General features: G+C 70.5%; 205 protein-coding genes and 3 pseudogenes (2 of these 208 cut by a window edge). 118 read left to right on the forward strand and 90 right to left on the reverse strand.

Annotated elements, in window-relative coordinates:
* A protein-coding gene (locus GA0070607_RS23845; RefSeq protein ID WP_089020164.1) for a M14 family metallopeptidase crosses the window boundary here: on the forward strand, positions 1-280 show its 3' portion. Its footprint begins 2,201 nt before the window's first position; 280 of the gene's 2,481 nt are visible here — the last part of the coding sequence; the start codon falls outside the window, past its left edge; the stop codon is at positions 278-280.
* A gap of 105 nt (positions 281-385) precedes the next feature.
* Here GA0070607_RS23845 and GA0070607_RS23850 read toward each other — a convergent pair whose 3' ends face one another.
* The gene (locus GA0070607_RS23850) at positions 386-1,048 is read right to left on the reverse strand and encodes a response regulator (protein ID WP_089022059.1); all 663 of its coding nucleotides are present in this window, start codon (positions 1,046-1,048) and stop codon (positions 386-388) included.
* A complete protein-coding gene (locus tag GA0070607_RS23855) occupies positions 1,036-2,196 on the reverse strand; it encodes a sensor histidine kinase (RefSeq protein ID WP_197701140.1) in 1,161 nt (386 codons plus the stop codon). The genes GA0070607_RS23850 and GA0070607_RS23855 overlap by 13 nt, the downstream gene beginning before the upstream one ends.
* 130 nt (positions 2,197-2,326) lie before the next feature.
* Here GA0070607_RS23855 and GA0070607_RS33560 point away from each other — a divergent pair, with 130 nt between their 5' ends.
* A complete protein-coding gene (locus tag GA0070607_RS33560) occupies positions 2,327-2,728 on the forward strand; it encodes a DUF6069 family protein (protein WP_089020165.1) in 402 nt (133 codons plus the stop codon).
* Positions 2,725-3,201 carry a hypothetical protein gene (locus GA0070607_RS23865; RefSeq protein ID WP_089020166.1) on the forward strand — a complete coding sequence of 159 codons (477 nt, stop codon included), beginning with the start codon at positions 2,725-2,727 and terminating at the stop codon, positions 3,199-3,201. The genes GA0070607_RS33560 and GA0070607_RS23865 overlap by 4 nt, the downstream gene beginning before the upstream one ends.
* Before the next feature lie 6 nt (positions 3,202-3,207).
* On the opposite strand, the gene GA0070607_RS23870 is transcribed toward GA0070607_RS23865, so the two are convergent.
* Positions 3,208-5,055, reverse strand: coding sequence for a glycoside hydrolase family 15 protein (locus tag GA0070607_RS23870; protein ID WP_089020167.1), 1,848 nt, complete (start codon positions 5,053-5,055; stop codon positions 3,208-3,210).
* A 129-nt stretch (positions 5,056-5,184) separates the two neighbouring features.
* On the opposite strand from GA0070607_RS23870, the gene GA0070607_RS23875 reads away from it, so the two are divergent.
* The 4 genes from GA0070607_RS23875 (at position 5,185) to GA0070607_RS32830 (ending at position 9,579) form a co-directional block, all read left to right on the forward strand.
* Positions 5,185-5,619, forward strand: a complete 435-nt coding sequence (locus GA0070607_RS23875; RefSeq protein ID WP_197701141.1) for a glutaredoxin domain-containing protein — start codon at positions 5,185-5,187, stop codon at positions 5,617-5,619.
* A gap of 143 nt (positions 5,620-5,762) precedes the next feature.
* Entirely contained in the window at positions 5,763-7,202 is a 1,440-nt protein-coding gene (locus GA0070607_RS23880) for an APC family permease (protein ID WP_089020168.1), read from the forward strand.
* On the forward strand, positions 7,199-8,215 hold the full coding sequence (locus tag GA0070607_RS23885; protein WP_197701142.1) for an acetamidase/formamidase family protein: 1,017 nt from the start codon (positions 7,199-7,201) through the stop codon (positions 8,213-8,215). The genes GA0070607_RS23880 and GA0070607_RS23885 overlap by 4 nt, the downstream gene beginning before the upstream one ends.
* Positions 8,216-8,394: 179 nt before the next feature.
* The gene (locus tag GA0070607_RS32830; RefSeq protein WP_172899094.1) at positions 8,395-9,579 is read left to right on the forward strand and encodes a COG1361 family protein; all 1,185 of its coding nucleotides are present in this window, start codon (positions 8,395-8,397) and stop codon (positions 9,577-9,579) included.
* A 52-nt stretch (positions 9,580-9,631) separates the two neighbouring features.
* Here the strand turns inward: GA0070607_RS32830 and GA0070607_RS23895 are convergent, their stop codons facing one another.
* Positions 9,632-10,297 carry a class I SAM-dependent methyltransferase gene (locus tag GA0070607_RS23895; protein ID WP_089020170.1) on the reverse strand — a complete coding sequence of 222 codons (666 nt, stop codon included), beginning with the start codon at positions 10,295-10,297 and terminating at the stop codon, positions 9,632-9,634.
* A 217-nt stretch (positions 10,298-10,514) separates the two neighbouring features.
* Between GA0070607_RS23895 and GA0070607_RS23900 the strand changes: the two genes are divergently transcribed.
* Entirely contained in the window at positions 10,515-11,558 is a 1,044-nt protein-coding gene (locus GA0070607_RS23900) for a S66 peptidase family protein (protein WP_089020171.1), read from the forward strand.
* A 9-nt stretch (positions 11,559-11,567) separates the two neighbouring features.
* On the opposite strand, the gene GA0070607_RS23905 is transcribed toward GA0070607_RS23900, so the two are convergent.
* The 9 genes and pseudogenes from GA0070607_RS23905 to GA0070607_RS33580 all read right to left on the reverse strand — a co-directional run bounded on the left by GA0070607_RS23905 (position 11,568) and on the right by GA0070607_RS33580 (position 20,741).
* Positions 11,568-13,382, reverse strand: coding sequence for a hypothetical protein (locus GA0070607_RS23905; RefSeq protein WP_157743237.1), 1,815 nt, complete (start codon positions 13,380-13,382; stop codon positions 11,568-11,570).
* A 139-nt stretch (positions 13,383-13,521) separates the two neighbouring features.
* Complete coding sequence (locus GA0070607_RS23910; protein ID WP_197701143.1) at positions 13,522-14,823, reverse strand: vanadium-dependent haloperoxidase; 1,302 nt, start codon at positions 14,821-14,823, stop codon at positions 13,522-13,524.
* A 289-nt stretch (positions 14,824-15,112) separates the two neighbouring features.
* Entirely contained in the window at positions 15,113-16,039 is a 927-nt protein-coding gene (locus GA0070607_RS23915) for a SpoIID/LytB domain-containing protein (protein ID WP_089020173.1), read from the reverse strand.
* Between the two features lie 71 nt (positions 16,040-16,110).
* The gene (locus tag GA0070607_RS33565) at positions 16,111-16,887 is read right to left on the reverse strand and encodes a peptidase inhibitor family I36 protein (RefSeq protein WP_231930230.1); all 777 of its coding nucleotides are present in this window, start codon (positions 16,885-16,887) and stop codon (positions 16,111-16,113) included.
* Positions 16,888-16,939: 52 nt separating this feature from the next.
* The gene (locus GA0070607_RS23925; protein WP_089020174.1) at positions 16,940-17,803 is read right to left on the reverse strand and encodes a peptidoglycan-binding domain-containing protein; all 864 of its coding nucleotides are present in this window, start codon (positions 17,801-17,803) and stop codon (positions 16,940-16,942) included.
* Positions 17,804-18,023: 220 nt separating this feature from the next.
* Positions 18,024-18,695, reverse strand: a complete 672-nt coding sequence (locus GA0070607_RS33570) for an NBR1-Ig-like domain-containing protein (protein ID WP_231931200.1) — start codon at positions 18,693-18,695, stop codon at positions 18,024-18,026.
* Between the two features lie 144 nt (positions 18,696-18,839).
* A pseudogene (locus tag GA0070607_RS33860) lies at positions 18,840-19,070 on the reverse strand (helix-turn-helix domain-containing protein); the annotation flags it as partial.
* A 160-nt stretch (positions 19,071-19,230) separates the two neighbouring features.
* Positions 19,231-19,896 carry a response regulator gene (locus tag GA0070607_RS23935; protein WP_269458395.1) on the reverse strand — a complete coding sequence of 222 codons (666 nt, stop codon included), beginning with the start codon at positions 19,894-19,896 and terminating at the stop codon, positions 19,231-19,233.
* Positions 19,893-20,741 carry a sensor histidine kinase gene (locus GA0070607_RS33580; RefSeq protein WP_231930232.1) on the reverse strand — a complete coding sequence of 283 codons (849 nt, stop codon included), beginning with the start codon at positions 20,739-20,741 and terminating at the stop codon, positions 19,893-19,895. The genes GA0070607_RS23935 and GA0070607_RS33580 overlap by 4 nt, the downstream gene beginning before the upstream one ends.
* Positions 20,742-20,853: 112 nt before the next feature.
* Here GA0070607_RS33580 and GA0070607_RS23945 point away from each other — a divergent pair, with 112 nt between their 5' ends.
* From GA0070607_RS23945 to GA0070607_RS23980, 9 genes are all read left to right on the forward strand, one after another.
* Positions 20,854-21,567 (forward strand): ABC transporter ATP-binding protein, encoded by a 714-nt coding sequence (locus GA0070607_RS23945; protein ID WP_089020178.1) that lies wholly within the window; start codon positions 20,854-20,856, stop codon positions 21,565-21,567.
* Entirely contained in the window at positions 21,561-22,313 is a 753-nt protein-coding gene (locus GA0070607_RS23950) for a hypothetical protein (protein ID WP_197701144.1), read from the forward strand. Before GA0070607_RS23945 ends, GA0070607_RS23950 begins: the two co-directional genes overlap by 7 nt.
* Positions 22,310-22,951, forward strand: coding sequence for a hypothetical protein (locus tag GA0070607_RS23955; protein ID WP_089020179.1), 642 nt, complete (start codon positions 22,310-22,312; stop codon positions 22,949-22,951). Before GA0070607_RS23950 ends, GA0070607_RS23955 begins: the two co-directional genes overlap by 4 nt.
* A 214-nt stretch (positions 22,952-23,165) precedes the next feature.
* Positions 23,166-23,522, forward strand: a complete 357-nt coding sequence (locus tag GA0070607_RS23960; protein ID WP_231930234.1) for a DNA polymerase ligase N-terminal domain-containing protein — start codon at positions 23,166-23,168, stop codon at positions 23,520-23,522.
* A 107-nt stretch (positions 23,523-23,629) separates the two neighbouring features.
* Complete coding sequence (locus tag GA0070607_RS23965; protein ID WP_089020181.1) at positions 23,630-24,343, forward strand: alpha/beta fold hydrolase; 714 nt, start codon at positions 23,630-23,632, stop codon at positions 24,341-24,343.
* Positions 24,344-24,517: 174 nt separating this feature from the next.
* A complete protein-coding gene (locus tag GA0070607_RS23970) occupies positions 24,518-25,756 on the forward strand; it encodes an MFS transporter (RefSeq protein ID WP_089020182.1) in 1,239 nt (412 codons plus the stop codon).
* Positions 25,707-25,877, forward strand: a complete 171-nt coding sequence (locus GA0070607_RS33055; RefSeq protein ID WP_197701145.1) for a hypothetical protein — start codon at positions 25,707-25,709, stop codon at positions 25,875-25,877. Before GA0070607_RS23970 ends, GA0070607_RS33055 begins: the two co-directional genes overlap by 50 nt.
* 233 nt (positions 25,878-26,110) lie before the next feature.
* On the forward strand, positions 26,111-27,619 hold the full coding sequence (locus tag GA0070607_RS23975) for an FGGY-family carbohydrate kinase (protein ID WP_089020183.1): 1,509 nt from the start codon (positions 26,111-26,113) through the stop codon (positions 27,617-27,619).
* Between the two features lie 27 nt (positions 27,620-27,646).
* Positions 27,647-29,281 (forward strand): fucose isomerase, encoded by a 1,635-nt coding sequence (locus GA0070607_RS23980; protein WP_089020184.1) that lies wholly within the window; start codon positions 27,647-27,649, stop codon positions 29,279-29,281.
* A gap of 43 nt (positions 29,282-29,324) precedes the next feature.
* Here GA0070607_RS23980 and GA0070607_RS23985 read toward each other — a convergent pair whose 3' ends face one another.
* Positions 29,325-30,323 (reverse strand): LacI family DNA-binding transcriptional regulator, encoded by a 999-nt coding sequence (locus GA0070607_RS23985; RefSeq protein WP_089020185.1) that lies wholly within the window; start codon positions 30,321-30,323, stop codon positions 29,325-29,327.
* Between the two features lie 458 nt (positions 30,324-30,781).
* Here GA0070607_RS23985 and GA0070607_RS23990 point away from each other — a divergent pair, with 458 nt between their 5' ends.
* The 5 genes from GA0070607_RS23990 to GA0070607_RS24010 all read left to right on the forward strand — a co-directional run bounded on the left by GA0070607_RS23990 (position 30,782) and on the right by GA0070607_RS24010 (position 39,551).
* Complete coding sequence (locus tag GA0070607_RS23990) at positions 30,782-34,036, forward strand: DUF2961 domain-containing protein (protein ID WP_089020186.1); 3,255 nt, start codon at positions 30,782-30,784, stop codon at positions 34,034-34,036.
* Between the two features lie 81 nt (positions 34,037-34,117).
* A complete protein-coding gene (locus GA0070607_RS23995; RefSeq protein WP_089020187.1) occupies positions 34,118-35,656 on the forward strand; it encodes a sugar ABC transporter ATP-binding protein in 1,539 nt (512 codons plus the stop codon).
* Complete coding sequence (locus tag GA0070607_RS24000) at positions 35,653-36,717, forward strand: ABC transporter permease (protein ID WP_089020188.1); 1,065 nt, start codon at positions 35,653-35,655, stop codon at positions 36,715-36,717. Before GA0070607_RS23995 ends, GA0070607_RS24000 begins: the two co-directional genes overlap by 4 nt.
* A 23-nt stretch (positions 36,718-36,740) precedes the next feature.
* Positions 36,741-37,745 (forward strand): substrate-binding domain-containing protein, encoded by a 1,005-nt coding sequence (locus GA0070607_RS24005; protein WP_089020189.1) that lies wholly within the window; start codon positions 36,741-36,743, stop codon positions 37,743-37,745.
* Between the two features lie 120 nt (positions 37,746-37,865).
* Positions 37,866-39,551, forward strand: a complete 1,686-nt coding sequence (locus GA0070607_RS24010) for a glycoside hydrolase family protein (RefSeq protein WP_089020190.1) — start codon at positions 37,866-37,868, stop codon at positions 39,549-39,551.
* Positions 39,552-39,609: 58 nt separating this feature from the next.
* On the opposite strand, the gene GA0070607_RS24015 is transcribed toward GA0070607_RS24010, so the two are convergent.
* A complete protein-coding gene (locus tag GA0070607_RS24015; RefSeq protein WP_157743238.1) occupies positions 39,610-40,104 on the reverse strand; it encodes an OmpA family protein in 495 nt (164 codons plus the stop codon).
* Between the two features lie 106 nt (positions 40,105-40,210).
* Complete coding sequence (locus GA0070607_RS24020) at positions 40,211-40,996, reverse strand: hypothetical protein (RefSeq protein WP_157743239.1); 786 nt, start codon at positions 40,994-40,996, stop codon at positions 40,211-40,213.
* 101 nt (positions 40,997-41,097) lie between these two features.
* Here GA0070607_RS24020 and GA0070607_RS24025 point away from each other — a divergent pair, with 101 nt between their 5' ends.
* On the forward strand, positions 41,098-41,898 hold the full coding sequence (locus tag GA0070607_RS24025) for a DUF4352 domain-containing protein (RefSeq protein WP_089020193.1): 801 nt from the start codon (positions 41,098-41,100) through the stop codon (positions 41,896-41,898).
* Positions 41,899-42,092: 194 nt separating this feature from the next.
* On the opposite strand, the gene GA0070607_RS24030 is transcribed toward GA0070607_RS24025, so the two are convergent.
* A complete protein-coding gene (locus tag GA0070607_RS24030; protein WP_089020194.1) occupies positions 42,093-43,874 on the reverse strand; it encodes a DUF4091 domain-containing protein in 1,782 nt (593 codons plus the stop codon).
* Between the two features lie 245 nt (positions 43,875-44,119).
* Between GA0070607_RS24030 and GA0070607_RS24035 the strand changes: the two genes are divergently transcribed.
* Positions 44,120-45,073: a hexose kinase gene (locus tag GA0070607_RS24035; protein ID WP_089020195.1), complete on the forward strand. Its 954-nt coding sequence runs from the start codon at positions 44,120-44,122 to the stop codon at positions 45,071-45,073.
* Positions 45,070-45,903: a class II fructose-bisphosphate aldolase gene (locus tag GA0070607_RS24040; RefSeq protein ID WP_089020196.1), complete on the forward strand. Its 834-nt coding sequence runs from the start codon at positions 45,070-45,072 to the stop codon at positions 45,901-45,903. The genes GA0070607_RS24035 and GA0070607_RS24040 overlap by 4 nt, the downstream gene beginning before the upstream one ends.
* Positions 45,904-45,918: 15 nt before the next feature.
* Here the strand turns inward: GA0070607_RS24040 and GA0070607_RS24045 are convergent, their stop codons facing one another.
* The 4 genes from GA0070607_RS24045 to GA0070607_RS24060 are packed head-to-tail and all read right to left on the reverse strand — an operon-like array spanning position 45,919 to position 49,850.
* Positions 45,919-46,743 carry a DeoR/GlpR family DNA-binding transcription regulator gene (locus tag GA0070607_RS24045; protein WP_089020197.1) on the reverse strand — a complete coding sequence of 275 codons (825 nt, stop codon included), beginning with the start codon at positions 46,741-46,743 and terminating at the stop codon, positions 45,919-45,921.
* Entirely contained in the window at positions 46,740-47,666 is a 927-nt protein-coding gene (locus tag GA0070607_RS24050) for a carbohydrate ABC transporter permease (protein WP_197701146.1), read from the reverse strand. Before GA0070607_RS24050 ends, GA0070607_RS24045 begins: the two co-directional genes overlap by 4 nt.
* Positions 47,667-47,669: 3 nt before the next feature.
* A complete protein-coding gene (locus GA0070607_RS24055) occupies positions 47,670-48,596 on the reverse strand; it encodes a carbohydrate ABC transporter permease (RefSeq protein ID WP_197701147.1) in 927 nt (308 codons plus the stop codon).
* Between the two features lie 21 nt (positions 48,597-48,617).
* A complete protein-coding gene (locus tag GA0070607_RS24060; RefSeq protein WP_089020199.1) occupies positions 48,618-49,850 on the reverse strand; it encodes an extracellular solute-binding protein in 1,233 nt (410 codons plus the stop codon).
* 308 nt (positions 49,851-50,158) lie between these two features.
* On the opposite strand from GA0070607_RS24060, the gene GA0070607_RS24065 reads away from it, so the two are divergent.
* The 4 genes from GA0070607_RS24065 (at position 50,159) to GA0070607_RS24080 (ending at position 54,754) form a co-directional block, all read left to right on the forward strand.
* Complete coding sequence (locus GA0070607_RS24065) at positions 50,159-51,052, forward strand: SIS domain-containing protein (RefSeq protein WP_089020200.1); 894 nt, start codon at positions 50,159-50,161, stop codon at positions 51,050-51,052.
* A gap of 136 nt (positions 51,053-51,188) precedes the next feature.
* Positions 51,189-52,688 (forward strand): Gfo/Idh/MocA family protein, encoded by a 1,500-nt coding sequence (locus GA0070607_RS24070; RefSeq protein ID WP_089020201.1) that lies wholly within the window; start codon positions 51,189-51,191, stop codon positions 52,686-52,688.
* Positions 52,689-52,811: 123 nt separating this feature from the next.
* Positions 52,812-53,750, forward strand: coding sequence for an ROK family protein (locus GA0070607_RS24075; RefSeq protein ID WP_089020202.1), 939 nt, complete (start codon positions 52,812-52,814; stop codon positions 53,748-53,750).
* The gene (locus GA0070607_RS24080) at positions 53,747-54,754 is read left to right on the forward strand and encodes a TAXI family TRAP transporter solute-binding subunit (protein WP_197701148.1); all 1,008 of its coding nucleotides are present in this window, start codon (positions 53,747-53,749) and stop codon (positions 54,752-54,754) included. Before GA0070607_RS24075 ends, GA0070607_RS24080 begins: the two co-directional genes overlap by 4 nt.
* 37 nt (positions 54,755-54,791) lie before the next feature.
* On the opposite strand, the gene GA0070607_RS24085 is transcribed toward GA0070607_RS24080, so the two are convergent.
* Together GA0070607_RS24085 and GA0070607_RS24090 are read right to left on the reverse strand one after the other, a co-directional pair.
* Positions 54,792-56,273: a sensor histidine kinase gene (locus GA0070607_RS24085; protein ID WP_089020204.1), complete on the reverse strand. Its 1,482-nt coding sequence runs from the start codon at positions 56,271-56,273 to the stop codon at positions 54,792-54,794.
* 6 nt (positions 56,274-56,279) lie between these two features.
* Positions 56,280-56,963: a response regulator transcription factor gene (locus GA0070607_RS24090; RefSeq protein WP_089020205.1), complete on the reverse strand. Its 684-nt coding sequence runs from the start codon at positions 56,961-56,963 to the stop codon at positions 56,280-56,282.
* A gap of 144 nt (positions 56,964-57,107) precedes the next feature.
* On the opposite strand from GA0070607_RS24090, the gene GA0070607_RS24095 reads away from it, so the two are divergent.
* Genes GA0070607_RS24095 through GA0070607_RS24105 form a run of 3 tightly spaced genes read left to right on the forward strand, consistent with a single transcriptional unit; the run spans position 57,108 to position 60,119 of the window.
* The gene (locus tag GA0070607_RS24095) at positions 57,108-58,130 is read left to right on the forward strand and encodes a tripartite tricarboxylate transporter substrate-binding protein (RefSeq protein WP_197701149.1); all 1,023 of its coding nucleotides are present in this window, start codon (positions 57,108-57,110) and stop codon (positions 58,128-58,130) included.
* A 1-nt stretch (position 58,131) separates the two neighbouring features.
* Positions 58,132-58,593, forward strand: coding sequence for a tripartite tricarboxylate transporter TctB family protein (locus tag GA0070607_RS24100; RefSeq protein ID WP_157743240.1), 462 nt, complete (start codon positions 58,132-58,134; stop codon positions 58,591-58,593).
* A 20-nt stretch (positions 58,594-58,613) separates the two neighbouring features.
* A complete protein-coding gene (locus GA0070607_RS24105; protein WP_089020207.1) occupies positions 58,614-60,119 on the forward strand; it encodes a tripartite tricarboxylate transporter permease in 1,506 nt (501 codons plus the stop codon).
* A 43-nt stretch (positions 60,120-60,162) separates the two neighbouring features.
* Here GA0070607_RS24105 and GA0070607_RS24110 read toward each other — a convergent pair whose 3' ends face one another.
* On the reverse strand, positions 60,163-62,199 hold the full coding sequence (locus GA0070607_RS24110) for a hypothetical protein (RefSeq protein WP_089020208.1): 2,037 nt from the start codon (positions 62,197-62,199) through the stop codon (positions 60,163-60,165).
* Positions 62,200-62,382: 183 nt separating this feature from the next.
* Between GA0070607_RS24110 and GA0070607_RS24115 the strand changes: the two genes are divergently transcribed.
* Positions 62,383-65,349: a hypothetical protein gene (locus tag GA0070607_RS24115; protein ID WP_089020209.1), complete on the forward strand. Its 2,967-nt coding sequence runs from the start codon at positions 62,383-62,385 to the stop codon at positions 65,347-65,349.
* Position 65,350: 1 nt separating this feature from the next.
* Complete coding sequence (locus GA0070607_RS24120) at positions 65,351-67,630, forward strand: hypothetical protein (RefSeq protein ID WP_089020210.1); 2,280 nt, start codon at positions 65,351-65,353, stop codon at positions 67,628-67,630.
* A gap of 20 nt (positions 67,631-67,650) precedes the next feature.
* On the opposite strand, the gene GA0070607_RS24125 is transcribed toward GA0070607_RS24120, so the two are convergent.
* From GA0070607_RS24125 to fdxA, 4 genes are read right to left on the reverse strand one after another with little or no spacing between them, the layout of a single operon-like run.
* Complete coding sequence (locus tag GA0070607_RS24125) at positions 67,651-67,983, reverse strand: cupin domain-containing protein (protein ID WP_089020211.1); 333 nt, start codon at positions 67,981-67,983, stop codon at positions 67,651-67,653.
* 39 nt (positions 67,984-68,022) lie between these two features.
* Positions 68,023-68,448, reverse strand: a complete 426-nt coding sequence (locus tag GA0070607_RS24130) for a hypothetical protein (protein ID WP_089020212.1) — start codon at positions 68,446-68,448, stop codon at positions 68,023-68,025.
* Positions 68,445-69,110 (reverse strand): helix-turn-helix transcriptional regulator, encoded by a 666-nt coding sequence (locus GA0070607_RS24135; RefSeq protein WP_089020213.1) that lies wholly within the window; start codon positions 69,108-69,110, stop codon positions 68,445-68,447. Before GA0070607_RS24135 ends, GA0070607_RS24130 begins: the two co-directional genes overlap by 4 nt.
* 5 nt (positions 69,111-69,115) lie before the next feature.
* On the reverse strand, positions 69,116-69,472 hold the full coding sequence (fdxA, locus tag GA0070607_RS24140; protein WP_089020214.1) for a ferredoxin: 357 nt from the start codon (positions 69,470-69,472) through the stop codon (positions 69,116-69,118).
* 55 nt (positions 69,473-69,527) lie between these two features.
* On the opposite strand from fdxA, the gene GA0070607_RS24145 reads away from it, so the two are divergent.
* The 4 genes from GA0070607_RS24145 to GA0070607_RS24160 all read left to right on the forward strand — a co-directional run bounded on the left by GA0070607_RS24145 (position 69,528) and on the right by GA0070607_RS24160 (position 72,518).
* The gene (locus GA0070607_RS24145; RefSeq protein ID WP_089020215.1) at positions 69,528-70,148 is read left to right on the forward strand and encodes a DUF2249 domain-containing protein; all 621 of its coding nucleotides are present in this window, start codon (positions 69,528-69,530) and stop codon (positions 70,146-70,148) included.
* Positions 70,149-70,291: 143 nt separating this feature from the next.
* Positions 70,292-70,807 (forward strand): SigE family RNA polymerase sigma factor, encoded by a 516-nt coding sequence (locus GA0070607_RS24150; protein ID WP_089020216.1) that lies wholly within the window; start codon positions 70,292-70,294, stop codon positions 70,805-70,807.
* On the forward strand, positions 70,804-71,973 hold the full coding sequence (locus tag GA0070607_RS24155; protein ID WP_157743241.1) for a hypothetical protein: 1,170 nt from the start codon (positions 70,804-70,806) through the stop codon (positions 71,971-71,973). Before GA0070607_RS24150 ends, GA0070607_RS24155 begins: the two co-directional genes overlap by 4 nt.
* 206 nt (positions 71,974-72,179) lie before the next feature.
* On the forward strand, positions 72,180-72,518 hold the full coding sequence (locus GA0070607_RS24160; RefSeq protein WP_231930244.1) for a hypothetical protein: 339 nt from the start codon (positions 72,180-72,182) through the stop codon (positions 72,516-72,518).
* 42 nt (positions 72,519-72,560) lie between these two features.
* On the opposite strand, the gene GA0070607_RS24165 is transcribed toward GA0070607_RS24160, so the two are convergent.
* The gene (locus GA0070607_RS24165; RefSeq protein ID WP_172899095.1) at positions 72,561-73,169 is read right to left on the reverse strand and encodes a class I SAM-dependent methyltransferase; all 609 of its coding nucleotides are present in this window, start codon (positions 73,167-73,169) and stop codon (positions 72,561-72,563) included.
* A 105-nt stretch (positions 73,170-73,274) separates the two neighbouring features.
* Between GA0070607_RS24165 and GA0070607_RS24170 the strand changes: the two genes are divergently transcribed.
* The gene (locus GA0070607_RS24170; protein ID WP_089020219.1) at positions 73,275-73,664 is read left to right on the forward strand and encodes a RidA family protein; all 390 of its coding nucleotides are present in this window, start codon (positions 73,275-73,277) and stop codon (positions 73,662-73,664) included.
* Between the two features lie 14 nt (positions 73,665-73,678).
* On the opposite strand, the gene GA0070607_RS24175 is transcribed toward GA0070607_RS24170, so the two are convergent.
* The gene (locus GA0070607_RS24175) at positions 73,679-74,392 is read right to left on the reverse strand and encodes a hypothetical protein (RefSeq protein ID WP_089020220.1); all 714 of its coding nucleotides are present in this window, start codon (positions 74,390-74,392) and stop codon (positions 73,679-73,681) included.
* Positions 74,393-74,838: 446 nt separating this feature from the next.
* Between GA0070607_RS24175 and GA0070607_RS24180 the strand changes: the two genes are divergently transcribed.
* From GA0070607_RS24180 to GA0070607_RS24200, 5 genes are all read left to right on the forward strand, one after another.
* A complete protein-coding gene (locus GA0070607_RS24180; RefSeq protein ID WP_157743242.1) occupies positions 74,839-75,627 on the forward strand; it encodes a hypothetical protein in 789 nt (262 codons plus the stop codon).
* 117 nt (positions 75,628-75,744) lie between these two features.
* Positions 75,745-76,731: a zinc-dependent alcohol dehydrogenase family protein gene (locus GA0070607_RS24185; protein ID WP_089020222.1), complete on the forward strand. Its 987-nt coding sequence runs from the start codon at positions 75,745-75,747 to the stop codon at positions 76,729-76,731.
* A gap of 128 nt (positions 76,732-76,859) precedes the next feature.
* Complete coding sequence (locus tag GA0070607_RS24190) at positions 76,860-77,330, forward strand: hypothetical protein (protein ID WP_089020223.1); 471 nt, start codon at positions 76,860-76,862, stop codon at positions 77,328-77,330.
* Positions 77,331-77,468: 138 nt separating this feature from the next.
* On the forward strand, positions 77,469-77,828 hold the full coding sequence (locus tag GA0070607_RS24195; protein WP_231930246.1) for a VOC family protein: 360 nt from the start codon (positions 77,469-77,471) through the stop codon (positions 77,826-77,828).
* Between the two features lie 59 nt (positions 77,829-77,887).
* The gene (locus GA0070607_RS24200) at positions 77,888-78,331 is read left to right on the forward strand and encodes an OsmC family protein (RefSeq protein ID WP_089020224.1); all 444 of its coding nucleotides are present in this window, start codon (positions 77,888-77,890) and stop codon (positions 78,329-78,331) included.
* A 58-nt stretch (positions 78,332-78,389) separates the two neighbouring features.
* Here the strand turns inward: GA0070607_RS24200 and GA0070607_RS24205 are convergent, their stop codons facing one another.
* Positions 78,390-79,109 carry a TetR/AcrR family transcriptional regulator C-terminal domain-containing protein gene (locus GA0070607_RS24205; RefSeq protein ID WP_089020225.1) on the reverse strand — a complete coding sequence of 240 codons (720 nt, stop codon included), beginning with the start codon at positions 79,107-79,109 and terminating at the stop codon, positions 78,390-78,392.
* A gap of 113 nt (positions 79,110-79,222) precedes the next feature.
* On the opposite strand from GA0070607_RS24205, the gene GA0070607_RS24210 reads away from it, so the two are divergent.
* A complete protein-coding gene (locus GA0070607_RS24210) occupies positions 79,223-80,206 on the forward strand; it encodes an NAD(P)-dependent alcohol dehydrogenase (protein ID WP_089020226.1) in 984 nt (327 codons plus the stop codon).
* 60 nt (positions 80,207-80,266) lie between these two features.
* Here GA0070607_RS24210 and GA0070607_RS24215 read toward each other — a convergent pair whose 3' ends face one another.
* Positions 80,267-80,953: a TOPRIM nucleotidyl transferase/hydrolase domain-containing protein gene (locus GA0070607_RS24215; RefSeq protein ID WP_157743243.1), complete on the reverse strand. Its 687-nt coding sequence runs from the start codon at positions 80,951-80,953 to the stop codon at positions 80,267-80,269.
* Between the two features lie 126 nt (positions 80,954-81,079).
* Between GA0070607_RS24215 and GA0070607_RS24220 the strand changes: the two genes are divergently transcribed.
* Positions 81,080-82,519: a serine/threonine-protein kinase gene (locus GA0070607_RS24220; protein ID WP_089020228.1), complete on the forward strand. Its 1,440-nt coding sequence runs from the start codon at positions 81,080-81,082 to the stop codon at positions 82,517-82,519.
* 66 nt (positions 82,520-82,585) lie between these two features.
* On the opposite strand, the gene GA0070607_RS24225 is transcribed toward GA0070607_RS24220, so the two are convergent.
* Positions 82,586-83,563, reverse strand: a complete 978-nt coding sequence (locus GA0070607_RS24225; protein ID WP_172899096.1) for a glycoside hydrolase family 11 protein — start codon at positions 83,561-83,563, stop codon at positions 82,586-82,588.
* A gap of 501 nt (positions 83,564-84,064) precedes the next feature.
* A complete protein-coding gene (locus GA0070607_RS24230; protein ID WP_089020229.1) occupies positions 84,065-85,147 on the reverse strand; it encodes a LacI family DNA-binding transcriptional regulator in 1,083 nt (360 codons plus the stop codon).
* Positions 85,148-85,402: 255 nt separating this feature from the next.
* Here GA0070607_RS24230 and GA0070607_RS24235 point away from each other — a divergent pair, with 255 nt between their 5' ends.
* The 4 genes from GA0070607_RS24235 to GA0070607_RS24250 are packed head-to-tail and all read left to right on the forward strand — an operon-like array spanning position 85,403 to position 89,527.
* Positions 85,403-86,623 carry an ABC transporter substrate-binding protein gene (locus tag GA0070607_RS24235; protein WP_089020230.1) on the forward strand — a complete coding sequence of 407 codons (1,221 nt, stop codon included), beginning with the start codon at positions 85,403-85,405 and terminating at the stop codon, positions 86,621-86,623.
* Positions 86,620-87,744 carry an ABC transporter ATP-binding protein gene (locus GA0070607_RS24240; RefSeq protein WP_089020231.1) on the forward strand — a complete coding sequence of 375 codons (1,125 nt, stop codon included), beginning with the start codon at positions 86,620-86,622 and terminating at the stop codon, positions 87,742-87,744. The genes GA0070607_RS24235 and GA0070607_RS24240 overlap by 4 nt, the downstream gene beginning before the upstream one ends.
* On the forward strand, positions 87,741-88,640 hold the full coding sequence (locus tag GA0070607_RS24245) for an ABC transporter permease (protein ID WP_089020232.1): 900 nt from the start codon (positions 87,741-87,743) through the stop codon (positions 88,638-88,640). Before GA0070607_RS24240 ends, GA0070607_RS24245 begins: the two co-directional genes overlap by 4 nt.
* Positions 88,640-89,527 (forward strand): ABC transporter permease, encoded by an 888-nt coding sequence (locus GA0070607_RS24250; protein ID WP_089020233.1) that lies wholly within the window; start codon positions 88,640-88,642, stop codon positions 89,525-89,527. The genes GA0070607_RS24245 and GA0070607_RS24250 overlap by 1 nt, the downstream gene beginning before the upstream one ends.
* Here GA0070607_RS24250 and GA0070607_RS24255 read toward each other — a convergent pair.
* The 4 genes from GA0070607_RS24255 to GA0070607_RS24265 form a co-directional block, all read right to left on the reverse strand.
* The gene (locus GA0070607_RS24255) at positions 89,505-91,046 is read right to left on the reverse strand and encodes a gluconokinase (RefSeq protein WP_089022070.1); all 1,542 of its coding nucleotides are present in this window, start codon (positions 91,044-91,046) and stop codon (positions 89,505-89,507) included. The two genes, GA0070607_RS24250 and GA0070607_RS24255, sit on opposite strands and share 23 nt — an antisense overlap.
* Before the next feature lie 82 nt (positions 91,047-91,128).
* The gene (locus GA0070607_RS34285; RefSeq protein WP_456299221.1) at positions 91,129-91,479 is read right to left on the reverse strand and encodes a zinc finger domain-containing protein; all 351 of its coding nucleotides are present in this window, start codon (positions 91,477-91,479) and stop codon (positions 91,129-91,131) included.
* Complete coding sequence (locus GA0070607_RS24260) at positions 91,457-91,795, reverse strand: winged helix-turn-helix domain-containing protein (RefSeq protein WP_089020234.1); 339 nt, start codon at positions 91,793-91,795, stop codon at positions 91,457-91,459. Before GA0070607_RS24260 ends, GA0070607_RS34285 begins: the two co-directional genes overlap by 23 nt.
* Positions 91,795-92,265 carry a hypothetical protein gene (locus GA0070607_RS24265; protein ID WP_089020235.1) on the reverse strand — a complete coding sequence of 157 codons (471 nt, stop codon included), beginning with the start codon at positions 92,263-92,265 and terminating at the stop codon, positions 91,795-91,797. The genes GA0070607_RS24260 and GA0070607_RS24265 overlap by 1 nt, the downstream gene beginning before the upstream one ends.
* Before the next feature lie 231 nt (positions 92,266-92,496).
* Here GA0070607_RS24265 and GA0070607_RS24270 point away from each other — a divergent pair, with 231 nt between their 5' ends.
* From GA0070607_RS24270 to GA0070607_RS24280, 3 genes are read left to right on the forward strand one after another with little or no spacing between them, the layout of a single operon-like run.
* Positions 92,497-93,720 (forward strand): macrolide family glycosyltransferase, encoded by a 1,224-nt coding sequence (locus GA0070607_RS24270; RefSeq protein WP_089020236.1) that lies wholly within the window; start codon positions 92,497-92,499, stop codon positions 93,718-93,720.
* A gap of 2 nt (positions 93,721-93,722) precedes the next feature.
* A complete protein-coding gene (locus GA0070607_RS24275) occupies positions 93,723-94,214 on the forward strand; it encodes a hypothetical protein (RefSeq protein WP_089020237.1) in 492 nt (163 codons plus the stop codon).
* Positions 94,211-95,155: a hypothetical protein gene (locus GA0070607_RS24280; RefSeq protein WP_172899097.1), complete on the forward strand. Its 945-nt coding sequence runs from the start codon at positions 94,211-94,213 to the stop codon at positions 95,153-95,155. The genes GA0070607_RS24275 and GA0070607_RS24280 overlap by 4 nt, the downstream gene beginning before the upstream one ends.
* Before the next feature lie 21 nt (positions 95,156-95,176).
* Here the strand turns inward: GA0070607_RS24280 and GA0070607_RS24285 are convergent, their stop codons facing one another.
* Positions 95,177-96,058: a LysR family transcriptional regulator gene (locus tag GA0070607_RS24285; protein WP_089020238.1), complete on the reverse strand. Its 882-nt coding sequence runs from the start codon at positions 96,056-96,058 to the stop codon at positions 95,177-95,179.
* Positions 96,059-96,130: 72 nt separating this feature from the next.
* Here GA0070607_RS24285 and GA0070607_RS24290 point away from each other — a divergent pair, with 72 nt between their 5' ends.
* From GA0070607_RS24290 to katG, 4 genes are all read left to right on the forward strand, one after another.
* Complete coding sequence (locus GA0070607_RS24290; protein WP_197701150.1) at positions 96,131-97,450, forward strand: MFS transporter; 1,320 nt, start codon at positions 96,131-96,133, stop codon at positions 97,448-97,450.
* Entirely contained in the window at positions 97,396-99,006 is a 1,611-nt protein-coding gene (locus tag GA0070607_RS24295) for an FAD-binding oxidoreductase (protein ID WP_089020239.1), read from the forward strand. Before GA0070607_RS24290 ends, GA0070607_RS24295 begins: the two co-directional genes overlap by 55 nt.
* Before the next feature lie 160 nt (positions 99,007-99,166).
* Complete coding sequence (locus GA0070607_RS24300; RefSeq protein ID WP_089020240.1) at positions 99,167-99,595, forward strand: Fur family transcriptional regulator; 429 nt, start codon at positions 99,167-99,169, stop codon at positions 99,593-99,595.
* A 23-nt stretch (positions 99,596-99,618) separates the two neighbouring features.
* Entirely contained in the window at positions 99,619-101,895 is a 2,277-nt protein-coding gene (gene katG / locus GA0070607_RS24305; RefSeq protein ID WP_089020241.1) for a catalase/peroxidase HPI, read from the forward strand.
* A 69-nt stretch (positions 101,896-101,964) separates the two neighbouring features.
* On the opposite strand, the gene GA0070607_RS24310 is transcribed toward katG, so the two are convergent.
* The 3 genes from GA0070607_RS24310 to GA0070607_RS33865 form a co-directional block, all read right to left on the reverse strand.
* Positions 101,965-103,143, reverse strand: a complete 1,179-nt coding sequence (locus GA0070607_RS24310; RefSeq protein ID WP_197701316.1) for an epoxide hydrolase family protein — start codon at positions 103,141-103,143, stop codon at positions 101,965-101,967.
* Positions 103,144-103,205: 62 nt separating this feature from the next.
* On the reverse strand, positions 103,206-103,454 hold the full coding sequence (locus GA0070607_RS24315) for a hypothetical protein (RefSeq protein WP_089020243.1): 249 nt from the start codon (positions 103,452-103,454) through the stop codon (positions 103,206-103,208).
* 27 nt (positions 103,455-103,481) lie between these two features.
* On the reverse strand, positions 103,482-103,610 hold the full coding sequence (locus tag GA0070607_RS33865) for a hypothetical protein (protein WP_269458396.1): 129 nt from the start codon (positions 103,608-103,610) through the stop codon (positions 103,482-103,484).
* Positions 103,611-104,284: 674 nt separating this feature from the next.
* Between GA0070607_RS33865 and GA0070607_RS24320 the strand changes: the two genes are divergently transcribed.
* Positions 104,285-105,175, forward strand: a complete 891-nt coding sequence (locus GA0070607_RS24320; RefSeq protein WP_089020244.1) for an SGNH/GDSL hydrolase family protein — start codon at positions 104,285-104,287, stop codon at positions 105,173-105,175.
* A gap of 78 nt (positions 105,176-105,253) precedes the next feature.
* Positions 105,254-105,751 (forward strand): DinB family protein, encoded by a 498-nt coding sequence (locus tag GA0070607_RS24325; protein ID WP_089020245.1) that lies wholly within the window; start codon positions 105,254-105,256, stop codon positions 105,749-105,751.
* 39 nt (positions 105,752-105,790) lie between these two features.
* Here GA0070607_RS24325 and GA0070607_RS24330 read toward each other — a convergent pair whose 3' ends face one another.
* Positions 105,791-106,534 (reverse strand): DNA alkylation repair protein, encoded by a 744-nt coding sequence (locus GA0070607_RS24330; protein WP_089020246.1) that lies wholly within the window; start codon positions 106,532-106,534, stop codon positions 105,791-105,793.
* Positions 106,535-106,714: 180 nt separating this feature from the next.
* Here GA0070607_RS24330 and GA0070607_RS24335 point away from each other — a divergent pair, with 180 nt between their 5' ends.
* Together GA0070607_RS24335 and GA0070607_RS24340 are read left to right on the forward strand one after the other, a co-directional pair.
* Complete coding sequence (locus GA0070607_RS24335; RefSeq protein WP_089020247.1) at positions 106,715-107,329, forward strand: dihydrofolate reductase family protein; 615 nt, start codon at positions 106,715-106,717, stop codon at positions 107,327-107,329.
* A gap of 197 nt (positions 107,330-107,526) precedes the next feature.
* Positions 107,527-108,768, forward strand: a complete 1,242-nt coding sequence (locus GA0070607_RS24340) for a cytochrome P450 (protein WP_231930261.1) — start codon at positions 107,527-107,529, stop codon at positions 108,766-108,768.
* A 282-nt stretch (positions 108,769-109,050) separates the two neighbouring features.
* On the opposite strand, the gene GA0070607_RS24350 is transcribed toward GA0070607_RS24340, so the two are convergent.
* The 3 genes from GA0070607_RS24350 to GA0070607_RS24360 form a co-directional block, all read right to left on the reverse strand.
* Positions 109,051-109,833 (reverse strand): protein phosphatase 2C domain-containing protein, encoded by a 783-nt coding sequence (locus GA0070607_RS24350; RefSeq protein ID WP_089022073.1) that lies wholly within the window; start codon positions 109,831-109,833, stop codon positions 109,051-109,053.
* Between the two features lie 32 nt (positions 109,834-109,865).
* Positions 109,866-110,210, reverse strand: a complete 345-nt coding sequence (locus GA0070607_RS24355) for a DUF1330 domain-containing protein (protein ID WP_089020249.1) — start codon at positions 110,208-110,210, stop codon at positions 109,866-109,868.
* Between the two features lie 90 nt (positions 110,211-110,300).
* Positions 110,301-110,669, reverse strand: coding sequence for a nuclear transport factor 2 family protein (locus GA0070607_RS24360; RefSeq protein WP_089020250.1), 369 nt, complete (start codon positions 110,667-110,669; stop codon positions 110,301-110,303).
* A gap of 133 nt (positions 110,670-110,802) precedes the next feature.
* On the opposite strand from GA0070607_RS24360, the gene GA0070607_RS24365 reads away from it, so the two are divergent.
* Positions 110,803-111,597, forward strand: coding sequence for a helix-turn-helix domain-containing protein (locus GA0070607_RS24365; RefSeq protein ID WP_089020251.1), 795 nt, complete (start codon positions 110,803-110,805; stop codon positions 111,595-111,597).
* Between the two features lie 192 nt (positions 111,598-111,789).
* Here GA0070607_RS24365 and GA0070607_RS24370 read toward each other — a convergent pair whose 3' ends face one another.
* Complete coding sequence (locus GA0070607_RS24370) at positions 111,790-114,033, reverse strand: penicillin acylase family protein (RefSeq protein ID WP_197701151.1); 2,244 nt, start codon at positions 114,031-114,033, stop codon at positions 111,790-111,792.
* 456 nt (positions 114,034-114,489) lie between these two features.
* Positions 114,490-114,933: a DUF6223 family protein gene (locus GA0070607_RS24375; RefSeq protein ID WP_197701152.1), complete on the reverse strand. Its 444-nt coding sequence runs from the start codon at positions 114,931-114,933 to the stop codon at positions 114,490-114,492.
* A 217-nt stretch (positions 114,934-115,150) separates the two neighbouring features.
* Here GA0070607_RS24375 and GA0070607_RS24380 point away from each other — a divergent pair, with 217 nt between their 5' ends.
* The 3 genes from GA0070607_RS24380 (at position 115,151) to GA0070607_RS24390 (ending at position 117,702) form a co-directional block, all read left to right on the forward strand.
* On the forward strand, positions 115,151-116,281 hold the full coding sequence (locus tag GA0070607_RS24380; RefSeq protein ID WP_089020252.1) for a sensor histidine kinase: 1,131 nt from the start codon (positions 115,151-115,153) through the stop codon (positions 116,279-116,281).
* Complete coding sequence (locus GA0070607_RS24385) at positions 116,278-116,940, forward strand: response regulator (protein ID WP_089020253.1); 663 nt, start codon at positions 116,278-116,280, stop codon at positions 116,938-116,940. Before GA0070607_RS24380 ends, GA0070607_RS24385 begins: the two co-directional genes overlap by 4 nt.
* A 213-nt stretch (positions 116,941-117,153) precedes the next feature.
* Positions 117,154-117,702, forward strand: coding sequence for a hypothetical protein (locus tag GA0070607_RS24390; protein WP_089022076.1), 549 nt, complete (start codon positions 117,154-117,156; stop codon positions 117,700-117,702).
* A 44-nt stretch (positions 117,703-117,746) separates the two neighbouring features.
* On the opposite strand, the gene GA0070607_RS24395 is transcribed toward GA0070607_RS24390, so the two are convergent.
* From GA0070607_RS24395 to GA0070607_RS24405, 3 genes are all read right to left on the reverse strand, one after another.
* Positions 117,747-118,883 carry a carboxylate-amine ligase gene (locus GA0070607_RS24395; protein ID WP_089020254.1) on the reverse strand — a complete coding sequence of 379 codons (1,137 nt, stop codon included), beginning with the start codon at positions 118,881-118,883 and terminating at the stop codon, positions 117,747-117,749.
* Between the two features lie 187 nt (positions 118,884-119,070).
* Complete coding sequence (locus GA0070607_RS24400; RefSeq protein WP_089020255.1) at positions 119,071-119,988, reverse strand: manganese catalase family protein; 918 nt, start codon at positions 119,986-119,988, stop codon at positions 119,071-119,073.
* 133 nt (positions 119,989-120,121) lie between these two features.
* Complete coding sequence (locus GA0070607_RS24405) at positions 120,122-120,523, reverse strand: ChaB family protein (protein WP_089020256.1); 402 nt, start codon at positions 120,521-120,523, stop codon at positions 120,122-120,124.
* Positions 120,524-120,690: 167 nt separating this feature from the next.
* Here GA0070607_RS24405 and GA0070607_RS24410 point away from each other — a divergent pair, with 167 nt between their 5' ends.
* From GA0070607_RS24410 to GA0070607_RS24430, 5 genes are all read left to right on the forward strand, one after another.
* The gene (locus GA0070607_RS24410) at positions 120,691-122,484 is read left to right on the forward strand and encodes a thiamine pyrophosphate-requiring protein (RefSeq protein WP_089020257.1); all 1,794 of its coding nucleotides are present in this window, start codon (positions 120,691-120,693) and stop codon (positions 122,482-122,484) included.
* Between the two features lie 136 nt (positions 122,485-122,620).
* Positions 122,621-123,154 carry an HPP family protein gene (locus GA0070607_RS24415; protein WP_089020258.1) on the forward strand — a complete coding sequence of 178 codons (534 nt, stop codon included), beginning with the start codon at positions 122,621-122,623 and terminating at the stop codon, positions 123,152-123,154.
* Entirely contained in the window at positions 123,147-125,582 is a 2,436-nt protein-coding gene (locus GA0070607_RS24420; protein WP_089020259.1) for a molybdopterin oxidoreductase family protein, read from the forward strand. The genes GA0070607_RS24415 and GA0070607_RS24420 overlap by 8 nt, the downstream gene beginning before the upstream one ends.
* A gap of 3 nt (positions 125,583-125,585) precedes the next feature.
* A complete protein-coding gene (locus tag GA0070607_RS24425; RefSeq protein WP_089020260.1) occupies positions 125,586-126,044 on the forward strand; it encodes a ferritin family protein in 459 nt (152 codons plus the stop codon).
* 103 nt (positions 126,045-126,147) lie between these two features.
* Positions 126,148-126,552, forward strand: a complete 405-nt coding sequence (locus tag GA0070607_RS24430; RefSeq protein WP_089022077.1) for a four-helix bundle copper-binding protein — start codon at positions 126,148-126,150, stop codon at positions 126,550-126,552.
* On the opposite strand, the gene GA0070607_RS24435 is transcribed toward GA0070607_RS24430, so the two are convergent.
* The 3 genes from GA0070607_RS24435 to GA0070607_RS24445 form a co-directional block, all read right to left on the reverse strand.
* A complete protein-coding gene (locus GA0070607_RS24435) occupies positions 126,545-127,504 on the reverse strand; it encodes a TIGR03557 family F420-dependent LLM class oxidoreductase (protein WP_089020261.1) in 960 nt (319 codons plus the stop codon). The two genes, GA0070607_RS24430 and GA0070607_RS24435, sit on opposite strands and share 8 nt — an antisense overlap.
* An 84-nt stretch (positions 127,505-127,588) precedes the next feature.
* Complete coding sequence (locus tag GA0070607_RS24440; RefSeq protein WP_197701154.1) at positions 127,589-128,437, reverse strand: SDR family oxidoreductase; 849 nt, start codon at positions 128,435-128,437, stop codon at positions 127,589-127,591.
* 76 nt (positions 128,438-128,513) lie between these two features.
* Positions 128,514-129,866, reverse strand: coding sequence for a metallophosphoesterase (locus tag GA0070607_RS24445; RefSeq protein ID WP_089020262.1), 1,353 nt, complete (start codon positions 129,864-129,866; stop codon positions 128,514-128,516).
* A 164-nt stretch (positions 129,867-130,030) separates the two neighbouring features.
* Between GA0070607_RS24445 and GA0070607_RS24450 the strand changes: the two genes are divergently transcribed.
* Genes GA0070607_RS24450 through GA0070607_RS24490 form a run of 9 tightly spaced genes read left to right on the forward strand, consistent with a single transcriptional unit; the run spans position 130,031 to position 140,464 of the window.
* Entirely contained in the window at positions 130,031-131,683 is a 1,653-nt protein-coding gene (locus tag GA0070607_RS24450) for a carbamoyltransferase family protein (RefSeq protein ID WP_089020263.1), read from the forward strand.
* Positions 131,680-132,750, forward strand: a complete 1,071-nt coding sequence (locus GA0070607_RS24455) for a glycosyltransferase family 2 protein (RefSeq protein WP_089020264.1) — start codon at positions 131,680-131,682, stop codon at positions 132,748-132,750. Before GA0070607_RS24450 ends, GA0070607_RS24455 begins: the two co-directional genes overlap by 4 nt.
* On the forward strand, positions 132,747-134,378 hold the full coding sequence (locus tag GA0070607_RS24460; protein ID WP_089022079.1) for an HAD-IIIA family hydrolase: 1,632 nt from the start codon (positions 132,747-132,749) through the stop codon (positions 134,376-134,378). Before GA0070607_RS24455 ends, GA0070607_RS24460 begins: the two co-directional genes overlap by 4 nt.
* Positions 134,379-134,418: 40 nt before the next feature.
* Positions 134,419-135,402, forward strand: coding sequence for a glycosyltransferase (locus tag GA0070607_RS24465; protein ID WP_089020265.1), 984 nt, complete (start codon positions 134,419-134,421; stop codon positions 135,400-135,402).
* A complete protein-coding gene (locus tag GA0070607_RS24470; protein WP_089020266.1) occupies positions 135,387-136,604 on the forward strand; it encodes a glycosyltransferase in 1,218 nt (405 codons plus the stop codon). The genes GA0070607_RS24465 and GA0070607_RS24470 overlap by 16 nt, the downstream gene beginning before the upstream one ends.
* Positions 136,604-137,374, forward strand: a complete 771-nt coding sequence (locus GA0070607_RS24475) for a D-sedoheptulose-7-phosphate isomerase (protein ID WP_331716433.1) — start codon at positions 136,604-136,606, stop codon at positions 137,372-137,374. Before GA0070607_RS24470 ends, GA0070607_RS24475 begins: the two co-directional genes overlap by 1 nt.
* Positions 137,371-138,783, forward strand: coding sequence for a D-glycero-beta-D-manno-heptose 1-phosphate adenylyltransferase (gene rfaE2 / locus GA0070607_RS24480; protein ID WP_089022080.1), 1,413 nt, complete (start codon positions 137,371-137,373; stop codon positions 138,781-138,783). The genes GA0070607_RS24475 and rfaE2 overlap by 4 nt, the downstream gene beginning before the upstream one ends.
* On the forward strand, positions 138,780-139,475 hold the full coding sequence (locus GA0070607_RS24485; RefSeq protein WP_408630850.1) for an SDR family oxidoreductase: 696 nt from the start codon (positions 138,780-138,782) through the stop codon (positions 139,473-139,475). Before rfaE2 ends, GA0070607_RS24485 begins: the two co-directional genes overlap by 4 nt.
* Complete coding sequence (locus GA0070607_RS24490; RefSeq protein ID WP_089020268.1) at positions 139,472-140,464, forward strand: glycosyltransferase family 9 protein; 993 nt, start codon at positions 139,472-139,474, stop codon at positions 140,462-140,464. The genes GA0070607_RS24485 and GA0070607_RS24490 overlap by 4 nt, the downstream gene beginning before the upstream one ends.
* 7 nt (positions 140,465-140,471) lie before the next feature.
* Here GA0070607_RS24490 and GA0070607_RS24495 read toward each other — a convergent pair whose 3' ends face one another.
* Positions 140,472-141,182, reverse strand: a complete 711-nt coding sequence (locus GA0070607_RS24495; RefSeq protein WP_089020269.1) for a GAF and ANTAR domain-containing protein — start codon at positions 141,180-141,182, stop codon at positions 140,472-140,474.
* Between the two features lie 339 nt (positions 141,183-141,521).
* Positions 141,522-142,082, reverse strand: coding sequence for an STAS domain-containing protein (locus GA0070607_RS32540; protein WP_089020270.1), 561 nt, complete (start codon positions 142,080-142,082; stop codon positions 141,522-141,524).
* A 426-nt stretch (positions 142,083-142,508) separates the two neighbouring features.
* Between GA0070607_RS32540 and GA0070607_RS24505 the strand changes: the two genes are divergently transcribed.
* Positions 142,509-143,222 (forward strand): GAF and ANTAR domain-containing protein, encoded by a 714-nt coding sequence (locus GA0070607_RS24505; RefSeq protein WP_089020271.1) that lies wholly within the window; start codon positions 142,509-142,511, stop codon positions 143,220-143,222.
* Between the two features lie 87 nt (positions 143,223-143,309).
* On the opposite strand, the gene GA0070607_RS24510 is transcribed toward GA0070607_RS24505, so the two are convergent.
* Positions 143,310-143,972 carry a DUF6766 family protein gene (locus tag GA0070607_RS24510; protein ID WP_089020272.1) on the reverse strand — a complete coding sequence of 221 codons (663 nt, stop codon included), beginning with the start codon at positions 143,970-143,972 and terminating at the stop codon, positions 143,310-143,312.
* A 107-nt stretch (positions 143,973-144,079) separates the two neighbouring features.
* On the opposite strand from GA0070607_RS24510, the gene GA0070607_RS24515 reads away from it, so the two are divergent.
* On the forward strand, positions 144,080-145,033 hold the full coding sequence (locus tag GA0070607_RS24515; protein ID WP_089020273.1) for a nucleoside hydrolase: 954 nt from the start codon (positions 144,080-144,082) through the stop codon (positions 145,031-145,033).
* Positions 145,034-145,051: 18 nt separating this feature from the next.
* On the opposite strand, the gene GA0070607_RS24520 is transcribed toward GA0070607_RS24515, so the two are convergent.
* Together GA0070607_RS24520 and GA0070607_RS24525 are read right to left on the reverse strand one after the other, a co-directional pair.
* Positions 145,052-145,714, reverse strand: a complete 663-nt coding sequence (locus GA0070607_RS24520) for a ThuA domain-containing protein (protein WP_089020274.1) — start codon at positions 145,712-145,714, stop codon at positions 145,052-145,054.
* The gene (locus tag GA0070607_RS24525) at positions 145,711-146,136 is read right to left on the reverse strand and encodes an endo-1,4-beta-xylanase (RefSeq protein WP_231930263.1); all 426 of its coding nucleotides are present in this window, start codon (positions 146,134-146,136) and stop codon (positions 145,711-145,713) included. The genes GA0070607_RS24520 and GA0070607_RS24525 overlap by 4 nt, the downstream gene beginning before the upstream one ends.
* On the opposite strand from GA0070607_RS24525, the gene GA0070607_RS32545 reads away from it, so the two are divergent.
* The 3 genes from GA0070607_RS32545 to GA0070607_RS24540 are packed head-to-tail and all read left to right on the forward strand — an operon-like array spanning position 146,110 to position 149,212.
* On the forward strand, positions 146,110-147,036 hold the full coding sequence (locus tag GA0070607_RS32545) for a carbohydrate ABC transporter permease (RefSeq protein ID WP_231930265.1): 927 nt from the start codon (positions 146,110-146,112) through the stop codon (positions 147,034-147,036). The genes GA0070607_RS24525 and GA0070607_RS32545 overlap by 27 nt on opposite strands.
* The gene (locus tag GA0070607_RS24535) at positions 147,033-147,995 is read left to right on the forward strand and encodes a carbohydrate ABC transporter permease (RefSeq protein ID WP_157743248.1); all 963 of its coding nucleotides are present in this window, start codon (positions 147,033-147,035) and stop codon (positions 147,993-147,995) included. Before GA0070607_RS32545 ends, GA0070607_RS24535 begins: the two co-directional genes overlap by 4 nt.
* Complete coding sequence (locus GA0070607_RS24540) at positions 147,992-149,212, forward strand: cupin domain-containing protein (RefSeq protein ID WP_089020277.1); 1,221 nt, start codon at positions 147,992-147,994, stop codon at positions 149,210-149,212. Before GA0070607_RS24535 ends, GA0070607_RS24540 begins: the two co-directional genes overlap by 4 nt.
* Positions 149,213-149,221: 9 nt before the next feature.
* Here GA0070607_RS24540 and GA0070607_RS24545 read toward each other — a convergent pair whose 3' ends face one another.
* Entirely contained in the window at positions 149,222-149,794 is a 573-nt protein-coding gene (locus tag GA0070607_RS24545) for a TetR/AcrR family transcriptional regulator (protein ID WP_089020278.1), read from the reverse strand.
* A 72-nt stretch (positions 149,795-149,866) separates the two neighbouring features.
* Between GA0070607_RS24545 and GA0070607_RS24550 the strand changes: the two genes are divergently transcribed.
* Positions 149,867-150,439, forward strand: a complete 573-nt coding sequence (locus tag GA0070607_RS24550; protein WP_089020279.1) for a dihydrofolate reductase family protein — start codon at positions 149,867-149,869, stop codon at positions 150,437-150,439.
* A gap of 35 nt (positions 150,440-150,474) precedes the next feature.
* Here the strand turns inward: GA0070607_RS24550 and GA0070607_RS24555 are convergent, their stop codons facing one another.
* Positions 150,475-151,380, reverse strand: coding sequence for a helix-turn-helix domain-containing GNAT family N-acetyltransferase (locus GA0070607_RS24555; RefSeq protein WP_089020280.1), 906 nt, complete (start codon positions 151,378-151,380; stop codon positions 150,475-150,477).
* A gap of 238 nt (positions 151,381-151,618) precedes the next feature.
* Between GA0070607_RS24555 and GA0070607_RS24560 the strand changes: the two genes are divergently transcribed.
* Both GA0070607_RS24560 and GA0070607_RS24565 read left to right on the forward strand, forming a co-directional pair.
* On the forward strand, positions 151,619-152,332 hold the full coding sequence (locus GA0070607_RS24560) for a GAF and ANTAR domain-containing protein (protein ID WP_089020281.1): 714 nt from the start codon (positions 151,619-151,621) through the stop codon (positions 152,330-152,332).
* The gene (locus GA0070607_RS24565; RefSeq protein ID WP_089020282.1) at positions 152,329-153,063 is read left to right on the forward strand and encodes a GAF and ANTAR domain-containing protein; all 735 of its coding nucleotides are present in this window, start codon (positions 152,329-152,331) and stop codon (positions 153,061-153,063) included. The genes GA0070607_RS24560 and GA0070607_RS24565 overlap by 4 nt, the downstream gene beginning before the upstream one ends.
* Before the next feature lie 55 nt (positions 153,064-153,118).
* Here GA0070607_RS24565 and GA0070607_RS24570 read toward each other — a convergent pair.
* From GA0070607_RS24570 to GA0070607_RS24610, 9 genes and pseudogenes are all read right to left on the reverse strand, one after another.
* A pseudogene (locus tag GA0070607_RS24570) lies at positions 153,119-153,924 on the reverse strand (glucose 1-dehydrogenase).
* Positions 153,921-154,502, reverse strand: a complete 582-nt coding sequence (locus tag GA0070607_RS24575; protein WP_089020283.1) for a hemerythrin domain-containing protein — start codon at positions 154,500-154,502, stop codon at positions 153,921-153,923. The pseudogene GA0070607_RS24570 and the gene GA0070607_RS24575 overlap by 4 nt, the downstream one beginning before the upstream one ends.
* Positions 154,495-155,709 carry a hypothetical protein gene (locus GA0070607_RS24580; protein WP_089020284.1) on the reverse strand — a complete coding sequence of 405 codons (1,215 nt, stop codon included), beginning with the start codon at positions 155,707-155,709 and terminating at the stop codon, positions 154,495-154,497. Before GA0070607_RS24580 ends, GA0070607_RS24575 begins: the two co-directional genes overlap by 8 nt.
* A 113-nt stretch (positions 155,710-155,822) precedes the next feature.
* A complete protein-coding gene (locus GA0070607_RS24585) occupies positions 155,823-156,398 on the reverse strand; it encodes a gluconokinase (RefSeq protein WP_089020285.1) in 576 nt (191 codons plus the stop codon).
* Positions 156,388-157,617 (reverse strand): D-mannonate dehydratase ManD, encoded by a 1,230-nt coding sequence (gene manD, locus GA0070607_RS24590; RefSeq protein ID WP_089020286.1) that lies wholly within the window; start codon positions 157,615-157,617, stop codon positions 156,388-156,390. The genes GA0070607_RS24585 and manD overlap by 11 nt, the downstream gene beginning before the upstream one ends.
* A gap of 48 nt (positions 157,618-157,665) precedes the next feature.
* Positions 157,666-158,814, reverse strand: a complete 1,149-nt coding sequence (gene dgoD / locus GA0070607_RS24595; RefSeq protein WP_089020287.1) for a galactonate dehydratase — start codon at positions 158,812-158,814, stop codon at positions 157,666-157,668.
* A 7-nt stretch (positions 158,815-158,821) separates the two neighbouring features.
* Positions 158,822-159,637 carry a carbohydrate ABC transporter permease gene (locus GA0070607_RS24600; protein WP_089020288.1) on the reverse strand — a complete coding sequence of 272 codons (816 nt, stop codon included), beginning with the start codon at positions 159,635-159,637 and terminating at the stop codon, positions 158,822-158,824.
* On the reverse strand, positions 159,634-160,581 hold the full coding sequence (locus GA0070607_RS24605; protein ID WP_197701155.1) for a carbohydrate ABC transporter permease: 948 nt from the start codon (positions 160,579-160,581) through the stop codon (positions 159,634-159,636). The genes GA0070607_RS24600 and GA0070607_RS24605 overlap by 4 nt, the downstream gene beginning before the upstream one ends.
* A 70-nt stretch (positions 160,582-160,651) precedes the next feature.
* Complete coding sequence (locus GA0070607_RS24610) at positions 160,652-161,893, reverse strand: ABC transporter substrate-binding protein (RefSeq protein ID WP_089020289.1); 1,242 nt, start codon at positions 161,891-161,893, stop codon at positions 160,652-160,654.
* A gap of 187 nt (positions 161,894-162,080) precedes the next feature.
* Here GA0070607_RS24610 and GA0070607_RS24615 point away from each other — a divergent pair, with 187 nt between their 5' ends.
* Positions 162,081-162,845, forward strand: coding sequence for a FadR/GntR family transcriptional regulator (locus tag GA0070607_RS24615; protein WP_231930275.1), 765 nt, complete (start codon positions 162,081-162,083; stop codon positions 162,843-162,845).
* Between the two features lie 19 nt (positions 162,846-162,864).
* On the opposite strand, the pseudogene GA0070607_RS33585 reads toward GA0070607_RS24615, so the two are convergent.
* Positions 162,865-162,957, reverse strand: a pseudogene (locus GA0070607_RS33585) (heat-shock protein HtpX); the annotation flags it as partial.
* A 118-nt stretch (positions 162,958-163,075) separates the two neighbouring features.
* Complete coding sequence (locus GA0070607_RS24620; RefSeq protein ID WP_089020291.1) at positions 163,076-163,537, reverse strand: VOC family protein; 462 nt, start codon at positions 163,535-163,537, stop codon at positions 163,076-163,078.
* A 204-nt stretch (positions 163,538-163,741) separates the two neighbouring features.
* On the opposite strand from GA0070607_RS24620, the gene GA0070607_RS24625 reads away from it, so the two are divergent.
* Positions 163,742-164,563 carry an SAM-dependent methyltransferase gene (locus GA0070607_RS24625; RefSeq protein ID WP_231930284.1) on the forward strand — a complete coding sequence of 274 codons (822 nt, stop codon included), beginning with the start codon at positions 163,742-163,744 and terminating at the stop codon, positions 164,561-164,563.
* A gap of 79 nt (positions 164,564-164,642) precedes the next feature.
* Here the strand turns inward: GA0070607_RS24625 and GA0070607_RS24630 are convergent, their stop codons facing one another.
* Both GA0070607_RS24630 and GA0070607_RS24635 read right to left on the reverse strand, forming a co-directional pair.
* On the reverse strand, positions 164,643-165,533 hold the full coding sequence (locus tag GA0070607_RS24630; RefSeq protein WP_197701157.1) for an endonuclease/exonuclease/phosphatase family protein: 891 nt from the start codon (positions 165,531-165,533) through the stop codon (positions 164,643-164,645).
* 262 nt (positions 165,534-165,795) lie between these two features.
* Complete coding sequence (locus GA0070607_RS24635) at positions 165,796-166,980, reverse strand: endo-1,4-beta-xylanase (RefSeq protein WP_089020293.1); 1,185 nt, start codon at positions 166,978-166,980, stop codon at positions 165,796-165,798.
* A 549-nt stretch (positions 166,981-167,529) separates the two neighbouring features.
* Here GA0070607_RS24635 and aceB point away from each other — a divergent pair.
* The 5 genes from aceB to GA0070607_RS24660 are packed head-to-tail and all read left to right on the forward strand — an operon-like array spanning position 167,530 to position 175,245.
* On the forward strand, positions 167,530-169,113 hold the full coding sequence (gene aceB, locus GA0070607_RS24640; RefSeq protein WP_089020294.1) for a malate synthase A: 1,584 nt from the start codon (positions 167,530-167,532) through the stop codon (positions 169,111-169,113).
* A 32-nt stretch (positions 169,114-169,145) separates the two neighbouring features.
* Positions 169,146-170,618, forward strand: coding sequence for an FAD-linked oxidase C-terminal domain-containing protein (locus GA0070607_RS24645; RefSeq protein WP_089020295.1), 1,473 nt, complete (start codon positions 169,146-169,148; stop codon positions 170,616-170,618).
* Positions 170,618-171,904: an FAD-binding oxidoreductase gene (locus GA0070607_RS24650; protein ID WP_231930286.1), complete on the forward strand. Its 1,287-nt coding sequence runs from the start codon at positions 170,618-170,620 to the stop codon at positions 171,902-171,904. Before GA0070607_RS24645 ends, GA0070607_RS24650 begins: the two co-directional genes overlap by 1 nt.
* Before the next feature lies 1 nt (position 171,905).
* Complete coding sequence (locus tag GA0070607_RS24655; protein WP_089020296.1) at positions 171,906-173,345, forward strand: (Fe-S)-binding protein; 1,440 nt, start codon at positions 171,906-171,908, stop codon at positions 173,343-173,345.
* A gap of 43 nt (positions 173,346-173,388) precedes the next feature.
* Positions 173,389-175,245 carry an L-lactate permease gene (locus GA0070607_RS24660; protein WP_089020297.1) on the forward strand — a complete coding sequence of 619 codons (1,857 nt, stop codon included), beginning with the start codon at positions 173,389-173,391 and terminating at the stop codon, positions 175,243-175,245.
* A 52-nt stretch (positions 175,246-175,297) separates the two neighbouring features.
* On the opposite strand, the gene GA0070607_RS24665 is transcribed toward GA0070607_RS24660, so the two are convergent.
* Positions 175,298-180,757, reverse strand: coding sequence for an ATP-binding protein (locus GA0070607_RS24665; RefSeq protein ID WP_089020298.1), 5,460 nt, complete (start codon positions 180,755-180,757; stop codon positions 175,298-175,300).
* Between the two features lie 592 nt (positions 180,758-181,349).
* On the opposite strand from GA0070607_RS24665, the gene GA0070607_RS24670 reads away from it, so the two are divergent.
* On the forward strand, positions 181,350-182,090 hold the full coding sequence (locus tag GA0070607_RS24670; RefSeq protein ID WP_231930288.1) for a class I SAM-dependent DNA methyltransferase: 741 nt from the start codon (positions 181,350-181,352) through the stop codon (positions 182,088-182,090).
* Positions 182,091-182,132: 42 nt separating this feature from the next.
* Here the strand turns inward: GA0070607_RS24670 and hflX are convergent, their stop codons facing one another.
* Positions 182,133-183,284, reverse strand: a complete 1,152-nt coding sequence (gene hflX, locus GA0070607_RS24675) for a GTPase HflX (RefSeq protein WP_089020300.1) — start codon at positions 183,282-183,284, stop codon at positions 182,133-182,135.
* A 293-nt stretch (positions 183,285-183,577) separates the two neighbouring features.
* On the opposite strand from hflX, the gene GA0070607_RS24680 reads away from it, so the two are divergent.
* From GA0070607_RS24680 to GA0070607_RS24695, 5 genes are all read left to right on the forward strand, one after another.
* A complete protein-coding gene (locus GA0070607_RS24680) occupies positions 183,578-183,700 on the forward strand; it encodes a ribosomal protein bL36 (RefSeq protein WP_089020301.1) in 123 nt (40 codons plus the stop codon).
* A gap of 14 nt (positions 183,701-183,714) precedes the next feature.
* Positions 183,715-184,152, forward strand: a complete 438-nt coding sequence (locus GA0070607_RS24685) for a nitroreductase/quinone reductase family protein (protein ID WP_089020302.1) — start codon at positions 183,715-183,717, stop codon at positions 184,150-184,152.
* Positions 184,153-184,351: 199 nt separating this feature from the next.
* Entirely contained in the window at positions 184,352-184,699 is a 348-nt protein-coding gene (locus GA0070607_RS33590) for a hypothetical protein (RefSeq protein WP_231930290.1), read from the forward strand.
* A 9-nt stretch (positions 184,700-184,708) separates the two neighbouring features.
* Complete coding sequence (locus GA0070607_RS33595; RefSeq protein ID WP_231930299.1) at positions 184,709-185,332, forward strand: SRPBCC family protein; 624 nt, start codon at positions 184,709-184,711, stop codon at positions 185,330-185,332.
* An 8-nt stretch (positions 185,333-185,340) separates the two neighbouring features.
* The gene (locus GA0070607_RS24695; RefSeq protein ID WP_089020303.1) at positions 185,341-186,516 is read left to right on the forward strand and encodes a zinc-dependent alcohol dehydrogenase; all 1,176 of its coding nucleotides are present in this window, start codon (positions 185,341-185,343) and stop codon (positions 186,514-186,516) included.
* A gap of 58 nt (positions 186,517-186,574) precedes the next feature.
* Here the strand turns inward: GA0070607_RS24695 and GA0070607_RS24700 are convergent, their stop codons facing one another.
* The 4 genes from GA0070607_RS24700 to GA0070607_RS24715 form a co-directional block, all read right to left on the reverse strand.
* A complete protein-coding gene (locus GA0070607_RS24700; protein ID WP_089020304.1) occupies positions 186,575-188,404 on the reverse strand; it encodes an AMP-dependent synthetase/ligase in 1,830 nt (609 codons plus the stop codon).
* Positions 188,405-188,583: 179 nt separating this feature from the next.
* The gene (locus GA0070607_RS24705) at positions 188,584-188,886 is read right to left on the reverse strand and encodes a GNAT family N-acetyltransferase (RefSeq protein WP_089020305.1); all 303 of its coding nucleotides are present in this window, start codon (positions 188,884-188,886) and stop codon (positions 188,584-188,586) included.
* A 121-nt stretch (positions 188,887-189,007) separates the two neighbouring features.
* Entirely contained in the window at positions 189,008-189,424 is a 417-nt protein-coding gene (locus GA0070607_RS24710; protein WP_089020306.1) for a helix-turn-helix domain-containing protein, read from the reverse strand.
* A gap of 153 nt (positions 189,425-189,577) precedes the next feature.
* The gene (locus tag GA0070607_RS24715) at positions 189,578-190,348 is read right to left on the reverse strand and encodes a Stf0 family sulfotransferase (protein ID WP_231931203.1); all 771 of its coding nucleotides are present in this window, start codon (positions 190,346-190,348) and stop codon (positions 189,578-189,580) included.
* 179 nt (positions 190,349-190,527) lie between these two features.
* Here GA0070607_RS24715 and GA0070607_RS24720 point away from each other — a divergent pair, with 179 nt between their 5' ends.
* Positions 190,528-191,340, forward strand: coding sequence for an RNA polymerase sigma factor SigF (locus GA0070607_RS24720; protein WP_089020308.1), 813 nt, complete (start codon positions 190,528-190,530; stop codon positions 191,338-191,340).
* 84 nt (positions 191,341-191,424) lie between these two features.
* On the forward strand, positions 191,425-192,015 hold the full coding sequence (locus GA0070607_RS24725) for a TetR/AcrR family transcriptional regulator (RefSeq protein WP_089020309.1): 591 nt from the start codon (positions 191,425-191,427) through the stop codon (positions 192,013-192,015).
* On the opposite strand, the gene GA0070607_RS24730 is transcribed toward GA0070607_RS24725, so the two are convergent.
* Entirely contained in the window at positions 192,012-192,875 is an 864-nt protein-coding gene (locus tag GA0070607_RS24730; RefSeq protein ID WP_089020310.1) for a diacylglycerol/lipid kinase family protein, read from the reverse strand. The two genes, GA0070607_RS24725 and GA0070607_RS24730, sit on opposite strands and share 4 nt — an antisense overlap.
* 1 nt (position 192,876) lies before the next feature.
* Entirely contained in the window at positions 192,877-194,442 is a 1,566-nt protein-coding gene (locus GA0070607_RS24735) for an FAD-binding oxidoreductase (protein ID WP_089020311.1), read from the reverse strand.
* 45 nt (positions 194,443-194,487) lie between these two features.
* Here GA0070607_RS24735 and GA0070607_RS24740 point away from each other — a divergent pair, with 45 nt between their 5' ends.
* The 6 genes from GA0070607_RS24740 (at position 194,488) to GA0070607_RS24770 (ending at position 201,224) form a co-directional block, all read left to right on the forward strand.
* Entirely contained in the window at positions 194,488-196,014 is a 1,527-nt protein-coding gene (locus GA0070607_RS24740; protein WP_089020312.1) for a glycerol-3-phosphate dehydrogenase/oxidase, read from the forward strand.
* 148 nt (positions 196,015-196,162) lie between these two features.
* The gene (locus GA0070607_RS24745) at positions 196,163-197,038 is read left to right on the forward strand and encodes an alpha/beta fold hydrolase (RefSeq protein WP_172899100.1); all 876 of its coding nucleotides are present in this window, start codon (positions 196,163-196,165) and stop codon (positions 197,036-197,038) included.
* A gap of 272 nt (positions 197,039-197,310) precedes the next feature.
* The gene (locus GA0070607_RS24755) at positions 197,311-198,297 is read left to right on the forward strand and encodes a hypothetical protein (protein ID WP_157743250.1); all 987 of its coding nucleotides are present in this window, start codon (positions 197,311-197,313) and stop codon (positions 198,295-198,297) included.
* A 104-nt stretch (positions 198,298-198,401) separates the two neighbouring features.
* Positions 198,402-199,010, forward strand: coding sequence for a hypothetical protein (locus tag GA0070607_RS24760; RefSeq protein WP_089020315.1), 609 nt, complete (start codon positions 198,402-198,404; stop codon positions 199,008-199,010).
* A gap of 77 nt (positions 199,011-199,087) precedes the next feature.
* A complete protein-coding gene (pdxY, locus tag GA0070607_RS24765; RefSeq protein WP_089020316.1) occupies positions 199,088-199,939 on the forward strand; it encodes a pyridoxal kinase PdxY in 852 nt (283 codons plus the stop codon).
* A gap of 97 nt (positions 199,940-200,036) precedes the next feature.
* Positions 200,037-201,224 (forward strand): low temperature requirement protein A, encoded by a 1,188-nt coding sequence (locus tag GA0070607_RS24770; RefSeq protein ID WP_089020317.1) that lies wholly within the window; start codon positions 200,037-200,039, stop codon positions 201,222-201,224.
* A 28-nt stretch (positions 201,225-201,252) separates the two neighbouring features.
* Here GA0070607_RS24770 and GA0070607_RS24775 read toward each other — a convergent pair whose 3' ends face one another.
* The gene (locus tag GA0070607_RS24775) at positions 201,253-202,437 is read right to left on the reverse strand and encodes a low temperature requirement protein A (RefSeq protein ID WP_089020318.1); all 1,185 of its coding nucleotides are present in this window, start codon (positions 202,435-202,437) and stop codon (positions 201,253-201,255) included.
* 229 nt (positions 202,438-202,666) lie between these two features.
* On the opposite strand from GA0070607_RS24775, the gene GA0070607_RS24780 reads away from it, so the two are divergent.
* Positions 202,667-203,383, forward strand: coding sequence for an isocitrate lyase/PEP mutase family protein (locus GA0070607_RS24780; protein WP_089020319.1), 717 nt, complete (start codon positions 202,667-202,669; stop codon positions 203,381-203,383).
* Positions 203,384-203,416: 33 nt separating this feature from the next.
* Here the strand turns inward: GA0070607_RS24780 and GA0070607_RS24785 are convergent, their stop codons facing one another.
* Positions 203,417-204,457: a LacI family DNA-binding transcriptional regulator gene (locus tag GA0070607_RS24785; RefSeq protein WP_089020320.1), complete on the reverse strand. Its 1,041-nt coding sequence runs from the start codon at positions 204,455-204,457 to the stop codon at positions 203,417-203,419.
* 437 nt (positions 204,458-204,894) lie between these two features.
* On the opposite strand from GA0070607_RS24785, the gene GA0070607_RS24790 reads away from it, so the two are divergent.
* The 9 genes from GA0070607_RS24790 to GA0070607_RS24830 all read left to right on the forward strand — a co-directional run bounded on the left by GA0070607_RS24790 (position 204,895) and on the right by GA0070607_RS24830 (position 218,676).
* Entirely contained in the window at positions 204,895-205,758 is an 864-nt protein-coding gene (locus GA0070607_RS24790) for a carbohydrate ABC transporter permease (RefSeq protein ID WP_089020321.1), read from the forward strand.
* Complete coding sequence (locus GA0070607_RS24795; protein ID WP_089020322.1) at positions 205,755-206,576, forward strand: carbohydrate ABC transporter permease; 822 nt, start codon at positions 205,755-205,757, stop codon at positions 206,574-206,576. The genes GA0070607_RS24790 and GA0070607_RS24795 overlap by 4 nt, the downstream gene beginning before the upstream one ends.
* The gene (locus tag GA0070607_RS24800; RefSeq protein WP_089020323.1) at positions 206,573-209,314 is read left to right on the forward strand and encodes an alpha-L-rhamnosidase; all 2,742 of its coding nucleotides are present in this window, start codon (positions 206,573-206,575) and stop codon (positions 209,312-209,314) included. The genes GA0070607_RS24795 and GA0070607_RS24800 overlap by 4 nt, the downstream gene beginning before the upstream one ends.
* Positions 209,315-209,342: 28 nt before the next feature.
* The gene (locus GA0070607_RS24805; RefSeq protein WP_089020324.1) at positions 209,343-210,599 is read left to right on the forward strand and encodes an ABC transporter substrate-binding protein; all 1,257 of its coding nucleotides are present in this window, start codon (positions 209,343-209,345) and stop codon (positions 210,597-210,599) included.
* A gap of 76 nt (positions 210,600-210,675) precedes the next feature.
* A complete protein-coding gene (locus tag GA0070607_RS24810; RefSeq protein ID WP_231930303.1) occupies positions 210,676-213,903 on the forward strand; it encodes an alpha-L-rhamnosidase in 3,228 nt (1,075 codons plus the stop codon).
* Between the two features lie 75 nt (positions 213,904-213,978).
* A complete protein-coding gene (locus GA0070607_RS24815) occupies positions 213,979-215,253 on the forward strand; it encodes a glycoside hydrolase family 1 protein (RefSeq protein ID WP_089020325.1) in 1,275 nt (424 codons plus the stop codon).
* A gap of 71 nt (positions 215,254-215,324) precedes the next feature.
* Positions 215,325-215,849, forward strand: a complete 525-nt coding sequence (locus GA0070607_RS24820) for a PadR family transcriptional regulator (protein WP_089020326.1) — start codon at positions 215,325-215,327, stop codon at positions 215,847-215,849.
* On the forward strand, positions 215,846-216,526 hold the full coding sequence (locus tag GA0070607_RS24825) for an ABC transporter ATP-binding protein (protein ID WP_089020327.1): 681 nt from the start codon (positions 215,846-215,848) through the stop codon (positions 216,524-216,526). The genes GA0070607_RS24820 and GA0070607_RS24825 overlap by 4 nt, the downstream gene beginning before the upstream one ends.
* The gene (locus GA0070607_RS24830; protein ID WP_089020328.1) at positions 216,523-218,676 is read left to right on the forward strand and encodes an FtsX-like permease family protein; all 2,154 of its coding nucleotides are present in this window, start codon (positions 216,523-216,525) and stop codon (positions 218,674-218,676) included. Before GA0070607_RS24825 ends, GA0070607_RS24830 begins: the two co-directional genes overlap by 4 nt.
* A gap of 87 nt (positions 218,677-218,763) precedes the next feature.
* On the opposite strand, the gene GA0070607_RS24835 is transcribed toward GA0070607_RS24830, so the two are convergent.
* The 6 genes from GA0070607_RS24835 to GA0070607_RS24860 all read right to left on the reverse strand — a co-directional run.
* A complete protein-coding gene (locus GA0070607_RS24835; RefSeq protein ID WP_197701158.1) occupies positions 218,764-219,303 on the reverse strand; it encodes a DinB family protein in 540 nt (179 codons plus the stop codon).
* Positions 219,304-219,443: 140 nt separating this feature from the next.
* Entirely contained in the window at positions 219,444-222,314 is a 2,871-nt protein-coding gene (locus GA0070607_RS24840) for a glycosyl hydrolase (protein ID WP_089020330.1), read from the reverse strand.
* A gap of 165 nt (positions 222,315-222,479) precedes the next feature.
* Positions 222,480-222,980, reverse strand: a complete 501-nt coding sequence (locus tag GA0070607_RS24845) for a hypothetical protein (RefSeq protein ID WP_089020331.1) — start codon at positions 222,978-222,980, stop codon at positions 222,480-222,482.
* An 87-nt stretch (positions 222,981-223,067) separates the two neighbouring features.
* The gene (locus GA0070607_RS24850) at positions 223,068-223,847 is read right to left on the reverse strand and encodes a DUF1223 domain-containing protein (protein ID WP_089020332.1); all 780 of its coding nucleotides are present in this window, start codon (positions 223,845-223,847) and stop codon (positions 223,068-223,070) included.
* Positions 223,848-223,995: 148 nt separating this feature from the next.
* Positions 223,996-225,492, reverse strand: a complete 1,497-nt coding sequence (locus tag GA0070607_RS24855) for an MFS transporter (RefSeq protein WP_231930305.1) — start codon at positions 225,490-225,492, stop codon at positions 223,996-223,998.
* A 109-nt stretch (positions 225,493-225,601) separates the two neighbouring features.
* Positions 225,602-226,697, reverse strand: partial view of an RNA-guided endonuclease InsQ/TnpB family protein gene (locus GA0070607_RS24860; RefSeq protein WP_089020333.1) — the 3' portion only. Its footprint extends 17 nt past the window's final position; the window shows 1,096 of its 1,113 coding nt (coding positions 18-1,113); the start codon falls outside the window, past its right edge; it ends in the stop codon at positions 225,602-225,604.

The following is a 226,697-nucleotide window of genomic DNA, read 5'->3' on the forward strand; positions in this document are numbered from 1 at the left end:
CGCGGGGCGCTACTCCGGGCCCGTCGACGTGCGCTTCGAGACCAACGAGCCGGCCACCATCTACTACACGACGGACGGCAGCCGACCCACGCTCGAGTCGCCCCGCTACGCGGCGACCGAGTTCCGCGAGCCGGGGCAGGTGTTCCACGTGACCGAGACGACGACGTTCCGCTGGTTCTCGGTCGACAGCGCCGGCAACATCGAGAAGAACTACGACCCGACGAAGAACGACAAGCGCAACAACTACCGCACGGCGACGATCAAAATCGCCGAGAAGTAGTGGCCCTCCAGTGATCGTTGCCCCGTCGGTGCGGTTTCACCCGCGCTGACGGGGCAACGGTCGCTGACAGCCGCCCGGCCACACGTCTGGCCTTCAACCTCCTGCTCAGCTGAGCCGGCCGTCGTGGGCGAGCAGGGCGATCTGGGTGCGGTTGTCGAGGTCCAGCTTGGTCAGGATGTGCGAGACGTGCGCCTTCACGGTGGTCACGCTCATCAGCAGCTCGGTGGCGATCTCGGCGTTGGAGCGTCCCTGGGCGATGGCCAGCACGACGTCACGTTCGCGGGGCGTGAGCAGGGCCAGCCGGGAACGCGCGTACTCGTAGGACTCGGCGCCGGAGGCCACCCGCTGCATGAGGCGGCGCGTGACGCCCGGCGACAGCATCGGGTTGCCGGCGGCGACGGCGCGGACGGCCTGGCTGATCCGCTGCGGCGGGGTGTCCTTGAGCAGGAAGCCGCTGGCGCCGGCCCGCAGGGCCCGCACCACGTGCTCGTCGGTGTCGAACGTGGTGAGCACGATGATCTCCGGTGGCCGAGGGCGGCGGCGCAGACGTTCGGTGGCGGTGATGCCGTTGACGCCGGGCATCCGGATGTCCATCAGCACCACGTCGGGCATGTGCCGGTCCACCGCGGTGATCGCCGCACCGCCGTCGGCGGCCTCGCCCACGACGACGATCCCGTCGGCGCCGTCGAGCATCATCGTCAGCATTCCCCGTACCAGGGGATCGTCGTCGACGATGACCACACGGACCGGGCCCGTCACGTCGGCCACGGCAGCCACGCGGTGAGGTGGAACCGACCCGAGGCGTCGATGTGGTGGGCGACACGGCCGCCGGTGAGGGCGGCCCGTTCGGCGAGACCGATCAGGCCCGCGCCGTCGTGCCCGGAGGCGCCGCCGTCGGGTGTCGTCGGGTTGCTCACCGCGATGCTCAGGCCGGAGCCGGGCCCCCCGCCGACGGCGAGTCGGACCGGCTGTCCGGCGGCGTGCTTGCGGGCGTTGGTCAGCGCCTCCTGCGCGATCCGGTACGCGGTGCGGCCGACCGCCGGCGGGACCTCGACCGGCGGGCCGAGCGGGTCGTCGACCTCGATCTGCTGCCCGGCCGCCCGGGCCTCCTCGACCAGGCGCGGCAGGTCGGCGAGGCTCTGCCCGGGTGGCGCGTCCGCCGGAGTCTCGGCGTCGTCGCTGCGCAGCAGCGTGATGACCTCGCGCAGCTCGTCGAGGGCCTGGTGCGCGCTGGCCCGGATCACCCCGGCGGCGGCGCTGAGCCGCTCGGGTGGCGCGTCCGGCCGGTACTCCATCGCGCCGGCGGCCGCCGCCAGCAGCGACAGCCGGTGGGCCAGCACGTCGTGCATCTCCCGCGCGATGCGGCTGCGCTCGGCCGCCCGGGCCTCGACGACCCGGCGTTCCTGCTCCTGCTCCGCCCGCCTGGCCCGGTCCCGGAGCGCCGCCAGCAGGGCGTGCCGGGCCTGCGCCCAGGTGCCCCAGCCCAGCAGGGCCGCGTACGCGGCCGTCATGAGCACCAGCCGCCACCCGAACGGCAGGCTGGGCGTCGGCCGCCACAGCGCCTGCACCGCCTCGCCCGCCACGCCGACCGCCGCCACCACCGCGGCCTGCCGGAACGGCCGGTTGCGGGCGGCGAACAGCACAGCGAAGCTCGCCACCGGAGTGGCCACCGGCGACAGCGCCACCAGCAGGCCCGCGAGCACGCCCGCGACCTCCGGGCGGCGGACGACCACCGGGACGAGGGCCAGGGCGGCCACCGCCAGCGCGACATCGGCGCGGACCAGGGCGGTCGACCCGGAGCGGGTGGCGGACCACAGCGCGGTCGCGATGAGCACGCCCATCGCCACGGTCGCCACGCCCGCCGGGACGGAACGCCACGTCCGCGGCGGGTCCACGTCGCACGTCGCCGCATCCACCAGCGCAGGCTACTGGGCTCGCGGAGGGCCGGACCACCTCCTTTGGTAGTACGCGGCGCCACCGACGGATGTACGCACCGCGGCGTCCGGACCGACGTGCCCGACCCGGGCCGGTCCACAGACTCGGGGCATGACGAACAACCTTCTCCTGCGCCGAGCCGCGGTGTCGGCCGGCGCGATCCTGGTGGCGACGGCGGAGTTCGCGATCCTGCACTCGGCGGTCGATGTCGACCTGGCGGCCGGCACCGGAAACGCGACCCGGCAGATCACAGTGGCCGCGGTCGTGGTGGCCGCCGCGGTCGCGGCACTGGCCGGCTGGGCGCTGCTCGCGCTGCTGGAACCCCGCACCGGCCGGGCGCGCCTCTGGTGGACCTCGATCGCGGTCGCGGTCCTGCTGCTGTCACTGCTGCTCGGGCCGCCGAGCGGCGTCGGCGGGGGAGCGAAGGCGGCGCTCGCGCTGCTGCACCTGAGCGTCGGCGTCGTCCTCATCCTCGGCCTGCCCCGGTCGCGCCCGGAAGGACGGAACCGATGACCGCGCTGACCGTACGCAAGCAGAACGGCGCCTTCGTCCTCGACTCCGGTGCCGGGCCGCGCGCGTCGCTGCGTACCACCGGCTGGACCTGGCGGTGCGGCGAGATCCGCACCGACGCGGGCCTCTGGACGGTCGCGCCGACCGACCGCCGGCGCATCGGGGTCACCGCACAGACCGAGCATGGCGTCGCGGTGCGGCTCGACCCGCGCCGGTCGCACGTGCCGGGACCTGGCGGGGTGACGCGCTGGGCGCCCGGTCGCGGCGGCGGCGAGCTGGTGCGTGACGGGAACCGGCTGGCGGTGCTCCTCTCCCGTCGGGCGGGTGGGCCGATCCGCGTCGACGTCACCGGTGAGTGGGCCGACGTGGAACTGGTGGCGCTCACCGCCTGCTTCGCGCTGATGAGTCGACGTCGGCGACGCACCATGATCATGATGATGGCCATCAGCAGCGCAGGTCGCGGCCCCATCGGTTGATCCGCTCTACCGGCGGCGCCGGGCGTCGGCCTCGACGTCGAGCAGGTCGTTCAGCGCAAGTGCCGTGTTGATCAGGGAGAGATGGCTGAAGGCCTGCGGGTAGTTGCCGATCTGCTCACCGGTCGCGGCGATCTCCTCGGCGTACAGGCCGAGGTGGTTGCTGAAGGTGAACATCTTCTCGAAGGTGAGCCGGGCGTCGTCCAGGCGACCGGAGCGGGCCAGCGCCTCGACGTACCAGAACGTGCACATGTTGAAGGTGCCCTCGTGCCCGGGAAGGCCGTCGGGGGAGTGGACCGGATCGTACCTGTGGACCAGGCTGTCGGAGACCAGCTCGCGCTCGATCGCGCTCAGGGTGGACTGCCAGAGGGGGTCGCTCGGCGTCAGGAAGCCGACCGCCGGCATGGAGAGCAGCGCGGCGTCCAGCACGTTCTCGTCGTACGCCTGCACGAAGGTGCCGCGTTCCCGGTTGTATCCGCGGGCCATGACCTGGTTGTAGATCCGGTTGCGTTGATCGGCCCAGGAGGCGATGTCGCCGGGGCGGCCGGTGCGGGTGGCGAGGCGGATGGCCCGGTCCAGCGCGACCCAGGACATCACCCGGCCGAAGGTGTAGTTGCGGGGGTGGTGGCGGCTCTCCCAGATGCCGGCGTCTGGCTGGTCCCAGTGGTGGCAGAGCCAGTCGACGAGCCGGACGGTGCTCTTCCACACCTGGTGCGAGACGCGGATGCCCTGCTCGTCGGCGAGATGCATGGCGTAGAGGGCCTCGCCGTGGATGTCGAGTTGGAGCTGGTCGGCGGCGCCGTTGCCGATCCGCACCGGTCGGGAGCCGCGGTAGCCCTCCAGGTGGTCGAGAATCTCCTCGTGCAGGTCGGAGGAGCCGTCCACCCGATACATGATCTTCAGTGGGTCCTGGTGGTCACCGGCCTCGCGGATCCGCTCGTCCAGCCAGTTCATGTACCGGCTGACCTCCTCGGTGAAGCCGAGGCCGAGCAGCGCGTGCACCGAGAACGACGTGTCGCGTACCCAGGTGTAGCGGTAGTCCCAGTTGCGGGTGCCACCGACCAGCTCGGGCAGCGCGGCGGTGGGCGCGGCGATCATGGCGCCGGTCGGTGCGTACGTCATGAGCTTCAGCGTGATGGCCGAGCGCTCGACCATCTCCCGCCACCGCCCCGTGTAGCGGGAGCGCTCGACCCAGCGCCGCCAGTAGTCCCGGGTCCACTCAAACATCCCCTGGACCTCTGCCGGTGGGATGATCCGTGGTTCCGTGCCGGTCGTCTCCAGGACCACGCCGCCGGTGTCACCCTCGTTCAGGGTGCCGTACGCGACCAGGTCGCCGTCCTCCAGGCGGACGTTTCCTCCCTGCGAGAGCAGCTGCCGCACCGGGTCGACAGGGTTGAAGGTGAGCGCCGCTGACCGGCTGCGGAAGACGTACCCCTGGGGGTGCCGCTCCACTTGGTGCTTCTCCCGGGCGTAGTCGAACCGGGGCCGGCACTCCAACCGGAACCGCATGCTGCCCCGGACCATGTTGACCATGCGGACCAGGCGGTGCGCGTCAGTGGCCCGATCGCCGGTGACCGGCATGAAGTCCATCACCTCGGCGACGCCGTCGGCGCTGATGAACCGGGTGATCAGGATCGGAGTGCCAGGCAGGTAGAGCTGCTTCGTGACGTACCGGACGTCGTGCGGGGCGATGCGAAAGTAGCCACCGCGCTCGCGGTCCAGTAGGGCGGCGAAGATGCTGGGCGAGTCGAAGCGCGGCGCGCAGAACCAGTCGATCGTTCCGTCGCACGTCACCAGCGCGGCGGTCTGCAGGTCGCCGATGAGCCCGTGATCCTCGATCGCCGGATAGCTCTCCACGTCGCCTCCCGGTCTCGACAGCCCTCCGCAGTAACCTAAGGGACGAATTGTCGAGTTCGTCTCGTATTCGTGGTCAGCCACCCTCTCGCGCGTCCCTCCATCCGCGTATCTGGCGGTAGGGTTCCCGACGTGCTGCGGCGGTGGACTCTGGCGATCCTGATGGCGACGTGCGGCGTGCTGGTCTTGGTGGCGCAACTGGCCGCCGGTATGTCCGCCGTCGGCGGCGCCGAGTTGCTGATCTTCCTGGCGCTGGCACTGGTGTTGTCGCCGTGGGCCTTCCCCCGTTCGGTGGACGCCGCCGAAGCGCAGCGGGCCAGCGCGGCGGACGGGCGGCCAATCGTGTACTGGCGCCCCGGCTGCCGCTACTGCCTCCAGCTCCGGTTCTCCCTTGGCCGGCTCGCCCGGCGGGCGCACTGGGTGGACATCTGGCGCGACCCGGCGGGTGCTGCCGCCGTCCGCGCGGTAGCCGGTGGCAACGAGACAGTGCCCACCGTCGTGCTCGACGGTCAGCCTGTCGTGAACCCCGACCGGGCCTGGTTCCGCGAGCAGCTCCGCTCGTCCTGAGCACGCACGTCGCCCGGCGAGGGTCGACGGTCCTGGCTACTGCTGAGTCGCGAATTCACGATGCCCTCAATCGGGCGGACAGATCTAGCTGTTCGTCGATGTCTGGACTAACGTGCGGCCTGAGCAGATCAAGGGGGCGCGCCATGACTCAACCTCCCGACGCATCCGAGGCAATCACCAAGGTCGAACGGTTCGGCTACCGGCAGGAGCTGAGTCGGACCCTCAGCTTCACCGACCTGCTCATCTACGGGCTGATCTTCATGGTGCCGATCGCACCCTTCGGCATCTTCGGCAGCGTGTACGCCGGCTCCGGCGGCATGGTCGCGCTGGCCTACATCATCGGCATGGTGGCGATGATGTTCACCGCCATGTCGTACGCGCAGATGGTCCGCGCGTTCCCCATGGCCGGCTCCGTCTACAGCTACACCGGTCGCGGCATCGCACCGCCCGTCGGCTTCCTCGCCGGCTGGGTGATCCTGCTCGACTACGTCCTGGTGCCGGGTCTGCTCTATCTGGTGGCCAGCGTGGCCATGCACTCCCTCGTGCCCGGCGTGCCGGTGTGGGCGTGGCTGGCGGCATTCGTCGTGCTCAACACCGTCGTCAACTACTTCGGCATCCGGATGACCGCCCGGGTGAACCGGGTGATGCTCGCCGCCGAGCTGGTCATCCTCGTGATCTTCCTGGTCGTCGGCGTGATCGCGCTGGCGCAGGGCAAGGGTGCGGGCTTCTCACTCCGGCCACTGTTCGACGCGGGCACCTTCTCCTGGCCGCTGGTGTTCGGCGCGGTGTCGATCGCCGTGCTCTCCTTCCTCGGCTTCGACGGGATCTCCATGCTGGCCGAGGAGAGCCGCGAGGAGGCCCGACAGATCGGCCGGGCGATGATCGCTGCGCTGCTGCTGGCCGGTGCCCTGTTCGTCGTGCAGACGTGGGTCGCGGCCCTGCTGGTGCCGGACGCGCCCAGCCTGCTCGACAACGGCGACCCGGATGGAACCGCGTTCTACGACGCGGCCCGGGCGGCCGGCGGGGGCTGGCTGGCCGGACTGACCGCCCTGGCCACCGCGATCGCCTGGGGCTTCGCCAACTCCCTGGTCGCGCAGGCCGCGACCTCCCGCCTGCTGTACGCGATGGCCCGCGACCGGCAGATGCCGCGCTTCCTCGCCCGGATCAACCCGAAACACAAGGTGCCGGCCAACGCCACCCTGCTGGTCGCCGCCATCTCCCTGGCGCTCGGCCTCTACATGGCCAGCCGGGACGACGGCATCTCGCTGCTGTCCACACTTGTCAATTTCGGCGCGATGACCGCGTTCCTCGCGCTGCACGTCTCCGTCGTGACCCACTACGTGGTGCGCAACGGCAGCCGGGACTGGTTGCGGCATCTGGTGGTGCCGGCGATCGGATTCCTGATCCTGCTCTACGTCGTCATCAACGCCAAGGTCGCCGCCCAGGTGCTCGGCTTCGTCTGGTTGGGCGTCGGGCTGCTGGTCCTGCTGGCCTTCTACCTGACGGGCCGGCGTCCAGAGCTCGCCGCGCTCGCCGAAGTCGCCCACGACAGCACCGACGAGCCGGTGAAGGAGCCGCAGTGAACACGGACGTGGTGAAGTACCGGCCAGAGCCGGACCAACTCTCCTACACCTTCGGCGGGCGCGAGGCGGTGCTCCGGGTGCGCCCGGGCACGATCCTCGAGCTCTACACCGAGGACTGCTTCGGCGGCCGGGTCCGGAGCACCGACGATCTGCCGTCGCAGGTGTGCGAGTTCCCGTACCTCAACCCGGTGACCGGGCCGATCCACATCGAGGGGGCCGAGCCCGGGGACACCCTCGCCGTGCACTTCATCTCCATCGAGCCGGCCCGGGACTGGGCCGTGTCCACCACCTTTCCGCACTTCGGCGCGCTCACCGGCACCCACACCACGGCGACCCTGCAACCCCCGCTCGACGAGGTGGTCTGGCGGTACGACGTCGACGTCGCCGCCGGCACTGCGACGTACCGGGCCCGCCGGGGCGACTACACCGTGGCGCTGCCGCTGGATCCGATGCATGGCACAGCGGGGGTGGCGCCGGGTGCCTTCGAGGCGCGGATGACGATCACCCCGGACGCGCACGGCGGCAACATGGACACCCCGGAGCTGCGGGCCGGAGTCACCGCGTACTTCGGCGTGAACGTGTCGGGAGCGCTCTTCGCCCTCGGTGACGGGCACTGCCGGCAGGGTCATGGCGAGGTGTGCGGCACCGGCATCGAGGCGGCGATGAACACCACTGTCGTGGTGGACGTCGTCAAGGGGGTCGGCACCCCGTGGCCGCGGCTGGAGTCGGACGACGCACTGATGTCCACCGGCTCGGCCCGTCCGCTGGAGGACGCCTACCGGATCAGCCAGCACGACCTGGTCACCTGGACCGCCGAGCTGGTCGGGCTGGATCAGCTCGACGCGTACCAACTGGTCAGCCAGGCCGGTGAGGCTCCGGTCGGCAACGTGTGCGACACGAACTACACGATGGTGGCGAAGGTGGACAAGCGCTATCTGGGCGGGGTCGGCGGGTACGAGGGGGTGCACGCCCGGCTGCGTGAGACGGCCCGCCGCTATCTGAACCACCGCTGACCGGGGCGGGGGGTCGGGTCGAGTCGCACCCGCTCCCCGCGCGGTTCGATTTGGCGCGGGTCGTGTGGGGGGTACCAGAACCGACTTGTTGCGGATAGTGTCCCCAACGCACTGCCCGTCCATTCGAAGGGCTGGTCATGAGATTCGGACATCGATGGCTGTCACGAACGGTGGCCAGCGTGCTGCTCACTCTCGGAGGGGTTGGCGTGCCCGCCGCTTCCGCCTCGGCGGCGCAGGCGGGTATGGATCTCACCGTCGACCTGGCCGGAGCGACGATTCCGCTGGGCGTCCCGAACAAGACGCTCCACCTGAAGATCAGCAACCAGGGAGACGAGACGCCGACCGCGACCACCGTCCGGGTCGACCCGTCCGAACTGGACGATCCCGCTGCACAGAGGGTCACTCTCTGGCCGACCGGCGGCATGGGCGAGTGTGACGGCGATACCACCGGGTGGTACTGCAGTCTGCTACCGGACCAGCTTCCAGGGCCGGGCGAGACGGTGGAGATCCCCGTCATCGCCACAGTCCAAACGAAGGAGCCGCTCAAAGGCAGGATCAAGGTAACGCTCGAGGTCAAACCGGATGACACGAACCCGGCCGACAACACCAAATGGTTCCCGGTCGAGGTAGTGGACCATCCCGAGGCCGACCTTTCAGTGCTCGCGCCGGACGTAACGCAGTCGGTGCGGATCGGTGCCGGGGGCCGCATCGAGCCCACCGGGACGTTGAATCCAGGCGAGACGGGTGCGGTGCGTTACACAATCGCCAACCAGGGACTGAAGCCGGTCAGTGGCGTCAAGGTCAAGCTGCGCCTGCCGGAGGACGTGACCTTTACCAAGCCGCCGGATGGGTGCGTCCTTGGTGACGCTCGGCGTTCGGCGGTGTGCACCTACGACAGGCTCACACTCATTCCTGCCGACCAGGACACCGACCCGAACGACAAGCTCCACTCCGCCGTCGGCCTGTACAACCTGGTAACGGTATCGGCCTCCGTGAAAGCGCCTGTCACATTGAGAGATGGGACAGTCCAGGTGGAGGGCTTGAGCGATCAGCCTTCAGACGGTTCCGACTTGACGGGTATCGAACTTCCCGCGAACGCCGTCGCCGTACGCGCAGCCGACGTGGACAACAGCGACAACCAGGACGGGTTCGCCGTCGTCCTGGTTGCGAAGAGCAGTGGCGGAGGCGATGGCGGCGGTGGCGATGGCGGCGGTGACGGTGATGGCGGCGGTGGTGATGGCGGTGATGGCGGTTTGCCGATCACCGGGCCACAGGCCGGGCTGACCGCCGGAATCGGCCTCGTCATGCTGGCGGGTGGGGGCATGCTGTTGCTCATCACCCGGCGGCGTCGGGCCGTCCGGTGACCCTCAACGATGAAAAGCTGACGGCCTGACCACGTCCACCCCATGCGGTGGCTCATGCGTCCGTCTCGGTCAGGGACGGTTTGCGGGCGAGGATGCGCTCGACGGTGCCGGCCTTGAGCCGTTCGGTCTCGGCGATCTGGAATCCGGCGTTCAGGACCAGGGGCAGCTGACGGCGGGTGAAGTGCTCCCCGCCCGCACGGATCGTCATGCGTTCGAGCAGCCACTGAGCTGCCCGGATCGGCCGCCAGCTGCTGCCGATGTGGTCCACCAGCAGCAGCGTGCCGCCTGGTACCAGGACGCGGTACATCTCGGCGATCGCGGCACCGGGGTCGGGGATGGAGCACAGCGACAGCGCACACACCACTGTGTCGAACGACGCGTCTCCGAAGGGCAGATCCTCGGCGTCGCCTTCACGTAGCTCGACCGGACGGTCGAGATCGGCGGCGCGTTCTCGGGCGATGGCCAGCATCGCCGGGCTCAGCTCGATGCCGGTGAGGGACGTGTCGGACGGGTAATGGGGCAGGTTGCGGCCGGTGCCGATGGCGACCTCGAGAACCCGGCCGTGAGCACGTCGGCCAAGCCACTCGCGTCCACCGGCGAACCAGATCTTCTCGAAAAGGGCGATCTGCTTGTCGTAGCCGGGTGCCATCTGTTCCCACACCCGCTTCTGCCGGGCGGTCGGAGTTTCGCCCTTCGGGGGTCCTGCCGAACTGGTCATGGCATTCCTTCCATGCCTGCGGGGTGGGGGAACTAGCCAGGACGGCTGAAGACGCCCCGACACTCCGCGTCCAAGCCTCGTCTGATGCCAGCAGTACAGCAGCGAAAGTACCGCAAGGGGGCCAGGCGAGCCGGGCCGAGAAGGGCATCAGCTCGACGATCGGCGGACGATCGGTAAGTGGGTAGCGTGTTGCTGGGCGTGTCGGGACACTGCGCTGGTGACCGGTTCCGCACTACCTCAACTGCTCCGACCTCGTGCCCTGAGGCCCGGAGATCTCGTCGTTATCGCATCGCTGTCCGGGCCGCTCCACGCAGCCTACGAGCCTGATCTCGAGCAGGCGGTGGTCGTGCTCGAGCGGATGGGATTTCGCGTGCGTCGGGCACCGTTACTCGAAGCGGGGCGGCACCATTGGTGGAGCGCGGCTACGCCGGTGGAGATCGCCAGGGAACTCAACGATCTTCTGCGTGATCCTGAGGTGCGCGCCATCGTCGCGCATGACGGCGGCCAGACGACGGTCGGCTACCTCGACCTGATCGACGTTGAGGCGATCGTTGCCGACCCCAAGCCGATCCTCGGCTACAGCGACATCTCGCTGTTGCATCTGGTGCTCTATGCACGCACGGGTCTGGTCGGGTTCCATGCCGACTTGGCCACGCCGGGACTCGGCGGGGCGTGGCAGGCTGCGTCCGCAGCGCGCCGAGCGGAACTTGAAAAGCTCTACTCGACGTTGCTGACCGGTACGGAGGCGATCGGTGCGCTTCCTGCCACCCCGTCGTGGGAGTGCTGGCGTGCCGGTCGTGCCGAAGGTCGGCTGATCGGCGGGGTGATCAATCGGATTGTGCTGGCACAGGCGACGCCGTACGCGCTGCCGCTCGAGTGGTTCGACGGCGCGGTGCTGTTCTGGGAGGAAATGGGCGGCCAAGCGTCGTACGTGTGGAGCTATCTGCAGGTGCTGCGGCACTGCGGGATCCTCGATCGGATCTCCGGCATGGTCGTGGGCGTCCCGTACGCGATCGACGGGCTCGGGGCGCCCGACGCGTCCCCGAGCCTGCCCGAGATGGTCCTCGACGTTCTCGGCGACCGTGACATCCCGGTCCTGGGCAACGTCGAGTTCGGACACGCCGGCCCGAATCTGCCGATGCCGGTCGGCATCCGCGTCGGCCTCGATGCGCAGCAGCGGACGTTGTCGCTGCTCGAACCGGCGGTTCGCGGCCTCGGCGCTTCGCCGCCGCCACCTACGTTGGTGTGTCGGCGGGCCTGACAGTGGAGGTCAGTCGCTGTGCTGGCGGCCGGTGGAGTGGAGTGACCGATGATGGCTCTCCTGATCCGCCTCGTTGCCCGCCGCCGGCTTGCCCAGCCGGGTCACCCAGTCGACGAACTCCGCGTCCTGCCTCGGCAACGGCTCGCCGTCCGCCGGGCTGCCCGCGCCTTCCCGGTCGGCCCGGGACTTGTTGCGCCGGAACAGGCCCCCCCGGCCGCCGGCCCGTCCCGCCTCGACGACGGATGCCGGGGCGGCCGGCGCGGGGACGACGGGACCGGCCGGTGCGGCGTCGATCGTGGACGGCGGCCCGGCACGCTGGGCGGTCGCGAGGGCTTCCCAGTTCTCGGCCCGGTTCAGGTTGGGCAGGGGCGGCCGGTTTCGAGGTGGGAGCGCCGGTTCGGGCTTCTCCTGCGTGCCGGCCGAGTGGGTCGCCCGGGCGTCCGGGGCGGGCTCGATCGAGGGCGGCACCCGCCGCGCCGGAACGACCTGCCAGGTCGGCTGAACCGGCGTCCGATCGGTCTTCGGCGGCTGGTACATCCGTCGGGTCCCCGGGGCGACGAGTGCCCCGTCGGCCGGCGTTCCGTCGGGTTCGGTGTTGTCGGCCTCCGCCTCCGCCGTCCCGTAGCGGTCCCCGCCGGATCCGGCGGGAAGGTGGGCCGCCGTCGCGGGGGCCGGTGCCGATGTTTCCGGGGTGTGGTCGAGGTCGGCGGGTGCGGCCGTCCGCGTCGTGGAGGCGGCCGGTACGGCACTGGCCTCCCGGTCGCCAGCCGGCGCACCGAAGCCCATCGGTTCGGCTGCGGTCGAGAGCTTCGCTGCGCTCGCGCCGGCGAGTGCCCCCGCGCCGGCCAGGTCAGGTGCCGGCTCGTCGGTCGTACCACCAGCGGCCAGCGTCATGGCCTGCGGCGTGGCGGGGCCGGCGGACAGCGGGCGGAGGACGTCGGCCGGCTCGACGACCCGCGCTTCGTCGGTGCGCGGCAGAAGCGGCCAGCGGAGCAGCGCGGCGGCGACCGAACCGAATACACCGGCGGCGACGGCGAGCAGCGCGCCGTAGTACGGCGTGATCTGGTACCGGTCGACGGCGTCGCCGGGACCGGCGGTCAGGTAGACGAACGCGACAAGGACCATGCCGGCCATGCCGGTCGCTCCGCTGACCAGCGGCGGATGCCCGCGCCAGCGGGCCAGCCCGCCGGTCGCCGCGCCGATGAGCAGGGCCACCGCCGGCAGAATCAGGATCGCCTGCCGGTGTGCCGCGCCGGCGTCGAGCCCGGCCGGCTCCAGCACACCGAGCCGTACCGCGGGCAACGGCCCGGCGGTCGCGAGTGACGGGACGATTGAGACGAGCGCGAGCAGCCAGACCACGCCGCCCACCACCGCCATGTTCCAGCCCAGCGGCGGCTTCACCACTGCGGCGATCGCGGCACCCGCGCCGACCAGCGCGCCGAGGGTCGCGCAGATGCCGACGGCCAAGATCGGGTCCACAGAGAAGCTCCCGGCGGCCTGGGCCGGCCGGATGCAGAGTGGCACCACGACGGTGGCACCCAGCGCGGCGGTGGCGGCGACGGCCACCAACCTGCCCGTGTTCCCCAGCACCCCGTACCGGCGGGCCAGGCGTGCGGTGACGAGGGTGCCGGCTACCGCGGCGTGTGCCGCGAACCAGCCCACCCAGACGAGTTGGGCAGGCCACTGGTTGACGGTGGCGCCGGTGGGGGCGCTGGTGAGCTGGACGATGCCGAAGCTGAACGCGATGCCGAGCTGACCGGCACCGGCGAGCACGCCCATCCCGAGTGCTGTCAGCAAAAGGTTGCGCCAGGTGCGAGAAACCATGTCGGGGACGTTACGCACCTACTGCGCCGCTTTGCACAGAAATGCCGGATTCTGGGTCCGGCCGCCATGCCAGCGGTCGCCTCAGTTCGACCAGGCGCGCGATCTGCACGGTGCCGCCCACATTGGTGGGTCGGGACGGCTACCTCCGGGGGCGGAAATAGTGCCGGACCGCGTAACGGTAGACCTCCTCACCGAGTTTCGCTCCCTCGACGTCAGCGGTGCGGAAGTGGACGCCGCCCCAGACGCGCGCGCCGATGAGCTCGTTGAGCGCTTGCGAAAAGCTGGTGAATTGCCTGGTCGTGCCGGAGTCGACGCTGGATCCGCTGAACGCGATGTCGTCTCGGCCAAAGAAGTGCCGATACAGCGACATCCGCGCACCGGTGCCGCAGGCGTGGCCGGAGGGGTACTCGGGGAAGGGGGGCGTGACGAGCAACGACTGCCAGCCTGGGTCGGCGGTCGTCTTCGGGTTGCCGTCCGTGTCGGCCAGTTGGATCGCGGTGACCGGACGCCAGTAGCTCCAGAAGTCCTTCTGGCTGAAGCACGACACGCCCGAGTCGGCCACGATGAGGTCGGTCATCGCGAAGAATCGCGCGGTCTGCAGGGCGTCCAGCCGTTGGGTGGTGGCGAGCTGGCGCTTGATCTCCCAGGAGGCGGAACGCCGGTCGTGCCACCACATCGCGGCCTCTGTCTGGTCCTGGGTCCGCACGGTGCTCGTCGCCGAGCCGACTTCCTTCACCTCGTTGAGATCGCGGGTGTACGCGCTGCTGGTCAATCGTGGCGGCGCGGGGGTGCGGAACGTCGACGCGCGGGGGATGAGGAACGGCCGCATGTGTCCGGTCCATGCGCCCTGGGACAGGAACAGCGGCGGCGTGGGTCGCCACTGGCCGGGCCTTGTCCCGGGCGTCCACTGCTGGTCCCCGAACGCGCCGTCGTCCTGCCGCGCGGTGACCATCGCGGCCGCGGCTCGTGCCCCGATCGTGATTCCGCCCCGCTTCGACCGCCCGTCGGGAACTGCGACGAGAGCCGCGTCGTACTGTGCCCGAAGCCGCTCCTGCTGATCGGGGAAGAGGGCGGCGAGTACGTCGTGGGCGGCGGCGGCGACGGCGGCGTCCGCCGATTCGGTCCCGCTCGACGGCGGTGCGGCAAGGTACGGCTGGTACGGGGTACCGGCGATCGCGTTCAGCGCGTCGTAGACGGCTCCGCTCACCATTGCGAAGCTGCGCACCTGCTCGTTCGGTTGCTGAGCCGCGACGTCCCAGATCGCCGTCTGGGCGTTGAGGTCCCATGTGATCACCGGATTGGCAGGGCGGGGGCCGGAGATCGCGGCTGCGGCGTAGGGCGCCGGCCCGGTCATCGTGGACGCGACAAGCGATCCCAGGGCGATGGTTGCGGGAATGATGCGTGACCAGATGGCACGGCGTGTCTGGTTGCGGCTCGTCATGATCTCCCCGTCGGTAGGTTGTCGATGCTGGCTGCCGGACGCACGCGGCGTACGAGGTGGAATCGATGACAGTCGAACATAGCATCGTGAAGCCTCGATGAATGGCGTTCCGGCCCGGGGATCCGGCTTCGCCCCGGCCCGATTCCCGGGGTTACCGCCTCGCGCCCCGGTCACCTCGGCCCTGTCATCCGACTCGCCTCCGACCGGCGGGTCGCGCCGGCACGTGCCGCTGCCACGAGCGCGCCGCCCGCCGCGGATCCGCGGCGGGCGGCGCAGTTGGCGCGTGAGGTCAGGAAACGGTCACGTCGCGGTAGTAGTAGCGCAGAATCGCCTGGTAGTTCTTGCCCGCGTTCGCGAGATCACGCGAGCCGTACTGCGACATCCAGTCCCCGTCCACCCAGCCACCGCACGCGGTCGTGGTCGCACAGTAGTGCGCCTGCAGGATGTTGCCGCTGCGGGTCATCCGGGTCGACCAGGTGCTGTCGACCGCGGAGGACGTCGACGCCTGCGCCGACGACGGCCGGTAGACCTGGTCGCCGGTGTCGTCACGGACGTCGTAGCACTGCCCGCCGGAGGTCTTCCGGGTCGAGTGCAGCGCCCAGTACCAGCCGTAGCTCTTGACGGCTACGGCACCGGCCTCCAGCGAAGCGTTCGGCCAGCTCGTCACCCACTCGTTCGGGAGGACGTTCTTGACGTACGTCTTGAAGTCGACCCGGTCGACTCGCCCGAGACTCACCCGGTAGACCAGGATTGTGCTCGGCAGTTTGCTGTTGGTGCCGTCGGTGCTGCAGCCCGTCGGCCCGCTCAGCAGTTCGTGCGAGGCGTTGTTGTTCTTCAACGTGGCGTTGAGGTTGCCCTTCGCCCCGGCCGCGAAGTCCTGGCTCGCACCGGCGAAGTTGCTGTTGAAGTAGACCCGCACGGTCTTGCTGGTGCGGTTCCACACCGACGCGGCGTTGTTCTTCACGCACAGGCCCTTGCCGTTGCCCGCGCCCTTGAAGTCGTAGCAGGACGGCTGGGTCGTGCCGTAGTCGTCCAGCGAGTCGGTGAAGTCCGAGACCGAGCCGGCCTGGTTGCTGTTGTAGTAGTAGCAGAACTCGCCGCTGTCGCAGCCCCCGTCGCGGTCGGCGGCGGACGCCGCGCCCGGCGCCACCGCGACGCCGACGAGCACCGCCACCAGGACTGCCAGAACGCCCGGAACTCCTTTCAGGGTGGTCATCGGCGACCGCCGGTCACGAGCGGGTACTGAAATCTGGCTGGCGCGCTGATCAGGTACGAGCGCATGCCGGGTCACCAGCCGCTCGGAACGTAGGCCCAGCCCAGGTAGTCGGACCGGTCCCGGAACGTGCTGGTCTGGTAGACGGTCGGCCCGGTGCTGATGGCGCTGTTGCCGCCGATGGAGAGCATGACGTGCCCGGCCGACGTGGTGGACGTGAAGAACACAGCCGTTCCGGCGGGCGGCACCGAGCCGGTGTGAATGCGTCCGTTGTCCTTCTGCCACTGGTAGTGCGTGCGGGCCGTGGCGAACCGGCCGCTGGTGCCGAACGCCCGCTCGACGAACAGCTCGCACTCGTTGTTCCAGTCGGTGTGCCCGAGCCGCGCCTTCGCGAATGCGACGGCCTCGGCGGCGCGCGGGTCGGCCGGGTTGGTGGTGGCACCGCCGATGTCATGCGAGGCGTTGTTGTTCTTCAGCGTGGCGTTGAGGTTGCCCTTCGCCCCGGCCGCGAACGACTGGCTCGCTCCGCCGAAGTTGCTGTTGAAGTAGACCTTCACGGTCTTGCTGGTGCGGTTCCACACCGACGCGGCGTTGTTCTTCACGCACAGGCCCTGGCCGTTACCCGCGCCCTTGAACTCGTAGCAGGACGGCTGGGTCGTGCCGTAGTCGTCGATCGATCCGGTGAAGTCGGAGATCGAGCCGGCCTCGTTGCTGTTGTAGTAGTAGCAGAACTCGCCGCTGTCGCACACCCCGTCCCGGGACGCCGCCGACGCCGGCGATGCGACGGTCAGGATGGAGGTGGTCATGGCGAGCGCGGCGCCGGCGACGGCGAGACTCTTTCGGATGTTCATGGTGTCCTTTCGTGAACGGTGAGCGATGGATGGTGGATCGGTCGGGTGCGGGTCACTGCCCGCGCTGGTACTGCTCCCAGGTTCTGATCGGAATCCGGGGGCCGTCGTCCGGGCCGTGGTTGGCCAGGCCGTTCATGCCGAGGTAGTAGTCGCCTGTCTGGTTCTGCGCCTGGCTGGACAGGTCCGTGTCGTTGATCGCCGCCGCGTGGATGTGCCACGGCCAGTCGCCCTGGTCGGGATCACGGATCCAGGCGGCGAAGCCGACCTGGCGCAGAGCCCGGACGACGGCGGTGCGCTTGGCCGCGGTCATGCCGGTGACCGCGATGTCCACCACACCCCCGCCGTCGTGCGTACCGGCCGAGGTCGGGTCGCCCCCGGGGTTGTACGAGCCCTGCGCCAGCACCAGGGTGTGACCGAGCAGACGCTGGGCTTCGGCCAGCATCGCCTGCGTACGGGCGTCGACGACGTACCCGTCCCGCTGGACCTTCGCGCCCGGGCCGATCGTGTTGCCGACTGTGTAGCGGTTCTGTCCGAGCTTCGTCAGCGACGTCGTGCCCGGCAGCCCGTTCGCGGCCAGACCGGTGTAGCCGAGCGAGCGCTGGTAGGCGGCGTACGCCGAGATGGTCTCGGTGCCGAAGTAGCCGTCGACCCACTGCCCGTTGAGCAGGTTCCGCGCCTGGAGCGCCTGCTCGACGGCGAGTACGGAACTCTTCGCGCCCGGGGTCAGTGTGTGGTCGGCACGGCGGGGGTCGATCTGGGCGGCCAGGACGGTGGCCTCCATGTCCACGGCGGGCAGTGCCGCAGTGGTTGCGGTGCGCTGCGCTGTGGCACCGGGTGCCGCGGCCCACGCGTGGGCCGGGACGCTGACGGCCACGCAGAGCGCGGCGAGCCCGACGGCTAACCGGGGACGGCGCATGGTCGGTCCTCCTCGTAGGTGGTGAGTCACGTTCGGAACGGACATCACCCTGCGAGAAGGGCCGTGCTGTTCGGTACCCCCGCTGTCCTGTCAGATCTATCAGGCCGTCAACGACCTCGATGAACACGGTGTTGTCAGATCGGGTGGCACAGCAGGTCTGACATGGAGCGCTCACGCCTGACACCCGTGGGGCGACCCACGACCCGGTCGTCGGACCTGCTCAGGCGGTGACGGTCACCATGAAGTACACCGGTCGGCGGCTGGGAAAGTAGGCCCGCCCGTGCTCGTCGACCATCTTCCAGCTGACCCAGCATTTCCCGGGGCGGTTCGGCGCGGTGACCGCGACACTGATCATCACCTGCTCGCCGGGCGGCGTGTCGCCGATCGGCACGCGATCCGGCACCTGGCAACCGTCATCGTCAGCGGTGGGGTTTATCCGCGCCAGGAAGCGGTTGTGCCAGTCGACCGATCCCGCGTTCATGAGCGCCCACACCTTCACGAAGTGGGCGTTAACCTTCACCTGCGTACCGTCGGGAATGGTGACGTCGGCGACGAACTGGCTCGAGTCCCCGGGAATCATCGCGTCCGAGAACCCTGCCGTTGTCGGTGGCGCCGCCACGGCGCCGGAGTCGTCCACTGACGACCGGCCGCGGATGGTGACGCCCAGGACAGCGACCATCGCCGCCACCGCCACCACCGCGGCGGCGGCGAGCCACGGCGACCGATGCCGTCGCGCGCCCGTGACCTCGTCCTCCGCCGTCGCCGGTGTCCGCTCGGGCGCCCGCAGCGCGCGCTGGCCCCGCGGCACGAGATCCGAAGAGGCGGCGACGCGAGACACGAGGGACTGACCGGCCGCCGGAGTGTCCACGGCGTCATACGTCCCGGCGGCCACGACGGGGGTCCTCGCGGCCTGCATGGTGGCGCGACCATCGTCCCCGGCCGGGGAACCGGTGTTGACCGTCGCCGGGTCGCCGTCCGCGGCAGCGTGGCCCGCCCCCCGGCGCTGAGCGTCCTCCCATCCGCGCCGCCACTGAACCTCGTCCGCCTCGCACGCCCGGACGAACTCGCGCGTGGTCTCCCACGAGGGGAACCTGGTCCCGGCGGCAGCCTCGTGCAGCGTCGTGTGCGAGATCCGGCCCGACCGCCCGGCCATCTTCCGGAATGACGGGTTGCCCGCGGCGGCCCGCAGCTTCCGCAACTGTTCGGCGAATCTCTCGGTGGCCGTGCCGTCTTGAACCGACTCGACGGCAGCACGCTGGTCGTCCATCTATCCCCAATGTCAGACGTCGTCGTCAGGCGTTGTCAGAGCGTGTAAGAGGGTACCGAACGGGCCTGGCGCGGCCATCATCGTGATCGATGACGACACATGGCACGACGGATCCGGGGTATTGACGGAAATCACCGATGACGGGGGACGGTGTGTGGGTTCAGCGGCGTGGCCGCACCAGCCCGGCGTCGAACGCCGCGATCACCAACTGCGCCCGATCTCGTACGGCCAGCTTCGCCAACAGGTGCGTGATGTGCGTCTTCACCGTCTTCACCGAGATCACCAGGGCGGTCGCGATCTCGTCGTTCGACAGGCCGCCGCCGATCAGCGTGAGCACCTCGACCTCACGGTCGGTCAGCCGCCGCAGTGCCGACATCGGCCGGCCCGGGCTGGGGGCCGCGACGTAGTGCGCGACGAGCCGGGTGAGGATCGACGGCGCGAACAGCGATTCACCGCGGTGGGTGCGCCGGATCGCGTCGAGCAGTTCCTCGGGGCGGGCGTCCTTGAGCAGAAAGCCGGACGCTCCCGCGTGCAGCGCCTCGTACACGTACTCGTCGAGTTCGAACATGCTCAGGACCAGGACGCGCGCGGCGGACAGTGCCGGGTCGGTGCAGATGCGGCGGGTGGCCTTGAGTCCGTCGAGGTGCGGCATCCGTACGTCCATCAGGATGACGTCGGGGCGGCTGGTGCGGGCGTGCGCCACCGCGTGCGCGCCGTCGCCAGCCTCGCCGACGACGGTCAGGTCCGGCTCGTTGTTGATGATCATGGCGAGGCTGTGTCGGAGCAGCGCCTGGTCGTCTACCAGCAGCACGCGGACGTCGCTCACGCTGTCCCGTCCCAGATCCGTGCGGTGATGCGGAATCCTCCGTCGACGTGCTCCGCCGACAGCGTGCCGCCGAGGCTGTCGATCCGCTCCCGCAACCCGGCCAGCCCGTGTCCGGCGCCCGGCGATGCCAGCCATCCGTCGACTGACGGGCCGGCGTCCGCGACCGTGACCACCACGTGAGTTCCGTCCCGATACACCCCCACCCGCACGTCCGTCGGTCCCGCGTACCGTGCCGCGTTGCTGAGCGCCTCCCGCACGGTCCTGCAGACCGCGACCTGTACACCCTCCGATACCGAACCGAGCGGCTCGACCGTCAGCCGTGTCCGAAGCCCCGCGAGCGATGCCCCGTGCACGATGCCGGGCAAGTCGTCGAGATTGTCCACCGGGGCACGGCGGCTGGCGGCCGACGGCTCACGCAGGACTGTCAGCATGCGGCGTAACTCGGCCGTCGCACGCCGGCTCGCGTCCTCGATGTCGGTGAGCGCCGTCTGCACCTCGGCAGGCTTGGGTAGATGCCGGGTGGCCGCCGCGCGGACCGTGATCAGGCCCAAGCCGTGCGAGACGATGTCGTGCAGGTCGCGAGCGATCCGCAGCCGCTCGGCGAGCACCGCCTCGGACGCGGCCCAGGCGGTCAGCCGGGACTCGTAGGCGGTTCGGTCGGTGCGTGACCGCCGCACCGCCCAGACCGCGGCCGCGACAGCGCCGCCGACTATCAGCGGCGGCAGTACGACCGCGAGCGGGCCCTGCGCGCCGACCGTACACATGGCCATCACCAGCACACTGATCACCACGGCGGCAACCGGCACGGTCCTGGACCGCCCGGAGGGGTGCGGATGGGCGTTCACCAGCCCGACTGTAGTTCTCAGACCAGGGTCTGACGGTCCGTGGACCGACCCGGCCGTCAAGATCGGAGAACGGTCGGATGTACGAGAGCCGGAAGACCGGTTGACTCGGCTTATGATCACGATCGATCGCGTCAGCAAAACCAAGGCTGGGACGCGGATCCTGTACGACGTCAGCTTCGAGGCCCGGCCCGGCCGGGTCACCGGCTTCCTCGGGCCGAACGGAGCCGGCAAGACGTCGACGCTCCGTATCCTGCTCGGCCTGGACCGTCCGCAGGGTGGTGCGGCGCTGGTGTGCGGGCGACCGTACCGGAGACTGACCCGTCCGTTGATGACGGTGGGCGCGCTGCTCGACGGCAGCGGCGCGCACCGGGCCCGTACGGCGCACGCTCACCTGCGTTGGGTGGCCGCCAGCAACGGACTGCCGGACTCCCGCGTCGACGAGGTTCTCGAGATCGTGGGCCTGACGGGCGACGCGCGGAAGCGTGCCGGCCACTTCTCGCTCGGGATGAGCCGCCGGCTCGGGCTCGCCACCGCGCTGCTCGGTGATCCTGAGGTGCTGGTCCTGGACGAGCCGGTCAACGGCCTCGACCCGGCCGGGATCCGCTGGATGCGCGAGTTCCTCAGGGCCAGCGCGGCGGAGGGCTGCACGGTCCTGCTCTCCAGCCACCTGATGGGCGAATTGGCCGAGACCGCCGACGACATCATTGTGATCGACAAGGGCCGGGTCGTGATCCAAGGCGGACTCGCCGATGTCACCGGCGGTCATCGCACGCTCGAGGACGCCTTCTTGGCGCTGACCGCCGCCAAGGCGGGTGGATCATGGTGAGAATGGTCCGCGCCGAGCTGAGTAAGCTGCTCGGCCTGCCCACGGCGTGGGTCGGCCTGGTGCTGGGCACGCTCACAGCACCCGTGATCGTCCTGCTGAACGCGCCGTACACCCGTCGCGCCATCGCGGCCGGAACCCTCACCGACACGGCCGACCTGGGCCTACGCGACCTGGGTATCGGCCTGATCGGTCCGATGATCCTCGGCGTGATCGTGGTGAGCAGCGAATACACATCTACCGGTCAGCAGGCCCCCGGCGCCCGCCAGCTCACCACGACACTCACCGCCGTTCCCGACCGACGACGGCTGCTCGCGGCGAAGACCACGGCACTGGTGCTGGTCGTCGCGGCACAGGCGGTGGTCGCCTCAGCCGCCACACTCACCCTCACGCAGGTGCTGCACGGTGAACACGCACCGACACCCGCGCCGGCCCGAGTCGCCGCCGCGATCCTCTACTGGACGCTGACGGCACTACTGGCGTACGCGATCACGCTGATCACTCGCAACGGCATCGTGCCGCTGACGCTGCTGATCATCAACAGCTCCGTCGTCTCGGTGTCGTACCTGCTGACGAAGGTCACCGACCTGGCCGCGTACCTGCCGGACATCGTCGGCGCGCAGATGTTCATCCGCGGGGCGGACTTCCCCGTCGAGATCGCCCCGTTGACCGCCGGCCTGGTGATGACCGCCTGGGTGGTGGCGCTACTCGCGGTCGGCGCCGTCCTGTTTCACCGGCGGGACGCATGAACAATGCCCGCGCCGAACTACGCAAGTTGCTGACCCTGCCGTCACTGCGCCTGACCGTACTGCTGACCTGGACCGGCAATCTGCTGCTGACATACGCGTACGCGACGGCCGCCTCCCGCGGTGAGTCGCTCGGCCGCGACGCGGCCCTGGCCCCGCTCGCCTACACCCAGGCCGGCTTCCTGGTGCTCGGCGTGCTGGCGGTCGCATCCGAGTACCAGGAGGGCGGCCAGATCCGCACCACACTGCTCGCGTCGCCCCGGCGCCTGCCCCTGCAGGCGGTGAAGGCCCTCGTGCTCGCCATGGTGGTGCTTCCGGTGGCCGCCACGACGGCGGCTGTCAGTACCCTGCCGGCTGGTGAGGCCACGCGGATTCCGATCGCTGCCGCGTACCTGACGCTCACCACGCTGTTGGGCGCGGCAGTCGCCAGCGTCGTTCGCCGCGCGGTACCGGCCGTGGTGCTGCTGCTCAGCTTGTACTTCATCGCAGGCCCGCTGCTGCGCGCCCGGTCCGCCACCAGCGCCGCCTACCTCCCGGACACCGCCGCCCTCGACCCGTCCCGCGGCGCCGCCGCAACGATCGTTTGGACGCTCGCCGCCCTCGCGCTCGCCGCTCTCACCTTCCACCGGCGCGATGCCTGATCTTGCGCTGCCTCCGATGAGCCGGTCGCGACAGGCGACCGGCTAGCACTCTCGGACGATCATGGCCGGCACGCCGGCCGAGATCGAACGCATCGCCGCCGAGCATCACCTGGATCAGACCGTGTGACCCGTGCGGCTCACCGAGGGGCTCTGACCGGGCCCGAGACATGCAGGTCGGTAGCGAGAGGGCGGGCGGGCGCCGACAATCGTAAGAGTGCCACTCGCCTTCGTGCTGCACCACCACCGCAAGCCACGACCGCACTTCGACCTGCGGCTCGAGGAGGACGGTGTGCTGCGTTCCTGGGCGGTTCCCCGTGGCCTGCCGGACGATCCCAGCGACAACCGGCTCGCGATCGCCGTGGCCGACCACCACCTCGACCACCTCACCTACGAGGACGCTGACAAGTCGATCGCCGACATCGGCACGTGGGAGAAGCACGACCGCAGCGAGCGCCGGATGCTGTTCACGCTGCACGGCCGCGCCGGCCGCCGACGCTACGCGCTCATCCGCACCGGCGAGGGGTGGCTGCTTCACTTGACGAAGGAGCAGCCCTCGGACGAGCACAGATAGGAAGGTCCCGATCGGGCTGGATGTTTCACTCTCGCATAACGGGTATTCGGGCGTCCCGGCGGCGCGGCCGGCGGGTGACAGCGTCACGGAGTGAGGGAGTGCGTGCTATGCCCGATCCGCAGCCCACCATCGTCCTCGTGCACGGCGCGTTCGCCGAGTCGGCGAGCTGGAACGGTGTGATCGAGCGGCTGGGCGCCGCGTACGACGTGGTGGCCGCCGCCAACCCGCTGCGGAGCGTCGCAGACGACGCCGCGTACGTGCGGGACGTGATGCGCGGGATTGGCGGCCCGGTTGTCCTCGTCGGCCATTCGTACGCCGGCATGGTGATCACGCAGGCCGCGGCTGGCGATCCGTCGGTGCGGGCCCTGGTGTACGTCAACGCCTTCTGCCCGGACACCGGCGAGTCGGCGCTGTCGCTGTCCGGGAAGTTCCCCGGCAGCACGCTCGCCGACACGCTGGTGCAGTACCCGGTGTCGAGCGGTGGTAACGAGGTGGCGATCGGCCAGGACGCCTACCACGCGCAGTTCGCCGCGGACGTGCCGACTGACCTTGCCGCGCTGATGGCCCGGACCCAGCGGCCGATCACCGAACAGGCCCTGAATGACGGGCTCTCCGGCGACCCCGCGTGGCGATCGCTGCCCAGCTGGTTCGTGTTCGGGGACGCCGACAAGAACATTCCGGTCGCCGCGCACCGGTTCATGGCCGAGCGGGCGGACCCGCGGGGCCAGCGCGAGGTCGCTGGCGGCTCGCACGCGATGGCGGTGTCCCTGCCGAGCGAGGTCGCTGAGACGATCATCGAGGCGGTCCGGGGGATCAGCTGAGGCTCCGGCCGAACAGGATGCTGACCCGGGTCCTGCTGCCGGGTGGCCCCGTGCGCGACACCGACCGCTGACGGGTCAATCGTCGGTCAGCACGCCGAGGGATTGCGCGATGGCGCAGTCCGCGTCGGCGAGGTGTCGACTCTCTTCGTACCCACCACTATAGTCAGTTCCATTATGAGACTTACTGTCTTCTGGCGCTGGTGGGTCGCTGGCACCACCAGTCATCTCGGCTCGGCAGTCGGCGCGGTGGCCCTGCCGCTGACCGCACTGACCGTGCTGGACGCGTCGGCCTTCGAAATGGGTCTGATCACGGCGGCCGGCTACCTCGCGTACCTGTTGATCAGCCTGCCGGCGGGGGTGATCGTTCAGCGCGTGCCGTTGCGCGGCATGCAGGTCACCGTGGATCTGATCCGTGCCCTCGCGATCGCGTCCGTCCCCCTGGCCTGGTGGTTCGAGGCCCTGACGGTGGCCCAGCTGGTCGCGGTCGCCCTGGTCGTGAGCTTCGCCAACGTCCTGTTCGACGTAGCGAACCAGACCTTCCTGCCCGAGATCGTGCCCGCCGCGCAGCTGCAGGCGCGCAACAGCCTCAACTCCGGTACGCACGCCGCCACCCAGCTGGGCGGGCCGTCCCTGGGTGGACTCGCGGTGCAGCTGCTGGGCGCGGTGCCGACGCTGTTCGTGGACGCCGTCAGCTATCTGATCTCGGCCGTGCTGCTGCGCACCCTCCCGGCCCGGCGGGTGCAGCGACCGGCCCAGCGGCCACCGATGGTCACGATGATCCGCGAGGGCTGGCACTTCGTGCTCCGACACCCGATCATCGGACCGGCCATGTGGGACGCCACCGCGACGAACTTCATCTGCGGCGCGATGCTGGCCCTCTTCCCGTACTACCTGGTGCGCGAGCTGCACGCGTCGCCGCTCATGGTCGGGCTGCTGCTCGCCGCCGACGGTCTCGGCACGCTCATCGGCGCCGCGCTCACCACCCGGTTCACCGATCGGGTCGGCACCGCACGCGGCCTGATCATCGCGGCCTTCGTCGGCGTGGCCGGCGCGCTCATCATCCCGCTGGGCACAGGCACCGCCGCCTACCTCGCCTTCGCCGCCGGCAACCTCATCTTCGCCGGCTCCTCGGTGGTGCTCAGCGTGACCACCCGCACCTACCGGATGCTCGCCAGTCCGCCGGACCTTCTGTCGCGGGTGATCGCCACTGTCAAGTTCGTCTCCTGGGGCGCCATCCCGCTCGGCAGCCTGCTCGCCGGCGCCCTGGCCGGACCGATTGGCGCCCGCACCACGCTGCTGATCTTCGGGGGGCTCACCGTGCTGTCCCCGATCATCTACCTGTCGACCCCGATCCGCCGGCTGCGTGACCTGCCGCTGGACGCCGCTCCGCAACCCGCCGAAGCTCGGGTCTGAACCGCGCAGCCCGTTCGAGCACGAGATCGAGGCGGCGCTGGCCGAGGAACTTGAAGCCGACAAGCGCTTCTCCGGGGACGCCGCGCTCATCGTCGCCGCGTACCGCTGGCTGATCAGTTAACGATTTCCCGCTGAGGCCACGTTCCGGGCGGGCGCGCGGTGAGCGGGGTGCCACCACGATTGGGTGCTGTCGAATCCCCGAGAACGCCTGACCGGCCGGGCGCTCCACTGCTCGAAGGTCCTTTCGCGGACCTGGGTCGGTGCCGACGCAGGTTCGGCCTGGCACCAGCGATCGGAGAGAAACGTGGGCGGCTCGGCCTTGATTAGGAAATCGATTGCTGGAACAGTGGCGCCATGAAGGTCGCGGCGGTCCTCGGCGTGGACATCGGCACATCGAGCAGCAAGGGCGTGCTCGTCGACATCGACGGCCGTGTCCTGCGGTCGTCCACCCGGACGCACGAGGTGAGCCGGCCGCGGCCTGGCTGGGTCGAGATGGACGCCGACATCTGGTGGCAGGAGTTCGTCTCGCTCAGCGGCGACCTGCTGGCACCCGGCGACGCCGAGGTCGTCGCGGTCGGGGTGAGCGGCATGGGCCCGTGCGTACTGCTCACCGACGCCGCGAACGTCCCGCTCCGCCCGGCGATCCTGTACGGCGTCGACACCCGCTCGACCGAGCAGATCACCCGGCTCAACGAGCGGTTCGGCGCGGACGAGATCCTGCGTCGGTGCGGCTCGGCGCTCTCCAGTCAGGCGGCGGGCGCCAAGGTGGCCTGGGTGGCCGAGAACGAGCCGGACCTCTTCCGCCGCGCCCGTCGGCTGTTCATGCCCAGCTCCTGGCTCGCCGTCAAGCTCACCGGCGAGTACGTGCTGGACCACCACTCGGCGAGCCAGTGCACGCCGCTGTACGACACCGACGGCCACGACTGGTACCACCTGTGGGCCGCCGAGATCGCCCCCGGGTTGATCCTGCCTCCACTTCGCTGGCCCGGCGACGTGGCAGGCCGGGTGACGGCGGAAGCGGCGGCGATGACCGGACTGCCGCCGGGCGTGCCCGTGATCACCGGAACCATCGACGCCTGGTCGGAGGCGATCAGCGTCGGTGCTCAGGGTGTCGGCGACCTCATGCTGATGTACGGCACGACGATGTTCCTGGTCCACACGGTCGCGGCCCGGGTCACCGACCCGTCGCTGTGGGGGACCGTCGGCGCCCTGCCCGGGACCCGCAATCTCGCCGGTGGCCTGGCGACGTCCGGGGCGATCACGGCGTGGCTGCGCGAGCTGTTCGGCTCGCCGGACTATGCCGACCTGCTCCGCCTCGCCGACGCCTCCGGTCCGGGTGCCCGAGGGCTGCTCATGCTGCCGTACTTCGCCGGTGAACGTACGCCGATCCTGGATCCGCAGGCCCGCGGCATCCTCGCCGGCCTCACCGTCTCGCACGACAGCGGTGACCTCTACCGCGCCGCGCTCGAGGCGACCGGCCTCGGCGTACGCCACAACATCGAGACCATCGAGGCGAGCGGCGGTGACATCCGGCGCGTCGTCGCGGTCGGCGGGGGCACCCGGGGTGGGCTCTGGACACAGATCGTCTCCGACGTCACCGGACGCGCCCAGGTGATCCCCGCGCAGACCATCGGCGCCAGCTACGGCGCGGCGTTCCTGGCCGCGCAGACAGGGTGGACCGTCTCGATCGAGGCGTGGAACCCCGTCACGGAGGTCTGCGAGCCACGCGTCGAGTTCGCCGCCGACTACGACGAGCTGTACGGGCTGTACCGCGAGCTGTACACGAGTTCCAAGCGGGTCGCTCACGCGCTCGCCGCACGTCAGGTCCGTTTCCTGGACGCCGCTCGGACGGACGCCCAGTGAAGAGCAACGCACAAGAGGAGTCGCCCCATGACTAGTTACACGCTGCCCGTGGCCGCCAACCCGCCGTCGGCGGCACCCGGCACCGTCTACACGGTTGCCAGCGGCGATCTCCGGCTCAGCGCCAACGTCACCTGCTGGCCCACCCAGCAGCAACTGGAGGCCGACCTCACCGCGGCGGTCAACGCGCTCGGCTGGAAGGTCGAGCGCGGGCACGGCGTCGACGCGGGCAAGGGACACGGCTTCATCGACAGCCAGCGCGCGGGCATCGAGGTCTTCAAGCGGATCCCCGCCGACGCGCCGCTGATCGTGGTCGAGGCCGTCTGGCAGTACAGCCACCACGTCCTGGCCGGGCTGCGCAGCCACCGGGGACCGATCCTCATCGTGGCGAACTGGAGCGGCGAGTTCCCCGGCCTGGTCGGTCTGCTCAACCTCACGGCGAGCCTCACCAAGGCCGGCGTCCGGCACTCCGCCTTGTGGAGCCGGGACTTCACCGACGAGTGGGCCGTCGGCGGGCTGCGGACCTGGCTCGAAACCGGCGAGCTGCGCCACGACACCAGCCACGTACGCGACCTGCCCGACCTGTCCGACGACCCGGAGGTCGCGTTGGGTCGGTCGCTGGCCGGGCAGCTCGCGACGGAGAAGGCCATCATCGGCGTCTTCGACGAGGGATGCATGGGTATGTACAACGCGATCTTCGACGACGAGTTGATCAATCCACTGGGGATCTACAAGGAGCGGTTGTCGCAGAGCGCCCTGGTCGCGGAGATGGCGCGCGTACCCGACGAGGAGGCCCGAGCGGTCCGCCGGTGGCTGGACGACGCCGGAATGACCTTTCACGTCGGCACCGACGAGGCCAGCGAGCTGACCGAGGCGCAGCTGCTCAGCCAGTTCAAGATGTACATCGCCGCCCTGCGCATCTCCGACGACTACGGCCTGGACGCGGTCGGCATCCAGTACCAGCAGGGTCTGAAGGACACCGTCCCGGCCAGCGACCTCGCCGAGGGCCTGCTGAACAACGTCCAGCGGCCGCCCGTGCTCAGCCGCGACGGGAGCCGCGAACTGTACCCGGGGGTGCCGTTGCCGCACTTCAACGAGGTCGACGAGGGGGTGGCGGTCGACTCGCTGGTCACCAATCGGATCTGGACGGCGATGGGCCTCGACCCGGCGACGACGCTGCACGACATCCGGTGGGGCGAGCGGTACGGCGACGACTTCGTCTGGGTCTTCGAAATCTCCGGCTCGGTGCCGGCGTCACACAACGGTGGCTACGACAGGTCGTACAGCATGCGCCAGCCGCCGATGTTCTTCCCGCTGGGCGGGGGCACCCTGAGTGGGGTGTCGAAGCCGGGGGAGATCGTCTGGTCCCGGGTGTTCATCATGGACGGTGTGCTGCACGTGGACCTGGGCCGCGGCACCGTCGTCGAGCTGCCGGCCGAGGAGACTCAGCGCCGGTTGGACGCCACCACCCCGCAGTGGCCGATCATGCACGCCGTCCTGCACGGGGTCGACCGGGACCAGTTGATGGCGCGGCACAAGGCCAACCACGTCAACGTCGCCTACGCGCCCGATGCGGGGACCGCCGACAAGGCGCTGCGGGTGAAGGCGGCCATGTTCGCCGAACTCGGCGTCCGGGTGCACCTGTGCGGTGCGGTCGACATCTGACGGCTGGGCGGGTGCGGGGGACCGGAGCCGGCCACCGGCTCCGTCACCTCGGGCGGCTGGAGCTCTCGCGTACCTGAAGGCCGGTGCTGAGGGTGACGGTCGACGGCGGTCGGGCCGGGTTGGCGATCCGTTCGGTGAGCAGCGCCCCGGCCGCCCGCCCCAGGTCGTACGTCGGCTGGGAGACGGTGCTCAGCGATGGCCTGACCAGGTGGGCCCAGGGTATGTCGTCGAACCCGACCACCCCGAACTCGGCCGGCACCTTGACTCCACGGTCGACGAGGCACTCGACCGCGCCGACGGTCATCAGGTTGTTCGTCGCGAAGACGCTGTCGGGCGGGTTGTCACTGTCGAGCAGCGAGGCCATGGCCCGGTAGCCACCCTCCTCGCGGAAGTCCGCGTACCGCACGAGGTTGTCGGTCGCCTCCCGCTCGTGCGACCGCAACGCCCGCTGGTAGCCGCGGAGTCGCTGGGCGGCGGTGGAGATCCGGCGCGGACCGGTGATGCAGGCGACCCGCTGGTAGCCGTTGTCGAGAAGGTGGGTGGTCGCGAGTTCGGCTCCGTGCACGTTGTCGACGAGTACGGTGTCGATGCTGACGCCGCGCAGTTGACGGTCGATCGCCACGACCGGGATGCGCGCCTCGACGAGCCGGTTGATGACTGTCGGTCGGCCCGACGTGGAGATGATGACACCCGCCATCCGTTCGGCCAGAGCGGCGGCGATGTACCGGGACTCCTTCTCCGGATCCTCGTCGCTGTTGCACAGGACCACCGAGTAGCCGGCGCTCTGCGCGACGTCTTCCACTCCGCGCACCATCGACGTGAAGAAGGGGTTGCCGATGTCGGAGATGATGACCGCCCAGAGGCTGGTCTGGCTCAGGCGCAGGTTGCGGGCGACGGCGTTGGGGCGGTAGTCAAGCTCCCGCATCGCCTGCTGGACCCGCGCCGCCATGACTGGATCGACCGTGGTCCGTCCGTTGAGCACCCGCGAGACCGTCGCGGGTGACACCTGAGCCTGCCGTGCCACGTCATAGATCGTCGCCATTCGCCTCCAGTCGCCTCCATTCGCTCGGCTGTCCCGATGCTGTGCTTCGGCGCGTCCGCCGAGCGGGCTCCGGTGCCGGAACCCGGAATCCTACGGTGGGTAGTGACGGATCGGGGGCGGGGCGTTTCCCGTCGGTAGTCCGGCGCGGGCGCGGTCGCCGACAGGGGTCTGCGACGGTCAAGCGGTGACGCTGAGCCGCGGGTGTCACCGCGATCCACCACCACCTCGACTCACCGTCATGACAATACGCCCGTCCGGGTAGCGGAGAAATCGTTTGCTCGTCTGAGCGAGGACCATAAAAGCAGGTTGGGTCGCTGTCAACAGCGCCGCACGTCGGCGCGGATCGAGCATTGACCGTCGCATGGGGGCGTGCCTACCCTGATCGCGGTTGCAGCGAGAAATCGATTCCTTGCCAGTGCATCGCGATCCGCCCCACCCACCGACGTGGAAGGCGACTCATGACACCCACCACCCCCGCACCACGTACCTCCGCTCGCCGCCTGCTGCGCGCCGCGTTCACCGCGGCGCTGCTCGCCGGAACCTCCCTGGTCGGCCCCGCCGCGCCGGCCTCGGCTGCGGCGCCCAATTCGTCCGACAACGGTCCCACCGGATGGGACGTCTACCGCAGGCTCGACCGGCTCGCCGAGCTTCCCGACGGACCACGGGCTTACCAGTTCTCCAGCTTCGACCGTGGTGGCGGCAACGACGACGGCTTCTCCGGCCAGTACTCGTGCCTGCGCACCAGCGCCGAGGGCTGCGTCCTCGCCGAGGCCGCCGGCGCCGGTGAGATCGACTCGATCTGGTTCACCCGGGACGAGGGCAACGTCTCCGCCACCGGCACCATCAAGGTCGTCCTCGATGGCGTGACAGTGCTCGACGCCAAGCTTCAGGACGTCGTGGACGGCAAGCTCGGCGCACCTTTCGTCTACCCGGTGGTCGCCAACGCGGCGCAGAGCTCCGGGGGTGTCTACATCAAGGCGCCCATGACCTACCGCAGCTCGATGCGGGTGACGACCGAGAAGAACCCGATCTTCTACCACGTCACCTACCGCAAGTTCACCACCGCCGACGGGGTGCGCACCTTCGACCCGTCGGACCGCGCGTTGGACGTCATCGACCAGCTCAAGGCCGCCGGGACCCGCGACCCCAAGCGCCCGGAGCCCGGCGCGACGACCGCCGACCGGCAGTTCAGCGTCCCCGCCAAGGGCGCGGTGACCCTCGCCAGCGGCGCCGGCCCCGGCGCGATCAGCGCGCTGCGACTGCGGATCCCGCAACTCGTCGGGCCGCCGACGCCGCTCGCCGATGACGGTCGTGCCTACGGCTCCGGCGGCGGCAGCGAGTTCCGGGTGTCCGTCGACCCGGCGAACGCCGGGGTGCGGCTGACCCGCCGGCTGGACCCGCACATCGGGCACCAGCGGGCGCAGGTCGTGGTGGACGGTGTGCCGGTCGCCGAGTGGCCGACCAACGATCCGGTGCCGTTCGGCACCTGGCTCGACCAGACCGTCGACCTGCCGGCGAGTGCCACGGCCGGCAAATCCACGATCACCATCCGGAACCAGTTCATCTCCTCGGACCTGGACGTCAACGAGTTCACCTACTGGGTCGACAGCCTGGTCGCCGGCACCGCCAAGCGAACCGACACGCTCGACCTCGGACCGTCCCACACCGACGCCGAGGCCGCCCACAGCTACCGGATCACCACGCAGACCTGGCAGGGCAGCAACACCATGAGCTACCCGGCGGACGCCGACCGCAAGGCTGCCGTCGCGGCCTCCGACGCGGTGCTGCGGGACAGCCGGCTGCGCATCACCTTCGACGGCGCAACCACAGTGGATGCGCCACTCGGCGAGTTCTTCGGCACCGGCCTCGGGCTGCACCCGGTGCGGTCGCTGATGTTCGGTGTCGACCCCGCGACCGCGACGCTGTCGGCCTGGTGGCCGATGCCCTACCGGTCGCGGTTCAGCGTCGAGTTGCGCAACGGCTCCAGCGTGCCGATCACGACGTCGACGGCGTCGGTGACCACCGCACGCTCCGCCAGCTGGGCGCCGGCACTGCGTCCAACCGGCACGGCGGGCTACTTCCGGGCCACCGCGACGAGCGCCGACACCGCCCCCGGCGCCGACCACGCCTTCCTCGACGTGGCCGGCAGTGGAAAGTTCGTCGGTGTCACGCACACCATGGAGGGGCACATCCCCGCGGGCAACCAACGCAACTACCTCGAGGGCGACGAGCGGGTCTACGTGGACGGCGCGCAGAGCCCGAGCATCCACGGCACCGGGACCGAGGACTTCTACGAGAGCGGCTGGTACTTCAACCACGGCACGTTCTCGGCGCCCACCAACGGCAACCCCGCCCACGAGGTCAGCGACTACGGCTGCCAGTACGACTGCACCGGCGCGTACCGGCTGATGCTCGCCGAGGCGGTGTCGTTCGAGACCGACCTGCGCTTCGGCATCGAGCACGGCCCGGGCGACCAGGACCCGGCCCGGTACGGCTCGACCGCCTACTGGTACGGGCAGGACACCGTCGGGCAGCGCTGGACCGACACCGTCGACGTCGGCGACGCCGGCAGCGAGTCGGCGCACGCGTACTCCTCGGGCGGCGATCGTCAGGTCCTCACCGCGACCTTCGAGGGCGACGACGGCGCACAGCGACCGGTCACCGACGACACCCGCGCCTCGGCCACGCCGATCCGGTTCCGGGTGGCCCTGGACCGGGACAACACCGGCGCCGTGCTGCGCCGGGTGGGGGACCAGTCCGCCGGGCACCAGTCGGTGGCCGTGCAGGTCGACGGGCGGGACGCCGGCACCTGGTCGCAGCCGCTGGCCAACGGTTCACACCGCTGGTTGGAGGACGAGTTCCGGCTGCCGCCCACGCTCACCCGCGGCAGGTCGACGGTGACCGTCACGTTGACGCCGACCGCCGGCGCCCCGGCCTGGTCCGCGGCCCGGTACGCGGTGCTGAGCGAGGTCACCCCCTTCGCCGACGAGACCAGGCCCACCCAGGTCACCGGGCTCACCGCCACCAGCGCCACCACCAACGCGGTGGCACTGACCTGGCGGCCGGCCGCCGACGACGTGTACGCGCCGAGCTACCAGGTGTTCGCCTCGCGAGAGGCCGGGTTCACGCCCGGACCGGACAACCGGGTGGGCACCACGACCCGGCCGAGCTTCGAGCACAGCGGGCTGGGCCTGCGTGAGACCTGGTACTACCGGGTACGCGCGGTGGACGCCGCGGGCAACCTCGGCGCCTACTCGGCGCCGGCGTCGGCCGCCACGGGCGACACGCTGCGGATCGAAGCCGAATCGCTGCTGCCCGCGGTCTCCGCCGACGCACCGGCGGAGGTGCAGGGCGACTGCTGCGGCATCCACTGGTCACGGAGCGCACAGCTGTGGTTCCGACCAAACGCGCCCAACCGGAGCGTGACGGTGGCGTTCGAGGTGCCCACGACCGGCACCTACCAGCTGCGCCTGGTGCAGACGCTGGCGGGCGACTACGGCACCAACACGGTGGCGATCGACGGCACCGGGATCGGCGAGGCGTTCGACGCGTACCACTCGCCGGAAGTGATCGTCAGCGACCCGCTGGACTACGGCCAGCGGGAGCTGACGGCAGGTCGGCACACGCTCACCCTCACGGTGACCGGCAAGGCCGCCGCGTCGAGCGGCTACCTGGCCGGCCTCGACTACATCGAGGCTCGCCTGACCTCGTGACCCGGTCGGAGTCGGAGGCCCAGACCATGGGTCTCCGACTCCGATCACCCCAGATCCCGCAGACGAGCCACGAGGTGCCGTATGACAGATCGGCCGCTGGTCCGGATGACCGGCATCGGCAAGCGGTTCGGCGGCGTGCACGCCTGCCGTGACATCGACCTCACCGTCACCGCCGGTGAGGTGCACGCGCTGCTCGGCGAGAACGGCGCCGGCAAGTCCACGCTGATAAACGTTCTCTCCGGAGTGATCACCGAGTACGACGGGACGATCGAGGTGGACGGGGAGCCGGTGAGCTTCGCCGGCCCGGCCGATGCGCAACGCGCTGGTATCGCGACCATTCACCAGGAGTTGGACCTGGTGGCCGGGCTGTCCATCGCGGAGAACATGTTCCTCGGGCGGGAGCCGCGCACCCGCTTCGGCACAGTCGACATCCGGGAGATGCGCCGGCAGGCCGCGGCGCACCTGCGGACACTCGGCGCCGACCTGGACCCGCGCCGGCTCGTGGGGTCACTGCGCGTCGGCGAGCAACAGCTGGTCGAGATCGGTCGGGCCCTGTCACTGCGCGCGCGGGTCCTGATCATGGACGAACCGACCGCGGCACTGGCCGACGCCGAGGTCGAACGGCTCTTCGCAACGATCGCCGAGCTGCGCCGGGCCGGAGTCGGCATCGTCTACATCTCGCACCGGATGGCGGAGATCGAGGTCATCGCCGACCGGGTCACCGTGCTGCGCAACGGCAGCGTCGCCGGCACCGTCGACCCACGGGTCGCCTCCCGGGACGACATCATCCAACTCATGGTGGGCCGGTCCGTCGACGCGCTCTTCGGCGAGGGCCGCAACGAACCCGGTGACGTGCTGCTCGACGTACGCGGGCTCGCCGTGACGCCCCGCCGACCGGTACCCGGGCGGACCGAACCGGCCGGCGTGGACCTCACGGTGCGCTCCGGAGAGATCGTCGGCCTCGCCGGGTTGATGGGCGCCGGGCGTACCGAACTGCTGGAGACGTTGTTCGGCGCGGGCGGCTCCGGCCGGCACACCGGCCAGGTGCTGATCGACGACCGGCCGTACCGCCCGGGCGGGCCCCGGGCGGCGCTGGCGCACGGGGTGGCGTTCGTGCCCGAGGACCGGCGCGGCGCGGGCCTGATGCTGGAGCACTCCGTCGCGGACAACGTCGTGCTCTCCGCGCTGTCGTCGCTGACCACACTCGGGCTGGTGCGCCGCCCGCTGCTGCGCCGGACGGTGGCCGCGCAGCTCACCGCCCTGGCGGTGAAGGCGGCGTCACCGTCGATCGCCGTGGCCACGCTCTCCGGCGGCAACCAGCAGAAGATCGTGTTCGCCAAGCAACTGCTGATGCGACCGCGACTGCTCCTGCTCGACGAGCCGACCCGGGGGGTGGACATCGGCGCCAAGGCCGAGATCTACCACCTGCTGCACCGGCTCGCCGACTCCGGCATGGCGATCCTGCTCGCCTCATCGGAGCTGCCGGAGCTGCTGAGCCTCTGTGACCGGGTGGTCGTCCTGCACCGCGGTCGCACGGTGGCCGCGCTGCCCCGCGCCTCCGCCACCCAACAAGCCATCCTCGCCGCGGCCAACGGGGACGACGTCAAGGAGTCTCGATGAATCCGCCCAACCCCACCAGCCTCGCCGAATCGCCGCCGGAGACACCGCCCCGCCGCCGGGCGATCCGACTGCCGACCGACCGGCACGCGATCGTCGACAACTTCTTCCGGTTCCAGAGCCTGTTCGGGCTCGTCGCCGTCTTCCTCATCGCGATCGCCGTCTCGCCGTCCCGCAACGGCGAGAACGTCTTCCTCAGCTCCGGAAACCTCGCCAACATCGTCCGGGCGGTCTCCGAGATCGGCATCATCGCGGTCGGCATGACGTTCGTCATCCTGATCGGCGGCATCGACCTCTCCGTCGGGGCGGTGCTCGGGCTCGCCGCGGTCGGGTCGGCCACCCTGATGGTCGACAGCGGCCTGGGCATCGTGCCGACGGTCCTGATCGTGCTCTTCATCGGCACCGCGTTCGGGGCCACCCAGGGCGCGATCGTCGCCCGGCTCGGGATCCAGTCCTTCATCGTGACCCTGGCCGGCCTGCAGGCAGCTCGGGGGATCGCCCGGATGTGGTCGGGCGGGCTGGGCATCCCGATCGCCTACGGCGACGGTCCGCAGGAGGCGCCCGAGACATTCTCGCTGCTGAGCGGCTCGATCAACGGGGTGCTGCCGGTGCCGGCCCTGCTCTTCCTCGCCATCGGGGTCGGCGCGCTCCTGGTGCTGCGCAGCACCGCCTTCGCGCGACACGTCTACGCGATCGGCGGCAACGAGAAGGCCGCCCGGCTCTCCGGCGTGCCCGTACGGCGCGTCCGGATCACCGTCTTCGCGATCTCCGGCCTGCTCGCCGCACTCGCCGGGATCATCCACGCCGGCCAGCTCAACCAGGGCAGCCCGAACGACGGTGCCGGCTACGAACTGGACGCGATCGCGGCAGTGGTCATCGGCGGAACGAGTCTCGCCGGTGGCAGTGGATCCATGGGCGGCACGATCGCCGGCGCCCTGCTGCTCGGGATCCTGAACAACATCCTGGCCCTCAACAACATCGACGCGAACGTGCAGCTGGTCGTCAAGGGACTGGTCATCGTAGCTGCCGCCGCGTTGCAGAGGCTCCGTCCCCGCATCGCCTGACCCACCACCACCATGGAGGAAACATGCGTTACGCCCGAAGAGCCCTCACGATCCTCACACTGGCCGCGCTCGTGGTCACCACGGGATGCAGCGTCGAGAAGGACGGCGGCGACGGCGGCACCGACGCCTCGTCCCAGTGCGGCAGCGGCAAGGAGTTCCTGATCGGCATGTCGCAGGCCAACAACGCCGAGCCGTACCGGCAGGTCATGAACGACGACGTGAACACCGCGGCGAAGACCGTGCCCGGGTTCCGGGTCGTGGTCGCGGACGCGGCCCAGGACAACAGCAAGCAGGTCGCCGATGTGGAGAACTTCCTCTCCCAGGGGATCAACCTGCTGATCATCTCGCCGAACGAGGCGAAGCCGCTCACCGGCGTGGTGAAGAAGGCGTACGACCAGGGCATCCCGGTCATCGTGCTCGACCGCAAGGTCGAGGGCGACGCGTACACCGCCTTCATCGGCGGCGACAACGTGGCGATCGGCAAGGCGGCGGGCGAGTACTACGCCAAGACGCTGCTGCCGCAGGGCGGCAAGGTCGTCGAGATCTCCGGTCTGCCCGGCTCCACCCCGGCCGCCGAGCGCGCCCAGGGCTTCCGAGACGGCATCGCGAGCAACCCGAAGATCGAGATCGTTGCCACCCAGACCGCTGAGTGGCTGCGGGAGAAGGGGCAGAGCGTGATGGACGCGATGCTCAAGGCCCAGCCGAAGATCGACGCCGTCTACGCGCACAACGACCCGATGGCGGAGGGCGCGTACCTGGCGGCGAAGGCCGCCGGCAAGGAAACCGCGATCAAGTTCACCGGGATCGACGCGTTGCCCGTCCCGTCCGGCGGCATCAAGGCGGTCGAGCAGGGTCGCCTGCAGGCGACGTTCCAGTACGCGACCGGCGGACGTGAGGCGATCGACCTGGCCAAGAAGATCCTGGTCGACTGCACGAAGGACGTGCCGAAGTCGACCACCCTCGGCACGATGCAGATCACCAAGGACAACGCCGCTCAGGCCTACACCGAGCTCGGCGGCAAGCAGTAGCAGTTCCGTGGGTGCGGGCCCGCCGCGAAAGTCGGGCGGGCCCGCCCCACCGAACGACCGGCGAATCAGCCACCGGGAAGCCCGCCACCGCATACCCGCTACGAGCCCTGGAGGAGAGCGATGCCCCGACTACCGTCCCGCGTTGGCCGGCTGTCCGTGCTGTTCGCGGTCGCCCTGAGCCTGATCGCGACACCGGTCGCGGCTCGGGCCGCCGACCCGTCTGCGATCGACAACCAGCCGTACGAGAACCGGTCCACCGTGGTCGGCGCCGGTGACTTCGTGCCCGTCTACGACCCCAGCGTCGGCGAGAACGAGCGCTGGTACTACAACGACCACACGATGGTGCGCGACCGCCGTACCGGCGAGTGGCACATCTTCGCGATCACCCACGCCGAGCCCGCCAACCCGCTCGACGAGCGGTTCTTCGGCCACGCCACGGCGCCGTCACCGCGCGGACCCTGGACGAAGCAGCCGTTCGCGCTGGAGGCCGACCCCGCCGCCGGCGAGAGCCACATCTGGGCGCCGTACGTCCTGTTCCACGGCGGCACGTACTACATGTACTACGCGGGCGGCACCGCGGACCACACGGCCTACCGGATGCAGCTGGCCACGTCGAAGGATCTCAAGACCTGGACCCGCCACCCGGCGAACCCCCTGTTCACCGACGGGTTCGACGGCCGGGACCCGATGGTCACCCGCGTCGGCAGCCAGTGGGTGATGTACTACACCGCCAACAGCACACCGGCCGGTGGTCACCACATCGTCGCCTACCGCACCAGCAGCGACCTGGTGCACTGGGGCGCCCGGCGGACGGCCTTCGAACACCCGGCCACCGGCACCTTCGGCGGACCGACCGAATCGCCGTTCGTGGTGCGGCACGGCGGATCGTGGTACCTCTTCGTGTGCTGCGAGAGCGGCTACCAGGACACCCGCGTCTACCGCAGCGCCGATCCCTTCCACTTCAGCGTCGGCCAGTTGGCGGGGCAGATCAACGCGCACGCCGCCGAGGTGGTCAAGGACGACTCGGGCACGGGTGACTGGTACGTCACCGGTGCCGGCTGGGGCCAGGGCGGACTCTGGCTGGCACCGCTGCACTGGCGTACGCCGGTGGTGACGAAGGGCCGTGTCGTCACGACTCCGTACTACCGTGCCGTGGTGCAGACGGCGCCTCAGGCCCGGCTGGTCTCCTACGACGCCGATCCAGCCGGACGCGGCGAGTACCGACCCGTCACGGACTCGTCGTCGCGCTCCACGGCGCCCTACCTCGCGGTCGGAGCTTTCGGGCCGACAGACGTGGCCGGTGCCGCCAGGGACGTGACAGTCTCCGCCGACGGCACCGACCTGAGCCTCAACGGCATCCCCCTCGGAAACGAGCCGGTGACCGCCGACTGGCGGTTCCGGTTCGACACGGCCACCACGGACCTCGGCCTCGTCTGGCACGTGGCCGGCCCGACCACCGCGCCGGTCTGGGAAGCCGCCTGGAACCTTGACTCGGCCCTGCCGCGGCTCGGTGACCCCGGTCGGCAGGACAGAGACGGCGACGCCGCGGGTTTCACCAGTTGGACACTTGCCACCGACGACACGACCACGTTGGTGGCCGCCTACCGCGCCGGCTCCGCCTGGAACGAGGACAACCGGTGGTTCCACCGCCCCAGCGGATCCATCGCATGGCAACCGCTGTGGCAGCCCGGCGGACGGTCCCTGCCTCTCGGTGACCTTCCCGGGGGAACCTGGCGGCTCGGGGTGAGCGGGACCGCCGCCGACACGTCATTCGCCGAGGCGTTGGCGGCCGGCCTGAACGGCTAGAGGTAGCGGCCCGGCTCTCCGGAGACCAGCCGTGTCGGCGGCTGGTCTCCGGACCCGATCACTTGTCGAACCGGATCTCGACGCGTCGATTGCTGGCCCGGCCCTTCGGGTTGTCCCTGCCGTCCACGGTGTTCGGCGCGACGGGTCGGGTCTCCCCGAAGCCCTCGACCTCGTAGGTGATCTGGCTGCCGGCGAGGCCCACGGCCAGCTCGTCGCGGACCGCCTCGGCTCGTCGGCGGGACAACGTCAGGTTCTGCGCGTCGGCACCCACCGAATCAGTGTGTCCAAAGATCTGGACCTTGCCGGCGGCCTGGGTACGTAGCCGTCTCGATATCTCGGCCAGCCGGGTACGGGCGGCCGGGGACAGGTCGGCCTTGCCGAATGCGAAGAGGACGTCCGCCGCCAGGGTCAGCTCGATACGTCCCCCGGACTCGGCCTCCAGGCTGTAGCCGTCGAGGTCCTCGGTGCGCAGATAGATGTCCTCGATCGGCGCCCGGATGTCGATGATCGGAGCGCTCACCTGCTCGCCGGGCCCGAGCGTTGGTCCGGGCACGACGGCGGTTCCCGACGACGGCGTCGACGTCGGCGCGGACCAGGCGACGGCCGGTGCATCGACCAGGAGGAAAGTCAGCGCGGTCGCGGCCAGCGCTGTGTGGCGGCTAACCGAGCGGGACATTCTCGAAGACCGGGACTCGGGGGATGACGACATCCACGGCGGTGACGTCGTCCGGTGGGGCTCCGAACATGGCGTACAGGTCCACCGACTGACCGGCCTCGACGAACACCGATGAGAGGCCCGACGAGGCGAGGTACTTCACCTGACCGGGTTTCGCGTCCGGGTCGCCGCTTCGCGCGACCAGGTGCCGCTTGCGGTTCTTCCGGTCGATCATCGTCACGCCCGAGAAGGCCAGGGAGATGGTCTCACCTTCAAAGGCGCTGCCAATCTGCCAGCGGTCCGGGTTGCCCGCGGTGTCCGTGCGGGTCATCCGGACGTTGAGGGTGACGAACCCGCTGTCGCGCCGCAGCTGGTACAGCTCCACCTTCACCGGGAAGAGTTTTCCGCTGTCGCTGATCTGGATGTCCCGGCTGGCGATCGGCGGGCCCAGTTCCTCGGGCTGACCCGGCGCGGTACCGGCGGATCTCTTCGAGTCCTTTGTGGCCTCCGACCCATCGGGCCTGTCGATGCTGCTGCATCCGGCGAGGACCAGGGCCACCGCTACCGCTACCGAACCGGCGGCTGTTGCTTTGCGCAAACGCACGAATTTCCTCCCCGTGGGCTGACCGGCTGCCAGCGCCTCCCGACGACCACTGATCGTGGACCAGCCCCTGCGTCCGTACCAGGCCGCGTCCGGCCCCTGGAAGACGGTAGTAGACGCCGTCACACCAAACGTCCGAGCTGCATGATCAAATGAGGTGTTTCTCCAGCTAACCGGCGTGTGCGACAAGACAGCCGGGGGACTGTACGCGCAGCAACGCTGTGACAACGTTGTGCGCATTGCTCACAACTGGGCAGCATCACCCGCAGACCTGGGAGACCCACGCGCCAATGACCGCCCCCTACGATCCTGCGCAGAACCAGCCGTCGTCCGCCAGCCAGCAGCCGACGCCGCCGACCGCCCAGTTCGCCCAAGTACCCGCCGGCCAGTACCCGCCGCCGCCTCCGGGCCAGTACCCGCCGCCTGTCGCACCGCCGACGCCTCCCGCCCGCAAGCGACAGTGGCTGATTCCCACCCTCATCGGCGTCGTTGCGGTCGTGGTGCTCTGCTGCGGTGGCGGGCTTGTGATCGGCCTGACCAGCGACGACAAGAAGGCTGACGTCTCCGCGAGCACCGACATCCCCGCCTCAAGCCCCAGCCTCTCCACCCCGGCGGCGGAGGCGGCCGCGCCGACGAAGCCTGCCCCGGTGAAGACGACCGCCGCCCCGGCCCCGCCCAAGCCCAAACCGTTCGGCATCGGCGACAAGGTGCGCGGCGGTGACTTCGAATTCACCGTCAACAGCGTGCGGTGCGGGATCTCCAAAGTGGGTAGCGATTTCCTGAACACCAAGGCGCAGGGCACCTTCTGCAAGGCAAGCGTGACCGTCAAGAACGTCACCAAGAGCGCCCACACCTTCCACGCCGACGGCACCCTCAGCGCGCAGGACGGATCCGGCCGAGAGTACGAGGCCGACGGCGAGGCCGCGATCTACGGCAACACCGACGGGCAGGGCTTCCTCGACGAGATCAACCCGGGCAACTCGGTGAAGGCCAACGTCTACTTCGACGTGCCGAAGGGCACGAAGCTGAAGACGATCACGTTCGACGCGGGCCTGTTCACTCTCGCGGAGGACGCCGTCGTCACCCTCTGACGACTCCTGCCTTCGGGGGTTTCAGGCCCGCCCCATGGCTTCGAGCGCTGTGCCGCCCACCGAGGTTGTCGGTGGGCGGCACTCGCTCGGGCAACCTGATCGTTTCCCCACCTACCATCGGTCGGGCACGGGTGGCCCTGGACCACGTCACCCCCGTGGCGTGCCGCAGGTTGGATTGCGGGTGGCGCCTGTGGTCAGTCGGTCGGGTAGTCCGCCAATGCATTGACCACCGCCGCTCGGGCGTCGAGCAGCGCCTGGTAGGCGGCGGGCCCGGGAGTGGCCGTGGGTTCGACACCGGCCAGTGCGGCCACCCGTGCCGGGTGGTCCTGGCCACCGCGTTCGGCTAGCTGGTCGAGCAGGGCGAAGTCCTCCTGACCGTCGCGGAACAGCTCCCACCGGATACTCGACACCGGTCCGTCCTTGCCCGGGTAGACGAGGTACTCGTCGCCCTGGCGGTAGCGGTAGGACCCGTCGGTGTACGGGTCCTGCGGCCACGAGTTGTACGCCCAACGCAGGTAGCCGTCGAGGTTGCGTTGTGCGCTGAGCCAGGACAGCACTCGTGCGCCGAGGGGTGCGGCCGGGGTCACGGTGTTCGGGTAGGGCGGGTTGGACCAGGTGTAGAAGGTGGTCTTCTTGCCCTCCGCCCGGCGCCGGTCGATCATCTCCTGAGACCAGTTGTCAACGTCGGAGTAGTTGAGCGAGAGGTCCTGCGCGAACGCGTCAGTGCTCGCGGATCCGGCGATCGCGATCTGGTCGACGAAGACCGGTGCGACCTCCCGGACCAGGTCGATGGCCACCTGCATCTCGCTCGCGGGCCGCTCGTCGAAGGCGAGGTAGGTCCGGTCCAACCAGCCCCGGTCCCGTACGTGGTCCTCGAACGCGACGAGGAACGCCGACCAGGCGTCCTTCCACTCCGCGCCACCCAACGACACCTCCTGGTCCACCCGCTGACCGGTCCGGGTGTCGGTGTAGACGACGTGCTGGTAGCCCCGGAACATCAACAGCCCGAAGGCGTGGATGTACGGGCCGACGCCGGCTCGCATTCCCTCCTCGACCAGTCGGTCCCAGTTCGCGAAGTCGAAGGACCACTGCTCGCCGTCGTGGAACCAGTCGACGGTCGAGTGGTACGGCACGTAGGTCTGCGACCGCCACTGGCCGTCCGGCCACAGCACCGGCCACGGGTCCTCAGCGACCGCCGAGTTGATGACGCGCTGGCCGCGCGAGGCCAGGTCCTCCAGGTACGGCCGGATGGCCTTGAAGTGCTGGTCGGACCACAGTTCCAGGCCGGCCTGCTCGGCGACGGTGTCCGGCTGGAACCAGAGATTCAGGTGGAAGTCCCGCTCGGCGACCGGCGGTAGGGTCACGTCGGCAACCGTCACCGTCAGGTCGTACTCGATCGCCTCGACCTTGTGGGCGGTCACGGTGACCCGGCTGTGATAGGTGCCTGGGCGGGCGTCCGGTGGTACGGCGAGGGTGAACCAGACCGGCTGCGCCTGGCCGGCGGGCACGTCCACCCGGTCGACCTCGCGCAGCGGGTCGGCGATCGTCCCGCCCCGGTCGTCCGGGATGTACGCGGGATAGCGGATCTGGATCGCCTTCGCGATCGCGCCGCCCTTGCCGGCCGGCTTCAACGGTCCCACCTGCACGTGGAGTTCTTCGAGGTCCTGACCGCTGGCCACGGCGATCTGGGCGGACGCGTGTCCGCCCCGGACGGTCGCCAAGGACAGCTTTCGGTCGTGGCTGGTGGGCACCGACTCCGGAGCGGCCTGCGGGACGCGCTCGAACGACGAGGACGCGAAGTCGCCGGTCGGTACCCAGACCTTGAGGACGTCCGCGGGTGGCTGCGCGCTGGCCGCAGTGGGTGTGACGACGGATCCGACCAGGAGCGCGACGGCCGCGAGCCCCACGCCGAAACGGCGGGATCGGACCACTGTGGTGGGTTGAGAGGTGATGGTCGACTGTGCGGAAGGAGGCATGTGACCAACTCCTGTGAGCGATATTGCCGGGATCCGACTGATAGCGATCAGTATTGATCAGGGTCCGCCGCGAGGCAAGAAGCCACTTTGGACGTCTGGCCTTGCTGGTCGGGTGCCGGCCCGCGCCGACCGGGCGGAGGGGGTGCGCGATAGCGACAGATTCTTGTTAATATCGAGCATGAAACTCCATGCTGAGCTGCCGGCACCGAACCCCGACGAGGAGTCACGATGACCGAGCGGGAAACGTGATTCTCGCCGTTGCGCCGAACCCGGCGCTCGACGTGACCTATGGGCTGGGGGAACTGCACCGGGGCCGGGTGCAGCGGGTGCGGACCGTCAGCGAACGCCCCGGTGGCAAGGCCGTCAACGTCGGCCGGGTGCTGCACGACCTGGGGGAGCGGGTTCTCGTCACCGGCATGTCCGGCGGTCCGGGGGGCGTGGCCCTGCGGGCCGCCCTCGACCGGGCCGGCGTGCCGGAAGACCTGCTCGACGTACTGCCGGACGTCCGGCGCACGCTGGTCGTCCACGAGACCAACGGAGTGACGACGTCGCTGTGGGAGCCCGGTCATCCACCGGTGGACCCGTCGGCAGCCGCCGACGCCCTGACCCGGCACGTGAGCGAACTCCTGGCCGGCGCCGACGCGCTGGTCGTCTCCGGCAGCCTGCCGCCCGGCGTGGACCCCGGGCTTCCGGCCCGCCTGGTCGACGCGGCGGTGTCCGCCGGAGTGCCCGCCGTCGTGGACGTCAGCGGCCCGGCCCTGCAGGTGGCGGCGACAGCTGGCGGGGCGGTGCTGATGCCGAACGCGGACGAGATGGCCGAGTTGGTGGGTCACCGGCCCTCGACGCCGGCCGAGGCCGTACGGGCGGCCCGCCGGCTGCTGCCCCCCGCCGGCCGGGTCGCCGCCGTCGTGCTGACCCTGGGCGCCGACGGAATGGCCGTTGTGCGACCGGATCGGGCCATGCTGGCGGCGCCGCCGGAGCGGGTCGAGGGGAACGCGACCGGCGCCGGCGACGCGGCCTGCGCGGCCGTCGCCCGGCAACTCGCGGCCGCCGGGTCGCTGGACGCCGTCGACTGGCGCGGCCTGCTCGTCGACGCGGTGGCGCTGTCGGCCGCGGCGGTGCTGCGTCCGGTCGCCGGTGAGGTGGACGTCCGTGCCTACCGGCGCTGGCGTGATCAGGTGAGAGTGGAGGAAGCATGACTCTGGCTTCGATGGCGGAACTCGTCATCCCGGCAGCGCGGGACCGTCGGGCCGTCGGGGCGTTCAACGTCATCCAGCTTGAGCATGCCGAGGGCATCGTGGCCGGCGCCGAGAGCGCTGGACGCCCGGTGGTGCTGCAGCTGTCGGAGAATACGGCCCGCTACCACGGCAGCCTGGCGCCGCTGGCGCTGGCCTGCCTCCGGATCGCGGCGGAAGCGTCCGTGCCGGTCTGCGTACACCTGGATCACGCCACCCGGCGTGAGCTTGTCGAGCAGGCGGTCGAACTCGGCGTGCCCTCGGTGATGGTCGACGCGTCCGGGCACTCGTACGAGAAGAACGTCGCACTGACCGCGGAACTCGCCGCCTGGTGCCAGTCGCGCGGAGTCTGGGTCGAAGCCGAACTCGGTGCGATCGGCGGCAAGGACGGCGCGCACAAGCCCGGCGTACGGACCGACCCGGACGAGGCGGCCGCCTTCGTCGCCGCCACCGGCGTCGACGCGCTCGCGGTAGCGGTCGGCTCCTCACACGCGATGCTGAGCCGTGACGCGGTCCTCGACGACGAACTGATCGCCGCGATCGCGGCGAAGGTGCCGGTGCCGCTGGTCCTGCACGGCTCGTCCGGGGTCTCCGAGGCGGGCCTGCGGTCGGCAGTCGCGCACGGGATGGCGAAGATCAACATCGCGACCCATCTCAACGCGTCCCTCACGGGTGCGGTCCGGCGCGCGCTCGCCGCCGACGAGGACCTGGTCGACCCGCGCAAGTACCTCGGACCGGGCAGGGACGCGGTAGCCGGGCAGGTCGCCCACCTGGTCACCCTGCTCGCCCCGTGACGGCGCGGGCCGGCCTCAGGCCAGCAGCACGTTGACCCCGGCGGCGCGCAGGTCGGCGACGACCTTCGCATCCGCGCCGTCGTCGGTCACCAGGGTGTCCACCGCGTTGACGTCGCAGATCCGGGCAAAGGAGTGCCGGCCCAGCTTCTCCGAGCCGGCCACGACGACGACCCGACGGGACCGCCGGACCATCGTCGCGTCGATGCCCGCCTCACCCTCGTCGTGACAGGACGTGCCGCCGTCGGGGGAGAACGCGTCGACCCCGAGGATCAGCACGTCGAGCCACAGCTCGTTCAGGACCATCGTGGCCAGCGGCCCGGTCAGCTCGTACGACTGGGGCAGTGCCACACCGCCGAGGATGACTGTGCGGACGTGGCGTCGCAGCACCATCTCCGTGGCGATGTTGAGTGCGTTCGTCACCACCGTCACGGCCGGCCGCTGAACGGCCTGTGCGAGGTCGACCCGCGCGGCGAGGCGTCGGGCCGTCGCGGACGTGGTCGTGCCACCGTTGAAGGCGACGACGTCGCCCAGTTCGACGAGTTCGCAAGCGATCGCGGCGATGCGCTCCTTGGCGCCGTTGTCGCCCCGGTCCCGGTAGCGGACCGGCAGGTCGTACGAAACGGACGTGGCTACGACGCCGCCGTGCGTCCGAGCCGCCAACTGCTGCTCGGCCAGGGTGGTGAAGTCCCGGCGGACCGTCGCCTCGGAGACCTGCAGGGCGCTGGCCGCTTCGGCGACGGACAGCCTGCCGCGCGCGCCCAGGATGTCGAGCAGCGCCTGTAGGCGCTGGGCGCGGTCACGGCCGTCCGCCCGGTCGGCGGCGGCCTCGACCGTGCTCACTTGATGGCCCCCGCCGTGAGACCTGCCACCAGGCGCTTTTCCACCAATGCGAAGAGAATGATCACGGGCACGATGCCGACGATAGAGACTCCGAAGACGTATTGCCACGCCGAATCGTACTGGCCGACGAATTTTGTGATGGCTACGGTCAGCGGCTGGTTCTCCGCCGTGGTCAAGATGACGAGGCTGGCCGCGAACTCGTTCCAGCATGCGACGAACGTGAAGATGATCGCGGTGACGATGCCCGGCCAGACCACCGGCAGGGTCACCCGCCGCAGCGTCTGCAGTTTGCTGGCACCGTCGATCATTGCCGCCTCGTCTATCTCCTTGGGCACCCCGGCGAAGAAGCTGTGCATGATCCACACCGCGAAGCTGAGGTTGAACGCGCCGTTGACGAGGATCATAGCGAGCCAGGTGTCGTCGATGCCGATCGCGAGGAACTGCCGGAACAGTCCTGCCGCGAGTACGGTCGGCTGGAGCATCTGGGTCACCAGCACCAGGAGCAGGAACGCCAGTCGTCCGGGAAAGCGGTGCTTGGCCGTGTAATAGGCGGCGGGCATGGCCACCACCAGGACCAGCAGTGTGCCGCAGACAGAGATGATTATCGTGGAGACCAGGTTGTAGGCGAGCGGTGTCTCCGGTGTGGACCACATCGACGCGTAGTTCGACGGCACCCATTCGGTCGGCAGGTATGTGGCTGGAATGCGCAGGATCTCCGAATGCCGCTTGAACGAGCCGATCAACATCACCAGGTAGGGCGCCAGGAAGAACAACGCCACCACCGCGCCGGCCGATGCCATCAACCACCGGCGGCCGCCACGGGGGTGTCTGCCACGGCTCCGGGTGCGACCATTGACCCCGCCCGCGCGCACCGACTTCTCGGCGCGCTCATCGTCCTGAGATGTGGTTGCCGTCGTCGCCAAGGCTCACTCGTCCCTCATCGGCCGGACAACCCGGAGGTAGATACCGATGACCGCGAGGACGATGACGAAGTTCACGACACTCAGTGCGCTCGCCGTCTCGACCTGGCGGTCCTGCTGGATGTATTTGAAGATCAACGTGGTGGTGGTGTCCGCGTCGTACCCGGGAATGCTGCCGGTGAGCGTGCGGAGGATGGGCAGCGAGTTGAAGACGTTTATGATGTTGATCAGCACGGCGACGGCGATCGCAGGCCGCAGGACCGGGAAGATCACGCTCCAGTAGGTCCGCACCGGTCCGGCGCCGTCCACTGAGGCAGCTTCCACCACCTCGCGCGGCACCATTTGCAAGCCAGCGAGGATCGTGTACGTGGTGAACGGCAGCGAGACGAACACCGCCACTCCCATGGCCACCAGGAAGGCCGGCACCGGCTGTCGAGTGAAGCCGAACCCGGTGTCCAAAATCCCGAGGTCGATCAGGAACTGGTTCATGACGCCGTAGAAGGGATCGAGTCCGTAGTAGAAGACGGTGGCTGTCATCACGACACTGGCCGCCCACGGGACGATGACCGCGAGTCGAACCAGTCGGCGTCCGGGAAAGGCCTTGTCAAGGAATTGCGCGAGCGCCATGGAGACGAGCACTGTCACCACGACGACGCCGACCACCCAGACCGCGGTGTTGAGCAGCACCCTGCCCAACGCGGGGGAGTCGAACAGCGTCACATAATTGTCGAACCCGGCCGAGCCGCGGTCCACTCCGACTGGTGATACGTCCCGGGTCGAGGTCCAGACCAGATAGCCGGCCGGGAACAGGACGATTGTGACAATCAGCGTCAGCGCCGGCAACAGCCATGGAAGTGCCGCCACCAGGTCCCGGCGTGCCTGGCGACGTGCCGGGATCGCGGGTGTCGGCACTTCCATGAGTTGGTTGGTCATCACTTGTGAATCGCGCAGGCTCTAGCCGTTGGCCTTGGCCTGGATTTCATCCAGCACCGCCCCGGGGCTCTTGCCCTGCCCGATCTGGCCCATCAGGCTCTGCATCGCGCCCTGGGTCGTCGCCCATTGCGGGTTCGTGCTGGGGTAGAACCGGGCGCTGGGCAGGACCTCGAGGAAGCTCGCGATCTCCTTCTTGCCCGCCAGCGCCGCTGCACCGGACTTGGTGGTGGGCAGGAATCCCTCGGTGTCGACGAACTTCGTGTAGACCGGCGCGCTGAACACGTAGTCCAGGAAGGCCTTGACCGCTTCCTGCTTGTCACCCTTGTTCTTGAACGCCATCAGGTGGTCGGCGACCCCGAGGGTCATCGGCTGGCCGTTCTTGGTGGGGATCGGCGCGCTCGCGTACTTGAGGTTCGGGTTCTTCTCCGCGATCTGCCCGACGGTGGGCGGGAGCGCCACCACCATGCCAATCTTGCCCTGGATGAACACGTCCAGCATGGGGGTCCGGTCGGACGCCCCGGGGTCGGGCTGGGTGGCCTTTTCGTCGATCATGCGTTTCATGAACGTGACGGCTTCGAGGTTCGCGGGGGTGTTGACCGCGATGGCCGAACCACTGGTCCACGACCCGCCGTTGCCGAAGGTCCAGATTGAGGTCTCGCCCTGGGCCTCCTCGCTGCCCAGTGGCATGCCGTAGCCGTAGACGCCGTCGCCGAGAGCGGCCACCTTCTTCGCCGCGTCGAGCAACTGGTCCCAGGTCTTGGGCGGTGCCGTGACGCCGGCCCGCTCCAACAGCTCCGTGTTGTAGAACATGGTGCGGGCCGACGCGATAAGTGGCAGGCCGTACATGGTGCCGTCGATCGAGGCGTTGTCCGCGAAGGACTGCTGGAAGTCCGCCACGGTGTTCGCCGAGACCATTTCGTCGGCGGAGTACAACAGGTCGTCCGCCGCGAAGCCCGAGAAGGCGTCGATGTTGAGGATGTCCGGTGCGGCGTTCGACTGGACCTTGGTACGGACAACGTCGTTGATGTTGTCCCAGGACTGGATCTCCAGCTCCACGTTGATGTCCGAGTGGGCAGCCTCAAAGTCGGCGATGATGCCCTCCCAGAGCGTCTTGGTGCCGTCGCTGTAGCTGGGCACCAGGAACGACAGCGTGTTGCCGCCCTCACTCTGACCGTCGCCGCCGCCGAAGCCGCAACCTGTCAGCGTCAGGCCGGCAACCGCTACGGCTGCCCACGAACGCACGAATCTCTTCATTTCCGCCTCCACCGGCGCAGGGACATCGCCAAAGTCGTGATCGGAATTCTGCCTGGCCGTGATCGTTCGTGACTGGTTCGAGTCGGAACCTTCCACGATCATGCCGCTGTTGGTGGGATTCTGCGGTGCGGTCTTGAGTGGCGTCAAGGTCTTTCACCGTCGCTGCTGCTCAAGCCCCGAGTGACCTCTGGGCACCCCACTGCAAGTTACTGACTGGTTCAGCGAGCTTCTTGACAGATTCGATCAGGCCGATCCATTCTGGACGCGCTCCAGATCCGCTCGCATGAACCATGAGGACGAGGCACCCGATGAGTGAAGGCACCTTCCTGGCGGCCGAGATCGCGACCCAGCCGGACGACTGGCTCCGTGTCCTGGACGTGCTGCCCTCGGTGGCGATGGACCTCCCGCAACCTGGCGAGCGAGTCGCGGTGCTCGGATGTGGAACATCGCTGTTCATCGCCCAGGCCTACGCGGCCCTGCGGGAGAGCGCCGGCGAGGGCAGCACTGACGCCTGGCCGGCCAGTGAGCACCAGCTCGGCCGTGGCTATGACCGGGTGCTCTGCATTACCCGCTCGGGCACCACGACCGAGGTGCTCGACGTCCTCAAGCAGTACCGGGATCGGGTGTCGACCACCGTGATCACCGCTGACGGGACGTCGCCGGCGGTGAGCCTGGCCCGTCCGGTGGTGCTCGCCGAGGTCGACGAGCGTTCGGTCGTGCAGACGCGCTTCGCGACGACCACCCTCGCGCTGTTGCGGGCGGCCCTCGGCCACGATCTGCGTCCGGTCGCCGAACAGGCACGGCAGGTTCTCGAGCGTGGCGTCGACGCGACCAGTCCGGCCGCGACGGCCGACCAGATCACCTTCCTCGGACGCGGCTGGACGGTCGGGCTCGCGCACGAGGCGGCCCTGAAGCTACGCGAGACGACTCAACTGTGGACCGAGTCCTACCCCGCGATGGAATACCGGCACGGCCCGCTCAGCATCACCGCGCCCGGCCGGGTCGTCTGGGCGTTCGGAGACGTCCCCGTCGGCCTGCCGGACCAGGTCCGGGCGACCGGGGGGCACTTCGAGTGGTCCGAGGTGGACCCGCTCGCCGACCTGGTCCGCGTCCAACAGATGTGCCTGCTGCGAGCCGAAGCAGCAGGGCTCGACCCCGACCAGCCGCGCAACCTGTCCCGGTCGGTCATCCTCGACAGCTGACCGCTCGACCCTCGGGTCAGATGCCTGAGGTAGCCGGGCCGGGTGGTCCGTCGCCGACTGATCCCCGCGTCGGCCAGCACGGCTTAGCAAGTGTGCCCGCGTGACACGTCACATTCCCGCAGAGGAGCTGATCCACGTGAGTCCCAACGAAGCCAGCCCGAACGAGTCCACCGCGGCAGCCGGGTCCCACCCGTCGCGTCGCAACGTCCTGAAGGGCGTGGGGGCGCTGGGCGCCGCCGCCGGGCTTGGCGGCGCCCTCCTGCCCGGCACGGCGGCCGGTGCGGCGCCCGCCGCCGAACCCGCCCGGATCAAGGGCAAAGAGAAGTCCATGGTCAACGTGCCCTTCGAGGGCTTCGACGAGGTGCGCGTCGGCATCATCGGCCTGGGCAACCGCGGCGGGGACCAGGCCATGCGGTGGGCCGCCGTCTCCACGATCACCGCGGTCTGCGACATCCGGCCCGACCACGTCGCGGAGACCATCAGCCGAGTCATGGCCCAGGGCTTCCAGGACAAGGAGCCGGTCGGCTACTCCAACGGCGAGGAGGACTTCGAACGGCTCGTCCGCCGAGACGACATCGACCTGATCTACGTCGCCACGCCGTGGGAGTGGCACCACCCGATGGCCAAGGCGGCCATGGAGAACGGCAAGCACGTCGCCATCGAGCTGCCGATCGCGCCGCACCTGGACGACATCTGGGACCTGGTCCGTACCTCCGAGCGCACCGGCAAGCACTGCATGCTGCTGGAGAACGTGAACTACTTCCGCCCCGAGATGCAGATGTTCAACCTGGCCAAGGCGGGGCTTTTCGGCGAGTTGCAGCACGCCTCCGGTGGCTATGTCCACGACCTGCGCTGGCCGTACACCTTTGGGGGCGCCTACTACCCGGAGCACTGGCGCCGGCGCTGGCAGACCCGCATGAACGCCGCCCACTACCCGATGCACGGGCTCGGGCCGGTCTCGGCCTGCCTGGACATCAACCGCGGCGACCGCTTCGACGAACTCGTCGCGGTCGCCTCGCGGCCCAAGGCGCTGGCCCTGTTCCGCGAAGAGGACCCGCGGGTTGGCGCGGACCACCCGGCCTGGGACGACGACCCCTACATCTCGGGGGACCGCAAGCAGGTCTTCATCAAGACCGTCAACGACAGGTTCATCCGGGTCGAGCACGACGTGAACTCGCCCCACCCGTACAGCCGGGAGACCACGCTCACGGGGACCCGGGGTTCGCTGGAACTGGACAACGCCCGGATCTACCTGGAGTCGCTCGGTCACACGAACCACGCTTGGCGGACCGGCAGTGCCTTCAGCACGATCATGAACCAGCACGACCACTGGATCTGGCCGGCCCTGGAAAAGCTCGCCAGCCAGTACGGCGGACACGGCGGCGGCGACTTCATCTCCATCTTCCGGATGGTCCAGTTGATGCGCCTGGGCATGACCCCGGACATCGACGTCTACGACTCGGCGGCGTGGTGCTCGGTGATCCCGCTCAGCCACGAGTCGCTGAAGGGCAAGGGTTTCAAGTCGGTCAAGGTGCCCGACTTCACCCGCGGCCACTGGACGCAGGCACGCCCCACGTTCGACCGGCCGCGGCCGGAGGACCCGTGGCTGGACGGCGACGGCCGGCCGCGCCGGTAGGCACAGGCGCGGGCTGAGCTGACGCTACGCGGGGTCGGGTACGAACGGGTTCTCCGTGCCCGACCCCGATCAGCGCGGCGAACGGACCAGCAGGCTCGGTGCGAGCGGGGGCGAGGGCGAGCGGTGAGTGAAGGCGCGGTGGTCGTCGCCCTGGATGTGGGCGGCACGGGCATCAAGGCCGCGCTGGTTCGGCCGGATGGGACCAGCCAGCACACCGAACGGCACGCCACCTGTGCTGATCGGGGTCCGTCCGCGGTCGTGGAGACCGTCCTGTCCGTCGCCGGAGGGCTGGCTGACAGAGCCCGAGCCGATGGGTTGACTCCGGTGGCGGTGGGCATCGCGGTGCCCGGGGTGATCGATGAGGTGGCCGGTGTGGCGGTCTGGTCGGCGAACGTCGGCTTCCGGGACGTACCGTTGCGGGAGCTGGCGGTCGCGCGGCTCGGACTGCCCGTGGCGCTCGGGCACGACGTGCGGGTGGGCGGCGTGGCGGAGGCCCGGCTCGGTGCCGGCCGGGGTAGCCGACACGTGCTCTTCGTCGCGATCGGCACCGGCATCGCCGCCGCTCACGTGGTCGGCGGGTCGGCTTACGCGGGCGCTCATGGCGCCGCTGGCGAGCTCGGTCACATCGTGGTGCGGCCCGGCGGGCCGCGCTGCGGCTGCGGCCAGCTCGGTTGTCTGGAGGCGGTCGCTTCGGCGGCCGCGGTCGGCCGACGTTACGTGGAGCTGGCCGGTACGCCCGCTACCGCGGCTGACGTCGCCGCGCGGGCCGCCGCCGGGGAGGAACTCGCTGGGCGGGTGTGGCGCGACACGATCGACGCGCTCGCCGACGGGCTCCGCACCGGACAGGCGCTCTACGATGCGGAGGTGATCGTGATCGGCGGCGGCCTCGCCGAGGCCGGAGCCGGGTTGATCGATCCGCTCCGGGCGGCGCTGCGCGCGCGGCTCACGTTTCAGCGGGAGCCCCGGCTGACGCGCGCCGCACTCGGCGACGGGGCCGGCTGCCTCGGCGCCGCCCTACTCGCGCTCGACCGCCTTGAGGGAGGCGTGACAACGCCGCATTGATCGTTGTCATCGGCGCGCGACGGCTCCGTCCGTATCATCTCGGCATGGTGCTGAACGCGGAGCCACGGATCAGCCGGCGGGTGGCGCTCCTGGCCGCCGGAGGATTGCTCGTCGGCTGCTCCCAACAGCCCGAGGTCGACAAGGTCCACCTGCGACTGGCCACCGGGCCGGCGGGGGCGGTATACCGGCGCATCGGCGGTGCGCTGGCCGAGCACATCTCCGAGCAGGTGCCGGGCGCCACGGTGACCACCGTGCCGAGCGGGGCGTCCACCGACAACATCCGGATGCTGCGAGCCGGCGAGGCGCACCTGGGACTGACGAGTCTGGATGCGTTGATCACGACCGACGGCAGCGCGCCCGAGGGGCTCTCGGCGGTGTGCCGGCTCTACGACAGTCATCTGCATCTCGTGGTCATGGCGGGTTCAGCGATCCAGGAGTTCCGGAACCTTGAGGGCAAGCGCCTGTCCCTCGGTGCCCGCGATTCGGGCACCGAGTTCACGTCACTGCGGGTTCTGGGGCTCGGCCCGGTGAACGCCGCCATTCGGTACCTCAGCCAGGCCGAATCGGCGGCGGCACTGCGCGACGGCAGGATCGACGCGATGTTCTCCCTGACCGGCGTCCCGACACCCGCCATCACGGAGTTGGCCCAGCGGCACCCGATCCGGCTGATCCCGTTGGACGCACAGGCGGACGCGCTCTTCACGGCGTACCCGGGCCCCTACGCTCCGGCCACGATCCACGCGACCGCCTACGCCGGCGTCCCGGCCACCCGTACCGTCGCCGTGCCGAACGTGCTGCTCGCGCGCAACGACCTGCCCGACGACCTGGTCTACGCCATCACCGACACGATCTTCACGCACACCGGCACTATCGCTTCCGCCAGCCGGGGCGACGCCGCGGCCGTTCCCGAAGCGTGGCAGATCAACGTGCGTACCGGGATCTCCACGGCATCGGTTCCGCTCCATCCGGGCGCGGTGGCCTGGTTCCGCGACCGCAAGCGCTGACCAGGGACAGCGACAGGTTGGTGACGGGGCCGGGTCCTCAGACCGGAGACGGAGCCGGGGCGCCGGGAGACGACGCCACCTGCGCAACGACCGGCAACGCAAGCACTGCGGCGAACCCGTGCCCGGACCCGTCTGGACGCGGCAGGCCTTCCTCCAGCCGCAGCTCGCCTCCGGCCGCCCGGACCAGGTCGGCGCAGATCGCCAGCCCCAGGCCGGTACCGGACACGTTCTGGTGCCGCGGCGACCGCCAGAACCGTCGTAGCGCCTGGGCCCGCTCGGACACGTCGATCCCCTGCCCGTCGTCGCGGACCGCGACGGCGACCACGCCTCCGGCCGCGGAGCCGTTGCGGTTCCCGGCGCCCGCACCGGCGGGAACAACGCGGGCGGTCACCTCCACCGCCCGCGCGCCCGAAAGCCGTAACGCGTTGCTGATCAGCTCGTCCAGGATGCTGCCCAGTCCGCCTGGAGGCTCCAGCAGCCGCAGTCCCGGCGGCACGTCGACCGCCAGCGTCTGCCCCGCCGTCGCCGTCAACGCCCGCCACCGGACCACCCGGGTCGCCAGCACCTCGTCGAGGTCCACCGGCGACGCCGTCCGCATGCTCTCCATCCGCGCACTGGCCTGCAGCGAGTTCAGCATCCGCTGCATCGCCTTCAGTTCGTCGACGGCGACGTCGTACACCTGCCGTCCGTTGCCGTCCGGCCGCAGGTGCGGAGCCAGGCTCTCCACCGCGAGCCGGAGGCTGGTCAGCGGGTTGCGCAACTGGTGCGACGCGTCGGACACGAACGCCCGCTGCCGCTGCGCGGCGTTCTCGACGGCGTCCATCATGGTGTTGAACGACTCCGCCAGCCGCCGCAGCTCGATCGGGCCGGCCTCGGCGTCGGCGCGGATCGTCAGGTCGCCCTCGGAGATCCGCGAGGTCGCCGCGTCCAGCTTCCGGACCGGCCGCAGCACCCACGCCGATACCGGCCAGGCGACGGCCGCCAGTGCGATCAACGGCAGCAGCCCGAGCCCGGCGAGCCGGGCCCAGCGTACGAGGATGGTTTCGCGCGTCTTCGACAGGTCGGAGATCGTCACGACGGCGCCGACGACCTCACTGTCCCGGCCCACCGGCTCGGCCACGACGAGTGCGGAGTCGTCCCACGGCGCCCATTCCCAGGACGGTTCGGACCGCGCCCCGGCCAGCGCCGCGGTCACGATCCGGGGCAACGTCGGCTCGGCGCGCGCCGCCTCCTGGTACGCACCGGCCGGTCCGAGCAGCACCTCCCCGGACGTGTCGACCAGGGCGACCGGAATGCCGTAGAGCTCGTGGTAGCGCGTCAGTTCCTGCTGCAGCGCCTCGGTCCGCCCGGTCGCCAGCGCGGTCTCGGCAAGCGAGGCGAACCGGCCGACGTCGTTGAGCCGGTTGACGTACGTCTCCTGCATCTCCCGCTCAGCCACGGTGACGCTGAGCGGCACTCCGAGCGCCGCGACGAGCAGCACCGCGAGGGGAACGAGGACGACGAGCAGGCGGCGGTGCACGGCGGGTCAGCCGATCAGCTCCGGCTGGTCGGCCAGGAGCCGATAGCCGACGCCGTGGATCGTACGGATGATCACGTTCGGCCCCAGCTTGTGCCGTAACGCCGCGATGTGGGTGTCCAGGGTGCGACTCGACGACTCCCAGGTCGCGCCCCAGATCTGGTCGAGGATGACGTCGCGGCTGACCACGTTGGGCGCCCGCCGGGCCAGCAGCAGGAGCAGCTCGAACTCCTTGCGGGTCAACGGCACGGGCGTGCCGTCGACGGTGACCTCGCGGGTGCCGACGCCGATCCGCATCGGGCCGAGCAGGAGCGGCTCGTCCGAGTGGCTCAGGGCGCGAGCCGCCCGGGTACGCCGCAGGACGGCGTCGATCCGGGCGAGCAGCTCCGGGATGCCGAACGGCTTGACGATGTAGTCGTCAGCGCCGGCGCGCAGGCCGCGGACCCGCTCGTGCTCCTCGGACCGTGCGGTGACCGCGATGACGGCGGTCTCCGGGTGGTCACGCAGCTTCCGGATCACGTCGAGTCCGTCGCCGTCGGGCAGGCCCAGATCGACGAGCACCACGTCGGACGGCGTGGCGCGCACGGCCTCCGCGGCGGTGGCGATGCGGTGGACCTCGAAGCCCGCCTGGGTCAGGACGGTCACCAGGCCCAGCGCCACGCGGTCGTCATCCTCGATGACGGTTATCCGCATACCGGCGGATTGTACGGCCCGGGCCGACCCTCCGGTCAGCCCTCGAGTTCTTGGGATTTCTCTGACACCATCCGCGTCCCGGCCGGTCGAGACTGGGGCCACTCGTTCACCGACATATGCCCATGCGCTGATGAGGAGGCCGCTGTGAGAGAGACCAGCAGGTACCGGGCCACCGCGCGGATGGTCGCCGCGGTCGGCGTCGTCTCGCTCGTCGCCGCCTGCTCCGGCAACGGAGGCGCCAACGGCGGAGGCGACGCCGCGGGCTATCCGGACCAGAACATCACGATCGTCGTGCCGTTCAGCGCGGGGGGCCCGACAGACACCGTCACCCGCATGATCGCCGAGCCGATGGCCGCCAAGCTCGGCGCCAAGATCGTCGTTCAGAACGTCGAGGGCGCCGGCGGCACTGTCGGTGCCGGCGACGTCGCGCGGGCCGATCCGGACGGCTACACGGTGCTCATGCACCACATCGGTATGTCGACGGCGCCCGCCCTGTACAAGAACCTGGGCTACAAGCCGCTCGAGGACTTCGAGATGGTCGGACTCGTCACCGAGGTGCCGATGACGGTCGTCGCCCGCAAGGACTTCGCGCCCGCGACACTCCAGGACCTCGTGACCCACGTGAAGGCGAACGCCAACAAGGTCACCCTGGCCAACGCCGGCATCGGCGCCGCCTCCCACCTGTGCGGCCTACTGTTCCAGACCGCCGCCGGTGTCAAGCTCCAGGAGGTTCCGTATCAAGGCACCGGCCCTGCGCTGACCGACCTCGTCGGCGGCCAGGTCGACTTCATGTGCGACCAGACGACCAACACCAGCGGCCAGATCGCCGCGGGGAAGGTGAAGGCGTACGCGGTCACCACGCCGGAGCGCGTGAAGAGTCTTCCCGACCTGCCCACCACGGCCGAGGCCGGGCTGCCCCAGCTACAGGTCAGCGTGTGGCACGGTCTCTACGTCCCAGCCGGCACGCCACAGGAGATCGTCGAAAAACTGTCCGAGGCGCTGAAGGTGGCACTGGCCGACCAAGGGGTCATCGACCAGATGGCCAAGCTCGGCACCGCGCCGGTCCCGGCTCAGGACGCGACCCCGCAGGCGCACCGGGCCAAGCTCGAGGAGCAGCTGGGCACCTGGTCGAAGATCATCGCTGACGCCGGAGTCAAGGTTTCCTGAGGTGGAGCGCCGTCGGTCGTTCCCGGACCTCCTCGCCGGGGGAATCTTCGTCCTGATCGGTGGTGCGTTCGTGTGGGGGTCGCTCGGCTACCAGCTGGGCACCCCACTGCGGATGGGCCCCGGCGCCTTCCCGCTGCTGGTCGGCGCGACGGTGGCCGTCCTGGGCCTGGCGATCGTCATCAAGGGACTCATCGCCGGTGAGGTGGTCTCGTTCGGACCGGTCCCGTGGCGCGCGGTAGCCGCCATCGTGCTCGCGGTCGTGTTCTTCGGTTTCACCGTCCGGCGCCTCGGATTCGTACCGACGTCGGCGGTGACCGCCCTGCTCACCACGCTGGCCAGTTCCCGCGTTCGGCTGCTCACGGCCGTGGCCGTGGCCGCCGGGCTGACCGTGGCCAGCACGCTCATCTTCGTCGTCGGACTTCAGCTGCGGATCCCGCTATGGGGCCCGTGGCTGGGGTTCTGACGCGGCATCCGGACTGAGGCATGGAACTTCTCGACAACCTCGCGCTGGGCTTCTCGACCGCACTCCTGGTCCAGAACGTCCTCTACTGCTTCGTGGGAGTGCTGCTCGGGACCGCGGTCGGCGTGCTGCCCGGCATCGGGCCGACGGCTACGGTGGCGATGCTGCTGCCGATCACGTTCAGCTTCGAGCCGGTGACGGCGCTGATCATGCTGGCCGGTATCTATTACGGCGCCCAGTACGGCGGCTCGACGACCGCCATCCTGATCAACCTGCCCGGTGAGTCGTCGGCGGCGGTCACCGCGCTGGACGGGCACGAGATGGCCCGGCAGGGCCGGGCCGGTCCGGCCCTGGCCGCCGCCGCGGTCGGGTCCTTCATCGCGGGTACGGTGGCCACCGTCGCGCTGGCCGTCGCGGCCCCACCGCTGGCCAACGTCGCGTTGAAGTTCGGCCCGGCCGACTACTTCTCGCTCGTACTGCTCGGCCTGATCGTGTCGATCGCGCTGGCGCGCGGATCGGCGCTCAAGGCGCTGGCGATGATCGCGCTCGGCGTGCTGCTCGGCACGGTCGGCCAGGACATCTACACCGGCACGCCCCGGTTCGTGTTTGACCAGCGCGAACTGTACGGCGGTATCGACTTCGTGTCGGTCGCCGTCGGCATGTTCGGGGTGGCCGAGATTCTGCGCAACCTGGAGAACGAGCAGACCCGCACGGCAATCGTGGGCAAGGTGCGGAACCTCTGGCCGACCCGCGAGGACCGCCGCCGGATGGTCGGCCCGATCGCGCGCGGTACCGGTCTCGGGGCCGCGCTCGGCGTCCTGCCCGGCGGTGGCCACGTGCTGGCCTCGTTCACCTCGTACGCTGTCGAGAAGCGGATCTCGAAGCGGCCGCAGGAGTTCGGGCGCGGCGCGATCGAGGGTGTCGCCGGCCCCGAGTCGGCGAACAACGCCGCCGCGCAGACGTCGTTCATCCCGCTGCTCACCCTGGGTCTGCCCGCCCACCCGGTGATGGCGCTGATGGTCGGCGCGTTCATCGTCCACGGCATCACCCCGGGGCCGAACATCATCACCGACGAGCCGGCGCTGTTCTGGGGTCTGATCGCGTCGATGTGGATCGGAAACGCGCTGCTCGTGCTGCTGAACCTGCCACTGATCGGTATCTGGGTGCGGATGCTGCGCATCCCGTACCAGGTGCTGTTCCCGATGATCATTCTGTTCGCGGCGATCGGCACCTATTCGCTGGGCTTCAACGCGTACGACGTCTACGCGATCGCGTTCTTCGGCATCCTGGGCTACATCCTGATCAAGTGCGGCTGCGAGCCGGCGCCGCTGCTACTCGGCTTCGTCCTCGGCCCCTTGCTCGAGGAGAACCTGCGGAGGGCGCTCATCATCTCCCGCGGCGACGCGTCGGTCTTCCTGACCCGGCCGATCTCCGCAGTGCTCCTGGCCCTGACCGTGGCAGCGCTCGCCGTCGCCGCACTCCCGACGATCCGCAAGCGTCGCGAGATCGTGTTCGCCGAGGAGGAGTAGGGGCCCCGGATTGTGGGCCCCTCCGGTGCGACCGGTTGGCGCGTCACGGGCAGGGCGTTCGCGCGCAGACGTCGATGACCTTGCCGGTGAGCAGGAACACCGCCTTCTGCTGCTGTGCTCCGGGCTGGGCGCGCGGGAACTCGTGCGGATCGTCGCCGTACTCCGGTCCGGCCGGGGCGAGGTTCGTCGTCGGCGGCGCGTACGCCGCACCGCTGTTCCAGATCACGATCGCCGAGCCGGTGTACGGGTACCTGTGGATCGGCGCGATACCCCAGTACGGCCGCACGTCGAGTGACCAGCCATCGGCGATGGCAGGGGTGTGCAGGCGGGCACCGATGGTGCGCGCCTGGACCTCGGCCGCGGCGGGGGAGACCTGGTGGTCGCCGAAGGCCACGTGCATCAGCACCTGGTGCGCCGGGGTGCGCGGCAACGGTTTGTCGGTCATGTGCTGGGCGTACCCGTTGGCTTCGGACCGGTCCCAGAGCATCTGCAGCAGGGCGAAGATCAGCTGCTGGTCGACCTTGTCCGGGTAGGACGCGTCCATGATCGATTGGAAGGGTGCGAAGTCCACGCTGCGTTGCAGCAGCGTGGAGTAGTTCATCGCCGGTACGCCGAGCACGGACCGGGTCCAGTCCTGGGCGATGGCGGTGAGCGCGCCGCCGTTGATGCCACCCTGGCTGTTGCCGTCGTAGTGCAGCCCGCCGGCCACGTCGATCAGCGGTTGCCCGTCGGCGTCCTGGAACGCCGGGTCGGCGGCGAACCCGGCCGGGTGGATCATCGCCCGGCCCAGGAAGAGGAAGTTCAGGAAGCTCTGCTGCAGTCTGTCCGCCACCGCGGGGAAGGCGCTGAGGTCGGTGAAGGCGCCGGCCACGTACGGCACGTCGGCGGCGGCCATGCCGATCCAACTGGTGGCGCAGAAGGTGAAGTCGTACGTCGCCGACATGCTCTTGACGTTGCCGGCGTTGATCTCGGTCGGGCTGCCCAGCAGGCCGTGGCCGTAGAGCGACAGGTGTGCCGGATCGGTGGCGGAGGCGCTGCGCGGGATGTTGCAGACGAAGTCCGCCCGCAGCGTCGCACCGGACGGCGTGGGCAGGGCGTCTCTCGTCGGTGCCGTCCCGTCGCCGTTGGCCGGCCCGTAGTGCAGCCGCGAACCGGGTCCGCCGCTGCCGTTCAGATAGGACGGCACGCCGATGGTGCCGGTCACCTGCCGGGCGATCCGCGCATCCTGCGCGGGCGGGTAGTTGGTCACCTGGGTGACGGTGATCGACGGCGCCGCCGCGCCCAGGGTGGCGAAGGCGCTGTCGCGGATCGCCAGCATCCGCCCGGTCAGGCCCTGCCGGCTGGCCACCGTGAAGTCCCAGGCCAGGTGGAGACTGTGCCGCTTGACGCCGACCCTGGTCAGGTCGGCGAGGATCCGCTTGATCTGCGGGGTGCGGCGGTCCCGGGGGCCGAGGCCGGCGCCTGTGACGTAACTGCGGAACGCGGTCGGCGCCGGGATGAGCCTCCCGCTCCGGTCGCGCATCCCACGCAGGCCCACCACGTACCGGGTGCCCTCGGCGAGCGCCACCGCCGGGCGGATGATGAGCAGTTGCCGGTCGGGCGCGCCGGCGGAGTGCGCGTCCAGCTCCGCCCAGTAGGGCGTGCGCTTGCCGGTGGCCGTGTTGAGCAGCACGATCGGCGCGTCCGGCGCCAGCGAGCGGCCGATGTCGGTGACCGGGGCGATCCCCGTTGCGGCGGAGTCCAGGCCGGGCACGCGCACCAGGATCGGTGAACCGGGGCTGAACCCGTCCTGGCGGTTCCATTCGGCCGGGTTGATCGGGGTGCCGTGCACGTTGGCGGGCATCGCGGAGGCCGCGAGTCGCACCCGCTTGCCGGTGCGGCTGGTGCGATCGGGCACGGTGAAGAAGTCGTTCGGGAACGGCAGCAGGCACGCGGTCGGGTCGATCGGATCGCAGCCACCGTGCGTGGCCGGTTGCGACGACATCGCGGGCGGCGCGGCGGCGGCGACCGTGCCGAGCAGTACGGCGCCGGCGGTCATCAGCACGGACACGGCGAGGCGGAGCCGTACGGGGGTGGTCACACGCATCTCCTTTGACGGCGGACGGAGGGGACCGGGGCGTGGTGTTCTTCCTACGCCGCACGAGGGATCACGGCAAGAGCGGGCGTGGCCGGTCCGGCGCGGGCTCGATCGTGCTGGGGGCGCAGTCGCCGACGGTCACGAAGGTGACTGAGCCGGTGCCCCACCCGGGACTAACATCCGTCCATGGAAGCCCTGTTCCAGTTCGCCCAGGTCAGACAACCGCTCACCACCGACGTTCCTGAAGCGATCGGCCTGAGTGCCGACACGGAGCTGCAACGGCAACTGGCCGCGGTCGCGTCCGAACCGGACTCCCGCGCGCGAATGAAGCGCCTGGCGGAGGAGTTCGCCGCCGGTCCGCACTACGTGACCGGAGCGGAGACGACGGGCGTCGTCGGCGCGACGCGCGCCGTGAGCGAGGCGCTCGCCCGGTCGGAGACGCCTCTCAATCTCGCGGATCTGCTGGGCCGCCCCGTCGCCGACTTCCTTGCGGATCCCCAGACCGTGGCGGGCATCGCCGACATCAAGGACAGCATCCTCGTCATCAAACTGCTGCCCGCCGAACACCGCCGCCCGATCGCCCGTCTCGTCGACGCCCTGCGCATCCACGACCACATCGCCTCCGGCGAGGAGCGCCTGCTGCGGACCGTCCGCCTGCCGGGCTGGTTCGGACGCAAGCCCCCACCGGCGTCGCCGCCCGCCGATCCGGATGTCATCAAAGACCGGCTGAGCGAAGTGGCGACCAGGCACGAGGCCATCGACGCGGCGATCGCCGAACTCGCGGCCGTGCCCGCGACCGGCTTCCGGCGCACCGCCCAGCGGGAATATCCACAGGTACTGCCGCCGGACAACCTGCGACCGCAGGCGCTCTTCGAGCGCGACCTGACGATCCGCCGCAAGGAACTCGAGCTGCCACTGAGGCTGTCGGACCTGCCGTCGCCGGCACCCGGCATCCGGGTGCAGCCCGGCGCGGAGATCGCGATCAGTGGACGGCCGGGGTTCCTGCCGATGACGGATCCCGTCGGGGTGCGGCTCGACACGGCCGCCATCGACCGGCTCGGCGGCCGCACCAAGGAAGCACTCCGGGGGCTCGGGGTCGATCCGGCCGACCATCTGCCCGACGTCGTCTCCGTCCTGCTGCGGGAGCGGCGTGCGCTGCACGAGTCGGCGCAGAGCCTGGTGGGGTCCCTGCTGCCACGTACCGCGTGGTGGCGACGCGGGGACGTCGTCGTCGCACGCGCCAACGGCCTGCTCGCGGACGTTCGTCGCCGCACCCCCCGGGGGCTGCTCGAGCTCTTCGACCACGCGGAGACCGGGCCCGCTCCGGACGATGTCCCGCACACCCACGCCGACCTGGTACCCGCCGGCGTCATGGACCTGTACGTCGTGCGCCAGCAACTCAAGGGCTACGTACGCGATGAAATCGCGTATGTCGAGAACGTGATGCGCAGCGAGTCGCGGGACCGGGTCCGGCGCACCCGGATGGAGACGGAGACCATCTTCGTTCAGGAGCGGGAGCAGGAACACGAGCAGAGCAGCTCCTCGACGACCACCGATCGTTTCGAGCTGCACCGCGAGGCACAGTCCCTGCTGCAGGAGCGCGCCGACGTCAAGGGCTCGCTCACGGTTTCCGGTAGCTACGGGCCGACCGTCGACTTCCAGGCCAGCGCCGAGGCCGCATGGACGCGGAACACCGAGGAGAGCGAATCCTCGGCGAGCACGATGGCCCGCGAGGTGACCCAGACCGCCGCGGAGCGAACCGCCGAGCGCATCCTCACCCGACAGACCCGCCGCACCACCACGGAGGTGGAGGAGACCGATCAGCACACGTTCGACAACAAGCTGGGCACCGAGCACGTGGTGGGCGTGTACCAGTGGCTGACGAAGATCTACGAGGCCCAGGTCTACAACTACGGCAGGCGGACGCTGTACGACGTGATGGTGCCCGAGCCCGGCGCGCAGCTCATCGAGGCGTTCCGCCGCAGCCGGGCCGAGGTCGTCGAGATCGTCGAGCCGGTGCCGTTCTCGGTGCGCCCGGAGGAGCTGTGCCCGGACACCTACCAGACCTTCGTGACGCTGTACGGCGCCACCGGCATCAAGCCGCCGCCGGAGCCGTTCACCACCGAGGCGTACGACTTCCACACCGGCGGGGAGGAGTCGAGCCAGGAGTTCACGGACTCGACCAGGGTGAAGGTGCCCGACGGGTACCGGGCGATACAGGCATCGGTGGGCGTCGTCGTGACCATCTGGGACGGCTGGAGCGTCGATGTCGTCATGGGGCAGCGCGCGCACCGGTTCGGCGAGGGGTTGGCGGGGGTATGGATCACGGACCTGAACGGGGAGACCGGCGCCGTCCCGTTCGCGATGACCACCGACAAGGTTGGACACATCGCGTGTGCCGCCGAGGTCACCTGCGCCGCGACGCCGCGCGCGATGGCCGTGTGGCAGCACGAGACCCACGCCCAACTGGTGGAGGCCTACCGGTCGCGACTGTCCGAGTACGAAGCGAAGCTGGCCACCGTCGAGGCGACCGCGCCGCCGGTGATCGTGAGCCGGGAGACGTACCGCAACCGGGCCACGATTGTCGACGAGCTCAAGCGGATGTGCGTCACGCTGCTGACCGAACAGCACTTCGAGCTGTTCGACGCGACGACAGCGGGCCCGGACGGGCTGCCCCGGATCCGCTTCGACCAGGCCGGCGTCGAGGGGGCCTACGTGCGCTTCTTCGAGCAGGCCTTCGAATGGGAGAACATGTCCTGGGTGTGCTATCCGTACTTCTGGGCGCGGCGGTCGAACTGGCTGGAACGTCTCGACATCCGTGACGGCGACCTGGAGTTCGAGGATTTCCTCAAGGCGGGTTACGCGCGGATCGTGTTGCCGGTCCGGCCCGGGTTCGAGTCCGCCGTGGACCACTTCCGCAAGACTGGTGACCCGTGGCTGGGCGGCCCACTCCCGACGGTCAGCGACGACACGTACCTGCCGATCGCGGATGAGATCGCGGAACGCCTGGGAATGCCCGGCACGGAGGTTGCCGTGGGACAGCCGTGGGAGGTGCGGGTGCCCACGAGCCTCCTGCAGCTGCGCACGGCGGAGGGGTTGCCGCGCTGGACGAAACAGGCCGACGGGCACTGGGTGCCCGACGAGGAGCCGTAGGGTGCTTCGCGACGGCGCCACCTACGCGTCGATGCCCGCACTGGACGGCGCCCTCGCGTTCACCGGCCGGCTGATCCCGGCCGACAACCTCGCCCGCATCACCATCACCGACACCTCGCTGAACGTCTCCTGGACCTGGACCATCCGCCCCGGGCAGGCAAGCGCGAAGCGCTGGAAGGAGCTGGGCATCCCGCCGGTCGTGTGGCACTGGCTGCCACCGTCAGGCGGCCCGGCCAAGGTGGCGTATCCCGCGTCACCCGCCTTCCGGCGGCCGGTCCTGCTGATGGCGTTGGCGCGGGACGTCACGGTGCGGGTACGCCGGGACCGGCCGTCGTTCACCGCGTTCCGCGTCGAACGACCCCGGTCGCCGTTCTCGTCGGTGACCACGTCACCCGGGCCCTCCTGCCAGTGCCATCCATCGCATCACCAGCGCAGGCCCACGTCCGACCTGCGCCACGAGGTCGTCGATCCCGACACCCTGCTGTGCGACCTCACGCCCCAGGTCACGGTCTTCCGCAACCAGGACCCGCGGGTGACTCCCTCGTTCGACGAGCCGCAGTCGATTCTCGCGGCGATGGGCACTCCGTACGTGCTCGTCTCGGGCGTCGACACGCCGGTCTCGGTGGACGCGGACGACCTGGGCCGGGTCGCCGACACGATGGCGATGAGCCTCGGCTACGTCTGGAAGAGGTTGATGCCGCCCGGCCTGCTGATCGTGCCGCACCCCACCGGCGTGGTGATCCAGCACCGGGAAGGCCACTTCCAGGTACAGGTCACGATCAAGGACCCGGACAAGCCCGCGGCGTACGCCTACTCGGCGGGCTGCCACGGCTCGGTCAGCCGGATCGTCGTCCAGCACGACGACAACGTCACCGTGACCGTCCAACCCGGACCGAAGGCCGTCGCCCGGGCGACGTTCATCTACTCCCGCAAGGTCGCTCACGAAGATGTTCCCCGCCAGAGCGCGAGCCTCGACTTCGACGCGAAGACGCACCACCGCCACGAGCTGCCCGACAGGACGAGCGTCCCGGCCATGGTCCAGTTGATGATCGAGGTGCCGCTCAGTTTCGTCCCCGTCATCGGCGACCTCTACGAGCTCGGACAGCTCGCGTACATGACGGCAACCGGGCGCGACTTCTGGGGCAATCGCGTCACCTCCAACGAGATCATCGTGTACGGGACTCTGGCGGCGGTGTCGGTTGGCGCGACGGCCTACGTCCGTATGGGCAGGAGTTCGGCGCGGCTCGGCGAGGAGCTCGCCCGCATCGAAGCGTTGACGGCTGAACTACGCCGGATCGTGGACGATGTCGATGGTGCCGCGCGGTCCGGTGCGCTCCTCAAACGGCTCAAGAGCCTGCCGGAGCCGCAGCAGGAGAAGCTCGCCAAGATGCTGGAAGCCGCTACCGCGAATCCCCGTGCGGCGTCGGCGCTGGCCAAGGGCGTCCAGGACGTGCTGCAGGAGGCGAAAAAGGCCTCGAAGCAGGCCGACGACCTTCTCGACCTCGACGTGCACGCGCTGTTCACCGAGGACATGGCGTCGTTCGCCAACTCCATGCTGCGCTGGGAGTACGACGACTACATCGCCATCGTGGCCCGCCGCGGGAAGGACCCGAAGGCGCCGCTGGACTGGTTGCTCGACACGACACGTCAGTGGGTGCACGCCTACCTCAAGACGCACCTGGGCGACGACTACCGCACCATCATCAAGGCGGCCCATGGCAGGCTGCCGGGCCGGGTGACCCTCACGCCGGCGATGCTGGGCCACTACGACAACGTGGCGAAGATGGGCATCAACCAGTACAACGAGATGAAGAACAAGGTCCGCAAGGTGTCCGGCTTCGGGTACCTGTTCGAGCTGGATCACATCATCGAACAGCGCTTTCTCCGACGGCTCCGCGCGTGGACCGAGGCCGTGCCGGAATACCTGGCCTTCCAGTCGTTCCTCGTGCCCAAGAACGCCGGCGTCGCCGCCGAGATGATCCGCCTCGACCCGTCCTCACACGTGATCCGCTACGTCCACCGGGCGAAGACCGACATCATGCGGACCCTGATCCCGCACGGCTCCGAACACCTCTTCACCGTGCAACAGATCGCGGACGCGACGCTGTTCACGCTGAAATCGCTGGATGCGCACACCTACATGAAGAAGATCGCCGTACTGAAGGAGGACTTCCGGTTCCTCGCGCGGGCCCTCGACCAGACGATGCCGCGGCTCCGGCCGTGGGACGAACTCACCGAGAGTCTCTTCACCGCGGCGAACGGCTGGCCGCAGGTCAAGTAGACATGGACGATCGTGCCGGTCTACCGCGTGCTGACGACGGTCAGCAGCACGACTGAGTCCTCGACCGCGGTCAGGGCGTGCCGCTGTGGCGGGATCGCGACAAAGTCACAGTCCCTGCCCTCCCACGCCTCGGTCGACGTGGTGAGGCGGACGTGGCCGCGTAGGACCAGCAAGGTCGCCTCGCCCGGGCTGGCGTGTTCGGCCAACTCACGTCCGGCGAGCAGAGCCAGGACGGTATGGCGGAGTGCCTGGTCGTGGCCGCCGTGGATGGTGTGGGCCGATCGACCGCTGTGCGCCTCTCGAGCCACTGTCAGCTGTTCCTCCGCCAGTACGGGAAGGGAGGTCGACTTCATCGCTACAGTCCTTCGTCTCGTCCGGATGAACGCGTTGGGTCAGAGTGCCAGCAGGACGACGCCGCCCGCGAGCAGGGCGACCACCTTGACCGCCTCTAGGGCGACGTAGGCGTAGTGAGCGTGCGAGCGTGGCGCGTTCTCGCCCGCCAACACGGCGCGGGAGCGCCGCGTCAGCCGCGGCCGGACAGCCAGTAGCTGGACCAGCAGCACGGCGACGGCGACCAGGATGGGTGCGAGCGCCCGCCCCGGCGGCGGGTTCAGCGCGAACGCGACAAGGATGGCCATCCCGAGGATGACCTCGACGGCGTTGAGGGCACGGAAGACCAACCGACCGATGCCCAGCCCGATCCGCACCGTCACGCCGGGGGCCCGAAACTTCAGCGGCGCCTCGATGAACGAGATGGCCAGCACCATGCCCAGCCAGACGAAGCTCACCGCGACCGCGACCGCCGCGGCGGCGTTCATCGGGCTGCCCCGGCGACGGTGAGATGGGTGAGGCACAGATTGGGCTCGACGAACGCCTCCAGCCGGTCCACCATGACCGGCACCTGCCAGGCGTCCATGGCACCTCGCATCAGGCCCAGGTGGACCGGGCAGACGACGTGGGGCTGGGATTCGGCGAGTTCGAGGAAGGGGCAGTGCCGCAGACCGATCCGTACCTGCCCGTCGGCGTCACGGCGCTCAGGAGCGAAGTTCATCTTCTCCAGCAACGACATCAGATGGTCGACCGGCGCCGCTTTCCCGCCCGCTCCGTCGTCTTCGCTGGACGAGGCGATCTGTCGACCCCACCGGCGACCGGCCTCGATCGCTTTCGCATCGGGATCAGCGTCGTCGGCGAGACTCAGCGCGAGTATCTCGGCCAACATCCGGTACTGCCGTGGCCCGGCCGGGTCCATCCTTCGCACCGCCCGGAACAACAACGGGGGACGGCCGGGGCGGTTCTGCTCGGGTACCACGCGTTCGACCCGGCCCTGGCCGACCAGGGTGTCGAGGTGAAACCGGACGGTGTTCGAATGCACACCCAACTGGCCGGCGATCGCCACGATGCTCAGCGGGGTGGTGGCCGCGTTCAGCACCCGCAGGACCCGCAGACGTGGCTCCGCCGGTTGCTCGGACTGGGTCGCCATGATGCTCAGCCTTCCTGTGCGGCATTCGTCGGCGGGAGATTCGCCACCATCGGCGTGTCCACCCCCAGCGGGCCGATCCTCGCCGCACCGCCCGGGGAGCCCAGGGGCCCGTCGCGGCCCGGCAGGGTCTCGACGAAGAACGCCTCGTTGTCGGCGAGGTACGGACGGTACGGCTCGGGCAGGTCGTCCTCGAAGTAGATGGCCTCGACCGGGCAGACCGGCTCACAGGCGCCGCAGTCGACGCACTCGTCCGGCTGGATGTAGAGGCTGCGGCCCCCCTCGTAGATGCAGTCCACCGGACACTCCTGCACGCATGCGCGGTCCATCACATCCACGCAGGCTTCACCGATCACGTACGTCATGCCTATAGTTTACACAAGTTCGGGTTGTATAAACCCGCAGGCTGGAGGAAGCCAGATGGAGCAGAAGAGCGCGGAGTCAGAGCTCGACGTGCGGCAACTTCGCAAGACCGACAAACACCCGACGATCTTCGCCCGCTATGCCGAGCTGCCGACGAATGAGTCGTTCGTGCTCGTCAACGACCACGACCCCAGGCACCTGCGCGACGAGTTCGAGGCTGACCACCCCGGCAGTGTCGGCTGGGAGTACCTGGCACGGGAGCCCCGCAACTGGCGGGTCCGGATCACCAAGCTCACCAGCACGCCGCTTCCCCGAACTCTCGTCGACACGACCGGCCTCGCCGCGCTGACCGGGGAGCCGGATGTGACCGGGGCCGTGTGGAAGTTGCAGGCGCGTGAACGGGACCTGGATGCCAACATCATCGCGTTGCCGCCCGGCGGCGTCATCGACGAGCACGCCGGCCCCGACCTCGACGTCCTCATCCACGTCCTGGCCGGGTCCGGGCAGCTCGCCACCGAAGGCGGTGTCGTGGACCTGCGGTCCGGCGCCCTGGTGTGGCTGCCTCGGCGGTCGCGCCGTCAGTTCACCAGCGGGCCGGAGGGACTGCGCTACTTCACCGTCCACCAGCGCCGACAGGCTCTCCTTCTGGACACCACGGTGCGGCGGGTCGGCCGATGAGCGGGCCAGTGTGACCTGAGGATCCCTGAGCGGACCCCGCCTCCCGCCGCCTCGCCGGGGCAGCTGCCCAGGCTGCCAACTTCGACGCCGACGCAACCTGATGGTCGTCCGGACCCGTCGAGCTTGCGGAGGAGGGAGCCTCGATGGTGGATGCCGAGCGTGAGTTCTCGGAGTACGTCTCCGTGCGACTGCCGAGCCTGCATCGGACCGCGTATCTGATGTGCGGCGACGCGCACCTGGCCGACGACGTGGTGCAGCAGACGATCACGGCGTTGTACGTGAACTGGCGCCGGGTGAGCCGGGCCGACAACGTCGACGCGTACGTGCACCGGATGTTGGTACACAAGCTCGTCGACGAGAAGCGGTTGAGCTGGGCGAAGGTGCGGCTGCTGGGGTCGGTGCCGGCGCCGGAGCGCCCGCCGGTCACGCCGCACGACGAGCTGGCCGAGCGGGACAGCCTGGTCGCCGCGCTCGCCCACCTACCCCGCGGCCAGCGCACCGTACTGGTCCTGCGGTTCCTGCGCGACCTGTCGCTGGCGGACACGGCCGCCGCGATGGGCTGCTCCGAAGGCAACGTGAAGTCGCAGACAGCTCGGGCGCTGGCGGCGATCCGTCAGGTGCTCGACGTCACCGAGATGTCCGGGGGGAAGGCGAAATGACGACGATGGACGACCAGCGAATCGCCGAACTGCTGCGATCGGCGCCGGTTCCCGAGCCGAGGGTCGACGTGGGCCGCGCCATCCGCGACGGCCGGCGTCGCCGCCGGCGCCGCCGCGTCGGCGGGATCGCCGCGGTGACTGTGCTGGCCGGGCTCGGTGTCGTCGGCGCGACCCAGCTCGCCGGGGCCGCCAGTGGGCCGGCTCCGGCCCCGCCGGCCCTCGCGGAGTCACCGGCCGGGACGAGGTCGACCGCCCCGGTCCCACCGGTCACCTGCGGAGCGTCGTGGTTGCCCCAGCCAGTTGGCGGTCCGGTCGCGGTGGCGACCGGCGTCGACCCCACCGGCCGGTACATCGTCGGCGACATCGGCACCGGGCGCGAGGACGGGCGGGTCGTGCTGTGGACCGACGGGCGGGCAGGCGTCCTGCCTGCCGGCGCGCGGCACGCGGCCGCGGTCAACGCCGACGGCACAGTGGTCGGCACCAACGGCGACGGCACCGGCTGGGTCTACCGGGATGGAAAGCTGCGCTTCCTGGCCACCCCGCCCGGCTACGACAGGGTCCTCGCACACGCGGTCAACGGGCAGGGCGACATCGCCGGCACCGCCAGCGGAGCCGGCGACTCGCACCACGCCGTGCTGTGGTCGGCGGACCGCCCGCAGGAGTACCGGCTCCTCGGACGGCCGGGATCCGCCGCGACCGGGATCACCGAGGATGGCACAGTCGTCGGCGCGATGGGCGAACAGCCGTACCGGTGGACGTCGCAGGGCCGCGGGGCCGCGCTGGCGGTGCCCGCCGGCTACCCCCGCGCCTCGGTCGACTCGGCACACGGCGAATGGGCGATCGGCATGGTTCCGGGCGCGCAGCGGGGCGGTGCCGTGCAGATGCTGCCGGTACGTTGGAATCTCACGACCGGGTCCGTGAGCCTGCTGCCGTTCCCCGGGGCGGCCGGAATCGCCGGCAACGGCGACCTGCTGGTCGACGACGGTGCGCCGCTGGTCGTCGCTCCGGACGGGACGTCCCGCCGGTTGCCGGGCCGGCCCGAGGTCCGGGCGACCGAGGCGGGCACGTACATGGCCAGTGGGATCAGCGAGGACGGTCTGACAGTGGTCGGTGCCGTCTACGAGAACGAGGTGCACCGGCCGCTGGTGTGGCGCTGCCACCGCTGAGGGTCGCGTCCCCGGTCCCTGCCGCTGACACCGCTGTCGGCTGCGGGGGCCGGGAAGCGAGCACGCCCGGTGCCGCCTGTGGCAGCATCGGGATCGGTGACAGTCCATCCGGCGGGGCCACGATGTTCGGCGGACCCGTGCACGTGTGCTGGGGCCAGACTCTTCTGGACGAAGAAGGAGCACGCATGGCACTGGGGCGAGTGTTGGTGATCGGTCTCGACCCGGTCCGGATTCCCGGCTGGGATCCTGAGCCGGTCGTCGCGGCGATCGCGCGCGGTCAGGCCCGTTTCGATGACCATGGCATCGAGGCCGACATGTGCCTGGTGGTGCCCGACGAGAACGCCGAGGGCGCGATCGTCGAGGCTCTGACCGGGAAGGACTACGCCTGCGTGGTGGTGGGGGGTGGTATCCGCAAGCATGAGCCTCTGCTCGAGTTCTTCGAGAAGGTCGTCAACCTGGTTCGGCAGCACGCTCCCCGGGCGGCCATCGCCTTCAACAGCAGTCCTGAGGACACCGCCGATGCCGCACTGCGGTGGCTGCGCTAGGCCAGCGCGGCACTTCCACCCACGGAGGCACGCCGGCCCGGCTCACCGGTCGGTTGCGATCGCCGCGATGGCGGCGTGCGGCCGATGAGTGCCGTCGCTGGGCCGTGGCAGGCGCTCGACTTCGGTGAAGCCTGCGCGCGTCAGTCGCTCGGAGAACTCGTCCACGGGCCACCGATAGGCGGTCGCGACCTTGTGGTCGAAGGCCTCGACCTCGTCGCCGACGAAGATGCCCAGCACCAACGTTCCGGACGGGGTCATGGCTCGCCGGAACTGAGCAAGCACGCCGTCGAGGTCCTGCGGCGGTCGATGTATCAACGAGTACCAGGCCAGGATGCCGGCGACGGACCCGTCGGCCAGATCGAGGCTGTCCATCGACCCGAGTTGGAACTCAACGCCCGGGTGGGTCGCCCGGGCATGGGCGATGAACTGGGGGACCATGTCGACCCCCGCCGCGTCGACGCCCAGCGAGCGAAGGTAGCCGGTGATATGGCCGGGCCCGCAGCCCAGATCGAGCACCCGGCCAGGCCGGCCTGCCAGATGCCGCCCGATGAACGCGAGGTCGTCGGCGTGTACCTTCTGGCTCGTGCCGAACAGCTCGATGTAGAGCTCCGCGACGGATGCGTACGACTGCCGTACCTGCTCCATGGTCACCGGGTGACTATATGAGCTCGCCCGGACGCACGGCGAGGGGTGCCTTCGGATCTCGGCTCACGGTTGTATTAGACGTACCTGTGCTGATCACCTAGCGTTCGGCGCATGACAGAGCGGCGTTCCATCCTCAGCGGCTCGACGTTCGAGGAGCAGATCGGCTATGCCCGCGCCGTGGTCGACGGCGACTGGGTGCACGTGTCCGGGACGACCGGATTCGACTACGCCACCATGACGATTTCCGACGACGTGGTGGAGCAGGCCGAGCAGTGCCTGCGCAACATCGACGCCGCGCTGACCGAGGCGAAGTGCACCTTCGCCGATGTGGTCCGGGTGCGCTATCTGCTGCCCGACCGGGCCGATTTCGAGCCCTGCTGGCCGACGTTGCGTCGCGCCTTCGGTGAGGTCCGGCCAGCCGCCACGATGCTCGTGTGTGGCCTCGCCGACCCTCGTATGAAGATCGAGATCGAGGTGTACGCACGGCGGACCAGCGCTTAGCGGCCCGCACCAGGTCAGACCAGGAGGCGCTCTCGCAACGTCGCGCCCAGGTTGATCCCTGCTACCGCCCGTGGGCCGGTCGGCTCATGCACGTCGAGGGTGTTGTTGCGGCGCATCAGCTCACGGACCGGAGGTGGCAGCCGGGGCGGGTCGTCCATGACTGCGAGGACCTGCGCGGCGGTCGAGACCAGTCGATCGGCCAGGGCGACGGCGTCGGTGTCCACCCGCACCCGCCCGTACTCCCAGCCCGCGGTGGTGAGGTCGAGTACCTCGAACACGCGGGTCACGAGCGGGTTCGGGTCGGTCACCCGGTCGAGCCACCGCGCGTGGTCGCCGACCACCGCCACGGCGGCGGCCACCTGCGCGTACGGGTGGAAGCCGGACGGCAACGCGTACAGCGGCCACCGCAGGGCCTGGCCGGCCTCCTTCCACAGCGGCCGGTAGTTCCGGCGGTGCACCAGGAGCCGCCGGCCCGTCCGTCGGTGGATGTCGTGGGCCTGCGCCTGTAGGTCCGCGTGCGCCTCGTCGGCGACCTGGCTCACGATCCGGGCCGCCACCACCAGGCCGTCGTCGCCGGTCAGCACTCCGGTGACCGCTTCGACCTGCTCGGGAAACCGGATCTGCGCGTGGGCGCCGTACCGGTACTGGACGTCCCGTAGCAGCTCCTGCTGCCGCTCCGGATCAAGCTGGACCCGCCCGCCGCCCAGCAACCGCCGCAGCCAACGCATTTCGCCTCGTTTCAGCAGAGCCGTCCCGGACCGCGGCAATGCTAGTGCTCGGGCCTCCCTCGCATGGGGACGGGGTGGCTGAACGATCTCGACCATGAGCACGGCTACTTAGGCGCTGCGGCGTCCTGTCATGTGAAGGTGGTGGCATGCGTCGACTGCTACCGCAGCTGCTGATCGTGCTCGCCGTTGCCGTGGCCTGCGCCGGGCCGGATGCCCAGCCAGGTCGCCCGGACCGGTCAGCCGCGGCAGACCCAGCGCCCACCTCGCTGCACGCCGACGGCAGCGTCCCGTGGGCCGATCTGAAGATCACCGCGGAGGACCTCAACGGCCGCCCGGCCGGACCACGGGTCCCGGCCCCCGGAAGCAGGCCGTGCCGGGCGCAGCAACTGTCCGGCCGACTCGTTGGCTGGACGCGGCCCGGAAGCGGCGGTGAGACACCCCGCGGTATGGATGCCGCCATCGGCAAGCTCATCGGAGAGGTGGACGTGCGGAACTCGTCGAAGGTCGAGTGCACGTTGCAGGGCGAAGTGCCCACCACCATGCTCGCTGGCGGCCGCGAAATTCCGATGCTCTACACGCACGGCATAAACGGGGAGGCCCGGGCGCGGGTGGTCGCCGTGCCTGCCGGTGGCCACGCCAGCCTGCGCCTGGACTGGTCGGGGCCGTTCTGCGCGCCGACCGAGGGGGCGCTGGAGCTTGCGATCGAGGTGCCGCACAGCGGCGGTACGTTACGCGCACCCATCAGCGCGCACGACCGCCCCGGCTGTCAGCGGGGCGAGGGGGTCAATCCCAACGCGCGGGCGACGCTGTCCGCGAGCGGGTTCACCGAGCCGGTCGCGGCGTCGAGGCCCCCGTCCTCGCCGCTCGACCAGCTCACCGTCACTGTCGCGGGGCCGCCAGCCGCCGCGGCCGGGTCGCGGGTCACCTTCCGCGTGACACTCGGTAACCCGACCGGTGGCGCGCTCGCGCTGGACCCGTGCCCGGGCTATCTGATGGAACTTTTCTCCCTCGGCGATGCGACGAATGACGCGGTGAACACGTCCCAGCTGTACCGGCTGAACTGCCGTCCCCTGACGCAGATCCCCGCCGGCGGTGCCGCCGTGTTCGAAATGGTCGCCGAGGTGCCGGCATCGATGCACGCGGGGCGCGAGCTGACCGTCACGTGGAAGCTCTACCTGCCGCACTACGTGCAGCGCGGCAACCAGGTCGGCGCCTTCAGCCTGACAGTTGCCTGATCACGGGTGAGCGCACCGGCAGGGAGGCGCCGCCTGCGCCGCTGCGGAAGCCGCCCGGGCGGCAACCGGGTCAAGTAGCGTTCCCGTGACGCCTTGGCTACGGAAGGTGTGGGAGTCATGCGTGCTGCAGTGCTGCGGGAGTTCGGCGTCCCGCTGAGGGTCGATGAGATCGACCAACCAACCGCCCGCGTCGGTCAGGTGCTCGTGCGGGTCGTGGCCAGCGGGGTCAACCCGCTCGACACGAAAATCCAGGCGGGCAAGGCGGCCCATGCCCGTATCCAGTTGCCCGCGGTGCTCGGCCTGGACCTGGCCGGAGTCGTCGCGGCGGTGGGCGATGGCGTGACCGGCTTCGAGCCGGGAGACGAGGTGTACGGGCTCTGCGGTGGTGTGGGTGACCTACCGGGCTCGCTGGCCGAGTACGCCGCCGTGGACGCGCGGTTGCTGGCACACAGGCCACGGACGCTCTCGATGCGTGAGTCTGCTGCGCTGCCGCTGGCGGCGATCACCTCGTGGGAGGGTCTGGTTGACCGGGCCCGAGTTGGCGCCGGGCAGAAGGTGCTGGTCCACGGCGGCGCCGGCGGTGTCGGTCACGTGGGCGTACAGCTCGCTCGGGCACGAGGAGCCGAGGTGTACGCGACGGGCGCGCCGACGAGCATGGGAGCGATCGAGAGTCTCGGCGCCGTGCCGATCGACTACACCTCGACCACGGTTGAGGAATATGTGGAGAGGTGCACCGCGGGCGAAGGCTTCGACATCATCGTCGACAACGTTGGCGGGGCGACACTCGACGCGTCGTTCGCGGCGGTGCGTCGGTATCACGGGCACGTCGTCAGCGCGCTGGGCTGGGGGTCGCACTCGCTCGCGCCGCTGTCGTTCCGTGGCGCGACCTACTCCGGGGTGTTCACCCTGCTGCCGATGCTGACGGGGCGCGGCCGCGAACACCACGGTGAGATCCTGCGCGAGATCGCCGCGTTGGCCGACGCCGGCGCGCTGCGTCCACGACTGGACCCACGCCTGTTCACGCTCGACACGGTCATGGATGCCCACCGGCTGGTCGCCGACGGCGCCAGCGACGGCAAGGTCGTCGTCGACATCGACGGCTGAGCGGGGCCGACCCGAGGGTGCGGTGCCGGGTGGGATTTGGGATTGATCGACAAGCCCCTTTGCGCTCGACGGTCGCCTAACGCGCCGACGCCACGCTTTCGGCGTTCGGTCGGATCACCGAGATCCGGATGATCGACAACGACGTCTACATGAAGACCGATCTGGACCTGCCGGGTGTCGGCCGCGAGTGGATGACCCTCGACCCGACCCGGGTGCCGCGAGACTTCGCCCTGAGCTTCGCCCCGGGGAAGAACGACCCCGGCGGCTCGGCCCGCCTCATCAACGCGATCGTCACCGCACGAGCGGACGGCTCGCACATCACCGGGACGATGGACGTGACCCGGATCGGCTCCGGCAACGGGATCAACTTCAGCCCCGGCCAGGGTGGCACGTTTCCCGACAGCGCGCGCGGCCACACGTTCCGTGCAACGCTGGACGCCGAGGGTCGGCTGGTCAGTTTCTCGATCCCGGCCGCCAGCGGGATGCCGAGCGCGTCCCTTCGCTACAGCGACTTCGGCGCAGTCATCGACGTCACGCGGCCGCGAGGCGCGGTCGCCGCCCCCGATGCCCTGTATCCCCAGCTGGGTATGAGCGGCTGACCGTCGGCCGGGCTTCGCGTCACGCCGGGCACCCGACACGTCGCCGAGGACCCGTGGGCAGCGGAACCGGCTCCACGCCCGGGTGTGGGAAGGTGGTTCATGCCCTTGAGCAGGTACCACCTCAGAGCATCGGTCGCCGTGTCCGACATACGAAGGGCGGTCGCCTTCTACGAAGGCAAGCTGGGCCTCCGGCCGCTGTGGTCCGGCCCCAGTGCCGCCATCGCAGACGGCAGCCGTATCTATGGATCTGGTGGGGGGCCGGCGCTGAACGTGTACCAGTCGGTCACCGCCGGGACGACCGCGGCGACCCTCGCGACGTGGTACGTCGACGACATCGACCAGATCGTCGACGAACTCACCTCGGCCGGCGTCGAGTTCACTCGCTACGACCAGTTCGCACACGACGTCAAGGGGATCACCCCTCGGGCCGGCGGTGGACGTATCGCGTGGTTCCAGGACCCGGACGGCAACACCTTCGCCCTCGAATCCGACGTCTGACTCCCTTCCGGCGCAGGCCGGTGGCTCGGGGGACCAGCGGGCTTGGGTAGGTTCCTGTCATGAGTGACGACACCTTCCGCTCGGTGGAGATCGAGCGCACCGGTCTGGGGAACTATGTCGCCCGGAACATCCGCGGCGGTTCGCTGTCGATGGGCACGGGCGAGGACGCCAGCTTCACGCCCGTGGAACTGCTGCTGGCTGCCATCGGCGGCTGCACCGCGGTGGACGTGGACCACATCACCAGCCGCCGAGCCGAGCCGACCCGGTTCTCCGTCGACGTCACGGGTGACAAGATCCGTGACGAGGCCGGCGGAAACCGGATGCAGAACCTCCGGGTCGAGTTCACAGTGACGTTCCCGGTGGGCGCGGACGGCGACAGGGCCCGCGAGGCGCTGCCCCGGTCCCTGCAGCAGTCGCACGAACGGTTGTGCACCGTCTCCCGTACCGTCGAGCTTGGCACTCCCGTTTCGATAGTCGAGGCTGCCGCGTCCGACGGGGAGTGAGGTTTCCGGGCCGACGAGCGGCGGTCGGCGGGCCGCGTGTATGACTCGTGCCGACGTTTCACCCGAGCCGGCGTGGCGATGCCCAGCCCTGCTGTTGCAGCCGTTCGATGCCGTCCAGTAGCAGGTCCAGCGCGAACTCGAACTCGAACTGGTCGTCACAGCCCTGCCCGAGGACGGACGCGTCGTCGTGGGACGCCGCCATGGCGACCTCCGCGACGTGCGGGAATCTGGCCGCGATCTCCGGGGGCAGGGCCGCCGGTGGCTCCGGGGCGGTCGTCGTGCCGGACCGGCCGGCGCGCCGGGCGGCGTCGAACAGCTCCTGGCTGAAGCCCAAAATCCGGCTCCCCATCGCATGCATCACGTGGTGCGCGAGGTCGACGGAGAACCCGCCGGCCCGGAAAGTTCCGATCATCGAGTCGAGGTAGGACAGGATGGCCGGCGTCGCCATGTTCCGCGACTCGATCGCGAGCGGCGCCCAGGGGTGGCGCTGCAGCGCCTGCCGCGCCGAGAGGATGCGCTGGCGGACCGCGGGCTTCCAGGCGGTGTCGGGCCCGGGCGGACCGATCTCGCCGACGACGACGTCGATCATGCCGTCCAGCAGTTCGTCCTTGTTGGCCACGTGCTTGTAGAGGGCCATCGGCACGACGCCCAGGTCCTGCGCCAGGTTGCGCATGCTGAGGGACTCGATCCCGGCCGCGTCGGCGAGTGCGACGGCGGCGTGCAGGACCCGGTCCCTGCTCAGCGGCGTCCGGCGCAGCGTCTCAGCCTGCTCAGCCATCTCGCTCCTCATCGTTCGGCGGCCGATTGAACCATAATCCTCTTGACAGGTGTACGGCGTACACCTACCTTGTTTCTGAGGGTGTACGCCGTACACCGGGGGAGGGGAGAAGGATGAAAGCGATAGTTCAAGACCGATACGGCCCGCCGGAGACGCTCACACTCGCGGAGGTGGACGCGCCGGCGCCTGCCGCCGACGAAGTGCTCGTGCGGGTGGAGGCCGCCGCGCTCAACGCGTACGACTGGCATGCCATGCGTGGCGACCCGCGGATGGCGCGGCTGGCCATGGGTCGATCAAAGCCCCGAGCGCGCATCCGCGGCCGCGACTTCGCCGGCCGGGTCGAGGCCGTCGGCAAGCAGGTTCGCCAGCTGCGCCCGGGCGACGCCGTCTTCGGCGACCTGGGCGACGCCAACGGCGCGTTCGCCGAGTACGTGTGCGTACGCGAGACCCTGGTCGCGCCGATGCCGGCGAACCTGACGCCGCAGCAGGCGGCGGCCCTGCCGCTGGCCGGCATCACCGCGCTCATGGGCCTGAGCGAGGTCGGGCAGGTCGAGCCGGGCCACCACGTTCTCATCAACGGGGCCTCCGGCGGCGTCGGCACCCTCGCTGTCCAACTGGCCAAGGTGCTCGGCGCGGCCGTCACCGGCGTGTGCAGCACCCGCAACGTCGACCTGGTCCGCTCCCTCGGGGCCGATCACGTCGTCGACTACACCCGGGACGACTTCGCCCGCGACAGCCGCCGCTACGACGTCGTGTTCGACCTGGTCGGCAACCGCTCACTCACCGCGCTGCGACGGGTGCTGACCCCGACCGGGACGCTGGTGCTCTCCGGCGGCGGCGTGTACGGCGGCGGCAGCCTCATCGGACCGGTCAAGCTCATCGCGCGGGGACGGCTGCTGGCACCCTTCGTCCGACACCGCATCGTCATCCTCACGGCGGCGCCCAGCCGGCAGCACCTCGACACGCTCCGCGCGCACGCCGAGACCGGCCGCCTCACCCCGGTCATCGACCGCACCTATCCGCTGCACGAGGTGCCCGAGGCCATGCGATACCTCGAAGGTGAGCACGCGCGGGCGAAGGTCGTCATCACCGTCTGACGGGTCCATCGGGTTGTCAGATCGGCGGCGGGTGCAACTCGGGCAAACAGAATCCCGCTGTCACGCCACGGACCTGTCGGTCCTCGCCGCCTCGAGCAGCGCGGCGAGTGGCCGAGGCAGCGCACCCCGGCCCGCTGCCGCCTCGGCGAGCAGTCGCGCGTAGCGCAGGTTGCGACGCGCGCCGCTGCGGAGGAACCGCCACATCTGCCGCTCGGGTTCCCGGCCGCGCCAGGCGGGTTGATTCTGCAGCGAGAGGAACGAACCCAGATCGCCCTGTGAGTCGAACAGCGCTTCGACCTCTGCGGCGCCCACGGCCCGGATCAGTTCCTCTTCGAGGTCGTCGACGCAGACGTGAAACCCGAGGCGTTCCATGTCGGCGCGAGTGCGCGGCGAGCCGATCTGGGCGGCGACCAGTGCGCGCCGGAAGACCTCCTCCTCACGCACGTCGTACAGGCCGGCGAGGCGCACCTGAGCGGTCAGCGGGCCCATCTCGGTCAGGAAGCGACCGATCGCGTGCGCCCCGCCGATCGGCACGATCACGACGCGCTCCGCTTCGAGATCCCGGCCGCCGCCGGTTGCGGCCGTTTCGAGCGCGATCTGATCGCTGAGGCCCTCGACCAGGACCAGGGCCGCAGCGTCGCCCATCTTCGCCCGGGCGCTGGTCAGTGCCCGGGTTGTGGCGTCAGGGCCACTCTCGTATCCATCGAGCGCCCTGCGGGCCAGCTCATGACGTTGGGCGAGATCCATGGGGGTTCCGTCGGTCGGGATGCGGGTCGTGGCCATCATCGTCGAGCCGTGTGGCGGCGACAACCCGATATCGGAGGTCGGACGACCGGTGCTTGAGAACGACGAGTCCGGGGTACCGGAAGCATCATGCCGAGTGTGGGGCAACTCGTCGGAGACCGATACCGCCTGGTCGAGAGGATCGCCAGCGGCGGTATGGGCGACGTGTGGCGGGCGGTTGACGAAACCCTGGACCGCTGCGTGGCCGTCAAGATGCTGCACCCCCGCCTGGTCACCGACGCCGGCTTCAGTGAGCGGTTCCGCCGCGAGGCACGCGCGATGGCGGCGCTGCGTCACCCAGGTGTCGCCCAGGTCTACGACTACGGCGAGATGTCCCGGCCCGGAGAGCCGGTCCTCGCCTACATCGTCATGGAATGCGTGCAGGGACAGTCCCTGTCGGAGCGGATCGCCGAGGTCGGCCGCCTGGACGCGGCCGAGGCGATGTCAATCGCCGCGCAGACCGCCCGAGCCCTGCAGGCCGCCCACGACGCCGGCATCGTCCACCGGGACGTCAAGCCCAACAATCTGATCATCGAGCCGGACGGGCACGTCGTACTCGTCGACTTCGGCGTTGCCGTCACGCAGGAGGCGGCGAGCCTGACCGGGGCGAACCAGGTCGTCGGCACCGCCCTGTACATGGCGCCCGAGCAGGTGTCCAAGAACGAGAGCACCCCGGCGATCGACATCTACGCGCTGGGCGCTGTCGTCCACCACTGCCTCGCCGGTGAGCCCCCGTACCAGGGTGACAACGCCGTCGCGGTGGCGCTGCGGCACCTCGAAGAGGAACCACCGTCGCTGCCCGAGAGCGTCCCGGCGCAGGTACGGCAGCTGGTGTCCACCGCGATGGCCAAGGAGCCCACCCGCCGGTTCCCGACGGCGGCGGCCATGGCCACCGCGGCACAGGCCCTCACGGACTCGTCCGACCCCCAGCTGAGGGCCGCCACCTCAGCGACCGCGGGCGCGCCCCGAACCGAGCACCTGCCCGCCCGGGGGTCGGCTCTCGGCGGCACGTCGAGGCGGAGGGTCCGTCCCGGACATACCACGCTCGCGGTGCTTCTCGGATCGTTGGCCGCCGTTGCCGCCGTCCTGGTGCTGGCCGATCCCACCGGGATGATGACGGGCCCGACCGGGCGACCGTCGGGGCCCCCCGCGGCACCGCCCGTGGTGCCGACCTCGGTGCCACCCCGGCAGGACAGGCCTGGCCCTGGCGTCGGTGGTGGCGAACCGGCCATCCGCGGCTCTGCCGGTCTGCCGGTTCGCGCGCCCGGATCCGCTACCCCGACGACCACCCGTCCAGCAGCCGCAACGCCGACGGGCCAGTCCACGCCTTCGAGCGAGAGCAGTCCCGGTTCACCCGGTCCCACCACCTCTGAAAGCGCCCCTCAGGAACCGACGGCGGCCCCCACGGGCGCAACGACGGCGGCACCGACCGAGGACCCGACGGAGGCGCCGACGGCGGAGGAGTCGGCTGCCGGAGGGAACGCGGTGACGCCGGTCCAGGTGACGGGGTCAGGCGGACCGGCGAGGTAGAGATCTGCGGTGGCGCGGCGGCCGAGGCCGCCGCGCCACGGGTGCGGTGTCCGGAGTTGGTCAGGGTCAGCCGGTTCGGCAGGTGACCGTCGGCCAGGTCCAGTTGCCGTTGGCCATGATCGTTACTCCGAAGTTGTTGCCATTGCCGTTCGGTCTGGCGGTGACGGTTCCGCTCGTGCCGCTGACGGCGGCGTTCCAGCTGTTCTGCAGGCTCTGGCCGCCGCCCAGGCCGAGGCTGACGACCCAGTTGTTGGTGCCGCTGACCGCGACGTTGAGGTTGAACCGATCGCCCCACTGCTGTCCGGCGGAGAGCGTCGCGGTGCAGTTGCCGCCTCCCGGGTTGCCGGTGGTGGGCCCGGAGGTTGGGTTGCCGCCACCGCCTTCCCGGACGGTGATGTCGGAACTCCCGCTGCTCTGGTAGCCCTCGGTGGCCATGATCTGGTAGCTGTGGTTGGTGCCGAGGTTCAAGCCGGCGCGCGCCCACGCGTCGAAGTGGTTGGCGGTGGTGATGGTGCCACCGGTGCGCTTCTGCTGACGGACGCTCCAGTACTGGTAGAACGTGGCGGTGCCGTCGATGGATGGCTGGTTGACCCGCTGGGTGCGGTACAGGTCGTAGGTGCCGCCGTCGGTGGTGACGGAGCCGACCCGGGTGGCGCCGGTGCTCGGGTTGTAGGTGCCGAAGTTCTCCACGACGTAGTACTCGATCAGCGGGTTCCGCGTCCATCCGTACAGGGCGAGGTAGCTGTTGCCGTTCGGGCTGTAGCTGCCCGAATAGCTGATCGTCCGACGGCTACCGGTGGCCCAACCCTTGCCGCCGACCCAGTTGTTGGTGCCGCTGCCCCACTGGCTGGAGTATCGGCCGTCCGCGCGCAGCGTCATGCTGGCGTTGCCACTGTCCTTCCAGAACGAGAAGAAGAACCCGTTGTGCGTTCCGGTGGTGTTCGAGCTGACGGTCCGATCGGCCTCGGCGTACGCGTTGGTGGCCAGCACCGTACTGCTGACGGCCACCACCACGGCGCACGCGGCGCCGAGGAGCAACCGCATGCGGCCGCGCCCTCTCGGTCTGGTGGGTGTGTGGTTCATGTCGTCCATTGCGTGCTTCCTCCTCGGGACGGCTGGCGGGAGGCCAGCAGTGCGGCACGAACCGGCGGCCAGGCGACGGCCGGGCGGACATCGGCGTCGTACCGCGTGGTGGTGGGCTGGTCGTCATGCACGACGACCGGGGGAGTGGGTCGCTGTGGGTGGCATTGACGGTGATCGAACCCCGTCGATGGCGACCGTATTGACCCTGCCGTCAACTTGTCAACAATTTTCAGAAACATCGTGGAAGCCTGAACTTGGTGAAAGGTTTTCCGTCGGTGGGCATTCATCCTGCCCAGTAGCACCAACTGATCGAGTGCGGCGTGAGCTGATCACCTAGGCCCCTCGGTCGAGGAACCGGAAACCGAGCTGCCGGCGTCGGAACTTCCGGAGACTTTCCGGATCGCAGTCGGGCGAGAAGGGTCCCGGCGACGGGGTGTCACGGCTGCCCGGGCGTTACGCCATCTACGACAGGTGGGGTGCCGGGTCGGGTGCGGGCCGCCGGCGTAGCCATGGCGTTCGGGTCCGCCCCGGGCTCGGGTTACGCTCGGCCGTCGAGCGGCGGACCACGAGGCGTACCGGCAGGACCATTGGCCTGCCGGTGTGCCCGGGCGCTCCCTCGATCATCGTGAGCAGGTGCCGGGTGGCGGCCGAGCCCTCCGCGTAGAACGGGGCCGCGACCGTGGTCAGGCCGGGCGTGACGATGTCGGCGGCGAGGATGTTGTCGAACCCCACGACGCTGACGTCGCCGGGAACATTGACGCCCATCCAGCCGAGGCCGCGGATGAGGCCGATCGCCATCTGGTCGTTGAAGGCGAGGACAGCCGTCGGCGGATCTGCGCACAGCTCCTCGGCGGCCCGCTCGCCACCCTCCATGGTTGGGCTGAACGGGCCGATCTTGCGTACCTTGATCTCGAGCTCCATACCCGCTTCGAGCAGCGACCGCCAGCGGATACCGTTCGCCCAGGACGCCTCCGGCCCCGCGACGTAGGTGATGTGGTCGTGCCCCAACTCGCCGAGGTGCTCGGCCGCCCGCCGAACCCCGCGCGGGTTGTCCGTCACGACGCAGGGCACGTCGGCGATGGCGCGGTTGAGGACCACCACCGGCCGCTGCTTGGCGAACATCCGGATGGCCGAGTCGGACATCCGGCTGCTGGCCAGCAGGAACCCGTCGACGGTCGACATCGTCCGTTCGATCACCGCCCGTTCCAGGCGGTCGGACTCCTGGGCGTCGATCAGCACGGTCGTGTATTCGCCGCCGATCGACGCCTCCTGCGCCCCGCGGACGATCTCGGCGTAGACCGGGTTGGTGATGTCGGGGATGACGAGCGCGATCATGTGCGTGCGGGACGTGGTGAGGGCGCGTGCCAGCGGGTTGGTCCGGTAGCCGAGCCGCTCGGCGACCTGCCGGACCCGTTCGGCGGTCTCGGAATTGACGCGGCTCGGCTTGGAGAAGGCGCGGGACACCGTGGACGGTGAGACATTGGCTTCGGCCGCGACGTCGTAGATCGTGGCCCTCTTGTCTGGCGGCCTGGTGTGGTCGGGCATCTTGATGCTCCCCCCGGGCTTCGCGCCATGATCATGCTATGACGCCGGTGAGTACTCGGCAATGCCCCCGCAACAGTCGGTTCCCCGGTGCGCATTCGCGCGAGGCAATACATGGCAACCCGTTGCCGTTCGGCCCCGCCGGCTGTCTCAATGCTCCACAGATGGCGCATGTAGGGCGGCCTCACCGAGGCGACCCAGCTGAGCAGAGCGTGGACCTACCTGGCCGGCCCGGGTAGTCGATGAAGGGAACGACTCATGGGTATGACGCGGCGCGGCGCCCTCATGGTCACGGCATCGTCGCTCTTCGTGGGCGCGGTCGGGTGTGGGGCGCCGGAGGGTCCCGGCAAATCCTCGGGCGACACCACGGGCGAGGTACCGGAGCGGCCCGCCCGGGCCGTGACACTCAACGTTCTCGACGTCGCCGGCAACCTGCAGCTGACGCAGGCGATGATCGACGAGTTCGTCTCCAAGAACCCGAACGTGATCTCCCGGGTGACCTATTCGAAGGCGCCGGCGCCCGAGCTGGCCGGCAAGATCAAGGCCCAGCAGGGAGCCGATCGGGTGGACATCGGTCTCGTGCTGACCGGCGTCGACGGCCTGGCCGCCGGCGTCGAGCAGGGGCTCTGGACGGACGTGCTGCCGAAGTTCCAGGACCGCCTCGGCGGCATGCGGAACTACCTGGAACCGGCCGCCGCGATGCAGCAGCTCGCCGGCAACGCCGGCGTCGCGGTCACCTACTATCCGTCCGGCCCGCTGCTCGAATACCTGCCGTCCCGGCTCTCCGCGCCGCCGACGAGCGCGGATGCCCTGCTCGCCTGGGCCAAGGCGAACCCCCGGAGGTTCCAGTACGCCCGGCCGGCCAACTCCGGCCCGGGCCGGACGTTCCTGATGGGCCTGCCCTACATCCTGGGCGACACGAACCCGAAGGATCCCGCGGCGGGGTGGGACAAGACGTGGGCCTTTCTGAAGGAGTTGGGCCAGTACGTCGACTACTACCCGTCCGGCACCACCGAGACGATGAAGAACCTCGCCAACGGCACCGCCCACCTGATCGTCAGCACGACCGGCTGGGACATCAACCCCCGCGTGCTGGGTACGGTGCCCAAGGAGGCCAGGATCGCCACGATCGACGGTTTCCACTGGGTCACCGACGCGCACTACGCCGTCATGCCCAAGGGCGTGTCGACCGACACGCAGGCCGCGGTGCTGGCCCTGCTCGCGTTCATGCTCACCCCTGAGCAGCAGGCGAAGGCGTACGACGAGGGCTACTTCTACCCGGGGCCGGCGGTGAAGGACGTCCAGCTCTCGTCGGCGCCGCAGAAGAGCCAGGACGCGATCCGGGAGTTCGGCCGCCCGGAGTACGACGCGCTGATCGCCGGCAACCCGACCGAGGTCCCGCTCGACGCGAAGAGCCTCGTGGCGGCGTTCAACCGCTGGGACCGCGAGATCGGCGGCGGGAAGGTCAAGCAGGGATGAGCGCGTTCTCCCAGCTGCGGTTGGACGGCGTGTCCCGCCGGTTCGGCGGCCAGGACGCGCTGACCGAGCTGGACCTGACGATCGAGGCGGGCGAGTTCATCGCCCTGCTCGGCCCGTCCGGCTGCGGCAAGTCGACGGCCCTGAACTGCCTGGCCGGGCTCCTGCCGTTGACCCGGGGGAGCATCTGGCAGGACGAGCGTCGGATCGACACGCTGCCACCGGAGCGCCGTGGCTTCGGCATGGTGTTCCAGAGCTACGCCCTCTTTCCCCACCTGACGGTCCGCGCGAACATCGCCTTCGGGCTGCGCATGCGGCGGCTACCGAAGGAGGAGATTCGCCGGCGTACCGAGGAGGCGGTGCGGCTGGTGCGGCTCGAGGCCCACGTCGACAAACTGCCGGGCCAACTCTCGGGTGGCCAGCAGCAGCGTGTCGCCATCGCCCGGGCCGTCGTGTTCGAGCCGTCCCTCGTGCTGATGGACGAGCCGTTGAGCAACCTCGACGCCAAGCTGCGCCTGGAGATGCGCACCGAGATCCGCCGACTGCACCAGTCGCTGGGGCTCACCACCGTCTACGTCACGCACGACCAGGAGGAGGCGCTCTCCCTGGCCGACCGGCTGGTGGTGCTGCGGGAGGGGCGGGTGCAGCAGATCGGGTCGCCACGCGAGATGCACACCCGGCCGGCGAACTGGCACGTCGCCGACTTCATGGGCTACCGCAACCTGTGGCGGGCACGGGTGGAGCAGCTGGACGGTGCCCGGGTCACTGTCGAGTCGTCCGGTCATCGCCTGCTCGGGGAGGCCATGGGCGACCTCCGGGCCGGGGTGGACGCGGTGGTCGCGGTACGCCCGGAGGACATCCGCGTCGACGGGCCCGGCGAGACCGGCAACTCCATGTCGGCGACCATCGAGGTGGTGGAGTACCAGGGCCGCGAGTTGGCGGCCGAGGCCCGTACCGAGTCGGGTCAGCTGCTGCACCTGCGTACCGAGCAGCGGATCGCACCGGGCGACCAGGTCGAGGTCGCCATCGACCCGCAGCGGCTCCTCGTCTATCTCGCCGACGCCGCGCAGGGCGGCGAACTCCGGCCCGACCACCTCCCACACGTCGCAGAGGCCGCGCGGTGAGCGGCGCCGGGCCCGGCAGGCCGCTGGCGCACTGGCAGCACCGTCTCGCGGAGCGGGGCGTCGATCGCCAACTCTGGTTGCTGGTCCCGGCCCTGATCTTCGTCATCGCCCTGTTCCTCTATCCGTTCTTCTACGGACTGACGCTCTCGTTCCAGCCGACCAATGGCGGGCCGTTCAGCGACTACGCCCGGTTCTTCTCCGACGCGTACGAGCGGGGCACGATCTGGATCACGCTGCGGATCGCGCTGCCCGCCGCACTCCTGAACGTCCTCGCCGCCGTGCCGATCGCCTACCGGATGCGCGGCCGGTTCCGGGGCAAGCGGCTGGTCACCACACTGCTGGTCGTGCCGATCACGCTCGGCACGGTGCTCACCGCCCAGGGGCTGCTGAACTTCCTCGGCCCGACCGGTTGGTTCAACCGCATCCTGCTCGCCACGAACCTCGTCGACGAGCCGGTGCGGCTGATCCACAACTACTGGGGCGTGTTCTTCTCGCTGGTGATCACCGGTTTTCCGTTCGCGTTCCTGCTGGTGCTCTCGTACCTCTCCGGCATCGACCCGACCCTGGAACGGGCGGCCGCGACCCTGGGGGCGGACTGGCGTCGTCGGTTCACCCGGATCACGCTGCCGCTGCTGATGCCCGGCCTGGCCACGACCTTCTGCCTGACGTTCGTGCTGGCGTTCAGCGTGTTCCCGTCGGCCGTCCTGGTCGGCAATCCGGCGGGTGAGACGCGGGTCATCTCCCTCGCGGCGTACCAGGCGGCGTACGAGCAGTACGACTACCCGTACGCCTCGGCGATCGCAATGATCATGGGGTTCGTCGAGCTGGTCATCATCGCGTTGGTCCTGGCGGCGCGCAACCGCTTCTACACCGGCTCCACCGGAGGCAAGGGCTGATGGCAACGATCACCCAGGCGCCACCAGCGCGGCCGCCCGCCAGCACCGACCGGCGGCGGCGCGTCGCCGCGCGGCCGGCCGCCTGGATCGTGTGGGGCGTCGTCATCTTCTTCTTCCTCAACCTGCTGGGCGTCGTGGCGTCCGTGCTGGTCAGCTCGTTCGGCCAGCGATGGTTCGACACCTGGCTCCCGGACGGCTACACCACAAGCTGGTATGGCCGGGCCTGGGACGAGTTCGCGCTCATGCAGGTCATCGTCGTGACGCTCGAGGTCTCCGTGCTCGTCGTGGGCCTCTCGCTGCTGATCGGCGTGCCGGCGGCCTATGTCCTCGCGCGGCGTTCGTTCCCCGGCAAGCGGCTGATCTTCCTCGTGTTCCTGCTGCCCATCCTGATGCCCCCGATCACGTACGGCATCCCGCTGGCGACCGTCCTCTACAAGTTCGGCCTGGCCGGGAACATGTCCGGGGTCGTGCTCGCCAACCTCGTACCGTCGGTTCCCTTCGTCATCCTGACCATGACGCCCTTCATCGAGCAGATCGATCCGCGGATCGAGAGTGCCGCGCGCATGTGCGGCGCGGGCCTGCGGACGGTCTTCCTCCGGGTCCTCACGCCGCTGCTCGTGCCGGGCATCCTCGCCTCCGCGATCCTCGTTCTGGTCCGGACGGTGGGCATGTTCGAGCTCACCTTCCTGACCGCGGGGCCCGACTCGCAGACCCTCGTGGTCGCGCTGTACTACTCGATGTCCGCGTCCGGCATCAGGGCACAGCAGTCGGTCGACGCGATGGCCGTCATCTACACCTCGATGATGCTCGTGCTTCTCGTCGTCGCGCTGCGGTACGTCAACCCGACCCAGCTCGTGGCCCAGGTCAAGGAGGAGCCGGAGCATTGAGCCCCACGGGTCGGCCGGCCATCACCTCGTCGAGGATCTCACCCACCCGGCCCGCGGCGCTGACGAGCGCGGGCAGCTTCGCGCGCAGGCCGCGATAGGCCGCGGCGAGAGCCGGGTCGACCGCGATCGGCTCGGCGCGGGCACGGCCGGGGTCGAGCTGGGTGACGGCCCCCTTGAGATCGGGCGCGAGGCCGATCGCGAAGAGCCCGAGCGCGGCCGCCCCGAGGGTGGCGTCATCGCCCGCACCCGCCACCTGGACCGGACGATCCAGGACGGCGGCCATCACCGCACGCCACAGCGGAGAGCGGAAGGCGTCACCGGTCAGCCGGACAGTGCTGATCGGGGTCAGCTCGGCCACGCGGTCGAGCACGACGCCGAATTGCAGGCAGACGCCCTCCACTGCGGCCCGCACCAGGTGGCCACGGGAGTGCTCGCTCCGCAGCCCCAGATACGCCCCCGGCGGTTCGGATCCTCCTGCCGGGTCGGCGAGCAGGTAGGGGAGCATCACGAGGCCGTCGCTTCCCGGGGGAATCCGCTCGGCGAGATCCAGCAGCGTCGGCGCGGCATGGTCGAGATCCGGCGCGAGGGCGCGTCCCGCCCAACGTACGACGTTGCCGCCGTTGCGGACCGCTCCGCCGACAACCCACGCGTCCTCGGTCAGCGCGTCGCAGACGAGGGTCTCCGTCGCATCGACGAGCGGAGCCGCGACGACCGTGCGCAGGGCGCCGGTGGCCCCGAGCGACAGGTTGCCGACGTTGCTGTCGATCGCCGCCGCGCCGAGGTTACGCGACGGGCCGTCGCCCGCACCCACGACGACGGGCGTACCGGACGGCAGGCCGACCGCCCGTCCGGCCGTGGCCGAGAGCCGCAACGACGCCGTCGTGGGCAGGACCGGTGGCAGCTGGCTCTCCGACACACCGACGAGGTCGAGCACCGGGCGGCTCCACGCCCGACGGTGCACGTCGAACATCCCCGTTCCGGAGGCCGAGGACAGCTCGGTCACCAGCTTGCCGGTGAGCCGGTAGAGCAGGTAGTCCTTGAGGCCGATCCACCACCGGGTCGCGGTGCAGAGGTACGGCTCATGGCGGGCGAACCACATGAGCTTGCACAGGGGGCTCATCGGGTGCACCGGCGTGCCCGTCAACCGGTGCAGTTCCCGGCCCTGCCCGGAGATCCGCAGGTCACAGGCCGCCTCCGACGACCGCGAATCGGCCCGGGTCAGCAGCGGCGTCACCGGCGTCATCGCCGCGCCCAGCCCGATCAGGCCGTACATGGCGGAGCTCATCGCGAGGGCGACCACCTCCGCCCCGGCGGTGTCGGCGACACACGCGGACGTCGCCTCCAGGGTGGCCGCCACGAGCACGTCCGGATCCTGTACCTGCCAGCCGGGCACCGGCTGAAGGAGCGGGTACTCCCGCCTCGCGACGTGCCGCGCGGTGCCGTCCAGCGCGAACGCGGCCGCCCGCACGGCTGAGGCGCCCACATCGACCCCGAGAATGACACGACGTCCTGGCCGCATGCGCACATGGTCGAGCGGCGTCCGGTGGGCCGGCAAGCGGTTGCGCACAGTTGTCGCCGCCCTGCTGGAGCGGGTTGGATTCCTACGGTGCCGCCATCTGCGTGCGCTCCGGGTGCACGTCGGTCTGGGCCACCGGGTGACCTGGCACGTTAATGCACAACTGTCCCGGTTCGGCACCGCACACGGGGCAGGGGCGGTACGACTCGACAGGCCCCGGATCGAGGCCTCTCGCCAGGGCGGCTCGGACGATGTCGTCGGCCGCGTGGTGCAGCTCAAGATCCCGATGTCGCACGGCAGCCTTGTGGATTCGTTGGAGCGCGCTTCGCGCCAGATCTCCGGGGTCATTCACCCAGGTGACCTTCCCGCTGTACGCGCCGTCGCACGTACCCGTTCGGCTACTGAAACGCACGTCAGGGGGCCGGTGCTGGCTCACCAGCCGGGCTGTCCGGCGCCGTTGGCGCGCGGGCGGCGGCGACGATCTGCTCCAGCGCGGCCGCGTGGCGCTGGAACGCGTGCCGTCCGTGCGGAGTGAGCTGGACGAAGGTCCGCCGTGCCCGGCGTTGCTGATCTTTGCGAACGGTGACATATCCGGCCTCGGCCAGCGCGGAGATGTGCTTGGACAGCGCCGAATCGCTGGTCCCGATCGTGTCCCGCAGGAAGCCGAAATCGACCCAGGCGGCCGGTGCCAGCAGGGCGAGGATCGACAGCCGTGCCGGGACGTGCAGAAACTCGTCGAAGCGGGGGTCCATCAGGCGCGTCCCGCGCGCAGCACGATCGCCCTGAAGATCCGGCGGACCAACGGCGTGATCACGACATAGGTCGCAGCCGTGGCGGCGGCGGCGAGCGTGCCCTGCGACAGCAGTCCCTGCGACGGCAGGGCCAACCACGCCCAGGCGACGATTCGGAAGACGCCGAACAGCAGCATGAGCCCGGCCGACAGGCCCACCCAGAACAGCCACTCCAGGCCGGTGGGTTTGCGCTGCACGAGCGCCCGGTGTTCGTGCACGATCCCTACTCCGGCGAAGAGTCCGAACCCCAACAGCACGGCGGCGGTGCGCCAAGGGTTCTGGAGATCAACGGACGCCAACCCGGCAAAGAGTCCCAGTGCTGCGAGCGGGACGGAGGAACGGGCGAAGGGCTGGCGGACGATCTGCTCCTGTGTCCGGTCCTGCAGGCGCCGGATGTCGTCGAGCGAGAACTGGGCATCTTGCGGGTTCATGGAACCCATCCTTGGCCGTCGGACTGGTTTCCCGCAAGGAAAGCAGTCGTGGCTTTCCTCACAGGAAAACAGTCGTTGCGGGCCCGGCGTGGGGAGCGCGCGCGAACCCCGGCGAGAACTTTGTCCGCGTCACTGGGCCATCTGGCAGCGTCTACGCTGTTACCGGGAAAGGTGGATCATGATGGTTACGTGTTGCCGGGCACTGACGTCGTCCCTGTCCGGGTTCGGCCAATGAGCGCAATCGCGTTCCTCAACATCGGCATGCACGGGCACATCAACCCGACGCTGCCGATCGTGACCGAACTTGTTCGTCGTGGCCACTCCGTCAGCTACCACACGCCGCCCGCCTACGCGGAGGAGATCGCGACCACCGGCGCGCGAGTGTTTCCCTACTCCGGGGATGACATACCGCTCTCCGGCCCGCCGACGCCCGTCACGGTGATGGAGCAGCTTGCGCGCACCGCAGTACGCGTGCTGCCCGCCGTCCTCACCGACCTGCGTGGTGCCCGACCGGATCTGGTCGTGCACGACTCCCTCTGCCCGTGGGGGCCGGTGGCCGCCCGGGAACTCGACGTGCCGGCAGCCTCGTCGTTCACCACGTTCGCGTTCAACAGGCACGTGCCCAGCCCCACCCGCGGCTCCTGGGAGCTGCTCGCCGCGGCGGCGGTCAAGCCCCGCCCCACCGGAAGGTACCTGCGGTCGCGCTGGGAGCTGCGCCGCCGGTACGACACCGGCGCGGTGCCCCTGATCGACCTGGCGAACATCCGCCAGCCGCTCAACCTGGTCTACACCTCGCGGGCGTTCCACCCCGGTGCCGACAGCTTCGACCAGTCCTACCGGTTCGTCGGACCGAGCATCGGCGCCCGCACAGCCGACTCGTCGTTCCCGTTCGACCGGCTGCGGGACCCGGTGCTCTACGCCTCGCTGGGCACGGTGTTCGGCGCCGACCCGCAGCTGCTGCGCACCTTTGCCAACGCGCTCGCCCCGCTGGGCGGCACCGTGATCGTCTCCACCGGACCCACCGATCCCGCCACGCTCGGTCAGCTGCCGGCCAACGTGATCGCCCACCGCTCGGTACCGCAGCTGGAGGTCCTGTCCCGGGCCGCACTGTTCATCACCCACGGCGGGGTGAACAGCGTCAACGAGGCCCTGTACGCGGGCGTCCCGATGCTGGTGGTCCCGCAGGGCGCCGACCAGTCGTTGGTGGCGTCCCGCATCGTCGCGCTCGATGCCGGCCTCGCGATCCGCACCGAGGACGTCACGGCGGAGGTCCTGCACGCCCGCGCCCAACGCCTGCTCGACGAGCCCCGATTCCGGGCCGCCGCGAACACCCTGCAGGCCGCCCAGCGAGAGGCAGGCGGCTACCCGCGTGCCGCCGACGAACTCGAGCGTTATATGCAGCAGAGCGACTCGTTCACTCAGCCGGTCTCAGCCGACCTGCCACCGCAGGGCTGACGATGTCCGCTGTCGTCGCCGTCATGCTGCTGTTCGCCGGGCTGTCCGAGGCCGTCGGGCGCCTCCTGCCGGTGGTGGCACGCCTGCGCGGCGTGTCGCACACCAGGGTGCTCGTGATGGTGCTGGGCGGCGCCGTGGTCGACGGCGCGGTCTTCGCGCTCTGGCCACTGTCCGCGTGGACCCTCGCCGAGCTGGTGCTGCCCGCCGCATCGTCCGACCGGGCCGCGCTGGCCTGGACACCGGGCCTGGCCGCTCCGCTGCTGCTTGCCGCGGTCCTCGCGTTTCCGCTGCTCGGGCCGCTGCTGCACCTGCTGCTCATGGTGGGGGTGGGGACCGGCCTCGCCACTGCCCTCGCGACGGTGGCCGGGCTCGGTTGGTGGGAATCTGCCGGCTGCGTAGCCGTCGCGGGAGTCGGGCTCGGCGTCGCCGTCGAGGGCATCCGCCGCCTGGTCGTGCGGCTCAACACGACAAGAGCCCCGGAGCGGTTTCCGTGATCGAACTCGCGCTCCTGCTGCTGCTCGGCGGGATCGGGCCGGTCCTGCTCGCCGAAGCTCTGCTCGCCCGCTACGAGGTGGTGGTCTACGCCGCGGGCTGGCGGAGCCCCACCGCCGCGCGCCCCGAGGGCATGCCGCCCGCCCGAGGCGCGGACCCGGACCGCCCTCCGGCCGCGTACCTGGTCTATCTGGACGGCATCGGGAAACGCCGTTTCCACGACACCCGCGACGGCGGTCGACTGGTCAAGGCCCTGATCGCCGGAGCGCCCGAGCTCAGGGTGCTGGGCCAGGTGCAGCCCTACTCGCCGCTGGCTCTGCCGCTCGCCAACCGGCCGGTGTGGATATGGCTGCGCCGCCGCATCGGTCTGGTGCTGTTCCTGCACAACGTGATGCAGACCTTCGTCGCCGCCGACCGCCGGTACCGTCCCCTGTACAACCGCGCCGTCGGCTCGCAGATCGCCACTCAACTCCGGCTCGCCGGCTATCGGCGTGACAACGGCATCCCCCTGGTGCTGCTCAGTTACAGCGGCGGCGCCCAGGTCGCCACGGGCGCCGTGGACGAACTGTGGTCCCAGCTGCGCTGCCCGCTCTGGCTGATCACTCTGGGTGGGTTCCACAACGGCGCCAACGACATCCGCCACGCCCAGCACCTGGACCAGCTCACGAGTGCCGGCGACCGGATCGAGCGGGTCGGCACCTGGATGTTCCCGCAGCGGTGGCGGCTGTTCCGCCGGAGCGGGTGGAACCGGGCCGACCGCGCAGGGAAGATCACGGTGCACCGCCTCGACCCGGCCACCCACGTGGGCCCGCGCAGCTACATCAGCCCGGAGGCCCAGCTACCCGATGGCCGCAGTCACCTCGAGCGGACCGCCGACACCGTGATCGCGCTGATCCGGGATCGCCTCGGCGCGACCGCGCGGAACGACGGTGACCTGAAGTAACGGGGCGTACCGGCGGCCGGATCATTCGGTTCGTCCCGCCGCCGGGCGCTGCAGCCCGAGGCGACCAGGGAGCCGGTTCACCACCGCCGCGAAAGCGTCCGGAGTGGGGCGCCGGCTCACCATGAAGAGCGTGAGGTGGCCGGGTACGGGCGCGGCGGACAGCCGGTCCCCCTCCTGGGCGTAGGCGAGCCCGAGCCCGCGGGGCAGGACCGCCGGGCATCCCAGTAGTCGTGCCATTCGTACGGCCGTCTCCGCGGTGGCCGCCGTGCGGGGCCGGGCGCCGAGGCCGGAGAGTCGTTGGTGCAGCGTGTCCGCGGACATGTCGTAGGTGTAGATGGCGACGTCGAGATCGGCGAACGGCCGCCGGCCCTGTCGCAGGGATGCCGCCGGTGGTGTCAGGACGGCCAGTCGGTCACTCGCAACCGGTACGGCGCTCACGGTCGTGGGCAGACGCATCTGGTTGGCGACGGCGACGAACGCGGCGTCCAGCGACCCTTCGCCGACCCACTCCACGAGCCTGTCGCCATGGTCCGTCACCTGGTTGACGGTCGAGTCGCCCATCAGCACGTCGAGCGCCGGAAAGAGCAACGGCGCGAGGCTGCTGAAGGTGCCGATGTTGAACGTTCGCGCCCGTGCGGCGGCGCGCGTCCGGTCGAAGACGCGTCCCAGATGATCAAGCACGTGGGTCGCCTCGGCGCACAGCGCACGACCGGCCGGCGTCGGCCGCGCCCCGGTCGTGTCCCGGTCGAAGAGCCGTTCACCGACCCGCCGCTCGAGCGCCGCCAGACGGTTGCTCGCGGCCGGCTGGCTGATGAGCAGCTCCCGTCCGGCGGCTCCGAGGGAGCCGTGCCGCGCCACGGCCTCGACCAGCCGCAGATCCTCGACGGAGGGGAATGAGCTCATATCTCCAGGCTATGAGCTGCGCTGTCGATCCGCCAACTACCAGCGCTTTCTGCCCCACCCGACGATTACCGCGTGAATGCCAGACGCGAGATCGCCGCCATGCTGACAACCACCTTCGTGAGCTGGATGGGTCAACGTACGACGGCCGTCGCGCTTCCGCTCGTCGCGCTCGCCGAGACCGGATCCGCCTGGTCCACCGGGCTGGTCGGTGGGGCGGTGGGCCTGCCCATGCTCGCCTCGCCCTGGTGGGCCAGGCGCCTGCGTCAGCGACTGACCACGGGCAGAGCCCTCGCCTGGGTGCTCGCGGTCCAGGTGGTCGGTTTGCTCGTCGTTCCGACCGGTGCGGCCGTCGGAACGGTCAGTGCGGTTCACCTCGCCGCCGCCGGGCTGGTCACCGGATGTGCCACCGCTCTGAGTGGCCCGGGGCAACGAGCGGTGCTCTCGGACATCGGCGACAGCCTCGGGTCCACCGTCGCGGCGAAGCTGTTGACCTGGCAGGATCTCCTGCACCGCAGCACGATGATCCTGGCGCCACCGGTGGCCGGGTGGGCGGTGGCCGTCGGCGGGCCGCTGCCCCTGCTCTGGGCGGAGGCCGCCGGCGTCGGTGCGGGGGCGCTCCTGCTGCTCACCGTTCGCACCACCGCGGCGGTCGCCCCGCCAGCCCGTTCGGCCGGTGCTCCGGCCCTGCGGCACGTGCTGGCGCGGCACGGGGACATCCGTCGTGCCGTGACGATGTCGGGAGTCGGCGGGCTCGTATGGTTCGCGTTCACCCTCGGTCTCGCGATCCTCGGCGCCGAGACCGGGCGGCCCGGGGTACTCATCGCGGCCGGCATGACCGGATACGGCCTGGGCTCGCTCACCGGTGCGCTGCTGGCGCCGGTGCTCGTTCCGCGAATGCCGGCGCTCGCGACGATGGCGATCGGATGGGCCGTCCTCGGCGTGACGTTCACGGCCCTGCCCGCCGTGGCGTCGTCTGTCGTCCTGCTGGCGTGCGTGGCCGCCGTCGGTGGCTTCTGCATGCCGCTCGGCATCGGCGCCCTCAACCGGATCATCAGCACGCGTACCGATGGCGCCGACCGGCGAGCGGCCTTCGCGGCGGAGAGCCTCGTACACGACGGCGCGGTGTCCATCGGTCTGCTCGCCGGGGGCGCGGTCATCGGCGTCGTCGGCGCGGGCCCGACTCTCGTCGCCGCCGGAGTCGCCCAGGTCGCCGTCGCGCTCGTCGCCGGCCCGTGGCCGAGAAGCTCACGGCTCGGACGACGGCATCGACGTGGTGCCGGCCGTCGAGTACGTTACCGGCGAGTCCGTCTGGCGACGGCGGACGACGGGGAGGCCGCATGGCCGGGAGACATCGTTCGTGGTGGGGCTGGGGGCACGTCGAGGACGCGGTGACCGGCGCGGAGGCCACGGCGTTGACGGATCGGGTGCGCGCCCTGCTGCCCGACGCCGACCTGACCGAGCACGGTGCCCCGCCGGTGGCCGATCTCGGCCTGCGCGCGCCACGGATTGATCCGCCGGCGTCACTGGCTCGACTGTGCTCGACGGACCTGGCCGACCGGGCGGCGCACACCCACGGCAAGGCGTTCCGGGACGTCGTCCGCAACCTGCGCGGGGAGGTCCACGACCCGCCGGACCTGGTGGTCCGGCCGGTGACCGAGCAGGACGTCGTCGACGTGCTCGACTGGTGCGCCGGCCGGGACATCGCGGTGATCCCGTACGGCGGCGGGTCGTCAGTGGTCGGCGGTGTGGAGCCGCGGCTCGACGACGCGTATCCCGCGGCGGTCAGTCTCGACCTCGGGCGCCTCGACCGGGTGCTGGAGGTGGATCCGACCAGCCGGGCGGCGCGCATCCAGGCCGGCGTGTTCGGCCCGGCGTTGGAGGACCAGCTCCGGCGGTACGACCTCACCCTGCGGCACTTCCCGCAGTCGTTCGAGTTCTCCACCCTGGGCGGCTGGTTGGCCACCCGGGCCGGTGGTCACTACGCCACCGTCCTCACCCACATCGACGACCTGGTGGAGTCGATGCGGGTGGTCACCCCGGCGGGCGTCAGCCAGTCGCGCCGGCTGCCCGGCTCCGGCGCCGGGCCGTCCCCGGATCGGCTGTTCCTCGGCTCGGAGGGCGTGCTCGGCGTCATCACCGAGGCGTGGATGCGGCTGCAGGACCGGCCCCGCTGGCGGTCTGGCGCCTCGGTGCACTTCACCGACCACGACGGGGCGGTCGCCGCCACCCGGGCCATCGCCCAGTCCGGTCTGTACCCGAGCAACTGCCGCCTGCTCGACCCGGCGGAGGCGCTCCTCAACGCCGGTGTCGCCACCACCGGAGGCGTGCTCGTCCTGGGCTTCGAGTCCGCCGACCACCCGGTCACACCATCGTTGGACCGCGCCGTCGAGCTGTGCCGCGACCACGGGGGAGCCCTCGCGGAGCCGTCCCGCGGCGACGGCTCGTCCGGCCCACGGCGGCGGACCGCCGCCGACGCCTGGCGCTCGGCCTTCCTGCGAATGCCGTACCAGCGCGACGCGCTCGCCGCCCGGTCGATGATCGTGGAGACGTTCGAGACCGCCTGCACCTGGGACCGGTTCCCCGCCTTGCGCGCCGCCGTGCTCGACGCGGCCGGCGAAGCGCTCCGGGCCGTCGCCGCGACCGGTGTGGTGACGTGCCGCTTCACGCATGTCTACCCGGACGGCCCCGCCCCCTACTTCGGCGTGTACGCCACCGGTCGCTGGGACGCCACGATCGCCCAGTGGGACCAGATCAAGCGTGCCGTCTCCGACGCGCTGCTCGCCGCCGGCGGCACCATCACCCACCACCACGCCGTCGGCCGCGACCACCGACCGTGGTACGACCGGCAGCGTCCGGACCCGATCGCGCTCGCGCTGCGCGCCACCAAGAAGGCCCTCGACCCGTCCTGGATCCTCAACCCGGGTGTCCTCGTCGATCCCGCCGGCTGACCCACGGCTTCGCCACTCTTGCGCCTGCTGGTACGCCATCGATGGGTGCGCGGTAGCGTGTCTGATATCGCAGGGTTTCGCCCTTTCGGTGAACTCCTTCTAACGGGTCGAGGCTGAGCCAAACTTGAACTACTCCAGAATAGTGGACTATGTTCGGCACGTGGCGTCCGATTTCGAGGCTCAGTTGCGGGCGGTCTCGTTGCGCGTGACCCGGCCCCGGTTGGCGGTGCTCGCCGTGCTGCGCGACCATCCGCACGTCGACACCGACACGGTGATCCGGCTGGTACGGACCGATCTCCCCGCGGTCTCCCACCAGGCGGTCTACGACGTTCTGCGCGCGCTCACCGACGCCGGTCTGGTGCGGCGCATCCAGCCCGCCGGTGCCACAGCCCGCTACGAAGCGCGGGTGGCGGACAACCACCACCACATCGTGTGCCGCTCCTGCTGTGCGATCGCCGACGTCGACTGCGCTGTCGGCCAGGCTCCCTGTCTCACCGCCTCGGACGACCACGGGTTCGTGGTCGAGGAGGCGGAGGTCGTCTACTGGGGCACCTGCCCCGACTGCGCGACCGAACGCACCGCCCAGTGATCCGTCAGTTCGGAAGGAAGTACATGAGCGACACCCAGGACAACGCTCCCTCCAGCGCCCAGGGCGTGGACAAGAAGGAGGCGGCCGGCTGCCCGGTCGCGCACGACTCCGTGACCGCGCACGGCAGCGAGAGCGAGAACCCGGCGATCGACTCGCCGACCCCGAAGACCGGAGGTCGTCCGCGCACCAACCGGGACTGGTGGCCCAACCAGCTCGACCTCTCGGTGCTGCACGCCCACTCGTCCAAGGGCAACCCGCTGGGCGAGAACTTCAGCTACGCCAAGGAGTTCGCCAAGCTCGACGTCGAGGCCCTCAAGCGGGACATCATCAACGTCCTCACCACCTCACAGGACTGGTGGCCGGCGGACTTCGGCCACTACGGCGGTCTGATGATCCGGATGAGCTGGCACTCCGCCGGCACCTACCGCATCCATGACGGTCGCGGCGGCGCCGGCGACGGCGGGCAGCGTTTCGCCCCGCTCAACAGCTGGCCGGACAACGCCAACCTGGACAAGGCCCGCCGGCTGCTGTGGCCGGTCAAGCAGAAGTACGGCCAGAAGATCTCCTGGGCCGACCTGATCGTGCTCGCCGGCAACGTCTCCCTGGAGTCGATGGGCTTCAAGACCTTCGGCTTCGGCTTCGGCCGCGAGGACGTCTGGGAGCCCGAGGAGATCTTCTGGGGCCCCGAGGACACCTGGCTGGGCGACGAGCGCTACGTGGGCGAGGCCGAGATGTCGCCCGAGGTCGGCTCGACCGAGATGGGCCTCATCTACGTCAACCCGGAGGGCCCGAACGGCAACGCGGACCCGAAGGCGGCCGCGTACTTCATCCGGGAGACCTTCGCCCGGATGGCCATGAACGACGAGGAGACGGTCGCCCTCATCGCCGGCGGCCACACCTTCGGCAAGACCCACGGCGCGGCCCCCGCCGACAACCACGTGGGCCCGGAACCAGAGGGCGCCCCGCTGGAGGCGCAGGGACTGGGCTGGCTGAGCAGCCACGGCAGCGGCAAGGGCCGGGACACGATCACCAGCGGCCTTGAGGTGACGTGGACCGACGTGCCGACGCAGTGGAGCAACCGCTTCTTCGAGATCCTCTTCGGCTTCGAGTGGGAGCTCACCACGAGCCCCGCCGGTGCCAAGCAGTGGGTCGCCAAGGACGCCCCGGAGATCATCCCGGACCCGTTCGACGCGTCCAAGAAGTACAAGCCCACGATGCTCACGACCGACCTGGCCCTGCGTTTCGATCCGGCGTACGAGAAGGTTTCGCGCCGCTTCCTGGAGAACCCCGACGAGTTCGCGCTGGCCTTCGCCAAGGCCTGGTACAAGCTGCTGCACCGCGACATGGGTCCGATCGACCGCTTCCTCGGGCCGTGGGTGGCGGAGCCTCAGCTGTGGCAGGACCCGGTGCCGGCCGTCGACCACGAGCTCGTGGGTGACGCCGACATCGCGGCTCTCAAGGCGAAGGTCCTGGAGTCCGGCCTCACGACCGCCCAGTTGGTCTCCACCGCCTGGGCATCCGCCGCCAGCTTCCGGTCCACCGACAAGCGCGGTGGCGCCAACGGCGCGCGGATCCGTCTCGAGCCGCAGCGCAGCTGGGAGGTCAACCAGCCCGAGCAGCTCGCGACGGTGCTGGAGACCCTCGAGGGCATCCAGCGGGAGTTCAACGAGGCCGGCGGCGCGAAGATCTCGCTCGCGGATCTGATCGTGCTGGCCGGCTCGGCCGCAGTCGAGAAGGCGGCGCGTGACGCCGGCGTCGAGGTGACCGTGCCGTTCCACCCGGGCCGCACCGACGCCACGCAGGAGCTGACCGACGTCGAGTCCTTCCGGGTCCTCGAGCCGCGTGCCGACGGGTTCCGCAACTACCTGCGTCCCGGTGAGAAGACCCAGCCGGAGGTGCTGCTCCTCGACCGTGCGTACATGCTCAGCCTGTCCGCGCCCGAGATGACCGTGCTCGTCGGCGGTCTGCGCTCCCTCGGGGCCAACGTCGGCGGCGCGCAGCACGGTGTGCTCACCGACCGGCCCGGCGTGCTCACCAACGACTTCTTCGCCAACCTGCTCTCCCCGGGCACCCGGTGGAAGGCGTCGGAGTCCGACGAGCACGTGTACGAGATCCGGGACCTGGCCACCGACAAGGTGAAGTGGACCGCGACCGCGGTCGACCTCATCTTCGGCTCCAACTCGCAGCTGCGGGCCCTCTCGGAGGTCTACGGCAGCGAGGACGCGCGCGACAAGTTCGTGACTGACTTCGTCGCGGCGTGGACGAAGGTCATGGAACTCGACCGGTTCGACCTCGACTGACCCGGCTCCACACGACGAGCCCCGGTCGATCCACCAGTGATCGGCCGGGGCTCGTCCGTCGATTCAGTGTCAGGTGCGGGCGGCCTCGCAAAGTTTCCGGAAGAAGCCCCTGATGTCGTCGACCAGAAGCTCTGGTTGTTCCATCGCGGCGAAGTGCCCACCCCGGTCGTACTCCGTCCATTGCACGATGCGGTTCGTGCGATCCGCGATGTGTCGCAGCGGAATGAAGTTGTCCCGTGGAAAGACGGCCAGCGCGGTCGGTGCGGTCGACAGTTCGGGTGGCATGCCCTGGTAGTCGGCGTGCGCCCGTTCGTAGTAGATGCGGGCGGACGAGCCGGCCGTGCCGGTCAGCCAGTAGAGCATCACGTTGGTGAGCATCTGGTCGCGGTCGACGGCGTCTTCCGGGCGATCCTCGGAGTCCGTCCACTCCTTGAACTTCTCGACGATCCAGGCCAGTTGGCCCACCGGCGAGTCGGTCAAGCCGTACGCCAGGGTCTGTGGCCGCGTGGACTGGATGTCGGCGTACCCCTGACGCTCGCGGCTCCAGGACCTGAGGCGTTCCCAGGAGGCCAGGGTGCGCTCGCGCTCCGGCGGGCTCAGCGCCTCCAACTCGTGCGGCTCGGGTTCCTGCGGCTGGAACGAGTTGGGCAGCAGGTTGAGGTGCACGCCGATGACCCGGTCGGATCGGGTGCGGCCGATCTCCCGGGAGATGATCGCTCCCCAGTCGCCGCCCTGCACCCCGTACCGTTCGTAGCCGAGACGTCGCATCAGCACGACGAACGCCGCGGCCACCCGCTTGAACTCCCAACCTGTCTCGGTGGTCGGCCCGGACAACGTGAACCCGGGGATGCTCGGGAGCACCAGGTGGAACGCGTCGGCCGGGTCGCCGCCGTGCGCACGCGGGTCCGTGAGCGGGCCGACGACCTCGGCGAACTCGACGATCGAGCCGGGCCAGCCGTGCGTCATGGGCAGCGGGGTCGCGCCCGGTTCGGGCGACCGGAGGTGGGCGAAGTGAATGTTCGCACCGTCGATCGTGGTGGTGAACTGCGGCCACTGGTTCAGCCTGGCCTCTGCGACCCGCCAGTCGTACTCCTGGCGCCAGTACCGCACGAGCTCCTTGAGGTAGTCGCGCGGGACGCCGTACGCCCACCCCACACCTGGCAGTTCGTCGGGCCAGCGGGTGCGGTCGAGACGTTCTCGCAGATCATCCAGATCGCTGTGCGGAACGGCGAGGTGGAATGGATGAATGACTTCTCCGGCTGCCCCTGTCGTCACTTCGCGCATGTTACGTCGACCGGTTTCGGCCTCGATCAAATGCCACTCGGCAACCCGTCGGTTCCGTCCTGCTCGGCAGCGGCCAGGAGTTGACGGGCGTCGGCTTCGTCGGCGCGGGCGACCCGCACGTGGACCCCCTGCCGTTGCAGGTGCGGCTCCTGTCCGCCGACGTCGTCCGCCGCCACGACGGCTCGCAGGCCGTAACTGAGCAGCAGGCCGACGATAAGGTCCGCCTCCGTGCGGCTGTCGACGACCGTCAACGACACCATGGCGCGTTCCTCCATGCGTTTCCCTCCTTCGTTCCAGCTCGCTCACCGGCCGGCCGGCCCGAAGCGCTGACAGCCGTGGACCCGACGAGGAGGCTGGGCGTCGAGGTCGCGCAGTGCCAGGAGGATCGCCTCGCAGAACGTCGGGAACGGTTGGATGACATCGAACAACACCGACCGGGGCCTACGGGCGTGAATCGCCAACGTCGCCATCCCCGGTAGGACACTCGCCGTCGAAGCTGTGCAGGACGACCATCGACCCGGTGATGGTGATCCCCTGGTCGCAGATCCGGTACCGGCGGTGCGGGAGACGCCGAGCGTGCGTGCGGTGGTCAGGGTCCTGGCCGGGCCCTGTAGAGCTGCCCCAGATATGAGACATCGCCACTCCGCCGCGGCTGAGCTGCGCTGCGCTCCATACGTGGGGCAGCTCGACAGGACTCGCGCAGGGGCCGGTGCAGCCCCGGAGGCGCGCGTCATTCTCGGAGCGATCCGCGCCTCGCGTCCTGTGAGCTGGGTCTGGGCAATCTCGACGTGGCGAGGAAACTGTTCGCCGAGGGGCGTGAACGGGTGTTCCGCAAGCGGCTGGGCCGACTTCGTGCCGTACATCTGCGTGCCGGGTGCCGCGCTCGCCTCGGCCAAAGCGGATCACCCGCGTGCGGCGTTCGCCGACGATCGGCGCTGACCTGATAAAAGTGCCGGGCTTCACCTGCTGGGCGGTTTGCGTTGGTCACCGCCGTCGAAGTCCCACACCCCCGAACTGTATTTAGTCAGATCTATCTATATTGACGTTCGGCGTTGGCGGCGGCAGGATCTCGGCACCACCACCGTCATCCCCCTTGGGAGGCGTCATGACCCGTCCCCGCCTGCCGTTCCTGCCGGCAGCGACCCGGTTGGCCGCACTCGCCGTGGCCACCGTCGGCATGCTGCTCGCCGTCGCCACACCCGCCAGCGCCGCCGTGCCCGCCGGCCGCTACGTGGCGCTGGGCGACTCGTACACCGCCGGTCCGCTGATCCCCACCCAGGTCGACCTCAACTGCCTACGGTCCAACCGCAACTACCCCTCGCTGGTCGCCGCGTCCGGTGCGTCGTCGTTGGCCGACGTGAGCTGTTCCGGCGCCACCACGGACGACATCCTCTACGGTGGCAGCGGCCAGTTGGGCATCGAGCTGCCACCGCAGCTCAGCGCGGTCACGTCGAACACAGCGCTGGTGACGGTGCAGATCGGCGGCAACGACATCGGCTTCTCCGGGATCATCAGCGACTGTGCGGAGGCCAGCCTCAGCAGCCCGCTCGGATCTCCGTGCAAGAACCGGTACACCGCCGGCGGCACCGACCAGTTGCAGGCTCGGATCGCCGGTGCCACGCCGAAGGTGGCCGCCGTGCTGCAGGCGGTCCGCCGGGCCGCGCCCGGCGCGCGGGTCGTGGTGCTCGGGTACCCGGCGATCCTGCCGGACACCGGATACGGCTGCTGGCCCGTCGTCCCGATCGCGTACCAGGACGTGCCGTACCTGCGCGGCATCGAAAAGTCGCTCAACGCGATGCTGGCCAGCACCGCGACCGCGAACGGCGCCACCTACTCCGACGTCTACACCCCGTCGATCGGCCGCGACGCGTGCAAGGGCAGCGGCACCCGATGGGTTGAGGGACTGGTGCCACAGAACTCGGCTGCTCCGTTCCACCCGAACGCCCGGGGTGAGCAGGGCATGGCCACCGCCCTGCTCGCCACGCTGAACAGCTGACCGGGCGCTTGGCCGGTCGAGCCGGCCCCGCCGCGCAGCGACGGGGCCGGCTCACCGGTGCCGTGGGATGCTTCGCACATGTCCTCCTTCCCGGCGACGTTCGCCGAAGACGTGATCGCCCGGCCGGCCAAGGACCAGTTCGAGGCGTTTCTCGATGAGCACCGCCGCGCGCTCAATGACTGCTTGGACGGGCTGACCGAGGAGCAGGCGCGCCGGTCATTGGTGCCGTCCCGCACCACGCTGCTGGGCCTGGTGAAGCACGCGACCTTCGTCGAGAAGGTCTGGTTCGACGAAGCCATCACGTGCCGGCCACGGGCCGAGATCGGCATCCCCGCTACGCCCGACGAGTCCTTCATCCTCGATGACGACGACACGGTCGACACCGTGCGGCGAGCACACGACGAGGCATGCCAGGCGTCACGCCGCGCGACGTCATCCCTGGGGCTGGACGACTTGGTGCACGGCAACCGGCGGGGCCCGCTTCCGTTGCGCTGGGTGTACCTCCACATGCTGCGCGAGCTCGCCCAGCACTGCGGGCACGCGGACATCCTGCGCGAACAACTCCTGGACGAGTAGTGCTCCGGCATCCGCACCTGCCGGTTCGTGGGGGACGTGTCAACGAGCCGACCACCCGGCGTCATCAGTCAACTGGACCACGCCGGTCAGGTAGTCCACGCGTCGCTGCGGTTCGAACTTCTCGATCGCGTACCGCAGCATGACCCGCGGCATGGCCCGGTAGTGCCGGGCCAGGAACTCCTCCTCCGCCGCTCTGTTCCGATTGCCCACCTCGCGCAGCATCCAGCCGACCGCCTTGTGAACCAGGTCGTGCGGGTCGCGCAGGAGCCGTTCGCTGAGGCGGAAGGTCCAGTCGAAGTCACCCGCCTTGATGAAGGCGAACGTCGCCATGATGGCGATGCGCCGGTCCCACACCAGGCTTGACCCGGCCAACCGATCCAGGACGCTCCGGTCCTTGTCGATCAACCAGGGGCCGACGATGTACGGCGCGGACGAGTCCACCAGGTCCCAGTTGTTGATGCGGCCGGTGTTGGCCAGGACGAGGCGGAAGATCTCGCCCTGTTCCTCCTCGTCGCCCTTGGTGAACTTCCGCACCAGGATGAACAGCGACGTCAGCCTCTCCTCGTGCACGCCGCTGCTCAGCAGCTCCGCTGCCTGGGAGAGGGAGAGGTCACGCCAGTACCGGGCGGCCACCCTGCGCTGCTCCGGCACGGAGACACCGATGGCCCGGTCGCCCTCGCCGTACCCGCCCGGAATCATCTGCAGAAACCGGCTCGATCCCTCCGCCCGACGTGGGTCGGCGAGGCTGGCAAGGTCGTGACGGACGTCGGCGGTCGTGGCCATGACTCCGCAACCTACAGCGACCGCCGGTGGGCACGGTGCTGCGCCGCGGTCCGGGGTGATGCTTCCCGACGAGCGCGAAATGTCGAACTTCTCGCCGCCAGTGACCCGTGGTCGGCCGATGAGTTTGGGATGATGCGCCGGTCTACCAGCGACACCACCTGACACGAAGGGATCTGCCCGATGGCAAAGCTCATCTCCACGCTGTTCATCTCTGCCGACGGTGTGGCGGAGATCGACCCCGATTGGCACTTCCCGTACTTCGACGACAACATGGGTCGCGCCGTCGGCGAGGACTATGACACCTCCGACGTGCTGCTCATCGGACGCGAAACCTATGACAGCTTCGCCGGAGCATGGCCGGACCGCGAGGCCGCGGGTGGCGAGGACGCGCCGTTCGCCAAGCAGCTCGGAGACGTACGCAAGGTGGTCGTCTCGCGCCAGCCGCTGGAGTTCTCCTGGCGCAACTCGGAGCTGATGAAGGGCGACCTCATCGGTGCCGTGACCGCCCTCAAGGCCGACGCCGGCATCAAGGGCATCCTCATCCCCGGGTCGATCTCCGTGGTTCAGCAACTGCTCGCCGCAGGGCTGGTCGATGAGCTGCGGCTCCTGGTGCATCCGGTAGCGGCGCGCAAGGGCCGCAAGCTGTTCGACGAGGGGGACGCGCCGTACCACCTGAAGGTGACTGCGACCGAGGCGTTTCCGACGGGCGTGATCCGCGTGATCTACTCGCCGACCGCGGCACCGACCAAGATCGGCTACGACGAGGTCAAGGACCAGGTACCCGTCGGCAATTAGTCGCCTTCGCGGGGGAGGTGACGATCCCGATCCTCCGGGAGCCCGATCGTGCACCGCACGCGCGCTGATTCTCCACCTGCGACGCGCGCTCGTGCCGGGATCGGGCTCCCGAGGGAAACTCGGGATGCAGCTGGCCGGTGTGGAGCCCCTGGCGGGCTGGTGGTTTGCCGCCCGGTCCACCGGGCAGGACTGCACCCATGCCGAAACGCTCCACCATGCGCCTCGACGACGCCCTCCCGCTCGCCCTGGAGGGCTACGCCTGGCTGCCAAACCGGCTGCGCCGGGCCGACGCGGACGTCCTGCGGACCCGGCTGCTGGGGCAGCCCGTCATGGCCCTGCGCGGTCCGGCGGCGGCGCGGTTCTTCTACGACGAGCAGAACGTCCGCCGGCACGGGGCGATCCCGGGGCCGGTGCGGAGCACCCTGTTCGGTCACGGCGCGGTGCACACCCTCGACGGCGCGGCGCACCGCGTCCGCAAGGAGTTGTTCGTGGGGCTGCTGATGAACGGCGGCATCGACGGCCTGGTCGAGCGGGTCGGTGCGGCGTGGCAGGCGGGTACCCGGGACTGGTCGACCGGCGGCCCGGTGGTGCTCTTCGACGAGGTGAGCCGGGTGCTGACCCGGGCGGTCTGCGACTGGACCGGCATTCCGCTGGCGCCGGCCGAGGTGCCGGCGCTCGCCGCCGACCTCGTCGCCATGGTCGACGGCTTCGCCACCGCCGGCCCCCGGCACTGGCGGGCCCGGCGGGCTCGGACGCGCCGGGAGAACTGGCTGGCCACCCTGATCGAGCAGGTGCGCCGGGGCGAGACGAAGGCCACGGCGGGATCCGCGGTCGCGGCGGTGGCCGAGCATCGGGACGCCGACGGCCCACCACTGGACGCCTGTGCCGCGGCGGTCGAGCTGCTCAACATCATCCGGCCCACGGTCGCGGTGAGCTGGTTCGTGGCCTTCGCCGGGCATGCCCTGCACCGCTGGCCGGCGCATCGGGACCGGCTCCGCGCGGACGAGCCGGCGTTCACCGAGGCGTACGCGCACGAGGTCCGCCGGTTCTACCCGTTCGCGCCGTTCGTCGGTGGGCGGGCGGTGACCGACCTGGCGTGGGACGGGGTACGCGTCCCGGCCGGAGCGATCGTGCTGCTCGATCTGTACGGGCAGAACCACGATCGGCGGCTCTGGCCGGAGCCGTACCACTTCCGTCCGGAGCGGTTCCTCGATCGGGAGATCGGGTCGTTCGAGCTGGTGCCGCAGGGCGGTGGGGATCCACGCACCGGCCACCGCTGCCCCGGGGAGCTGATCACCGTGGCGCTGCTGCGGGACCTCGCCGTGCGGCTGGCCCGCCTGGACTACACGATGCCCGAGCAGGACCTGAGCATCCCTCTGCACCGCATCCCCACCCGACCGGTGGACGGGCTGGTGATCGAGGTCCGCCCGACGACCTGACGAACTGAGCCGTCGCCGTCGGTGTCGGCCACGCGGTCGGCCGGCGCCGCGGTGACCGGGTGGCCGGTGTCGTCCACCACGCCCGGCGCCATGCTGCCGCCGTGCGCATCCTGCGCCGCCCGGGTCCGCTTCGCCGCCGCGTCCTGCGGCACCCCGATGCGGTCGGCATCGCGGTGCTGTTCCCGCTCGCTCATCCGGTGCGTCCCTCCCTCGGTCCTGCCAGCGGCGGTACCCCGGCAACCGGCGTGGAAACCGGGCTGGCCAGCCCGGCGGCACACCGAATCATGTCCCGCCGAAATCGGTGCAGTGTGCGATCGTCGCGTCGTCCGCCGCCACGGCGTGGCGCGCCTCCGCCTGCCGGACACGGCGGATGATCTCGGCCGGTCCGCTCGACGTCAGGACGGCCATGACCTCTGGCCAGTCGGCGAGCCGAAACCGGTCCACGATGCGGCTGGCTCCGTTGCTGAGCAGGACGGCGCCGGTCAGCCCGGAGACCGAACAACTGCCGGTGATCGCCTCGTCCGCCGCCCGCGGGTCGTCCTTGGCCACCCAGAAGCCGCCCGGCTGGTTCCGGTTGGCGCGCAGGTCCCGGAGGATCCGGCGGTACTCGTCGCTGTCGTCGACGACGGCCTCGAGCGCGGACTGGTACGACCGACTGATGATCACCTCTCGGGGATCGGAGACGACGAGGGGCGCGGCATCCGTCCGGTCGAGTACGACGACCGAGTCACCGAGCACCAGGTGCTCGATGAGGCCGTCGGACAGGCGCAGGATCGCCACGGTCGCCGACGGACTGATGGGGTCGGCGACGTCGCAGGTGTCCCGGTGAACGCTCGTCACCTGCTCGATGGCCTCGGCGAGCAGCGCCGGAAGGCTGCGGTCCGGCACGAGTGACAGGAGGCTGAGAAGGCTGCCTCCCAGGCGGCTGGCGTACCAGGCCACGCCGTGCCGACAGGTCGACTCGGCGCCGGGAATGCCAGCGCCGTCGATCAGCACCGCTGCCGTCGGTACGGCGCCGGTGAAGTCCTCGTTCACGCGGCCGGGCCGTGCCGCGGCACTCGTCATCGTCACCCGCATGGCCCGCCGCCCTTCCGCCGCTAGAGATTGTCGGCACGACGGAGATGGGCAGCCATCCGCGACGAGCTGTGGTCGGTCTCGATTCCCTCGACGAGGATCACCTCGCCGGTGAGGTGCCTCGTCCGCAGGGGTTTGATCTCCTGGTAGACGCTGGAGTGGTACCAGGAGTGGGCGGTGACCAGGTCGGGAAATTCGATGATCACCACGTCACCGGGCCAGTCGCCTTCCAGCACGTCGACGCTCCCGCCGTGGACGATGAACCGGCCCTCGAAGGGGGCGAGGGTGGCCTGGATGCGCTCCAGGTACTCCAGCACGTCGGTGTGGATTGGTGCCTTGCGCAGGTGTGCGAGCGCGTACGCGGTCATGGGTCTCCGTTCGGGTCAGTTCCCGGCGCTGGTGCCGGTGGTGGCGAGCAGCGGGGGCGGCCGGCGGTGGCCGCTGCCCCCGCGGGGGCCTCAGGCCGCTGGGAGTCGGTCCAGGAAACCCAGCACCTGCGTCAGCCGTCCGCTGGCGTCGGTCACCGCGACGTCGAAGCCGACGATCGGTGCCTCGACGTTCTCCGGCCCGAGCTCCCAGGTGAAGCGGGCCTGGTTGTGGTGGCCGTCGACCGGTCCGGCCAACCGGAACGTCATGCCGGGAAACTGGCTCTGCACGGCGGCGATCGTCGCGTCGATCGCGTCCCGGCCCTCGGCGACGGCCAGCGGGTCGACGTAGCGGCCCTCGGGGGCCCACAGGTCGTCGATGTCGCGGCGCCGCCTCGCCGGATCGGTCTCGTTCCAGATCGCGATGTACCGCTCGGCCAGCTCGTCGAATGTGGTTGCCATGGATCTCTCCTCGTTCGTCAGGAATCCTCGCCTCTGGAGAAGATGATTTCCGGCGCCGTGGCGGGCTGTCGATTACGTCGCAGGTAATGGCTGCCACGCCGACGCGGTCATTAGGGTCGGTGGCGTGACGACCATGACCAGGCCGGGACGACCGGTGGGGGAGCTGCTGCGCGACTGGCGCCGAACTCGCGGAATGAGTCAGCTCGACCTGTCGATCGAGGCGGGGGTGTCGGCCCGGCACCTGAGCTTCGTCGAGACCGGGCGATCCCGGCCGAGCCCGGAACTGATCCTGCGGCTGGCGGAGCAACTTGAGATGCCGTTGGCGGAGCGCAACAGGATGCTGCTCGCCGGCGGCTACGCGCCCGCCTACCCCAGTCACGAGCTGAATGATCCGGAACTGGCGCCGGTACGTGCCGCCGTACGGCAGATCCTCGACGGACACAGCCCGTACCCGGCGCTCCTCATCGACCGGCACTGGCATCTCGTCGAAGCCAACCCTGCCGGCGCCCTGTTCACCGCCGGTGCGCAGCCGCACCTTCGCACACCACCGATCAACGTGCTGCGGCTCAGCCTGCACCCCGACGGCATGGCACCGCGAATCCTCAACCTGCCGGAGTGGCGCGCCCACCTGCTCAACCGGCTGCGCCAGCAGGCCGCGGCAACCAACGACCCGGTTCTGTACGACCTGCACGAGGAACTGCGCGGCTATCCCGGCGGCAACGGCCACGCGGCACCGGTCAACGACGCCGTTTCGCACGTCGTCGTTCCGCTCCGGTACCGCCACAACGACCAGGCGCTGTCGTTCATCAGCACCACGACCCTCTTCGGCACACCGCTGGATGTCACCGTTTCCGGATTGGCAGTCGAGGCATTCTTCCCGGCCGACCCGGCGACCACCGAAATGCTCCACACCCTCGCCACCTCCTGAGCCGGCAGAGGTGGCGCTCACCATCCGGCCCGCGGCACAGCGGCGGATCGCGCAGGGCCAGCGCCGACGCCGACGCGTGCAGCGACCGGGTGACCGGCCGGAACACGCGACGACGTCGACGAACTGCCCTACGTCGGCGTCATCGTCGCCGATGTGGACGAGCGCCCCGCCGATGGCGACGGCGGCGACGGGTCATGTTCCCGGCCGGTAGCGTCGCTCGACATGGCCCTTGAGGTCCTCCGGGTAGAAGTAGACGGGCCGGAGGTTGCCGCTCGCGTAGCGTTCGGCCTGGTCGTTGAAGTGCGGCGAGTCCGGGTGGCCGCTCGCGCCTCCCGCCGTCACGGCCCAGGCCCGCAGCCTCGGCCCGAACTCCACGACCGCCACGAAGCTGTTGCCGCTGGTGCCGTAGTAGCGCTTCGTTCCCGGGTAGCGCCGCGCCCCGAACGAGGCGAGCGAGCCCCACTGCGCGGAGGTGAAGGGCACCGGACTGCTCGGCTTGGCGTCGTCGAACGTCTGGACGATCGCGCCGTCGTTGCGCTGGAAGCGGTTGATCTCGCCCCAGGGCACCTGCCAGCTGCCGAAATCCTGCGTCAGCCGATCCGCCGCGGCATCGAGGGCCGTGAGCCGCTGCGCGTCGGTGGCGCGCTCGGCCAGGTAGTCCCACATCGACATGCCCGCGTCGCGCGCCGCCTGGGACAGGGGCGCCCAGAGCGCCTCCCCCCAGAACACCGCCAGCGAGGTCGCGGTCGACTGGGCGGACCAGCGGTAGTTCCAGTCCCGCAGCAGGTCGATCGGGCCGGCGAGCGCCTCCTTCTGCTCGTTGCCCTCGGGCAGCTTGTCCCACGCCGCGACCAGCCCGGGCACGAGCCGGGCGAAGGCGGTGAGGTAGGTGTCGAAGGCCGCCGCGATGAGTGTCTGCGGGGTGAAGTCGTTCCGCGCGCCGAGCACCCGGATCGCCTGCGGTCCGCGGGGGTTCTCCCCGGCCTGGTCGAAGTAGCGCGGATAGTCGGCGGCGTCGGGGCTGTCCGGGCCGGCCGCGGTCCAGGGCCAGTTGTTCGTGTTGAACGCCCAGCCGTTTCTCGGGTTGACCGCTTGGGGGAGACTCCGGAGACTGTGCAGTCCGCGCCAGTCGGTCGCCGGGTCGCTGCCGTCGACCGGCCTGCGGTAGTCGAAGCGGTCGTCGCGCCTCGGCATGAACTGCGGCACGAGGAACGCGGTCTCGCCCTTGGAGTCCGCGAAGAGCGTGTTGTTCGAGCTGTTTGCCTTGAGGCCCGCCACCTGAATGAAGTCCGCGTAGTCCCGCGTCTTGGTACGCAGGAAGCTCTGCTGCAGCGCCTCGACGGGCTTGTTCATCAGCGCGAACGCGATCCACTTGCCGTCCGCCTCTCGGACGATCGGGCCGTGGTGGGTGGCGAAGGTGGTGAAGCCGCGCTGAGCGCGTCCGCCATCGGCCGTGCGATACGACAGCGTGATCGTCTTCGTCCGCACCGGCCGCAGCGCGTTGCCGTAGCGGTAGGAGTGCCGCCCATCGGTGCCGGTCACGATCGTCTCGGCGAACTCGTCGACGTTGTCGACGCCGCTCGACGTGTGCATCCAGCCGGTGTTCGGGTTGAAGCCCTGGTAGATGAAGAACTGTCCCCAGGTGGCCGCGCCGTAGGCGTTGAGCCCTTCCTGGCTCGTCACGTGCTGCTCGGAGCGGAAGAAGAAGCTGGTGTGCGGGTTGATCAGCAGCAGCGCGTGGCCGTTGCGCGTGTGGCTCGGCGCGATCGCCATGCCGTTCGAGCCGCTGGGCTCGCGGAACAGCAGCCCGCGCTCCTCATCGGTCATCGGCACCGAGCGCCCGCTGTAGAAGGCTTCGAGCTGGGTGAGTGGCACACGCTCGATGTCGCCGCCGATGCTGCCTTCGGAGAAGCTCAGCGGCATCCACGGCTCGAACCGCCTGATCACCCGCGGCTGCACCTCGGGGTGTGTCGCGAGGTAGTAGTTCAGCCCGTCGGCCCACGCCTGCATCAGTTTGCGCAGCCAGGACGGGCAGTGCGCATAGTCCCGCTTCAGTGCCGAGGGGTCGACGTACAGCCGCTGGCGCAGGTCCTGCCAGATGGCGCTCTCGCCCTCGGCCTCGGCGAGGCGACCGAGGCTCACCAGATAGTTTCGTTCGATCCGGTTGAAGTCGTCCTCGGCCTGGGCGTACATCATCCCGAACACCGCGTCGGCGTCGGTCCTGCCCACCACGTGCGGGATGCCCCAGTTATCGCGGGTGATCGTCACGTGTTCGGCCTGCCTGCGCCACTGGGCGACGTCGGGTGCGGTCCGCGCGGGAGCGGCGACGGCACCGGACGGCAGCCCCGCGGCCACCACCGCGGCGCCGGCGGCCAGTCCGGCTGCTCCGCCCAGCATGCGGCGCCGGCTCAGCCCTTCGTTCTGCGCGTGGTTCATGAATTGGTCCACCTTTCTCGGGGGTGCGAGAGATCGTGCCGGGTTGGCCGACCGGCTCGGTGGGGCTCGCGCCCGAGGGACCGCCGGGAGCGGTCGGTACGAAAGGGCAGGGCCGCTCGTGGTTGCGCCGCGCCGGCTGCGGGGATCACCGCCGCCGGCGCGGCGACGCCCGCCATCCGTACGCCGATGTCTCGGTGCGATGGACGGGCCCCGGGTTTCGAACACTCGCCGGTCGATCCCTACCGCACAGAGGTGGTCGCGGTGCCGACCATCCGGGTGCTCGGGTGGCTGGACGCGGCGACGATCATGGCCGCCTCCCGGGTGCTTGGTGATCAACCTTCTGCAAGATGCCTACCACTGGTTCTGCCCGCGGGCAATAGACATCCGATGATGGCGTGACACGTGACGTGCCCACGACCGTCGAGGTCGGCCGTCGCACCCGCCGCGCGTCGCCGGTCAGCCGGTGCGGCGGGTGCGAGCCAGCGCCAGACCACCGAGAGCCACCGCGATGAGCCCGACCAACAGGGCCACGTAGGCACCGCCTCGCCCGTTGCCGGTGCCGATGCCACTGTCTGAGGTGGCTACGACGAGTCCGCCGAGGGCGATGCCGATCAGCCCCACCGCCAGGGCGGTCATGGCTCCGAGTCGGCCGTTGCCGGTGCCGACACGACTGGTGGGGCGGGCCAGAGCCAGCCCACCGACGATCACGCCGGCCAGGCCCAGCACGGCGCCCACGAGTGCCCCGAGTCGCCCGGCGCTCATGGTGGTGACACTGGCGGCGATCGGCTGGCCCGAGACGTGTGCCGCTGCCGGTGCGGCGAACCCGAGACCTCCGAGCAGGGCGGCTCCGGTGGCGGCAAGTACAAGTCGGACTGACATCTGGGCGCCGGATCGGTTCATGCTTCGCTCCTCTTTCGTGCGTTTCGACAACAGCCTGAGCATGCCGCCGGGTGCGCCACCGGTCGTCCCGCGGCCGGATGCACTCTGCGCTGCCGCCGGTGGCGCACCCGGCTGCCGCAGACGCCGCAGACGCCGCGAAGGTACTGCGCGTGCGGTAGGCGACCGCTCATCCGTGAGCAGGAGTCGCACCACGGAGACATCCAGCTAGGGTGCGCGCATGGGCACAGGACGGACTGGCGTTCGGGCGGGTGTGCGAGATTGGGCGATCGCGGTCTGCGTGGCGTCGGTGCTGCTGCTCGCCGGGCGGTCCGGGGATCGCCCGGCGACGGACACCTACCTACTCGGCTACGCACTGTTGGCGGCGGGTGGCCTGGCGCTGGCCGCGCGCCGCCGGGCTCCGGTTCCCGTCCTGGCGGTCACCGGGCTGTGCGCGGTGGGTTACCAGGCGGTCGGTTTCGACGTGCCCGCCGTCGCGTTCCTGTTCGCGGTGTACGCCGCCGTGCGGGCGGGCCACCGCGTCACCACGGTCGTGGCGGCCGTGCTGATGCTGGCCGCTCTCCCGCTCGCGGCCCTCGCCCCGCCGCAGGACATGCCCGTGGGCGAGGCACTCGCACGGGCCCGGGGCGCCCTTGAGGTGGCTTGGCTGGTCGCCGCCGGTGCGGCGGGGGAAGCGCTGCGCCAGGCCGAGCGGCGGGCGGACGAGGCCGAGCGCACCAGGGAGGAGACCGCGCGGCGGCGGGCGGACGAGGAGCGGCTGCACATCGCGCGGGAGCTGCACGACTCGCTCACCCACCAGATCTCGATCATCAAGGTGCAGGCGGAAGTAGCCGTCCACCTGGCCCGCAGGCGTGGCGAACAGGTGCCGGAGGCCCTGCTGGCGATCCGGGAGGCCGGTCGGGAGGCGACCCGGGAACTGCGCGCGACCCTAGAAGCGCTGCGCGACGACGGTGAGACCCCGCCGCATGGGCTCGACCACCTCCCGGAACTGGTGGAACGGGCCCGTGCGACCGGCCTGGACGCGACATTGACGATCGAAGGACAACGGCACGACGTGCCGGCCGCGATGGACCGGACCGCCTACCGGATCGTTCAGGAGTCGCTGACCAACATCGCCCGTCACGCCGCCGCCGCTACGGCGTCGGTCCGGGTCGACTACCGTCCGGACGCCCTCGCGATCCGAGTCGACGACGACGGCAAGGCCACGCAGGACACCACCCCGATTCCCGGCGTCGGGCTGCTCGGAATGCGCGAACGAGTCACCGCCCTCGGCGGTCGCCTGCGCGCGGAACCACGCAACGAGGGCGGCTTCACCGTCCACGCTGAACTACCCGTGGGCCGGACGTCATGATCCGCGTCCTGCTCGTCGATGACCAGCCGCTCCTTCGCAGCGGCTTCCGCGCGCTCCTCGATGTCGAGGACGACATCGAGGTGGTGGCCGAGGCTGCCGACGGGAAGGAGGGCCTGGCTCTCGCCAGAGAGCACCTGCCCGACATCGCGCTCATCGACATCCAGATGCCGGTCATGGACGGCATCGAGGCGACCCGGCGCATCGCCGCCGACCCGGCGCTGGCCCGGGTGCACGTCGTCATCCTGACCAACTACGGCCTCGACGAACACGTCTTCCACGCCCTGCGGGCCGGAGCCGCCGGATTTCTCGTCAAGGACATCGAGCCGGAGGACTTCCTGCACGCCATGCGCGTCGCCGCGCGCGGCGACGCCCTCCTCGCACCGTCGATCACCCGCAAGCTGATCAACCGGTACGTCACCGAGCCGCCCCACACACCCGCCGACGACCGGCTGGAGGAGCTGACCAACCGCGAGCGAGAGAGCGTGGCTCTCGTCGCGCAGGGCCTTTCCAACGACCAGATCGCGGAACGCATGGTGATCAGCCCACTGACCGCCAAGACCCACGTCAACCGGGCCATGGCCAAGCTCCATGCGCGTGACCGCGCCCAACTCGTGGTCCTCGCCTACGAATCGGGCCTGGTGGCACCACGCAACCGGTGACATCGACGGCCCGTAGCAGACGAGGCTGGCAGCCGGCTCCGTCTGGCAACGGCATCCCCTCGCGGTGATCGCGATCGCCACGATGCCCGGGCGCTGGCACAGCTCAGGATGCACCTGACCGCCGTCTCGTGAGGGGTGTGCAAGGCGCACCGCCCGGGACTCCGCCCGCAGCTTGGCGGGTGTAGGCGCCCGAGCGGCGGGTAGGGGGTGGCCATGCTGAAGCATGCGGTGTGGCAGGGGCTGGTGGCCGGGCTGGCGGGGACGGCGGTGATGACCGCGGCGGAGAAGCTGGAGCAACGGGTGACCGGGCGGCCCGACTCCCACGTGCCGGCCCGCGTACTGGCACGGCTCACGGACATGCCCGAGGCACCGAAGCGGCAGCCGCGCTGGCGGAACCTCACGATGCACTACGGACAGGGAGCGCTCGTGGGTGTACTGCGCAGCACCATGGCGCAGGCCGGCCTGCGGGGCCCGTGGGCGTCGGGAATGTTCACCGTGGTCCGGCTGACAAGCGATCAGATCCTGGAGAACGCCACCGGAGTCGGAGCTCCGCCGCAGACCTGGCCACGCTTCGAACTCGCCGTCGACGTGCTGCACAAGACCATCTACGGGTTCGCCACCGGGGCGGTCGCGGATGCCCTCGCCGCCCGCGACGGCGCCGGCCCCGGCCAGCGGCACGCGGCGTTGCGTCCCGGTCGCCGTTCCGACGTGGGCCCGCTGCCGCGCGCCGCCGCCCACGCCGTATCCGGACGGCGGAGGTAGGGGGTCAGCGACCAGACAGAACCGGCGCGCGCGGATCTACGCCGTCACCGGGCGGTGGTCTGTGCCGCAAGCAGATCCAGCACGGCATGGAGGTCGCCGGTGCGCTCGAGCGTTCGCCGCTGTCGTCGGGCACCCGTGCCGTCACGGCGTAGCCGGGCCAGTTGGGCCAGAACGTAGCCGAGGTTGCCGTGGCGCAGGAGCGCCGGTGCGACGGTGGCGAAGAGCTCGTCGATGAGTTCCCAGGCGGGGCGGGCTCCGCCGGCGCGCAGGTCGATCAGGGTGCCGTCGAGGCCGTCGTGCGCTGCCCGCCAGTGCGCGGCGGAGACCAGGCAGCCCCGGACGCGGGGCGCGGCGACACCGGCGTTGATGTCCTCGATCACGGTCGCGACCAGCGCGCGGACCAGCCCGGCGACCAGCACCGTGTCGTCGACCGTGGAGCACACGTCGCCAACCCGGATCTCCACCGTCGGGTAGGCGGCGGACGGGCGGGCGTACCAGTAGACCATCGCCTCGTCGAGCATCACGCCGGCGGTGACCAGCGCGGCGACGGTCTGGTCGTAGTCGGCGGTGGACGCGAAGTGCGGGGTGGGGCCGATGCTGGGCCAGCGTTCGAGTTGCATGGAGCGCCAGCTGGCGTGGCCGGTGTCGGTCCCGTCGTGCAGGGGTGAGTTGACGGTGATCGCCTGGACGACCGGCAGCCAGACCCGCAGGTGGTTGCAGACCTGCACGGCCAGTTCGCGGTCGGGGATACCGACGTGGATGTGGCAGCCGCACACGGCGGGGTCGTGGGCGACGGGCCCGTAGCGGTCCGACATGGCGTGGTAACGCGGCCTGTCCGGCACTGACCGGTGTGGTTCCGCGACGGGAGTCGCACCGACCGCCACCAGGCGTGCACCCGCGTTCGCGGCGGCCCGCTCCGCGGCCTCGCGCAGCTCCACCAGCTGGTCCCGGAGCTCGCCGAGGTCCGTGCAGACGGGCGTGACCATCTCGATCATGCTGTGCCGGAACTCCTGACGGCTCTGTTCGCGGGCCTCGCCGTGCAGGGCGGTCAGCACCTGGCCGGCCACCGGCATGTTCACGCCCGTTTGCGGATCCAGGAGCAGGTATTCCTCCTCCACGCCGAGGGTCAGCACGTCGGTGCCCGGCCGCGCGGCGCTGGTGACCGTGGAACGTTGCGTCATCGTGCGTCCGCTCCTGTCGTGGAAGGTCGCCGCGAGTTCCCGGTCATCAGGCTGGGAAACCCCGCCAGGCGACCGAAATGCTGGTCAGAACGCCCCCGACTCCGTCGTCCATCGACCGCTGCCCGGATGGGGCAGCCCGTCCCGGTCTTCCCCCTGCCCTGGACCGGGACCGGCGTGAACGCCCGTGTCAATCCAGGGCGTCCTTGACCTTCTTGACCACGTTGGTGACTCCCTGGGCGTGCGCTCCGGCGGCGTCACCGGTCTTGCCCGGGCCCCGGGAGCCGTCGTAGGTGGCGTACAGCTTGGGGTCGGGCGGCGGGGGCAGGGCCGTGTCATCGGTCAGTGGCGTCGCCTGCGCCAGGTAGGTCAGGTCGGGTCCGCCGATGAGGCTGGGCCCCTGCGCCCAGCGGCCCTCGCCGGCCTGGCTGTCGGTGCCGAAGCTCCAGAAGGTGTGGTTGTGGTCCTTGTTCTCCTCGTCGAAGTTCGAGTTCTCGATCCCGTGGTCGGAGTAGCCGTCGGCGATGAGCTGCTCGATGCCGAGGAGCCACTGCTGCTGGTGGTAGGTGTCGCGGGCCAGGTTGAACCGCAGCATCTGCTTGACGCCCGGGTCGTCGGTCATGTTCATGACCCGGCTGGTCTGTAGGCGGCTCTGCGCCTCGGCGGCGACGTTCGAGCGGAAATCCGCGAGCAGGTTGCCGCTGGCGACGATATAGCCGCTGTTCCACGGCACGCCCTGGCTGTCCCGGGGCAGCGGGCCGCCACCAGCGACGATGGCGTGCTGCGGGTTCATGCCACCGATGACCGCGGCGAGGACGGGATTGGCGGCGACGGCCTTCTCGGTCGTCTCCGCCGGGGCGCCTTCCAGGAGTCGGGCCAGCATGGTGGTGAGCATTTCGACGTGACCGATCTCCTCGGTCCCGATGTCCATGATCATGTCTTTGTACTTGCCGGGGACCCGGCAGGTCCAGCCCTGCCAGAGGTACTGCATCATCACGGTCATCTCGCCGAACTGGCCGCCGAGGATCTCCTGGAGCTTCACCGCGAACAGGGCGTCGGGCTTTTCGGGCTTGGCCTGGAACTGCATATGTCGGTCGTGTCTGAACACGACGGCCTCCTGTCGGATGGACGAGCACGCCGCTCTGCCGGCGACGTGCTCCCCACATCCCCACCGCGCCGGCCCGTCGGTGCCACCCCATGTCCCCGACGGGCCACGGCGACGCCGCGTGGTGCTGCCTGTGTCAGGCGCGGCTGGCGGCGCTGGTGCTGCGCTTGTTGGCCTTCTGGATCGCCTCGACGAGCTGCGGCTTCGTCATTCGGGACCGGCCTCGGATCTCCAGCTTCCGGGCGACGTCCATCAGGTGCTCCTTGCTGGCGTTGGCATCGGCGCCACCGGCCGTTCGCGCCGCCTTGGACCCGCGGCCGCGCGCGGCCTGCCTGTCGCTGGGGCCCTTGCCCTTCTTGGGCTCCCAGTGATCGCCGACCTTCTCGAACGTGTGTTTGACGGCGGCGAAGGCGGTGCGGTGGGCACGCTCGCCCTCGCCGTACTCCTCGACCGCCGAGTCGTGTGCCTTGACGTAGGTGTCCTGCGCCTTCCTGGGCGACCGCTTCAGTGTCGCCGGCACGTCGTCGCGCGCGGGCATCGCAAACCTCCTCCGGGTGCGTTGCCATCTCAGGTGCCCGACGGCGCGGCCGACCAAACACGGGCGAACCAGCACCGAAACCCGAAGTGGTGCTGTCCGTCCGGTTCGGCACAGCGGCCGGGGGTACCGCCACATGCTGGAGAGCGGTGCGGAGCGAGGAGGCGGCGATGGCGAACGCGACAGTGTCGGACCTGGTGGTCGGCCGGTTGGGGGACTGGGGTGTGGACCGGGTCTTCGGCTACTCCGGCGACGGCATCGACGGGATCATGGGCGCGCTGCGCCGCGCTGGCCGACCCGAGTTCGTGCAGGCCCGGCACGAGGAGACGGCGGCGTTCATGGCGTGCGGGCACGCGAAGTACACCGGCGGGCTGGGAGTGTGCCTGTCCACCCAGGGGCCCGGCGCTGTGCACCTGCTCAACGGCCTCTACGACGCCCGGCTGGACTCCCAGCCGGTGCTCGCGATCGTCGGCCAGCAGGTGACCTCGGTGCTGGGCAGCGGCTACCAGCAGGAGATCGACCTCGTCCGGCTCTACGGCGACGTCTGCTCCCAGTTCGTGCAGACCGCGTACACGGCCGAGCAGCTGCCGATGCTGCTCGACCGGGCGATCCGCTCCGCCCTGGCGACCCGTAGCCCGACCTGCGTGATCCTGCCGCACGACGTGCAGACCGCCCCCGCCCCCGATCTGGGCGCGCGTCAGCACGGGATCATGGTGACCAGCCCGGGGATGCCGGTGCCCGAGCTCCGCCCGCGCGCCGAGGACCTTCGTGCCGCGGCCGACCTGCTGGATGCGGGCCAACGGGTGGCGATTCTGGTGGGACAGGGCGCCCGCGACGCCGCCACCGAGGTGACTGAGCTGGCTGAGGCGCTCGGCGCGGGGGTGGCCGCGTCGCTACTGGGCAAGCCGGTGCTGGACGAGTCCCTGCCGTTCCACACCGGGGTGATGGGGCATCTGGGCAGCACCGCCAGCAGCGTACTGATGGGGGAGTGCGACACCCTGATCATCGTCGGCAGCAACGACCCCTGGTCGGAGTTCTACCCCGCTCCCGGTCAGGCACGGGCGGTGCAGATCGACATCGACGGCCGACGCATCGGTGTGCGGTACCCGGTGGAGGTGCCGCTGCTCGGTGACGCCGCCACGACCATCCGTGCCCTGCTGCCGTTGCTCGCGCCCAGACCGGACCGGAGCTGGCGGCAGCGCGTCGAGGGTGCGGTGACCCGCTGGCGGGACATCGCCCGGCAGCGGGCCACCGCCGACGCCGACCCGCTCAATCCGCAGTACGTGCTGCACGCGCTCAGCGACCGGCTGCCCACCGACGCGCAGGTGTCGGTGGACGTCGGGTCGGTGACGTACTGGTACGCGCGGCACCTGCGGTTGCCCGTCGGCGTCGACGCGCACCTGTCCAGCACCCTGGCCTCGATGGGCTCGGCGCTGCCGTACGGGCTGGCCGCGAAGCTCGCCACCCCGGACCGCCCGGTGGTGGCGTTGGCCGGCGACGGGGCGATGCAGATGAACGGACTGGCCGAGCTGCTGACCGTCGCGCACCGGTGGCGGAAGTGGGCGGACCCGCGCTTCGTGGTGCTGGTGCTGCACAACCGGGACCTGGCCGAGGTCAGCTGGGAGCAGCGGGAGATGGAGGGCGATCCCCGCTTCGTCGAGTCCCAGCGCCTGCCCGACGCCCCGTACGCCCTCTGGGCCGAGCTGCTGGGCCTGCACGGACTTCGGGTCACCACGCCCGGCGAGGTCGACACGGCCTGGGACCGTGCCCTGTCGGCGGACCGGCCCACGCTCATCGAGGCGGTGGTGGATCCGGCGATCCCGCTGCTCCCGCCAGCACAGCCGTACGAGAAGGTCGAGGCGATGTACCGGGCGCTCGGCCGGGAGGACACCGATCTGGGCCGGCGGGCGCTGGCACACCTCCGCCGGGAGCGAGCCACGGAGGGCTTCGACGACCCGCAGTGACGGCGGCATTCGGCGGACGGGAGGGGCCGTTCGAGCCCACGGATCGGCGGTCGCGCGACGAAGTGCGCTGACTCTCCCGTGTTTGTGCTGACCCGGACGGGAGAAGTGTGACGATCAGAGGCGGAGGGGGAGTCTGATGAGGCAGGCGCGGCCGTCGGTGCACGCCTTCGTGGGCACCGCGCTGGCGATCGTCGTTGCCGGTGCGGTCGCGGTCCTCACCCATCAGCCGTGGTTGTTCCCCAGTCTCGGGCCGGCGGTGATGCTGCACGTGGAGAAGCCGGACGCGCCGCAGTCGTCGCCGCGCAGCACACTCATCGGGCACGGGGTGGCCCTGCTCGCCGGGTACGCGTTCCTGGTCGCCTGCGGACTGTCCGACGACCCCTCGGCGCTCCAGGAGGGGGTCGACGGGCCGCGGATCGTCGCGGCCGCCGGGTCGGTGGCGGTCACCACGGCGGTGCTGGTGCTGCTGAAGGCGTCGCATCCACCGGCGGGCGCGACGACACTGATCGTGAGTCTGGGCCTGCTGCGCACCCCGGCACAGTTGCTCATCGCTGCCGGCGCGGTGGTACTGGTCACCGTGGTGAACTGGCTGTACGGGCGGGTGTCGGCCCGGCCCATGCCGGTGTGGGCGGCGTCCGACCCGTCATCGAGAGGAGCACGGAATGGTTGACCGGATCGCTGATCCCTGGGGTGAGCGGACCCCGTACGGGCCGGGGCAGGAGTGGCCGGTCCGGGTGGACCGGTTCCTCGACGGCGACCGCACCGAGGCGGATGTCGATCGGTGGGCCCAGTCGGCGTCGGTGTTGCACTCCAACGGAGACGCCATGGACATCGCGGTCGCCGACGGCAGGATCGTCGGGGTGCGTGGCCGCGCGGCCGACCGGATCAATCGGGGACGGCTCGACCCGAAGGATCTCTACGGCTGGCAGGCCAACCACAGCTCGGACCGGCTGACCCGCCCGCTGGTCCGCGACGGTGACCGCCTGGTCGAGGCGGACTGGGACACGGCGATGGGCCGGATCGTCGCGCGCTCGAAGGAACTACTGGCCGGGCCGGGCGGGTGGGGTCACTTCGGCTTCTACACCACCGGGCAGCTGTTCCTGGAGGAGTACTACGCCCTCGGCGTTATCGGAAAGGCCGGTCTGGGCACCCCGCACATGGACGGCAACACCCGGTTGTGCACCGCCACGGCCGCGGCGGCGCTGAAGGCCAGCTTCGGCACCGACGGGCAGCCGGGGTCGTACACCGACGTCGACCACTGCGACGCGATTGCGCTGTGGGGCCACAACGTCGCCGAGACCCAGACGGTGCTCTGGATGCGGATGCTGGACCGGCGGCGGGGCCCGAACCCGCCGGCGATGCTCGCGGTCGACCCACGCGCCACCCCGGTCGCGCGGGAGGCCGACCTGCACCTCGCCGTCCGCAACGGCACGAACATGGCCCTGATGAACGGGCTGCTCCGCGAGATCATCCAGCGCGGCTGGTACGACTCCGACTACGTCGACGCGCACACCCTCGGGTTCGAGGAGCTGTGCCGGACGGTCGACGGTTATCCGCCCAGCCGGGTGGCCGACATCTGCGACGTCCGGGCCGCCGACGTGGAACGCGCCGCCGAGCTGCTGGGCTCCTCTGAGCGGCTGCTGTCGACGGTTCTCCAGGGTTTCTACCAGTCCAACCAGGCCACCGCCGCCTCGTGCGCCGTCAACAACGTGCACCTGCTCCGCGGCATGATCGGTCGTCCCGGCGCCGGCATCTACCAGATGAACGGCCAGCCCACGGCCCAGAACACCCGGGAGACGGGTGCCGACGGCGACCTGCCCGGCCTCCGGAACTGGGACAACGAGCAGCACATCGCGGAGCTGGCACGGCTGTGGAACGTCGAGCCCGACACCATTCCGCACTGGGCGCCGCCGACGCACGCCATGCAGATCTTCCGGTACGCGGAGCAGGGCTCGATCAAGCTGCTCTGGATCTCCGCCACCAACCCGGCGGTATCCCTGCCCGACCTGTCGCGCATCCGGCGGATCCTCAGCCAGCCGGAGCTGTTCGTGGTGGTGCAGGACCTGTTCCTGACCGAGACCGCCGAGCTGGCCGACGTGGTGCTGCCCGGCGCGACCTGGGGTGAGAAGACCGGCACCTTCACAAGCGTCGACCGCACCGTGCACATCTCGGAGAAGGCCGTCGACCCGCCCGGCGAGGCCCGCACCGACCTGGACATCTTCCTCGACTACGCCCGGCGGATGGACTTCCGCGACCGCGACGGCGCGCCGCTGATCCGGTGGACCGGGCCGGAGGAGGTGTTCGAGGCGTGGAAGGAGTGCTCCCGGGGGCGGCCGTGCGACTACACCGGCATCACCTACGAGCGACTGCGGGGCGGCTCCGGCATCCAGTGGCCCTGCAACGAGGAACACCCCGACGGCACCGAACGGCTCTACACCGACGGCCGGTTCAACACCGACCCCGACTACTGCGAAACGTACGGGCAGGACCTCGCCACGGGTGCCGAGTTCACCGAGCCCGAGTACCGCGCCAAGGAACCGAAAGGTCGGGCGTTTCTGCACACCGTCGACTACCAGCCCTCGCCCGAGGTGCCCGACGAGGAACACCCGATGCTGCTCACCACCGGGCGTACCGTCTACCAGTTCCACACCCGCACCAAGACCGGCCGCGCCCCGCAGCTCAACCAGGCCGCCCCGGACGTGTGGGTGGAGCTCAACCCGGCCGACGCCGACCGGCTCGGTATCGCCGAGGGTGACCTGGTCGGTGTCTCCTCGGCGCGCGGTGGCATCCAGGCCCGCGCCCGGCCCTGCGGCATCCGCCCCGGGGTGGTGTTCCTGCCGTTCCACTACGGCTACTTCGACCAGGACCCGGCCGAGCGCACACCGCGTGCCGCCAACGAGCTGACCATCACCGCCTGGGACCCGGTCTCCAAGCAACCCCTCTTCAAGGTGGCCGCCGTCGCGGTGGCGAAACTCGCCGACGGGCGGGGCGTACCCTCGCCGGCGCCGACGGTCGGCGGCAGCGAGCCGCCCCCGGGCGCCAACGTGCCCGCGACCGTCGGCGGACCGGCCGCCCAGGCAACCAGCGGGAAGGAGTGAACCGTGCACCTCGCCCACTACCTCGGCCTGCTGCACCGCGCACAGGTCAACCTCGCCGACGCGTTCCGGCAGGTCGCCGAGGCCCACGCCGAGGAGCCCGACATCCAGCACCTCTGCCAGCAGCAGGCCCAGCGCTGCGACGCGCACGCCGAACGCCTGCAGCCGTTCGCCGCCCGCTACGCCGAGGAGGCACCCGACGAGCCGGACCGGCTGCACTCGCAGCTGTTCACCGGCACCCGCACCGGCGGCCTCGGTCTCCTGCGCGACCTGCAGGACCTGTACCTGATGGCGGCCGAGTGCGACATCGCCTGGACCGTCGTCGGACAGGCCGCCCACGGGGCTCGGGACGAGGAGCTGCTCGCGACGGTGCAGGGCTGCGAGGGGGAGACCGCGATCCAGCTCAAGTGGCTGCGTTCCAGGATGAAGCAGGCCGCTCCGCAGGCCCTCGTCGTCGCCGACTGAAGGCCGCCGACCACGTCGGCCCACAGGCTCTTCGGCTGTCTCGGCATGGCCGGGGCGCGGGTCGGTAGCGCAGGTGTGCCGAAACCCGATCAAGGAGATGACCATGACGATCACCATGTCGATGCTGGAGACCTATCCGAAGTCGATCAACCTCGACCGGGCGAAGCTGGCCACGACCATCGACACGCTCAACGGCTGCGCGCAGGCGTGCACGGCCTGCGCGGACGCCTGCCTGAGCGAGGACAGCGTCGCCGAGTTGACCAAGTGTGTGCGTACCGACCTGGACTGCGCCGACATCTGCACCACCACCGCCCGGGTGCTGTCCCGGCACACCGGCTACGACGCCAACATCACCCGCACCCTGCTGGAGGCCTGCGCCACCGCCTGCAGGTCCTGTGGTGACGAGTGCGCCCGGCACGCGCAGATGCACGAACACTGCCGGATCTGCGCCGATGTGTGCCGAGCCTGCGAGCAGGCCTGCCGCGACCTGCTGGCGACCATCAGCTGAGCGCGCGGAGGCGGTCGGCCAGAGTGTCGCGGAAGAAGTCGAGGAAACCGTCGGGGTCAGGGCCGGCGTTCTGCAGCACGAGGTGGTCGAAGCCCGCGTCCACGAACTTGCGCACGGCCTGGACGTGGGTCTCGGGGTCGGGGCCGACCGCGAACTGCTGCCGGATGTCGTCCTCCGTGACGGTGCGGGACGCGGCGTCGAAGTTGACCGGATTGGGCAGCTCACTCATCACCTTCCAGCCGGTGACCGCCCACCGGCTGGTCTGCCAGGCCGCCCGCACCGCCTGCTGCTCGTCGGTGGCCCACGCCACCGGCACCTCGGCGTAGCGCGGCCCTGTCCCGCCGCCGCGCTGGTAGGCCTGCACGAGGTCGGGTTCGGGCTCGGTGGCGAACAGGCCGTCACCGAGCTCGGCGGCGATCGCCACCGACGCGGGGCCACTGGCCGCGACGGCGATGACCGGTGCCCGCTCGGGCAGATCGAACACCCGCGCGTCCTCCAGCTGGAGGTGCTTGCCCTCGTATGACTGGTAACCACCGGACCACAGCAGCCGGATGATCTCCAAGGCCTCGCGCAGCCGCTCGTGCCGACCGCGCGCGCTGGGGAACCCCTGGCCGACGACGTGCTCGTTGAGCCGCTCGCCGGCGCCCACGCCGAGGGTGAACCGGCCGTCGGAGACGATTGCCAGAGTGGCGGCCGCCTGCGCGATGATCGCCGGGTGGTAGCGCGTGGTCGGGCAGGTCACCCCCGTGGCCAGGCCGACCCGCTCGGTCTGCGCGGCGATCGCCCCGAACACCGTCCAGGTGAACGACGAATGGCCCTGGACATCCAGCCACGGGTGGTAGTGGTCGCTCATCTCGACGAAGTCGAAGCCCACCTGCTCGGCGCGGACCGCCTGTCGGATGATCTCCTTCGGGCCGAATCCCTCGGTGGACAGCTTGTACCCGATCCGCATGCCGTTCTCCTTGACCGGTCCGTGCCGCTCCTGTCCGTCACCCTCTCACCGATCCAGCGCGGAGAAGCCGGGTTCCGCCGGTCCTCAGCCCGGCAGGGTGATGCCGCCGATCGGAGCGAGCACCTCGCCGGTGTAGTAGGACGACAGCCGGTCGCTGGCGAAGAACACGTACGAGGGAGCGATCTCGTCCGGCTGCGCGGCGCGTCCCATCGGCACCTGCTGGCCGAACTCCTGCACCTTGTCCGCGGGGAACGTGGCGGGGATCAGGGGCGTCCAGACCGGTCCGGGGGCGACGCAGTTGACCCGGATCCGCTTCTTGATCAGGGATTGCGCGAGGGAGTAGGTGAGGGCGATGATCGCGCCCTTGGTGGCCGAGTAGTCGATCAGATGGCCGTTGCCCTTGAGCCCGTTGATCGAGGCCGTGTTGATGATCGCCGAGTTCTCCGGTAGGTGGTCGAGGGCCGCCCTGGTCACCCGGTAGTAGCTGTGGATGTTCACGGCGAAGGTGTGCTGCCACTGCTCTTCCGAGATTTCGGTGAGCGAGTTGGCGTTCTGTTGGTAGGCGACGTTGTTCACCAGGAGGTCCAGGCCGCCGAGTTCTCCTACCGCGCGGGTGACCACCTCGGCGCAGTGCCGGGGGTCGGCCAGGTCGCCCGGGAGCAGCACGCACCGCTGTCCCGTCGCCTCCACCAGTTCGGCGGTACGTCGGGCGTCGTCGTCCTCGCTGAGGTAGGCCACGGCGACGTCCGCGCCTTCCTTGGCGAAGGCGACCGCGACGGCCCGCCCGATGCCCGAGTCGCCACCGGTCACCAGAGCTCGCCTGCCTCGGAGCAGGTCACGGCCGGCGTACTCGGCCATCTCGTCGCGGGGTCGAGGGTCCATGCCGGCGGTCTCACCGGGGTAGGGCTGCTCCTGCGGACTCGGGTCGGGCATTTGATCAGCAGAGGTCACCTCCTGCCTATACCCGCCGATTCACGCATGAATCTGCGCCAAGCCACCGGCTTCCGACTCATGGCAGGACCGCGAGCAGGGCCCGGCGAGCCCCGACGTTCGCCACCTCGCTGTCCAGCGTGCGGTCGAGCAGTTCCGCGAGACGAGGTACGAGAAACGGTGCCACCGCGACCGTGCGGGGCTCGACGGGACCGGTGCTGATGCCGGGCGGCATCCGGCCCCAGTTCCACCAGACATGATCGCCGGCGGGGTTGGCCGGATCGGCGATGCCGGACACGACCCGCCGGAGCACGCGGTACTCGCCGGGCCGTAGATGGATCACGGCCGGGCGGTCGTCGGCCTGCCCGAACAGGCGCATGAGGTCCAGCTCGGTGACCGGCCCGGCGCGCAGCGCCGCCACCGAGCCGTCCACCGCGCCCTGGTTGGTGTGCTCGCTGGCGAGCACCAGCCCGGCGTCCGCCCCGGTGCTCTGGTGCAGCGCTCGAGCGAGGAGACCGGGAAGGTAGTGCGCCGCGCCGGTGCGGCCCAGCCAGTCGTGTCGGCTCTGCCCGAGGACGTTCGCGGCCGCGGCGTCGAGGGCGTCGACGGCCTGATCGCGTCGCTGCGGCTGCCGGGCGGGCACCGGATGGACGCCGCGGATCTGGGCGCGACCGGCGCCGGACGGCAGGTCGGCCACGAGGACGGACGCCGCGAAGATGTGCGGGTGCCCGAAGGGGACACCGCCGAGTGCGCCCACCCAGGAGCCGGGAGTGTGTCCGCCCAGGACGAGATCGACGCTGGTGATCCACGGCCTGGTGAGGGTGGCCAGCCGGTCGGTACGGGCGCCCGTGGCGGTGCTGCCGGGCTGCGGCCACCAGTCCACGCCGTCGTGCAGGAGGACGACCACCCAGCGTGCGTCGTTGGCGCGCAGGTCGGCGCTGAGGTGGGCGACCCGTTGTGGCCAGTCGTCGAGCGGCGGCGGGGCGCCGGCGAACCGGTGGGTGAACGGGTGGGTCAGCCCGATCACACCGACGGGACCACCGGGGGTGTCGATGATCGTGGACGCTGGTAGCCCGACGTCGACGTTCGCGCACAGCACCGGATAGGGCAACAGCCCGGCAGCCGCCCGCAGCGCCGGTACGCCATCGTCGAATTCGTGGTTGCCGGCGGCGGCCGCGTCGATGGGCAACCGCGCCAACTCATGCCATGGCCGGCGCCCCAGCAGTGGTTGTACCGGCCCGACGGCAAGATCGCCCGCGTCCAGCCAGAGGGTTGGTTGCGACTCACGCTCCCGCTCCAGCAGCTCCGCCACCCCGGCGCAGGTGCCGGCGGTGCCGTAACTCGTCCGCAGTGGCACGAAGGCCGCGCCCAGGTCGGTGGTGGCCAGGATCCGCACGGCGGTGCCGGGCCGCGCGTTCGGCAAGGTATCCATCACCTCGAATGTAGGACAGGTGGCGGGGGTAGGCGAACTGTTTGCCCAGGTTCGACCGTGATCAGCGGGGGATGGGTGGCCGGAATCTCCACACCGGACGCCCGCTCCCGAAGAAGTCGATGATCTACAGGTTGGGCCAGACTCGCGGGGGTACGGATCTACCCATGCGCGTCCTTGGCATCAACGCGATCTTCCACGACCCCGCAGCCGCCCTGGTGGTGGACGGTCAGGTGGTGGCCGCCGCCGAAGAGGAGCGGTTCAGCCGCCGCAAGCACGGCAAGCGACCCGTTCCCTTCTCCGCGTGGGAGCTGCCCGAGTTGTCCGCTGGCTGGTGCCTGGCCAGCGCGGGGGTGGACGTCGACAGCCTCGACGCGGTCGCGTACTCCTTCGACCCCGGTCTCTGCGGCGACGTGGCCGAGCTGGGACTCGACGACCCGTGGGACTGGCTGCGCGTGGACTACGCGCGGCGAGCCCCGCAGTTCCTCGCCGCCGCCCTGCCCGGGCTCGACCCGGAGAAGGTGCGGTTCGTGCCGCACCACGTGGCACACGCCGCGTCGGCCGGGCTGGCTGCCCCGACGGCCGGCGACGACACCGCTGTGCTGGTGCTCGACGGGCGCGGCGAGGTGGCCAGCCACCTGGCCGGCGTCTACCGCGACGGACGGTTGTCGTCGCTGTACTCGCAGCGGCTCCCGCACTCGCTCGGCCTGCTCTACGAGGACCTGACCCGTCACCTCGGCTTCCTGCACTCCAGCGACGAGTACAAGGTGATGGCGCTGGCGTCCTACGGCCGGCCCCGGCATCTCCCCGCGCTCCGCGAGCTGGTCCGGGTCACCGACGACGGCGGTTTCCACGTCGAGCGGATCGACTGGGCCAGCCTCGCCAAGGCGCGGCCCGCCGACGGGGAGATGGGCGGCGACCACGCCGACCTGGCCTCCAGCGTGCAGGCCAGGTTGGAGGAGGTCATCCTCGACCTGTCCCGCTGGCTGTACGACGCCGGCGGCGGTCCCACCACCCTGGCGATGGCCGGCGGCGTGGCGCTGAACTGCGTGGCCAACGCGCGCATCGCGGCGGAGGGGCCGTACCGAAAGGTCTGGGTGCAGCCGGCGGCCGGCGACGCGGGCACCGCGCTGGGCGCGGCCCTGCACGTCGCCGGCGAGCTGGGCGACCGGTCGACGCCCATGGCCGGGGTGGACCTCGGCCGGGGCTGGTCGGACGAGCAGTTGGAGGCCGAGCTGCGCCGGGCGGCGCTGCCGTACACGCGGCCGGAGTCGATCGCCGCCGAGGCCGCCCGCGTGCTCGCCGACAACGGGATCGTCGCCTGGTATCAGGGGCGCAGCGAGTATGGTCCCCGGGCGCTGGGCCACCGGTCGTTGCTCGCCCACCCCGGTGACCCGGCGACCACCGCCCGGATGAACGACGTCAAGGGCCGCGAGCAGTTCCGGCCGATCGCCCCGATGGTCCACGCGGATCGCTTCGCGGACATCTTCGAGGGCACGTACCCCAGTCCCTACATGCTCTTCGTGCACCGGGTGAAGCCGGAGTGGCGTGACCGGATCCCGGCCGTCACCCACGTCGACGGCACCGCCCGGGTGCAGACCGTTCACCCGGAGACGGAGCCTCTGGTGGCCGAGCTGCTGACCGGGTTCGAGCGGCTCACCGGGCTGCCGGTGGTGGTGAACACCTCGTTGAACACCGCCGGCCGTCCCATGGTGGACACGCCCCGCGAGGCGATGGAGCTGTTCGGCTCCGCGCCGGTCGACCTGCTCGCCCTCGGCCCGTTCGCGGTGCACCGGCGGGCGCCGGGCGGCAACCCATGATCAGCATCGTCGTTCCGACGCTCGGCCGGCCCAGCCTCGCCATTCTGCTGGACGCCCTCGCCGGCCAGCTCGCCGAGCTGCCCGAGGTCGAGGTGCTGCTCGTCGACGACCGGCGCGACGACACCGGTGAGCTGGCGGTGCCGGGCGCCCTCGCGGCGTACACGAAGGTGCTGCGCGGCCTGGCCGCGGGCCCGGCGGCCGCCCGCAACCTGGGCTGGCGGGAGGCCCGGGGCGGGTGGGTGGTCTTCCTCGACGACGACGTGGTGCCGAGCCCGGACTGGGCCCGGCGGCTGCGGAACGACCTCCGTGTGGCCGACCGGGTGGGTGGCGTGCAGGGCGTGGTGGTGGTGCCGCCGCCGGCCGGGCGCCGCCCGACCGACTGGGAACGCGGCACCGCGGGCCTCGCCGAGGGGCGGTGGATCACCGCCGACATGGCCTACCGGCGGGCGGCGCTGGCCGCCGTCGGGGGCTTCGACGAGCGTTTTCCTCGCGCCTACCGCGAGGACGCCGAGCTGGCGCACCGGGTGCGGCTCGCCGGCTGGGACCTGGTCCGGGGCCGGCGCCGGGTGACCCATCCGGTACGCCCGGAGAGTCGCTGGGTCAGCCTGCGCAACCAGCGGGGCAACGCCGACGACGCGCTGCTGCGCCGGCTGTACGGCCGCACCTGGCGCAGCCAGCTCGACCTGCCCGGCGGCCGGCGGTCGCGGCACGTCGCGGTCACCGCGGCCGGCGCTGTCGCGCTGGCCGGCCTGGCGCTGCGCGCCGTGCACCGTCACCACTGTCGGCGGCGCGTCCTCGGCGTGGTGGCCGGTGTGTCGGCGCTGGGCTGGGCGGCCGGCACCGCCGAGTTCGCCCGGGTCCGCGTCCTGCCGGGCCCCCGCACCCGGGACGAGGTTCTCACCATGCTGGTGACCAGTGCGCTCATTCCGCCGCTCGCGGTCGCCCGCTGGGTGGGCGGCTGGTGGCGAATCCGGGCGGTGCCCGCCGGGGCGCTGGTCACGGCAGACCGGCCGGCGACGACGGATGGGCCCGCACCGCGCCGGGCCCGCACAACGGAGGCGGCATGACGCCGCCCGGGCCCGCGCTCTACGACACCGTGCTGCTCGACCGGGACGGCACGCTCGTGGAGGACGTGCCCTACAACGGTGACCCGGAGAAGGTCCGACCGGTGCCTGGCGCCCGACCGGCCCTCGACCGGCTGCGCGCCGCCGGGCTCCGCCTCGCCGTGGTCACCAATCAGTCCGGACTGGCCCGCGGCCTGTTCACCGAGCGGCAGATGCTCGCGGTGCACGCGCGGATCGAGGAACTGCTCGGCCCCTTCGACGACTGGGTGATCTGCCCGCACGACGAGACCGACGGCTGCGCCTGCCGCAAGCCGGCCCCCGGCCTGGTGTACGCCGCCGCCCGGTCGCTCGGCACCACTGCCCGGCGCTGTGTCCTGGTCGGCGACATCGGCCGGGACATGGCCGCGGCGCTCGCCGCCGGCGCCAGCGGCATCCTGGTGCCCACCCCTGTCACCCGCCCCGAGGAGATCGCCGCGGCGCCCGCGGTGGCCCCCGACCTTCCCGCGGCGGTGGACGAGATCCTGCGCCGCACGCGCGCCGTCCGTCCGGCCGCACCGCGTACCGGGCGGACCGGCACCGTCCTGGTGGTACGGAGCGACTCCGTCGGGGATGTGCTGGTCACCGGTCCGGGGATCCGAGCCGTCGCGGCCGGCGCGCAGCGGGTGGTGCTGCTCTGCGGGCCGCGCGGCCGGGCCGCCGCCGACCTGCTGCCCGGCGTCGACGACGTGATCGAGTGGCCGTTGCCCTGGATAGACCGCTCGCCCGGGCCGGTCGACCCGGCGGACCTGCGCGCGCTCACCGGCCGGCTCGCCCAGGTCGGTGCCGACGAGGCGGTCGTCTTCACCTCGTACCACCAGTCGCCGCTGCCCATCGCGCTGCTGTTGCGGATGGCCGGCGTCCCCCGAATCAGCGCGATCAGCGACGACTACCCGGGCTCCCTGCTGGACGTCCGACACCAGGTGCCGGTCGGTGTTCCCGAGCCGGAACGCGCGCTCTCCCTCGCCGCCGCGGCCGGGTTCGCGCTCGCACCGGGCGACGAGCCGGCACTGCGGCTGCGAGACGACGTGCTCGGGGCCGCGCAGGTGGCCCTCTCCGACGCCACGGCAGCCTCCGAGGCCCCGGCGACCGCGCTTCCGACCGGTGACTTCGTGGTGGTCCACCCGGGCTCGTCGGCGCCCGCGCGAGCCTGCCCGGCCAACCGCTGCGCCGACATCGTCGCCGCCCTGGTCGCCGGCGGTCACCGTGTCGTCGTCACCGGCGGACCCGACGAGCGGGAGCTCACCGCCCGGGTCAGCGCGGCCGGCGGCACCGACCTGGGCGGGGCGGTCGACCTGGCCGGGCTCGCCCGGATCCTGTCCGGCGCTCGCTGCGTGGTGGTCGGCAACACCGGGCCGGCCCACCTCGCCGCAGCGGTCGGCGTGCCGGTGGTCAGCCTGTTCGCCCCCACCGTCCCGTTCGGGCAGTGGGGGCCGTACCGGGTGCCGACGGTCCGGATCGGCGACGCCGGGGCGGCCTGCCGCGACACCCGGGCGGCTGTCTGCCCGGTCGCCGGTCATCCCTGCCTGTCCGACGTCGACCCGGCCGAGGTGGTCGCCGCCGTACGGGTCCTCGCCCATGGTCCGCCGCACTGAACTGCCAGCTCAGCCCCAACAGCCGCCCTCGAGGAGAGAGATGAACGTACTGCTGTGGCACGTGCACGGCTCCTGGACGACGTCGTTCGTGCACGGAAGACACCGGTACCTGGTGCCGGTCACCGCCGACCGCGGCCCGTACGGGCTGGGCCGGGCGCGGACGTACGACTGGCCGGCGCACGCTGTCGAGGTGGCCCCCGAGGAGCTGCGGGGGACCGAGGTCGACCTGGTCGTGCTGCAACGACCCGAGGAACTGGAGCTGGCCGAACGGTGGCTGGGCCGGCGCCCCGGCCGTGACCTGCCGGCGGTCTACGTCGAGCACAACACCCCCAGGGGCGACGTGCCGAACACCCGGCACCCGATGGCCGACCGCGACGACCTGCTGCTGACCCACGTCACGCACTTCAACGAGCTGTTCTGGGACAGCGGCGGCACCCGCACCGCCGTCGTCGAGCACGGCATCGTGCCACCGAGGGTGGAGTGGACCGGTGACCTGGACCGGCTCGCCGTGGTGACCAACGAGCCGGTACGCCGCTGGCGGGTCACCGGCACCGACCTGATGCCGCGGTTCGCCGCAGTGGCTCCGCTGGACGTCTACGGAATGGGCGTGGCGGGGCTGCCGGAGGCGCTGGCCATCGCCGGTGACCCGGGTGGCCCGGTGACCGGCCACGAGGACCTGCCGCAGGACCGCATGCATGCCGAGGTGGCGCGGCGACGGGCGTACCTGCACCTGTGCCGGTGGACGTCGCTCGGGCTGAGCCTCATCGAGGCGATGGCCATCGGCATGCCGGTGATCGCCCTGGCGACCACCGAGGCCGTCGATGCCGTGCCGCCGGACGCGGGGGTGCTGTCCACCAGGGTCGACACCCTGGTCGAGGCGGCCCGCTGGCTCGCCGGGGACCGCGAGGCGGCTCTCCGGCTGGGAGCGCGGGCGCGCGAGGTGACGAAGCAACGGTTCGGGCTCGACCGGTTCCTCGCTGACTGGGACCGGCTGCTGGAGGAGGAGACATGCGGGTCGCGATGATTTCGGAGCACGCCAGTCCATTGGCCGTCCTTGGCGAGGAGGACGCCGGCGGCCAGAACACCCACGTCGCGGAGCTGGCGGCCGCGCTCGTCGATGAGGGCCACGACGTGCGGGTCTACACCCGCCGTGACTCGGCCACCCTGCCCGAGGCGGTGCCCACGCCCTACGGCTACCAGGTGTGGCACGTTCCGGCCGGCCCACCCCGGCGGGTGCCCAAGGACGAACTGCTGCCGTACCTGGGCGAGTTCGGCAGCTGGCTGGCGGACACCTGGCGGCGCGGCGACTGGACTCCGGAGGTGGCCCACGCGCACTTCTGGATGAGTGGGCTGGCCACAGTGCACGCCGGCCGCCGCATCGGGGTGCCGACCGTGCTCACCTACCACGCGTTGGGCACGGTCAAGCGGCGTCACCAGGGCACAATGGACACCAGCCCGCCGGGGCGGATCGGTTACGAGCGGGCGCTCGGTCGGGCAGCCGACCGGATCATCGTGCAGTGCGCCGACGAGGTCCGGGAACTGGTGCGGATCGGCGTACCCCGGTCCCGGATGACGTTGGTCCCCTCCGGTGTCAACCAGCAGGTGTTCCGTCCGGACGGGCCGGCCGCGCCGCGTGGCCCGAGCGGGCCACGCATCCTCACCGTCGGCCGGATGGTGGAGCGCAAGGGTTTCCTGGACGTGGTCCGGGCGCTGCCCGCCGTGCCGCACGCCGAGTGTGTGGTGGTCGGCGGCCCGCCGGCGGACCTGCTCGCGGCCGACACCTTCGCCCGTCGGCTGTCCGCGGCGGCCGAGTCGTGCGGGGTCGGTGACCGGGTCAAGCTGGTCGGCGGTGTGCCCCGCGAGGAGATGGCCGCCTGGTACCGCTCGGCGGACGTGCTGGTCGCCGCTCCCTGGTACGAGCCGTTCGGGCTCACCCCGCTGGAAGGGATGGCGTGCGGGGTGCCGGTGATCGGCACCAACGTCGGCGGGATCGCCGACACCGTCGTGGACGGGCTCACCGGCGACCTGGTCCCGCCGCGCGATCCCCGCGCGTTGAGCACCGCGATCCGGCGGCTCCTCGCCGACAAGGTCCGCCGCTTCGCGTACGCCACGGCGGCGCTGGACCGGATCCGCTGCCTGTACTCGTGGAAGCGTTGCGCCGAACAGCTTGGCGGCGTCTACGCGGCGGTGGCCACGCTCACCCGTCCCGCGCAGGCGGTGGTGTGATGACCCGCCACGACACCCTCGACGCGCACCTCGCCGGACTGGCCGCCGCGCTGCTGCCCTACCGCAGGGAGGCCGAGCGACTGTCCGTCTGGGGCAACGAGCTGGCCTGGACCCTGGCCGGGGGTGGACGGATCCTGGTGGCCGGTAACGGCGGCAGCGCCGCCGAGGCGCAGCATCTCACAGCTGAACTGGTCGGGAAGCTCCGCGACGACCGGGAGCCGCTGTCCGCCATCGCCCTGCACGCGGAGACCTCCGCGCTGACCGCGATCGGGAACGACTACGGCTACGACGAGGTCTTCGCCCGCCAGGTTCGCGCCCACGGCCGCCCCGACGACATCCTGCTGCTCATGTCCAGCAGCGGCAGCAGCAGGAATCTGCTCACCGCCGCCCGCGCCGGCCGCCGGACCGGACTGCGCTGCTGGGCCTTCACCGGCCCGGCCCCCAATCCCCTCGCCGACCTGTGCGATGACGTGCTCGCCGTGCCGTCCCCGGACAGTCAGGTGGTGCAGGAGCTGCACCTGGTCTCCACGCATCTGCTCTGCGAGTTCGTGGACCAGGCTCTGCCGCTGGTCCGACAGCTCCGTACCGTCCCCGTGCCGCCGCCCTGGGCCGACCCGAGCACGCGGCGGACCGTCCCGTTCCAGGGCGGGTCGCCGGCCACCGCGACGGTGGGTCACCGGACGAACGGGCATTCGCACAACGGGCATTCGCACAGCGGAAACCCGCACAACGGACGCGGATTCACCGGCACCGGTTGGGCGGCGTCGTGACCGGGCAGCTCGTCGTGGTCGGCGACACCCTGCTGGACCGGGACGTCACCGGGACTGTCAGCCGGATCTGTCCGGACGCCCCCGCGCCGGTACTCGATGAGGGCTCGGCGGTGGACCGGCCCGGTGGCGCCGGGTTGGCCGCCCAGCTCGCGGCCGCGCACGGCACCGAGGTCGCCCTGGTCACCGGGCTGGCCGGGGACGCCGGCGGGGCGCGTCTGACCGAACTGCTGAGCGACGCCGGGGTCAAGGTGTATCCGCTGCGCCTGCCCGGCGCGACCAGCGAGAAGATCCGGCTGAGGGCCGGCGGGCAGACCCTGCTCCGCCTGGACCGGGGAGGTGAACCGCAGCGGCCGGACGAACCGCCGGAGGCGGTGCTGGAGGTGCTCGCCCGAGCCCGAGCCATCCTGGTCAGCGACTACGGCCGCGGGCTGGTACGGCAACCCGCGTTGCGCGCGGCGCTCGCCGAGGCATCCGCGCCGATCGTGTGGGACCCGCACCCGCGCGGTCCGGCCGCCGTGCCGGGGGCCCGGCTGACCACGCCGAACCTGGCCGAGCTGCGGCACCTCACCGGCGACGCGGGCCAGGGTTCCGCGCTCTCCACGGCCATCCGGGCCGGGCACGAACTGCGCCGCCGCTGGCGGGCCGGCGGGGTCGCGGTGACGATGGGCCCGGACGGCGCGCTGCTCTGCCACTCCAGCGGCACTCCGCTGATCGTTCCGCCCCCGTCCGCGCTCGATCGTGTCGAGGACACCTGTGGCGCCGGAGACCGGTTCGCCGCCACCGCCGCCCTGGCCCTCGGCGACGGCGCGACGGCCTCCGAGGCGGTCGGCATGGCGGTCGCCGCCGCGTCGGAGTACGTGGCGGCGGGCGGGGCGACCGGTCTGCACCGCCCGCCGCGGCGCGAACCGAGGCCGACCGCGGCGCGTTCGGCCGAGCAGGTGCTGGCGAAGGTACGCGCCGACGGCGGCACAGTGGTCGCCACCGGAGGCTGCTTCGACCTGCTGCACGCCGGGCACGTCGCCACCCTCCAGGCGGCCCGTCGACTCGGCGACTGCCTGGTGGTGTGCCTCAACTCCGACCGCAGCGTACGAGGGCTCAAGGGACCGGAGCGTCCGGTCGACTCCGAGCAGGACCGCGCCCGCCTCCTGGCCGCGCTGGACTGCGTCGACGCGGTGGTGGTCTTCGACGAGCCGACCCCGCACCGGGTGCTGGGCCGGCTGCGGCCCGACATCTGGGTCAAGGGCGGTGACTACGCCGGGGACGGTCGTCCCGAGCTGCCCGAGGCGGAACTGATCCACCGCTGGGGCGGGCAGGTGGTCACCGTCCCGTACCTGACCGGCCGGTCGACCACCGCCACCATCACCGCCGCGCGCCAGCGCGGCCTCCACCTCGTCAGGGGAGCGGTATGAGCAGGGACATGAACGGCAGGAGCATCCTCGTCACCGGCGGTTCGAGCGGACTCGGCGCCGCCGTGGTGGCCGCGGTGGCAAAGGCCGGCGGACGGCCGTACGTGCTGGATCAGCGGCCCCCGGCGGTCGAGGTGCCCTGGGCCGGGTGTGACCTGGCCGACGCCCGGGCCGCCGAGGCCGCCACCCGACGGCTCGCCGAGCAGGCCGGTGGCCTGGACGGGCTGGTGACCGCCGCCGGTATGGACGTGCCGGGGCGGCTGACCGACGTGCCGGGCGAGACCTGGGACCGGATCGTGGCGATCAACCTGCTCGGCACCGCCGCGGTCGTCCGGGCAGCGGTGCCGTACCTGGAACGCTCGCACGGAACGGTGGTCACCGTGGCGTCCACACTGGGTGTCAAGGCGGTCAGCGACGCGACCGCGTACTGCGCCGCGAAATTCGGCGTGGTCGGCTTCACCCGGGCTCTCGCGGCCGAGCTGGCCGGCGCGGTGGGCGTCACGCTCCTCATCCCGGGTGGCATGCGGACCGCGTTCTTCGACGATCGGGACGAGAAGTACAAGCCCGGGCCGGACGCTGTCCTCAACGACCCGGCGGACACCGCCGAGGCGGTTCTGTTCGCTCTCGGGCAACCGCCCGGCTGCGCGGTACGCGAGCTGGTGGTCTGCGCGGAGCAGGAGTCGTCGTACCCGTGATCCTCGTGCTCCGGGCGCTCGGCGTCGGTGACCTCGCCACCGGCGTGCCGGCCATCCGCGCCCTACGGGCCGCGTACCCCGACAAGGAGCTGGCGCTTGTCGCGCCACGGTGGCTGAGCCCGCTGGTCGACCTGGTCGGCGGTGTGGACCGGCTCATCGAGGCGGACGGGCTGGGCCACCTGAGGTGGTCCGGCCCGCCGCCGGAGCTGGCGGTCAATCTGCACGGCCGGGGGCCGCAGTCACACCACATGCTCGCCAGGGTCGGGCCGCGTCGGCTGTTCGCCTTCGCCAACGCCGAGGCAGGGCACGGGGACGGCCCACAGTGGCGGGCCGACGAGCACGAGGTGGACCGGTGGTGCCGGATGCTCGCCTGGTACGGCATTCCCGCCGACCGCGGCGATCTGGCGCTGATCCGCCCCGGGGCGGGCGGACTGCCGACCGGGGTCAGCGTCGTGCACCCCGGCGCGAAGGCGGCGCAGCGGCGCTGGCCACCGGTGCGCTTCGCGGCGGTCGCTCGGACGCTGGCCGACCAGGGGCACCGGGTGGTGGTCACCGGCAACCCGGGGGAGCGGGGCATCGCCGCGGAGGTCGCGCGCCGGGCCGGGCTTCCCGACGACGCCGTGCTGGCCGGGAGGACGAATCTCGGCGAGCTGGCCACCCTGGTCGCCCACGCTCGCCTGGTGCTCAGCGGTGACACCGGCGTCGGTCACCTGGCGACCGCGTACGCCACCCCGTCGGTGCTGCTGTTCGGCCCGGTGCCACCCGCGCACTGGGGCCCACCGCCGGGCCGGCCCGGTCACGAGGCGCTCTGGGTCGGACCGCGTCCGCCGGGCGACGGCGTGGCGGTGCACCCGGCGCTCGCCGAGCTGGACGTGCCGGCCGTGCTGACCGCCATCGACCGGGTGACCCGGGCTCGCGCTCCTGCTGCCCTGCCGGTCCAGCCGGCGCCCTCAGCCGGTCGGTGGGCTGAGGCTGCGCGTTCGCCCTAGGGCCTCGTCAGGATCGCCGCCTGCGGGTGGTCTGCTCCACCAGTGCCTCGGCGACATCACGCAGCTTCTGGTTCGAGTCCTGGGAGATCTTGGCGAGCGCCGCGAACGCCTCGTCGGCGCTGCACCGCCGACGACCCATGATGATCCCCTTGGCCTGTTCGATGACGGCGCGGCTGAGCATCGCGTTGCGCATCTGCTCGGCCAGGGCGGCAGCGCCGTCGTAGCGCTGCGCGTTGGCCACGGCCACCGCCGCGTGGCCGGCGAAGGTCTGGGCCAACTGGACGACCTCGGTGAAGGCCCGCGGGGCCCGGCCATAGATGTTCAGTGCGCCGACCACCGCCTCCTGAATGGGCAGAGCCACCGACAGGGAACTCGCCGCCCCGGTGGCGCGTGCACTCGCGGCCCAAGCCGGCCAACGGCGCTCCGTGGCCATGTCCTCGACCATGATGACGGTGCCGCTGCTGGCGGCGTCCAGGCAGGGGCCGCGGCCCTGCTCGTACTGCAACTCGTCCAGTCGCAACGCCAGGTCGCCGGTGTACGCCGCGGTGTACGACCTGGAGCCCTGAATCAGGGTCACCGACACGTCCTCAGAGCCGGGCACCGTCTGTTTGGCGATCTCCGTGATCCTGACCAGGACGGCGTTCAGGCTCGCTTCGCCGTACCGGATCGTACCCAGCTCAATCAGGGCCTGGGTGAGATCGAGAGGTGCCTGTGGCATGCGTCTGGCGTCCTAGCGGAACGGGCGCGGTCGACCTCGAGCGAAGCTGGACAGCGCGGGGCGGGCGGCCCGCGTGCAACGGGCCGCTGTACGGACCCTGACCTGGGTCAGGACCGGCGCCGCTGCTTGACGCTCGTTCGCGACGTCTGGACAGACGCGCTACAGGAGAGCATTTTACGATCCACACCGCGCCGGGGGGCACTCGGGCCGTCAGGTGTGATCGGTTTGCCGGGGCGTGCCCGAGCGGGGAACTTCCGAACCGTGACGCCAGCCGATCTCAGGTAGGGCGGGCACGCGGCGGTGCGTCACCGCCGCGTCCGGGAGCCGCTCGGCATGACGTCAGTGGGCCGTCCGGTCGGCCGCCACCGACGGGCCGAGAACCTCCCACCGGATGGGTGGAGTGTGGACGCCGAGGAGCTGGTCGACGCCCGTCACGCCGAGGATGCGCCGGACGGTCGATGACACGGCGGCCAGCGTGAGGACGCCGCCGGCACACGTGACCAGGTGCCGGGCCCGGAGCAGGGCGCTGACTCCGTGCGCGCCGAAGAAGGTGACCTCGGACAGGTCCAGCGCCACCTGCGGCGCGGGGTGCGCCGCGATCAGCTCGACCATGTCGACGAGCAGGTGGGCACTGCTCATGTCGATCTCGCCGGAAGCGCGGATCAACGTGGCCGGCGGCTCGCTCGTCGCGGCGACACACAGGATGGGCTCGCCCGCTGGCAGGAGCCGTCCGGATGGAGAGTTCCGACCGTCAGGTCCGGGGTGGTACAGAATGTCTGACATGTCTTTCTCCGGCGGGACTCGAGTGCTGTCGCCTTCGCCACGCGGATGCGCGGCAGGACGGCCGGTCGGGCGCATGTCTTGACCCGTCCTCGACGGTACCCCTTTCCCGCCGGGCATGCATCATGCGGCGGCACCGTCCGTCAGGCGCCGGGCAGCGCGGACACCCGGGATGGCAGCTGTGGGACGGGCCGTGTTGTCTGCTCGCCATGTCCGTGGTCGTGGCGCGGACAGAAAAGGTCACGCCGGAGAGGTCGAGGACGAGTCGCGCGCGCTGCCGACCAATCTCGTGTTCCCGTCGCCACCCTGCACGGGAGGGCATCTCCGGCTCGCGCGCAGCCCGGCACGGGGTCGGACAGGAGTAGATTGGCAATCCTGTAGTCCGCACCCCCCGTATCGGGTGCGGCGAACCGGCGTCGAGAGACTGGCGTGGGTCCCGGCTCCGCCCTGGTGGGTCCGTGCAGCGGCCCGCCACCCGCAGGCTGCCACCCGCGCGCCCACGGTCTCGGCCGCACGACCGGGGCCCCGGTCGTGAGGATCTGACCCATGACGCGCCCACCCCTGGACCCCACTGACGCCTTCGCCGAACTCGGCCGCCTGAAGCTCGACGAGAACAGTCTCGACGATGTCCTGCAGCGCGTCGCCGAGCTGGCCAAACGTGCTCTGCCCATGCCGGTGGAGGTGTCGGTCACGCTGGTGCGCGGCGGGACCGGGCACACGGCCGCATTCACCGACGAACTGGCCCGTGACCTCGACGAGCGGCAGTACGGACACGGCCGTGGCCCGTGTCTGGAGGCGGCTGCCAGCGGCGACGTCCTGTCCGTTCCGGACCTGACCGCCGACGAACGCTGGCCGGAATGGGCCGAACGTGGCCGCCAAGCCGGAGTGGGCAGTTCGGTGTCGATCGGTCTGCCGATCCAGGAGGCGGTCGTCGGAGCACTAAACGTCTACGCGGGCACGCCGCACGCCTTCGACGACGACTCGGTGTCGATCCTCAAGACGTTCGGCGCGTACGCCGCGGTCGCCCTGGCCAACGCTCAGCTCTACGACAGCACCGCCACCCTGGCCCGGCAGATGCAGGAGGCGATGGCGAGCCGAGCGGTCATCGAGCAGGCCAAGGGCATCATCATGGCCGAGCGACGCTGCAGTCCGGCGGAGGCGTTCACGATCCTGTCCAAGGTGTCGCAGGACTCCAACCGCAAGCTCCGCGACATGGCCCAGGCCCTGGTCGATCGGACGACGCGGACGTCCGGCGTCTGAGCGCGTCGACGGTTGCCGGGACCGGCGTGGCCGCAGGCCGGCCCGGAGGTGATGGGCGCCGGGCGGTGGGCGATCAGATCCAGGGGATCAGCCCGCTTCGGTTGCGGTGTGCGGAGAGGTGACGGGCTTGGACTCGGGGGAGGCGTGCTGGCGCAGGAAGATGCTCAGCACGATCAGCGCCCCGACGGCGAGGAACTCGCTCTGCCAGTTCTGCATGGACTGGAACCAGAAGTCACTGGTGCTGAGAAACTGCCAGGCACTGATCGGGGAGGCTCCACTCTCCAACATCTGCTGCTCGTTGTAGTCGGCCGTACCCCCGAGCAGATGACCGACGAACGACCCGGCGAAGATCATCAGCAGGGCGATGGACAGGCTGTTGCGGTAGATCACCAACGGAAGGCCGCCCACCCGTACCGGCCAGGGCGAATCGGTGGTCGCGTTCTCGGCTCGATCCTTCTCGCGGTCACCCTGGTGCACCGGTTTGGATTCGGACGAACCCTGCTGCACCAGGTACGCGGTGAGCAGAACGTAGCCGCCCATCTGCAGGAACTCCGACTCCCAGTTCTCGAAGGTCGCCTCGGCGAAGTGCCCGGTGCGCAGGTACGCCAGATACGACAACCCCTCCCTGCCGTACTGGCTCAGCTCCTCGTTGTGAACGTGCCAACCGAACACGCTCTGGAGCGCGAGGAAGATCAGGAAGGCGCCCAGCATCGTGACCGTCAGGCCGTGTTTTCGCAGTTCGCGCCACATGTGTTCTCCTCGTGCCGGCCCGGTCGGTACGCGCAAGGCGGTGAGTGGGCGGAAAACGCCGAGCACCCCCTGGTGTTCGGCCTGCCTGCTTGGATAATGGACCCGCCATGGATAACCGCCATCTGGTCCTGCTGGACACCGACATCGGCAATGACATCGACGACGCGGTGTGCCTCGCCTATCTGCTGGCGCAGCCGCGCTGTGACCTGCTCGGCATCACGACGGTCACCGCGGAGCCGGAGCAACGGGCCGCCCTCGCCAGCGTGCTCTGCCAGGCGGCGGGCCGGCGTGTGCCGATCTTCCCCGGGGCGGCGGTGCCGTTGGCCAGCCCACCGGTCCAGGGCGCACCGCCGCAGGCCGCCGCCCTCGCACGGTGGAGTCACGACAGTTCGTTCCCCACCGGCGAGGCGGTGGAGTTCCTGCGGCGGATGATCCGGGCGCACCCCGGCCAGGTGACGCTGCTGGCGATCGGCCCGCTGACGAACGTCGCGCTGCTGTTCGCCGTCGACCCGCAGATCCCCTCGCTGCTGCGGTCACTGGTCCTGATGGGTGGCGCTTTCGCAGCCGGGTCCGACCCGGAATGGAACATCCACTGTGATCCGTACGCGGCGGCCCGCGTCTACGCCGCCGCGGTACCGGTCCACCGCTCGATCGGCCTGGACGTCACGGAGCGGGTCCGGATGAAGGCCGACGATTTTCTCCAGCGGTGCGACGGCCCACTGCTGCGCCCGGTCGCCGACATGGCCGCGTCGTGGTTCGCCGACCGGCCGGAGGTCACGTTCCACGACCCGCTGGCGGCGGCCACCCTGTTCGACTCTTCGCTCTGCTCCTTCACTCCCGGCGAGGTGGCCGTGCGGTGCGAGGGTGGGCCGACGGCGGGCACCACGACCTGGCGGCCCGCCGCCGACGTCGAGCCTGGTGTGGAGGCGGCCCTCGGCGCCGGGCCGGGCCTGCGGGTTCCGGCGTCGCACGAGGTCGCGCTCGACGTGCGGGAGCAGGCCTTCCTCGACCACTACTTCAGCGTCGTGGAGGCCTTCCCGGTCACCGGCGCACCTGAGTGACCAGGCCGCGCCCGCGGGCTAGCGGCTGGCCCACATCAGGCCACGCTCCGTCAGCGTCCGCACCTCGCGGCGGTCGAGATCCTCGGGCCGATGCCCGATCGTCGAGACGAAGACGCGGCCGAGGCCCCACTGACGGGTCCAGACCGCCGGGGACACCACGTCCTGACGCCACGGCGTTTCCGGTGTCGCCCGGAAGCGGGTCGTGGCCAGGACGTCGTTTCCCGCGTCGGTCAGCATCCAGTACTGCTCGGTGACCTGACTCCAGCGGTGCAGGCCGGTGACGATCGGATGGTCCGCCCGTTCGGGCACCACCTCGATCTCGTGTTCGACGAAGCCGCCGGGATGCTCCGCGAACTGGCCTCCCGTCATCTGGAGGTACGGCGTCGAGGTGCGGAACGAGTCGACGATGCCGCCGTGCCAGCCGGCGAACCCGGTGCCGGCCCGTACGGCCGTGACGAGCCCCGCGATCTGCTCGTCGGTGGCGGTGCCCATGGTCCAGCACTGCACGATCAGGTCGGTCCCCGCCATCCGGTCGGCGTCGGCATAGTCGGCGAGGTCGTCGCTCACCTCCACGGCGAAGCCGTTGTCGCGGAGGAACGGCACGAACCGGTCGGTCGTCTCGACCGGCTGGTGCCCTTCCCAGCCGCCCCGGACGACCAGCGCGCGGCGATCGGTCGTCACGGCAGCAGGCTCCGCAGCGGCGAGCGTCGCGGGGCGTTGCTCAGCTCGTTGGCGATGGCCCGGTAGGCGGGCTTCGGCGCCAGTTCGTCGTCGAAGGCGAGTGGCCGGCGCGGTGCGCCGTCCTCGCGCGGGTAGTCCTCTTCGAGCCAGGTGTAGCGGTCGGTGAGGCCGAACGCCATCACCGCCTTGACGGACCGGTGCGAGAGGGCGACGTCGAGGTAGCGCCGGTACACGTCGGCGACGGCGGCGTCGCGGGTGGCGATGTCCGCCGGCAGGCCGTCGTCGAGCACGTCCAGTTCCGTGATGAGGATGTCCAGGCCGCGGTCGGCCACCTCGGAGAACCAGTTGAGGTAGGCGTTGGCCTTGAACCGGTTCGCGAACCGGTCGGCGAGCAGATGCGCCTGCACGCCCAGGGCATGCACCGGTACGCCGTCGCGGAGCAGGTCGTCGATGACCTGGAGAGTGGCGCGGCGGCGTACGGCTTCCTCGCGCCCGGCCTGATCGTCTTCTCGGTGTTCACCGTGTTCGCACTGTTGTTCGCGTTCTACCTCACGTTCCGGGAATGGAACATCCTCGAGCCCGAGACGCCGTTCGTCGGCCTGCAGAACTACCGCGACATGGTCCACGACGAGGACTTCCGCCGGTCGATCATCAATACCGCCTACTTCACCGGCGCGTCCGTCCCGCTGGGCATGGCCGTCGGGCTCGGCGTCGCCCTCCTGCTCAACCAGCCGATCCGTGGCCGGGGCCTGTTCCGGACGATCTACTTCCTGCCGACCATCACGCCGTTCGTCGTCTCGGCCATCGTCTGGAAGTGGCTCTACAACGGTGACTTCGGCCCGATCAACTTCTACCTCCTCAAGGCCCACCTCATAAGTGAGCCGCTGGTGTGGCTGTCGAACAAGAACCTGGCGATGCCCGCAGTGGTGCTGATGAGCGTCTGGGCCAGCGCCGGATTCTCGATGGTGGTCTACCTCGCGGCGTTGCAGGCCATCCCGGACCAGCTCTACGAGTCGGCGCGGATCGACGGGGCGGGGCCGTGGGCCCGGTTCCGGTACGTGACGCTCCCGATGCTGTCCCCCTCGACGCTGTTCCTCATGGTCATGGGCATCATCGGCTCGTTCCACGTCTTCACGCAGATCTACATCATGACAAGCGGCGGCCCGGTCAACCGGACGACGGCGATGGTCTATTACATCTACGAGGCCGCCTTCAAGTTCTACGAGATGGGGTACGCGAGCACCCTCGCCTACGGGCTGTTCGTCCTCCTGCTGGCCTTCACGGCATTCCAGCTCAGGCTCTACAGAAAGGCGGACCTGTGACGGCTACCGTGAAGGACCCGCCGGCCGCCCCGCAGCAGGCGTCGACCGCACCACGCCGCCCGGTCGTCGCGCGGCGACTGTGGCTGACCTTCTGCTACGCCATCCTCGTGCCCGGCGCGATCCTCTTCGTCGCGCCGTTCGCCTGGTTGGTGAGCGCCTCGTTCCAACACGTAGGCGACATCTTCTCCTGGCCCCCGCAGTGGATACCGAAGAACCCGACCCTCGACGGCTACAAGGGCTTCTTCGACATCGGCAAGGCCGGCGAGGACGCGCAGGGCAGCGAGGGCGCCTGGCGCTGGTTCCTCAACAGCGCCTTCGTCGCCACCTCGGTGACGGTGCTGCAACTGTTCTTCAACGCCCTGGCCGCCTATACCTTCGCCAAGCGCAAGTTCCCCGGACGCGACGCCATCTTCCTGCTCTTCCTGGCGACCATGATGGTGCCGCCGCAGGTGACCCTGATCCCGAACTACCTGGTGCTCAAGCACATCCCGTTCTTCGGGGGCAACGACGTGCTCGGCAACGGCGGCCATGGCTGGCTCGACTCGTACTGGGGGCTGATCCTGCCCGGCGCGGTCAGCGCGTTCGGCATCTTCCTGCTCCGGCAGTACATGATGTCGATCCCGGACGAGCTGCTCGACGCGGCCCGCATCGACGGCGCCGGGGAATTCCGGGTCTTCTGGAAGGTGGTCCTGCCGCTGTCCGGTCCCGCCCTCGCCGCCACCGCGATCTTCACCTTCACCTATGCCTGGGAAGACTTCCTCTGGCCGCTCATCGTCATCTCCAGCTCCGACAAGTACACGGCCCCGCTCGGCCTGGCGCTCTTCGTCGTCAAGAACCGGACGTCGTGGAACCTGTTGATGGCCGGCTCGGTCGTCGCCACGCTCCCCATGGTCATCACCTTCCTGGTGTTCCAGCGCCGATTCATCCAGGGCATCTCGATGAGCGGGCTCAAGGGATGACCGACGGCGGAGCCGCCTCGCTGCGACCGCTGGTCGAGGAGCTGCTGAACGAGGGCGGGGGAGTGCTACGCCTCGCACCGGCGTTCGTCGCGCGGGACCTGGTGCCGCCCGGGCGACGGCTCGGCCTGCCCGAGGACGCGTACGACCTCGGCGAGCGAGGCTTCGTCTGCGAACGGTGGCTCGGCTCGACCACCAGGGCCGACAACCGGATCGGCCCGGCCGGCGAAGGGCTCAGCCACGTCGTCGACGGCGCGGGGCGACGGCGGCTGACACTGCGCGACGCGGTCCGGGCCGACCCCGTCGCGATCATGGGCGAGGCGTACGCGGCGACCCACCCGCAGGGGCTCGGCCGTCTGGCGAAGCTTCTCGACTACGGCGCCCGCATCCCGTACCACGTGCACCCGCCGCAACGGTTCGCGGAGTTGGTCGGGCGCCGGTCCAAGGACGAGGCGTACTACTTTCCCGCCGGGGTCGACACCGGCCCGCACCCGGAGACGTTCTTCGGCGTGCACCCGTGGATCGCCCGCGACGCCGCCTACGAGGTCCTGCTCCCGTACCTCGTCGACTGGAACAGCGACCTCATCCTGCGGCACGCGCGCGCCGAGTTGCAGGTGCCCGACGAGGGCTTCCAGGTTCGGTCGGGGGTGTTGCACGCTCCGGGGACGGCGTTGACCGTGGAACTTCAGGAGGATTCGGACGTGTTCGCCATGTTCCAAGCCCTCAACGCCGGCCGCATCATCTCCAAGGACCTGCTCTTCAAGGACGTGTCGCCCGACGACCGGCGCCGGCACGCCGAGCGGTTTCCGCTCGGATTCGTGGAGTGGGACCTCAACGGTGATCCGTTCTTCTACGAGAACAACCACCTGACGCCGCAGCCGGTCGACTCGGGACAGCCGTGCGGCGGGTACGAGTCCTGGATCTTCTACAACACCTCGAAGTTCAGCGGGAAGAAGCTCACCGTCCCTCCCGGCACGACGCACACGACGACCGAGCGCGGGGTCTACTCGATACTGGTCTGGTCGGGTGCCGGGCGGTACAGCGGTCACGACGTTCGCGGGGGACAGGCCGACCGCGACGAGCTGCTCGTGTCCCACGACGTGGCGACGATGCCGCACCTCGTGGAGAACACGGGCCAGGACGACCTGGTGGTGTTCAAGTTCTTCGGGCCGGACATCAACCACGACTCTCCCCTCATCCAGATGACCGCGGGGACGTGACAGCCCGGTTCAGGTGTTCAGCGATCTCGTCACGGCGGCGTCCACCAGCTCGTGGATCTCCTGCTCGGTGAAGATGTCGGGCAGGGTCAGCCGCTCCACGATGAGCCAGTTCAGCGCGAGGTAGAGGAGCAGCACCGAGGTCGAGTCGCCGGGCAGGCCCGAGTTGGCGTGGTGGCCGATGTTGGCGTCGATGTCCTCGCGGATGCGCTTGGTCAGCACGGCGCGCAGCTCGGGGCGGCGGGCGGACTCCAGTCGAAGCTCGAGCAGGGCCAGGTATCCGGAGTTGAAGGCGGAGACCCGGTCGACCAGCTCGTGCATGAGTTCGGCATAGCGGGCCTGGTCCTGCACCCCCTCTCGGCTCCGGGCCATCGTGGCCTCGTCGGGCAGCAGCCGCTCGTAGATGCGCCCGCCGACCTGAGTGAACAGCTCATCCCGGTTGGCGAAGTAGTTCGAGGCCGTGCCCGGGGGCACGGCCGCCTCCGCGTCGACCGCCCGGAAGGTCAGCCCTCGCGCTCCCTCCCTGGCCAACACCTCGATGGCCGCGTCGATCAGCGCCTGCCGTCGCTCGGGATTCTTCCGCACTTGACACCACTCCATCTGTAGTACTAGCTTCAAAGCACTTCGACCAGAGTACTACACCTGGAGTTGCCTAGTATGCGAAAGCTTGTCTACTACGTCGCCGTCTCGCTCGACGGTTACATCGCGGGGCCCAACGCCGAGTTCGACTTCTATCCGCTGTCCGACGAGATGGCAGCCTGGATCAACGCCCGCTACCCCGAGACGATCCCCACCCACGTCCGCAAGCTCGTCGGCCTCGACGGCGTGCCCAACAAGGTCTTCGACACGCTGGTGATGGGCCGCGGCACCTACGAGCCGATCCTCGACGTCCCCAGCACCAGTCCGTACGCCCACCTGCGCCAGTACGTCGTCTCCAAGACCCTGCGGATCGACGACCCGACGGTGCAGGTGGAGACCGGCGACGCCGTCGAGCTCGTCCAGCGGCTGAAGGCGGAGGACACCGGCATGGACATCTACCTCTGCGGAGGCGGCAAACTCGCCGCCTCCCTGCTCCCGGAGATCGACGAGATCATCCTCAAGAGCTACCCCGTGGTGGCCGGCGCGGGCATCCCGATGTTCTCCGGGGAGTTCCGCCCCACCCTGTTCACCCCCACCCGGCGCGAGTCCTTCGACAACGGCGCCCAGGTCACCTGGCTCACCAGGGCGTAGAACGCAGGACCCCGCTGAGACGCGGCCGGTCTGCCTCACGCTCGGCGCGGGTCGAGCTGCTTCTCGAACCAGTGGTGGGCGAAGTGCTCGTTGTTGTACGGCTCGATCTCCCGGTACCCGGACGAGCGGTACAGGGCGATCGCCTCGGTCAGGTTCCGGTTCGTGTCCAGCCGCACGCTGGTCCAACCTCGCTCGGCCGCGTACCGCTCCAGGTCGCCCAGTATCCGCCGGCCCATGCCGAGCCCACGCACGGTGTCCGCCACCCAGACCCGCTTGATCTCGGCAGGTGCGTCGGGGTGCAGTTTGACCGCGCCGCAGCCGACCGGTTCGGAGTTCAGGGTGGCCAGCAGGAACACGCCGGCGGGCGGGACGAGTTCCTCGTCGTGGACAGGCTTGCTCAGTGCCGGGTCGAACCCGTCGTCGAAGCGGCGGCCGACGTCCCGGGCGTAGGCGCGCAGGCACGCCCGGGCACGCGGATCGCTGGGCGGGCAGGGCTCGACGACCACCATCGACGCGATGAGCAGCCGCTCGACCTGGGTCATCGCGGCGACGAGCTGCTCGCGTCGTGGCCCGGGCAGCGGTTCGAGGATCGACCAGGCGAGCTCGTCGGAGCGCTCGTCCAGGGTGGTCCACTCCGCCCGCCCGGCTCCGGTGAGTGTGGCGATCCGGACCCGTGCGTCGCCGCCGACCTGCCTCGCCGGCCCGACCGTGACGAGTCCGTCGCCCTCCAGGGTGCGCAGCAGCCGGCTGAGGTGGCCCGAGTCCAGACCGAGCCGGGCCCGTAGCGCCGCGACCTCCGCGCCGTCCGGACCGATCTCCCACAGCAGTCGCGCCTGCGCGAGAGGGCGTCCGGAGGCCATGTACTCGTCGTCGAGCGCGCCGACGCGCTGGGTCACCGTCCGGTTGAAGCGCCGCACCGCGGCGACGAGTTCGGAGCTCATATAGCTGACTTTAGTCAGGCAATCGACATTGGGCCAGCCGTTGGGCGTCGAGACCGTGCATGTGACCCGGTACCTGGGACCGCAGGCCACCCCGGGGGAGTGTGAGCCGTGATTCAGTGGGTAGGGACAGGAGCCACGACGGCCGCTCGGGAGACGCTGCCGGGTGTTTGACGGGGGCAGCCGCCCGCTCGTGGCCCCGACCTGCCGGCGTACGCCGGCTGACAAGGACTGTTCTGCGATGACGCCGCCGACCCTGGATCCCGCCGACGCGTTGGCCGAGCTGGGCCGGATCAGACTCGACGAGACCAGCCTCGATGACATGCTGCGCCGGATCGCCGAGCTGGCGAACCGAACAGTTCCCGGGACCAGGGACGTGTCGGTCACCCTGGTCCGGGGTCAGGCCAACTGGACCGCCGCGTTCAGCGGCGACGTGGCCTGCGATCTGGATGAGTGGCAGTACCGGCAGCACCGGGGGCCGTGCCTGGATGCCTCTGCCAGCGGTGACAGCATCTCGGTGCCGGACATGGCAGCCGAGCAGCGGTGGCCGGAATGGGCCGCCAGGGCTCGCGCTGCCGGGGTCGAAAGCTCGCTGTCGATCGGGCTGCCGATCCAGGGATCGGTGGTCGGTGCGCTCAACGTCTACGGCGCCGCGGCGAACGCCTTCGATCCGGCGGCCATCACCGTCGCCGAGGGCTTCGCCGCCTACGCGGCGGTGGCGCTGGCCAACGCGCATTTGTACGACAGCGCCGCAACGCTGGCGGATCAGATGCAGGAGGCGATGCGGGGGCGGGCGGTGATCGAGCAGGCCAAGGGGATCATCATCGGGGAGCGGCGTTGCTCGCCGGAGGAGGCGTTCGCGCTGCTGTCGAAGATTTCGCAGGACACCAACCGCAAGGTTCGTGATGTCGCTGAGGCCCTTGTCGATCAAGCGGTTCGGAGAACGCGCGCGTGAGCACCAGGCAGGCCGATCAAGGAAATGGATCGTCCGCCCCGCGGCCGGACCGGGAACTGAGGGAGGCGCTGCTCGTCCTCGCCGGGCTGCCCGACGATTCTCCGGCCCTGCCGGGGCAGCTGAACACGATCGTCCGGTTGAGCGCGGAGGTGGTCGATCCCGTCGACTTCGCCTCGATGACCGTGCTCGCCGTCGAGGGCCACCGTACCCACGCGTCCACCGACGAGGTGGCCGAGGCCGTCGACCTGGCCCAGTACGCGGAGGACGCGGGTCCCTGCCTGCTGGCGCTGCACTCCGGCGAGACGGTCGGCGTGCCCGACATCGGCGGCGCGGTGGTGTGGCCCGGCTTTCGGGAAGTGGCCTGGCGGTACGGGGTTCGGGCTTCGCTGTCCGTACCCCTCTTCGCCGGCAGCGGCGTACCGATCGCCGGGCTGAACCTCTACGCCCGGGACGCCGCCCGCATGCGGCTTCTCATCCAGCGGGTCCAGTCCTGCTATCACGTCGGACCGACCCGGGTGCTGCCGCGGATGGACGCCGGCAGCGAGCAGTTCCTCGCGGGGCTCGCGGGCGCGCTGCTCAGCCGTGATCTCGTGCAACGGGCGCTCGGCCTGCTGATGGAGCGGGACACCATCGGCGTCGGCCTGGCCTACCGGAGGCTGGTCGAGGCGACTGACGCCGGCATGCCGTTGACCGACACCGCGACCGTCATCCTGCGCCGGCACGCGACCTGACGCACCGGCGGGCCGCCCGTGGCGACGCACGGGCGGCCCTCGGAGCTGCGGACGTTCAGGCCAGCGGCTTGCCGCCGGTGACGCCGAGTACCTCGCCGGTGATGTAGCTGGATTCCTGCGAGGCGAAGAAGACGTACGCCGGGGCCAGCTCGGCGGGCTGCCCGGCGCGGCCGAGGGGAACGTCCCCGCCGAACGACTCGACCTTCTCCTCCGCATGGTGGCGGGGATCAGCGGGGTCCAGATCGGGCCGGGCGCGACCGCGTTGACCCGGATGCCCCGGTCCGCAAGGTTCTCGCCGAGGCCCTTGGTGAAGGCGATGATGCCGGCCTTCGTGGTGGCGTAGTCGAGCAGGTCGGGAGACGGCTGGTAGCCCTGGATCGACGCGGTGTTGATGATCGTGGAGCCGGGCCGCATGTGTGGGACAGCCGCTCGGGAGAGCCAGAACATCGCGTACAGGTTGGTCTTGAGCACGCGGTCGAACTGCTCGGTGGTGATGTCGGTGATGCCGCCGGACTGGGACATCTGGTAGGCCGCGTTGTTGACCAGGATGTCCAGTCCGCCGAGATCGCTGACCGCTCGCGAGATGATCTCTTCGCAGTGCGCCTCGTCGCGGATGTCACCGGCGACGGTGACCGCCCTGCGTCCGGCCTTCTCGATCAGCTGCGCGGTCTGCCGGGCGTCGGCCTCCTCCTCGGGCAGGTACGCGATGAGCACGTCTGCGCCCTCACGGGCGATGGCGACCGCCCGGCCGATGCCGGAGTCGCCGCCGGTGATGACCGCCCGCTTGCCGGTCAGCCGGCCGCTGCCCTGGTAACTCTCCTGTCCTTTCTCATGCTTCTCCGCGGGGCCGCCCGGGGTCAGCTGTCCGACGGTTTCCGCATCGCGTCGCGGACGCGGTCGATGACCGCCAGCGCCGGGCCGGCCGCCAAATTGCCCTTGGCCGACTGGGCGCCGGGATGTGGCCGCGTCGGTGCGGTCGTCTCCGCGGCCCGGACGGCGCCGGCGAGGCTGCGCAGCCGTCCGGGCGGGACGTGCTGGCGCAACCGGGGGAACTCGTACCGCTCCTCGTAGCGGGCGTGGGTGAGCACGGCGTCACGCAGCAGGATGATGCCGATGTCGAAGCCGTCGGCGTCCACCCCGCCGGCGATCAGGGTCTGCAGCGTCTGTTTCGCCTGCCGCTCCTCGTCGAGCCGGTCGTCGACCATCGCGTCGCCGCCACCGCCGGGCAGGGTCCGTGCGAGCGGGTGGACGACCTCCTCCTCCGCGGTCTCGTGCGCGGCGAGGAGCTCGACCAGCTCGTCGAAGGCGTCGCGCCGCGCGTCGCCGGTGCTGCCGATGACCAGCAGAAAGAGCTGCTCGATCTGGGCGTGCTGGGCGAGCAGGAGGTCGACCACGTCCTCCTCGGGGCCGGGGGTGGCCGGGGTGGGGGCGTCAGGCATGACTGCCTCCCCTCGGGCGCAGCTCCTCGACCGGGTGCGGTCCCTCGGTCTCGATGCGGTACTCGTCGCCGAAGCGTTCCCGGTGCATGTCGATGACCTGCTCGCTCGGCGGCTTCTGGCCGTCGTGCAGTTGCTGCTGCATCCACTCGAAGCGCTCGTGTGCCTCGCGGACGTAGCCCTCGCCGAGCTTGTTGAGGTCGATCTGGGTGGACAGCAGGTGGCGCAGGTAGTCCTTGTTGGGTTCGAAGGTCAGCGGCTCCGGCAGCCCCGCGCTGCCGACAATCTCCTCCGGTTCCCGGCCGTCGTGCCGGCGCAGCAGGTCGGCGGCCTGCTGAAGGTGGGCCAGCTCCATCTGCAGGTGCAGCTCCCACACCGCCTTGATCCGCGGGTCGCTCTCCTGCTGCAGGAAGGAGTAGTAGAGCCAGCATTCGTTGTACTCGTGGGTCAGCAGTCGCTCCCACCAGTTCTCGCCCGGGTCCAGCAGTGACTCGTAATGGGTGACGTGCTCCTGCTCGATCAGGCTGATCTCCTGGTAGAGCTGGCGCGCGATCGGTTCCATGTACTGCGGGCCGACGTTCATGTAGTAGAACATCACCTGCTGCTCGGCCGAGAGGATCGTCAGCGCGTTCAGCTTGGAGCGCGGGTCCACCGAGTTGCGGTCGTACGGGGTGCGGACCTCGTCGAACGGGTGCCGGTGCTCGACCACGGTCGGCCGACCCGGCATGACCTCGGTGAGGCCGTTCACGACCTTCTCGGCCTTGCGTCGCTCGACCATCTCGTAGAGGTTGGCGTAGCGGTACAGGTGGTCGAAGTCCTCCAGCACGCCGAACTCGTACGCCTGCTTCAGGTACGGGTCGGGTTCGTGCCGGGCCACCCAGGCGGTGAGGTCGACGGCGACCTGCTCGTAGCCGAGCGTCGTCTCCAACACGCTCGCCAGGCCGGGTAGCAACCAGTTCACCACCCGCTGCTGCTGGCTCTCTACATATCGGACGTAGGCGAGTTGCCGGCGGACCTCCTGGTCCGGGCAGTTACGGGCGAACTGGTGCTGAAAGTTGATCGCCTCGATCTCGATGCCGTTCATCGTGATGATCCGGCATCTGGTGTACGGGTCGACAGCCTCCGGGTCGATCGGCTCGACGTTCAGCTCGCGCCAGTTGCGGATCTGGCTCTCCAGGGGGATTCCCTTGTGTTCCAGCGGATTGAACATGCCGCTCCTTCGTTCGGGGATCTGGGCCGTAGCCCTACCCTCGCCAAAGGGGCCAAAACCAACGCCGTCACCCCGACGGAGGTCGAGGTGACGGCGACTGGTGTGCGGGGCGGTTACCCGCCGACGGCGGCGGCTCCGGTGGGCAGTCCGAGGCGCTCCACCGCGGCCGAGACGAGCTGCTCCGGAGACAGCGAGACGTCAAGCACCAGACCCGGCGGCTCGTCCGGCTCGAACCGCTCCAGGATGGCCAGCTGAGAGTCCAGGAGACTCGCCGGCATGTAGTGTCCCGCGCGTTGGGCCATCCGCTCCCGGATGACCTGCGCGGTCCCGTCCAGGTGGACGAAGTCCACGCTCGGCGGTCCCTGCCGCAGCACGTCCCGGTAGGACCGTTTCAACGCCGAGCAGGCCAGCACCGTCGACACGCCCTCGGCGTCACGGGCGGCCATCCAGTCGGCGAGGGCGCGGAGCCAGGGCCAGCGGGCTTCGTCGTCGAGGGGTACGCCGGAGCGCATCCTCGCCACGTTGTCCGCGGAGTGGAACTCGTCGGCCTCGGCGAAGGTCAGGCCGGCGACGTCGCGGATTCCCCTCGCCACGGTCGTCTTGCCCGCGCCGGACACACCCATCACGACGACGTGCCGGGGCGGCTGCCGGCGGCCGGGACCGCCGGCGGCACCCCGCTCACCAGTCATGGACGGTCCCGTCCTTGAGCCGGTTGAACGGCAGGTAGGCCGGCACGTACGGGAACCTCTCGGCGGCCTCCTCGTCGAGCTCGACGCCCAGGCCCGGCTGCTCGCCGGGGTGGAGGTGGCCGTCGACGAACGTGAAGGACTGCCGGAAGACCTCGTCGGTCAGGGCGCCGTGTCGCATGTACTCCTGGATGCCGAAGTTGTGGATGGCCAGGTCGAGGTGCAGGGCGGCGGCCATGCCGACCGGCGAGATGTCGGTCGGGCCGTGGATGCCGGACTTGATCTGGTACTGCGCGGCGAAGTCGAGCAGCTTGCGCATCGCGGTGATGCCGCCGGTGTGGGTGACGGCGGACCGGACGTAGTCGATCAACTGTTCGCGGATGAGCGTCTGGTAGTCCCACACCGTGTTGAAGACCTCGCCGATCGCCAGCGGTGTGGTCGTGTGGTGGCGGACCAGGCGCAGGGCCTCCTGGTTCTCGGCGGGAGTGCAGTCCTCGAGCCAGAACAGGTCGTACGGCTCCAGGTCCTTGCCGAGTCGGGCGGCCTGGATCGGGGTCATCCGGTGGTGACCGTCGTGCAGCAGTGGAAGCTCGGGTCCGAACTCGTTACGTACCGCCTCGAAGACGCCGGGCAGGTGGCGCATGTAGGAGCGGGTGTCCCAGTCCTCCTCGGCCGGCAGCGGCGTGCGCTGCGCCGGTTCGTAGTCGTACCGCTTGCCGTCGGCGCTGGGCTGCGCGGCGACCCCGTAGACCGCGTTGATGCCCGGGACGGACGTCTGGACCCGGATCGACCGGAAGCCCATGTCGAGGTGGTGGCGGATCGAGTCGAACAGCTCAGGGATGTCCCGCCCCGAGGCGTGGCCGTACGCCATGATGCCGGTCCGCGACGCGCCGCCCAGCAGCTGGTAGAGCGGCATGCCGGCGGCCTTGGCCTTGATGTCCCAGAGCGCGACGTCCACCGCGGCGATCGCCGCCATGGTCACCGGGCCCCGCCGCCAGTACGCGGAGCGGTACAGGAACTGCCAGGTGTCCTCGATGCGGTGCGGATCGCGCCCGATCAACAGCGGGACGACGTGGTCGCGCAGGTACGAGGCGACTGACAGTTCCCGCCCGTTGAGCGTGCCGTCGCCCAGACCGGTGACCCCGTCGTCGGTGGTGATCTTCAGGGTGACGAAGTTGCGGTCCGGGCTGGAGACGATGACGTCCGCTGCGACAATCTTCACGGGGTGCCTTTCTCAGGTGCCGCGCTGGGCGGGTTTAGCGGATGGTGCTCACCATTCGGCGTAGGAGCCGTCGGGGTGCCGGAAGGTGGGGCTGCGCCAGACGTGCCCGCGCTTGTCCGCCGTGCGTACCGCCTGTTCGTCGATCTCGATGCCGAGCCCGGGCGCGGTGAGCCGCTCGATGTGCCCGTCGACGAAGAGCAGCGGGGTGGTCTCCACGACGTAGTCGAGGACCTCGGCCCCGCGGTTGTAGTGGATGCCGATGCTCTGTTCCTGGATCAGGTAGTTGGGCGTGGCGAAGCCGATCTGCAGGCACGCCGCGAGGGCGATCGGCCCGAGCGGGCAGTGTGGGGCGAGCTGCACGTCGTAGACCTCGGCGAGCGCGGCGATCCGGCGTACCTCGGAGATCCCGCCGGCGTGCGAGAGGTCCGGCTGGGCGACCGCGATGCCGGCCTGGAAGACCGGCAGGAACTCCTGCCGGCTGTAGAGCCGCTCCCCGGTCGACACGGGCGTGGTCGTGGACCGCACGAAGTCGCCGATGAGGTGGGAGTTCTCCGGTACGACCGGCTCCTCGAGGAACAGCGGCCGGTACGGCTCGAGCAGCGGGGCGACGCGGCGGGCGTTGGCGAGGGTGAACCGGCCGTGGAAGTCGACGGCGACGTCGCGCTCGTCGCCCAGCACCTCCCGGGCGGCGGCGACCCGCTGGACCACGCCGTCCAGTTCGGCGACCGACGCGATCGGGCTCATCCGCCCCGAGGCGTTCATCTTGACGGCGGTCAGCCCGGCCGCCACCTGCGCGGCGATGTGGTCGCGGACCTCGCTGGGCTCGTCGCCGCCGACCCAGCCGTAGACCCGGATCCGGTCCCGGACCGGGCCGCCGAGCAGTTGGTGCACCGGCGCCCCGTACCGCTTGCCGGCGATGTCCCACAGCGCCTGGTCCAGGCCGGACACGGCGCTGGCCAGGATCGGGCCACCCCGGTAGAAGGAGCCTTTCGTCATGGTCTGCCAGTGGTCCTCGATCCGCAGCGCGTCCCGGCCGATCAGCAGCTCGCTGAGTTGCTCGACGGCGGTGCGGACGGTCTCCGAGCGGCCCTCGCAGGTCGCCTCGCCCCAGCCGACGATCCCCGATTCGGTCTCGACGCGGACGAAGAGCCAGCGGGGGGCGACCAGGAAGGTCTCGACCCGAGCGATTGTCGTCACGGTGTCCTCAGCCCTTCGTCGCGCCGGCGGTGAGGCCGGAGACGACGTACTTCTGCACGAACAGGGCGATCAGCATGATCGGCAGCGTGACGACGCTGGCCGCGGCCATGAGGCCACCCCAGTCGATGCTGGCGTAGCCGACGAAGTCGAAGATCGCGACGGGCAGGGTCTTGGTGTCGGCGCCGGAGAGCACCAGGGCGAACATGAAGTTGTTCCAGGAGAAGATGAACGACAGGATCCCGGCGGTGGCCACCCCCGGTATCGACAGCGGCAGCGTGATCCGGCGGAACGCGCCGATGTGGGTCAGCCCGTCGACGAGCGCCGCCTCCTCGAGTTCGATGGGCAGGCTGTCGAAGTAGCCCATCATGATGTAGACCACCAGCGGCAGCGACACGAACATGTGGCTCAGGATGAGCACGCTGAAGCCGCCGACCATCTTCAGGTTGGAGAAGACGTAGTACCAGGGCACCAGCAGGGAGACCCCGGGGATGACCCGCGCCATCAGCACGACGAGCGCGGACTTGCGCATGTTGAAGCGGCTCATGGAGTACGCCGCGGGCACGCCGAGGACGATGGAGAGCACGGTGGCCGCGAAGGCCACCCAGAGGCTGTTGACGATGAACTCGACGTAGTTGGCCTGCTCCAGGACGTTCGCGTAGTTCGTCAGGGTGGGCGAGAAGGCGAGTGCCTTGCCCGTGTCGTAGATGTCGACGTTCGTCTTGAACGAGGCGGCGACCATCCAGAGCAGCGGCGCGAGCAGCGCGATCACCACGACGGTGAGCGCGACCACGCGGAACGCCCGGTAGGCGGGGCTGGACTTCATCGCCGCGCCTCCTTCCTACGCGACGTGAGGGCCCACATCGACCCGATGATGATCAGGAAGAAGACGATGAGGACCGTCGATGAGATGCCGTACTCGTTGTAGTCGAAGCTCAGGCCGTAGGCGTACACGTTGAGCGTCTCGACCTCGTGGAAGGAGCCACCACCGCGGCCCTTCGTGGCGTAGAGGATGTCGAATGTCTTCAGCGCGTCGATGCCGCGCAGCAGGATCGCGACGACCACGGTCGGCATCACCAGCGGCAGGGTGACGTGCCGGAACCGCTGCCAGGTGCTGGCACCGTCGATGCGCGCCGCCTCCTGGGGCTCGTCGGACAGCGAGGTCAGGCCGGCGAGCAGGATCAGCACCACCATCGGGGTCCACTGCCAGACGTCGATGAAGATCGTCGTGGGCAGGGCCGAGTGCTGGCCGGCCAGCCACGGTTGGGGTGCGATGCCGACCCAGCCGAGGACCTGGTTCGCCATGCCGATGTTCGGGTCGAAGATGAGCCGCCACATCATGCCGACCGCGACCGGGGTGGCGACCAGCGGCATCAGGATGGCGACCCGGACCCATTTCTGACCCCGGAACGGTCGCCACAGCAGCAGCGCGACGGCCATGCCGAGGACGACCTCGAACAGCAGCGCGACGACGGTGAACGCGGCGGTCCGGCCCACGGCCGGCCAGAACCGGTCGGTGTCCGTGAGCACCTCGACGTAGTTCTGGAAGCCGACGAACTCGGATTCGGCCCGCACCGAGCCCTCGGCGTCGGTGAGGCTGAGGTATCCGGTCCAGGCCAGCGGAAAGACGATCAGTGCGGCGACGAAGACCATGGCCGGCGCCGCGAAGAGCCACTTGCGATGGTCGTTGGCCCAGCGGGCCCACGCCGGCGTGTCCGGTGTCTCCGAGGCTCGGAGGGGCGGTCTGGTGGGGGTGGTCACTGCTGCCATGAGATCTCCGGGGTGGGCGGGCCGGACGGGGGTGGCGGAGCCGGACGGCCCCGCCACCCCCGCGCCAGGCTTACTTGGCCTCGTCGTCCAGGAACTTCTGGAACGCCTCGTTGGCGGTGTCGGCGGCCGCCGCCGCGTCCTTGCCCGCGATGGCGTCGACGATCGGCTGGCCGACGATCTCCCGGGCCTGGGCGACCTTGTTGACCAGCGGGCGGTCGTGACCCACGCCGTCCTTCGTGCTGGCCGCGATGGCCTCGACGAGGTCCTTCGGGTACGTGGCGGTGCCCTCCGGGTTGGCCCAGACCGAGGTACGCGCGCCCGGCACGCCGGACTTCTGCTGCGCGAGCGTCTGCTCCTTGCTGGTCGCCCACTCGACGAACTTCCAGGCGTTGCTCTGGTTCTCGGAGTTGTCGTTGATGCCCAGCGCCCAGGAGGGGATGTTGTAGGGCTTCGAACCGGCGGGGCCGGCCGGGAAGGGCGCGAAGCCGACCGTCTCGGAGACCTTCGACTTGGCCGGGTCGGTGGCGTTCTTGTAGAGCGAGTTGGCCTCGGTGTAGAACGCCGCCTTGCCCTGGGTGAAGATGGCCATCGCCTCGGGCCAGCTCATGTCGGTGCTGACGTTCGCCGGGCCGTGGTCCTTCAGGAGCCCGCCGTAGTAGGCGTACGCCTGCTTGGCCTGCTCGCTGTTGACGGAGGCCTTGCCGCTGCCGTCGATGAAGTCACCGCCGAAGCTGTAGAGGAAGCTGGAGAACTGGGTGACCGCCGGCGACTTGCCGGTACGCGCCACGAAGCCCGCGATGCTCGGGTCGGCAGCCTTGATCTTGGCGGCGGCGGCCTTGAGCTCGTCGAGGGTCTTCGGCGGGGCGGTCAGACCGGCCTTGCCCAGCAGGTCCTTGCGGTAGTAGAGGACCTCCTGCTCGGTGATGATCGGGACACCGACCGCCTTGTCCTCGTACGAGGTGGCGTCCACCGGGCCGGCCTGGAAGTCGCTGAAGTCCCAGTCCTTGTTGGACTTCACCTTGTCGGACAGGTCGGCGAGGTACTTGTTCTTGGCGAACAGCTTCCCCTCCTGCAGGGGGCGGTACATCATCACGTCGATGTCGCTGGAGCCGGCGTTCAGCTTGACGTTGTACTGGTCGGAGAGCTGGTCCTCGCCGAGTTGCGTGATCTCGACCTTCAGGCCGGTCTGCTTCTCGAACTCCGGCAGGGCCTGCTTGATGTTCTCCGTCCACACGTGGTTGGCCAGGGTCACCCGCACGGTCTTCGAGGAGGCGCTGTCGTCCCCGCCGCCGCCGCACGCCGACAGGCCCATGGCGGCAACCACGGCCAGAGAAGTTCCCAATATCGATCGACGCCGCACGTCCGTCTCTCCTTCTGTCGTGGTCGCCGCTTCGGGGGTAGAGCGGGACCTCGTTGTTAACGTCCGCTTAACGTCCGGATGCTAGGCCGATAAAGCGGATTTATTCAAGGGGTGATCTTCAACTGATATGCTCCAACGCGTGGACCGGTCCTCATCAGGGGTTGCAGCCGTCCAGAAGAAGGCCCCTGCCGAGGCCGGGCTGCACGCACAAGTTCTCGACCACCTCGGCACCGCCATCTGCGGCGGCCAGCTGACGCCCGGCTCCGTGCTCAACATCGACGAGCTGGTCGACAGGTACGGCGTCTCCCGCTCGGTCGTCCGCGAGGTCCTGCGGGTGCTCGCCGCCATGGGGTTCATCGAGACCCGCCGCCGGGTCGGGGTGATGATCCGGCCGACACGCGACTGGAACGTCTTCGACCCGCAGGTGATCCGCTGGCGACTCGCCTCGGAAGGCCGGATGGCGCAGATGCGCTCGATCACCGAACTACGGACGGCCGTCGAGCCGCACGCCGCCTGGCTGGCCGCTCGCCGGGTCGACCACGACGAGGCGAGCGACCTCGTCGGCTTGGCGGCGAAGATGTGGGCCGCGGGAAAGGCCGGCGACGAGGAGCGCTTCCTCCACCTCGACATCGAGTTCCACAGGCGGGTGCTGGCCGCCTCCGGTAACGAGATGTTCGTCAAGCTGCAGGACCTGGTGGCGGAGGTGCTCACCGGCCGCCACCACTACGACCTGATGCCGCACTACCCGCACGAGCAGGCCCTCCAACTGCACGCCGACGTGGCGCAGGCGATCCAGCGCCGCGACGGGGACCGGGCCCGCGCCGCCATGGTCCAGATCATGGAGCAGGCGTTCGGCGAGATGAAGTCGATGTGGGAGCAGACCGGCGAACCCGGCCAGGGCTGAGCGGGGTTCCTGACTCGGGTCAGGTGGTCGGGCGCAGCTCGCTGAGGAGCTTCTCCACCCGGCTGCGGATCTCGTCGCGGATGGGGCGTACGGCTTCGACGCCCTCACCGGCGACTGGGCCGCCGCCCGCGACGTGCAGCTCGACCTGCCCGAAACCGGCGTCCGCAACAGCAAGCCCGTCGCCCCCGCCAGCGGTCAGGCGCCGGCGGCTGTTGCGGCGGCTGACCGCGTCAGTCCAGGCAGAACTCGTTGCCCTCGGGGTCGGTCATCACGATGAAGCCGGCGTTCAGTGGGGGAGCGGGCTCGGAGCGACGGACCCGCGTCGCTCCGAGCCCGACGAGCCGGCCGGCCTCGGCCTCCAGCGCCGCCATCCGCTCCTCTCCCTGCAGCCCCGGGGCCGCACGGATGTCGAGGTGGACGCGGTTCTTGGCGACCTTGTCCTCCGGCACCTGCTGGAAGAACAGCCGTGGGCCGTGCCCGTCCGGGTCCTCGATGGCCGATCTCGTGTTGCGCTCCTCCTCCGGTACGCCGATCCGCGCGAGGAAGTCGTCCCACGCGACCAGCGGGTCGGCGCCCTCGGGCAGGTCGACTCCGGGCGGGCCGGGGAGCACGTAGCCCAGCACCTCGCACCAGAAGCGCGACAGCGCCCGCGGGTCGTGGGCGTCGAAGGTGACCTGGATGTGGCGGCTCATCGGGTTGCTCCGTTCGTAGCGGGTCTCGGCAGGTCGCGCTGCGGGCAGACCTCCATCCACGAGCCACCCTGCCACGCCCGGCGGACAGAATCGGTCCGCTACTCCCGGCGGTGGGCAGTGCCGTGGCACCGCGCTCCGCGGGCATTCGCAGGGACCGTCGGGTGTGTACCTTGTAGAGAATCGAACGCGGCGATGGGGGGCCCGGTGACTGGCCGGAGCGGAGAACTGTCAGCGGCGGACCGGATCGACACCACGGTCGCGCACCCGGCTCGCAGGTACAACTACCTGTTGGGCGGCAAGGACAACTTCGCCGCTGACCGGGAGTCGGGTGACGCCCTCGCGGCAGCGATGCCCACGATCCGGCTGGCCGCGGTCGAGAACCGGATGTTCCTGCAGCGGGCGGTGCGATTCCTGGCGCAACAGGGCGTCCGGCAGTTCCTGGACATCGGCACCGGCATCCCGACCGCCGACAACACCCACGAGGTCGCCCAGGCGATCGACCCGTCAGCCCGGGTCGTCTACGTCGACAACGACCCGATCGTCCTCGCCCACGCCCGCGCGTTGCTGAACAGCACTTCTGAGGGCCGCACCGCCTACCTCGACGCCGACCTGCGTGAGCCTGACAAGATCCTTGCCCATCCGGATCTGCGGACCACGTTGGATCTGTCCCAGCCCGTCGCGCTGATGCTGGTGGCGATCCTGCACTTCATCCGTGATGACGAAGACCCCAAGGGCATCCTCGACCGGTTCGTCGCCGCGCTGCCCGCCGGCAGCTACGTGGTCGCCTCGCACGTCACCTGGGAATACCTGCCGCCGACCGTGACCGCGAAGCTCGAAGCCAGCAATCACGACGGGCGGTTCCGCGCCCGGAGCACTGAGCAGTTCGCCGAGCTGCTCGCCGGGATGGAGCTCGTCGATCCGGGCATCGTGTCGGTGGCGCGGTGGCGCGCGGATGACGCGCCTCAGCCACGTCCATCCGTGCAGGACGTGTCCGTCAACGGCGCCGTCGCCCGCGTCGTGCGATAGCCAGCGGCGGCGGCTTCCCGCGCACCGCGACGAGGCCCTGCGGCTGCGCGGCGAACAGGCGTGACCGCGCCGTGACGGCCTATGCCGCGCGGACGGGTGCCCGGCTCTGTGCGACTGTCGTCCAGCCGGGATGTCTGCCCTCGATCGCGACTGTGACCAGCAGCCCGGGATGGTCCGTCGCCCCGTGCATTTCTATCGCCCGGCGGCAGCAGATCCTGACGTCGGCTGTCGTCATGACGTGTTGCAGCGCGCCGTCGTCGATCCGCAGGTACTCCGGCGGTACGCAGGACTGCACGTTGGGGGAGCGGTCGCGCCGGAGATTGAGGTCGCCGAGCACCACCGTCGGCGCGTACCCCAGGCTCCTGCTGATCGCTGGCACGACCGTGTTGAGCAGGTGACGGCACTGGGCGAGCGCGACTGTGAAGCTGGTGGCCGCCAGATGTGTGGTGCAGGCGTGCAGCGAGCGGGGGACCTGGACGCAGAGCCAGGCACGTTCTTCCGGGTCCGTGGCATCCTGCGCCGGGTAGAGCCCGCTGCGCAGCGTGTACGGGGTGTTCTTCGCCTCGACTCGGGTCAGTAGGGCGATGCCGTACGGCTCGCCGTTGCGGCACTGGGTGACGGCGCCGCTGGGGCGGTCGCCCGCAGCCTTGAAGGCGGACACGACCGCGCCGTCGGGGTGGGCGGTCACCAGCGCGGCCTTCAGCACCGGAACATCGCTTCTGCAGATCTCGTTGAGAGAGACCACGTCGGGCACCTCGGCGCTGATCACCTCGGCCGCCGCGGTCACCGACCGACCCGTGTAGCAGCCGGCGCGGCCGCTGTTGCAGAGGTTCATCTGGAGCACCCGCAGGGCCGAGGACTCGAGCTTGATGTTGATGGTCATCGGCGGACGGGCCGGCACCGCGGCGGCGGCGATCAGGCACACGACGGCCAGTGTCCAGCGGAGAGATCGGTACCAGCGGTCAGCCATGCGCGATCCGCGGAATCTGACCAAGGGCGGCACCGCCCAGCAGGCGGCACCTCCGGAGGCGGGTGTCGCGGGTGACGTCGACGGCTGGCTGCTCGGGCACGCGGACTCCGGATGAGGCAGGCGACAGTCTTCGCCGAGGTGCAGTGATCTTACTGCTGGTCCATCGTCAGCAGCACAATGCCTGCGGGCCGTGTGGGGCGCAGAACCCCACACGGCCCGGTCGTGCTCCGGTGGTCCTCGTCGGCTCAGCCGAGCCGGTGGGTCAGCGGCGCGGCTTCGGAGTGATGCGTGGCAGGACGTACGGCGGGCCGGCGAAGATCAGGTCGGACTTCAGCTCGTGGTACGCCCGCTTGGGCTGGTAGTTCTCGTCGTAGATGGTGGCCATGCCCTGTGGCGGGTCGCTGAACCAGCCGGGCACCCAGGAGTGCCGGTCGGTGAAGCCCCAGACGGTGTACGACAGGCAACTGCGCACGGCCAGGCAGGCCTTCATCAGCACGCTGAAGTTGGCCGCCGACGCCTGCAAACGAGGGTTGATCTCGGCCGAGTCGCCGGGATCGGGCAGCTCGCTGCGAACATCGACCTCGGTGAACGCGGTGGCGACACCGAGCGAGCCGAACTTCTTCAGCGCGGCGGTCACCTGGAGGGTGTCGTAGTTGCCGTACTGCGTGCCCAGGTGGCCCTGGGAGCCGACGCCGTCGATCGGGACGCCCTGGGCGCGCAGCCCCTTGACCATGTCGTAGACGAACTGCGACTTGTCGTCCGCGGGGTTGCCGGAGCCGAACGCCTCGATGTTGTAGTCGTTGTAGAACAGCAGAGCCCTGGGGTCGGCGGCCCGCGCCCAGCGGAACGCGTCGGCGATGTAGCCGGGCCCGAGGTTCTGCGCCCAGAAGCCCTTGTAGTGCAGGGTCGACGGGGTGTCCCACGGGTCACTGACCGCCTCGTTGACCACATCCCACTGCCAGATCTTGCCCTTGTAGCGTTTGACGACGGTGCTGATGTGCTTGCGCAGCAGCTCGCGCAGCTCCTGCTTGCTGATGGAGCCGTCGGCGACGCCACTGGTCAGCCAGGTGGGCAACTGGTTGTGCCAGACCAGCACGTGGCCGCGCACGCTCTGCTTGTTGCGCCTGGCGAACTCGACGAGTTGATCGGCCGCGGCCCAGTCGTAGACGCCGCGGGTGGGCTCCAGGCTCTCCCACTTCATCGCGTTCTCCGCAGTGACCGAGGAGAACTCGGAGGCGGCCAGCCTGCGGTACTGCGGGTCGTTGGCGTCGTTGAGGACCGCCAGGTCCACCGCGGTGCCGACCTGGAGACCGTGACGCAGCCCGAGAGCGGCCAGGCTCTGGGCGGTGGGATCGTACGGCCGACTCGCGGTGGCTGGCACCGCGTTCAGTGCCGCAACGGTCGCGACCGCGACCGCGCCGACACTGATCCACCGTCGTTGCTTCATCTGCCTTCCTTTCGGCACCAATCGACATTTGTCGATCATCAAATGGAGGGTGCGGGCATGGTGCTGATGGGCTGGGAGCAGGGTCGGTGCCGGGTGTCCGGAGATCTCGGGCTGACCGTGGTGGGCGCTGACAGCGGTGGGGACCGGAAACCTGCTCGAAACGTTAAGGCCGTCGATGGAGCCCGTCAAGGTCGAACACTTCCGGAAATCCATCGTGTGACCTGCGGCGTACCGATGCCCTTCAGTTCGAAACTTCCGAAGGTTGGTGCCGTTGGCAGATCAGGAGATGGCTCGATCGCAGGTGGAGACCGGCAGGGCCGGTCGATCGTGGCGGCGCCGGGCCGGTGTTTCGGGCCGCACCCGACCCCTCGCCGCCGCGCGGACCGGCTCATCTGCCGCTCGCCGCGCCTCAAGTGCCGTTCGCCGCACCGGGGCGACCGCTCCCGGCGACTGTGTCGTCGCTCAGGCGTGACCCGGTGGTGCGAGAACTACAGTCGGCAGGAGCGCGTCCAATCGATCACCACGCATGTCATGGTGAGGAGCGAGCCGATGACTGTCCCCGCCGGCGTCGAGGTCACGGGCCCGATGCACCCCCGGTACGACGAGATCCTCAGCCCGGAGGCGCTGGCCTTCCTCGCCGATCTGCACCGCGCCTTCGACCCGCGTCGCCGGGAACTGCTCGCGCTCCGGCGACAGCGTGAAGCCGAGCTGGCCAACGGCGGGCTGCTGGACTTCCTGCCCGGGACCCGGGAGATCCGCGAGGCCGACTGGCGGGTCGCCGAGCCGGCACCGGGCCTGATCGACCGCCGCGTCGAGATCACCGGACCCACCGACGCGAAGATGACCATCAACGCCCTGAACTCCGGCGCGAAGGTGTGGCTGGCCGACCACGAGGACGCCAACACCCCGCTCTGGGAGAACGTCATCTCCGGTCAGCTCAACCTGCGCGACGCCATCGACGGCAAGCTCGCCTTCACGTCCCCCGAGGGCAAGCACTACGCGTTGCACGACGGCGAACTGGCCACGATCGTGGTACGACCGCGCGGCTGGCACCTCACCGAGAAGCACATCCTCGTCGACGGTGAGCGCACCTCCGGCAGCCTCGTCGACTTCGGGCTCTACTTCTTCCACTGCGCGCGCCGGCAGCTCGACCGCGGCGCCGGACCCTACTTCTACCTGCCCAAGATGGAGAGCCACCTCGAGGCGCGACTGTGGAACGACGTCTTTCTGGCCGCTCAGGAGAGGCTCGGCATCCCGCGCGGCACCATCCGGGCCACAGTGCTGATCGAGACCTTCCCGGCCGCGTTCGAGATGGACGAGATTCTCTACGAGCTGCGGGAGCACTCCGCCGGGCTGAACGCCGGCCGGTGGGACTACATGTTCAGCGTGATCAAGAAGTTCCGCACCCGGGGCGCGGAGTTCCTGCTGCCGGACCGCAACGCGGTGACGATGACCGTGCCGTTCATGCGGGCGTACACCGAACTGCTGGTGCGGACCTGCCACCGACGCGGCGCGCACGCCATCGGCGGAATGGCCGCCTTCATCCCCAGTCGACGCGACCCGCAGGTCAACGAGACCGCCCTGGCGAAGGTCCGCGACGACAAGACCCGCGAGGCCGGCGACGGTTTCGACGGCTCCTGGGTGGCCCACCCGGACCTGGTGCCGATCTGCCGGGAGGTCTTCGACGCGGTGCTCGGCGACCGGCCGAACCAGCTCGACCGCACCCGCGAGGACGTACGCGTCGTCGCCGCCGACCTGCTCTCCGTGGGCGCCACCCCCGGCCCGCACAGCGAGACCGGGCTGCGCAACGCGATCAGCGTCGGCGTGCAGTACCTGGCCAGCTGGCTGCGTGGCTCCGGCGCGGTGGCCATCTTCAACCTGATGGAGGACGCCGCCACGGCGGAGATCTCCCGCAGCCAGGTGTGGCAGTGGCTGCACAACGACCTCACCCTCGACGACACCGGCGCCCGGGTCACCCGGGAACTGGTCGAGCGGATCGCCGACGAGGAGATCGCGAAGCTCCCCGGCGACCCCGGCGACTACGCCGCCGCCCGGGCGCTGTTCATGGAGGTCGCCGTCGCTGACGACTTCGTCGACTTCCTCACCGTGCCGGCGTACGAACGGATGCCCTGACCGACGACCGACCCGACGCGCGGAGGTGGGCGATGAGCACAGCCAGAACGGACCTCGAAGCTCTCACCGCCGCGCTGCGAGCCGCCATCGGCGCGGACCGGGTGATCAGCGACCGACAGCAGCTGCGCACCTACGAGTGCGACGGGCTGGCCCAGTACAAGGTGGTCCCGGCCCTGGTCGCCCTCCCCGCCGACGCCGCGCAGTGCGCCGCCGTGGTCCGCGCCTGCGTCGCCGCCGACACCCCGTTCGTGGCCCGCGGCTCGGGCACCGGGCTTTCCGGGGGCGCGCTGCCGCATGCCGACGGCGTCCTGATCGTCACCTCGCAGATGCGGGAGATCCTGGAAATCGCCCCGTCCGACGAGCGGGCGGTGGTGCAGCCCGGCGTGATCAACCTGGCGGTCACCCGGGCCGCCGCCCCGCACGGCTGGTACTACGCGCCCGATCCGTCCAGCCAGCAGATCTGCTCCATCGGCGGGAACGTGGCGGAGAACTCGGGCGGCGCCCACTGCCTGAAGTACGGCTTCACCACCAACCACGTCATCGGCGTGGAGCTTGTCGCTCCCGACGGCGACCGGGTACGCCTCGGCGGCCGCGCGCCGGACGCCCCCGGCTACGACCTGCTCGGAGCGTTCGTCGGCTCCGAGGGAACCCTCGGCATCGCTACCGAGGTGATCGTGCGGCTGACCCGGTTGCCCGAGTCGGTGCGCACCCTGCTGGCCGCCTTCTCCAGCACCGACCAGGCGGGCGCGGCGACCTCCGCGATCATCGCGGCGGGGGTGGTGCCGGCGGCGGTGGAGATGATGGACGCGCTCGCCATCTCCGCTGCCGAGGAGGCCGTGCACTGTGGCTACCCGGCCGGCGCCGGCGCGGTGCTCATCGTCGAGCTGGACGGACCCGAGCCGGAGGTGGCCGCCCAGTTCGACCAGGTCGTACGGCTCTGCCGGGACAACCGGGCGTTCGAGATCCGGATCGCCGCCGACGACGCCGAGCGGGCGCTGTTCTGGAAGGGCCGCAAGTCCGCGTTCGCCGCCGTCGGGCGGATCAGTCCCGACTACATCGTCCAGGACGGGGTCATCCCGCGCACCGCCCTGCCCGCTGTGCTGCGCCGCATCGGTGAACTCTCCGCCGAACACGGCATCCGGGTCGCCAACGTGTTCCACGCCGGTGACGGCAACCTGCACCCGCTCGTCCTGTTCGACGCGGGCGTCGACGGGCAGACCGAACGCGCCGAGGAGGTCTCCGGCGCGATCCTCGACCTCTGCGTGAGCCACGGTGGGTCGATCACCGGAGAGCACGGCGTCGGCATGGACAAGGCGAAGTACATGCCGCGCATGTTCACCGACGACGACCTGGACACCATGCAGTTGCTGCGCTGCGCGTTCGACCCGGCCGGTCTGGCGAATCCGGGCAAGGTCTTTCCCACGCCCCGGCTCTGCGGCGAGATCCCCGGTCGGCGCAAGGGGGTCCACCCCGCGCAGGAGGCCGGTCTGGCGGAGGCGTTCTGATGTCCGCCGACGCGATCCTCGACCGGCTCCGCGCCGCCGCCCGGGAGACCGCGACCGACGGTCCGCGGCCCGACGGCTCCGAGTCGGTCCGGCCGGCCGGCGAGCACGACGTGATCGCCGGGATGCCCGCCCGCTACGTCGCCACACCCCGCGGCACCGCCGGGGCCGCGACCCTGCTGCGGGCAGCCGCCGCGTGCGACCTCGCGGTGACGGTCCGCGGCGCGGCCACGAAGCAGTCGTGGGGAAGCCCGCCCCGGCGACTCGACCTGATCCTCGACACCACGGCGCTGGCCGGGGTGGTCGAGCACGCCGCCGGTGACCTGATCACCGTGGTCCGGGCCGGCACCCGCCTGGACGAGCTGGCCACCACCCTGGCCGGCGCCCGCCAGCAGCTCGCCCTCGACGCGCCGCTGCCCGGCGGCACCGTCGGCGGGGCGGTCGCCACCAACGCCAGCGGACCTCGCCGGATGCTCTACGGCACAGTGCGCGACCTGATCATCGGGGTCACGCTGGTCCGCGCCGACGGTGTGGTCGCACACGCCGGAGGCAAGGTCGTCAAGAACGTCGCCGGCTACGACCTGGCCAAGCTGGTCACCGGCGCGTACGGCACGCTCGGGTTGATCACCGAGTGCGCGTTCCGGCTGCACCCGCTGCCGTCCGCTGTCGCGTACGTCACCTGTCGGACCGACGACCCGGTTGAGGCGGGACGGCTGGCCGGCGCCGTACGCGCCGCGCAGCTCGTGCCCACCGCCCTGGAGGTGGACGCGCCGGCCGGTGGGGGAGCGTCGGTGACTGTGCTGCTGGAGGGCACCGCCGCCGGGGTGGCCGCCCGGGCGGAGGCGACCCGTCGGCTCCTCGGCGGCGACGCCACCGCTTCCGACGCGCCTCCGGACGGCTGGGGCCGGTACCCGTGGCGGGACGGCGACATCGGGCTGAAGCTGACCGCCGCGCTCTCCGGCGTACCGCGGCTGCTGGCCGACGCCCGGGCGGCGGCCGACCGGCGTGGTCTGCCGCTCGCGCTGCGCGGCTCGGCCGGCGTCGGGGTGCTCTACGCCGGGCTGCCCGGCACGGCCGACCCGGAGCGGGTCGCCGGCCTGGTCGACGCGCTGCGGACGGCGAGCGCCGTCGTCGCCGGGCACACCGTGGTGCTCACCGCGCCCCCGCCCGTGCGGGACCTCGTGGACCTGTGGGGGCCCGTCGACGGTCTGGCACTGATGCGCCGGGTCAAGGAGCGCTTCGACCCCGATGCCCGGCTCGCGCCCGGCCGATTCGTGGGAGGGATCTGAGATGTCCGTTCCCCAGCAGCCCGAGCAGCGGGATCCGGCGAACACGGTCCGGTCCACGGAGACGGCGCCGCTCAGCTCGCCGGGCGGAACGCGGCCGGCCACCGGGCCCCGCGACGTGCTCGGCCTGGCCGCCCAACCGCCCGGCCAGGGCGCGTTCGACGCGCACCACCCGCCCGCCGCCGAGCTCGTCTCGGACTGCGTGCACTGTGGCTTCTGCCTGCCCACCTGCCCCACCTACGTGCTGTGGGGCGAGGAGATGGACTCGCCGCGCGGGCGGATCTACCTGATGAAGGAGGGCCTGGAGGGCGAGCCGCTGTCAGACTCGATGGTCACCCACTTCGACCAGTGCCTCGGCTGCATGTCCTGCGTCACCGCCTGCCCGTCCGGCGTCCGCTACGACCGCCTCATCGAGGACACCCGCCAGCAGGTCGAACGCCGGCACCACCGAGGGCCGCGGGAGCGGGCGCTGCGGGCGGCGATCTTTGCGCTCTTCCCGTACCCGCGGCGGCTGCGGCTGCTGCGCGGTCCGCTGCGCGCGTACCAGGCCAGCGGAGTACGCCGCCTGCTCCAGCGGACCGGGCTGCTGCCCAGGCTGGCGCCCACCCTGGCGGCGCTGGAGTCCCTGGCCCCCCGGCTCCGCAGGCCGGAACGCCCACCGCGGCGGGTTCCCGCGGTCGGCGCCCGGCGGGCCGTGGTCGGCATGCTCACCGGCTGCGTACAGGGTGCGTTCTTCCCCGAGGTCAACGCCGCCACCGCCCGGGTGCTCGCCGCCGAGGGCTGCGACGTGGTCATCCTGCCCGACCAGCAGGGCTGCTGCGGCGCGCTGAGCGTGCACAACGGGCGCGAGGCGGAGGCGCAGCGCTTCGCCCGGCGGATGCTCGACACGTTCGCCGCCGCCGGCATCGACTTCTTCGTGGTCAACGCGGCGGGCTGCGGTTCCACCCTCAAGGAGTACGGCGACCTGCTCCGGGACGATCCCGGGTACGCGGCGCTCGCCGCCGACTTCGCCGGCAAGGTGCGTGACCTGTCCGAACTCCTCGACGAGCTGGGTCCGGTCGCCACCCGGCACCCGCTGCCGGTGACCGTCGCCTACCACGACGCCTGCCACCTGGCCCACGCCCAGGGCGTGCGCGCCCAGCCCCGCCGGCTGCTGCGCGACATTCCCGGCCTGGAGCTGCGGGAGATCGCCGACCCGGAGATCTGCTGCGGGTCAGCCGGGATCTGGAACGTGCTCCACCCCGGGCCGGCCGCCGAACTCGGCGACCGCAAGGCCCGCACCGTACTGGCCACCGGGGCGCGGCTGCTCGTCACCGCCAACCCCGGCTGCCTCATGCAGGTCGCCGCCGCGGTGACCCGCGCCGGCGGCGACATCGCGCTGGCCCACACCGCCCAGGTCCTCGACGCCTCCCTCCGCGCCCGTCCGGTGGAGGAGCTGCTGTAGGGCCGAACTCACCCGCCACCGTCCCCGAGCGTCGAGGTGACCCATGTTCGACCAGTTCACAGTCGTCACCGATCCCGTCAGCGACTCCGTCGCACTCTCGGCGATCTTCGCCGTCCTGCCCCTGCTCACCCTCTTCGTGCTGCTCGGTGTGCTGAAGGTGAAGGCCTGGCTGGCCGGGCTGATCTCGCTCGCGGTCGCGCTGGTGGTGGCGGTCGCCGTCTACGCCATGCCGGTCGGGCAGGCCGTGCTCTCGGCCACCGAGGGCGCCGCCTTCGGCTTCTTCCCGATCCTGTGGATCGTCCTCAACGCGATCTGGGTCTACAACCTCACCGTCGAGAGCGGACACTTCGACGTGCTGCGCCGCTCGTTCGAACGGGTCAGCCCGGACATGCGGATCCAGGCGATCATCATCGCGTTCTGCTTCGGCGCGCTGCTGGAGGCGCTGGCCGGTTTCGGCACCCCGGTCGCCATCACAGTGGTGATGCTGATGGCGCTCGGCTTCCGCCCGATCCACGCCGCCTCGGTGGCGCTGCTGGCCAACACCGCGCCGGTGGCGTTCGGCGCGCTCGCCACCCCGGTCGTCACCCTGGCCACCGTCACCAGTGGCGTCAACGACGACTCCCGGCTCACTGTGGACACCCTCGGCGCGATGGTCGGCCGGCAGACACCGATCCTCGCGGTGGTCGTACCGCTGCTGCTGGTGGCCCTGGTGGACGGACGGCGCGGTATCCGGCAGACCTGGCCCGCCGCGCTGGTCGCCGGCGTGACCTTCGGCCTGGCGCAGTTCGTCGCCGCGAACTACATCTCCGTGCCACTGACCGACATCGTCGCCGCGCTGGTCTCGGCCGCCGCCGTCGTGCTGCTGATCCGCGTCTGGCGTCCGGTCACCCCCGCCGACCTGGGCCGCGAGCCGGAGGCGGCGAGCGTGCCCGCCGCCCGCGAGCCCGCCGAGGCCGAGCTTGCCGACCCGGGCGCCGTCCGCGCCAGCGCCGGCCGCCGCTCCGGTACGACCACCGCCGCCGCGCCGTCGCTCGACGGTCCGGGCGGCGAGACCCCGCCGGGCGATCCGCTGGTCTCCCGCGACGGTCCGGGGGAGCACCGGGAACCGTCCGACGCCGGCCCGCACCGACCGGCTGCCCCCCGGCTCGCCGACACCCCCGCGGAGGTGGCCCGCGCGTACGCGCCGTACCTGATCATCATCGCGATCTTCTCCATCGCCAACCTCGGGGCGGTGAAGGACGCCCTGGCGAAGGAGCCGTGGACGGTGAAGTTCGCCTGGCCGGGGCTGGACATCCTCGGCGGGAACGGCAATCAGCTGTCGTCGGCAACGTTCACCCTCAACTGGCTGCCCGCCGCCGGCACCCTGATGATCCTCGCCGGGGTGCTCACCGCGCTGGTGCTGCGGGTCTCCGCCGGCCGGGCGCTGCGCGCCTACGGGCGCACCTACGTCGAGCTGCGGTACGCGATCGTCACCGTGATGGCGGTGCTCGCCCTGGCGTACGTGATGAACCAGTCCGGGCAGACCAACACCCTCGGCGCGTTCCTGGCCGCCACCGGTGGGGCGTTCGTGTTCCTCTCGGCGATCCTCGGCTGGATCGGCGTGGCGGTCACCGGCTCGGACACCTCGGCCAACGCCTTGTTCGGGGCGTTGCAGGTGGAGACGGCGGCCCGCGCCGGGCTGGACCCGGTGCTGCTGGCGGCCGCCAACTCCTCCGGTGGGGTGCTGGGCAAGATGATCAGCCCGCAGAACCTGGCCATCGCCGCCGCCGCGGTCGGCATGGCCGGCCGGGAGGGGGAGATCTTCCGCAAGGTGTTCGGCTGGAGTCTGCTCCTGCTGCTGTTCATGTGTGTGCTGGTCGCGCTCCAGGGCTCGCCGGTCCTCGGCTGGATGGTGCCCTGACCGCGCACGGCAGGTGGGCCGTCCCCGCGAGGGGACGGCCCACACCGGCCGTTTAGCGCAGACGGGACTCGATCGCGTCGATGATGCGCGGACGCAGTTCGGCGGCGCGAACCACGGCGTCCACCGAGCCGACCTCGACGGCGCGCCGGATGTTGTGCACGCGGTCGAACTCGGTGGCCACCTCGCCGAGCTTCTCCGCGCGTACCGAGGAGCGCAGCTCGTCGAGCTCCGCGGTCAACGCGGCGCGCTCGGTGCCGGCCGCGGCCGCGACCCGGGCCTCCAGGGCCCGTACGCGCGGGTCGGCCGCCGTGCGGGCGTTGACGTCGCCGGCGAACACCACGGCGGCGGCCGGAGCGCCACCGAGCACCGAGGCGAAGGAGCCTTCCAGCGCGAGCACAGTCATGTTCGGGTTCAGCGCCTTCGAGAACACCACGAACGCGCCGCCGTGATAGCGCGAGATCACGCAGAAGACGATGGGCCCCCGGAAGTTCACGATCGCCCGGCCGATCTCGGCCCCGTACTCCAACTGCAGCTTGCGCATCGACTCCGGTGAGCCGTCGAAGCCCGACAGGTTCGCCAGCACCACCAGCGGCCGGTTGCCGCTGGCCGCGTTGATCGCCCGCGCGGCCTTCTTCGACGACCGCGGGAACAGCGTGCCCGCGGTGTAGGTGTCCGGGCCGTCGGTGGGCGGGAAGCCGCGCCGTGGCACCGAGCGTGACTCGATGCCGAGCAGGCACACCGGGATGCCCCCGAGGTGCACGTCCTGCACCACCGCGGTCTCCGCGTCAGCCATGCCCGCCCAGCGTTCCAGCACCGGGTGGTCCTGGTCCGAGAGCGCCCGCATCACCGTCCGGATGTCGAACGGCTTCTTACGGTCCGGGTTGGACTCGGCGGAGAAGATCTCCCCAACGGTGCGGAACGCGCTGCCGGCCACGTCGTGCGGGAAGGTGGAGATGTCGCGGTCCACCGGGTCGGTGGTGGCCGCCCGCCGGGGCGCGTCCTCGCCGGGCGCGACGTACGTGTGGTCGTAGTGCGACATCAACACGTCCCGCGCGGCGGTCAGGTTCGGCGCCCAGTACTGCGCCTGCCCGTTCGGCCCCATCACCCGGTCATAGCCGCCGATGCCGAAGTTGTCCTCCGCGGACACGCCACCGGAGAAGTCGAGCGACTGCTTGCCGGTGAGGACCATGGCCGACTCCGGCGTCATCACCAGGACGCCCTTGGTGTGCATGAGCATCGTCGCCTCGGCGTTCCAGTACGGCTGCGCGCCGACGTTGATGCCCGCGACCACAATGTTGATCTCACCGCCGGCCTGGGTGAACTCGACGATCCGCTTGAGCGCGGCGGCCACCCAGTCCATGTTCTCCGTACCCGAGGTCATGGAGATCCGGGCCCCGGCGGACAGCGCCCACCACTCCAGCGGCACCTCCATCCGCTCGGCCAGGTCCAGCGCGGCGATCACGCGCCGGCACTCCGGCTCCGACAGGGCGCCCAGCGACTTCGTCGGGTCGCCGAGCAGCACGACCCGGGTGACACCCTGCGGATGCCGCACCGTCGGCGTGGTGACCACCCCGGCGACGATCGCGGCGCCGTTGCGTCCCTTCGGCCGGTCCACCGGCACCAGCGCGTGGTCGTCGTCGAGGTCGTGCTCGACGAAGTCACCGAGCCGGCCGGTCAGCTCGTACGGGTACACCGTGTTGCGGCTGCTCGCGCGCAGCACCTTCAACCGGTACTCGTCGAGCGGTTCGACGGGCTCCACCGGCGGCGCGCCGATGGCCAGCTCCGCGCCGCCCGCGGTGTCGAAGGAGATCCGTACGGCGATCTTGGTCAGCTCGCCGGTCCGCCGGTCGCGCTGGCGCGCGATGAACAGGATCTCCTCCAGCCCGGCGCCCGCGGTCGTCGGGCGCACCCGCCCGGCGATCATCTCCATCTCCTCGCGGGTCAGCTCGCTCGGCGGCCAGACGTAGATCACGATCCGGTTGGTGTTGAAGCGCGTCTTCGACGGCCGCCGCGACTGGGCGCGGCGGATCGAGTCGAGGCACGCGGCGACCGCGTCCTCGGTCGTCGGCAACGCGACCAGCCGGCCGTCGTGCTCGCGCAGCTCGGTCAGGTCACGTACCTGCGCGAACGCGACGAGGCGCTCGTCCGCCCGGTTCTCGCGCGCCACGGCCTGGAAGAGGTAGACCTCCTCGTCCGACGACGGCAGCCGGGTCAGGTCGAACTTGTGCAGCCGCTCCAGCTGCATCCGCTGCGCGATGTACGGGTGCAGGCCGCGGATCAGCCGGTCCTCGGTCATCCCCTCCCCGGACGGGCGGAAGGTGAAGTGGTGGTGCATCACCGCTCCGCCGCGACCCGCGACGGTGGTGGTGAGCCGACGGACCCCGGGCGGCAGCGGGTGCGCGGTGATGACCTCGAGCAGCGCCACGGCCATCGCGTCGAAGTCCTCCGGCTGGTTCTCCCAGCCGAGGTAGATGTCGGCGTCGACGGCGTCCTCGCCACTGGCCAGCTCGGCGAGGCCGCGCAGGGCGCCACCGAGCGCGTCGAAGCTCACTGCGGCCGAGACCACGCTCGAGTCCGCGCGCTCGGCGACCACGAACGCGCAGCCCGCGACCTCGCTGGTGCGCACGCTGGTGAGCGCCTTGTTGCCGTAGTACCGCCGGGTCAGCACCTCCAGCATCACCGCGTTGTCGAGGTGGTCACGGACGAGTCGCTGGCCGAGCAGGCGTACCAGGGGCTCGGTGCTGCGTACCATCTCCGCGATGCGCTCGGCGCGGTCCGCCGCGTCCGGGTGCGCGTCCAGGTGCCGCAGGTGTCCACGGACCTCGGCGTAGACGCGGGCGCGGTTGCGACGCAGCAGCGGCTGGGCGAACCAGGCGAACACCACACCACGGGCGAGGTCGGCGACCGCGGGGAAGCGGACCTGAGTCGCCGCCACCAGCCGCTCCAACGCGAGACCGGCGGGCTCACGCAGCGTCTCGTCCGGCGGGGTCTCCCGCAGCCAGGAGCGCAGCAGCGCCGCGACGACCGCCGCGTCGGCGCTCGCGCGTTGCTGGGCGAGGAAGATCCGGAACACGGCGGCTTCGAGCGCGGGCGAGCGCTCCAGGTCGGTGACGCCGTAGTGCCCGAGCGCCTTCGCGAGCTTGGCCTGGAAGGAATCGGGCAGGGCGGCCCGCTCGACGTCGAGGCTCTGCAGGTAGGTGTGGAAGTACTCGCGCGCGCTGCGCACGTGGGCGCCGCTGTCCTCACCCGTCGGCCGGTTGCGGCTCAGCTCGGTGAGGTCGGCGAACACGTCGACGAGGTCGAGTTCCTCGGCCAGTGGCCGGTGACCCGCCTCGGTGGCCTCCCGTCGCGCGGTGAGGTAGTCGTCGAGCACGCGACGATCGTCGTGCGGGTCGACGTCGAAGCCGAGCAGCAGGCCACGCAGGTCCTCCTGACCCCGCCGGCTGCGCAGGTACGCCGGAACCTCCTCGGCGGTCGCGGGAAGGTCCAGTTCGACGGAGACGGCGGCCGGGTCGTCGGTGGTCTCGTCGGCGTCGTCGGCGAGCGGCTCCAGCCGCAGCAGCGGCGCGCCGGCCTCCACCTGGCTGCCCACGGAGACCGCGCACTCCTTCAGCCGCGCCTTGAACGGCGCCCGCAGCACCGTCTCCATCTTCATGGCTTCCAGCACCAGCACCGGTGCTCCCGCCTCGACCTCGGCGCCCACCTCCAGCGGCGTGGCGACGACCAGCGCGGGCATGGGGGAGCGGACGACACCGCCCTCGTCGCGGCTGACCCGGTGCGTCACGCCGTCCACCTCGACCAGGTGGGTCGGCCCGTGCGTGCCGGTCAGCAGGCGGTACCGGGCGCCGTTGACGGCGATCTGGCCGGTGTGCCGGTCGAAGCGGTCGAGTTCGACGTCGGCGGTGCGCACCGCGGCGCCCACCTCGATGCCGACGCGGAACCGGTGCGCGCCGACCCGCGCCACGCGCATGCGGTAGGTGACCCCGCGCAGCTTGAGGTCCAGCGGCCGGCCGCTCTTGTGCTGCACCTGGGGGCGCCCGCCGGACGCCGTCGACAGCAGGCGCTGCCGCTCGACGCTCTCCTCCTCCTCGTACGCCTCGATGGCGGCGGCCGCCAACGCGACTCCGGAGTGGCGGTGCGCGACGAGGCGGCCCTCGCCGCGGACACGGTCGATCCAGCCGGTGTCCGCGCTGGCGTCGATCACCTCGGGCTGGTCGAGCAGGTCGAGCACGAAGCTCTTGTTCGTCGCGCCGCCCTCGATGATCACCGTGGTGTTCGCCATCGCCCGGCGCAGCTTGCCGAGCGCCTCGGCACGGTCGCGGCCGTACGCGATGATCTTCGCGATCATCGAGTCGAAGTCGGCCGGGATGGTGTCACCCTCGCTGACACCGGTGTCCACCCGGATGCCCGGGCCACTGGGCAGGTCCAGCCGGGCGATGCGGCCCGGCGACGGCGCGAAGTCGCGGTCCGGGTCCTCGGCGTTGAGCCGCGCCTCGATGGCGTGCCCGCGCTCCACCGGGGGCTCGCCGTCGAGCCGGCCGCCCGAGGCGACGTGCAACTGCGCCTTGACCAGATCGAACCCGGTGGTCAGCTCGGTGATCGGGTGCTCGACCTGGAGCCGGGTGTTGACCTCCAGGAACGCGAACAGTTGATCGCCGGGGTGGTAGAGAAACTCGACGGTCGCCGCGCCGCGGTAACCGACCGCCAGGGCCAGCCGCTCGGCCGACGTCTTGAGCTCGGCCGCCTGCGCCGGGCTGAGCACCGGCGACGCCGACTCCTCGATGACCTTCTGGTTGCGCCGCTGCACGGAGCAGTCGCGGACCCCGAGCGCCCAGGCGGTGCCCTGCCCGTCGGCGATCACCTGGACCTCCACGTGCCGGGCCCCGGTGACCAGGCGCTCCAGGAACACGATGCCGCTGCCGAACGCCCGCGCCGCCTCCTGGCTGGTGCGCTCGTACGCGTCGTCGAGTTCCGCCTCGCTGGTGATCACCCGGATGCCGCGCCCGCCGCCGCCCGCGGTCGCCTTCAGCATCAACGGGTAACCGATCTCCGCCGCCGCCGCCCGGGCGGTGGCCAGAGTCTCGACGGCCCCGCGGCTCCACGGCGCGACCGGGACGCCGACCTCCTCGGCGATCAGCTTCGAGCCGATCTTGTCACCGAGCTGGCGCATAGCTTCCGCGCTCGGCCCGACGAACGTGACACCGATCTTCTCGCACAGCTCCGCGAACGCCGGGTCCTCGGCGACGAAACCCCAGCCGACCCATGCCGCGTCGGCACCGGTCTCGGTCAGGGCGCGCTCCAGCACCGCGAGATTCAGGTACGGACGGGTGGACGCCGGACCGAGGTCGTAGGCGATGTCCGCCTCGCGCACGAAGGTGGCGGTGCGGTCGACGTCGGTGTACAGGGCGACCGTCTCGATCCGGACGCCGGTCTCCGCGGCCAGCTCTCGGACCGCGTGGATGAGGCGCATGGCGGCCTCACCACGGTTGACGATGGCGACACGGTTGAACACCCGACTGACCCCTTTGGTAGACCATGATCTGCTCGCGGAGAGACGACGGCCCCCCGCAGTGATCCACCCTTCCGTCTGGTGGCTGTCAGCGCCATGGCGCAATCGCCGAACCGCCCGGCCCTCAGTTGTAGGAACCCGACAAGAGTTTTTGGCCACCGGACCGCAAACACACAATCCGTGCCAGGCAGCGTCACACACTGTGCCCCACCGACTACGACGCCCCCTTTGCCCTCCCCACCGCGCCCCCGCCCACCGCGCCCCCTGCCGTGCCCCGCCCGCCCCGCCCGCCGCGCCCCCCGCCGCCCGCCGCGCCGAGCGGCGCCGCGCCCCGCTCCTGCCGCGTCGATCTAGGGCATATCACCGCTAGTTGATCTCTGCGAGCGACGATATGCCCTAGATCGACGGCAGGGGGGGCGGGCGGCGGGGGCGCCGGGCGGCGGGGGGCGCCCGACGGCAGGGGGGCGCCGGGCGGTGGGGGCGCCGGGCGGTGGGGCGTACCCACGTCGGGGTGTTTCGGTTTTAATGGGTTTAATGTGGGCATCTGGTGCGGTGTCCGTCGGCCTGCGGGCCCCACCATGCGCGGGAGGCACCGTTGCCGTTCGACGCGAGCGAGTACGGCCGGCAGATACCGGCAGACATCTACGACGAAGCCTTCGCGCACCTGGATCCGACGGCGGCGGTCGAGCGGCTCGTGAAGCTCGCGGACGGCGGTCCGGTCTGCGAGTTCGGGGTGGGCACGGGGCGGTTGGCACTGCCACTGCAGGAACGCGGGCTGACCGTGGCGGGTGTGGAAGGGTCCCCGGTGATGGCTGCTCGACTACGGGACAAGCCGGGTGGGGAACGGATCGAGGTGGCCATCGGCGACTTCGCCGTGACGCGGGTTCAGGGTGAGTTCGCTCTGGTGCTGCTCGCGTTCAACACGATCTTCGCGTTGCCGGACCAGGCCGCGCAGGTCGCGTGCTTCCGCAACGCCGCCGCGCACCTGCGTCCCGGTGGTCGCTTCGTCGTCGAGGCCTGGGTGCCGGACCTGGCCGCGTTCCGGTCCGGCGCGGCACTGCGGCCGGTCCAGGTCGCGCAGGACGCGGTCATGCTGGAAGCGGCCCTGCTGCACCCGGCAGAGCAGCGGATGACGACCACCAAGATCCGGCTCACTGGGACGGGTGTCGACCTGCTTCCCGCCAATCACCGCTACGCCTGGCCCGCCGAACTCGACCTGATGGCCCAGCTGGCGGGGATGGCTCGGGAACACCGGTGGGAGGACTGGACGGGCCGGCCCTTCACCGACGGCAGCCGCGAGCACGTGTCGGTCTACCGGCGACCGGTGCGGCCGTGAACCGAACCGGCCCGCCGACTGCCGTCGACCTGTGGAGGCGGATCAACGAGGCGCCAGCCGGGCGGCCAGCGCGGCCCGCAGGTCATTGATGCCGGCGCCGGTCACTGCCGACACCGCCACCGCCTCCGGATGGACGCGCTGCAGCGCGAGCACCGATTCCGGCGGTGCCACGTCGATCTTGTTGAGCACCAGCAGCTCGGGAACCGAACCCGCGCCGATCTCGTGCAGCACGCCGTGGACGGTGGTGATCTGGTCCAGGGCGTCCGGGGCCGAGGCGTCGACCACGTGCATCGTCAGGTCGCTGCGGGTGACCTCCTCCAGCGTTGAGCGGAACGCGTCGACGAGCTGGTGTGGCAGGTGACGGACGAAGCCGACGGTGTCGACGACGGTGTAGGTCAGCTCGCCGGTGCCGATCCGGCGCACGGTCGGGTCGAGAGTCGCGAACAGGACGTCCTGCACCTCGGCGTTAGCCCCGGTGAGCCGGTTGAGCAGAGCGGACTTACCGGCGTTGGTGTAGCCGGTGATGGAGACCGAGGGCACCTGGTTGCGCGCCCGCCGGCCCCGGGTCCGCTCCCGCCTGCGAGCCAGGTCGGAGGCGTTGCGGCGCAGCCGGGTGGCCCGCTGGCGCAGCGTCCGCCGCTGGGTCTCCAACCGCATCTCACCGGGACCACGCACACCCATCCCGGCGCCGCCGGCCATCCGGCCACCACCAACGCGGGACATGGCGCGGCCGTCGCCGCGCAACCGGGGCAGCTGGTACGCGATCTGCGCGAGCTCCACCTGAACCCGACCCTCGCTGGTACGCGCGTGCTCAGCGAAGATGTCCAGGATCAGCGCGGTGCGGTCGACGACCCGAACTCCGACCCGTTCCTCCAGGTTGCGGACCTGCCCAGGGCTCAGCTCACCGTCGGCAATCACCACATCGGCGTGCGTGCGCTCGGTCAGGGCGGTCAACTCGTCCACCTTGCCGGAGCCGACGTAGGTGGCGGGATCGGGTCTGTTCCGGTTCTGCACCACCTCGTCGGCGACGGTCAGGCCGTCGGTGTCGGTCAACCGGCGCAGCTCGGTCAGGGACGTCGGCGTACCCGCTCCGGTGTCACCCGCCTCGTCGTCCTGCCGGACCGCCACCAGCACCGCCGTCGGGCGTTCACCCGGCGCGCCGACACCGGAGCCCAACAACCACGATCCCGCCATCGTCCACCTCGCCTCGTCTCGGTGTGCTCAGATCTACCCCCGGCGTCGAGGGGCATGCGAGCCGGAGCCGGACGCCACCGGACGGGTCGTCGGGCGAGTCCGGTGGCCGCTCCGGGCACAGCAGCGACGCGACGAATGGGCGACGACCCGTCGGGTACGCGAGCGGAGCGATGGCAGAACGACTGTGGCGGAACGAGGCCGTGAAGGGGCGAGTGTCGCATCTCGGGTGGATCGCCACGCGGGTGCCGGATCGTCGGTCGGAACCCGGATACGACCAGGGGAGGGTGACTGCGATGAAGGTCAGGAACTCACTGCGCGGGTTGAAGAACAAGATGAACTCGATCGTGGTACGCCGTCGGGGCAGGACTTTCGTGATCAACAAGGCCGACCGGCGTCAGAAGGCCCGGCAGGGCTGAGGACGGGTCCTGACGTGTTCTCGCTGGCCGAGGTGCCTGGCGCGCTCCAGCAGCGCCTGATCAACCCGATCGTCCGGCGTGCGTGGGACTGGAAACTCCCGATCCCCGGCGACGCCCTGTTGGAGACGACCGGACGGCGTACCGGACAGCGGCGGTACACCCCGGTGTGTGACGGCCTGGACGGTGACGTCTTCTGGCTGGTCGCGCAGCGGGGGCGCCGTGCCGACTGGGTGCGGAACGTCGAGGCAGATCCCCGCGTGCGGGTCAAGGTGGGCGGCGGGCGGCATGCACGCTGGCGGGCCGGAACGGCGCGGATGGTCGAGGACGATGATCCCAGCGAGCGCCAGCGGATCCTCGCGCGGAGCGGTCTCATGCGCCGGCTCTGCCTGCGTACCTCGAAGGCGATGAACGCGAGGCCGCTGACGGTGCGCGTCGATCTGGACCCACCCTGATCCTCGCCGGGCGTGGGCCACGGTCCCGATCGTCCCCTCAGGTTGCTTCGCTCGACCCTCATCTTCCCGGTCGGCCGGCGGGAGCCGCATCCGCCTGATCTGCTGGAGGCGTGCGGGCCGACCCCCTCAACGGCTCGACGTCGGGCGACGGCCGTCCGGTACGGCGCGGCCGACCACGAGGAATTCACGAGGGGTGATCATGGGAAGAACCACCATGGGTGTCCGGTCGGTGACCGACAGCCTGGGCATCGAACGGGCGGGGCAGGACCGCGGATCGGAGGGGTTGGCCCGGTTCCTGGGCTGGCTCAGCCTCGGTCTGGGAGTGGCCGCCCTCGCGCGCCGCGAGCAGGTCAGCCGCCTGACCGGGGTCGACGACTCGCCCACCGCGCGGCGGGTGCTGGCGGCGGCGGGGGTTCGCGAGCTGGGCCATGCCGCCGCGCTGCTGATTCCGCGGCGAGCGCGGTGGGGGGCGTGGACCCGGGTCGCCGGCGACGTGCTGGACCTCGCCGCCGCCGGGCAGGCGATGAAGACACGGCGTGGCGAATAGCGCCAGCGGGTGACGTACACGACCTGGGCGTTGGCCGGGATCGCGGCCGTGGATCTGTACGCCGCCGTGCGGGCCACCCGTGGGCGGCGGGGTCGGGACGCCAACCGGGTGTACGGGTCGGTGACCGTCAACCGCAGTGCCGCGGAGGCCTACCGGTTCTGGCACGACTTCGAGAACCTGCCGCGCTTCATGTCCCACGTCCAGTCCGTGCAGACCACGGGTGACCGGCGGTCGCAGTGGACGGCGAAGGCGCCGGCCGGTCGGAAGGTCACCTGGGACGCGGAGATGGTCGACGACCGCCCGGGCGAGCTGATCACGTGGCGCTCTGTCGACGGTGCACGCGTGCCCAACTCCGGCTCGGTGCGCTTCGTGCCGGCGGCCGGGGGACGCGGCACGGAGGTACGTGTCGAGCTCGGCTACCGGGCGCCCGGGGGCATGTTCGGCGCGCGGGTCGCCAAGCTGTTCGGCGAGAACCCCCAGCAGCAGGTCTGTGACGACCTGCGCAGGTTCAAGCAGGTGATCGAGACCGGCGAGATCACCCGCTCGGATGGCAGCCCGGACGGCAGCACCGTCCAGCAACAGTTGAAGCAGCGCCCGGCGCAGCCGCTGGCGACGCGTGGGTCCGGCAGGTAGGCGGAGCGATGAGAGCGAACTGCTGGATCGCACCCAACAACCTGGCGGTGAAGGACGTTCCCGACCCGCAGATCCTCAACCCGCGCGACGCCATCGTGCGGATCACCTCGTCGGCGATCTGTGGCTCGGACCTGCATCTTCTCCACGGATTCATCCCGGCCATGAAGAAGGGGGACGTGCTCGGTCACGAGTTCATGGGCGAGGTCGTGGAGCTGGGTCGGGGCGTACGGGACGGTCTCAGCCTCGGCGACCGGGTGGTGGTCGCCTTTCCGATCGCCTGCGGCAACTGCGCTTCCTGCGAGGACGGCCTGTATTCGATCTGCGAGAACTCCAACCCCAACGCGGCGATAGCGGAGAAGGTGATGGGGCACTCGCCCGCCGGCATCTTCGGCTACTCGCACCTGCTCGGTGGCTACGCGGGCGGCCAGGCCGAGTACGCCCGGGTGCCCTACGCCGACGTCGGGACCATCAAGATCGAGGACGACCTGGCGGACGAGCAGGTACTGTTCCTGTCCGACGTGCTGCCCACCGGCTACATGGCCGCCGAGATGTGTGACATCAAGCGCGGCGACACCATCGCGATCTGGGGTGCCGGGCCGATCGGCCAGTTCGCCGCCGCGAGCGCCCGCCTGCTCGGTGCGGAACGGGTCATCGTCATCGACCGGTTCCCCTACCGGCTGCGGATCGCCCGGGAGAACACCGGCGCGGAGACGATCAACTACGAGGAGACCGACGTTCTGGACGCCCTGCGGGAGATGACGGCCGGTCGCGGACCGGACGCCTGCATCGACGCGGTCGGTATGGAGGGGCATCACGCGTCGGCCGCGTTGCACGCGTACGACCGGGCCAAGCAGGCGACGAAGGTGGAGACCGACCGGCCGCACGCGCTGCGGGAGGCGGTGTTGAGCTGCCGCAACGGTGGCACGATCTCCGTGATCGGCGCCTACGGCGGTTTCATCGACAAGTTCCCGATGGGCTCGTTCATGAACCGGTCGCTGACCATGCGGACCGGCCAGGCGCACGTTCAACGCTACATGCGGCCGTTGTTGGAACGGATCCGCAGGGGAGAGATCGATCCGACCTTCATCATCACCCACACGATGCGGCTCGACGACGCTCCGCACGGGTTCGACATCTTCAAGAACAAGCAGGACGAGTGCCTGAAGGTGGTGCTCAAGCCGTAGTGCCCCGGGCGGCGGGCCGAGCTGGTGGCCCGCCCCGGGCGCTCGGCCCGCTGCGGGGTCAGTGGCCGCGGTAGAGGGCCTCGACGTCGGCGGCGAAGTGTGACTCGACCACCTGGCGCTTGATCTTGAGGGTGGGGGTGAGTTCGCCATCGGCTTCGGTGAGGTCCCGGGGCAGGATCCGGAAGGTCTTGATCCTTTCGGCGCGGGACACCGTCTCGTTGGCCGCATCGACAGCTTTCTGGACCTCCTCGCGCGTGTCTGGGCTGTTCTGCACGTCCGCTGTCGACGCGTCGGAATGGCCGTGGCCGGCGCTCCACCGCTTCCACTCCTGGTGGTCGATGGTGATCAGCGCGGTGACGTACGGCCGGTCATCGCCGACCAGCATGCACTGACTGACCAGGGGATGGGCGCGGATGCGTTCCTCGACCGGGGCGGGGGCGAGGTTTATTCCCCCCGCCGTCACGATGATCTCCTTCGTGCGGCCGATGATGCGCAGGAAGCCGTCGTCGTCGAGGCTGCCCTGGTCCCCGGTTCGCAACCATCCGTCCGCGGTGAAAGTGTCCCGGGTGGCATCGGGGTTGTTCCAGTAGCCGGCGAACACCATCTCGCCGCGTGCGATGACCTCCGCGTCGTCGGCGATGCGGATCTCCACGCCGGGTATCGGTCGACCGACCGTGCCGATCCGCGTCGCGGACGGCAGGTTCAGCGTCAACGCCGGTGACGTCTCGGTCAGCCCGTACCCTTCGAGCGCCGTCAGGCCGGCGCCGCGGAAGAAGTGACCGAGTCGCTCCCCGAGCGGGGCGCCGCCGACTATCGCCGTGCGGCAGCGGCCGCCCAGCGCGGCCCGCAGCTTCCGATAGACGATCACGTCGAACACTGTGCGCGCCAGCCGCAGCAGCCGTCCGGGGCCTCTTGGCGTGTCCATGGCTCGGCTGTAGCGCACCGCGACGGCGTCCGCGATCCTGAACAGCCATCCCTGGTGGGCGTCGGCGGCCTTCTGCCGCGTCTGGGTGTGCATCTTCTCGAACACCCTCGGCACGGCGAGGATGAAGGTGGGGCGGTGCTGCTGCAGTTGCGCGAGTACGCCGGTCATCTCGGAGCTGTGCACCAGGGTGGCGCGGGTCAGCACCATGCCGACCTGGATCAGGCGGGCGAACGCGTGCGCCAATGGCAGGAACAGCACCGTCGACGCTCCCGGATGCAACAGCTCCGGCAGTACCGCGGTGGCATTGCCGATGTCGCAGTAGATGTTGCGGTGCGTCAGCACGCAGCCCTTCGGCTGGCCGGTCGTGCCGCTGGTGTAGACGATCGTCGCCATGTCGCTGCCCGTGACCGCCGCACGGCGGGCGTCGACCTGGGCGTCGTCGACGGCTCGACCCTGACCGGCCAGCGCGATCAGGTCCCCGGCGTCGATTCGCCACACCTGACGCACCGTTGGCAGGCCGTCGCGCAGTTCGGCGAGAATCGCGGCGTGCCTGTCGGCCTCGACCACGCACCCCACCGCGCCGGAGTCCGCCAGAATCCATTCCATCTGCTCGGGGCTGGACGTGTCGTAGATCGGGACGGTGACGGCCCCGATGGACCACAGCGCATAGTCGACGAGCGTCCACTCGTAGCGGGTGCGACTCATCAACCCCACCCGGTCACCGTGCCCGACCCCGGCGTCGATGAACCCGCGGGCGAGCGCGAGCACGTCACCGCGGAACTGCGCGCACGTCACGGGCACGGTGCCGCGTGCCGGTGGATCCGCCGGCCAGGCCGGGGAGACCGGGGCCGGGCGTAGGAACTGCACCGCGTCGGGGTCCTGACGCGCGTTGTCCCACACCATGTCCGCCAGGCCCGGCGACGCGGCCCCCGTGACCACCGGCGATACCGACATCTCCCGCACGCTCGCCGCACCCCCTCACCACCGGCGCCCGCCTGGCAACCGACGCGGCTACGCGGTCATGATGACGGCACCGGCGGATACCCCGACGGTGAACGGCGAAACAATCGCGCCCATGAGGTGTTGACGCCCCAGGCGCGGGCCCCCGCCTGGCCTGGTCGACGGGTCAGGCTGGAGAACCGCTATTTGACCTTGCGAGTTGATCGGGCCACGATGTCCTCGTACCCGGGGTGCTTGACCAGCCATTCGCTGAGGAACGGGCAGAGCGGAACGACCGTCCGGCCCTTGGCCCGCGCGTCGTCCATCACCGCACGCGCCAGGGTCGACCCGACGCCCCTGCCCTCGAACTCCGGATCGACCTCGGTGTGGGTGTAGACGATGATGGTGCCGGTCAGCTGGTAGGTGACCACCCCGGCGACCACGCCCGCCTCGTCGCGCGCCTCGAATCGCTCCCGCGTCGGCGCGTCTGTCACGGTGAACTGCACCGGCCCATCCAACCACGCTGGTCAGCCGACTGCCGGTGAGCATGATTACGGCATTGACCGCCGATGCTGTCGGCAGCGTGCCCCGGCCGGCCGAGCCAAACTGCCGGGTATCCGGCGGTGCTCAGCTGGCGCGGGACGCGGCGAGAGCGAGCGTCTGCAAGGTGGCACGGATGTGCTGCTTGTCGGCGGCGGAGGTGCGGGAGTCGGCGAGGCGGTCCCGGATGGCCGCGATGTGCGCCTCCACCGTCGGATCTGTCAGCGGTGGGGAGGCCTGCGGTGTGTCCGCTGGCGGTGGGGTGAGGGCGCGCAGCGCCGCGCCGAGCGGCAGGTCCAGGATCGCGCAGAAGGCCCGCACCTTGGGGAGTTCCGGGTGGTGCTGCCAGTCGCCCGACAGCCATCGAAAGACGGTGGAGCGGCTGACGCCGCTGCGAGCCGCCACTTCTGCGACCGACCAGCCGCGCTCCTCGCGGGCGGCCTCGACCGCGTGGCGGACGAACCGCGCGAAGGCTGTCTGCGCGGTTGCCGGCGTCTCACTCATCCATGTCCTGGCCGTCGCTCCCCCGTGGTCGATGCCCAGGCTAACCGTGATGGCCGCCTGTCGCTATCCGGCGCTGCGCTGTGGCATCGCCTGAACACCCGCCGTCACCGCCCTGTGGGGCGCGCCGACGCCACGAGGCGAGTACCGGGCGGCCTACCGCGTTCGGCCCGACTCGGCCCGGTACCGGTGTATCCATTCACGGTTGAGGTCGTCGGCCTGGCGCTGGTGTCGGGGCATGAGAGCGCGATCGTCCGGCATGTCCAGGCCGAGGAAATCCAGGATCCCGCGTGTGGTGGCGACCATGTCGGCATCGAGGTCCTCGTAGCGGACGACGTGGGGACGCACGTCGGCAGCGGAGAACCACGCCTGCCATCCGGCGTTGTGCTCGTCGATCGTCTGAATGAGGGCGTCGATTCCGTCTCTGTCGAAGGTCGGCTCCCGCCCGGTGCGGTCGCCACCGCTGATCTCGCCGTTGCCACCGATGAACCAGGCCTGGGTCTGCTCGGCCCGCAGCCACGACACCGCCTGTGCCAGCACGTCGTCACGTCGCAGATACACGTACCGGGTGCGACCGAATGCCCGCTCCAGCAACGCGACATCCTGGGCGGCGAGGTCGGGGTGGACCCTGCCGAGCTTGTCGACCAACTCGTCGAGCGTGCCCCACATGAGCTTCGCGCCGAACACGCCGTTGCCGGTGCGGCCGGCGTCACGTGCCGCACGTACGAAGGCCGCGTGGTCGTACCCGCCGTCAGCGGTGCGGGGAAGCAGCCATCGCTCAGCCCACAACGCCTCGTCTGGAGCGCGAAAGTACGCCTGCGGGTGGCCGGCGACGCCGGTGGACTCCAGCAACCCCAGGAGCAGCGAACTGCCGGTGCGCGGCGTGCCGCAGATGAAATAGGAATCGACTCGATCGCTGGCGGTCATCGACACGGCATGAGGTAACCGCGTCGTCGACTGGCGCACAAGGAATTTTGCGGACCGCGGCGAGGAGCAGCGCGACATCATCCTTTCGGTTAGGTTTCATCGGCCCTTTGGTCTAGTCTCTGCTCATGCGGTTGGCGCCGACAGGCGGAGTGCGGCCGATGCGTTGCGGAGGAGTCAGCATGATCACGACCACCGAGCGGCCCACGACGACGAGCACTCGCACCGACCACGACGCCTCCGCCGACTCACCCGCGACCAAGCTGCTTCTCGCGATGGCGGCGTTGCCCGCCGACCACCCGTCGCGCGCCGCGCTGCGGGACCGGGCGATCGAGGCATGGCTGCCGCTGGCCAATCACCTCGCCCGGCGCTACAGCGGGCGGGGCGAGCCGACCGGCGACCTGACACAGACCGCCGCGCTGGGGCTGATCAAGGCGGTCGACAAGTTCGACCCCTCCCGTGGTGTCGACTTCGCGGGTTACGCGATCCCCACGATCGTCGGGGAACTCAAGCGGCACTTCCGGGACCGCACGTGGGACATCCGGGTGCCCCGCCGTCTGCAGGAGTTGCGACTGGCGATCTCGGATGCCAACAGCACCCTGCTGCAGACGTTGGGCCGTTCGCCGACGGTCGCCGACATCGCCGCCCACCTCGACCTCACCGAGGAACAGGTGCTGGAAGGGCTGGAGGGTGCACGGGCGTACAACGCCGTGTCGCTGTCCACGCCGGTCGGCGACGGTGAGCGCGGCACCGAACTCGGCGAGATGCTGGGCGGCGAGGACGGCGAGTTCGCCCTGGCCGAGCTGCGGGTGGCCCTCGGGCCGGCGCTCGCCACGCTCGACGAGCGGGAGCAGAAGATCCTCACCCTGCGCTTCTACGGCAACCAGACGCAGAGCGAGATCGCCGACCAGGTTGGTGTCTCGCAGATGCACGTGTCCCGCCTCTTGACTCGCGCGCTCGCCAAGCTGCGTACGCAGTTGGTCGACACCTTCTGAGCACCGCCGGCTCCGCTGCCCGCAGCACCCGTGCCGCGTGCGTCTGCGGCCGGGGCCACCTCGCCGCTGTGGTAGACAGTCGACGTGGTGGAGGCGAGCCAGTCCGAGCGCAGCGTCGACGACACGGTTCTCGATGCTGCCCGTGACTGCGTGCTGGCGTACGGCGTCCGTCGCACGACGATGACGGACGTGGCACGACGCGCCGGCGTCTCACGGATGACCGTCTACCGGCGCTGGCCGGACGTGCAGTCCCTGATCGGGGACCTGATGAGCCGTGAGTGGCATCAGGTCCTGATGGCCGCGGCGGACGTCGAGACCGGCGGCTCGGCGCGGTCACGTCTGGTGTCGCGGGTGGTCGCGGTGGCGGAGCAGCTACGGGACCATCCGCTGCTGTGCAAGATCCGTGACGTCGATCCGGAGGTGCTGCTCCCGTACCTGCTCGACCGGCGGGGCAACGGCCAGGACGAGATGCTCCAGTTCCTCGCGGCGGCGCTGGCCGACGGTCACGAGGACGGCTCGATCCGGCCCGGCAAACCCGACGTCATGGCCCGCGCGGTCTTTCTGACCACGCAGTCGTTCGTGCTGTCCGTCCGTACGGTCGCCGACGACGTGCCGCTCGCCGAATTCGACAGCGAGTTGGCCCTGCTGGTCGACGGCTACCTACGTCCCGGCTAGCCGGCGATGACACGCAGTGCCCGTGGGCGGACCTCGACGTGCAGCTCGTCGGTCCGGCCGACGGGATCACCGTCGCCGTACACCGTCATCGGGCGGTCGGCGCACACTGTGACGGACGTGCCGCGGTAGGAGAAGACGTGCTGGCGCCACACGTGCCTGCCGGTGCGCATCTGTCGCAGCGCGATCGGGAACAGCAGCTTCGGCGCGTGTCCGATCACCACGACGTCCATCGTCCCGTCGTCGGGCTGCGCCGCCGGGGCGACGTGCAGGCCGCCGCCGTAGTACCCGCAGTTGGCGGCCACCACCGTGTAGGCGTACGTCTGAGTGGTCCGGCCGTCCACCGTGATCGTGTACCGGGTGCGCGGCCAGCGCAGCAGCGCCCGCAGGCCGGCGGTGGGATACACCAGCGGCGCGGGCAGGCGCGACCGGTTGGCCAGCTCGTTGGCCGCCGCGTCGACGCCGACGTAGACGCTGCCGACGATGGTTCGCCCCGCGACGCGGAGGACGTCGAGGTGCCGCGGCTGTCCGTGCAGCAGCAGGTCCGCGACCGCGCCGGGGGAGTGCGGCAACCCGAGCTGGCGGGCGAAGTCGTTGCCGCGGCCGGCGGGGACGACGCCGAGCAGACCGCCGGTGTCGGCGACCACGCCGGCGAGCAGCCGGATGGTGCCGTCGCCCCCGGCGGCGACGACGACCTCATCGCCGTGCACCGCCGCTGTGGCGCACTGGCGGGCCTGCTCGGCTGTCTGCGTGTATTCGACCCGTATCCGGGCGCCGGCGGCGCGCAGCAGATGGGCCACGGGCATCAGGCGGGACAATCCTCGGCGCGCGGTGGGCCCGAGGATCACTGCGAAGGACCGCACCTCACGGCACCAGGATGCCGGGATTGAGGATGCCGGCCGGGTCCAGCTGCTGTTTGACCGCCCGCAGCAGGTCCACGGCGACGTCGCCGATCTCGGCGGCGTACCAGGCCCGATGATCCGCGCCGACGCCGTGGTGGTGACTGATGGTGGCACCCGCGGCGGCGATCGCGTCGCTGGCCGCCGCTTTCGCCTTCCGCCAGCGCTCGATCGGATCGGTGCCGGGAGAGCAGATCACCGTGAAGTACAGCGACGCGCCGGTCTCGTAGACGTGGGACACGTGTGCCAGCACCAGTGCCCCGTCCGGCAAGGCATCGAGGATCGCCTGCCGGACCCGGTCGTGAACCTGCGGCAGCGCCGACCAGTACGCCGCGGTCTCCAGGGTCTCCGCGAACGCCCCCGCGTCCAGCAGCGCGTCCCGCAGATACGGGGCGTCGAACCGGTGCCGCGCCCACTGTCGGCCCGGCTCGTCGCCCAGTGGCATCCCGCCGTGTGCCGCCAGCACATGGGCGGCGGCGTCGACGGTGGGAAGGACGTCCGTGCCCTCGTACCCGGCGATGAGCTGGCAGCCGCCGTCGGCGCGTCCGGATCCGGTCGCCCCGATCATGGTCTCGACCTCGTCGGACAGTCGCAGCACCGTGGGTCGCGGCCCGTCCTGCGCCAGCCGCCGCACGGCGTGCAGGCCGTCGGCGAACGACTCGAACCGCCAGCCCTCGTAGTGGGACTGCGCCGGTAGGGGCCGGATCCGCACGGTCACGTCGGTGATGACGCCGAGTGCCCCCTCGCTGCCGAGGAAAAGTTGCCGCAGGTCGGGACCGGCGGCTGAGGCGGGGGCGCGGCCCGTCCGGACGGTGCCCTGTGGCGTGGCGACCGTCAGCCCCATGACCATGTCGTCGAAGCGGCCGTAGCCGGTGGACGCCTGGCCGGACGACCGGGTGGCGGCGAATCCGCCGATGGTGGCGTACTCGTAGGACTGCGGGACGTGGCCGAGGGTGAACCCGTGCTCGGCGAGCAGTTCGGCGGCCCGTGGGGCGCGCATGCCGGCCTGCAGCGTGGCGGTCCGCGACAACGGATCGATGGCGACCACGTCTTTCAGCCGGCTGAGATCGACGGCGACGTGCCGTGCCGAGGACGGCGTGAGCCCGCCCACGACGGAGGTGCCACCACCGAACGGGACGACGGCCACCCGGTACCGGGAGCAGACGTCGAGGATGGACACCACCTCGGCGTGGTCGGCCGGGCGCAGCACGGCCTGCGGGGCCACCCGCACCTGGCCCTGGCGATGGCGGAGCAGGTCGGGCGTGGACATGCCCGACGCGTGTCGTGCCCGGGCGTCCTGGGCGGTGACCACGTGCTCGACGCCCAATGCCCGTCGTAGCGCGTCGAGGACCCGGTCGTCCAGCTCGCGGTCCGGCACCGCCACCTCGGCCAGCGGGACGGCCGGCGGCGGGGGTGTCAGCTCGAGCACCTGCGCCAGCAGCGTCGCGGCGGAGTCCGGTAGCGCCTTCGCGTTCGTCGTGGTGCCCCAACGGGCCCACCCGACGGCCGACGCTTCCCCTTCCATATTCATGTGTGACAGAGTGACACCGGACGTCACTACATCGCAAGGAGGCGTGTGAAAACCTCGCTGACCGTCTCCCGCCGGGAACGTGACCTCACCGAGCTGCTCGCCGGTGCGCCAGTCGACGTCCTGGTCGTCGGGCTGGGCGTCACCGGCGCCGGAGTGGCGCTCGACGCCGCGAGCCGCGGACTGTCCGTGGTCGCCGTCGACGCCGACGACCTGGCCCACGGCACCTCGCGCTGGAGCTCGAAACTGATACACGGCGGCCTGCGATATCTCGCACACGGGCAGGTCGGCATCGCCTACGAGAGTGCCGCCGAGCGCCACCTGCTGTTGACGCGCACCGCGCCGCACCTGACGCGCCCGTTGCCGATGCTGCTCCCGGCGACCGCGTACACCAGCCGCTGGCAGGCGGGTGCCGCGGCCGCCGGCCTGCACGCCGGAGACCTGCTGCGTACCTGCGCCGGAACCTCCCGACGGACCCTTCCCGGAACGCGCAGGCTCGGCTCGGCCGAAGCGGGCGCGATGGCACCCGCCCTGCGTCCGGCCGGCCTCCGCGGAGCACACCTGTCCTGGGACGGCCAGCTCTGCGACGACGCGCGACTCGTCGTCGGTCTCGCACGCGCCGCCGCGGCGCACTCCGCCCGCATCCTGACCCGCTGCCGGGCGGTCAGCCTGCACCGGGAGGGCGCCACCATCGAGGACACCCTCACCGGCACCCGCATGAACGTCGCCGCCCGCGCCGTCATCAACGCCACAGGCGTGTGGGCCAGCAACCTGACCCCACACGTACACCTACGCCCGTCCCGGGGAACCCACATCGTCCTGTCCGCCGCCCGTCTGGGTGGACTCTGGGCCGGCCTGACCATCCCCGTCCCCGGCGAATTCACCCGCTACGTCTTCGCCCTGCCCCAGACCGACGGCCTGGTGTACGCCGGACTCACCGACGAGCCGGTGAACGGACCGGTCCCCGACGTGCCGCAACCCACCGACGCCGACATCGCGTTCCTGCTCGACGTCCTCAACAGCGTCCTCGATCAGCCCCTCAAACCCACCGACGTCCTCGGTGCCTACGCCGGGCTGCGGCCGCTGCTCGCCGACGACGAGACCCGAACCGCCGACCTCTCCCGCCGGCACGCCGTCATCGACGACCCCGACGGGATCATCAGCGTGATCGGCGGCAAGCTCACCACCTACCGCCGGATGGCCCAGGACGCCGTCGACACCGCCATCCGTCAGCGCCGCCTCGCCGCCGACCGTTGCCGCACCCGTCGCCTCCCGCTGCCCGGCGCGGCGAGCAGAACGCAGCTGGCGCGGGTCCCCGCGCCCCGCCGGCTCGTCCACAGGTACGGCACCGAGGCCGTCGATGTCCTGGCCGAGGCGCCCACCGAACTCCAGCAGCCGATCGGCCCGGACATCCCGGTCACCGGCGCGGAACTGCTCTGGGCCGCCCGGCACGAGCTCGCCCTCACCGTCGACGACCTGCTCGACCGGCGTACCCGCATCGGACTCATTCCGGCGCACCGCGAGGCCGCACTGCCTACCGCGCGAGACGTCCTCGCCCTGGCCGCCGAGGCGTAACCGGGTATTCCGTCTGAAGTCCGACCTTTTCCTCGTCCCCTGCTAGCGTCGTAGCTGGCCCAGGAGAGCGCGGAGCTGGTCCTCCAGCGAGCCACGAGCAGATCGTGCGACGACGGTCCTCACGAGTCGCCGGAGGGGGTCCGCTGTGATGTTCGAGGGGTTCGAGGAGTTCGACATCCCCACCTCGGGGGCGACGATCCATGGACGCCGCGGCGGAAACGGGCCCCCGGTCCTGCTCCTGCACGGCATCCCCGAGACGCACCTGATGTGGCATCGCGTGGCGCCGCAGCTCGCCGAGCACCACACCGTGGTCGTCACCGACATGCGCGGCTGGGGCGACAGCAGCACCCCGCCGAGCAGCGCCGATCACGAGCCGTACAGCATGCGAGCGATCGCCCGCGACCAGGTCCAGGTCATGCGGAGCCTGGGCCATGAGCGGTTCGGGCTCGTCGGGCATGACCGCGGGGCACGGTGCGCCTACCGTCTCGCGCTCGACGAACCGGACGTTGTCACCCGGCTCGCCGTCCTGGACGTCGTCCCGATCGGCGACGTGTACGACCGTGCCGACATGACGTTCAGCCTCTCGTACTGGGTCTGGTCCTTCCTGGCGGCTCCCGCGCCGGTGCCCGAGCGGTTCATTGCGGCGGCGCCCGCCGTCCTCGTGGATTTCATGCTGGACACCTGGCCTGAGGTGACGGACGCGTTCCCAGCCGAGGTGCGAGCCGCCTACGTCAGGCAGTTCAGCGATCCCGCCACCGTCCACGCGATCTGCGAGGAATTCCGCGCCGCCGCGACGGTGGACTACCAGCAGGACGAGGCGGACCGAGGCAACCGGAAGATCGCGTGCCCGGTCCTGTTCCATTGGAGTGAACGGGGTCAGGTCGCGAGGCTCTACGACGACCCGCTCGGCATCTGGAGACAATGGTCCGACGACGTTCGTGGCGGCCCGGTCCCGGTTGGGCACTTCATTCCCGAAGAGGCTCCCGAGGAGACCGCACGGCAACTGCTGGAATTCCTGAGGTAGGGCCGCTCGGTCGCCGGTCCACCGGGTGGTCCTGGACCCCACGTACACCGGGCGCGCGATGGCGGGACTCATCGCGGCGATTCGGCGCGGCGAGATCGCACCGGGCGACACGACCGTCTTCATCCACACGGGCGGGCTTCCCGGGTTGTTCGGGCACCCCGAGATTCCCGCGTACGCCGAAGGCTTCGCGCCTGGACGCTAGGGGAACAGCGGTCGGCGTCGTCCGGCTTGGGGGCGTCGGAGGCGACGAGCTGACCGGGTGCCGTGGTTGGATGTGCGCCGTGCGGTTGTCCCCTGAACCGGTGTGTTGGTCGGTGATTGCCGGCGCGTCGGTGATGCATGTGGCTGGCGCGATGTCGGGCGCGTGGGTCCTCGCGGGTCAGGCGATCGCGGTGGCACTGACCGGCCTCGCGGTGATCGTGCTGCTCGGTACCGGGCGCGGCCGCGTCGCCGTGGCCGCTGGTGTCGGCGTGCTCGCCGTAGACGCCGTGCTGGCGGCGAAGGGCTCGGACGGGCCGAGGTACCTGTCGCCGTTCTACGCGCCGCTGAGCGCTCCACGCCCGTCCCTCGCCGACGACCTCGCGTGGCTGGGTGAGGCGTTGTCGGCGCAGGTCACCCAGCATTGGCCGGCGTTGCTGGGCATGTCGCTGATCTGCGGCGGATCGCTGGTGACGTTGACCGGTCGGCCGCGGACCGACACACGCTGGATCCGTTGGGTGGCGTGGGCCGCCGTCGTCGGGCTGGCCGTCGTCCTGCTCGCCCCCGTCGGCGGAGGGGACCTGCCCCGACTGCTGGTCGCGCTCGCCGTCCAGTTGCCGACCATGCTGGCGGTTGCCGCCGGGCTGACGGTGCTCGTGGTGGCCGCCGGCCGGCAGCGCCGGTTCGGTGTCCCAGCGATGCTGGGGGCCTTTCTGCTGGCCGCTGCCGTCATCGACGCTGACCTGGCCGCTGTGGCGCCGCTCCGGCCGGTTGTCCTGGAGGAGACGCACTCGTTCAGTCATCAAGGTGCGTTCCTTGAGCCGGGCATCCGCTTGGAGAGTGCGGTGGCGCTCGACCACGCGTCCTCGCCTGGCCTGGTGACGGCACCGCTGCTGGCGCTCCTGCCAATCCTTGCGATCGCACTGCTCGTGCTCGCGGCACCGACCTGGGGCCATGGGCTCAGCCGCCGCGATGGCGACGACGGGACGCGGCCCGTGGATCCCGGCGACGGGGATGACCGCCGGGGTCACCACGACGGCCGCGGCCCGGAGGGGACCTGAGACCGCAGGCAGGGAACGAGCTCGGCCCTCGGTTTTCCGGACCCGTGCACCCCCGGACCTCGTATCGTGACGATGTCCCCTGCTCGGCGCGGACGGTGAGGTGCATGGACGACGGCGAACGCGAGCAGGCGTTGCTCACCGCCCTGACCACCGAGCATTTCGTGCTCCAGACCTCCCGCAGCGCCACCGTCACCGAGTCCGTCGGCAGGGCGACGGTCTTCCTCTCCATGCTCTCCGCCGCGCTGATCGGGCTCGGGTTCGTCGCCAGCAACGCCGCGTTCGTCGGGCCGTACCTCGGGGCGGTGCTGCCCACGCTGATGATCACCGGGCTGCTCACATTCCTGCGGCTGGTGCAGAACATGGTGGAGAACGAGCTGGATCTCGCGCGGATCCAACGCATCCGGGCGTACTACCAGCACCGGCTGGCCGGCGAGCACGACTTCTTCGCCGACGCGGTGCAGGACGCAAGCGTGATGCGCGCGAGCTGGGCGGCGGTTGGCAACGCGCCCAGGCGGGCGCAGCTGTTGCTCACCACGGCGGCGATGGTGGGTGCGGTGAACGCGCTGCTGGCGGGGCTCTCGATCACGCTGCTGGTCGGACTCGCGGGGCTGTCGTCCGGGCTCGCGATCGGCGTCGGCACCGTGTTGGCCCTGCTGGCCTTCGCCGCCCAGGTCGCCTACATCAACCGTGCGTCGATCTCCCAGCCTGGATAGGACTCGCCCGGAGTGGGCCACCCGACACAAATGACGGGTACTCGTGTGCCACCGGCACGAGCCGCCATGATGGGGCGGTGAAGATCCTGTCCATCCAGTCCTCGGTCGCTTACGGCTACGTCGGCAACTCAGCCGCCGCCTTCCCCCTCCAGCGGCTCGGGCACGAGGTCTGGCCGGTGCTGACGGTCCACTTCTCCAACCACACCGGGTACGGCGCATGGCGCGGGCCGCTGCTGGAGCCGGCCCAGGTGGCCGAGGTGATCGAGGGCATCGCGGACCGGGGGGTCCTCGGCAGCGCCGACGCGGTGCTGTCGGGCTACCAGGGCGACCCGGCGATGGGCGCGGTGATCCTCGACGCGGTGGACAAGGTCAAGGAGGCCAACCCGGCCGCTGTGTACTGCTGCGACCCGGTGATGGGCGACATCGGCCGCGGGATGTTCGTTCGGCCGGGCATCCCGGAGTACCTGCGGGACGTCGTCGTTCCGCGCGCCGACATCGTCACCCCGAACCACTTCGAGCTGGACTTCCTCGCCGGCCGTACGACGAACTCCCTGACGGAGGTGCTGGCGGCGGTCGACGTGGTACGCGAGACGGGGCCGCGGCACGTCCTGGTCACCAGCGTCCTGCACGGCGACGTGCCGGAGGGGTCACTCGAGGTGGTGGCAGTCTCGGACGAAGGCGCCTGGGCGGTCACCACGCCGCTGCTGCCGATCAACCCGAACGGCGGTGGCGACATCACCGCGGCGCTGTACCTCGCGCATCTGTGCACGACGGGCTCGCCGGCCAGGGCGCTGGAACGCACAATCGCCTCCGTCTTCGCCGTCCTGGAGGCAACCCTCGCGGCGGGCACCCGGGAGCTCCAACTGATCGCGGCCCAGGACGCCATCGCCGAGCCGCCAACCAGGTTCACCGCCCGGCGGCTGCGCTGATCTATCGGTCCGTCGGCCTGCGCAACTGCCCTCTGTCGTCGGCCCGTAACCCGTAGTGTCGTCATGCTGGCCGTGGACGCATGCGACGGGGTGATCGATGACTGCGGAGAGCGACGCGCGGTCGACGGACCCCGACCGGAAGAGTCCAGCGCATCCGGCACTCCTGGAGTTGTTCTTCGACCTGGTCTACGTCTTCGCGCTGATCTCCCTCGCGGAGAAGCTCGCCACCGAGCTCACCTGGTCGGGCGTCGCCCAGACCCTGGTGCTGCTGCTCGCGTTCACGTTCATCTGGGCGTTGACCGCGTGGGCGGGTGACACGCTCGACCAGGCCCGGTCAGCGCTCCGGGTGAAGTTCATCGGGACGATGGCGGGAAGCCTGCTGCTGGCCGCCACTGTTCCCGACGCGTACGGCAGCCGTGGGTTGCTGTTCGCGATCACGTACCTGGCGATCCACCTCGGCTCCAGCTTCTACTTCCTGCTGGTCCTGCGGGAACCGTCCCAGCGTGGCAGGAGCAGCCGGATCCTGTTGTGGGAGGCCATCGCCGGGATCGGGTGGATCGGTGGGGCACTGCTCGGCGACACGGCTCGGCTGGTGCTCTGGGCGGTGGCCGTCGGGATCGAGTACGCCGCGGCCGCGCTCGGATGGCCCGTGCCGGGACTGGGGCGTTCGCACTCCGAGGAGTGGCGGCTGACCGGTGAGAGACTCTCCGAGCGGTACCGCCAGTTCGTCATCATCGCGTTCGGCGTATCGATATTCGCGGTGGCCGAGGCCTTCAGCGAGAGCGCCTACACGGCCGCGCGGGTCTGGGCGCTCGTGGTCGTATTCCTGATCGTGGTGCTCATGTGGCGGATCTACATCTACCGCGCCGGGGAACTGCTCACCGACGCGATCGCCAAGTCGACGAGACCCTCCCTGCTCGGCCAGTCCGCCGCGGTCACTCACCTGATCATGGTGGCCGGTATCGGCGGTGCGGCGGTCACCAGCAAGCTCGTCGTTGATCGGCCGTTCGGCGAGACCCCACCGTCCTGGGCCGCGGTCATCCTCGGTGGGCCGGCTCTCTTTCTGCTCGGCCGTGGGGTGCTCGACTACACCGTGTTCGGGCGGGTGTCCCGGTCGCGGCTGGCTGGGTTGGTCCTGCTGGGTGGGGTGGCGCCGGCGACGTACCTGCTGCCGCCGCTCGTGGTCGCCCTCCTCGCCATGATCGTTCTGGCCCTGGTCGCCGTGGCGAACCTGCTGAGCACCCGACTGCACCCCCGAACGGCGGCACCACCCGCGCCGCGCTGAGCGGCCGGGTCGGGACCGGTGCTTCGGCTCACTGGGCGGGCAGCGGAGCGCTGGTCAGTCGCGAGCGGGGGGCCACCGTCTCGACGATCAGCGTGAGCAGCAGGACCAGGTTCGCCACGACCATGACGCCGAGCGGTGGCAGCAGCGGCATCGCGGGTCCGACAGCGCCCAGCACGACGATCCCCAGCACCCGCGGCCAGAGGATCCGACCGGTGACCACGAAGTCGAACAGGCTGCCACCGAGCAGGAACAGGGCGGGCCCACCCAGGACGGCGACGATCCAGACCTGTGGCGTCTCCCCGAATGGACGGTCGATGACGAGCATGTCGGTGGCCGAGATGACCACCACCCCCGCCACCATGACCAGGTGGGTGTACGAGGTGGCGGTGCCGGAGCGGACCCGCTCCACGGTCGAGACGGCGGGGGGCGCCAGGAGCTGTCGGATCCGGTGGAAGTACATCTGGAACAGCAGCAGCGCGTTGGCGAACCCGACCGCGCACGCCGCGACCCGGCCGACCTCGAAGTCGCTGGCGGCCAATCCCATACCGACGGTCAGGATCAACTCGCCGAGGGAGATGATGAAGATCTGCCGGTGCCGCTCGGACAGGTGGGCACCGGTGAAGATCTGGCTGGCGAGTTCGGTCCGACCGAGTTTCGGCGTCGGCCAACCGATCCGGGCCGACCCGAGGTCGACCGCCACCGCGATGGACCAGAGCACCAGCCGGGCCGTACCGTCCACGACGGCCCCGGCCACCCACGGCCCGACGGTGACGCCGAACCAGAAGAAGACGCGGATGCTCCTCGCCTGGATCGGCCGGTTCACGCGGGTGCCAGGGATGAGAACCGAGTCCCGGACCAGGTGGATGGCGAAGTACGCCGCGACGAAGATCCACCCGTGTGCGCCGAATGCCCTCGGGATCGCGATGGCCATCAACAGGGTGCCGAACATGACCACGAGAACGGTGGCCTGGATCAGCGGCAACCGCGGGTTGAACAGGTCGGTGAGCCATGCGGTCAACACCCAGACCCACCACGCGGCGAGCAGCAGGACCGCGGTCTGCGCCGCGTTCCGAACGCTCAGGTCGTGCACCAGCCCCGCGGAGAGCCGGGAGAACATGAAGATGTAGACCAGGTCGAAGAAGAGTTCCAGGAACGTCGGAAACTCGGGCTCGCCGCGTCGGCGAAGAATCCGGGGTAGCGGACTCGACGTCACGGCGGCTGCCTCCTAGGGGACGCCCGACCGGGAGCGGAGGCGCTGGCAACCTGGCAGGGTTCCTGTCACCTCTGAACCTACAAAACGGGACATACTCGGACGGCCAAACGGGCGGATGGTCTGGTCCCTCGCGCAGTTGCCTTGGGCCTTCCCGGCAACGCGCCGACCGGCCGGGCCGCGGACCCGCGCCCGTACCATGATCCCTCCGCAACCCTTGGGAGATGTAAAGATGACCGCCTCCACCTTCCGCGCCCTGCACCACGGCCGTGCCAGCGGCGACCCGCTCGTCCTGCCGGGGCCGTGGGACGCGGCCAGCGCCCGGGCACTCGCCGACGCCGGTTTCCCGGCGCTCGCCACACCGAGCGCCGGGATCGCCGCTTCGCTCGGCTACGAGGACGGCTCCACCCCGCCCGACGAGATGTTCGCAGCGGTGGCGAGGATCGTCCGGGCTGTTTCCGTGCCGGTGTCCGCCGACATCGAGGGCGGTTACGGCCTCGCCCCCCGTGAGCTGGTCGGGCGGCTCCTGGAAACCGGCGCCGTCGGCTGCAATCTGGAGGACTCCACGGATCACGCCACGCTCAAGGACCCTCAGCGGCACGCGGACTGGCTGGCCGAGGTGCGCGCGGAGGCCGGTGACGCGCTCTTCATCAACGCGCGCGTCGACACCTTCCTCGTGGGGACCGGTGATCCGGCCGACGCGGTGGCCCGCGCCCGGCTGTACGTGGCCGCCGGTGCCGACTGTGTGTACCCGCTCCTGGCGCCGCCCGAGGTGCTGCCGCTGCTGCGGGAGGGCATCGAGGGCCCGATCAACATGGCTGCCGAGCCGGACAAGGAGTCGGTGGCCGAGCTGGGACGGCTGGGCGCCACCCGCATCACCTTCGGTCCGGGGATGCAGCGGTACGCGGCGCGGGCGGTCGGCGAGCTCGGGGCGGCGCTGCGGGTCTGACGTCCGGCGGTCCGCTCGGATCCCGGGCCGGGGTCACCTGGGCGGGGCTGCCGTGCTGCGGCGGGTTACGAGCGTGGGCGAGAGCCGGATGTGGGCGGCCGGCTTGTCCAGCTCGGCGATTCGCTCCAGCAGGAGCCGGGCGGCACTGCGTCCGATCTCACGGCCCGCTTGGTCGACGCTCGTGAGCGAGATCGGTTCGAAGTTGGCGAACGTGGTGTTGTCGTATCCCGCGACGGAAATGTCGTCGGGGACGGTGAGCCCTGCTTGGGCGATCGCCTCGAGCACGCCCATGGCGACGATGTCCGCGCCGGCGAAGATGGCCGTGGGTCGACGGGGTCGGGCGAGCAGCTGCTGTGCGCCGAGGTATCCACCCTGTTGGGTGTAGGTGGTGGAGACGATGTCGATGTCGTCTGCCAGCCCGTGGGCCCGCATGGCCTGGCGGTAGCCCTCCGCGCGTATCGCGTTGGGCATCTCCGCGATGCGGGCAGGGTCGGTTTCGAGGTGTTCGATGTGGGCGATCCGGCGGTGTCCGAGGTCGGCGAGGTGATCGACGACGAGTGCGGCGCCCGCGATGTCGTCGTCCGCCACCGAGTCGTACGTGGTGGAGTGGGAGTGCCGGCCGACGACCACCGTCGGCACGGTGCTGGCGACATGCTGGAGGCGTGACCTCGACGAGACGGGGGCGATCAGTATGACGCCGTCCATGCTGTGGTCGATCATCGTCTCGGTGACCCGGGCTTCCGCCGCCTCGCCGTTGCAGCCGGGGCCGAGCAGGATCTGGTACTCCGTATCGGACAGCCACTCGGTGACCCCGTCGAGGATCTCGGCGAAGAACGGATTGCGGATGTCGGGCAGCATCACGCCGATGGTGTACGTCTGGCCGCGCATACCCCGGGCTGCGGCGGACGGCCGGTAGCCGAGTTCGGCGACCGCCTTGCGCACCTTCGCCCGCATCGCTGGGCTGGTCCCGTACGCGTTGCGCAGCACCTTGGACACGGCTGTCGTCGACACCTCGGCGTGCTGCGCGACGTCAACGATGGTGACTCGTCGGGGCGGCGCGGACCGCGGCCTCATGTTGCCTCCGCAAGTGGGGAACGTTCCCCACGAGTTTAGGTGGGTTCTTCGCCTTCGGCGCCACCGCCTGGTGGTGGTCGCAAAGGAGCGAATACCCGGGCGTGGTAGAGGTGCGCGACGGCTCTGCGGACACCTGTGTCCCGGGCGAGGCGTTGTCACCTATTGACGTCGATCGGGTCAACTCCTAGGGTCGGGCGAAACATTTGGGCAACGTTACCCACGCTGATCGCTGGTCCGTCGTTCGGCGTGCAGGTGCGACTCCGGAGCACTCCGGGCCGCAGGGGCGGGTTGGGCGGACCGCAGAGGGCCGACCTCGGCGGCGAATTGAAACGTTTCAGGGAGCGACCTTGCCAGTGACGAGAGCAGCCGAGCCACCACCCATTGCCCCTCCCCGTCAGTCTCCCGATCTGACCACTGTCCGCCCTGGACGTGCCCGGATGACGCCGCCCTGGTGGTTCACGCTGCCGGCGATCGTGCTCTTCGCCTTCATCGTCCTGGTGCCGAGCGTCCGCGGCCTGTACTACGCCTTCACCGACTGGGACGGCCTCGACCCGAACATCTCCTTCATCGGCCTGGGCAACTTCGCCGACATGACCCGTGACCCCGATGCCACGCAGGCGCTCTGGCACACCCTGCTGATCGCCGTGTCGATCACGATCATCCAGAACGGGATCGGGCTGCTGTTGGCGCTCGGGGTCAACACCATGATCAAGTCACGGCACGTGCTGCGGGTGCTCCTGTTCGCCCCGGCGGTGATCACCCCGATCGTGACCGCGTACCTCTGGCGCAACCTGCTCGGCCCGGACGGCGCGGTCAACAGTCTCCTGCGCCTGGTCGGGCTGGACTCCTGGCGGCAGGACTGGCTGGGCGACCCCCAGCTGGCCCTCTGGTCCATCGTGGCCGTCATCGTGTGGCAGTTCGCCGGCTATTCCATGGTCATCTTCCTGGCCGGACTGCAGTCCGTACCGAAGGAGATCAACGAGGCAGCGGACATGGACGGCGCCGGCCCGGTGCGACGCTTCTGGTCGGTCACCCGGCCGCTGCTCGCTCCCGCGATCACCATCAACCTGATGTTGTCGATCATCGGCGGGATCAAGCTCTTCGACCAGGTGTACGCGTTGACCGGCGGCGGGCCGGGACACGCCACCGACACGCTGTCGACGCTGATCTACAAGGACGCCTTCACCCTGGGGGAGTTCGGATACAGCATCGCGCTCGCGGTCGTGCTCACGATCATTGTGGCGGTTGTCTCGACCGGGCAGTACCTCGTGCTGTCCCGCAATGAGAGGGCCGCCTCGTGAACCGCTACCGCTGGCGCACCCTCATGGTGGAACTGCCGATGATCGCCGCCGCCGTCCTGGTCGGCTTTCCGGTGTACGTCCTGGTGAACCTCGCCTTACGGGCACCGTCGGACACCTCCTCGCCGATTCGCCCGACCACCTCGCCGACGCTGGACAACTTCACGCAGGCGTGGCAGCAGGGCGGCCTCGGCGGTGCGCTGATCAACAGCGTGCTCGTGACCGCGGTGAGCGTCGTCATCGTGCTGGCCGTCTCGTCCCTGGCCGCGTACCCCCTGGCGCGGGCCACCGCACGGTGGTCACGCGGGGTGTTCCTGCTGATCATGCTGGGTCTGATGCTGCCCTTCCAGCTCGCCGCGTTGCCGCTGTACCAGACGATGCGTGATCTCGGCCTGCTCGGTACGCCGTGGGCGCTGGTCCTGTTCTACTCGGGCCTTCAGGTCCCGTTCACGACGTTCCTCTACGTCGGCTTCCTGCGAGCCCTGCCGCGTGAGTTCGAGGACGCCGCCTTCATCGACGGTTGTTCGCCCCTGGAGACGTTCCGGTACGTCGTGTTCCCGATGCTCAAGCCGGTGACGGTGACCGCTCTGGTGCTCAACGCCGTGTCCGTGTGGAACGACTTCTTCACTCCGTTGCTGTACCTGAGCGGCAGTACCCAGCAGACCATGCCCGTCGCCATAGCCGGCTTCGTCGGCCAGTACGCCGCTGACTGGAACCTCATCTTCGCCGCGCTGGTGATCAGCGTCGTGCCGATCCTGGCCGTGTACTTCGCGCTGCAGCGCAGCATCATCAACGGCTTCGCCGGAGGGCTCAAGGGATGACACACGCCTCGGATCGTTCGCTGCTGCGGCCCTACGGGCTGCAGACCGAGCAACGCCCTGAGCCACTCGGACTGGGGGAGTCGTGCCCCCGGCTGTCGTGGAAACTGGCCAGCGAGCGGCGCGGGGCCGCGCAGAGCGCGTACCGGATCACCGCCGCCGAACGACCCGCGGACCTCGATGATCCCGGTCGCCTGCTGTGGGACAGTGGCCGACGGGAGTCCGACGACACGCTGCTCGTGCCCTGGGACGGCCCGACCCTGCGTTCGGCCACGTGCTACCACTGGCGCGTCGAGGTCTGGGACGAGACGGGCGCGGCGGGCGCGCCGGCGCAAACCTGGTTCGAGACGGGTCTTCTGCACAGTGACGACTGGAGCGCGGTGTGGGTGGGGCGCGACCCGCTCGGCCTTCCGTACGTGGACCCGCCGCAGGACCACGACGCTGGCTCGGCGAGCGAGCTCCAGCCGCCGCCGCTGTACCTCCGCCGACCGTTCGAGGTGCGGCGTCGCCCGAGGCGGGCCCGGCTGTACGCCACCGCGCGCGGCGTCTACGAGCTCCGACTCAACGGCTCGCGAGTGGGCGACGCCGAGCTGGCACCGGGTTGGACGGAATACCACCGCCGGCTCCAGTACCAGACCTACGACGTCACCGAGCTGGTACGCGAGGGCGGCAACATGCTCGGTGCCGTCGTCGCCGACGGCTGGTGGTGCGGGCACGTCGGGTTCGACGCCCGCCGCGCGGCGCAGCACTACGGCGACTGCCCGGCGCTGCTCGCCCAGCTCGTGGTCGACTTCACCGACGGCTCCCGGCAGGTGGTCGCCACCGACTCGAGCTGGGCCGAACGGCCCGGCGCGATCCGGACCGCCGACCTGCTGATGGGGCAACACGTCGACGCCCGCCAGCGTGTTCCCGGCTGGGACTCGCCCAGTCCGTCCGATGACGGCTTCCAGCCGGTAGCGGTCCTCGACATCGAGCCGGGACCGATCGTCGCCGAACCCGACCACCCGGTCCGGGTCACCCGCGACCTACCCGCGGTGGCCGTGCACCAGCGGGCACCCGGCCGCTTCCTCGTCGACTTCGGCCAGAATCTCGTCGGCCGGGTGCGACTGACCGTGCGCGGGGCCGCGTCGGGGTGGCGGATCGTGCTGCGGCACGCCGAGACCCTCGCCCACGGCGAGCTGTACGTGGACAACCTGCGTCGTGCCCAGGCCACTGACAGCTACATCACGGGTGGCGACGACATCGAGGTCTTCGAGCCGCAGTTCACCCTCCACGGGTTCCGGTACCTGGAGGTCGACAACCACCCCGGCGAGTTGGCCCCCGCCGACGTGGTGGCCCGGGTGGTGCACAGCGACACACCCTTTACCGGGCATTTCGAGTGTTCGGACCCCATGGTGAACCAGCTGCAGTCCAACATCAGATGGGGACAGCGGGGCAACTTCGTCGCGGTACCCACCGACTGCCCGCAGCGGGACGAGCGCCTCGGCTGGTTGGCCGACGCCCAGATCTTCGCACCGACCGCGAGCCGCAACGCGGACGTCGCGGCGTTCTTCGCCCGTTGGATGCGCGACGTGGTGGACGGGCAGGACGCCGAGGGCGCCTTCCGGGATGTCGCCCCGGTCATGACGATGCACCGCCCGGCGGCGCCGGCCTGGGGCGACGCCGGGGTGATCGTCCCCTGGCACCTGTGGCGCACGTACGGCGATCGTGAGGTGCTACGGCGTTCGTTCGACGCCATGGTCGCCTGGGTCCGGTACATACGGCGACACAATCCCGACCTGCGGTGGCGGCACCGTACCGGCAACTCGTACGGCGACTGGCTGCAGGTCGACGCCACCACCCCCCGCGACGTGTTGTCCACCGCGTACTTCGCGCGTAGTGCTCAGATCGTGGCGGATGCCGCCGAGGTGCTGGGGCGGCACCAGGAGGCGATCGAGCACCGGGAACTGCACGCCGCGATCCGAGCGGCGTTCATCGACTCGTACGTCGGCGCCGACGGCACAGTCGACGGCGGCACCCAGACCGCCTACCTGCTGGCCCTCGGCTTCGGGCTCGTCCCGGAGGCCCTGGTGCCGGCGGCGGTCGAACACCTCGCTGACGACATCGAGAAGCGGAACAACCGACTCACGACCGGGTTCGTGGGCGTCGCGTTGCTCTGCCCGGTCCTGGCGGACCACGGCCGCGCCGACCTGGCGTACGCCCTGCTGCACCAGGAGGAGTACCCGTCCTGGGGGTACAGCATCCGGCACGGCGCCACCACGATCTGGGAGCGCTGGGACGGCTGGACCGACCACTGCGGTTTCCAGTCCGCGGCGATGAACTCGTTCAACCACTACAGCCTCGGCAGCGTCGGCGACTGGCTGTTCGGCCGAGTCGCCGGCATCGACCAGACGCCCACGTCGGTGGCCTACCGCGAGCTGCTGCTACGGCCGCTGCCGGGTGGTCGGCTCACCTGGGCCAAGGCTGAGCAGGAGACCGCTCGGGGACTGGTGGCCTGCGGCTGGTCCCGCACCGACGGCCGGATCACCGTGACCGTCACGGTGCCGCCCGGCAGCACCGCCGTACTGGAGGTCCCCACACCCGACCCGGGCAGCGTGCGCGAGAGCGACGCGCCTGCCGCGGGCCGGCCGGGAGTACTCGGGGTCCAGCCGTCAACCGCCGGGGCGACCCTGCGGCTGGCGTCTGGCCGCTACACCGTCAGCGCCCTCGCACCCGGTGCTGAGCCCACCGATCGGTCATGACCACCGCACCGTCCTAGCGGGAGACATCATGAACACGCGCAGACTGCCGGCCCTGCTGGCTTCGATGACAGCCCTCGCTGTGCTGGCCGCTTGCAGCGGGGGCACCAACGCCGAATCCAGCTCCACCACCCTCACCCTCGCCTCCGTCGACCAGGGCTCCGTGGAGGACGTCATCAAGGCGTTCGAAGCAGCCAACCCAGGCGTCAAGGTCAACTTCACCACCAGCGGCGCCGACCAGTACCAGCAGCAGATCCGGACCCAACTCGCGTCCGGCACCGCACCCGACGTGATGTCCGTCTGGCCGGGCAACGGCAACCCCGGAGCCACCTACGTGCTGGCAAAGCCGGGTTACCTGCTCGATCTGTCCGACCAGCCGTGGGCCGCCAAGCTGCCCGACGCCGTCAAGAGCGTCGCCCAGTACGAGGGGAAGACCTACAACGCGATCTTCGGGCTCAACGGGATCGGTGCCGTCTACAACCAGCAGGCCATGGACAAGGCGGGACTGACGCCACCGGGCACATGGACCGACCTGCTGGCATTCTGCCGGGCCGCCGCGGCCAAGGGAACACCGGCCTTCGCACTGGGTATCCAGGACAACTGGGTGACCCAACTGGTGCTGTACGGGCTGGTGGCATCGACCGTCTACACGAAGGACCCGGCCTTCGACACGAAGATGCAGGCCGGCCAGGCGACCTTCGCCGGCTCACCGTGGAAGACGGCCCTGGCCAAGTACCTGGAAATGCACCAGACCGGATGCTTCCAGAAGAACCCGCTCGGAACCAGCTACGAGGCCAGTCAGGAGCTCGCCGCCACCGGGAAGACGCTCGGCATCGTGCAGGGCAACTGGGTCATCGCCCTGCTCAAGGGGAAGAACCCGAACGGCACGTTCACGCTGAAGGCGCTACCGGCCACCGATGAGCCAGCCACGGCCCTGATGCCCGCCGCGGCTGGTGCCGGGTACGGGATCAACGCCAAGGCCAAGAACAAGGAACTGGCACTGAAGTTCGTCACCTTCGTGATGTCCCCCGAGGGCATGAACCTCTACGTCAAGAAGCAGGGCGGCCTGCCGTCCCTCGCCGACACCGGCTACGCCGTCGACCCGTCGTTGACCGAGCTGTCGACGTTCATCAACGACGACCGGACCGTGCCGTTCATGGATCAGCTCTGGCCGAACGCCAAGGTGCAGCAGACCATGCTCAGCGGCCTCCAGGAGGTATTCAGCGGGCAGTCCACCCCGGACAAGGTGCTCGCGGCGATGGACGCCGACTACAAGACCGGCGGCTGACCCCGTCACCGCACCTACGTCGAACCAGGCCAAGGATCCGCCGGCTCACTGACGCCGGCCCGGAAGGGAGTGACCCGTGCAGAGAACCAGGAGAAGGGCACGTCTGCTCGTGGTGATGGGAGTGGCGGCCACACTCGTCGCATCGCAGACGCTCAACGCCACGTCGTCCGTCGCCAGCGGCCAGGCGGCCGCCGTCAGCGTCGTCGACCTTCGGGTGAACGACCGACACGACGAACCGCTCGGCATCGACGACGCCAACCCGTCGCTGGGCTGGCGGATCACCGAAACGAAGCGGGCCGCCGCCCATCCGTGCCGCCGACCCGGCGCACAACTGGCGTGTCCGGGCGACAGGCAGACCGCCTACCAGATCCGCACCGCGACGAGCGCGCGGAACCTCACGGGCGGCAGGCTGACCTGGGACTCCGGCAGGGTGCACTCCGAACGCCAGTCCGGCATCCGGTACGCCGGTCGCACCCTCAGCTCACGCGAGAGGATCTTCTGGCAGGTCCGCGTCTGGGACGCCGACCGGAAGCCATCGGACTGGAGCGAGCCGTCCACGTGGGAGATGGGCCTGCTCCAGCAGAGCGACTGGGGATCGGCCCGGTGGATCGAGTACCCCGGCCGCACCGAATCCCAGCCGATGCCGATCTTCGCTCGCCAGTTCGACATCGAGCGCAACAAGCGCGTGGCCAGCGCCCGCCTCTACCTCTCCGGCGTCGGGCTGCACCTGCCGTCCCTCAACGGCCGGCCCCTCAGCGACGAGGTTCTGGCACCCGGTAACTCCAACTACCAGCTCTCCAGCGAGTACCGCACGTACGATGTCAGCGGCGACCTGCGCACCGGAGCCAACACGCTCGGCGTTCGGCTCGGGAACGGCCCCGCCTACGTACGGCGGAGCGTCACCAACCCCGCCGTCGGCCGGACGGCGCCGTACTCGTGGTGGCAGAGCCAGCTCAAAGGCAACGGCACAGTGGCCGCCGATGCCGCACCCGATGCCACTGTGGTGAAGCTGGACAGCGTCGCCAACTACCACGTCGGTGGCACCATCAACATCGACACCGGCAACGGTGGCGACAGCCTCGAATCCCGCACGATCACGGCGATCGGCACCGCCGGCGCGGACGGAACCGGGATCTCGTTCACCCCCGGCCTGTCCAAGCCGCACAGCACGGGCGCCACGGTGACCGGATCGGGCAACAACATCGCCGCCAGCGATGCGAGCGCCGGCGCCGCGGTGACCCCCCGCATGATCGCGCGGCTGGAGATCTCCTACACCAACGGCTCGACCGACGTCGTCGTCTCCGACCGCAGGTGGCGGAGCGCCCTCGGCGCCCTGGTCACCGACGCCTGGTACTCCGGGGCGGACCACGACGCGCGCCGCGAGCAGGTGGGCTGGGACTCGGCCGGGGCCAACCTGACGGCCGCCGCCAAGCGACGTGACGGCTCCGCCATGGCCTGGATCGACGCGGGCATCGCGCCACCGCCGAACCTCGCCACCAGGCTCGTCGCGCGCACCGCCGAACCGGTGAAGGTCGTCGAAACGTTCACACCGGTCTCGATGACCAACCCGGCACCGGGAACCTGGGTGTTCGACTTCGGCCAGAACATCGTCGGCTGGCCCCAGCTACGCCTCAGGGGGACCGTGCCGAGCGGCGTCACCATCCGGATGTCACCCGCCGAGTCGCTGGCCGCGGACGGCACCGTGGACCAGGCCTCGCTCATGGGCGGCGGCGGCAGCCGCGGACGCGACCTGTTCAACACCTACACCACCGCCGGACTCCGCGGCGGGGAGACCTGGCATCCCGACTTCAACTACTTCGGTATGCAGTGGGTCCAGGTCAGCGGCCTGCCCGAGGGGTACGTCCCGACGAAGGACCTCGTCAAGGGGCTCCGGTTGCAGGCCGCCACCCCGTCGGCCAGCGACTTCACCACCTCGAACGCGCGCGTCAACCGCGTCCACACGATGGCCAGGTACTCCTTCGCGGCGAACATCATGTCGGTGTTCACCGACTGCCCCGGCCGCGAGAAGCTGTCGTACCCGGCCGACTACACGATGCCGATGGGTGCCATCCACCGCAACTACGAACTCGGCGCCTACCTGCGGACCACGATGCGGCACCTCGTCGAGGGGCAGTCTCTGGCTGACACACCGATGGCCGGGAACGTCGCGCTGAAGACCCCGGTCTACGACTGGGGCTACAGCGGACGCTTCGGCGACGAGATCAACTGGGGCAACGCCATCATTCTCGTCCCGTCGATGCTGTACGAGCTGTACGGCGACACCGCGACCATGGCGCGGTACTACAACCAGATGGTCGCCTTCGCCGACTACATCCAGCGCGAGAAAGTGGGGACCGGCGCCGACGCGCACATCGTCGACGCCGCCCTCGCCGACTGGGTCGCCGCCGACCAGACATCCGGCCGGATCACCGGGACCTGGGGCTACTACACGATGATCAGCAGGCTGGCCACGATGGCGCAGCTGACCGGCCACGTCGACGACGCCGCCCGGTACCGGACCCTCGCCGACGAGATCAGGCAGGCGTTCAACGCGCACTTCTACAACCAGCAGCTACGCCGGTACACCACGGCCGGCAACGCCGGGACGACGGGAGCCACGCAGACAGCGCAGGCACTCGCCCTGGACGCCGGGCTCGTCCCGGACACCGAACGTCCCGCCGTCCTCGACGCGCTCGTCGAGCTCGTGTACGCGTTCCACCCGGTCGGCGACGGCCCGCACTTCAGCGGCGGCACCATCGGAATGGCACCGACCGTCCGGGCCCTCGCGGACGGCGGCAGGGACGACGTCCTGTGGGACCTGCTCCAGGAGAACGACCAGCCGAGCTACGGGTTCTTCATGGAGCCCACGGTCGCGAATCCGAACGGCATGACCACCATCGGCGAACGGTGGAACCGTGGGGACTCCAAGAACCACATGATCCTCGCCCAGATCGAGGAGTGGTTCCAGGGAAGCCTGGCAGGCATCCGCGAGGCCGACGACTCGACCGCGTACCGACGTCTTGTCATCCAACCCAAAATGGTCGGGGACCTCACGTCGGTGAAGGGCAGCTACCAGACACCACACGGCGTTGCGCGGTCCGAGTGGAGCACGTCAGACCGTGGGTTCAAGCTGACGGTCGACGTCCCCACCAACACCAGCGCGGAGGTGCGGGTGCCGGCGGGAGGCCGGCCGCTCGCCGCGCCTCCGCACCGGGCCATGTTCCTGCGTGTCGACGGAGACTATGCCGTCTACAGCGTTCCCTCCGGCTCGTTCACGTTCCTGGCACAGCGGACGGGTAACTGATCCGACGGGCCCGGTCGCCGCTCATTCCACGGGTCGCGACCGGGCCTGTCCCCCGCGCACCGATGAGGAGCCGTCCTGACCAGCACCCGAGACGTCGCCGACGGTCGCAGCGCGCCGGCTCCGCCGGGGTCCGATTTCCCGGCGGACTTCCTCTGGGGCGCCGCGACAGCTGCCCATCAGGTCGAGGGTGGCAACGTCAACAACGACTGGTGGGACTTCGAACACGCGCCCGGTACCGCCGCGCGACAGTCGTCCCACGACGGCATCGACCACCTGCACCGGTATGCCGAGGACTTCGCGCTGCTGAGGTCGTTGGGTCACAACGCCCACCGCCTGTCGCTGGAGTGGTCCCGTATCGAACCCGCACCGGGAGAGTTCAGCCGCAGCGCCCTCGCCCACTACCGCCGGGTCCTGACCACGCTCGCCAGCGTCGGCTTGACCGGGTTCGTCACCCTGCACCACTTCACCCTGCCGCGCTGGTTCGCCGCGCGCGGTGGCTGGCTCGCTCCTGATGCCGTCGAGCTGTTCGTCCGATACTGCAACCGGGTCGTCGCGGAGCTGGGCGACCTGATGCCCTTCGTCTGCACGATCAACGAACCGCAGATGATCGCCCTGCACGGCTACCTGGAGGGCTACCACCCGCCGGGGATGACCAACCCGATCCTGTGGAAACGGGTGGGCAGGGTGCTCCTGGAGGCGCACCACGCAACGGTACGGGCCGTCCGCGATGAAGGAGCCCGGTCCAGGGTGGGCCTCGCCGTGCAGCTGCCGCTGCTGGAGCCGGCTCGCGACGACGACAGCTGTGTCGCGTTCTGCCGCGCTCTGCGGACCGAGATCGTCGACCTGTACCTCGACGGGCTCACCGGGCCCGACCGTGGAGACTTCCTCGGCGTCCAGTACTACCGCCGGCAATGGGTCGATCCCGCCGTGCCAACACTGTTCGCCGAACCACCGGCCGGCGCCCAACTGACCCAGATGGGCTGGGAGGTCCATCCGGACGGACTGCGTCAACAACTGCACCGTGCAGCCGCCGCCGGCCTTCCGCTGTACGTCACGGAGAACGGCATCGCCACCGAAGACGATCACGAACGGGTCGACTACCTCGAAACGCATCTGGCCGCGCTCGCGCAGGCCCGATCGGAAGGAGTCGACGTTCGCGGCTACCTGCACTGGTCCGCCTTCGACAACTTCGAATGGGCCGAGGGATACCGCCCCAAGTTCGGACTGATCGCGGTCGACCACGACCACGACCTGCGCAGAACTCCGAAACCAAGTGCCCATGCCTTCGCTCGGGTTGCCACGACGGGCAGGCTCGACGCGTTACGCCACGGCATCGCCGTCCAGGCGTGAGGCCATGGCGGCCTCGAGCGTAGAAACCGGGGGTATATACGCGGTGTATACCCCCGGTGTATGGTGCTGGCATGAGCGTTCCCCTCACCCTCCTCGGCCTGCTCGATCGGGAGCCCAGCCACGGGTACGACCTGAAGCGCGAGTACGACACCTACTTCGGCCGCGGTAAGCCGCTGCCGTTCGGGCAGGTCTACTCGACCCTCAGCCGCCTGGCGCGCGACGGCAAGGTGGTGATCAGCGAGGTCGGCCCCGGCGAAGGCCCCGACCGCAAGCGCTACATCATCACCGACCTGGGCGCGACCGAGGTCGAGCAGTGGCTGACCCAGCCGGTCGAGCCGGAACCGCACCTGCAGACCGTCCTCTTCGCCAAGGTCGTGCTCGCGCTGATGCTGGACCGCCCGGCCGACGAATACCTCGACACCCAGCGCCACGCGCACCTGCAGCGGATGCGTGAGCTCACCGAGATCAAGCGCACCGGCAGTCTCGTCGACGCGCTGTTGGCCGATCACGGTCTGTACCACCTGGAGGCGGACCTGAGGTGGATCGAGATGACCGGCGCCCGGTTGGACGCCCTGAAGAAGGCGGTACGGCCATGACCATCGCGATCGAGGCGAGGAACGTCGAATTCTCCTTCGGCCAGACACCCGCGCTCCGCGGCGCCAGCATCGCCGTCGACTCGGGGGAGATCGTCGCGATCATGGGGGCGAGCGGCTCGGGTAAGTCGACGTTGCTGCACTGCCTGGCCGGCATCCTGGTGCCGCATTCCGGCGAGGTCCTGTTCGACGGGGCCCGGGTCGACTCCATGACCGAGGCCCGGCGCAGCAGCCTGCGCCGGGACCGCTTCGGGTTCGTCTTCCAGTTCGGTCAGCTCGTTCCCGAGTTGACCACCGCGGAGAACGTGGCCCTGCCGCTGCTGCTCAACGGCACCCGCAGGGCCGAGGCGCTGCGCAAGGCGTACGGCTGGTTCGAGCGGCTCGGCCTGGAAGGGCTGGAGCAGCGCCGGTCCGGCGAGCTCTCCGGAGGACAGGCCCAGCGGGTCGCCCTCGCCCGAGGTCTGGTCGCCGGGCCGGAGGTCCTCTTCGCCGACGAGCCGACCGGTGCGCTCGACTCGCTCACCGGCGAGCAGGTCATGGACCTGCTGGTCACCGCGGCTCGTGAGCAGGGCACCACGGTCATCCTGGTTACCCACGAACCACGGGTCGCCGCGTACGCCGACCGTGAGGTCATCGTGCGCGACGGCCGCGTGAACGCGCCGGACCGGATCGCGTCATGATCCGCTTTGGGCTCCGCCTCGCCCTGGCAGGCGGCCGGGAGGCACTCACCCGCCTCATCATCATCGCCACAGCCGTGGCGGTCGGCGCCGGTCTGCTGCTGGTCACCCTCGCGGGCCTCAACGCCGTGAACGCGCAGCTCACGCGGTACGCGTCGCTGTACCCGAGCGCGTCGGTGGACGACGGCGCGGATCCACTGTGGTGGTCCACACGCGGGGACTACTTCCGCGGCGAAGAAATCGTGCGGGTTGACGTCGCTGCCGCCGGGCCGGACTCACCGACCCCGGTCGGCGTCCCGACGACACCGGGGCCGGGGGAGTACTACGTCTCACCGGCGCTCACCGACCTGCTGGCGGCAAGCCCCGCCGCCGAACTCAGCGACCGCTACCCCGGGCGGAACCTCGGCACGATCGGCCCCGCCGCGTTGCCGTCACCGGACGCCCTCCTGGTCATCGTCGGCCACACCGTCGACGAGGCCACCGCCCTGCCGAATGTCCGCCCGGTCACGAGCGTCGGCGCCGACGCCCCCGCGCTGCCGGAGACGGTCGTGGACCTCATCGTCGGCGTCATCGCCGGTGGGCTGCTGTTTCCGGTGCTGATCTTCATTGGCACCGCCACCCGGCTCAGCGCTGCCCGCCGGGAGCAACGGTTCGCGGCGATGCGCCTGGTGGGCGCGACGCCCAGGCAGATCTCGGTGATCGCGGCGACCGAGGCGGCCGCCGCGGCCGTCGCCGGCACGGCCCTCGGTTTCGCGCTGTTCTTCGCGTTCCGTGGCCAACTGGCGGCGATCCCGTTCACCGGCATGCGGTTCTTCCCCAGCGACATGGTCCTGAGACCGGTGGACGCCCTGGTGGTGGCGCTCGGCGTCCCGGCCGGCGCGGCGTTGGCGGCGTGGGTCTCGCTACGGCGCGTCCAGATCTCACCGCTCGGCGTCACGCGGCAGGTCACCCCCCGTCCGCCCCGCGCCTACCGGCTGATCCCACTCGTGCTGGGGGTGGCCGAGCTGGCGTACTTCATCGGCCGCCGGCCGGAGACCTCCGACGGCCAGACCGCGGCGTTCCTGCCCGGGCTGCTGCTCATCATGATCGGCCTGATCCTCGCTGGCCCCTGGCTCACAATGGTCGGCGCCCGTGTCATGGCCAGCCGCGCCAGCCGCCCCGCGGCGCTCATCGCGGCGCGCCGCCTCGCCGACAACCCGAAGGCCGGCTTCCGGGCCATCAGCGGCATCATGCTCGCGCTCTTCGTCACGAGTGTGTCCATCGGTGTGATCACCACGATCGTCGCCAACCGTGGCCCGGCCCCGATCGGCTCGACGGATGGTGGCACCCTGTCCACCAGCTTCGCCGAGGACGAGCGCGCGGTGCCCGACTCGCTGCTTGTCGAACTGCGCTCGATTCCGGGCGTGCGGAGCGCGACGGCGGTTCACCGGAACCCGGACCGCGAGGCCGAGCCCGGCGTGATCGCGTGCACCGACATCCCCGAGGCGTACGGCCGATGCGCGGATGGCGACACGGTGGCGGCGGTGGCCCAGAGCCTCGTCCCCTTCCGCGAGTCGGCGTCCGCCACGAGGATCTGGCCCGCCGCATCCGTCTCCCTCGACGACCTCCAGCGGTTGCCGGTGGCGTCGATCGTCGTCGGCACGGACGGTTCGGCGGCCTCGGTCGAACGGGCGCGCACGGTCCTTTCACTCGCCTACCCGAACTTCTGGGTGGCCCCGACAGTTCCCGGTGAGTTCGAATCGTCCTTCGCCGACCAGTTGCGTGGTTGGCAGCAGTTGGCCAACGTCATAATCGTCGCCAGCCTCGGCCTCGCGGGTTGCAGCCTGGCGGTCAGCGTGGTCGGCGGTCTGAGCGAACGCAGGCGCCCGTTCAGCCTGCTCCGCCTCAGCGGCGCGCCGGTGCGGGTCCTGCGCCGCGTGGTCGCACTGGAAAGCGCCGTACCGATGCTCGCTGTCGCCGTGGTCGCGATCGGGATGGGCTTCGTGGCCGCCCAACTGTTCCTCAAGGCGCAGATGGACTACACGCTCACCGCGCCGGGTCCCGAGTACTACGCGATCGTGGTCGTCGGCCTGGCCGCCTGCCTCGGCATCATCGCGTCCACCCTGCCGTTGCTGGAGAGGATCACCGGCCCGGAGACGGCACGCAGCGAGTGATCGTACGAGCGGCGGGGGCACACCCCCGCCGCTCGTACGCTCATGCGCAAGCCGGCCGGCTCGAGCGGCCCTGGTCGTGCGCCTGGCTCACTGGCCGGTGCGGCCGTCGACGCACTCGCGCAGCAGGTCGGCGTGGCCGGCGTGTCGGGCGTACTCCTCGATCATGTGAACGAGGACGTCGCGGACGCTGACCGTGTCGTCGCCGAACGGCACCTCCCGTCCGAGGTCGTCCTCGTCGAGCGCGTCGAGCCACTCATCGGCCGCCGCGATCTCCGCCTTCCACGCGGCGAATGCCTCCTCGACGACCGCGGGGTCCGCGGCGGCGTCGTTGAAGTCCGCGTCCCTGTCGTCGTCCCGGCTGAACAGGCGCGGCTGATCGGTCCTGCCCTGCAGCACCCGCTGGAACCACTGGTTCTCCACCTTGGCAAGGTGCCGGACCAGGCCGAGCAGGCTCATGGTGCTCGGCGGCACAGAGCGGCGGGCGAGCTGTTCGGCGTCGAGGCCGGCGCATTTCATGTCCAGGGTCAACCGGTAGTTCAGCAGGTACTCCCGCAGTGTCGCCTTCTCGCCCTTCGGGTTGCCGTAGGTTCGTGGATCGTCGGCGGGTTCCACCCACATGTCGCTCATGGCTCCCGACCCTGTCGACAAGTCGCGACGGGCGCAAGCGGGTTACCGGTCCGTCCGGGCAGGTCGAGATGGTGTGACGGGTGCCTGAGCACGGCGCCGCCGCCGGCCGTACTGACCCGGCGGCGGCAGGCGTGTGTCGATCAGGAGTACGGAAGCCGGAGCACCGACTGGTTGCCGATGCCCACCGTGCTCGGGTTGTTGCCGATCGCCGACCAGAGCTCGACCCGGACCGTGCCGTTGCTGAGGGTGCCCAACGTGCCGGTGGCCGAGGCCAGGCCGGCGTTCTGGGTGTAGTGCTCGTAGCCGGGGACCGGATCGGTGGCGAAGTAGCGCGACGTTTCCACCCGCTCCCAGCTGCCGTTGCCCGTCAGGTCGTACGAGATCCGCACCTGCACACCGTTGCCGACCGCCGTGCCGGCGTCCACGAACAGATCGAAGGTGCTCTGCCCGCCGGAGTAGGCGAGGTTGAGGCCGGTCGCCGTGAAGACCTGCGGGTTGGTCGGCGTACCGTCGTGGTTTCCGTTGGCCGCCGCGACAGTGGTCGTGGCCGCGCCGCCGGCGGCGCCGAGCCCGCCACCGGGCAGCAGGTACCGGGTCGGTGAGCCCGGGTTCGGGGGCGGACCCGTCGGAGGGGGCGTGGTGGGCGGCGGGGTCCCCGGGGGTACGCCGCCGGCCGCGTTGCCGCCGCTCCAGGTGTACGCCCCGGTGGTGGCCGTCCGTCCGGCCGGCACGGTGAGCGTCGTGCCGTTGGAGAACGTCACCGTGACCGCCGTCGCGGTCGGGTTCGACGCCACGTAGGTGCGCGCCCCGTTGCGCGAGAACACCGCCGACAGTGGGTGGTTGGCGGTCACCGTCGTGTCGACGGTGCCCAGCGCCGCGAGGTTGCGGATCCAGTGGAAGGTGTGCGCCCGACTCTCGCCCTCCTCGACCGCGTAGTTGGGGTTCGCTCGGAGGTTCGCCAGCGCGGCGTCGCCGTCACCGAGGGCCTGGAACTGCCAGAGGATGTCCTGCCACACCGTCGGCTGCCCACCGTTGTTGCGCACCAGTTCGGCGTAGTTGGTCCGTACGTACGCCGGGTTGTTGCCGAGGTAGAGGTGTCCGCCGGTGACCGGCAGCAGGTTGATGCCCTGGATCATCTCCGGCTCGCCGCTGAACCAGGTGGCGTACGCGCCGCCGTCACCCCAGACCATGCCGACCGTCGAGTGCCCGAAGGCGGCGGGGAAGTTCTGGTCGCTGACGTCGAACCAGTACTCCTGGATGGCCGCGGCCTGGGTGGTGTAGAGGAAGATGCCGGCGTCGCGGACGGCGGTGTCGCCGGTCACCTGCCCCCACTGGATCAGGGCGTTGGCGAAGTTCATCCCCTCCGACGATGATTCCTGGTTGTTGCCGGAGCCGAACGAGCCGTGCCCGGACGCCCAGTCGTGGCCGGCGTAGATGTCGAAGTCGCGCAGGTATGGGAAGCGGGTGTCGTCGCGGCGGTAGTTGTTGGCGTCGCGGATCAGCAGGTCCACCATGCCGCCGTAGCGGCTCGCGGCGGCCCATGCCGGGTCGAACTTCGCAAGCGTCGCCGCTGCGGCGATGTAGTAGCCGTAGTGGAAGTGGTGGTCGTTGAGTTCCTGGTCGGAGCCGTACGAGGCGGGGTAGCCGATCAGCGTGCCCCAGTTGCCGTCGTAGTAGAAGACCTTCCCGGTCTTGCCGCTGGTCGCGGTGAACCAGTCGGTGAGCGTGCTGCGGATCGCGTTCAGCGCGCTGTCCCGCGTCGCGGTGTCATTGACCAGGTCGGCCACCTCGGCGAGCCGGGCGGCCCGGCCGAGCCCCTTGCCGGTCCAGTACGTGTCGCCGCCGCGCTGGTCCATCGGGTTCGCGCGGGCGGCAGCCAGGTGGTTGGTGAGCGTCGTCAGGTCGGCGCCGCCGCCGTCGGCGACGGCCGGCAGTTCCGGCAGGACCCCCTGGAACTTCATGGCGGTACGGAACTGGTTGACGCCGGTGAGCACCTTCATCCGGCCCCGTGCCGACGGGTAGGTCGGGGTGATCGGGGTGGAGCCGGTCAGTGACTTCCACTGGTGCGGGTAGAGGCTGACCACGGTCTGCGTGGCGGTCCCCTCCCGGGCGGTCGTGGTGAACGCGTACGTGGTGGTCAGCCCGCTTGTTGCCGGGTTGTAGGCGTACGAGACCTGGGTGCCGGTGACGTGGGCGTGCGCGTACCGGCCGTAGGTGGCGGCCAGATCGGCGCGCTCGGCCGCCGACGCCGACGGCGGCAGCAGGGCGATGGAGAAGTAGCCCCGGCCGGCCAGGGTGGAGGAGATCCGGCCACCGCTGACGGTCCAGGTGGCGCCGTTGGGGGCGTACCCGACGTAGTCGTGGCCGTTGACCCGGAAGCCGACCGTGGCGCCGCTGTTGGACCAGACGTCGGCGGTGCCCGTCGCGCTGATCACCGCGTCCCCACCGGTGGTCTGGAAGTACGCGAAGGGCAGGCCGTGGCCGATGGTGGCGCGCATGGTCCGGGCGCCGTCGCTCCAGTGCGGGCTGACCGTCCAGTCGGTCCAGCCGTCGACCTTGACCACGGGCGCGGCGAGCCCGGCCACGCCGACCCGGATGTCCTGGACGTACGGGTAGTGGTACTCGCCGACCCCGGTCGAGGTGCCGCTGATGGCGGGTGTGGAGTTGGCGGAGAACCCGAGGCCGTCGGTGAAGGTGTCGTACGAGAGCGGGTGGGCGTGCAGGGGCTCGCTGAAGGCGCAGTCGGTGCGCTTCCAGAGCAGCGAGGACCACCAGTCGTTTGTGGGTATCGCACCGGCTGGCGCGTTGGCGGTGGCGAACTGCCGGGGGTTGCTCGACATCGGGCCGCAGCCGGTGGGGAGCGGGCCGACCGGGGTGGTGGTGTAGCTGCCTGCGCTGACGGGGGCGGCCTCGGCGGGGCGGGTGGTGGAGATCGCGAGGCCGCCGACGACCAGGGTCAGAGCGGTGGTGGCGGCCAGGACCCAACGGCGGCGGGGGGCGGGAGGTTTCACGGTGCCTCCATCGCGTGTCGAGACGCCGGATTGCCGGCTCCGACACGTTGTCTGAATTGAGGAGAAGATGCGGTGAGAGAGCGCTCTCCCAGGCGGCACGGTAATCGAGGATCATCACTCCCGTCAATGTGTCCCACGGGTTGCGTGCTGATGTCGCGATTTGAACTACCACCGCTCGCCGGTGTGCCATTCCGCGACCCGCCACTGGCCGTCGGCCTGCCGGATCAGCAGCAGTTGCAGCGGCGCGACCTCGCCATCAACGAAGCGGGCCTGCGCCTGTACCTCGGCACGAGGTTGCCCGGGGCCGACGATGGTCGTCCCCGCGACCGAATAACCGGTGAGCCGCTGGCCACCGGAGTGCAGCTCGGAAAATGTCCGCAGGTCACTGGCCTGCCGACGCTGCTCGGCGAGCAACTGGTACGCGACCGTGAAATCGGCCGCGACGAGCGCGTCCAGGTATGCCGCGGCGGTCGCCTGGGCGGGACCGCGTTCCCGAACCGCCTTCGTCACCGTCAGCGCCGTCCACACCACCGCGCCGAATGCCGCGATGGTGCCCAGGGCAACGATCTGCCACACCGACAGACTCCGGGTGAGGCAGCCGTAGCACACGACCAGGAACAGCCCGATCGCCAGGATTCCGAGTGCTCGCCCCCACCGCCCCGACATGGTCTTGGACCCTAGCTTCGCGAGGCAGCCTCTGCCAGAGCGCCAGGTTGACGTGACGCCCGCTCGCGCACCGCCATCAGCCCACTCTCAGCCCGCGACGGCGGACAGGTCGACCGCGGCGGCGGCGACGATCGCCTTGTCGCCGTCGTTCTGCAGGTAACCGACCACAGTGGCCTGCCGAGGATCAAGGTCTGGCGGCGCCTCCAGCTCCACCTGCCCACGCCCGGCCTCCACACCCAGCGAGGCGAAGGCGCGCACCACGTTGTCCTGCCGCAGCCTCCGCCCGGCATTCTCACCCCGGGCGACATCGCTCTCCAGGCCGCGCTCGACGATCGCCACGTTCAGCACCGCGCGTGCCGGAGGCCGCTCGGTCTCGTAGTCCAGCACCACCCGCCGTCCAGCGCCCGTGCCACCGGCGTGGTCCTGCAACGACAGCGTGAGCGGTGTGGTGGTTGCCGACGTCAGGGCGGACGCGATGGCGCTCGCCGCCCGTCGACGGTCGGAGCCGACGAACTCGACTGTGCCGTTGACGACCATCTGGGGGGTGTACAGGCGCCCGGATCCGAAGGTCCGCGCGTACGCCTCCTGCCGCGCCGTGTACGCAGCGTCGGCGAACCGGTCGGGCCAGCCCAGGTCATCCCAGTAGTCGACGTGGAACCCGAGGGCGAAGACCGGCTGTCCCCGCGTCCGGGCGTCACGCTCGATCTCGGTCAGCACCTCCTCCGCGGGAGGACAGCTCGAGCAGCCCTGGGAGGTGAACATCTCCACGACGGCGAAGCCTCCGTTCGGCGGCGCGACATCCCGCGCCCGGGGCGGTGAATCCGGCAGGCGGGCACGATTCGCCCCGGTACTCGATGCGTCCGTCATGGCGCGTCTCCTCCGTCGATCCTGCTGGCGGCACTGCGGTTCCCGTTACGGCCACGACCATGCCTGTGCGCCCTTCGCCGCCGCCGTCCCGGCAGGAGCCCGCGTCGGTCCGGTGCCGAACCGAGCAGGGGCGCCCGGATTCGGGCCGTCAGCGTCCCGCAGCCTCCGCCACGGGCGGGCGCTCGATCGACGCGGCGGCGCGCGGCCGGCCTGGTCGCATGAGGACGATGACGAGCAGACTGGCCAGGACGCCGACGGCTCCGGCCACGGCGAAGGTCGCCTGTACGCCGGCGACCCCGGCGGCGTGCGCCGCGCTGTCCAGAAGTTGCCGCCCGGCTGCCGGCGTGGAACGCAGCAGGCCCGGTGTCTGACCGCCGGCGATGGCGTGCGCGACACTTGCCGGGTCCGCAATGCCGCGTCCGGTCAGGATGATCTGCGCCTGGGCGGTGAAAACGCTGCCCAGTGCGGCGACGCCGAACGCGAAACCCAACTGGCGAGTGGTGTTGACGGCCCCGGCGGCCATGCCACCGCGCTCGGCGGGCACCAGGGACATCGAGACCGATCCCAGGATGGGCGTCGCGAGGCCGACGCCGACACCGATCAGGGCGAGCCCCGGCAGCAGCGCCGGCCAACTGGCCGAACCGTGTACGAGCGCCGCGGTGAGCAGGCTGCCCAGGCCGACGAACAGCAGACCGACGCCGATCACCAGGTCTGGTCGACGGCCGTGCAGCAGCCGGCCCAGCACCGCCGAGACAGCGAACGCGGTGACGGACATCGGCAGGCCGGTCAGCCCCGCCGCGAGCGGACTCAGTCCCAGCACGGACTGCAGCCAGATCGAGGTGTAGGTGAGGGTGGTGAAGGCCGCGAACGTCAGCAGCAGACCGGCGAGCAGCACAGCGACGAACGAGCGGTTACGCAGGAGAGCGAGGTCGAACATGGCGTGTCGGGTGCGTGCCTCGATGGCGACGAACGCGGCCAGCAGGAGTGCGGCCACCACCAGCAGCCACCAGACGGCGGCCGCGGACCAGCCGTCCTCGTTCGCCCGGATGAGGGCGTAGGTCGCGCAGGCCGCGGCCGCGGTGAAGCTCGCCATGCCGGCGACGTCGATCCGGCCGCGGACCCTCGTGTGGGCGACGGTGAGCGTCCTGCCGCACAGCAGGATGGCGACGGCACTGACCGGCAGGTTCACCAGGAAGATCCACCGCCACGACGCGCCCTCGGTGAGCAGCCCGCCGAGGATCGGGCCCACCGCGGCCGAGGCGCCCGACACGGCGCCCCAGATGCCGTACGCGCTTCCCCGGTCACGTCCGACGTAGGTGCTGTTGAGCAGGGCGAACGTGGTCGCGAACATGGCCGCCGCGCCGACGCCCTGTACGGCCCGGGCGGCGATCAGCACACCCGAGTTCGGCGCGAGACCGCACAGCAGCGACGAGACCGCGAAGAGCGCGAGCCCGACGACGTAGGCCCGGCTGTGCCCCACCCGGTCGGCGATCGAGCCGGCGCCGAGCACCAGTGCGCCCAACGCGAGGGCGTAGGCGTCGATCACCCACTGCAACGCCCCGAAGGACGCGTCCAGGTCGTCGACCATGTCGGGCAGGGCGACGATCACGATCGTCACGTCGATCAGGAGCTTGACATCCTCCACCGCCCTGAAGGCGGGGATTCCCTCGGTCGCCCGAAGGGGGTTCCTGCTTCACCGGGCCGCGCCTTCGCCGCTTGCGCGGATCGGGTCTTACCGTCCCTCCACAGGCGTTTTACCTCTCCGCCAGCCCGGCGGCGAGGATGTTCTTCGCGGCGTTGACGTCCCGGTCGTGCACGGCATCACAGCCGGGACACGTCCAGACGCGAACCCCGAGGGTCATCGCGGTGTTGATCCGCCCGCACGCCGAGCAGGTCTTCGTGCTCGGATGCCAGCGGTCAACGGCGAAAACCTGCCGCCCGTACCAGGCGGCCTTGTACTCGATCATGCTGCGCAGTTGTGTCCACGCCGCGTCGGAGATGGCGCGGGCCAGCGAGTGGTTGCGCAGCATGTTGCGCACGCTGAGGTCTTCGATCACGACCGTTTGGTTCTCGCGGACGAGTCGAGTCGACAGCTTGTGCAGGTGATCCCGCCGCCGGTCGGCGATGCGGGCATGGATCCGGGCCACCGCGAGGCGGGCCTTGGCCCGATTCGCGGAGTCCTTGGCCTTACGCGACAGGTTCCGCTGCGCCTTGGCCAGCTTGCGACGGTCAGCGCGCTCGTGCCGCGGGTTGGTGATCTTCTCCCCGGTGGACAGGGTGAGCAGACTGGTGATGCCCGCGTCTATCCCCACTGCGGCGCCCACCGGCGGCAGGGCCGCGATGGAGGGGTCTTCCACCAGCATGGACACAAACCACCGACCGGCCGGGTCGCGGGACACCGTGACCGTGGACGGTTGCGCGCCCGTCGGCAGGGGCCGGGACCACACGATGGTCAGCGGGGCGTCCATCTTGGCCAGGGTGAGCTGTCCGTCGCGCCAGCGGAACGCCGAGCGGGTGTACTCCGCCGACGCCCGGGACTTACGCTTGGACTTGAACCGCGGATAGCGGGACCGTTTGTCCCAGAACGCCGCGAAGCCGGCTTGTAGGTGCCGCAGCGTCTGCTGCAGGGGCACGGAGCTGACCTCGTTGAGGAACGCCAGCTCCTCGGTGCGCTTCCACTCGGTCAGCCACGCCGAGGACTGGACGTAGGTGCTGCGCTGCCTGTCGACGGCCCATGCCCGGGTGCGGGCGTCCAAGGCGAGGTTGTAGACCTTGCGCACGCACCCGAAGGTGCGGTTGAGCTGATCGGCCTGCCCTGGGGTCGGATGGAAGCGGTACTTGTATGCCCGC

Origin of the sequence: Micromonospora coriariae, from assembly GCF_900091455.1 — a bacterium.
GTDB classification, from domain to species: Bacteria; Actinomycetota; Actinomycetes; order Mycobacteriales; family Micromonosporaceae; genus Micromonospora; species Micromonospora coriariae.

What these genes read in the sequence shown, in the direction of transcription:
- GA0070607_RS24515 (WP_089020273.1), top strand. Translation starts at nt 144,080, where the DNA reads ATGGATAACCGCCATCTGGTCCTGCTGGACACCGACATCGGCAATGAC.
- GA0070607_RS24835 (WP_197701158.1), bottom strand. Translation starts at nt 219,303, where the DNA reads ATGAGCGACATGTGGGTGGAACCCGCCGACGATCCACGAACCTACGGC.
- GA0070607_RS24470 (WP_089020266.1), top strand. Translation starts at nt 135,387, where the DNA reads ATGCGGGTCGCGATGATTTCGGAGCACGCCAGTCCATTGGCCGTCCTT.
- GA0070607_RS24150 (WP_089020216.1), top strand. Translation starts at nt 70,292, where the DNA reads ATGGTGGATGCCGAGCGTGAGTTCTCGGAGTACGTCTCCGTGCGACTG.
- GA0070607_RS24395 (WP_089020254.1), bottom strand. Translation starts at nt 118,883, where the DNA reads ATGACGCAACGTTCCACGGTCACCAGCGCCGCGCGGCCGGGCACCGAC.
- GA0070607_RS24225 (WP_172899096.1), bottom strand. Translation starts at nt 83,563, where the DNA reads ATGCGGTTGCTCCTCGGCGCCGCGTGCGCCGTGGTGGTGGCCGTCAGC.
- katG (WP_089020241.1), top strand. Translation starts at nt 99,619, where the DNA reads ATGAGCGACACCCAGGACAACGCTCCCTCCAGCGCCCAGGGCGTGGAC.
- GA0070607_RS24845 (WP_089020331.1), bottom strand. Translation starts at nt 222,980, where the DNA reads ATGTCGGGGCGGTGGGGGCGAGCACTCGGAATCCTGGCGATCGGGCTG.
- GA0070607_RS24785 (WP_089020320.1), bottom strand. Translation starts at nt 204,457, where the DNA reads ATGAGGCCGCGGTCCGCGCCGCCCCGACGAGTCACCATCGTTGACGTC.
- GA0070607_RS23980 (WP_089020184.1), top strand. Translation starts at nt 27,647, where the DNA reads ATGACTAGTTACACGCTGCCCGTGGCCGCCAACCCGCCGTCGGCGGCA.
- GA0070607_RS24805 (WP_089020324.1), top strand. Translation starts at nt 209,343, where the DNA reads ATGAACACGCGCAGACTGCCGGCCCTGCTGGCTTCGATGACAGCCCTC.
- GA0070607_RS24350 (WP_089022073.1), bottom strand. Translation starts at nt 109,833, where the DNA reads ATGACGAGTGCCGCGGCACGGCCCGGCCGCGTGAACGAGGACTTCACC.
- GA0070607_RS24655 (WP_089020296.1), top strand. Translation starts at nt 171,906, where the DNA reads ATGTCCGTTCCCCAGCAGCCCGAGCAGCGGGATCCGGCGAACACGGTC.
- GA0070607_RS24210 (WP_089020226.1), top strand. Translation starts at nt 79,223, where the DNA reads ATGAAAGCGATAGTTCAAGACCGATACGGCCCGCCGGAGACGCTCACA.
- GA0070607_RS24285 (WP_089020238.1), bottom strand. Translation starts at nt 96,058, where the DNA reads ATGAGCTCATTCCCCTCCGTCGAGGATCTGCGGCTGGTCGAGGCCGTG.
- GA0070607_RS24340 (WP_231930261.1), top strand. Translation starts at nt 107,527, where the DNA reads ATGCCGAAACGCTCCACCATGCGCCTCGACGACGCCCTCCCGCTCGCC.
- GA0070607_RS24790 (WP_089020321.1), top strand. Translation starts at nt 204,895, where the DNA reads ATGACGCCGCCCTGGTGGTTCACGCTGCCGGCGATCGTGCTCTTCGCC.
- GA0070607_RS24330 (WP_089020246.1), bottom strand. Translation starts at nt 106,534, where the DNA reads ATGGCCACGACCGCCGACGTCCGTCACGACCTTGCCAGCCTCGCCGAC.
- GA0070607_RS24720 (WP_089020308.1), top strand. Translation starts at nt 190,528, where the DNA reads ATGATCACGACCACCGAGCGGCCCACGACGACGAGCACTCGCACCGAC.
- hflX (WP_089020300.1), bottom strand. Translation starts at nt 183,284, where the DNA reads ATGGCGGGATCGTGGTTGTTGGGCTCCGGTGTCGGCGCGCCGGGTGAA.
- GA0070607_RS24455 (WP_089020264.1), top strand. Translation starts at nt 131,680, where the DNA reads ATGATCAGCATCGTCGTTCCGACGCTCGGCCGGCCCAGCCTCGCCATT.
- GA0070607_RS23925 (WP_089020174.1), bottom strand. Translation starts at nt 17,803, where the DNA reads ATGCGCCGTCCCCGGTTAGCCGTCGGGCTCGCCGCGCTCTGCGTGGCC.
- GA0070607_RS23975 (WP_089020183.1), top strand. Translation starts at nt 26,111, where the DNA reads ATGAAGGTCGCGGCGGTCCTCGGCGTGGACATCGGCACATCGAGCAGC.
- GA0070607_RS24115 (WP_089020209.1), top strand. Translation starts at nt 62,383, where the DNA reads ATGGAAGCCCTGTTCCAGTTCGCCCAGGTCAGACAACCGCTCACCACC.
- GA0070607_RS24265 (WP_089020235.1), bottom strand. Translation starts at nt 92,265, where the DNA reads ATGAACCCGCAAGATGCCCAGTTCTCGCTCGACGACATCCGGCGCCTG.
- GA0070607_RS24645 (WP_089020295.1), top strand. Translation starts at nt 169,146, where the DNA reads ATGAGCACAGCCAGAACGGACCTCGAAGCTCTCACCGCCGCGCTGCGA.
- GA0070607_RS24660 (WP_089020297.1), top strand. Translation starts at nt 173,389, where the DNA reads ATGTTCGACCAGTTCACAGTCGTCACCGATCCCGTCAGCGACTCCGTC.
- GA0070607_RS24030 (WP_089020194.1), bottom strand. Translation starts at nt 43,874, where the DNA reads ATGCCTCCTTCCGCACAGTCGACCATCACCTCTCAACCCACCACAGTG.
- GA0070607_RS23985 (WP_089020185.1), bottom strand. Translation starts at nt 30,323, where the DNA reads ATGGCGACGATCTATGACGTGGCACGGCAGGCTCAGGTGTCACCCGCG.
- GA0070607_RS24605 (WP_197701155.1), bottom strand. Translation starts at nt 160,581, where the DNA reads ATGGCAGCAGTGACCACCCCCACCAGACCGCCCCTCCGAGCCTCGGAG.
- GA0070607_RS24255 (WP_089022070.1), bottom strand. Translation starts at nt 91,046, where the DNA reads ATGCGGCCAGGACGTCGTGTCATTCTCGGGGTCGATGTGGGCGCCTCA.
- GA0070607_RS23965 (WP_089020181.1), top strand. Translation starts at nt 23,630, where the DNA reads ATGCCCGATCCGCAGCCCACCATCGTCCTCGTGCACGGCGCGTTCGCC.
- GA0070607_RS24065 (WP_089020200.1), top strand. Translation starts at nt 50,159, where the DNA reads ATGAGTGAAGGCACCTTCCTGGCGGCCGAGATCGCGACCCAGCCGGAC.
- GA0070607_RS24580 (WP_089020284.1), bottom strand. Translation starts at nt 155,709, where the DNA reads ATGTTCAATCCGCTGGAACACAAGGGAATCCCCCTGGAGAGCCAGATC.
- GA0070607_RS24635 (WP_089020293.1), bottom strand. Translation starts at nt 166,980, where the DNA reads ATGAAGCAACGACGGTGGATCAGTGTCGGCGCGGTCGCGGTCGCGACC.
- GA0070607_RS24485 (WP_408630850.1), top strand. Translation starts at nt 138,780, where the DNA reads ATGAGCAGGGACATGAACGGCAGGAGCATCCTCGTCACCGGCGGTTCG.
- GA0070607_RS24680 (WP_089020301.1), top strand. Translation starts at nt 183,578, where the DNA reads ATGAAGGTCAGGAACTCACTGCGCGGGTTGAAGAACAAGATGAACTCG.
- GA0070607_RS24260 (WP_089020234.1), bottom strand. Translation starts at nt 91,795, where the DNA reads ATGGACCCCCGCTTCGACGAGTTTCTGCACGTCCCGGCACGGCTGTCG.
- GA0070607_RS24025 (WP_089020193.1), top strand. Translation starts at nt 41,098, where the DNA reads ATGACCGCCCCCTACGATCCTGCGCAGAACCAGCCGTCGTCCGCCAGC.
- GA0070607_RS24735 (WP_089020311.1), bottom strand. Translation starts at nt 194,442, where the DNA reads ATGAATATGGAAGGGGAAGCGTCGGCCGTCGGGTGGGCCCGTTGGGGC.
- GA0070607_RS24560 (WP_089020281.1), top strand. Translation starts at nt 151,619, where the DNA reads ATGACGCCGCCGACCCTGGATCCCGCCGACGCGTTGGCCGAGCTGGGC.
- GA0070607_RS24385 (WP_089020253.1), top strand. Translation starts at nt 116,278, where the DNA reads ATGATCCGCGTCCTGCTCGTCGATGACCAGCCGCTCCTTCGCAGCGGC.
- GA0070607_RS24180 (WP_157743242.1), top strand. Translation starts at nt 74,839, where the DNA reads ATGGATGCCGCCATCGGCAAGCTCATCGGAGAGGTGGACGTGCGGAAC.
- GA0070607_RS24760 (WP_089020315.1), top strand. Translation starts at nt 198,402, where the DNA reads ATGGACGACGGCGAACGCGAGCAGGCGTTGCTCACCGCCCTGACCACC.
- GA0070607_RS24130 (WP_089020212.1), bottom strand. Translation starts at nt 68,448, where the DNA reads ATGAACGCCGCCGCGGCGGTCGCGGTCGCGGTGAGCTTCGTCTGGCTG.
- GA0070607_RS33590 (WP_231930290.1), top strand. Translation starts at nt 184,352, where the DNA reads ATGGGAAGAACCACCATGGGTGTCCGGTCGGTGACCGACAGCCTGGGC.
- GA0070607_RS24825 (WP_089020327.1), top strand. Translation starts at nt 215,846, where the DNA reads ATGACCATCGCGATCGAGGCGAGGAACGTCGAATTCTCCTTCGGCCAG.
- GA0070607_RS24585 (WP_089020285.1), bottom strand. Translation starts at nt 156,398, where the DNA reads ATGACTGGTGAGCGGGGTGCCGCCGGCGGTCCCGGCCGCCGGCAGCCG.
- GA0070607_RS32545 (WP_231930265.1), top strand. Translation starts at nt 146,110, where the DNA reads ATGCGCCTGCACGCCCAGGGCATGCACCGGTACGCCGTCGCGGAGCAG.
- GA0070607_RS23955 (WP_089020179.1), top strand. Translation starts at nt 22,310, where the DNA reads ATGAACAATGCCCGCGCCGAACTACGCAAGTTGCTGACCCTGCCGTCA.
- GA0070607_RS24370 (WP_197701151.1), bottom strand. Translation starts at nt 114,033, where the DNA reads ATGAACCACGCGCAGAACGAAGGGCTGAGCCGGCGCCGCATGCTGGGC.
- GA0070607_RS23905 (WP_157743237.1), bottom strand. Translation starts at nt 13,382, where the DNA reads ATGGTTTCTCGCACCTGGCGCAACCTTTTGCTGACAGCACTCGGGATG.
- GA0070607_RS24105 (WP_089020207.1), top strand. Translation starts at nt 58,614, where the DNA reads ATGGAACTTCTCGACAACCTCGCGCTGGGCTTCTCGACCGCACTCCTG.
- GA0070607_RS24540 (WP_089020277.1), top strand. Translation starts at nt 147,992, where the DNA reads ATGACCGACGGCGGAGCCGCCTCGCTGCGACCGCTGGTCGAGGAGCTG.
- GA0070607_RS24325 (WP_089020245.1), top strand. Translation starts at nt 105,254, where the DNA reads ATGTCCTCCTTCCCGGCGACGTTCGCCGAAGACGTGATCGCCCGGCCG.
- GA0070607_RS24220 (WP_089020228.1), top strand. Translation starts at nt 81,080, where the DNA reads ATGCCGAGTGTGGGGCAACTCGTCGGAGACCGATACCGCCTGGTCGAG.
- GA0070607_RS24010 (WP_089020190.1), top strand. Translation starts at nt 37,866, where the DNA reads ATGCCCCGACTACCGTCCCGCGTTGGCCGGCTGTCCGTGCTGTTCGCG.
- GA0070607_RS24040 (WP_089020196.1), top strand. Translation starts at nt 45,070, where the DNA reads ATGACTCTGGCTTCGATGGCGGAACTCGTCATCCCGGCAGCGCGGGAC.
- GA0070607_RS24555 (WP_089020280.1), bottom strand. Translation starts at nt 151,380, where the DNA reads ATGAGCTCCGAACTCGTCGCCGCGGTGCGGCGCTTCAACCGGACGGTG.
- GA0070607_RS24465 (WP_089020265.1), top strand. Translation starts at nt 134,419, where the DNA reads ATGAACGTACTGCTGTGGCACGTGCACGGCTCCTGGACGACGTCGTTC.
- GA0070607_RS24550 (WP_089020279.1), top strand. Translation starts at nt 149,867, where the DNA reads ATGCGAAAGCTTGTCTACTACGTCGCCGTCTCGCTCGACGGTTACATC.
- GA0070607_RS24435 (WP_089020261.1), bottom strand. Translation starts at nt 127,504, where the DNA reads ATGCGGATCGGGTACAAGCTGTCCACCGAGGGATTCGGCCCGAAGGAG.
- GA0070607_RS24850 (WP_089020332.1), bottom strand. Translation starts at nt 223,847, where the DNA reads ATGACGGACGCATCGAGTACCGGGGCGAATCGTGCCCGCCTGCCGGAT.
- GA0070607_RS24335 (WP_089020247.1), top strand. Translation starts at nt 106,715, where the DNA reads ATGGCAAAGCTCATCTCCACGCTGTTCATCTCTGCCGACGGTGTGGCG.
- GA0070607_RS24125 (WP_089020211.1), bottom strand. Translation starts at nt 67,983, where the DNA reads ATGAAGTCGACCTCCCTTCCCGTACTGGCGGAGGAACAGCTGACAGTG.
- GA0070607_RS24215 (WP_157743243.1), bottom strand. Translation starts at nt 80,953, where the DNA reads ATGGATCTCGCCCAACGTCATGAGCTGGCCCGCAGGGCGCTCGATGGA.
- GA0070607_RS24695 (WP_089020303.1), top strand. Translation starts at nt 185,341, where the DNA reads ATGAGAGCGAACTGCTGGATCGCACCCAACAACCTGGCGGTGAAGGAC.
- GA0070607_RS24800 (WP_089020323.1), top strand. Translation starts at nt 206,573, where the DNA reads ATGACACACGCCTCGGATCGTTCGCTGCTGCGGCCCTACGGGCTGCAG.
- GA0070607_RS24430 (WP_089022077.1), top strand. Translation starts at nt 126,148, where the DNA reads ATGACGATCACCATGTCGATGCTGGAGACCTATCCGAAGTCGATCAAC.
- GA0070607_RS24650 (WP_231930286.1), top strand. Translation starts at nt 170,618, where the DNA reads ATGTCCGCCGACGCGATCCTCGACCGGCTCCGCGCCGCCGCCCGGGAG.
- GA0070607_RS24420 (WP_089020259.1), top strand. Translation starts at nt 123,147, where the DNA reads ATGGTTGACCGGATCGCTGATCCCTGGGGTGAGCGGACCCCGTACGGG.
- GA0070607_RS24600 (WP_089020288.1), bottom strand. Translation starts at nt 159,637, where the DNA reads ATGAAGTCCAGCCCCGCCTACCGGGCGTTCCGCGTGGTCGCGCTCACC.
- GA0070607_RS24390 (WP_089022076.1), top strand. Translation starts at nt 117,154, where the DNA reads ATGCTGAAGCATGCGGTGTGGCAGGGGCTGGTGGCCGGGCTGGCGGGG.
- GA0070607_RS24495 (WP_089020269.1), bottom strand. Translation starts at nt 141,182, where the DNA reads ATGCCACAGGCACCTCTCGATCTCACCCAGGCCCTGATTGAGCTGGGT.
- GA0070607_RS24375 (WP_197701152.1), bottom strand. Translation starts at nt 114,933, where the DNA reads ATGAACCGATCCGGCGCCCAGATGTCAGTCCGACTTGTACTTGCCGCC.
- GA0070607_RS23915 (WP_089020173.1), bottom strand. Translation starts at nt 16,039, where the DNA reads ATGACCACCCTGAAAGGAGTTCCGGGCGTTCTGGCAGTCCTGGTGGCG.
- GA0070607_RS24450 (WP_089020263.1), top strand. Translation starts at nt 130,031, where the DNA reads ATGCGCGTCCTTGGCATCAACGCGATCTTCCACGACCCCGCAGCCGCC.
- GA0070607_RS23950 (WP_197701144.1), top strand. Translation starts at nt 21,561, where the DNA reads ATGGTGAGAATGGTCCGCGCCGAGCTGAGTAAGCTGCTCGGCCTGCCC.
- GA0070607_RS23865 (WP_089020166.1), top strand. Translation starts at nt 2,725, where the DNA reads ATGACCGCGCTGACCGTACGCAAGCAGAACGGCGCCTTCGTCCTCGAC.
- GA0070607_RS24090 (WP_089020205.1), bottom strand. Translation starts at nt 56,963, where the DNA reads ATGCGGATAACCGTCATCGAGGATGACGACCGCGTGGCGCTGGGCCTG.
- GA0070607_RS24155 (WP_157743241.1), top strand. Translation starts at nt 70,804, where the DNA reads ATGACGACGATGGACGACCAGCGAATCGCCGAACTGCTGCGATCGGCG.
- GA0070607_RS24410 (WP_089020257.1), top strand. Translation starts at nt 120,691, where the DNA reads ATGGCGAACGCGACAGTGTCGGACCTGGTGGTCGGCCGGTTGGGGGAC.
- GA0070607_RS24185 (WP_089020222.1), top strand. Translation starts at nt 75,745, where the DNA reads ATGCGTGCTGCAGTGCTGCGGGAGTTCGGCGTCCCGCTGAGGGTCGAT.
- GA0070607_RS24355 (WP_089020249.1), bottom strand. Translation starts at nt 110,210, where the DNA reads ATGACCGCGTACGCGCTCGCACACCTGCGCAAGGCACCAATCCACACC.
- GA0070607_RS24745 (WP_172899100.1), top strand. Translation starts at nt 196,163, where the DNA reads ATGTTCGAGGGGTTCGAGGAGTTCGACATCCCCACCTCGGGGGCGACG.
- GA0070607_RS24415 (WP_089020258.1), top strand. Translation starts at nt 122,621, where the DNA reads ATGAGGCAGGCGCGGCCGTCGGTGCACGCCTTCGTGGGCACCGCGCTG.
- GA0070607_RS24445 (WP_089020262.1), bottom strand. Translation starts at nt 129,866, where the DNA reads ATGGATACCTTGCCGAACGCGCGGCCCGGCACCGCCGTGCGGATCCTG.
- GA0070607_RS24755 (WP_157743250.1), top strand. Translation starts at nt 197,311, where the DNA reads ATGTGCGCCGTGCGGTTGTCCCCTGAACCGGTGTGTTGGTCGGTGATT.
- GA0070607_RS24620 (WP_089020291.1), bottom strand. Translation starts at nt 163,537, where the DNA reads ATGAGCCGCCACATCCAGGTCACCTTCGACGCCCACGACCCGCGGGCG.
- GA0070607_RS24360 (WP_089020250.1), bottom strand. Translation starts at nt 110,669, where the DNA reads ATGGCAACCACATTCGACGAGCTGGCCGAGCGGTACATCGCGATCTGG.
- GA0070607_RS24270 (WP_089020236.1), top strand. Translation starts at nt 92,497, where the DNA reads ATGAGCGCAATCGCGTTCCTCAACATCGGCATGCACGGGCACATCAAC.
- GA0070607_RS23970 (WP_089020182.1), top strand. Translation starts at nt 24,518, where the DNA reads ATGAGACTTACTGTCTTCTGGCGCTGGTGGGTCGCTGGCACCACCAGT.
- GA0070607_RS24510 (WP_089020272.1), bottom strand. Translation starts at nt 143,972, where the DNA reads ATGTGGCGCGAACTGCGAAAACACGGCCTGACGGTCACGATGCTGGGC.
- GA0070607_RS24820 (WP_089020326.1), top strand. Translation starts at nt 215,325, where the DNA reads ATGAGCGTTCCCCTCACCCTCCTCGGCCTGCTCGATCGGGAGCCCAGC.
- GA0070607_RS24060 (WP_089020199.1), bottom strand. Translation starts at nt 49,850, where the DNA reads ATGAAGAGATTCGTGCGTTCGTGGGCAGCCGTAGCGGTTGCCGGCCTG.
- GA0070607_RS23995 (WP_089020187.1), top strand. Translation starts at nt 34,118, where the DNA reads ATGACAGATCGGCCGCTGGTCCGGATGACCGGCATCGGCAAGCGGTTC.
- GA0070607_RS24055 (WP_197701147.1), bottom strand. Translation starts at nt 48,596, where the DNA reads ATGACCAACCAACTCATGGAAGTGCCGACACCCGCGATCCCGGCACGT.
- GA0070607_RS24630 (WP_197701157.1), bottom strand. Translation starts at nt 165,533, where the DNA reads ATGGCTGACCGCTGGTACCGATCTCTCCGCTGGACACTGGCCGTCGTG.
- GA0070607_RS24575 (WP_089020283.1), bottom strand. Translation starts at nt 154,502, where the DNA reads ATGCCTGACGCCCCCACCCCGGCCACCCCCGGCCCCGAGGAGGACGTG.
- GA0070607_RS24610 (WP_089020289.1), bottom strand. Translation starts at nt 161,893, where the DNA reads ATGGGCCTGTCGGCGTGCGGCGGCGGCGGGGACGACAGCGCCTCCTCG.
- GA0070607_RS24710 (WP_089020306.1), bottom strand. Translation starts at nt 189,424, where the DNA reads ATGAGTGAGACGCCGGCAACCGCGCAGACAGCCTTCGCGCGGTTCGTC.
- GA0070607_RS24200 (WP_089020224.1), top strand. Translation starts at nt 77,888, where the DNA reads ATGAGTGACGACACCTTCCGCTCGGTGGAGATCGAGCGCACCGGTCTG.
- GA0070607_RS24320 (WP_089020244.1), top strand. Translation starts at nt 104,285, where the DNA reads ATGACCCGTCCCCGCCTGCCGTTCCTGCCGGCAGCGACCCGGTTGGCC.
- GA0070607_RS24175 (WP_089020220.1), bottom strand. Translation starts at nt 74,392, where the DNA reads ATGCGTTGGCTGCGGCGGTTGCTGGGCGGCGGGCGGGTCCAGCTTGAT.
- GA0070607_RS24440 (WP_197701154.1), bottom strand. Translation starts at nt 128,437, where the DNA reads ATGCCCGACCCGAGTCCGCAGGAGCAGCCCTACCCCGGTGAGACCGCC.
- GA0070607_RS24230 (WP_089020229.1), bottom strand. Translation starts at nt 85,147, where the DNA reads ATGCCCGACCACACCAGGCCGCCAGACAAGAGGGCCACGATCTACGAC.
- GA0070607_RS33565 (WP_231930230.1), bottom strand. Translation starts at nt 16,887, where the DNA reads ATGAACATCCGAAAGAGTCTCGCCGTCGCCGGCGCCGCGCTCGCCATG.
- aceB (WP_089020294.1), top strand. Translation starts at nt 167,530, where the DNA reads ATGACTGTCCCCGCCGGCGTCGAGGTCACGGGCCCGATGCACCCCCGG.
- GA0070607_RS24275 (WP_089020237.1), top strand. Translation starts at nt 93,723, where the DNA reads ATGTCCGCTGTCGTCGCCGTCATGCTGCTGTTCGCCGGGCTGTCCGAG.
- GA0070607_RS23895 (WP_089020170.1), bottom strand. Translation starts at nt 10,297, where the DNA reads ATGACCAGTTCGGCAGGACCCCCGAAGGGCGAAACTCCGACCGCCCGG.
- GA0070607_RS24135 (WP_089020213.1), bottom strand. Translation starts at nt 69,110, where the DNA reads ATGGCGACCCAGTCCGAGCAACCGGCGGAGCCACGTCTGCGGGTCCTG.
- GA0070607_RS24780 (WP_089020319.1), top strand. Translation starts at nt 202,667, where the DNA reads ATGACCGCCTCCACCTTCCGCGCCCTGCACCACGGCCGTGCCAGCGGC.
- GA0070607_RS24830 (WP_089020328.1), top strand. Translation starts at nt 216,523, where the DNA reads ATGATCCGCTTTGGGCTCCGCCTCGCCCTGGCAGGCGGCCGGGAGGCA.
- GA0070607_RS24005 (WP_089020189.1), top strand. Translation starts at nt 36,741, where the DNA reads ATGCGTTACGCCCGAAGAGCCCTCACGATCCTCACACTGGCCGCGCTC.
- GA0070607_RS24405 (WP_089020256.1), bottom strand. Translation starts at nt 120,523, where the DNA reads ATGCCCGCGCGCGACGACGTGCCGGCGACACTGAAGCGGTCGCCCAGG.
- GA0070607_RS24295 (WP_089020239.1), top strand. Translation starts at nt 97,396, where the DNA reads ATGGCCGGGAGACATCGTTCGTGGTGGGGCTGGGGGCACGTCGAGGAC.
- GA0070607_RS24250 (WP_089020233.1), top strand. Translation starts at nt 88,640, where the DNA reads ATGGCAACGATCACCCAGGCGCCACCAGCGCGGCCGCCCGCCAGCACC.
- GA0070607_RS32540 (WP_089020270.1), bottom strand. Translation starts at nt 142,082, where the DNA reads ATGCCCGGCGGGAAAGGGGTACCGTCGAGGACGGGTCAAGACATGCGC.
- GA0070607_RS24190 (WP_089020223.1), top strand. Translation starts at nt 76,860, where the DNA reads ATGATCGACAACGACGTCTACATGAAGACCGATCTGGACCTGCCGGGT.
- GA0070607_RS33560 (WP_089020165.1), top strand. Translation starts at nt 2,327, where the DNA reads ATGACGAACAACCTTCTCCTGCGCCGAGCCGCGGTGTCGGCCGGCGCG.
- GA0070607_RS23910 (WP_197701143.1), bottom strand. Translation starts at nt 14,823, where the DNA reads ATGACGAGCCGCAACCAGACACGCCGTGCCATCTGGTCACGCATCATT.
- GA0070607_RS24240 (WP_089020231.1), top strand. Translation starts at nt 86,620, where the DNA reads ATGAGCGCGTTCTCCCAGCTGCGGTTGGACGGCGTGTCCCGCCGGTTC.
- GA0070607_RS23945 (WP_089020178.1), top strand. Translation starts at nt 20,854, where the DNA reads ATGATCACGATCGATCGCGTCAGCAAAACCAAGGCTGGGACGCGGATC.
- GA0070607_RS24365 (WP_089020251.1), top strand. Translation starts at nt 110,803, where the DNA reads ATGACCAGGCCGGGACGACCGGTGGGGGAGCTGCTGCGCGACTGGCGC.
- GA0070607_RS23880 (WP_089020168.1), top strand. Translation starts at nt 5,763, where the DNA reads ATGACTCAACCTCCCGACGCATCCGAGGCAATCACCAAGGTCGAACGG.
- GA0070607_RS24380 (WP_089020252.1), top strand. Translation starts at nt 115,151, where the DNA reads ATGGGCACAGGACGGACTGGCGTTCGGGCGGGTGTGCGAGATTGGGCG.
- GA0070607_RS23990 (WP_089020186.1), top strand. Translation starts at nt 30,782, where the DNA reads ATGACACCCACCACCCCCGCACCACGTACCTCCGCTCGCCGCCTGCTG.
- GA0070607_RS24475 (WP_331716433.1), top strand. Translation starts at nt 136,604, where the DNA reads ATGACCCGCCACGACACCCTCGACGCGCACCTCGCCGGACTGGCCGCC.
- GA0070607_RS24770 (WP_089020317.1), top strand. Translation starts at nt 200,037, where the DNA reads ATGACTGCGGAGAGCGACGCGCGGTCGACGGACCCCGACCGGAAGAGT.
- GA0070607_RS24315 (WP_089020243.1), bottom strand. Translation starts at nt 103,454, where the DNA reads ATGGAGGAACGCGCCATGGTGTCGTTGACGGTCGTCGACAGCCGCACG.
- GA0070607_RS24460 (WP_089022079.1), top strand. Translation starts at nt 132,747, where the DNA reads ATGACGCCGCCCGGGCCCGCGCTCTACGACACCGTGCTGCTCGACCGG.
- GA0070607_RS24505 (WP_089020271.1), top strand. Translation starts at nt 142,509, where the DNA reads ATGACGCGCCCACCCCTGGACCCCACTGACGCCTTCGCCGAACTCGGC.
- GA0070607_RS24170 (WP_089020219.1), top strand. Translation starts at nt 73,275, where the DNA reads ATGACAGAGCGGCGTTCCATCCTCAGCGGCTCGACGTTCGAGGAGCAG.
- GA0070607_RS24000 (WP_089020188.1), top strand. Translation starts at nt 35,653, where the DNA reads ATGAATCCGCCCAACCCCACCAGCCTCGCCGAATCGCCGCCGGAGACA.
- GA0070607_RS24235 (WP_089020230.1), top strand. Translation starts at nt 85,403, where the DNA reads ATGGGTATGACGCGGCGCGGCGCCCTCATGGTCACGGCATCGTCGCTC.
- GA0070607_RS24205 (WP_089020225.1), bottom strand. Translation starts at nt 79,109, where the DNA reads ATGGCTGAGCAGGCTGAGACGCTGCGCCGGACGCCGCTGAGCAGGGAC.
- GA0070607_RS24145 (WP_089020215.1), top strand. Translation starts at nt 69,528, where the DNA reads ATGGAGCAGAAGAGCGCGGAGTCAGAGCTCGACGTGCGGCAACTTCGC.
- GA0070607_RS24715 (WP_231931203.1), bottom strand. Translation starts at nt 190,348, where the DNA reads ATGACCGCCAGCGATCGAGTCGATTCCTATTTCATCTGCGGCACGCCG.
- fdxA (WP_089020214.1), bottom strand. Translation starts at nt 69,472, where the DNA reads ATGACGTACGTGATCGGTGAAGCCTGCGTGGATGTGATGGACCGCGCA.